General features: G+C 63.9%; 216 protein-coding genes and 5 pseudogenes (2 of these 221 running past the window's edge). 108 read left to right on the top strand and 113 right to left on the bottom strand.

The annotated features are described in order from the left end of the window. The 3 genes in view from LDZ23_RS24520 to LDZ23_RS24510 are tightly spaced (at most 23 nt apart) and all read left to right on the top strand, a layout consistent with a single transcriptional unit that may run on beyond the window. A protein-coding gene (locus LDZ23_RS24520; RefSeq protein ID WP_008347292.1) for an ABC transporter substrate-binding protein crosses the window boundary here: on the top strand, nucleotides 1-244 show its 3' end. Its footprint begins 773 nt before the window's first position; 244 of the gene's 1017 nt are visible here — the last part of the coding sequence; the start codon falls outside the window, past its left edge; its stop codon occupies nucleotides 242-244. Between the two features lie 10 nt (nucleotides 245-254). Next, nucleotides 255-1043, top strand: coding sequence for an ABC transporter ATP-binding protein (locus tag LDZ23_RS24515; RefSeq protein WP_008347290.1), 789 nt, complete (start codon nucleotides 255-257; stop codon nucleotides 1041-1043). Nucleotides 1044-1066: 23 nt separating this feature from the next. Further along, nucleotides 1067-1927 (top strand): ABC transporter permease, encoded by an 861-nt coding sequence (locus tag LDZ23_RS24510; RefSeq protein ID WP_008347288.1) that lies wholly within the window; start codon nucleotides 1067-1069, stop codon nucleotides 1925-1927. A gap of 66 nt (nucleotides 1928-1993) precedes the next feature. Here LDZ23_RS24510 and LDZ23_RS24505 read toward each other — a convergent pair whose 3' ends face one another. The 3 genes from LDZ23_RS24505 to LDZ23_RS24495 all read right to left on the bottom strand — a co-directional run bounded on the left by LDZ23_RS24505 (nucleotide 1994) and on the right by LDZ23_RS24495 (nucleotide 3879). Beyond that, complete coding sequence (locus LDZ23_RS24505) at nucleotides 1994-2317, bottom strand: outer membrane protein assembly factor BamE (protein WP_008347287.1); 324 nt, start codon at nucleotides 2315-2317, stop codon at nucleotides 1994-1996. 64 nt (nucleotides 2318-2381) lie between these two features. After that, on the bottom strand, nucleotides 2382-3137 hold the full coding sequence (locus tag LDZ23_RS24500) for a phosphatase PAP2 family protein (protein WP_008347285.1): 756 nt from the start codon (nucleotides 3135-3137) through the stop codon (nucleotides 2382-2384). Nucleotides 3138-3189: 52 nt separating this feature from the next. After that, complete coding sequence (locus LDZ23_RS24495; protein ID WP_085955306.1) at nucleotides 3190-3879, bottom strand: 4'-phosphopantetheinyl transferase family protein; 690 nt, start codon at nucleotides 3877-3879, stop codon at nucleotides 3190-3192. A gap of 248 nt (nucleotides 3880-4127) precedes the next feature. On the opposite strand from LDZ23_RS24495, the gene fae reads away from it, so the two are divergent. The 6 genes from fae to LDZ23_RS24465 all read left to right on the top strand — a co-directional run bounded on the left by fae (nucleotide 4128) and on the right by LDZ23_RS24465 (nucleotide 9585). After that, entirely contained in the window at nucleotides 4128-4637 is a 510-nt protein-coding gene (gene fae / locus LDZ23_RS24490) for a formaldehyde-activating enzyme (protein ID WP_008347281.1), read from the top strand. A 13-nt stretch (nucleotides 4638-4650) separates the two neighbouring features. After that, nucleotides 4651-5688 (top strand): aldo/keto reductase, encoded by a 1038-nt coding sequence (locus LDZ23_RS24485; RefSeq protein WP_008347280.1) that lies wholly within the window; start codon nucleotides 4651-4653, stop codon nucleotides 5686-5688. Next, the gene (locus LDZ23_RS24480; RefSeq protein WP_008347278.1) at nucleotides 5685-7124 is read left to right on the top strand and encodes an NAD-dependent succinate-semialdehyde dehydrogenase; all 1440 of its coding nucleotides are present in this window, start codon (nucleotides 5685-5687) and stop codon (nucleotides 7122-7124) included. Before LDZ23_RS24485 ends, LDZ23_RS24480 begins: the two co-directional genes overlap by 4 nt. Before the next feature lie 106 nt (nucleotides 7125-7230). Beyond that, nucleotides 7231-8601, top strand: coding sequence for an MFS transporter (locus LDZ23_RS24475; RefSeq protein ID WP_008347276.1), 1371 nt, complete (start codon nucleotides 7231-7233; stop codon nucleotides 8599-8601). Nucleotides 8602-8816: 215 nt separating this feature from the next. Continuing rightward, nucleotides 8817-9248 (top strand): BPSL0067 family protein, encoded by a 432-nt coding sequence (locus LDZ23_RS24470; RefSeq protein WP_075583513.1) that lies wholly within the window; start codon nucleotides 8817-8819, stop codon nucleotides 9246-9248. After that, nucleotides 9235-9585, top strand: a complete 351-nt coding sequence (locus LDZ23_RS24465; protein ID WP_008347274.1) for an STY0301 family protein — start codon at nucleotides 9235-9237, stop codon at nucleotides 9583-9585. The genes LDZ23_RS24470 and LDZ23_RS24465 overlap by 14 nt, the downstream gene beginning before the upstream one ends. A gap of 22 nt (nucleotides 9586-9607) precedes the next feature. Here the strand turns inward: LDZ23_RS24465 and LDZ23_RS24460 are convergent, their stop codons facing one another. From LDZ23_RS24460 to aldA, 6 genes are all read right to left on the bottom strand, one after another. Further along, nucleotides 9608-10489: a LysR substrate-binding domain-containing protein gene (locus LDZ23_RS24460; RefSeq protein WP_008347272.1), complete on the bottom strand. Its 882-nt coding sequence runs from the start codon at nucleotides 10487-10489 to the stop codon at nucleotides 9608-9610. Between the two features lie 11 nt (nucleotides 10490-10500). Further along, complete coding sequence (locus LDZ23_RS24455; RefSeq protein ID WP_033535896.1) at nucleotides 10501-11421, bottom strand: LysR substrate-binding domain-containing protein; 921 nt, start codon at nucleotides 11419-11421, stop codon at nucleotides 10501-10503. 158 nt (nucleotides 11422-11579) lie between these two features. Continuing rightward, on the bottom strand, nucleotides 11580-13238 hold the full coding sequence (locus LDZ23_RS24450) for a GMC family oxidoreductase (RefSeq protein ID WP_008347269.1): 1659 nt from the start codon (nucleotides 13236-13238) through the stop codon (nucleotides 11580-11582). Between the two features lie 17 nt (nucleotides 13239-13255). Continuing rightward, entirely contained in the window at nucleotides 13256-14473 is a 1218-nt protein-coding gene (locus tag LDZ23_RS24445; RefSeq protein ID WP_008347267.1) for a mandelate racemase/muconate lactonizing enzyme family protein, read from the bottom strand. After that, nucleotides 14470-15774: an MFS transporter gene (locus LDZ23_RS24440; RefSeq protein ID WP_008347266.1), complete on the bottom strand. Its 1305-nt coding sequence runs from the start codon at nucleotides 15772-15774 to the stop codon at nucleotides 14470-14472. Before LDZ23_RS24440 ends, LDZ23_RS24445 begins: the two co-directional genes overlap by 4 nt. A 115-nt stretch (nucleotides 15775-15889) precedes the next feature. Beyond that, nucleotides 15890-17314 carry an aldehyde dehydrogenase gene (gene aldA, locus LDZ23_RS24435; RefSeq protein WP_008347265.1) on the bottom strand — a complete coding sequence of 475 codons (1425 nt, stop codon included), beginning with the start codon at nucleotides 17312-17314 and terminating at the stop codon, nucleotides 15890-15892. Between the two features lie 280 nt (nucleotides 17315-17594). On the opposite strand from aldA, the gene LDZ23_RS24430 reads away from it, so the two are divergent. From LDZ23_RS24430 to LDZ23_RS24410, 5 genes are all read left to right on the top strand, one after another. Next, on the top strand, nucleotides 17595-18740 hold the full coding sequence (locus LDZ23_RS24430) for a porin (protein WP_008347263.1): 1146 nt from the start codon (nucleotides 17595-17597) through the stop codon (nucleotides 18738-18740). Nucleotides 18741-18925: 185 nt separating this feature from the next. Further along, nucleotides 18926-19588, top strand: coding sequence for a response regulator transcription factor (locus LDZ23_RS24425; RefSeq protein ID WP_008347261.1), 663 nt, complete (start codon nucleotides 18926-18928; stop codon nucleotides 19586-19588). Next, nucleotides 19585-20868, top strand: coding sequence for an ATP-binding protein (locus LDZ23_RS24420; protein ID WP_008347260.1), 1284 nt, complete (start codon nucleotides 19585-19587; stop codon nucleotides 20866-20868). The genes LDZ23_RS24425 and LDZ23_RS24420 overlap by 4 nt, the downstream gene beginning before the upstream one ends. A gap of 125 nt (nucleotides 20869-20993) precedes the next feature. After that, on the top strand, nucleotides 20994-21362 hold the full coding sequence (locus LDZ23_RS24415; RefSeq protein ID WP_033535897.1) for a hypothetical protein: 369 nt from the start codon (nucleotides 20994-20996) through the stop codon (nucleotides 21360-21362). A gap of 260 nt (nucleotides 21363-21622) precedes the next feature. Then, nucleotides 21623-23986 (top strand): beta strand repeat-containing protein, encoded by a 2364-nt coding sequence (locus tag LDZ23_RS24410; protein WP_244808246.1) that lies wholly within the window; start codon nucleotides 21623-21625, stop codon nucleotides 23984-23986. A gap of 20 nt (nucleotides 23987-24006) precedes the next feature. On the opposite strand, the gene LDZ23_RS24405 is transcribed toward LDZ23_RS24410, so the two are convergent. Continuing rightward, on the bottom strand, nucleotides 24007-25791 hold the full coding sequence (locus tag LDZ23_RS24405) for a ShlB/FhaC/HecB family hemolysin secretion/activation protein (protein ID WP_008347254.1): 1785 nt from the start codon (nucleotides 25789-25791) through the stop codon (nucleotides 24007-24009). A gap of 281 nt (nucleotides 25792-26072) precedes the next feature. Here LDZ23_RS24405 and LDZ23_RS24400 point away from each other — a divergent pair, with 281 nt between their 5' ends. After that, nucleotides 26073-28463, top strand: a complete 2391-nt coding sequence (locus LDZ23_RS24400; RefSeq protein ID WP_244808245.1) for an ATP-binding protein — start codon at nucleotides 26073-26075, stop codon at nucleotides 28461-28463. 64 nt (nucleotides 28464-28527) lie between these two features. Here the strand turns inward: LDZ23_RS24400 and LDZ23_RS24395 are convergent, their stop codons facing one another. Continuing rightward, a complete protein-coding gene (locus LDZ23_RS24395) occupies nucleotides 28528-29685 on the bottom strand; it encodes a porin (protein WP_244808244.1) in 1158 nt (385 codons plus the stop codon). Between the two features lie 838 nt (nucleotides 29686-30523). On the opposite strand from LDZ23_RS24395, the gene LDZ23_RS24390 reads away from it, so the two are divergent. Next, a complete protein-coding gene (locus tag LDZ23_RS24390) occupies nucleotides 30524-30835 on the top strand; it encodes a hypothetical protein (protein ID WP_075583514.1) in 312 nt (103 codons plus the stop codon). Between the two features lie 25 nt (nucleotides 30836-30860). Here LDZ23_RS24390 and LDZ23_RS24385 read toward each other — a convergent pair whose 3' ends face one another. The 5 genes from LDZ23_RS24385 to LDZ23_RS24365 form a co-directional block, all read right to left on the bottom strand. Further along, nucleotides 30861-31121, bottom strand: coding sequence for a hypothetical protein (locus LDZ23_RS24385; protein WP_008347246.1), 261 nt, complete (start codon nucleotides 31119-31121; stop codon nucleotides 30861-30863). A 68-nt stretch (nucleotides 31122-31189) separates the two neighbouring features. Next, entirely contained in the window at nucleotides 31190-31579 is a 390-nt protein-coding gene (locus LDZ23_RS24380) for a hypothetical protein (protein WP_008347245.1), read from the bottom strand. A 134-nt stretch (nucleotides 31580-31713) separates the two neighbouring features. Beyond that, nucleotides 31714-33153: an MFS transporter gene (locus tag LDZ23_RS24375; protein WP_244808243.1), complete on the bottom strand. Its 1440-nt coding sequence runs from the start codon at nucleotides 33151-33153 to the stop codon at nucleotides 31714-31716. A gap of 59 nt (nucleotides 33154-33212) precedes the next feature. Then, nucleotides 33213-34361 (bottom strand): CaiB/BaiF CoA transferase family protein, encoded by a 1149-nt coding sequence (locus LDZ23_RS24370; protein WP_008347241.1) that lies wholly within the window; start codon nucleotides 34359-34361, stop codon nucleotides 33213-33215. A 7-nt stretch (nucleotides 34362-34368) separates the two neighbouring features. Continuing rightward, nucleotides 34369-35310 carry a hydroxymethylglutaryl-CoA lyase gene (locus LDZ23_RS24365; protein WP_008347239.1) on the bottom strand — a complete coding sequence of 314 codons (942 nt, stop codon included), beginning with the start codon at nucleotides 35308-35310 and terminating at the stop codon, nucleotides 34369-34371. Between the two features lie 118 nt (nucleotides 35311-35428). On the opposite strand from LDZ23_RS24365, the gene LDZ23_RS24360 reads away from it, so the two are divergent. Beyond that, the gene (locus LDZ23_RS24360) at nucleotides 35429-36331 is read left to right on the top strand and encodes a LysR family transcriptional regulator (RefSeq protein WP_008347237.1); all 903 of its coding nucleotides are present in this window, start codon (nucleotides 35429-35431) and stop codon (nucleotides 36329-36331) included. Here the strand turns inward: LDZ23_RS24360 and LDZ23_RS24355 are convergent. Both LDZ23_RS24355 and LDZ23_RS24350 read right to left on the bottom strand, forming a co-directional pair. Then, complete coding sequence (locus tag LDZ23_RS24355; protein WP_008347234.1) at nucleotides 36328-36666, bottom strand: cupin domain-containing protein; 339 nt, start codon at nucleotides 36664-36666, stop codon at nucleotides 36328-36330. The genes LDZ23_RS24360 and LDZ23_RS24355 overlap by 4 nt on opposite strands. Before the next feature lie 67 nt (nucleotides 36667-36733). Next, nucleotides 36734-37009: a hypothetical protein gene (locus tag LDZ23_RS24350; protein ID WP_008347233.1), complete on the bottom strand. Its 276-nt coding sequence runs from the start codon at nucleotides 37007-37009 to the stop codon at nucleotides 36734-36736. A gap of 138 nt (nucleotides 37010-37147) precedes the next feature. Between LDZ23_RS24350 and LDZ23_RS24345 the strand changes: the two genes are divergently transcribed. Continuing rightward, on the top strand, nucleotides 37148-38203 hold the full coding sequence (locus tag LDZ23_RS24345) for a DMT family transporter (protein WP_008347231.1): 1056 nt from the start codon (nucleotides 37148-37150) through the stop codon (nucleotides 38201-38203). Here the strand turns inward: LDZ23_RS24345 and LDZ23_RS24340 are convergent. Then, nucleotides 38200-39588 (bottom strand): FAD-binding oxidoreductase, encoded by a 1389-nt coding sequence (locus tag LDZ23_RS24340; RefSeq protein ID WP_008347229.1) that lies wholly within the window; start codon nucleotides 39586-39588, stop codon nucleotides 38200-38202. The two genes, LDZ23_RS24345 and LDZ23_RS24340, sit on opposite strands and share 4 nt — an antisense overlap. 97 nt (nucleotides 39589-39685) lie before the next feature. Between LDZ23_RS24340 and LDZ23_RS24335 the strand changes: the two genes are divergently transcribed. After that, nucleotides 39686-39964, top strand: coding sequence for a hypothetical protein (locus tag LDZ23_RS24335; protein WP_008347227.1), 279 nt, complete (start codon nucleotides 39686-39688; stop codon nucleotides 39962-39964). Nucleotide 39965: 1 nt separating this feature from the next. Here the strand turns inward: LDZ23_RS24335 and LDZ23_RS24330 are convergent, their stop codons facing one another. Next, on the bottom strand, nucleotides 39966-40838 hold the full coding sequence (locus LDZ23_RS24330) for a LysR family transcriptional regulator (protein WP_008347225.1): 873 nt from the start codon (nucleotides 40836-40838) through the stop codon (nucleotides 39966-39968). Between the two features lie 131 nt (nucleotides 40839-40969). Between LDZ23_RS24330 and LDZ23_RS24325 the strand changes: the two genes are divergently transcribed. From LDZ23_RS24325 to LDZ23_RS24275, 11 genes are all read left to right on the top strand, one after another. Beyond that, nucleotides 40970-42223, top strand: a complete 1254-nt coding sequence (locus LDZ23_RS24325; RefSeq protein WP_008347223.1) for an MFS transporter — start codon at nucleotides 40970-40972, stop codon at nucleotides 42221-42223. 296 nt (nucleotides 42224-42519) lie between these two features. Beyond that, a complete protein-coding gene (locus tag LDZ23_RS24320) occupies nucleotides 42520-42960 on the top strand; it encodes an SET domain-containing protein (RefSeq protein WP_008347218.1) in 441 nt (146 codons plus the stop codon). Nucleotides 42961-42990: 30 nt separating this feature from the next. After that, nucleotides 42991-43563, top strand: a complete 573-nt coding sequence (locus LDZ23_RS24315; RefSeq protein ID WP_008347216.1) for a sigma-70 family RNA polymerase sigma factor — start codon at nucleotides 42991-42993, stop codon at nucleotides 43561-43563. After that, the gene (locus LDZ23_RS24310; protein ID WP_008347214.1) at nucleotides 43560-44285 is read left to right on the top strand and encodes an anti-sigma factor; all 726 of its coding nucleotides are present in this window, start codon (nucleotides 43560-43562) and stop codon (nucleotides 44283-44285) included. The genes LDZ23_RS24315 and LDZ23_RS24310 overlap by 4 nt, the downstream gene beginning before the upstream one ends. A 110-nt stretch (nucleotides 44286-44395) precedes the next feature. Then, nucleotides 44396-45175, top strand: coding sequence for a DUF1295 domain-containing protein (locus LDZ23_RS24305; RefSeq protein WP_008347212.1), 780 nt, complete (start codon nucleotides 44396-44398; stop codon nucleotides 45173-45175). A 19-nt stretch (nucleotides 45176-45194) separates the two neighbouring features. After that, entirely contained in the window at nucleotides 45195-46316 is a 1122-nt protein-coding gene (locus tag LDZ23_RS24300; RefSeq protein ID WP_008347208.1) for an SAM-dependent methyltransferase, read from the top strand. After that, nucleotides 46313-46918 carry a lipocalin family protein gene (locus LDZ23_RS24295; RefSeq protein WP_008347205.1) on the top strand — a complete coding sequence of 202 codons (606 nt, stop codon included), beginning with the start codon at nucleotides 46313-46315 and terminating at the stop codon, nucleotides 46916-46918. Before LDZ23_RS24300 ends, LDZ23_RS24295 begins: the two co-directional genes overlap by 4 nt. Nucleotides 46919-47038: 120 nt before the next feature. Then, a complete protein-coding gene (locus tag LDZ23_RS24290) occupies nucleotides 47039-48340 on the top strand; it encodes an NAD(P)/FAD-dependent oxidoreductase (protein ID WP_008347203.1) in 1302 nt (433 codons plus the stop codon). Further along, entirely contained in the window at nucleotides 48325-49095 is a 771-nt protein-coding gene (locus LDZ23_RS24285; protein ID WP_008347202.1) for a DUF1365 domain-containing protein, read from the top strand. Before LDZ23_RS24290 ends, LDZ23_RS24285 begins: the two co-directional genes overlap by 16 nt. After that, nucleotides 49092-50303, top strand: coding sequence for an SAM-dependent methyltransferase (locus tag LDZ23_RS24280; RefSeq protein WP_008347200.1), 1212 nt, complete (start codon nucleotides 49092-49094; stop codon nucleotides 50301-50303). Before LDZ23_RS24285 ends, LDZ23_RS24280 begins: the two co-directional genes overlap by 4 nt. Before the next feature lie 209 nt (nucleotides 50304-50512). Further along, nucleotides 50513-51556 carry a sensor domain-containing diguanylate cyclase gene (locus LDZ23_RS24275; RefSeq protein ID WP_008347198.1) on the top strand — a complete coding sequence of 348 codons (1044 nt, stop codon included), beginning with the start codon at nucleotides 50513-50515 and terminating at the stop codon, nucleotides 51554-51556. A 4-nt stretch (nucleotides 51557-51560) separates the two neighbouring features. Here the strand turns inward: LDZ23_RS24275 and LDZ23_RS24270 are convergent, their stop codons facing one another. The 4 genes from LDZ23_RS24270 to LDZ23_RS24255 form a co-directional block, all read right to left on the bottom strand. Beyond that, nucleotides 51561-52262 carry an SDR family NAD(P)-dependent oxidoreductase gene (locus LDZ23_RS24270; RefSeq protein ID WP_008347197.1) on the bottom strand — a complete coding sequence of 234 codons (702 nt, stop codon included), beginning with the start codon at nucleotides 52260-52262 and terminating at the stop codon, nucleotides 51561-51563. Between the two features lie 58 nt (nucleotides 52263-52320). After that, nucleotides 52321-52707 (bottom strand): potassium channel family protein, encoded by a 387-nt coding sequence (locus LDZ23_RS24265; RefSeq protein WP_008347195.1) that lies wholly within the window; start codon nucleotides 52705-52707, stop codon nucleotides 52321-52323. A gap of 162 nt (nucleotides 52708-52869) precedes the next feature. Further along, nucleotides 52870-54063 carry a polysaccharide pyruvyl transferase family protein gene (locus LDZ23_RS24260; RefSeq protein ID WP_008347193.1) on the bottom strand — a complete coding sequence of 398 codons (1194 nt, stop codon included), beginning with the start codon at nucleotides 54061-54063 and terminating at the stop codon, nucleotides 52870-52872. 54 nt (nucleotides 54064-54117) lie between these two features. Next, the gene (locus LDZ23_RS24255) at nucleotides 54118-54594 is read right to left on the bottom strand and encodes an outer membrane lipoprotein (RefSeq protein ID WP_033535903.1); all 477 of its coding nucleotides are present in this window, start codon (nucleotides 54592-54594) and stop codon (nucleotides 54118-54120) included. A 181-nt stretch (nucleotides 54595-54775) separates the two neighbouring features. On the opposite strand from LDZ23_RS24255, the gene LDZ23_RS24250 reads away from it, so the two are divergent. From LDZ23_RS24250 to LDZ23_RS24240, 3 genes are all read left to right on the top strand, one after another. Beyond that, nucleotides 54776-55534 (top strand): hypothetical protein, encoded by a 759-nt coding sequence (locus tag LDZ23_RS24250; protein ID WP_008347188.1) that lies wholly within the window; start codon nucleotides 54776-54778, stop codon nucleotides 55532-55534. A gap of 231 nt (nucleotides 55535-55765) precedes the next feature. Further along, nucleotides 55766-57034 carry a PQQ-dependent sugar dehydrogenase gene (locus tag LDZ23_RS24245; protein ID WP_034472221.1) on the top strand — a complete coding sequence of 423 codons (1269 nt, stop codon included), beginning with the start codon at nucleotides 55766-55768 and terminating at the stop codon, nucleotides 57032-57034. After that, nucleotides 57031-57348 (top strand): c-type cytochrome, encoded by a 318-nt coding sequence (locus LDZ23_RS24240; protein ID WP_008347185.1) that lies wholly within the window; start codon nucleotides 57031-57033, stop codon nucleotides 57346-57348. The genes LDZ23_RS24245 and LDZ23_RS24240 overlap by 4 nt, the downstream gene beginning before the upstream one ends. Before the next feature lie 183 nt (nucleotides 57349-57531). Here the strand turns inward: LDZ23_RS24240 and LDZ23_RS24235 are convergent, their stop codons facing one another. The 4 genes from LDZ23_RS24235 to LDZ23_RS24220 form a co-directional block, all read right to left on the bottom strand. After that, a complete protein-coding gene (locus LDZ23_RS24235; protein WP_008347183.1) occupies nucleotides 57532-58575 on the bottom strand; it encodes a PDDEXK nuclease domain-containing protein in 1044 nt (347 codons plus the stop codon). Nucleotides 58576-58845: 270 nt separating this feature from the next. After that, a complete protein-coding gene (locus LDZ23_RS24230) occupies nucleotides 58846-59028 on the bottom strand; it encodes a hypothetical protein (RefSeq protein ID WP_008347182.1) in 183 nt (60 codons plus the stop codon). 123 nt (nucleotides 59029-59151) lie between these two features. Next, on the bottom strand, nucleotides 59152-59829 hold the full coding sequence (locus LDZ23_RS24225) for a glutathione S-transferase family protein (protein ID WP_008347180.1): 678 nt from the start codon (nucleotides 59827-59829) through the stop codon (nucleotides 59152-59154). Between the two features lie 18 nt (nucleotides 59830-59847). Beyond that, nucleotides 59848-60645, bottom strand: a complete 798-nt coding sequence (locus tag LDZ23_RS24220; protein ID WP_008347178.1) for an enoyl-CoA hydratase/isomerase family protein — start codon at nucleotides 60643-60645, stop codon at nucleotides 59848-59850. 304 nt (nucleotides 60646-60949) lie between these two features. Here LDZ23_RS24220 and modA point away from each other — a divergent pair, with 304 nt between their 5' ends. The 3 genes from modA to modC are packed head-to-tail and all read left to right on the top strand — an operon-like array spanning nucleotide 60950 to nucleotide 63541. Further along, nucleotides 60950-61714: a molybdate ABC transporter substrate-binding protein gene (modA, locus tag LDZ23_RS24215; protein WP_008347177.1), complete on the top strand. Its 765-nt coding sequence runs from the start codon at nucleotides 60950-60952 to the stop codon at nucleotides 61712-61714. 8 nt (nucleotides 61715-61722) lie between these two features. Further along, on the top strand, nucleotides 61723-62403 hold the full coding sequence (modB, locus tag LDZ23_RS24210) for a molybdate ABC transporter permease subunit (RefSeq protein ID WP_008347175.1): 681 nt from the start codon (nucleotides 61723-61725) through the stop codon (nucleotides 62401-62403). A 19-nt stretch (nucleotides 62404-62422) separates the two neighbouring features. Next, complete coding sequence (modC, locus tag LDZ23_RS24205) at nucleotides 62423-63541, top strand: molybdenum ABC transporter ATP-binding protein (RefSeq protein WP_235366168.1); 1119 nt, start codon at nucleotides 62423-62425, stop codon at nucleotides 63539-63541. Here the strand turns inward: modC and LDZ23_RS24200 are convergent. Continuing rightward, nucleotides 63530-64117: an NUDIX domain-containing protein gene (locus LDZ23_RS24200; RefSeq protein ID WP_008347171.1), complete on the bottom strand. Its 588-nt coding sequence runs from the start codon at nucleotides 64115-64117 to the stop codon at nucleotides 63530-63532. The two genes, modC and LDZ23_RS24200, sit on opposite strands and share 12 nt — an antisense overlap. Before the next feature lie 78 nt (nucleotides 64118-64195). Between LDZ23_RS24200 and LDZ23_RS24195 the strand changes: the two genes are divergently transcribed. The 3 genes from LDZ23_RS24195 (at nucleotide 64196) to LDZ23_RS24185 (ending at nucleotide 66056) form a co-directional block, all read left to right on the top strand. Further along, complete coding sequence (locus LDZ23_RS24195) at nucleotides 64196-64951, top strand: DeoR/GlpR family DNA-binding transcription regulator (RefSeq protein ID WP_008347169.1); 756 nt, start codon at nucleotides 64196-64198, stop codon at nucleotides 64949-64951. A gap of 173 nt (nucleotides 64952-65124) precedes the next feature. Next, nucleotides 65125-65475, top strand: coding sequence for a hypothetical protein (locus LDZ23_RS24190; protein WP_033535906.1), 351 nt, complete (start codon nucleotides 65125-65127; stop codon nucleotides 65473-65475). 50 nt (nucleotides 65476-65525) lie between these two features. Further along, the gene (locus LDZ23_RS24185; RefSeq protein WP_033535907.1) at nucleotides 65526-66056 is read left to right on the top strand and encodes a YMGG-like glycine zipper-containing protein; all 531 of its coding nucleotides are present in this window, start codon (nucleotides 65526-65528) and stop codon (nucleotides 66054-66056) included. Between the two features lie 9 nt (nucleotides 66057-66065). On the opposite strand, the gene LDZ23_RS24180 is transcribed toward LDZ23_RS24185, so the two are convergent. From LDZ23_RS24180 to LDZ23_RS24150, 7 genes are all read right to left on the bottom strand, one after another. Next, entirely contained in the window at nucleotides 66066-66896 is an 831-nt protein-coding gene (locus LDZ23_RS24180; protein WP_008347163.1) for a hypothetical protein, read from the bottom strand. An 18-nt stretch (nucleotides 66897-66914) separates the two neighbouring features. Beyond that, entirely contained in the window at nucleotides 66915-67667 is a 753-nt protein-coding gene (locus tag LDZ23_RS24175; RefSeq protein WP_008347161.1) for a lipoyl protein ligase domain-containing protein, read from the bottom strand. 109 nt (nucleotides 67668-67776) lie between these two features. Next, entirely contained in the window at nucleotides 67777-68901 is a 1125-nt protein-coding gene (locus LDZ23_RS24170; RefSeq protein WP_008347159.1) for an acetoin dehydrogenase dihydrolipoyllysine-residue acetyltransferase subunit, read from the bottom strand. Then, nucleotides 68901-69917, bottom strand: a complete 1017-nt coding sequence (locus tag LDZ23_RS24165; protein ID WP_008347157.1) for an alpha-ketoacid dehydrogenase subunit beta — start codon at nucleotides 69915-69917, stop codon at nucleotides 68901-68903. Before LDZ23_RS24165 ends, LDZ23_RS24170 begins: the two co-directional genes overlap by 1 nt. A gap of 18 nt (nucleotides 69918-69935) precedes the next feature. Further along, entirely contained in the window at nucleotides 69936-70931 is a 996-nt protein-coding gene (locus tag LDZ23_RS24160; protein ID WP_008347155.1) for a thiamine pyrophosphate-dependent dehydrogenase E1 component subunit alpha, read from the bottom strand. A 33-nt stretch (nucleotides 70932-70964) separates the two neighbouring features. Then, the gene (locus tag LDZ23_RS24155) at nucleotides 70965-72020 is read right to left on the bottom strand and encodes an ATP-NAD kinase family protein (RefSeq protein ID WP_008347154.1); all 1056 of its coding nucleotides are present in this window, start codon (nucleotides 72018-72020) and stop codon (nucleotides 70965-70967) included. Nucleotides 72021-72211: 191 nt separating this feature from the next. Continuing rightward, complete coding sequence (locus LDZ23_RS24150; RefSeq protein ID WP_008347152.1) at nucleotides 72212-74188, bottom strand: sigma-54-dependent Fis family transcriptional regulator; 1977 nt, start codon at nucleotides 74186-74188, stop codon at nucleotides 72212-72214. A 179-nt stretch (nucleotides 74189-74367) separates the two neighbouring features. Between LDZ23_RS24150 and LDZ23_RS24145 the strand changes: the two genes are divergently transcribed. Next, the gene (locus LDZ23_RS24145; protein ID WP_008347150.1) at nucleotides 74368-74598 is read left to right on the top strand and encodes a hypothetical protein; all 231 of its coding nucleotides are present in this window, start codon (nucleotides 74368-74370) and stop codon (nucleotides 74596-74598) included. A gap of 8 nt (nucleotides 74599-74606) precedes the next feature. Here the strand turns inward: LDZ23_RS24145 and LDZ23_RS24140 are convergent, their stop codons facing one another. Both LDZ23_RS24140 and LDZ23_RS24135 read right to left on the bottom strand, forming a co-directional pair. After that, nucleotides 74607-75374 (bottom strand): SDR family oxidoreductase, encoded by a 768-nt coding sequence (locus LDZ23_RS24140; protein WP_008347148.1) that lies wholly within the window; start codon nucleotides 75372-75374, stop codon nucleotides 74607-74609. A 72-nt stretch (nucleotides 75375-75446) separates the two neighbouring features. Then, nucleotides 75447-76190 carry a hypothetical protein gene (locus LDZ23_RS24135; protein WP_326929430.1) on the bottom strand — a complete coding sequence of 248 codons (744 nt, stop codon included), beginning with the start codon at nucleotides 76188-76190 and terminating at the stop codon, nucleotides 75447-75449. A 134-nt stretch (nucleotides 76191-76324) separates the two neighbouring features. Here LDZ23_RS24135 and LDZ23_RS24130 point away from each other — a divergent pair, with 134 nt between their 5' ends. From LDZ23_RS24130 to LDZ23_RS24120, 3 genes are all read left to right on the top strand, one after another. Continuing rightward, on the top strand, nucleotides 76325-77029 hold the full coding sequence (locus tag LDZ23_RS24130) for a glutathione S-transferase N-terminal domain-containing protein (RefSeq protein ID WP_008347144.1): 705 nt from the start codon (nucleotides 76325-76327) through the stop codon (nucleotides 77027-77029). Between the two features lie 178 nt (nucleotides 77030-77207). Next, complete coding sequence (locus tag LDZ23_RS24125; RefSeq protein WP_244808241.1) at nucleotides 77208-78755, top strand: methyl-accepting chemotaxis protein; 1548 nt, start codon at nucleotides 77208-77210, stop codon at nucleotides 78753-78755. A gap of 236 nt (nucleotides 78756-78991) precedes the next feature. Continuing rightward, nucleotides 78992-79342, top strand: coding sequence for a hypothetical protein (locus LDZ23_RS24120; RefSeq protein WP_033535867.1), 351 nt, complete (start codon nucleotides 78992-78994; stop codon nucleotides 79340-79342). A 92-nt stretch (nucleotides 79343-79434) separates the two neighbouring features. On the opposite strand, the gene rpoD is transcribed toward LDZ23_RS24120, so the two are convergent. The 5 genes from rpoD to LDZ23_RS24095 form a co-directional block, all read right to left on the bottom strand. Then, the gene (gene rpoD, locus LDZ23_RS24115) at nucleotides 79435-81441 is read right to left on the bottom strand and encodes an RNA polymerase sigma factor RpoD (RefSeq protein WP_034472225.1); all 2007 of its coding nucleotides are present in this window, start codon (nucleotides 81439-81441) and stop codon (nucleotides 79435-79437) included. A 280-nt stretch (nucleotides 81442-81721) separates the two neighbouring features. Beyond that, complete coding sequence (locus LDZ23_RS24110; RefSeq protein ID WP_235366165.1) at nucleotides 81722-83044, bottom strand: replication protein O; 1323 nt, start codon at nucleotides 83042-83044, stop codon at nucleotides 81722-81724. Nucleotides 83045-83361: 317 nt separating this feature from the next. Continuing rightward, nucleotides 83362-84333 (bottom strand): ParB/RepB/Spo0J family partition protein, encoded by a 972-nt coding sequence (locus tag LDZ23_RS24105; RefSeq protein WP_244808240.1) that lies wholly within the window; start codon nucleotides 84331-84333, stop codon nucleotides 83362-83364. Then, nucleotides 84334-85512 (bottom strand): ParA family protein, encoded by a 1179-nt coding sequence (locus LDZ23_RS24100; RefSeq protein WP_008347131.1) that lies wholly within the window; start codon nucleotides 85510-85512, stop codon nucleotides 84334-84336. It abuts the gene before it with no gap. Between the two features lie 173 nt (nucleotides 85513-85685). Further along, nucleotides 85686-87167, bottom strand: a complete 1482-nt coding sequence (locus LDZ23_RS24095; RefSeq protein WP_244808268.1) for a site-specific integrase — start codon at nucleotides 87165-87167, stop codon at nucleotides 85686-85688. Between the two features lie 697 nt (nucleotides 87168-87864). Here LDZ23_RS24095 and LDZ23_RS24090 point away from each other — a divergent pair. From LDZ23_RS24090 to LDZ23_RS24055, 8 genes are all read left to right on the top strand, one after another. Continuing rightward, nucleotides 87865-89208: an Nramp family divalent metal transporter gene (locus LDZ23_RS24090; RefSeq protein ID WP_008347129.1), complete on the top strand. Its 1344-nt coding sequence runs from the start codon at nucleotides 87865-87867 to the stop codon at nucleotides 89206-89208. Between the two features lie 37 nt (nucleotides 89209-89245). Further along, the gene (locus tag LDZ23_RS24085) at nucleotides 89246-90409 is read left to right on the top strand and encodes an alpha/beta fold hydrolase (protein WP_008347128.1); all 1164 of its coding nucleotides are present in this window, start codon (nucleotides 89246-89248) and stop codon (nucleotides 90407-90409) included. Between the two features lie 157 nt (nucleotides 90410-90566). Beyond that, on the top strand, nucleotides 90567-94184 hold the full coding sequence (locus LDZ23_RS24080; RefSeq protein ID WP_244808239.1) for an autotransporter family protein: 3618 nt from the start codon (nucleotides 90567-90569) through the stop codon (nucleotides 94182-94184). 43 nt (nucleotides 94185-94227) lie between these two features. Then, nucleotides 94228-96534, top strand: a complete 2307-nt coding sequence (locus LDZ23_RS24075; protein WP_034474604.1) for a cytochrome P450/oxidoreductase — start codon at nucleotides 94228-94230, stop codon at nucleotides 96532-96534. Nucleotides 96535-97439: 905 nt separating this feature from the next. Further along, entirely contained in the window at nucleotides 97440-98621 is a 1182-nt protein-coding gene (locus tag LDZ23_RS24070) for an acetyl-CoA C-acetyltransferase (protein WP_244808238.1), read from the top strand. A gap of 131 nt (nucleotides 98622-98752) precedes the next feature. After that, complete coding sequence (gene phbB, locus LDZ23_RS24065) at nucleotides 98753-99496, top strand: acetoacetyl-CoA reductase (protein ID WP_008349175.1); 744 nt, start codon at nucleotides 98753-98755, stop codon at nucleotides 99494-99496. 79 nt (nucleotides 99497-99575) lie between these two features. Further along, nucleotides 99576-99794, top strand: a complete 219-nt coding sequence (locus LDZ23_RS24060) for a hypothetical protein (protein WP_008349174.1) — start codon at nucleotides 99576-99578, stop codon at nucleotides 99792-99794. Nucleotides 99795-99959: 165 nt separating this feature from the next. Further along, entirely contained in the window at nucleotides 99960-100298 is a 339-nt protein-coding gene (locus LDZ23_RS24055) for a hypothetical protein (protein ID WP_008349173.1), read from the top strand. Here LDZ23_RS24055 and LDZ23_RS24050 read toward each other — a convergent pair. The 5 genes from LDZ23_RS24050 to LDZ23_RS24030 all read right to left on the bottom strand — a co-directional run bounded on the left by LDZ23_RS24050 (nucleotide 100264) and on the right by LDZ23_RS24030 (nucleotide 105421). Next, nucleotides 100264-100893: an isochorismatase family protein gene (locus LDZ23_RS24050; protein ID WP_008349172.1), complete on the bottom strand. Its 630-nt coding sequence runs from the start codon at nucleotides 100891-100893 to the stop codon at nucleotides 100264-100266. The genes LDZ23_RS24055 and LDZ23_RS24050 overlap by 35 nt on opposite strands. Further along, nucleotides 100890-101930, bottom strand: coding sequence for a 2,5-dihydroxypyridine 5,6-dioxygenase NicX family protein (locus LDZ23_RS24045; RefSeq protein ID WP_008349171.1), 1041 nt, complete (start codon nucleotides 101928-101930; stop codon nucleotides 100890-100892). The genes LDZ23_RS24050 and LDZ23_RS24045 overlap by 4 nt, the downstream gene beginning before the upstream one ends. Nucleotides 101931-101947: 17 nt before the next feature. Further along, nucleotides 101948-102763, bottom strand: a complete 816-nt coding sequence (locus LDZ23_RS24040; RefSeq protein ID WP_008349169.1) for an alpha/beta fold hydrolase — start codon at nucleotides 102761-102763, stop codon at nucleotides 101948-101950. A gap of 674 nt (nucleotides 102764-103437) precedes the next feature. Beyond that, nucleotides 103438-104193 carry a maleate cis-trans isomerase family protein gene (locus LDZ23_RS24035; protein WP_008349168.1) on the bottom strand — a complete coding sequence of 252 codons (756 nt, stop codon included), beginning with the start codon at nucleotides 104191-104193 and terminating at the stop codon, nucleotides 103438-103440. A 1-nt stretch (nucleotide 104194) separates the two neighbouring features. Beyond that, complete coding sequence (locus LDZ23_RS24030; RefSeq protein WP_008349167.1) at nucleotides 104195-105421, bottom strand: FAD-dependent monooxygenase; 1227 nt, start codon at nucleotides 105419-105421, stop codon at nucleotides 104195-104197. Between the two features lie 155 nt (nucleotides 105422-105576). Here LDZ23_RS24030 and LDZ23_RS24025 point away from each other — a divergent pair, with 155 nt between their 5' ends. Beyond that, a complete protein-coding gene (locus tag LDZ23_RS24025) occupies nucleotides 105577-106230 on the top strand; it encodes an HAD family hydrolase (RefSeq protein ID WP_008349166.1) in 654 nt (217 codons plus the stop codon). Nucleotides 106231-106239: 9 nt separating this feature from the next. Here LDZ23_RS24025 and LDZ23_RS24020 read toward each other — a convergent pair whose 3' ends face one another. From LDZ23_RS24020 to LDZ23_RS24010, 3 genes are all read right to left on the bottom strand, one after another. Beyond that, the gene (locus tag LDZ23_RS24020) at nucleotides 106240-106656 is read right to left on the bottom strand and encodes a ferredoxin reductase domain-containing protein (RefSeq protein ID WP_008349165.1); all 417 of its coding nucleotides are present in this window, start codon (nucleotides 106654-106656) and stop codon (nucleotides 106240-106242) included. A 277-nt stretch (nucleotides 106657-106933) separates the two neighbouring features. Further along, nucleotides 106934-108031, bottom strand: a complete 1098-nt coding sequence (locus tag LDZ23_RS24015) for a glycosyl hydrolase (RefSeq protein WP_008349164.1) — start codon at nucleotides 108029-108031, stop codon at nucleotides 106934-106936. 550 nt (nucleotides 108032-108581) lie between these two features. Continuing rightward, the gene (locus LDZ23_RS24010) at nucleotides 108582-108968 is read right to left on the bottom strand and encodes a hypothetical protein (RefSeq protein ID WP_008349163.1); all 387 of its coding nucleotides are present in this window, start codon (nucleotides 108966-108968) and stop codon (nucleotides 108582-108584) included. A gap of 118 nt (nucleotides 108969-109086) precedes the next feature. On the opposite strand from LDZ23_RS24010, the gene LDZ23_RS24005 reads away from it, so the two are divergent. Beyond that, entirely contained in the window at nucleotides 109087-109773 is a 687-nt protein-coding gene (locus tag LDZ23_RS24005; RefSeq protein ID WP_008349162.1) for a CBS domain-containing protein, read from the top strand. A 10-nt stretch (nucleotides 109774-109783) separates the two neighbouring features. Here LDZ23_RS24005 and LDZ23_RS24000 read toward each other — a convergent pair whose 3' ends face one another. After that, a complete protein-coding gene (locus tag LDZ23_RS24000; protein ID WP_008349161.1) occupies nucleotides 109784-110530 on the bottom strand; it encodes an SDR family NAD(P)-dependent oxidoreductase in 747 nt (248 codons plus the stop codon). A 210-nt stretch (nucleotides 110531-110740) separates the two neighbouring features. On the opposite strand from LDZ23_RS24000, the gene LDZ23_RS34875 reads away from it, so the two are divergent. The 3 genes from LDZ23_RS34875 (at nucleotide 110741) to LDZ23_RS23970 (ending at nucleotide 114936) form a co-directional block, all read left to right on the top strand. After that, nucleotides 110741-112156 (top strand): hypothetical protein, encoded by a 1416-nt coding sequence (locus LDZ23_RS34875; RefSeq protein WP_280519345.1) that lies wholly within the window; start codon nucleotides 110741-110743, stop codon nucleotides 112154-112156. Nucleotides 112157-112822: 666 nt separating this feature from the next. Beyond that, nucleotides 112823-114037, top strand: coding sequence for a trypsin-like serine peptidase (locus LDZ23_RS23975; protein WP_063828781.1), 1215 nt, complete (start codon nucleotides 112823-112825; stop codon nucleotides 114035-114037). Nucleotides 114038-114177: 140 nt separating this feature from the next. Further along, nucleotides 114178-114936 (top strand): TetR/AcrR family transcriptional regulator, encoded by a 759-nt coding sequence (locus LDZ23_RS23970; RefSeq protein ID WP_008349155.1) that lies wholly within the window; start codon nucleotides 114178-114180, stop codon nucleotides 114934-114936. A gap of 9 nt (nucleotides 114937-114945) precedes the next feature. On the opposite strand, the gene LDZ23_RS23965 is transcribed toward LDZ23_RS23970, so the two are convergent. Further along, nucleotides 114946-115173, bottom strand: a complete 228-nt coding sequence (locus LDZ23_RS23965; RefSeq protein ID WP_033536506.1) for a hypothetical protein — start codon at nucleotides 115171-115173, stop codon at nucleotides 114946-114948. Between the two features lie 62 nt (nucleotides 115174-115235). Continuing rightward, nucleotides 115236-116645 (bottom strand): aromatic acid/H+ symport family MFS transporter, encoded by a 1410-nt coding sequence (locus LDZ23_RS23960; RefSeq protein ID WP_008349153.1) that lies wholly within the window; start codon nucleotides 116643-116645, stop codon nucleotides 115236-115238. A gap of 401 nt (nucleotides 116646-117046) precedes the next feature. On the opposite strand from LDZ23_RS23960, the gene LDZ23_RS23955 reads away from it, so the two are divergent. Beyond that, a complete protein-coding gene (locus LDZ23_RS23955) occupies nucleotides 117047-120487 on the top strand; it encodes a response regulator (protein ID WP_008349152.1) in 3441 nt (1146 codons plus the stop codon). Here LDZ23_RS23955 and lpdA read toward each other — a convergent pair. Continuing rightward, complete coding sequence (gene lpdA, locus LDZ23_RS23950) at nucleotides 120484-122238, bottom strand: dihydrolipoyl dehydrogenase (RefSeq protein ID WP_244808237.1); 1755 nt, start codon at nucleotides 122236-122238, stop codon at nucleotides 120484-120486. The genes LDZ23_RS23955 and lpdA overlap by 4 nt on opposite strands. Before the next feature lie 221 nt (nucleotides 122239-122459). Here lpdA and LDZ23_RS23945 point away from each other — a divergent pair, with 221 nt between their 5' ends. Beyond that, the gene (locus tag LDZ23_RS23945) at nucleotides 122460-123770 is read left to right on the top strand and encodes a DUF2325 domain-containing protein (protein ID WP_008349150.1); all 1311 of its coding nucleotides are present in this window, start codon (nucleotides 122460-122462) and stop codon (nucleotides 123768-123770) included. Here LDZ23_RS23945 and LDZ23_RS23940 read toward each other — a convergent pair. From LDZ23_RS23940 to LDZ23_RS23920, 5 genes and pseudogenes are all read right to left on the bottom strand, one after another. After that, nucleotides 123767-124168: a winged helix-turn-helix domain-containing protein gene (locus tag LDZ23_RS23940; RefSeq protein WP_008349149.1), complete on the bottom strand. Its 402-nt coding sequence runs from the start codon at nucleotides 124166-124168 to the stop codon at nucleotides 123767-123769. The two genes, LDZ23_RS23945 and LDZ23_RS23940, sit on opposite strands and share 4 nt — an antisense overlap. 349 nt (nucleotides 124169-124517) lie before the next feature. Continuing rightward, a complete protein-coding gene (locus LDZ23_RS35125; RefSeq protein ID WP_081987220.1) occupies nucleotides 124518-125084 on the bottom strand; it encodes a hemagglutinin repeat-containing protein in 567 nt (188 codons plus the stop codon). Between the two features lie 68 nt (nucleotides 125085-125152). Further along, nucleotides 125153-127000, bottom strand: a pseudogene (locus LDZ23_RS23930) (cell surface protein); the annotation flags it as partial. Next, nucleotides 126937-127581: a two-partner secretion domain-containing protein gene (locus LDZ23_RS35025; protein ID WP_052131853.1), complete on the bottom strand. Its 645-nt coding sequence runs from the start codon at nucleotides 127579-127581 to the stop codon at nucleotides 126937-126939. The gene LDZ23_RS35025 and the pseudogene LDZ23_RS23930, both read right to left, overlap by 64 nt. A gap of 365 nt (nucleotides 127582-127946) precedes the next feature. After that, nucleotides 127947-128432, bottom strand: coding sequence for a molybdopterin-dependent oxidoreductase (locus LDZ23_RS23920; protein WP_008349143.1), 486 nt, complete (start codon nucleotides 128430-128432; stop codon nucleotides 127947-127949). 223 nt (nucleotides 128433-128655) lie between these two features. On the opposite strand from LDZ23_RS23920, the gene LDZ23_RS23915 reads away from it, so the two are divergent. The 3 genes from LDZ23_RS23915 to LDZ23_RS23905 all read left to right on the top strand — a co-directional run bounded on the left by LDZ23_RS23915 (nucleotide 128656) and on the right by LDZ23_RS23905 (nucleotide 131839). Continuing rightward, complete coding sequence (locus tag LDZ23_RS23915; RefSeq protein WP_244808236.1) at nucleotides 128656-129492, top strand: alpha/beta fold hydrolase; 837 nt, start codon at nucleotides 128656-128658, stop codon at nucleotides 129490-129492. Between the two features lie 120 nt (nucleotides 129493-129612). Beyond that, nucleotides 129613-130851, top strand: a complete 1239-nt coding sequence (locus tag LDZ23_RS23910) for an MFS transporter (RefSeq protein WP_033536488.1) — start codon at nucleotides 129613-129615, stop codon at nucleotides 130849-130851. A gap of 73 nt (nucleotides 130852-130924) precedes the next feature. After that, a complete protein-coding gene (locus LDZ23_RS23905; protein WP_008349140.1) occupies nucleotides 130925-131839 on the top strand; it encodes an NHL repeat-containing protein in 915 nt (304 codons plus the stop codon). A gap of 12 nt (nucleotides 131840-131851) precedes the next feature. Here the strand turns inward: LDZ23_RS23905 and LDZ23_RS23900 are convergent, their stop codons facing one another. The 4 genes and pseudogenes from LDZ23_RS23900 to LDZ23_RS23885 all read right to left on the bottom strand — a co-directional run bounded on the left by LDZ23_RS23900 (nucleotide 131852) and on the right by LDZ23_RS23885 (nucleotide 136700). Continuing rightward, on the bottom strand, nucleotides 131852-132745 hold the full coding sequence (locus LDZ23_RS23900) for an ABC transporter substrate-binding protein (protein ID WP_404989962.1): 894 nt from the start codon (nucleotides 132743-132745) through the stop codon (nucleotides 131852-131854). A gap of 128 nt (nucleotides 132746-132873) precedes the next feature. Continuing rightward, nucleotides 132874-133824, bottom strand: a pseudogene (locus LDZ23_RS23895) (ABC transporter permease subunit); the annotation flags it as partial. 100 nt (nucleotides 133825-133924) lie between these two features. Further along, nucleotides 133925-135469: a sugar ABC transporter ATP-binding protein gene (locus tag LDZ23_RS23890; protein ID WP_008349137.1), complete on the bottom strand. Its 1545-nt coding sequence runs from the start codon at nucleotides 135467-135469 to the stop codon at nucleotides 133925-133927. Then, on the bottom strand, nucleotides 135459-136700 hold the full coding sequence (locus LDZ23_RS23885; protein ID WP_033536489.1) for an ROK family transcriptional regulator: 1242 nt from the start codon (nucleotides 136698-136700) through the stop codon (nucleotides 135459-135461). Before LDZ23_RS23885 ends, LDZ23_RS23890 begins: the two co-directional genes overlap by 11 nt. Before the next feature lie 311 nt (nucleotides 136701-137011). On the opposite strand from LDZ23_RS23885, the gene LDZ23_RS23880 reads away from it, so the two are divergent. Continuing rightward, entirely contained in the window at nucleotides 137012-137506 is a 495-nt protein-coding gene (locus LDZ23_RS23880; RefSeq protein ID WP_008349135.1) for a free L-methionine (R)-S-oxide reductase MsrC, read from the top strand. Nucleotides 137507-137632: 126 nt separating this feature from the next. Beyond that, nucleotides 137633-138616, top strand: coding sequence for a substrate-binding domain-containing protein (locus tag LDZ23_RS23875; RefSeq protein WP_033536490.1), 984 nt, complete (start codon nucleotides 137633-137635; stop codon nucleotides 138614-138616). A 6-nt stretch (nucleotides 138617-138622) separates the two neighbouring features. Here the strand turns inward: LDZ23_RS23875 and LDZ23_RS23870 are convergent, their stop codons facing one another. After that, nucleotides 138623-139795, bottom strand: coding sequence for a fumarylacetoacetate hydrolase family protein (locus LDZ23_RS23870; RefSeq protein ID WP_008349133.1), 1173 nt, complete (start codon nucleotides 139793-139795; stop codon nucleotides 138623-138625). Between the two features lie 101 nt (nucleotides 139796-139896). Here LDZ23_RS23870 and LDZ23_RS23865 point away from each other — a divergent pair, with 101 nt between their 5' ends. Further along, complete coding sequence (locus tag LDZ23_RS23865) at nucleotides 139897-140643, top strand: IclR family transcriptional regulator (protein WP_008349131.1); 747 nt, start codon at nucleotides 139897-139899, stop codon at nucleotides 140641-140643. Here the strand turns inward: LDZ23_RS23865 and LDZ23_RS23860 are convergent. Beyond that, entirely contained in the window at nucleotides 140622-141164 is a 543-nt protein-coding gene (locus LDZ23_RS23860; protein ID WP_008349129.1) for a universal stress protein, read from the bottom strand. The genes LDZ23_RS23865 and LDZ23_RS23860 overlap by 22 nt on opposite strands. A 273-nt stretch (nucleotides 141165-141437) precedes the next feature. Here LDZ23_RS23860 and LDZ23_RS23855 point away from each other — a divergent pair, with 273 nt between their 5' ends. From LDZ23_RS23855 to LDZ23_RS23845, 3 genes are read left to right on the top strand one after another with little or no spacing between them, the layout of a single operon-like run. After that, nucleotides 141438-142577, top strand: a complete 1140-nt coding sequence (locus LDZ23_RS23855) for an HlyD family secretion protein (RefSeq protein WP_008349127.1) — start codon at nucleotides 141438-141440, stop codon at nucleotides 142575-142577. A gap of 4 nt (nucleotides 142578-142581) precedes the next feature. Next, nucleotides 142582-144168: a DHA2 family efflux MFS transporter permease subunit gene (locus LDZ23_RS23850; protein WP_008349125.1), complete on the top strand. Its 1587-nt coding sequence runs from the start codon at nucleotides 142582-142584 to the stop codon at nucleotides 144166-144168. Between the two features lies 1 nt (nucleotide 144169). After that, a complete protein-coding gene (locus LDZ23_RS23845) occupies nucleotides 144170-145717 on the top strand; it encodes an efflux transporter outer membrane subunit (RefSeq protein WP_008349123.1) in 1548 nt (515 codons plus the stop codon). Here the strand turns inward: LDZ23_RS23845 and LDZ23_RS23840 are convergent. After that, nucleotides 145714-145953: a hypothetical protein gene (locus tag LDZ23_RS23840; protein ID WP_008349122.1), complete on the bottom strand. Its 240-nt coding sequence runs from the start codon at nucleotides 145951-145953 to the stop codon at nucleotides 145714-145716. The two genes, LDZ23_RS23845 and LDZ23_RS23840, sit on opposite strands and share 4 nt — an antisense overlap. A 219-nt stretch (nucleotides 145954-146172) precedes the next feature. Here LDZ23_RS23840 and LDZ23_RS23835 point away from each other — a divergent pair, with 219 nt between their 5' ends. Next, nucleotides 146173-146640, top strand: coding sequence for a response regulator (locus LDZ23_RS23835; protein WP_008349120.1), 468 nt, complete (start codon nucleotides 146173-146175; stop codon nucleotides 146638-146640). On the opposite strand, the gene LDZ23_RS23830 is transcribed toward LDZ23_RS23835, so the two are convergent. Further along, on the bottom strand, nucleotides 146616-147026 hold the full coding sequence (locus LDZ23_RS23830) for a hypothetical protein (RefSeq protein ID WP_008349118.1): 411 nt from the start codon (nucleotides 147024-147026) through the stop codon (nucleotides 146616-146618). The two genes, LDZ23_RS23835 and LDZ23_RS23830, sit on opposite strands and share 25 nt — an antisense overlap. A 156-nt stretch (nucleotides 147027-147182) precedes the next feature. Next, entirely contained in the window at nucleotides 147183-148097 is a 915-nt protein-coding gene (locus LDZ23_RS23825) for a serine hydrolase domain-containing protein (protein WP_008349115.1), read from the bottom strand. Between the two features lie 151 nt (nucleotides 148098-148248). Between LDZ23_RS23825 and LDZ23_RS23820 the strand changes: the two genes are divergently transcribed. Further along, nucleotides 148249-149685, top strand: a complete 1437-nt coding sequence (locus tag LDZ23_RS23820) for an AarF/UbiB family protein (RefSeq protein WP_008349113.1) — start codon at nucleotides 148249-148251, stop codon at nucleotides 149683-149685. Between the two features lie 39 nt (nucleotides 149686-149724). Here LDZ23_RS23820 and LDZ23_RS23815 read toward each other — a convergent pair whose 3' ends face one another. The 11 genes from LDZ23_RS23815 to LDZ23_RS23765 all read right to left on the bottom strand — a co-directional run bounded on the left by LDZ23_RS23815 (nucleotide 149725) and on the right by LDZ23_RS23765 (nucleotide 159229). Beyond that, entirely contained in the window at nucleotides 149725-150522 is a 798-nt protein-coding gene (locus tag LDZ23_RS23815) for an IclR family transcriptional regulator (protein WP_033536511.1), read from the bottom strand. Nucleotides 150523-150532: 10 nt separating this feature from the next. Then, nucleotides 150533-151243 (bottom strand): SDR family NAD(P)-dependent oxidoreductase, encoded by a 711-nt coding sequence (locus tag LDZ23_RS23810; RefSeq protein ID WP_033536512.1) that lies wholly within the window; start codon nucleotides 151241-151243, stop codon nucleotides 150533-150535. 11 nt (nucleotides 151244-151254) lie between these two features. Then, nucleotides 151255-152556 (bottom strand): MFS transporter, encoded by a 1302-nt coding sequence (locus LDZ23_RS23805; RefSeq protein ID WP_008349109.1) that lies wholly within the window; start codon nucleotides 152554-152556, stop codon nucleotides 151255-151257. A 56-nt stretch (nucleotides 152557-152612) separates the two neighbouring features. Then, nucleotides 152613-153140, bottom strand: coding sequence for a 2,4'-dihydroxyacetophenone dioxygenase family protein (locus LDZ23_RS23800; RefSeq protein WP_008349107.1), 528 nt, complete (start codon nucleotides 153138-153140; stop codon nucleotides 152613-152615). A 182-nt stretch (nucleotides 153141-153322) separates the two neighbouring features. After that, a complete protein-coding gene (cyoD, locus tag LDZ23_RS23795; protein ID WP_008349105.1) occupies nucleotides 153323-153655 on the bottom strand; it encodes a cytochrome o ubiquinol oxidase subunit IV in 333 nt (110 codons plus the stop codon). Continuing rightward, nucleotides 153655-154263 carry a cytochrome o ubiquinol oxidase subunit III gene (gene cyoC / locus LDZ23_RS23790; RefSeq protein WP_008349103.1) on the bottom strand — a complete coding sequence of 203 codons (609 nt, stop codon included), beginning with the start codon at nucleotides 154261-154263 and terminating at the stop codon, nucleotides 153655-153657. The genes cyoD and cyoC overlap by 1 nt, the downstream gene beginning before the upstream one ends. After that, nucleotides 154263-156272 (bottom strand): cytochrome o ubiquinol oxidase subunit I, encoded by a 2010-nt coding sequence (gene cyoB, locus LDZ23_RS23785; RefSeq protein ID WP_175982659.1) that lies wholly within the window; start codon nucleotides 156270-156272, stop codon nucleotides 154263-154265. The genes cyoC and cyoB overlap by 1 nt, the downstream gene beginning before the upstream one ends. Before the next feature lie 3 nt (nucleotides 156273-156275). Beyond that, the gene (gene cyoA / locus LDZ23_RS23780) at nucleotides 156276-157160 is read right to left on the bottom strand and encodes a ubiquinol oxidase subunit II (protein WP_008349099.1); all 885 of its coding nucleotides are present in this window, start codon (nucleotides 157158-157160) and stop codon (nucleotides 156276-156278) included. A gap of 366 nt (nucleotides 157161-157526) precedes the next feature. Beyond that, on the bottom strand, nucleotides 157527-157751 hold the full coding sequence (locus LDZ23_RS23775) for a hypothetical protein (protein ID WP_008349097.1): 225 nt from the start codon (nucleotides 157749-157751) through the stop codon (nucleotides 157527-157529). Nucleotides 157752-157855: 104 nt separating this feature from the next. Next, complete coding sequence (locus LDZ23_RS23770) at nucleotides 157856-158380, bottom strand: septal ring lytic transglycosylase RlpA family protein (protein WP_144403723.1); 525 nt, start codon at nucleotides 158378-158380, stop codon at nucleotides 157856-157858. 54 nt (nucleotides 158381-158434) lie between these two features. Then, nucleotides 158435-159229 (bottom strand): peptidoglycan DD-metalloendopeptidase family protein, encoded by a 795-nt coding sequence (locus tag LDZ23_RS23765; RefSeq protein WP_008349093.1) that lies wholly within the window; start codon nucleotides 159227-159229, stop codon nucleotides 158435-158437. A 285-nt stretch (nucleotides 159230-159514) separates the two neighbouring features. On the opposite strand from LDZ23_RS23765, the pseudogene LDZ23_RS35120 reads away from it, so the two are divergent. The 11 genes and pseudogenes from LDZ23_RS35120 to LDZ23_RS23710 form a co-directional block, all read left to right on the top strand. After that, a pseudogene (locus tag LDZ23_RS35120) lies at nucleotides 159515-159679 on the top strand (ATP-binding cassette domain-containing protein); the annotation flags it as partial. Between the two features lie 326 nt (nucleotides 159680-160005). Beyond that, on the top strand, nucleotides 160006-161256 hold the full coding sequence (locus LDZ23_RS23755) for an MFS transporter (RefSeq protein WP_034472398.1): 1251 nt from the start codon (nucleotides 160006-160008) through the stop codon (nucleotides 161254-161256). Between the two features lie 2 nt (nucleotides 161257-161258). Further along, a complete protein-coding gene (locus tag LDZ23_RS23750; protein WP_034472401.1) occupies nucleotides 161259-162647 on the top strand; it encodes a NarK family nitrate/nitrite MFS transporter in 1389 nt (462 codons plus the stop codon). A 204-nt stretch (nucleotides 162648-162851) separates the two neighbouring features. Continuing rightward, a pseudogene (locus tag LDZ23_RS23745) lies at nucleotides 162852-164201 on the top strand (molybdopterin-dependent oxidoreductase); the annotation flags it as partial. Then, nucleotides 164191-165084: pseudogene (locus LDZ23_RS23740) on the top strand (4Fe-4S dicluster domain-containing protein); the annotation flags it as partial. The pseudogenes LDZ23_RS23745 and LDZ23_RS23740, both read left to right, overlap by 11 nt. Nucleotides 165085-165097: 13 nt before the next feature. Beyond that, a complete protein-coding gene (gene narJ / locus LDZ23_RS23735) occupies nucleotides 165098-165775 on the top strand; it encodes a nitrate reductase molybdenum cofactor assembly chaperone (protein ID WP_008349088.1) in 678 nt (225 codons plus the stop codon). Next, nucleotides 165772-166455: a respiratory nitrate reductase subunit gamma gene (gene narI / locus LDZ23_RS23730; protein WP_008349085.1), complete on the top strand. Its 684-nt coding sequence runs from the start codon at nucleotides 165772-165774 to the stop codon at nucleotides 166453-166455. Before narJ ends, narI begins: the two co-directional genes overlap by 4 nt. 18 nt (nucleotides 166456-166473) lie before the next feature. Beyond that, nucleotides 166474-168324: a type IV pili methyl-accepting chemotaxis transducer N-terminal domain-containing protein gene (locus LDZ23_RS23725; protein WP_008349083.1), complete on the top strand. Its 1851-nt coding sequence runs from the start codon at nucleotides 166474-166476 to the stop codon at nucleotides 168322-168324. A gap of 45 nt (nucleotides 168325-168369) precedes the next feature. Further along, nucleotides 168370-169038, top strand: coding sequence for a response regulator (locus tag LDZ23_RS23720; RefSeq protein ID WP_175982649.1), 669 nt, complete (start codon nucleotides 168370-168372; stop codon nucleotides 169036-169038). 75 nt (nucleotides 169039-169113) lie between these two features. Continuing rightward, entirely contained in the window at nucleotides 169114-170289 is a 1176-nt protein-coding gene (locus LDZ23_RS23715; protein WP_008349076.1) for an NAD(P)H-dependent flavin oxidoreductase, read from the top strand. A gap of 127 nt (nucleotides 170290-170416) precedes the next feature. Next, entirely contained in the window at nucleotides 170417-170638 is a 222-nt protein-coding gene (locus LDZ23_RS23710) for a DUF3079 domain-containing protein (protein ID WP_008349074.1), read from the top strand. Between the two features lie 9 nt (nucleotides 170639-170647). On the opposite strand, the gene LDZ23_RS23705 is transcribed toward LDZ23_RS23710, so the two are convergent. From LDZ23_RS23705 to napE, 14 genes are read right to left on the bottom strand one after another with little or no spacing between them, the layout of a single operon-like run. After that, nucleotides 170648-171676, bottom strand: a complete 1029-nt coding sequence (locus tag LDZ23_RS23705; protein WP_008349072.1) for a tetratricopeptide repeat protein — start codon at nucleotides 171674-171676, stop codon at nucleotides 170648-170650. Beyond that, the gene (locus LDZ23_RS23700) at nucleotides 171673-172065 is read right to left on the bottom strand and encodes a cytochrome c-type biogenesis protein (RefSeq protein ID WP_008349071.1); all 393 of its coding nucleotides are present in this window, start codon (nucleotides 172063-172065) and stop codon (nucleotides 171673-171675) included. Before LDZ23_RS23700 ends, LDZ23_RS23705 begins: the two co-directional genes overlap by 4 nt. Then, on the bottom strand, nucleotides 172058-172597 hold the full coding sequence (locus tag LDZ23_RS23695; RefSeq protein WP_008349069.1) for a DsbE family thiol:disulfide interchange protein: 540 nt from the start codon (nucleotides 172595-172597) through the stop codon (nucleotides 172058-172060). The genes LDZ23_RS23700 and LDZ23_RS23695 overlap by 8 nt, the downstream gene beginning before the upstream one ends. Next, nucleotides 172594-174561: a heme lyase CcmF/NrfE family subunit gene (locus tag LDZ23_RS23690; RefSeq protein WP_244808235.1), complete on the bottom strand. Its 1968-nt coding sequence runs from the start codon at nucleotides 174559-174561 to the stop codon at nucleotides 172594-172596. The genes LDZ23_RS23695 and LDZ23_RS23690 overlap by 4 nt, the downstream gene beginning before the upstream one ends. Beyond that, nucleotides 174558-175013 (bottom strand): cytochrome c maturation protein CcmE, encoded by a 456-nt coding sequence (gene ccmE, locus LDZ23_RS23685; RefSeq protein WP_008349065.1) that lies wholly within the window; start codon nucleotides 175011-175013, stop codon nucleotides 174558-174560. The genes LDZ23_RS23690 and ccmE overlap by 4 nt, the downstream gene beginning before the upstream one ends. Continuing rightward, nucleotides 175010-175135 (bottom strand): hypothetical protein, encoded by a 126-nt coding sequence (locus LDZ23_RS34865; RefSeq protein WP_268811663.1) that lies wholly within the window; start codon nucleotides 175133-175135, stop codon nucleotides 175010-175012. Before LDZ23_RS34865 ends, ccmE begins: the two co-directional genes overlap by 4 nt. After that, a complete protein-coding gene (ccmC, locus tag LDZ23_RS23680; RefSeq protein ID WP_008349063.1) occupies nucleotides 175132-175875 on the bottom strand; it encodes a heme ABC transporter permease CcmC in 744 nt (247 codons plus the stop codon). The genes LDZ23_RS34865 and ccmC overlap by 4 nt, the downstream gene beginning before the upstream one ends. Before the next feature lie 5 nt (nucleotides 175876-175880). Next, complete coding sequence (gene ccmB / locus LDZ23_RS23675) at nucleotides 175881-176522, bottom strand: heme exporter protein CcmB (RefSeq protein WP_244808234.1); 642 nt, start codon at nucleotides 176520-176522, stop codon at nucleotides 175881-175883. Beyond that, nucleotides 176519-177142, bottom strand: coding sequence for a cytochrome c biogenesis heme-transporting ATPase CcmA (gene ccmA, locus LDZ23_RS23670; protein ID WP_008349058.1), 624 nt, complete (start codon nucleotides 177140-177142; stop codon nucleotides 176519-176521). The genes ccmB and ccmA overlap by 4 nt, the downstream gene beginning before the upstream one ends. A gap of 24 nt (nucleotides 177143-177166) precedes the next feature. Next, nucleotides 177167-177772: a NapC/NirT family cytochrome c gene (locus LDZ23_RS23665; protein WP_008349056.1), complete on the bottom strand. Its 606-nt coding sequence runs from the start codon at nucleotides 177770-177772 to the stop codon at nucleotides 177167-177169. Nucleotides 177773-177792: 20 nt separating this feature from the next. Next, nucleotides 177793-178275, bottom strand: a complete 483-nt coding sequence (locus tag LDZ23_RS23660) for a nitrate reductase cytochrome c-type subunit (protein ID WP_008349053.1) — start codon at nucleotides 178273-178275, stop codon at nucleotides 177793-177795. A gap of 18 nt (nucleotides 178276-178293) precedes the next feature. Further along, on the bottom strand, nucleotides 178294-180777 hold the full coding sequence (gene napA, locus LDZ23_RS23655) for a periplasmic nitrate reductase subunit alpha (RefSeq protein WP_008349051.1): 2484 nt from the start codon (nucleotides 180775-180777) through the stop codon (nucleotides 178294-178296). Next, a complete protein-coding gene (locus LDZ23_RS23650) occupies nucleotides 180749-181096 on the bottom strand; it encodes a chaperone NapD (protein WP_008349049.1) in 348 nt (115 codons plus the stop codon). Before LDZ23_RS23650 ends, napA begins: the two co-directional genes overlap by 29 nt. A 25-nt stretch (nucleotides 181097-181121) precedes the next feature. After that, nucleotides 181122-181280, bottom strand: coding sequence for a periplasmic nitrate reductase, NapE protein (gene napE / locus LDZ23_RS23645; protein WP_008349047.1), 159 nt, complete (start codon nucleotides 181278-181280; stop codon nucleotides 181122-181124). A 270-nt stretch (nucleotides 181281-181550) separates the two neighbouring features. On the opposite strand from napE, the gene LDZ23_RS23640 reads away from it, so the two are divergent. Continuing rightward, nucleotides 181551-182036, top strand: a complete 486-nt coding sequence (locus LDZ23_RS23640) for a hypothetical protein (RefSeq protein ID WP_235366259.1) — start codon at nucleotides 181551-181553, stop codon at nucleotides 182034-182036. On the opposite strand, the gene LDZ23_RS23635 is transcribed toward LDZ23_RS23640, so the two are convergent. Next, a complete protein-coding gene (locus tag LDZ23_RS23635) occupies nucleotides 182027-182347 on the bottom strand; it encodes a hypothetical protein (protein WP_008349044.1) in 321 nt (106 codons plus the stop codon). The two genes, LDZ23_RS23640 and LDZ23_RS23635, sit on opposite strands and share 10 nt — an antisense overlap. Before the next feature lie 317 nt (nucleotides 182348-182664). On the opposite strand from LDZ23_RS23635, the gene LDZ23_RS23630 reads away from it, so the two are divergent. Continuing rightward, complete coding sequence (locus LDZ23_RS23630) at nucleotides 182665-183723, top strand: NAD(P)-dependent alcohol dehydrogenase (RefSeq protein WP_008349042.1); 1059 nt, start codon at nucleotides 182665-182667, stop codon at nucleotides 183721-183723. Between the two features lie 9 nt (nucleotides 183724-183732). On the opposite strand, the gene LDZ23_RS23625 is transcribed toward LDZ23_RS23630, so the two are convergent. Further along, nucleotides 183733-184629, bottom strand: a complete 897-nt coding sequence (locus LDZ23_RS23625; protein ID WP_008349040.1) for a LysR family transcriptional regulator — start codon at nucleotides 184627-184629, stop codon at nucleotides 183733-183735. 100 nt (nucleotides 184630-184729) lie between these two features. On the opposite strand from LDZ23_RS23625, the gene LDZ23_RS23620 reads away from it, so the two are divergent. The 3 genes from LDZ23_RS23620 to LDZ23_RS23610 are packed head-to-tail and all read left to right on the top strand — an operon-like array spanning nucleotide 184730 to nucleotide 187718. Continuing rightward, nucleotides 184730-186034, top strand: coding sequence for a CitMHS family transporter (locus LDZ23_RS23620; protein ID WP_008349037.1), 1305 nt, complete (start codon nucleotides 184730-184732; stop codon nucleotides 186032-186034). 12 nt (nucleotides 186035-186046) lie between these two features. Beyond that, entirely contained in the window at nucleotides 186047-187405 is a 1359-nt protein-coding gene (locus LDZ23_RS23615; RefSeq protein WP_008349035.1) for an acyclic terpene utilization AtuA family protein, read from the top strand. Then, nucleotides 187392-187718 carry an AtuA-related protein gene (locus LDZ23_RS23610; RefSeq protein ID WP_008349032.1) on the top strand — a complete coding sequence of 109 codons (327 nt, stop codon included), beginning with the start codon at nucleotides 187392-187394 and terminating at the stop codon, nucleotides 187716-187718. Before LDZ23_RS23615 ends, LDZ23_RS23610 begins: the two co-directional genes overlap by 14 nt. Here LDZ23_RS23610 and LDZ23_RS23605 read toward each other — a convergent pair. Further along, complete coding sequence (locus LDZ23_RS23605; protein ID WP_008349031.1) at nucleotides 187711-187983, bottom strand: hypothetical protein; 273 nt, start codon at nucleotides 187981-187983, stop codon at nucleotides 187711-187713. The genes LDZ23_RS23610 and LDZ23_RS23605 overlap by 8 nt on opposite strands. Before the next feature lie 156 nt (nucleotides 187984-188139). Between LDZ23_RS23605 and LDZ23_RS23600 the strand changes: the two genes are divergently transcribed. The 7 genes from LDZ23_RS23600 (at nucleotide 188140) to LDZ23_RS23570 (ending at nucleotide 194772) form a co-directional block, all read left to right on the top strand. Beyond that, the gene (locus LDZ23_RS23600) at nucleotides 188140-188772 is read left to right on the top strand and encodes a TetR/AcrR family transcriptional regulator (protein WP_008349029.1); all 633 of its coding nucleotides are present in this window, start codon (nucleotides 188140-188142) and stop codon (nucleotides 188770-188772) included. 112 nt (nucleotides 188773-188884) lie between these two features. Beyond that, nucleotides 188885-190222, top strand: coding sequence for a glycosyltransferase family protein (locus LDZ23_RS23595; protein ID WP_008349027.1), 1338 nt, complete (start codon nucleotides 188885-188887; stop codon nucleotides 190220-190222). 108 nt (nucleotides 190223-190330) lie between these two features. Further along, entirely contained in the window at nucleotides 190331-191416 is a 1086-nt protein-coding gene (locus LDZ23_RS23590; protein WP_033536494.1) for an alpha/beta fold hydrolase, read from the top strand. Nucleotides 191417-191637: 221 nt separating this feature from the next. Then, nucleotides 191638-192624, top strand: coding sequence for a hypothetical protein (locus LDZ23_RS23585; protein WP_008349024.1), 987 nt, complete (start codon nucleotides 191638-191640; stop codon nucleotides 192622-192624). Nucleotides 192625-192852: 228 nt separating this feature from the next. Continuing rightward, complete coding sequence (locus LDZ23_RS23580; protein WP_008349023.1) at nucleotides 192853-193611, top strand: flagellar brake protein; 759 nt, start codon at nucleotides 192853-192855, stop codon at nucleotides 193609-193611. Between the two features lie 64 nt (nucleotides 193612-193675). Further along, nucleotides 193676-194017, top strand: coding sequence for a hypothetical protein (locus tag LDZ23_RS23575; protein ID WP_008349022.1), 342 nt, complete (start codon nucleotides 193676-193678; stop codon nucleotides 194015-194017). An 89-nt stretch (nucleotides 194018-194106) separates the two neighbouring features. Continuing rightward, nucleotides 194107-194772 (top strand): MarC family protein, encoded by a 666-nt coding sequence (locus tag LDZ23_RS23570; RefSeq protein ID WP_008349021.1) that lies wholly within the window; start codon nucleotides 194107-194109, stop codon nucleotides 194770-194772. A gap of 211 nt (nucleotides 194773-194983) precedes the next feature. On the opposite strand, the gene LDZ23_RS23565 is transcribed toward LDZ23_RS23570, so the two are convergent. Then, on the bottom strand, nucleotides 194984-195571 hold the full coding sequence (locus LDZ23_RS23565; RefSeq protein ID WP_033536518.1) for a histidine phosphatase family protein: 588 nt from the start codon (nucleotides 195569-195571) through the stop codon (nucleotides 194984-194986). A 100-nt stretch (nucleotides 195572-195671) separates the two neighbouring features. Next, complete coding sequence (nudC, locus tag LDZ23_RS23560) at nucleotides 195672-196589, bottom strand: NAD(+) diphosphatase (protein ID WP_008349019.1); 918 nt, start codon at nucleotides 196587-196589, stop codon at nucleotides 195672-195674. A gap of 120 nt (nucleotides 196590-196709) precedes the next feature. Between nudC and LDZ23_RS23555 the strand changes: the two genes are divergently transcribed. Genes LDZ23_RS23555 through LDZ23_RS23545 form a run of 3 tightly spaced genes read left to right on the top strand, consistent with a single transcriptional unit; the run spans nucleotide 196710 to nucleotide 198562 of the window. After that, nucleotides 196710-197414 (top strand): glutathione S-transferase family protein, encoded by a 705-nt coding sequence (locus tag LDZ23_RS23555; protein WP_008349018.1) that lies wholly within the window; start codon nucleotides 196710-196712, stop codon nucleotides 197412-197414. 34 nt (nucleotides 197415-197448) lie between these two features. After that, entirely contained in the window at nucleotides 197449-197811 is a 363-nt protein-coding gene (locus LDZ23_RS23550; protein ID WP_008349017.1) for a cupin domain-containing protein, read from the top strand. Nucleotides 197812-197815: 4 nt separating this feature from the next. Further along, on the top strand, nucleotides 197816-198562 hold the full coding sequence (locus LDZ23_RS23545; protein WP_008349016.1) for an SDR family NAD(P)-dependent oxidoreductase: 747 nt from the start codon (nucleotides 197816-197818) through the stop codon (nucleotides 198560-198562). Here LDZ23_RS23545 and LDZ23_RS23540 read toward each other — a convergent pair. From LDZ23_RS23540 to tauA, 5 genes are all read right to left on the bottom strand, one after another. Next, a complete protein-coding gene (locus LDZ23_RS23540) occupies nucleotides 198549-199535 on the bottom strand; it encodes a transglutaminase family protein (RefSeq protein WP_008349015.1) in 987 nt (328 codons plus the stop codon). The two genes, LDZ23_RS23545 and LDZ23_RS23540, sit on opposite strands and share 14 nt — an antisense overlap. A gap of 73 nt (nucleotides 199536-199608) precedes the next feature. Beyond that, entirely contained in the window at nucleotides 199609-201297 is a 1689-nt protein-coding gene (locus LDZ23_RS23535; protein WP_008349013.1) for an ATPase, read from the bottom strand. Between the two features lie 266 nt (nucleotides 201298-201563). Next, nucleotides 201564-202439: an ABC transporter permease subunit gene (locus LDZ23_RS23530; RefSeq protein ID WP_008349012.1), complete on the bottom strand. Its 876-nt coding sequence runs from the start codon at nucleotides 202437-202439 to the stop codon at nucleotides 201564-201566. Further along, nucleotides 202436-203215, bottom strand: coding sequence for a taurine ABC transporter ATP-binding protein (locus LDZ23_RS23525; RefSeq protein ID WP_008349010.1), 780 nt, complete (start codon nucleotides 203213-203215; stop codon nucleotides 202436-202438). Before LDZ23_RS23525 ends, LDZ23_RS23530 begins: the two co-directional genes overlap by 4 nt. After that, a complete protein-coding gene (tauA, locus tag LDZ23_RS23520) occupies nucleotides 203212-204240 on the bottom strand; it encodes a taurine ABC transporter substrate-binding protein (protein ID WP_008349008.1) in 1029 nt (342 codons plus the stop codon). Before tauA ends, LDZ23_RS23525 begins: the two co-directional genes overlap by 4 nt. A gap of 277 nt (nucleotides 204241-204517) precedes the next feature. On the opposite strand from tauA, the gene LDZ23_RS23515 reads away from it, so the two are divergent. Further along, nucleotides 204518-205573 (top strand): LLM class flavin-dependent oxidoreductase, encoded by a 1056-nt coding sequence (locus LDZ23_RS23515; RefSeq protein ID WP_008349006.1) that lies wholly within the window; start codon nucleotides 204518-204520, stop codon nucleotides 205571-205573. A gap of 47 nt (nucleotides 205574-205620) precedes the next feature. Here the strand turns inward: LDZ23_RS23515 and LDZ23_RS23510 are convergent, their stop codons facing one another. The 4 genes from LDZ23_RS23510 to LDZ23_RS23495 are packed head-to-tail and all read right to left on the bottom strand — an operon-like array spanning nucleotide 205621 to nucleotide 209466. Then, a complete protein-coding gene (locus LDZ23_RS23510) occupies nucleotides 205621-206862 on the bottom strand; it encodes an acyl-CoA dehydrogenase family protein (protein WP_008349004.1) in 1242 nt (413 codons plus the stop codon). 16 nt (nucleotides 206863-206878) lie between these two features. After that, nucleotides 206879-207883 (bottom strand): NrtA/SsuA/CpmA family ABC transporter substrate-binding protein, encoded by a 1005-nt coding sequence (locus LDZ23_RS23505; protein ID WP_033536495.1) that lies wholly within the window; start codon nucleotides 207881-207883, stop codon nucleotides 206879-206881. A 30-nt stretch (nucleotides 207884-207913) separates the two neighbouring features. Then, nucleotides 207914-208630 (bottom strand): ABC transporter ATP-binding protein, encoded by a 717-nt coding sequence (locus tag LDZ23_RS23500; protein ID WP_008349001.1) that lies wholly within the window; start codon nucleotides 208628-208630, stop codon nucleotides 207914-207916. Next, nucleotides 208627-209466 (bottom strand): ABC transporter permease subunit, encoded by an 840-nt coding sequence (locus LDZ23_RS23495; RefSeq protein ID WP_008348998.1) that lies wholly within the window; start codon nucleotides 209464-209466, stop codon nucleotides 208627-208629. The genes LDZ23_RS23500 and LDZ23_RS23495 overlap by 4 nt, the downstream gene beginning before the upstream one ends. Before the next feature lie 133 nt (nucleotides 209467-209599). Between LDZ23_RS23495 and LDZ23_RS23490 the strand changes: the two genes are divergently transcribed. Together LDZ23_RS23490 and LDZ23_RS23485 are read left to right on the top strand one after the other, a co-directional pair. Continuing rightward, on the top strand, nucleotides 209600-209878 hold the full coding sequence (locus LDZ23_RS23490) for a hypothetical protein (protein WP_008348996.1): 279 nt from the start codon (nucleotides 209600-209602) through the stop codon (nucleotides 209876-209878). A 77-nt stretch (nucleotides 209879-209955) separates the two neighbouring features. Further along, nucleotides 209956-210315, top strand: coding sequence for a hypothetical protein (locus LDZ23_RS23485; protein ID WP_144403726.1), 360 nt, complete (start codon nucleotides 209956-209958; stop codon nucleotides 210313-210315). Here the strand turns inward: LDZ23_RS23485 and LDZ23_RS23480 are convergent. After that, on the bottom strand, nucleotides 210290-210793 hold the full coding sequence (locus LDZ23_RS23480) for a response regulator (RefSeq protein ID WP_008348992.1): 504 nt from the start codon (nucleotides 210791-210793) through the stop codon (nucleotides 210290-210292). The two genes, LDZ23_RS23485 and LDZ23_RS23480, sit on opposite strands and share 26 nt — an antisense overlap. 226 nt (nucleotides 210794-211019) lie before the next feature. On the opposite strand from LDZ23_RS23480, the gene LDZ23_RS23475 reads away from it, so the two are divergent. The 3 genes from LDZ23_RS23475 to LDZ23_RS23465 all read left to right on the top strand — a co-directional run bounded on the left by LDZ23_RS23475 (nucleotide 211020) and on the right by LDZ23_RS23465 (nucleotide 213577). Next, nucleotides 211020-211679 carry a glutathione S-transferase family protein gene (locus LDZ23_RS23475; RefSeq protein ID WP_008348990.1) on the top strand — a complete coding sequence of 220 codons (660 nt, stop codon included), beginning with the start codon at nucleotides 211020-211022 and terminating at the stop codon, nucleotides 211677-211679. Nucleotides 211680-211706: 27 nt separating this feature from the next. After that, nucleotides 211707-212423 carry a DUF899 family protein gene (locus LDZ23_RS23470; protein ID WP_008348988.1) on the top strand — a complete coding sequence of 239 codons (717 nt, stop codon included), beginning with the start codon at nucleotides 211707-211709 and terminating at the stop codon, nucleotides 212421-212423. Nucleotides 212424-212515: 92 nt separating this feature from the next. Further along, nucleotides 212516-213577, top strand: a complete 1062-nt coding sequence (locus LDZ23_RS23465) for a phytoene/squalene synthase family protein (protein WP_008348985.1) — start codon at nucleotides 212516-212518, stop codon at nucleotides 213575-213577. Here the strand turns inward: LDZ23_RS23465 and LDZ23_RS23460 are convergent. Continuing rightward, nucleotides 213555-214403, bottom strand: coding sequence for a LysR substrate-binding domain-containing protein (locus LDZ23_RS23460; RefSeq protein ID WP_008348983.1), 849 nt, complete (start codon nucleotides 214401-214403; stop codon nucleotides 213555-213557). The genes LDZ23_RS23465 and LDZ23_RS23460 overlap by 23 nt on opposite strands. Before the next feature lie 104 nt (nucleotides 214404-214507). Between LDZ23_RS23460 and LDZ23_RS23455 the strand changes: the two genes are divergently transcribed. Further along, nucleotides 214508-215377 (top strand): alpha/beta fold hydrolase, encoded by an 870-nt coding sequence (locus LDZ23_RS23455; protein WP_008348981.1) that lies wholly within the window; start codon nucleotides 214508-214510, stop codon nucleotides 215375-215377. Nucleotides 215378-215389: 12 nt separating this feature from the next. Here LDZ23_RS23455 and dacB read toward each other — a convergent pair whose 3' ends face one another. Continuing rightward, nucleotides 215390-217042 (bottom strand): D-alanyl-D-alanine carboxypeptidase/D-alanyl-D-alanine endopeptidase, encoded by a 1653-nt coding sequence (gene dacB, locus LDZ23_RS23450; RefSeq protein WP_051079021.1) that lies wholly within the window; start codon nucleotides 217040-217042, stop codon nucleotides 215390-215392. A 305-nt stretch (nucleotides 217043-217347) separates the two neighbouring features. Here dacB and LDZ23_RS23445 point away from each other — a divergent pair, with 305 nt between their 5' ends. Together LDZ23_RS23445 and LDZ23_RS23440 are read left to right on the top strand one after the other, a co-directional pair. After that, on the top strand, nucleotides 217348-217746 hold the full coding sequence (locus LDZ23_RS23445) for a hypothetical protein (RefSeq protein WP_008348978.1): 399 nt from the start codon (nucleotides 217348-217350) through the stop codon (nucleotides 217744-217746). 174 nt (nucleotides 217747-217920) lie between these two features. Further along, nucleotides 217921-218817: a fructose bisphosphate aldolase gene (locus tag LDZ23_RS23440; protein ID WP_008348976.1), complete on the top strand. Its 897-nt coding sequence runs from the start codon at nucleotides 217921-217923 to the stop codon at nucleotides 218815-218817. A gap of 7 nt (nucleotides 218818-218824) precedes the next feature. Here the strand turns inward: LDZ23_RS23440 and LDZ23_RS23435 are convergent, their stop codons facing one another. After that, nucleotides 218825-220060 (bottom strand): NAD(P)/FAD-dependent oxidoreductase, encoded by a 1236-nt coding sequence (locus LDZ23_RS23435; protein ID WP_244808233.1) that lies wholly within the window; start codon nucleotides 220058-220060, stop codon nucleotides 218825-218827. Between the two features lie 257 nt (nucleotides 220061-220317). On the opposite strand from LDZ23_RS23435, the gene LDZ23_RS23430 reads away from it, so the two are divergent. Beyond that, a complete protein-coding gene (locus LDZ23_RS23430; RefSeq protein ID WP_033536520.1) occupies nucleotides 220318-220620 on the top strand; it encodes a DUF4148 domain-containing protein in 303 nt (100 codons plus the stop codon). 68 nt (nucleotides 220621-220688) lie between these two features. Here the strand turns inward: LDZ23_RS23430 and LDZ23_RS23425 are convergent, their stop codons facing one another. Beyond that, on the bottom strand, nucleotides 220689-221630 hold the full coding sequence (locus LDZ23_RS23425) for a LysR family transcriptional regulator (protein ID WP_008348968.1): 942 nt from the start codon (nucleotides 221628-221630) through the stop codon (nucleotides 220689-220691). A 113-nt stretch (nucleotides 221631-221743) separates the two neighbouring features. Between LDZ23_RS23425 and LDZ23_RS23420 the strand changes: the two genes are divergently transcribed. The 3 genes from LDZ23_RS23420 to LDZ23_RS23410 all read left to right on the top strand — a co-directional run. Then, entirely contained in the window at nucleotides 221744-223255 is a 1512-nt protein-coding gene (locus tag LDZ23_RS23420; RefSeq protein WP_008348966.1) for a CoA-acylating methylmalonate-semialdehyde dehydrogenase, read from the top strand. A 166-nt stretch (nucleotides 223256-223421) separates the two neighbouring features. Continuing rightward, entirely contained in the window at nucleotides 223422-224336 is a 915-nt protein-coding gene (locus LDZ23_RS23415; protein ID WP_008348964.1) for a LysR family transcriptional regulator, read from the top strand. Nucleotides 224337-224361: 25 nt separating this feature from the next. Beyond that, nucleotides 224362-224505: the start of an NAD(P)H-dependent flavin oxidoreductase gene (locus LDZ23_RS23410; RefSeq protein ID WP_034472418.1), read on the top strand. The gene runs 948 nt beyond the window's last position; 144 of the gene's 1092 nt are visible here — the first part of the coding sequence; the start codon lies at nucleotides 224362-224364; its stop codon lies off the right edge, out of view.

The following is a 224505-nucleotide window of genomic DNA, read 5'->3' as shown; positions in this document are numbered from 1 at the left end:
CGCCGAAGAAATCACCGAGAAGATGCCGAAGGACTATTACGCGAAGAACAAGGACCTGTACGTGGGCGCGCTGAAAGCCTCGCTGCCGATGTTCACGAAGGACGGCAAGATGCCCGCCGACGGTCCCGAAACCGTTCTGAAGGTGCTCGCCGCGTTCAATCCGTCGGTGAAGGGCAAGCATATCGATCTCGCGCGCACGTATTCGAACGAGTACGTGTCGGGCACGGCGACCGCGTCGAAGTGAGGCTTTCACGATGAATCAATCGAATCAACCCGCGATCGAACTGCGCCACGTATCGTGCCGCTTCATCTCGCCGGACGGCAAGGCGACGGTCGCGCTGCGCGATTTCAGCATGTCGGTCGCGAAGGGCGAATTCGTCGCGATCGTCGGGCCGACCGGCTGCGGCAAATCCACGACGCTCAGCATGATTACCGGTCTGCTCAAGCCGACGACGGGCGAAGTGCGCGTGATGGGCCAGCCGGTCGATGGCATCGATCCCCGCATCGGCTTCGTCTTTCAGGCGGATGCCGTGTTTCCGTGGCGCTCGGTGCTCGACAACGTCGCAGCCGGCCCGCTGTATCGCGGCCGCTCGAAGTCCGCCGCTTACGACGAAGCGCAGTCGTGGCTGCGCCGCGTCGGTCTCGACAAGTTCGGCAAGCACTATCCGCATCAGTTGTCGGGCGGCATGCGAAAGCGCGTCGCGCTCGCGCAGACGTTCATCAACAAGCCCGAAATCCTGTTGATGGACGAGCCGTTCTCCGCGCTCGACATGCAGACGCGCACGCTGATGCAGGACGAATTGCTGCAGCTCTGGTCGGCGAATGCGGGCTCGGTCGTGTTCGTCACGCACGATCTCGAAGAAGCGATCGCGCTCGCGGATCGCGTGTTCGTGCTGACCGCGCGCCCCGCGACGCTCAAGAAGGTCTACGAGATCGACCTGCCGCGTCCGCGCATCACGTCGGAGATTCGCTATCACCCGCGCTTCATCGAAATTTCGCGCGATATCTGGCACGACCTGCGCGAAGAAGTGCAGATCGGTTGAACCTGCCTCAAAGGAACATCACTATGTCCACGCCTCAACAAACGATGCCCTCGGGCATCGATCCCGGCACGCTCGCGCAAGTCGAACGCGAAGCGCAAAAGCGCATCAGGCAGCGCAATGCGCTCGTCATCGGGCTGCGTATCGCGGTGCTCGTGTTCGTGCTCGGCGGCTGGGAACTCTCGGCGCGCCTGCACTGGATCGATCCGTTCTTCTTCTCGATGCCGTCCGCGATCTTCGATCAGATCGTCGAATGGTTCGTCGACGGCACGTCGCAAGGACCGCTGCTCACGCAAGTCTGGGTGACGCTCGAAGAGACGATTCTCGGCTTTCTGATCGGTTCGGCCGGCGGCATTTTCTGCGGCATCGTGTTGGGCCGCAACAAGCTGCTGTCGGATGTGTTCAGCATCTACATCAAGATCGCCAATTCGATTCCGCGCGTCGTGCTCGGCTCGGTGTTCGTGATCGCGCTGGGTCTCGGCATGGCGTCGAAGGTCGCGCTCGCCGTCGTGATGGTGTTTTTCGTCGTGTTCGCGAACGCGTTCCAGGGCGTGCGCGAAGCCGACCGTTACATGATCGCGAACGCGCAGATTCTCGGCGCATCGCGACGCCAGGTGACGACCTCGGTCGTGATTCCGTCGGCGCTTTCGTGGATTCTCGCGAGCCTGCACGTCAGCTTCGGCTTCGCGCTGGTCGGCGCGGTCGTCGGCGAGTTTCTCGGATCGAAGCAGGGCATCGGCTTGCTGATCTCGACCGCGCAGGGCGCGTTCAACGCGAGCGGCGTGTTCGCGGCGATGATCGTGCTCGCGGTCGTCGCGCTCGCGGCGGATTATCTGCTGACGGCGGTCGAGCAGCGTCTGTTGAAGTGGCGGCCGACGGCGAACTGACGCGTCGAATTTCAGGCTCATAAAACGACAAACCCCACGGCGCGTGGGGTTTGTCTTTTCTGGCGTTCAGCGCAGGCCGACTTCCTTCGCCCGCTTGACGTTGCAGCCCGCGTGCTCCGTATAGACCACGCGATTCTGATTGTTGTAATACACGGACCAGCGGTCGGTGCCGTGCTTCTTGAACGCGTATTCGGTGCACAGCGAATGCCACGGTCCCCAGTTTCCGTCAGGCGGGCCGAGGCTGTCCTCGACTTCCGCGCGCGTCATGCCGACCTTCACGCGGCTCATGTATTCCTGCGGATCGGGATCCTTGACGAAGGCCGAACATCCGTTCAGACCGATCAGCACCAGGGCCATGGCCACCGCGCCATACGCTTTCGATTCGAGCATCGTTTCAGCCTCGCAAAAGGTCTGAAACTAACGTCTACGGATGCGCGGAACAATCGAACTAATCCTAAAGCGTCCGGCTACGTCGCCGCACGAATTCCGCCGCGCCGATGCACGCCGCGAGCCACGCGCCGCCCGACGCGAAACCGCCGACCACATCGCCGGGAAAATGCACGCCCATCACCACGCGGCTCACGCCGATCGTCAGCACGATGAAGCACGCGAGCGCGACGATGAGCGGATCGCGGCGCGTCGGCGCGAGGCGCAGCAGCACATAGGCGCACATGCCGTAGCAGACGATCGAGCCGAACGTATGTCCGCTCGGGAACGCGAAGCTTTCGGGCAACGGCACGGTCGCGCCGGTGGGACGGTCGCGGCGCATCATCGACTTGAGCGCCTGATTGAGCAGGCCGCCCGCGCTCGTGACCGCGGCGAAATAGACAGCGAGACCGAAGCGCCGCGTCAGCAGCAGCCACGCGCACATGAGCGCCGACAGCAGCGTGAGGAACCAGGGATCGCCGAGATGCGTGAGCGCGGCGAATCCTCGCGCGGCGAATGCGGGCGTGCCGTCGCGCAGAGCGTCGACCATGCGCTGATCCGCCGATGAAAACGCCGTGCCATGCGCGATGCGCGTCGCGATGGCGATGAACACCGCCGCGCCCGTCGCGCTGACGATGCCCGCCGTAACCGCGACGGCCGCGCCGGAAGCGCGCCGTCCGCGCGCGGCGAAGGCCCACGCGACCGCTGCGAGCGCCGGGCCGGCGAAGAGCGCGATCGCGATGATCGCGGCCGCGTGGCGTTGTGCGAGCGCCGTGTATTCCATGATGTCCTGTTTTCTCCCGATCCCGATCCGTGATTACACGGCGCTCGCGGGCTCAGGACGCGGCTGCGTTGCCCTCCGCTTCGAGCGGCCGTTCCCAGCCGAACGCCTGCACGCGCGCGACGGGCTTGTCCAGGACGAGCACGCCGCAGATGCCGCCGGGCATCGGCAAGGTAAGTCCGTGCCAGTCGGCGTCTGTGTCGGCGTCTGTGTCGCCGCGCTGCGCACGCGACTTGCCGATGCGCGCCGCTTCGTCCCACATCGATTGTCTGGCGGCAGCGTCATGCGCGCCCGTCGATTCGACCGTCAAGCCAAGCCCTATTCTCGCCGATGCCACCGCGACCACGATCCAGATGCCCGAATACGCGACATCGACGTGAACCGGGCCGTCGTCATGCGGATGCGTCACGACGATGCGATCGTCCGGTTCGTCCTCGACGCCCACTTCGTGTGGCTCGCAATGGAACATGTGCGAAAGCACGAGCCGCAGCGTCGCGCGCGCGACGGAAAAGCGCCGCCCGAGCGCGGAATTCGGATGCAGCCGCGTGCGTTTTCGTTCGGCGGGACTGAGCCAGTTCCCGATATTCGATGCCGATGCGAAGCGGAATTCGCTCGGCACCAGCCACAGAAAGACTTCGCCGGGCGCGGGCGCTTCGTGGATCTGCACGCGCGATTTGGCGAGATCGTAGTAGCGCCACGCGACATCGGTGACGGGAAGCGGGGAGATGCGATCGATGGAAGACATGTGCGTCAGCGGACCCGGCGGCGCGCTCACGCCGGAATAATCCGCATTCAGAACAAACTCACATTTTGGGCGTTGGAAGCTTATGGGACGCTTATCCCGCCTACGGGTGATTCCCGAGTTGAGCTTTCATCAATCCGGTCCTCAAAAATCGTCGATTCCTCCCCGCGCGACGCCCGCCGCAGAATGCCTCACATCCACCGCAACGGTGGTTGAACTGCACACATCACGCGGACACAAGGAAGGAGTCAATGGAAAAGAATCTGTTCATCGGCGAAGGCTTCGAAGGGCCGGGCGTCAATCTCGCGCACATCAACGTGCTGGTCGGCCCGCGCAACGGCCCGGCCGGTCAGGCTTTCGCGACCGCGCTCGCGACGCCGTCCGCCGGGCACGCGCCGTTCGTCGTGATCGCGCAGCCGGGCGTGCCGACCAAGCCGCTCACGCTCTATGTCAACAAGGCGCAGATCGACGGCGATTTCCACGGCAACGCGACGTGGGGCGCATCGCAGGCGGGCATCGCGAAGGCGGTCGCCGAATCGCTCGAAAACGGCACGCTGCCGCCGGAAGCGGAGAACGACTGGGTCGTCGTGTCGGCGAACTGGGTCAATCCGAAAACCGACGATCTCGACGCCGTATTCGAGAACAACTATCGCGCGTGCCGTAACGCGATCATCGCCGCGATGGAAGGCCTGCCGCGCAAGGAAGCCGTGTTCAAGGCCGCGCGCGATGTGTCGAATCCGTTCTACACGCCGAAGAAGTAAGGAGTTTTCGACAATGGAATATGTGCGTCTCGGCCAGTCCGGCCTGAAGGTTTCGCGCCTGTGCCTCGGCACGATGAACATGGGCACGCCGCAATGGAAGCCGTGGATTTTCGATGAAGCGCAAAGCGAGCCGATCGTGAAGCACGCGCTCGACCACGGCGTGAACTTCATCGACCTGGCGGATTTCTATTCGACGGGCGTCGGCGAGGAAGTCGTCGGCCGCATTCTGAAGCGGCTCGTTGCGCGCGAGGAAGTCGTCGTGACGACGAAGGTCGGCTACGACATGGCGAGCCATCCGAACGCGGGCGGCCACTCGCGCAAGCACATCATGGACGGCATCGACGGCTCCCTGAAGCGTCTCGGCATGGACTACGTCGATATCTACATGCTGCATTACTTCGACGTGAACACGCCCGTCGAAGAAACGATGCACGCGCTCGACGACATCGTGCGCGCGGGCAAGGCGCGTTACATCGGCGTATCGACGATGTATACGTGGCAGTTCGCCAAGATCATGCAGGCGTGCGAGCGCCACGGCTGGCACAAGCCGATCAACATGCAGTTGCAGTTGAACGTCGCGTATCGCGAGGAAGAGCGCGAGATGATTCCGTACTGCATCGATCAGGGCGTCGGCGTGTCCGTGTTCAGTCCGCTCGCGCGCGGCCTGCTCACATCCGACGCAAAATCCACGCGCAACCAGACCGATTTCTTCACCGCGCAAATGTATGGCGATCGCGCGTCGCAGGACATCGCGGCATCGGTCGCGCGCGTCGCGGCGCGGCGCGGCGTGCCGGCCGCGCAGATCGCGCAGGCGTGGGTGTTGAGCCGTCCCGGGATTGCGTCCATGCTCGTCGGCGCGGATTCGCCGGCGCAATTCGACAGCGCCCTCGCCGCGCTGGACACGAAGCTCGACGACGACGAACTGCACGAGCTGGAGCGCAACTACACGCCGTGCGATCTCATCAACGACTACACGGCGGGGCGGCGCATCGCGCGCGAGGCGCGTGCGGCGCAAGGCGTGTTCGAACAAGCGATGGAGCGCGCGGCATGATCGATCTGATGCGGACGAATCACTACATCGACGGCACATGGCGCGAAAGCGCGAGCACGTATCCCGTGCGCAATCCGGCGACGGGCGAGTCCATCGCGAACGTCGCGCGCGGCGGTCGTGCCGAAGCGCAGCAGGCGATCGATGCCGCGAAGCGCGCCTTCCCCGCATGGCGCGCGCTGACCGCGAAGGAACGCAGCGCGCGCGTGAAGCGTTGGGGCGAACTGATGCTCGCCAATCGCAACACCCTCGCCGAACTGCTGACTCGCGAACAAGGCAAGCCGCTTGCCGAAGCGCTCGGTGAAGTCGCGTACGCGGCGAGTTTCTTCGAATGGTTCGCGGAAGAAGCGAAGCGCAGCTACGGCGACATCATCCCGAGTCCGAAGCCGAACGCGAAGATCGTCGTGACGCGCGAGCCGGTCGGCGTCGTCGCCGCCATCACGCCGTGGAATTTCCCGCTCGCGATGATCACGCGCAAAGCCGGTCCCGCGCTGGCCGCGGGCTGCACGATGGTGCTGAAGCCGTCCGAGGAAACGCCGCTGTCCGCGCTCGCGCTGGCGGTGCTCGCGGAGCAAGCAGGCATTCCGGCAGGCGTGTTCAACGTCGTGTCGGGCGATGCGGTCGCCATCGGCGAGACGCTGACCGCATCGCCCGATGTGCGCAAGCTCTCGTTCACCGGCTCGACGCGCGTCGGCAAGCTGCTCGCGAAGCAATCGGCGGATACCTTGAAGAAGCTGTCGCTGGAACTCGGCGGCAACGCGCCCTTCATCGTGTTCGACGACGCCGATATCGACGCCGCCGTGCAAGGCGCGATCGCGTCGAAGTTCCGCAATACCGGGCAGACGTGCGTGTGCGTGAACCGCTTCTACGTGCAGGACGGCGTCTACGATGCCTTCACGCAAACGCTGACGCGCGCGGTGCACAAGCTGCGCGTCGGCAACGGGCTCGAAGGCGAGTTCGATCAGGGGCCGCTCATCAACGAAGCCGCGCTGACGAAGGTGCAAGCCCATGTCGCCGATGCCGTGAGCAAAGGCGCGAAGGTGCTGACGGGTGGCAAGCCGCACGCGCTCGGCGGCACGTTCTACGAGCCGACGGTGCTCGCGGACGCCACGCCTTCGATGCTCATCGCCGATGAGGAAACCTTCGGTCCGGTCGCCGCGTGCTTCCGCTTCGCGACGGAAGAAGACGTCATCGCCGCTGCGAACGACACGCCGTACGGCCTTTCCGCGTACTTCTACACGCGCGATCTGGGCCGCGCGTGGCGTGTCGCGGAGGCGCTGGAGAGCGGCATGGTCGGCATCAACGAAGGCATCATCTCGACGGAAGTCGCGCCGTTCGGCGGCGTGAAGCAGTCGGGACTGGGCCGCGAAGGTTCCAAGTACGGACTCGATGAATACACGGAACTCAAGTACATGATGATGGCCGGACTCGGCCGCTGAATCATCGCCATACCGCGCATGCACGAAACATAACGCTATCGCGTGCGCGGTTTTCTTGCGGCGTCGATGCGCCGCTCCACTCGAGGTGGAGGAGATACTCTTGGACATGCAAAGCCTGAGCGCGCAGCCGCTCGCCCCGGGCGCCGCCGCGCCCTTCGATACGACGCGCAATCGCGTCGCGCTCGACGATGTGCCGCTGAACCGTTTCCACATCAAGATCGCGGGCCTCACGTTCGGCGCGCACTTCACCGAAGGTTATGCGCTCGGCACGATCGGTTACGCGCTGTCGTCGCTCAACAAACAGATTCCGCTCGACGCGTTCTGGATGGGCCTGCTCGGTTCATCCGCGCTGATCGGCATTTTTCTCGGCAGTCTCGTGTTCGGCTGGCTTTCGGACAAGCTCGGACGTCAGAAGATTTTCCTGTTGAGCTTCATCATCATCACGGCGGCCGCGTTCGCGCAGTTCTATGCGACGACGCCCGCGATGCTCGTCGGCTTGCGCGTGCTGATCGGCTTCGGCATGGGCGGCGATTTCGCGGTCGGTCATGCGATTCTCGCGGAGTTCTCGCCGCGCAAGCATCGCGGCGTGCTGCTCGGCTCGTTCAGCGTGATCTGGACGATCGGCTATGTGATCGCGAACGTGCTCGGCATGCATTACGCCGACGCGACGCCCGATGCGTGGCGCTGGCTGCTGGCCTCCGCCGGCGTGCCGGCGTTTCTGGTGCTCATCATGCGCGTGGGCACGCCGGAATCGCCGCGCTGGCTGCTCGGCAAAGGCCGCGTCGATGAGGCGATGCGCATCGTGCGCAAGCACTTCGGCCCGAACGTCACGCTCGAAGCCGATACGGGCGAGCATTTCGCGGGCAAGGGCGGCTTCGCGCGGCTCTTCAAGCCGGATCTGATTCGCCGCACGATCTTCAATTGCGCGTTTTTCGTGTGCCTCGTGATTCCGTACTTTGCGATCTACACGTTCCTGCCGAGCATTCTCACGGCGATCCGTCTGCCCGAAGGATCGGGCGCCGATCTGCTGCTCAATGGCTTTCTCGTGCTCGGTGCGCTGATCGGCATCTGGCTGACCATCAAGCTGTCGCGGCGCTCGTTCCTGATCGGGTCGTTCGCGGTGTGCTGCCTGTCGCTGTTTGCGTTGAGCGTGCTGCCGTCGTCGGCGAATGTGGGGATGATCGTTGCGTTCGGCGTCTTCACGCTGACGATGTCGGCATTCTCGAATCTCGTCGGCGTGTTTCCGCCGGAGTGCTTTCCGACCGAGGCGCGGGCGTGCGGTGTGGGACTGTCGATCGCGTGCAGCAGGTTGGGATCGGCGGTGGGGACGTTTCTTTTGCCTATCGGGATCGCGCAGGCCGGCGTGCAGATGACGATGCTCGCGCTTGCGGCGGTGTTGCTCGTCGGGATGATCGTGTCGATCGCGTGGGCGCCGGAGACGAAGCATCTGACGTTGAGTGAGGCGAGTGGGGGGTGAGGCCAAGTGCAGTAACGCGCGGCAACGGAAACGTTGCCGCGTTTCATGGCAGATTCGGAATAAACGCGTCGAGGCCGTCCGACATAGTTGTTACCTTTGAGGTGAGCGCCGAGAGGACAAGGCGCGAAGCGGGACGTTGACTCGCGTCATTGCCGACAGAGATTTTCCTGTCATTTGACAGTCTCGTCATTCTGAACATCTCGATCGTTTTCGCCATGAGCTATATCAGTTCAAACTACAAGAACTCACCCTCGGCGCGGCTGAACACTTGGGTATGCGCCCCAGGATCCGCACACGGTCCTTACGACGATGCGCCACCCGATGGTCGCACTGGCCACCCGGACTATTGCGGCGGATGCGTCTCCTATGTCAAGCAAGTATGTCCGTCGCTGCCGGCCACGATTGCATGGAAAAAAGGAGCTGCTGTTAAAAACAACCCGCACATCGTTGAGGGGACCGTCATCGCCACATTCGACAATCACCGACACTTCCACGGGCACGCTGCAATCTATGTCAGTCAGAGTCCCGTCGGCGTAACGGTATATGACCAATACGCGCATCCGCCCAAGCCCATTGGACCGCGCATCTTGCGCTGGGGCCAAGGCTCCGACGTCAACAACGGAGACAAATTCTATGTCGTCGAGTAAGACGCTCGCCTGTCTGACGACATTGCTCCTCGCCGCAAGCGTCAGCGGACTCGCGAAGGCGGAAGCGATCGCGTGTCCTGCGTTGCCGGGCACGCATCTCCAATACGTCGCGGCCTTCGACGGAAAGCCGGAAGAACACGTCCGGCTCATTGCGGATCATGGCGATGCCAAGCGGGGCTATTGGAAACTCGGCTACGTCTACGATCACGGCCGCTCGGTGACCGTTCAGTGCGTCTACGCCAACAAGGAAACGCGGGACTTCACCCTTGAGAAGCGAGTCGATGAGTGCCGATATCGGATCGACGAGCCAGGATCCGCCGAACTCGATTGCACGTAACGCGAAGGCGAAGGCCGCGCACTCAATCCCGCGCCGCCTTCGCTCCCTCCCCGCGCAGCCATTCCGCGAACGCCTGCACGGAATCCGACCCGGCGAACGAAGGCGCGATATCCAGCCAATATCCGTAAGGCCCTGTCGACTCCACCGGCGACAGCAGAACGAGCGACCCGTCATGCAGTTCATCCGCGATCATGTTGCGATCGACGACCGCCAGCCCCGATCCCGCGCGCGCCGCGTGAATCGCCTGATCGAGTGTCGAGAACTCGATGCCGTTCTCGCCGAACGCGCGCGGCAAACCGGCGGCATCGAGCCAGTTGGGCCAGAGCGTGAGCCGCGCATCGTTGTGCAGCACATGCAGCGCGGGCAGCCGCTTCAGCAGCGCTTCGACCGGCTGCCCCGCCAACTTCATCGCGCCGACGAGCACATGCCGCTCGATGAACAGCAGCTCCGACCGATGATCCGCCCGCGCCTCGTATCCGAAGCGAATGCTGCACTGACGGTCTTCGACGGCATCGGTGCGAACGGAGAGATCGATGTCGGGCACGGCGTCCATTAGCGAACCCAGTCGCGGCGAGAGCCAGCGCGTCGCGAAAGTCGGCGGCGCGATCACGGTCAGACGCTTGCGCTCGCTGCGTTGCACGTTGGAAAGCGAACGCGTGACGCGCTCGATCGAATCGAACGCCTCCGACAGGCAAGCAAGCAATTCCGCGCCCTGTTTCGTAAGCCGGATGCCCTTGTGATCGCGATCGAAAAGCTTCGTGCCGAGCGCATCTTCGAGCAGGCGAATTTGACGGCTGACCGCGCCCGGCGTCACGCACAACGCCGCCGCCGACTTGTTGAAGCTCATGTGGCGCGCGCTTTCCTCGAAAAAGCGCAACGCGGTCAGAGATGGCAAGCGCCGCACGGTCGGCTCCCTCAGACGAACGCGCTACGCTTGCCGCCGAGCGCCTGCGTCTGTTTCCCAATCTCGCCGCGCAGCCATTCACGAAACAGCGCGACTTGCGGCGCGTCGTCCTGGCCGGTGCGCGTCACAAGCCAGTAAGACTGATGCCCGTCCACTTCGACATCGACGATCGGCACGAGCGTCCCCTGCCGCAACTCGTGCCCGATCATGTGGCGATCGGCGATGGTGACGCCGAGGCCGTCGGTGGCCGCGCGAATCGCGTTGTCGAGCAGATCGAACTCGTAGCCGCCGCGTGTATCGACATTGTCGATGTTCGCCGCCTTGAGCCAGTGCTGCCACGTCAGATAGCGCTGATCGCTCGCCGCCAGCACATGCAGCAGCGTGAACGCGTTCAGATCGATGCCGGTCGTATCGCACTCGGCGAGCAGCGCGGGCGAGCACACGGCGATATGCCGCTCGTTCATCAGCAACTCATTGTCGAGGCCGTCCCATTCGCCATTGCCGAAGCGGATGGCGCAGTCGAGTGCGCCCGATTCGACGAGATCGTCCTTCAGGCGCGTAGTCAGCGTGATTTCGAGTTCCGGCGCGGCGGCGCGCAGCGATTGCAGCCGCGGCATCAGCCAGCGGCGCGCGAAGGTAGGCGGCGCATTGACGCGCAAGCGCGTCAGATGAGTCTTTTCCTGAATGCTGCGCACCGTGAGTTCGATGCGATCGAACGACATTCTGAGCGCCTGCAGCAAGAGCCGCCCCGTCGCCGACAACTCCAGATAATGATGGCGGCGCAACAGCAGCGGTTCGCCGAGCTGCGTTTCGAGCTGACGCACCTGCCGGCTCACCGCGCTTTGCGTCACATGCAGCATTTCCGCCGCGCGCGTGAAGCTGCCGGTGTGCCCGGCGACTTCGAAAGCCCTGAGCGCATTCAGGGCAGGCATTTTTCGCTTCAATTCCGTCTCCTCTTCCTGGCGTTCGACGGGCGCATTGAACACGTATCCGCGCCGGAACGTATCGCTCTTGGGCGACATTTTACGAATCGAGGCAAATTATGCCGCTTCGGGGCGCGAAGACGTTTCATGTCTCGCGCCCGCGTGCATCACGCGATCGCGGCAGGCTCCGCAGGCGCCGACACCTGTTCGATGACCGTGCGGGCATCGTCGAGAATCATGTCCGCGCCTTTCTCCGCGACCATCATCACCGGCGCGTTGAGATTGCCCGACGTGATGTTCGGAAAGATCGACGCATCGACGATGCGCAGGCCTTGCATGCCATGCACGCGCAGGCGCTCGTCGACGACCGAGGTGCGCGCGTCCGGTCCCATCGCGCAGGAACCGCACAGGTGATAGATCGAGCCCGACTGCTCGCGGAAATACTCGAGCATGTCGGCATCGCTTTCGACTTGCGGTCCCGGCGAAATCTCTTCCGCCGTAATCGCCTGCAGCGCGGCCGAACTCATGATCTTGCGCACGAGCTTGCTGCCCTGCACCGCTTCGCGGATGTCCTTCGGCGTCGTCAGCGCGTTGATGCTGATCTTCGCGGCATCTTCCACGCGGTTCGAAGCGATTTCGATCGATCCGCGGCTCGTCGGACGGCACGGATTGAAGCACAGCAGGAAGCCCGAATACGGCTCGGGTTCGAGCTGCGCCTTGCTGCTCTTCGGAATCCGATAGGAAAGCGGATTGAAATAGAGCTGCAGGTTCGGCTCTTTCTCGTCGTCATCGCCTTTGAAGAAGCCGCCCGACTGGTTCACGCTCATCGAGAGCGGGCCCTTGCGCGATGTCAGATACCGCATCGCCGCCTTGACCTTGCCGAAGAGCGAGGAGAGTTCGTCGTTCAGCGTCGGCACCGTCGCGCGATAGTAGAAGCTCACGCACAAGTGATCCTGCAGATTCTTGCCGACCGCCGGCAACTCGTGCACGACCGGAATGCCGTGGTTCGCGAGCAGCGCCGCGTCGCCGAGACCGGAAAGCTGCATGAGCTTCGGCGTATCGACCGCGCCCGCCGACAGAATCACCTCGCGCTTCGCACGGAACTGCAGCGATTCGCCGTTGCGCGTGGCGATGACGCCGGTCGCGCGCTTGCCGTCGAACGTCACGCGACTCACGCTGACATTGCGCTCCACGCGCAGATTCTTGCGCCCGAGCACCGGATGCAGATACTCGAAGCTGCTCGACGAACGCTCGCCATTGCGCGCGTTGATGTCATACACGGTCGCGCCTTCGTAATCGGGGCCGTTGATGTCGCCGGTCACGGGAAAGCCCGCTTGCCGCGCGCCTTCGAGGAACGTGCCGCAGATCGCGTGCGCGCCCTCTTTCATCGACGAAATGCTGATCTTGCCGTTCGCGCCGTGATACGGCGTGTCGCCGGCCCAGTGCGATTCGAGGCGGCGGAAATACGGCAGCACGTCCCGATAGCCCCAGCCCGCGTTGCCGGCGCGCGCCCAGTCGTCGAAATCGTGCGGCTGGCCGCGCACGTAGATCATCGCGTTGATCGAGCCGGAGCCGCCCTGCACCTTGCCGCGCGGGCAATACAGCGAGCGGTCCTTCAGTTGCGCTTCCGGCTCGCTGTAGTACATCCAGTTGTATTGCGGGTTGTAGTAGGTCTTCGTGAAGCCGACCGGCACCTTGAACCAGAACGAATCGTCCTTGCCGCCCGCTTCGAGCAGCAGCACCGAATGCTCGCCGGACTCGGTGAGACGATTGGCGAGCACGCAGCCCGCCGATCCCGCACCCACGATGATGTAATCGAATTCCATGTTTTCTGCTTTTCCGTTCAGCCCTTGGCGGGCGCGAGATCTTTCACGTCGGCGGGCTTCGCGGCCATCTGCAGATGCAGACGCTCGCCCGTGTACGGCGTATGCGCGCGCACGACGTCCATGTTCAGTTCGACGCCCAGGCCCGGCTCCGTCGACGGAATGATGTAGCCGTCTTCCCAGCGAATCTTCGTCTTGAGCACTTCCGCGTGGAATCCGCCCCACGTCTCGATGCTTTCCTGAATCAGGAAGTTCGGCGAGCACGCGGCGATCTGAATGCTCGCCGCCGCGCCGACCGGACCGTTGTAAAGATGCGGCGCGATCTGCGCGTAGTACACCTCGGCGAGACTCGCGATCTTCTTCGCTTCGAGCAGACCGCCGACGCGTCCCACGTTGAATTGCAGGATCGACGCGGCTTTCGCTTCGAGCAGCTTGAAGAACTCGTACTTCGTCGTGAGGCGCTCGCCGGCCGCGATCGGAATGCTGGTTTTCGCGGCGACTTGCGCCATCGCGTCTTCCTGTCCCGGCGGCACCGGTTCCTCGAACCACAGCGGATCGAACTTCTCGAGGCGCTGCGCAAGACGGATCGCCGACGACGGCACCATCTGACCATGCGTGCCGAACAGCAGATCGGCCTTGCTGCCGACCGCCTCGCGCACCTTGCGGCAGAACGTCTCGCAGCGGTCCATCACTTCGAGCGAAATCTGATGCCCCGAATACGCGGTGTACGGGCCGGCCGGATCGAACTTGACGGCCGTGAAGCCGAGCGCGACGTTGTGCGCGGCGCATTCGGCGGCGAGATCGGGATCGTCGTAGTCGTATTCGCCGCGCGCGTTCTTCGGATAAAGATACGTGTACGAACGCAGACGTTCATGCACGCGTCCGCCGAGCAGTTCGTAGACGGGCTTGCCCGCCGCCTTGCCGATGATGTCCCAGCACGCCATTTCGAGGCCGCTGACGACGCCCATCATCGTGAGATCGGGGCGCTGCGTGAAGCCGCTCGAATACGCCTCGCGATAGAAGCGCTCGACATGATGCGGATCGTGACCGAGCAGATAGCGCTCGAACACGTCTTCGATGATCGGCGCCATCGCTTTCGGATGGAACGTCGCCGAATAAATCTCGCCGACGCCCTCGATGCCGCAGTCCGTGCGCAGCTTCACGAAAATCCAGTACATGCCGCCGATATGCGGCGGCGGCACGGCGACGATATGTGTTTCCAGTGCGGCGATCTTCACTGTTGCGCTCCCAGCTTCCTGAGTCGAAGTTTGAACATGATGGCCGCCACGCCGCCGAGCGCGGACATGAAGGCGATATAACCGAAGTACAGCTGATATCCGTACACGCCCGGATAGTTCTGCGTCAGATAGCCGTTGATGAGCGGCAGCACCGCATCGGGCGAATAGCCGACGACGGACACGAGGCCGATCGCGAGGCCCATCGTTTCGGCGGGCACCTTGCATTGATCGAGCAGCGACCAGTAAAGCCCGCGAATCGCGTACGTCATCACGCCGATGAACAGCACGAGCACCGCGACGAGCACATGGCTCGAAATGCCGGGCGCGGCCATCAGCACGATGAGCGCGGCGGATGCGGAGAAGAGCGCGACGATGAGCACGGTCGTCTTCGAGAAGCGATCGCCGAGAAAGCCGCCGCCGATGCCGCCGATCGGGCGCATCCAGAGTTTCAGCGTCGTGATGAAGCCGGCCAGAACCACCGACAGCCCGATCTCCTTCTCATGCAGATAAGCGGAGAAACTGTAAGTCGACCAGAAGACCTGATAGCCGCAGAAGACGATCGCGGAAAGCAGCGCGAGTTGCGGATTCTTCATCAGCGAGATGAGATCGCGCAGCACATTGCGCTTTTCGCGCTTCGCCGCAGCCGCCGCCTGCGCGCCTTGCGGATCGCGCACGAGGCCGAGCACGACGCCGAGCCCGATGCACAGGAACGCGTACATGTAGACGACGAGCCGGAAGCCCGCGACCGTCGAATCGCCGCGCGTCTGCGTGACCCAGGCGAACAGCCCGATCGCGATGGTCGCGAGCAGCGCTTCGATCAGGCCGCGCCCGCCGTCGAGAAAGCCGAAGAAGCGGCCTTGCTCGTCGGCGGCGGCGATCGTCTGCACGCGCTTGATGATCGCCGCCCAGAACGTGAGGCCGGTCGTCAGGCCCCATCCGCCGAAGATCACGATCAGCGAGGCGAACGACGGCGCGGTGGAATACCACAGCCCGAGCGCGCCCGTTGCGATCAGCGAGAAGCTGATGAGCAGGCGCGGCGCGACGCGATCCGCGAGCCAGCCGCTCGGCAAATAGCACACGAGGAAGATCGTGCCGAGCGCGGAGTAGAGATAGCCGAGTTGCGCTTCGGTGATATGGAAGACTTCGAGCATCGTCGGCTGATACACCTGTCGCAGATACAGAATCGGATAGATGGCGCCGGCGGCGATGACGAGCAGCGCGAGCTGGATATAGCGGTCGGCGCGCGTGCCTTCGCGCGGCGTCGCCACGCTTTGGCCGGATTGAGCGGGATTCGATGACACAGGCGTGCTCCTCGAAGGGCAGCGGCGCGCGGCGTGCGGACGCCGCGCGGCTGGGCCTTCACTATGTTTTTGTGGAGGGTGAGAAAAGGAATGCGGCCGGAAACGGCCGCGAGAATCAGTACTTCATGACGACGAGACGCGTCTGCGTGAACTCGAGCATGCCGTGCTTGCCGTCGTCGCCGCCGATGCCGGAGCGCTTCCAGCCGGCGTGAAAACCTTGATACGGATCGGCGGGCGTGCGGTTGATGTACAACTCGCCCGCTTCGATCGAATTCGCGACCTTCATCGCCGTGCGGTAGTTCTCGGTGTAGAGCACCGACGAAAGGCCGAACTGATGATCGTTCGCCATCGCGATCGCTTCGTCGATCGTCGCGTACTTCAGCACCGCGAGCACCGGGCCGAACGTCTCTTCCTGCACGATTTCCATGTCCTGACGGCAGTTCGACAGCAGCGTCGGCGGATAGAAAAAGCCCTTGCGATCCGGCACTTCGCCGCCGGTTTCCAGCGTGGCGCCCGCTTCGATCGCGCGGCGGACCATCGCGTGAATGCCGTCGCGCGATGCCTTGTTCACGAGCGGACCCATGTGGCTCGCGTCCTCGTAGCGATCGCCGATCGCCTTCGCCTTCATCTGCTCGCGCAGCAGGCCGACGAATTCGTCGTGGATGCGCTCGTGCACATAGACGCGTTCGATCGCCGTGCAAAGCTGACCGCTGTGCGTGAGCTTCGATGCGACGAGTTCGCGCGCGGCCTTCTGCAGATCGGCGTCCGGCTCGACGATCGCGGGCGTCTTGCCGCCCAGTTCCAGCGAAGGTTTAGCGATGTTCGCCTTGCAATATTCGAGCACCTTGCGGCCCGCGTTGACGCTGCCCGTCAAGGTAATCATGCCGACCTTCGGATGCGTGCAGACGACCCCGGCGGTCGCGTGATCCATCGCGAGCACATTGATGACGCCGGCGGGCAAGGCCGCACGCTCGACGGCGCGCGCCAGTTCGAACGCCGACAGCGGCGTGTTGTTGCTCGGACGCACGACGACCGTGTTGCCCGCGATCAGCGCCGGCGCGACCTTGCGCATCAGCGTGTAGATGGGGAAGTTGAACGGGATCAGGCACGCGACAACGCCGATCGGCTCGCGATGCAGCACGAGATTTTCGTTCGGCGTATCGCTCGGAATGACTTCGCCTTCGATGCGGCGCGCCCATTCCGCGTGATAGCGCGTGATCTGCGCGGCGTAGACGGCTTCGTTGGTCGCGTCGAGCAGGCTCTTGCCGGACTCGGCCGCGAGCGCCGCGCCGATATCGGCGGAGGCTTCGACGATGGCATCCGCGAGGCGCTGCATATGCGCGCCGCGCTCCGCGGCAGGCATCGCGCGCCACAGACGTTGCGCGTCGGCGGCCTGATCGACGGCGAGCAGCGCCTGCTCGCGCGACGCATTGTGAACGTGGCCCAGCACCTCTTCGGTCGCGGGATTCAGGACGGCGGTGACGTCATCGCTCACGGGCTCGATGAAACGTCCGTTCACAAAATTGCGTTCTGGCTTCATGTGGCGGTTTCCTTGATCGCTGCGCGCCACGACGCCCGGCCGCCGGGAAATCGGACGACCGCTGCGACAAGGCAACGCATTTGCGGGCCATTCTTTCGTGCCTCGCGCTGCAACGACAAGCGAAGAATTCGCTGGAAAAACATTCAAAAAACTCGCGCTCGCTGTTCGACTAAATCCTTTTGCGGCGTCCCTTTAATCGCGCACAATCCGTCGCTCGCCGTCCTCGCCGAGCCTCATGGCTAGGACTTCTTGACGAATAAGTAAAAGACTTGAGACTTTCATGAGAATCAAAGTAATCGCCCTCGCCTCGCTCGCCTGTATCGTGACTTCAGCTCATGCTCAAAGCAGTGTCACCCTGTTTGGCGTCCTCGATGAAGGCTTCGACTACACGAGCAATGTCGGCGGGAATCGTGTCTATGAGCTGACGAGCGGCTATGCGTCGGGAAGCCGCTGGGGCCTGCGCGGCGTCGAAGATCTGGGCGGCGGCACGAAGGCCGTGTTCCAGCTCGAAAGCGGCATCAATTTGAGCAACGGCGCGGCGGGCCAGGGCGGACGCATGTTCGGGCGGCAGGCCTACGTCGGCGTCACCGATAACCGTCTCGGCTCGGTCACGCTCGGCCGTCAGTACGATTCGGTGGTCGACTATCTCGCGCCGACGACGGCCAACGGCAACTTCGCCGGCTATCTCTTCGCGCATCCGTTCGACAACGACAACACCGACAACTCGTTCCGCGTGAACAACACGGTCAAGTACGCGAGCCCGTCGTTCGGCGGCTTCAGGTTCGGCGGCACGTACAGCTTCAGCAACGACACGAACTTCGCGAACAACCGGCAGTACAGCATCGGCGCGTCGTATGCGAACAGCGGCCTTCTGATCGGCGCGGCTTACTTGCGCGCGGATGGCGTCGGCATGAACCCGAACGGCGCAATCGCCACGAACGACGCGAGCTTCATCGCGCAGCGCATGCAGATTTTCGGCGCGGGCGTGAACTACACGTTCGGCAAGGCGACGGCGGGCTTCGCGTACACGAACTCGAGTTATCGCGATCCGGTGACGAACGGCTATATCGGCGGGTCGCTGGCATCGGCGGGCAACACGCTCAACAACCTGCGCTATCAGAACTTCGAAGTGAACGGGAAGTATCAGTTCACGCCGGCGTTCTTCGTCGGCGGTCAGTACGTCTATTCGATGGAAACGTACGACTCGACCGCCGGCACCGTGAAGCCGCACATCCATTCGGCCGGTCTGATGGCGGATTACTTCCTCTCCAAGCGCACCGATGTGTACGTGCAGGGCGTCTATCAGAAGATCGCGGGCAGTTCGACCGGTTCGGTGATGGATCAGGCGTTCATTCCCGGCACGCAGGGTGTGTCGTCGAATTCGGAGCAGTTCGTCGCGCGCGTCGCGTTGCGGCACGCGTTCTGACGGTCGAATCGATGAAATCGCTGTCCGCGTATTAAACGCGGACAGAAAATTCCTAAGCATTTCCTAAGCTTTCGTCTTCTAATCTTGCGGCTTTCCCGAACGCCAAGACGCCGCAAGATGAATCACACGCTCGCCCCAGCCCCCGCGCGCCGCCGTCGGACGCCATGACTGCCCGGAGACACGCCATGAGGGTATTGCTCGTCGAAGACGATCGCATGATCGGCGAATCGGTTCAGAACGAACTGCGCGACGGCGGCTACGCGGTCGACTGGGTGCGCGACGGCAAGCTCGCGCTCACGACGCTCAACACGCACGTCTACGACGCGATCCTGCTCGATCTCGGCTTGCCCGGCGCCGATGGCTTCGCGGTGCTGCGCGCCGTGCGCAGCGGGGCGAATCACGTGCCGCTCATCATCGTCACCGCGCGCGATTCCGTCGATGAACGCATTCGCGGACTCGACGAAGGCGCCGACGATTACCTCATCAAGCCCTTCGACATCTCCGAGCTCAAAGCGCGCATGCGCGCGGTGATCCGCCGCCGCGGCGGGCAGGCCGCGCCGATCATGTCGAACGGCGTGCTCACGCTCGATCCGGCCACGCGCGAAGCCACCTCCGGCGACATCGCGATCCGACTTTCCAGCCGCGAATTCGCGCTGCTGCAAGCGCTGATGATCCGCCCCGGCGCGATTCTCTCGCGCGCGGAAATCGAAGACCGCATCTACGGCTGGAACGAGGAAGTGGAAAGCAACGCCGTCGAATTCCTGATCCATTCGCTGCGCAAGAAGCTCGGCGCGACGGCCATCAAGAACGTGCGCGGCGTCGGCTGGATGGTCTCGAAGCAGCCATGACGCGTTCGCTTCAGTTCAGGCTGTCGGCCTGGCTGTCGGCGCTGATCGTCGCGATCGCGGCGGCGGGCGGCGTCATCGCGTTCCAGACGGCTTTCCACGAGGCCAACGAATTGCAGGACGGCCAGTTGAAGCAGGTCGCCGCGCTCGTCACGCCGCGCACGCTCGCGACGATGCAGCGTGAAGCGCTCGGCCGCGTCGACGGCGCGGATCCTGAGTCGAAGCTCGTCATCCAGACGATCGGCGAGCGAGCGCCGCTGCCGGTCGCGTCCGATCTGCGCGACGGCCTGCAGAACGCCATCGTCCAAGGCACGCGCTGGCGACTCGTCGTGAAGACGCTCGATGACGGCACGCGCGTCGTGATCGGCCAGCAGACGGCGGGCCGCGACGAGATCGCCCGCAACGGCGCGCTCGCCACCGTGATGCCCTTCGCCGCGCTCGCGCTCGTGCTGCTCGCGGCGCTGCATCTGATCGTGCGCCGCCAGTTCCGGCCGTTGAGCGCGCTGTCGGCGAGTCTCGACACACGGCCCGAACACGATCTCTCCGCGCTTTCCCGCGACGCGCTGCCGAGCGAGATCGCGCCCTTCGTCGTCGCGATCAACCGGCTGCTCGCGCGCGTGGAGGCGTCGGTGGCGCTGCAGCGCCGCTTCGTCGCCGATGCCGCGCATGAACTGCGCTCGCCGCTGACCGCGCTGTCGCTGCAGGCCGAGCGCCTCGACGCCGCCGAGTTGCCCGACAGCGCGCGCGAACGGCTCGACGCGCTGCGGCGCGGCCTTGCGCGCACGCGCTCGCTGCTGCATCAACTGTTGACGCTCGCGCGCCTGCAGCAACGCACCGACGCCGATACCGCGCGTTTGCGCGTGCAGGACGTCTTCCGCAATGTTCTCGAAGATCTGATGCCGCTCGCGGAGACGAAGGACATCGACATCGGCGTATCGACGAGCGACGACGTGTTCATCCACGCGCCGCAAGCCGATCTCACCATCATGGTGAAAAATCTCGTCGACAACGCGATTCGCTATACGCCGGCGGCCGGCCGCGTCGATCTCGCGGCGGGCGTTTCGAATGCGCGGCCGTGGATTCGCGTGGCGGACAGCGGGCCGGGCATCGCGCCCGAGGAACGCGCGCGCGTCTTCGATCCGTTCTATCGCGTGCTCGGCGGCGACGCGAACGGCTCGGGCCTCGGGCTCTCGATCGTCGGCACGATCGCGGCGCGCATCGGCGCGACGATCGAACTCGCGGATGCCGCGCCGCGCGGGCTCGTCGTGACCGTCACGATCTGAAGGCGTCGGCTGCCTGAAGCGACATGCACGACGCGCCGGACCATACGCGCCCGCGCGTGTCCGGCGCACGCGCGGCGTGCTATCGTCGATGCGTCATTCCGACGTGGCATTCCGATGCCGCCATCATGAGTCAAGTGCGCTATCCCCTCGGCCCCGATGACCGCGTGCATCTGCTCTGCTGGCTCACGTGCGGATTGCTCGGCGCGTACTACATCGAAGGCGAATGGCCCGATACGTCGTTTCAGGTGCGCGCCGCGCATCGCTGGCTCGACCGGCATCATCGCGCGGCCGACTGGATCGAGACCGCGCGGCTTTCGGTGGCGGCGCACGCGCTCGCCGCGCGCTTCTCGACGATGCTTGACGCCGACGCCTCGCGCAGCGACATCGAACGCATTCTCGAAGGCGAGGATCTCGACTACGAAAGCGTGCTCGTGCAGCGCATCTATCACGAGTGCTGGATCGAGTTGTCGAGCGGACGAAAGCCGTCGCACTAACGCGTTCCTCCGATCAATTTCCGTGCCGCGCCGCGCGCGTGCCTTGGCGCGTCTCGCGCGCGGGCACGGACATTTTTTTGCGCTGGCGGAATGTGCGGAACCCCACATTGGCGCTCAGGGCGCGGCGATACCATCGGCGCGCCTGCTCGCACGTCGATGTTCGCGCCTCCCGCCGATGTCCCCAATCGCCGGGCTGAAAAGCGGCTACACCGTCAGCGGCCAAAAACGATGACAACAATCGACACCGACTGGAGGTCGCCATGCAGCGCAGCATTCGTCCGCTTGTTTCTCAAACCGCGATTCGTCGTGCGCGCCTGCGCCCGCTCGCGATCCTCGTGCCGATCGTCGCGGGCCTGACTTGCGCGAGCATCGCCGATGCCGCGCCGCCGCTGCCCGCCGGCGGCCAGTTCGTCGCGGGCAGCGGCGCGATCAGCGGCGGCGGCACCGGTTCGACGCTCACCATCAATCAGACGACGACGCGCGGTGTCATCGACTGGAACAGCTTTTCCATCGGCAGCGGAAGGCAGGTCACGTTCAACAACGGCAGCGGCGCGACGCTCAATCGCGTGACCGGCGGCAATGCTTCGGTCATTCTCGGCCAGCTCAACGCGACGGGCAGCGTGTATCTCGTCAATCCGCAGGGCGTGCTGGTCGGGCCGGGCGGCGTCGTCGCGACGGGCGGGCGCTTCGTTGCGTCGGCGCTCGACATCGGCAACGATGCGTTCATGCAGGGCGGCCCGCTCACGCTTTCGGGCGGCGGCAACGGCATGGTCATCAATCTGGGCACGATCGGATCGAGCGGCGGCGACGTGTTCCTCGTGTCGCGCACGGCGGCGGTGAATGGCGGCAGCATCAACGCGCCGCAGGGCACGGTCGAAATCGCGAGCGGCAATCAGGTGCTTCTGCAGGATTCATCCGGTGGACAGCAGGTTTCCGTGCAGACGGGCAGCGGCGGCACGGCGATGAACGGCGGCGTGATTCGGGCGGCGCAGGCGAGCCTCCAAGCCGCCGATGGCAACGTGTACGCGCTCGCCGGCAACAGCAGCGCGATCCGCGCGACCGGCACCGCGACGCGCGATGGCCACGTCTGGCTCGTCGCCGATCAGGGCGCGGTCCACGCGAACGGCACGCTCGCCGCGACGAACGCAGACGGCAGCGGCGGCACGGTCGAAACGCGCGCGAATACGCTCGATGTCGCGGGCGCGAACGTGACGGCGCGTACATGGAAACTCGGCGCGCCGTCGTTCACCGTCGATCAGGCGAACGCGGATTCCCTCGCGCGCGGCCTTGCCAACGGCACATCGGTGGATGTCGAAGCGAGCAGCGGCGATCTGAACGTCGGCGGCAACGTCCAGTGGAACGGCAACGCGTCGCTGACGCTCGGCGCGGCGCACAGCGTGGCCATCGGCGCGGGCGCGACCATCGGCAACACGGGCAACGGCAATCTCACGCTGCGCGCGGATTCGGGCGGCATCGACAACGGCGGCGGCGTGGCGAACAGCGGCACGATCGACTGGTCGAAGAGCGGCGGCATCGTCAGCGCGCTTTACGACATGAACGGCAGCTATGCGCCGGGCACGCTGCTCACGAACAGCGGATGGACCGCCGCGCCGTACAGCGGCGTGCGCACGCAGGCGACCGCGTACCGGCTCGTGAACAATCTCGCGGATCTCTCGAACGTGACGCAGGATCTCGCGGGCAACTACGCGCTCGGCAAGGATATCGACGCGAGCGCGACGTCGTATCCGAACTATTTCACGGCGATCGGCTCGAAGACGACGCCGTTCACCGGACAGTTCGACGGCTTCGGCCACACGATCGACAGGCTCGCGTCGACGCCCAATCTCAACGACGACCGTCAGGGCCTGTTCGGCGTGATCGGCGCGAACGGCGTCGTGCGCGATCTGAATCTCACGAACTCGAGCACGGGCGGCTACGCGTCGGGCGCGTACGGTTTGCTCGCGGGCCAGAACGACGGCCTCGTCACGTACGTCAACACGACGGGCGGCGTCGGACAGAACGGCTTCGGCGGCGCGGGCGCGGGCGGGCTCGTCGGCGTGAACAACGGGATCATCGAGCGCTCGTCGAGCACGGCGGATGTCGGCTATCAGATTCCTGCGGGCGGGCTCGTCGGCGTGAATAACGGCACCATCGTGCAGTCGTATGCGACCGGCACGACGTACGCCGGAAATCACGGCCAGACCGCCGGGCTCGTCGCGTACAACAACGGACTGATCATGCAGTCGTATGCGACGGGCGGCGTGGGCAGCTTCGGCGGCGGCGGGCTCGTGTTCGACAACGGCGCGACGGGTGTCATCAACGAGTCCTTCGCCGTGGGGCAAGTCGGCGGCGGCGGGCCTCCGGGCGACGCATACGGCGGTATCGCGGCGTACAACGAGGGCGCGATTCACAACAACGTCTACTGGAACAAGGAGACGACGATCCGCACGAGCGCGGCCGGTTCGAACTCGGGCACGACGCCGCCGGACTCGAACGGGCTCACGACCGCGCAGATGAGCAATGCGTCGAATTTCCTCGATTGGGGCATTCCGTCGGGCGGCGTCTGGGCGATGCCTACCGGCGCGACGCATCCCGTTTTGCAGTGGCAGCAGGCGCAGCCTTGAGGGGCGTGCCGAGCGGATCGTCAGCTTCCGATCACGAGGAATATCTCCCCCACCGGCGCCTTCGATCCGTTCGGCACGACCGCCTTCAACGGAAACCCATACGTTCCGCGAAAGCTGACGAACCTTCCGACCTGCACACGCACGCCCACACCGACGCTCGCCAGCGAAGCATTGTTCACTTCGCCGAATTCCGCGATGCGATTCCACACGTGACCCGCATCGAAGAACACGAACGGCTGCATCGCCGCCAATCCCGCGAGTCCCGCGAGTCCCGCGCTTCCCGCCGATATCGCCGGCGCACGCAATTCGGTTTGCAGGTTCCATCCCCGATCGCCCTGCGCGGAATACGGCTCGTAGCCGCGCACGGTGGCATCGCCGCCGAGTCCGAGTTCCTCGCTCGGCAATAGCGTGCTGCCCGTCCACTGCAACAATCCGCGCGCCGATATCGAGAATCCCGACTTGCCGAGCGGCATGTCACGCTGCGCCGACAACTGCATGTACTGATAGCGCGGCTTCGCGCCGAGACGAGCGGCATCGTAGGCTTCGTCGTTGCTGTTGCTGTCGAAGTAACCGGGACTCGCGAAGAGCGCTGCGTTCAGATGCGTATCGCCCGATGCATCGCTATTCGAAAGATCGTAGGCGATCACTAACTGATGGATATGCGTGTTCGCATTGAACACCTGAAAGCCGCCGAACTCGAGATCGTTGTTCGAGCGCTTGAAGTCGTAGCCGAGTTGCACTTGCTGTTGCCACGCGCCCGCGTTGTCGAGCGGCGGCAGACGCCAGTCATAACGAAAACTGAGCTGCGCGCTGAGACCCGTTTGTCCGTAACTGTCGGGTAAACGCGGCGTGCTCTGCGCGAACACGCCGAACAACTCGATGCGATCGAGCCACGGCAACGGCGCAACGGCATTGAACGCGTGCGCGATGTAGCGCGGACGATCGGGCCGCCCTTCGATATCCGGATTGCCGCTCAACAGATCGTTACTCGCGGTCATCTGATAGCCGATGCGCGCATCGATGCCGAACAGATTGCCGTAATCGAATCCCGCGAGAATGCGATCGCGGCCGAGGTCGCGCACGCCGTCGTTGTTATAGCCGCCGTAAATGCGGAACGGAAAGCGGTCTTCGGTTTGCAGCACGACGTCGGTCGTATCGGGCGCGGTGCCGGGCGCATAAATCACGTCCACGCGCCGATACGGATTCGCGTTGAGCAACGCGAGTCCCGCGGCGACATCGGCTTCGCGGATCGGCTCGCCGCGCGCGAGCGGCATCTCGCGGGCGAGCAGCGCATCGGAGAAATGGCGGTTGCCCTTCGGCATCACGCGCCCCGCGCGAAACTCCGCGATGGCGATCTTCACGACGCCATTGCTCACGTCCTGCTCGGGCACGTACACATCGACGAGCGGCTGGCCCGCCGCGCGATAACGTTGCACGACGGCGCGCCGGATTTCCGCGAGACGCGCGAAGGTCAGCGGCTTGTGGAGATCGGCGGAGAAGCTGTCGAGAAAATCGGGCGTGAGAAAAGGCGCGCCCGTCGACGTGATCGCGCCGTTCGCGCCCGATTGCGTCGCATCTGATGTAGCATCCGCACGCACGAACGCGATGCCGCGCAGATCCTGAAGCGCGATTCTGTGCGAGTCGTCGCTCGGCTCGGGCGGCGACGGCGACGCGCGCGGACGCTGCTCGGCGGGCGGCGCAATCGGCGCGACATCGCGATACGACTGCGCGGCGGCGTCGCGTTCGGCAACGATGCAGGCGATCGCGGTCGATAGCACCGTCGCGGCGACGCGTGTGCGGTTCAAATCATGTCTCCTCGGCGCCGGCCGCGTAGGTTGGCCCCGCATGTTATCAGCGCACGGAGCGGAACGTTTCATGCGTCGGGCGCGCATGACCGGTCGCGAGAGAAAGATGCTCGCACCGTACCTGTTAGCGTCGCGAACGCGCGTAGAAATGACTCGACGTGAACGGCCGAGCCAGTAGAAAACACCGCAGCGACATTGGCCTTTCTTCCGACCGCGCAACGCATCTATGATTCGGAGATGATCGGCGCGATGAGCAGCCGAACCGCATTGTCAGGACGAGGATGGACAAAACCTCCAACGCAGAAATCACCGATTCCGCTTCGCTCGATGCATCGGTCTACGCGCAATGCGCGCGCGAGCCGATCCACATTCCCGGCGGCATTCAGCCTCACGGCGTGCTCTTCAGCGTCGACGCGCATTGCCACATCCTGCAGGCGAGCGCCAACGTCGCGCAGCTCGCGCACATCGCGCCCGAAGCGTGTCTCGGCCGCGCGCTCTCGACGGTGCTCGGCCAGCACGCGGCCGAACGTGCGAGCGCGGGACTGAAGCAACTCACGCGCGACGGCGCGGCGATCCACGTCGGCAACGTCGTGCTCGACGGATGGACGCCGGACGGTCCCGTCGCGATCGTCGTGCATCGGCATGACGGGCTGTTGTTCGTCGAAGTGGAGCCGGCGCGCGACACCGCCGACGTCTTCTCGACGATGTATCCGCTCGTGCGCTCCTTCGTGAGCGATGTCCAATCGATGCACACCGTCGAGCAGATTTGCCAGTTCGCCGCGAACGAGATCGCGCGCATCACGGGTTTCGGCCGCACGCTCGTCTATCAGTTCGACGAGGAAGGCAACGGCAACGTGCTCGCGGAAAGCGTCGAGCCGGGCTATCCGTCGTATCTGAAGCAGCACTTTCCGGCATCGGACATTCCCGCGCAGGCGCGCGAGCTGTATCGCAAGAATCGCATTCGGCTCATATCGAACGCGAACTACGAAGCCGCGCCGCTCGTGCCCGCGCTGCATCCGGCGACGGGCCGCCCGACCGACCTCACGTACGCGTCCTTGCGCAGCGTGTCGCCCGTGCATCTGCAATACATGCGCAACATGGGCACACTCGCGTCGATGTCCATGTCGATTCTCGTCGACGACAAGCTCTGGGGCCTCATTTCCTGTCATCACGCGACGCCGCGTCTGCCGCCGTTCGAAGTCCGCACTGCGTGCGAGCACGTCGCGCAGATCGTCTCGCTGCAGATCGAAGCGCGCGAGACGCAGGCCGAAGCGCATTACCGGCTCGAATTGCGCCGCATGCTTTCGAAGCTGCTGTCGTCGATGGCGAACACGGACAGCTTCGTCGAAGCGCTCGTCAGCGACGCCTCCGATCTGCTCGGCTTCACGCGCTCGTCGGGCGCGGCGGTGATCTTCGAAGGACGCACGTCGCTCATCGGCGTGACGCCGAACGCGCACAGCGTCACGGCGCTCGTCGACTGGCTCGACAATCAGAGCGAGGACGTCGTGATGTCCGACCGCGCTTCGCAGGATTGCCCCGCGCTCGCGGATTCGCCCGAAGTCGCGGGCTTTCTCGCGGTGTCGATCTCGAAGATCTACCGCAATTACGTGATCTGGTTTCGCCGCGAAGTCGTGCAGACGATCGAATGGGCGGGCGATCCGCGCGCGAAGCTGACGGGCCTCGCCGCGTCGCTTTCGCCGCGCGTGAGCTTCGATACCTGGACCGATGTCGTGCGCGGCCGCTCGCTGCCGTGGCGACCCGCCGAGCGCGAGATCGCGCTGGAATTTCGCGCCGCCGTGCTCGGCATCGTGTTGCGGCGCGCGGAGGAAATTGCGCAGCTCGCGACGGAACTCGGGCGCGCGAATCACGAACTCGAAGGATTTTCATACACGGTGTCGCACGATCTGCGCGCGCCGCTGCGGCATATCGTGAGTTTCGCGGACCTGCTAAAGCAGATGGACGGCGAAAAGCTGTCGGAGCGCGGGCGCGGCTATCTGGAGCGCATCGTGACGTCGGCGCGTTTCGGCGGGCGTCTCGTCGACGATCTGCTGTCGTTCGCGCAACTCGGCCGCGCGGCGCTGCGTCCGCACACGGTCGACGTCCACGCGCTGGTGCATACGGTGATTCAGAACGATATCGACGAACAATCGTCCGCACGCGTGCATTGGAAGGTGGACGCGTTGCCGCGCGTCGAAGCGGATCACGTGTTTCTGCATGTCGCGTTCGCGAACGTGATGTCGAACGCGGTGAAGTTCAGCGCGCAACGCGAAGAGCCGACGATCGAGGTCGGCGCGCACGATGGCGTCGGCGAGCTGATCGGGCATGTCGTCTATTTCGTGCGCGACAACGGCATCGGTTTCGATATGCGTTATGTCGACAAGCTCTTCGGCGTGTTCCAGCGTCTGCACGTCAACGAGAAGTTCGACGGCACCGGCATCGGGCTCGCGAACGTGCGGCGCATCATCGAGCGGCATGGCGGCAAGGCATGGGCGGAAGGCGCGCCCGATGGCGGGGCGACCTTCTATATGGCGCTGCCGAAGCAGTTCCGCCCCGAAAGCGGCGTGCGGCGCGATACGGCCGCGACCGCGCTGGCGCGGCTCGCCGCGGGCACGGGCGGCGCGGGGCACGACATCGGCCAGCTCATCAAACGTTCGGAGCAGGACAAGAAGTAACGCGCAATGCAAAACGGCCGCGATCTTGTGGATCGCGGCCGTTCTTTTCCCTACGACGCTACGCTTAGAAGCGGTGACGCAGGCCCACGGTCGCCGCGACCTGATTCTGCGTCGACGACGGCGACAGCGTGTTGATCATCGCGACGTTGGCGCCCGCATTGCCCAGCTCGCCCGACGCATGCTGGTACACGCCTTCGACGTACACATCGGTGCGCTTCGAGAGCGAGTAGTCAGCCTGCAGCGAAACGGTGTGCCACTTCGGATCGCCCGAGCCGTTCGCGCCCGTCACCTTGCCGTCCGTGTACGTGTACGCGGCGTCGAGGCTCAATGCCGGCGTCACGAGATAGCGGCCGTTCAGCTCGAAGTTGTTCATGTGCAGGTTCGAGTTGCCCGGCAGCGCGAACGTCGTGCCGCCTTGCGATGCGGCGAGCAGGTTGTCGTAGTGCGTGTTGGTCCACACGAAGCCGACCGTCGCCGGGCCGTACGTGTAGTTCACGCCCGCGCCGAACGTGCGCTGCAGTTCAGCCGTCAGATTCGCGTTGTTGCCCTGACCCGCCGACACCGCGCCGCCCGTGTTCGCGTTGTTGCGCGAGTTGTTCGTCTGCAAGTAGGCCGCGGCGAAGTTCAGCGGGCCGTTGCCGTACGACGCGCCGGCGCTCCATGCGCGGTTGTTCGCGAACTGGCCTGCGTCGTTCGAGAAGCCATACAGGCCGCCGAACTTGAAGCCCGCGTAATTCGCGCTCTGATACTTCACCGAATTGCGGATCGAGAACGAGTGATCGAGATTGTCGTTGTCGAACGGATGCGCCGTCAGGTTATTGCCATAGCCCGCGCCTGCTTCGGCGAGCGGCGACAGATAATCGACCATCGAATCATATTGACGGCCGAGCGTGATCGTACCGAATTGATCGTGCTGAAGGCCGACATATGCCTGACGGTTGAACATCGTGCTGTTTTCGGTATAGCGGCCGTTATTGAGGTTGAAGCCGCTCTCCAGCTTGAAGAGCGCGTGCAACCCGCCGCCGAGATCTTCACTGCCTTTCAGGCCGAAGTAAGTATTCGAAACCGCGCCGCTGCCTTGCTGCCAATTGTTATGGCCACCGGCGTTGTTCGTATAGACGAGACCGGCATCCAGCGTGCCGTACAACGTGACGCTGCTCTGAGCGTGGGCTGCTGCTGCGAAGGTGCCGAGAATGCCCGCGATGAGAAGGGTTTTTTTCATGGTTCTCTGTGTCCTGTTTAATGCGAAAGCTTCCAGGGACTGAAAGAGCCCGGGAAACTGGGACACACTGTATGCGACGGGCGCTTGAATGTGACCGCGTATCCGGCGCAATAATCATTTGCTGATTCTGCGAACCGGCGTGCAGATCCCTTCATAATCTTTTAAGGTCAAGTGCTTAGCGGCGATTCGGAGCTCAGATAATCCAAATGGCTGTTGCACATCGACGACGTTATTACTGCGCATTCTGGAGAAGTCCATTGCGTCGCATGCGGTTTATAGCGGCGGAGGCGTTTTGCTAAGCTTCCCGGGTCTGAAGATCTCCACGCAGATATCTCGAGGACACGGAGCGGTTTCGCGAGAGGGAGCCGCTCCGTTTTTATTCCCGACGCGGCGATTAATCCGGGCGCTTTAGACGGTCTCCGAACAGCGGCCGTCGAAATCACTCAGTTACCCGAAGTACCCGAACGATTTTCCCGATTCTTGATGCCGACCGTAAAGGTTACGCGCCCACCGCGAACGGAAGAATCGCATTTAGATGAATCGAATCAATGAGTAACGCGATATGTTTCGCTAAATATCTCGACGTTTTGAAAATTTTGCGCGAGATAGACGGGCAAATCAGGCGACGAAATTACGTCCTGTGACGGCAAATTTCGGAAATTCGCGAACAAGTTCTTCACTAAATGTAACCGTCGCGCAAACGTTTGCTACCGCACAGAACGGGACCGGGCGTTCTGCTCGTTTCATTTCGAAACAATCTGAAGGAGCTTGAATCGCCTCTGCGGAACGCTGCTTGCTTTAATAGAGGCCTCTGTAAAATTTAGCCGGATATAGCCACATGAAAAGAAGCGCCAATGCCACGACCGTCCCAGCATTTCGACAGCGGCGGCCCGCTCAGCTCGCTGAACGCGAGCTTCTGCATCTGGAAATGATTCTCTCGAGTGTCGTCGAAGGGAACTCGGCTTCCGATCGCCTTCCCGCCAGCTATTGGGATATGCGGATTTCGCAACTGGACGCGGAGTACGACCTCGTCCCGTCGCAAAGTCAGCGTGTAGCATCGCTTCAACGCAAACTCGCGTTACTCGACAACGCGCTCGCCACCGCTGCCGACGCGCAGGAAGGGCAACAGAACCGGCGCGTCGCTGCCTGATCCGGGTTCGTCGCGCGGCGCTGATTTATAGTGCCGCCCGCACCCATTCGTCGACCAGCGTGCGCGCCTGCGTGTGCGCGCTCATCAGCGCGTCCTCGGCGGATGCGAAATTCGAATAGCGTGTGTTCTCGATCAGGAGTGGCGAGAACGCAGTGACCGGCCTTCCGGAACGGCTGATCGTCACGATCGCCAGATAGCGCAATTCGCCCGGCGGCGGCACGAGCCGGCTGCTCGTTTCGATCGCGACTTCGAGCACGAAGCCCTTGTGGTTGTACGACCGTATCATCCGGACACCCCGTACGCGCCGTGGATATGACATGCTTCCAGCATGAGATATACCCGTTCGAAGCGCTGCTACTTCGCGCGTCGAAGCGCCGTGCGCGCGATGTCGGCGGCGAGATCGGCGCGCAGTTCGGCCCATTTGCCGAGCAGCGTGGCGTCGTCGGTGAAGAAGTAAGGCGCGTGCGTCCAATGGGCGACCTTTCCGCCCGCGACGGCCAACTCGAAGATACGCATGTCCTGGTCATCGCTGACGCCAGCGCTCACGAGTTCGCGAAACGATCGAATATCGTGCAGCGAGACGTTCTGTATGCCGACGCCGTGCACCACCGCCATCACCGTCTTGCCGATGCGCCAAGCGGCCTCGCGGCTATCGGCGAGCACGAAAGCGACGCTTTCCAGAGGCGTCTCGAACTTCAGCCGATACAGCCGCGCCCTGCATTGTTCACTGAGTTGCGTGTTCATTTGACTCAAGCCCGCGTCGCTCGCCTGGAGCGACGCGCAGCAGGAGTTGATCCCGCTTCAGCATAGGATGCCGCGACCCGGAAAGTATGTCCGATTGCACTGCGTTTCGAACGCACGCGCGCGCGTCACCTGATTCACCGGTTCAGCTCCTCGAGCCGCAGCCCGTTGGTCTTCGGACCGAACAAGCCGATTGCCAGCGCCACGAGCAGCATGCAAACCGTAATGCCGATGAACACGCCCGGCACGCCGAAATCCTTCAGCAGCGACGCGATGATGAAGCCCGACATCATCGCGCCCGCGCGGCTCGCCGAGTAGACGATTCCGCTCGCCCGGCAGCGCACGGCCGTGGGAAAAAGCTCGGTCTGATACGCGTGATAGCAGACCGAGATCGTCTGGCCGGCGAGCGAGATCAGCACGCCGAGCGCGATGAGCGCAACGGGCGATTTCATCTGCCCGAACGCGATACCGCTCGCGATCACGACGAGCGCACCGCCGACGATCAGATACTTCCGCTGCACGCGGTCGGCGTAGAACATCGCGAAGAGCGGTCCGAGCGGCAGCGCGAACGCGATGATGAACGAATACAGCAGGCTCTTCGTCACGGTAATGCCCTGCCCGATCAAGAGCGTCGGCACCCAGTTCGCGAAGCCGTAGTACCCGATCGCCTGACAGAAGTTGAAGACGATGAGCATCACGAGACGCGAGCGATACGGCGCGACGAACAGCTCGCCGAGCGACGCCCGCCGATGCGCCGGCCGCTCGACGACAGGCGCGGGCGGCGGCAATGCGGCGCCCGATTCGCGCTCGACCACGCGCTCGATGTCGCCGACGACGCGTTCGCTCTCCTCGAGCCGGCCATGCATCGCGAGCCAGCGCGGGCTTTCCGGCACCGCGCGCCGGATGAACCACACGATCACCGCGCCGACCGAACCGGCGAGCACGACGACGCGCCATCCATCGAGACCGAACACGGTTTCCGGCACGAGCCAGTATGAAAGCAGCGCGGCGACGGGCGCCGCCGCGAACATCACCATCTGATTGAAGGCCATCGCGCGGCCGCGCATGTGCTGCGGCACGAGTTCCGTCACGTAACTGTCGATCGTAATGATTTCGATGCCCACCCCGATGCCCGTCACGAAGCGCCAGAAGATCACGCCTTCGGGGCTCGTCTGGAACGCCATGATCGCGGAGCCGATCGAGTACCACAGCAGCGAGAACGTGAACACGCTGCGCCGCCCGTAGCGGTCCGGCAGCCAGCCGAAGAAGAACGTGCCGATGAACAAGCCCGCGAACGTCGCCGCGATGAATCCCGCAATGCCGGTGAAGCCGAAGAACGCATGCGTCGTCGTCTGCAAAAGTCCGCTCTTCGCCATGCCCGGCGCGATATAGCCGGTGAAGATCAGATCATAGATTTCGAAAAAGCCGCCGAGCGAGATGAGCAACACGAGCATCCAGAGATGCCGCGTGATCGGCAGTCGATCCATGCGCGCGGAGATTTGCGCGCCGGGCGTCGTGGCGACGCGAACGTCGGGCGTTGCGAGCGGCTCGGCGACCGCGCTGAAAGTGGGCTGCATTGTCCTGTCTCCTGTGTTGGCGACGGCGCGTGTTTTTTATATGCGCCTGTCGCAATGCCTCATGCCGTGACGCGTTTCGTCAGTTGCCCGAGCACTTCGTCCGTGTGCTCGCCGACGCGCGCGAGCGGCTGCCGCACGCCGGGGCGGCGTCCGCCCATCGTGAGCGGGAGCAAAACCACGTCGGTCGTGCCGCCGTCGTCGGTCTGCATCGGCACGAGTCCGCCGCTCGCTTTCAGATGCGGATCGTCGAGCAACTGTTCGGGGCGCATGATCGGCGCGTAGGGAATGCCGGCCGCTTCGAGCTTCGGCGCGAGCTCGTGGGCGCGGTGATCCGCGAGAATCTCGCCGAGCCGCGCGAGCAATTGCGGCCGCACCGCGACGCGCATCGCATTGGTCGCGAACTCGGGCGCTTGCGCGAGATCGGGACGTTCGAGCACATCGCAAAGCGTAACGAATTGCTTGTCGCTCACCGCGCCGATGAACAACTGCTCGCCTTCGGCCAGCGTGAATACGTCGTACACGCTCCATGCCGATACGCGCGACGGCATCGGCGGCGGCGCTTCGCGCGTCATCGCGTATTGCTGCATGTGTTGCGCGGAGAGAAACACGCAGTTCTCGAAGAGCGCGCTCTGCACTTCCTGGCCGCGTCCGGTGAGATCGCGTTCGCGCAGCGCGGCGAGCACGCCGATCGCGCCGAACATGCCGCCCATGATGTCGTTCACCGACGTTCCCGCGCGCAGCGGCCTGCCCGCCGGACCGGTCATGTAGGCGAGGCCGCCCATCATCTGCACGACTTCATCGAGCGCGAGACGCTTTTCGTACGGCCCCGGCAAAAAGCCCTTGTGCGACACGTAGATCAGTTTCGGATGCGCCTTCGACAAGGTTTCGTAGTCGAGACCGAGCTTCGTCATGAGGCCGGGGCGGAAATTTTCGAGCAGCACATCGCATGCGCCGATCAGTTCGAGCGCGCTGTCACGCCCTTCTTCCGTGTTGATGTCGATGACGACGCTCTTCTTGTTCCGATTGAACGAGCGAAAGAAGCCGATGCCGAGACCCGGCAGATTGCGCGTCTTGTCGCCGCCGGGCGGCTCGATCTTGATGACTTCCGCGCCGAGATCCGCGAGGATCATGCCGCAGGTCGGGCCCATCACCATATGCGTGAACTCGATCACGCGCACGCCTTCGAGCGGCAGGGTTGAATGACTCATGACGTCCTCAGGCTTCGATTGCAGTTTTCGATTCGTGATTGACCGGCAAGCCCGCGAGCGCGAGCGCGCCGTGCAGCGTTTCGCCGTCGAGCCAGCGCGCGAGTTTCGCGCGCACGTCCAGCAACGCTGAAATATCGATGCCGGTCTCGATGCCCATATCGGCGAGCATGAACGCTAGGTCTTCGCTCGACGCGTTGCCGCTCGCGCCCGGCGCATGCGGACAGCCGCCGATGCCCGCGAGCGTCGCATCGAAACGCGCGACGCCGGTTTCGAGCGCGGCGTAGACATTGGCGAGCGCGAGGCCGCGCGTGTCGTGAAAGTGGCCGCACCAGAAGCGCTCGCCGGCGATGTCGCGCGCCTTCTCGAAGAGCTCGCGCACCGCACGCGGACCGGCGTATCCAACCGTATCGGCGATGCTCACGCGGTCCGCGCCCGCATCGAGCAGCGCCTGCATGTAGCGCAGCACATCGGCGTGATCGACGCGGCCCTGAATCGTGCAGCCGAACGCCGTGCCGATGCCGCCCTCGATCAGCGTCTTCGCGCCCGACGCATCGCGCGCCGCACGCATGCGCGCGACTTCATCGACGACTTCCTCGGGCGTCTTGCGCAGATTGGCGAGACTGTGCGCGCGGCTCGCGGAAAGCGGCACGAGCATCAGATCGGCGTGCGCTTCGATGGCGCGCTCCGCGCCTTTCAGATTCGGCACGAGCACCGAAACCAGCAGGCCCGGCAGCGTCGTTGCGTAGGCGACGAGTTCGGCGGTATCGGCGAGTTGCGGCAGAAGGCGCGCGGGCACGAACGAACCGACTTCGATTTCGCGCTGACCGGCGGCGTAGGCATCGCCGATCCATTCGATCTTGCGTTCGGTCGGCACGATCGTGCGAATGCTCTGCAGGCCGTCGCGCAGGCCGACTTCGCGGATTACGGCGTTCTGCGGGAACGCGGGCATGGCTTTGTCTCCGGTCTTATGTGTATGGTCTCGACTTTAGAGATTCCGCAAATGGCCTAAAAGCGGTAATTTGGAAAGCTCATGCTTCCCGTTCGGAACGTCAGAGGAATCCAGTCACATGCGCGATATCGATCTGAAAACGCTGCGTCTCTTCGTGACGGTCTGCGAGCACCAGAACATCGCGCGCGCGGCGCACGAGGCGCATATCGAACCATCCGCGATCAGCAAGCGCATCGCGCAACTGGAAACATCGCTCGGCGTGCCGTTGTTGTCGCGCTCGCGGCGCGGCGTCGAACCGACGCCCGCGGGCATCGCGCTGCTCGAACACGCGCGCAGCGTGCTGTTCACGATGGAACGCATCGCCAACGACGTCGCCGCGTTCGGCGGCGGTCTCATGGGGCGCGTGAGCATTTGCGCGTCGGCATCGGCGATTGCGGAAGCGTTGCTCGACGATATCGCGTCGTTCATGCGCGAGCCGTCCAACAAGAACATCAAGGTCGATGTCGAAGAACGGCTATCGAACGATCTCGTGCGGCAGTTGCGCGAAGGCGTGGCGTCGGTGGGCGTGTGCTGGGACAGCGTCGATCTGCACGGGCTGCAACATCGCGCTTATCGGCACGACCGGCTCGCGCTCGCGGTGCCGGCGGATCATCCGTTCGCGAAGCGGCGTTCGGTGAGCTTCGAGGAATCGCTGGAATTCGAGCACGTCGGTCTGCCGCCCGCGACCGCCGTGCATACGATGCTCCAGCGCGCGGCGGCGCAAGCGGGCAAGTCGATGTCGTATCGCGTGATCGTGTCGAGTTTCGATGCGGCGTTTCGCGTCGTCGCGGCGGGGCTCGGCATCAGCGTCGTGCCGATGGAAGTCGCCGGAACGTATCGGCAGGCGCTCGGCATCGAAGCCGTGCCGCTCTCCGATGCGTTCGCGAAGCGCCGCTTCGTCGTATGTTTTCGCGACTTCGACGCCTTGCAGCCGGCCGCGAGGCGGCTCGTCGAGCATCTCGAAACGCGTGCGGCGCGTTAGGCGGGCGCGTCGCAGAACACGGTTTGCGTGTCCTTTTTCTCGATCGTCAGATTCACCGAACGCGCGCCGCCCGGGCGCGTGCAATGCGGCTTGCCCGCGGGCACGGTCAGCAATTGCCCGGCGCGCAATTCGACGGCGCCTTCCTCGAACTCGATGACGAGCGTGCCTTCGACCGCCACGAAAGTCTCGTCGGAGTTCGGATGAAAGTGCCATCGATACGGCGCGTCCATCACGCTGATATGGACGTCGTGATCGTTGACGTTCGCGATGACGCGATTCATGTAGCCATCGCGCGCGGCATCGGCGATGGCTGCGTAGTCGATTGTGCTGTTCATCGTTTCAGGCTAACGCCGCGCGCGAATCGGCACAAACGAATCGTTTTGACTTTCATGTGAGCGCGATTCACACGCCTGCCGCGTTCGCGTGCCCCATGATCGCCGAGATATTGCCGATGGCCGGTTGCGCGTACCGCACCGGCGGCGCATCGGGCGGCAGCGGCGCGGGGCCGGAATCCGTCGCGTGCGCATAGACCGGCAGCGGCGGCGCACTCTGCGCGCTCGATGCGACCGGGAACAGCGGCCCGCCCACAATGCCCACGCCGATGAACGGATGCGCCTGCGCCACCGTCACGAGGCCAAGGAGTTTCACGCCCACCATCACATGTCGGATCGTCTTCATTTCTCGTCTCCCGCGCTGCGTTGTTCGTCGATGGAGGCATTCTGCGCGGCGAAAATGAGCAAAGAATGAGAGCGCGGCGGGCGTCAGACCATGTGAACTACACTTTCGAGACGTCACGATGCGTTCCACGGTCCCTTCATGCAAAGCCGATTCACCGCGATTCTCGTCGCCCTCACCGCGGCCGCGCTCTTCGGCGCGACCACGCCCATCGCGAAAGCGCTGCTCGGCCCGATGCCGCCGTTCATGGTCGCGGGCCTGTTCTATCTCGGCAGCGGCGTCGGCCTCGGCGCGATTCTGCTCGCGCGCGGAATCTGGCGCGAAAAAACCGAAGGCATGCGCGCTCGGGAAATCGCATGGCTGTGCGGCGCGATCGCGTTCGGCGGCGTCGCGGGGCCGGCCTTGCTGATGCTCGGCCTGACCAGCACGCCCGCCGCGACGAGCTCGCTCTTGCTCAATCTCGAAGGCGTGCTGACGGCGGCGATCGCGTGGATCGTCTTTCGGGAAAACGTCGATGTATCCGTGTTTCTCGGCATGGCCGCGATCGTCGCGGGCGGCGTCGTGCTCGCGTGGGAACCGGGCGCCGCCCATGCGACGACCGGCGCGATCCTGATCGCCCTGGCGTGCCTGTGCTGGGCCATCGACAACAATCTGACGCGCAAGATCTCGACCGCCGACGCAATGGTCATCGCCTGCGCGAAAGGGCTCGTCGCGGGCGCGACGAATCTCGGCATCGCATTCGCGATGGGCGCGCACTTGCCCGCGCCGCCTATCGTCATCGCCGCGATGGCGACGGGCTTCGGCGGCTACGGCGTGAGCCTCGTGCTGTTCGTGATCGCGTTACGGCATCTCGGAACGGCGCGCACCGGCGCGTACTTCTCGGTCGCGCCGGTGTTCGGCGTCGCGCTCTCCCTCGCGGTCTGGCCGCAAACGCCGGGCATGCCGTTCTGGATCGCCGCCGCGCTGATGACGCTCGGCGTGTGGCTGCACGTACGCGAACGGCACGAGCACGAGCACACGCACGAGCGCCTGGAACATACGCATCGGCATGTGCATGACGAGCATCATCGGCATACGCACGACTTTCCGTATTCCGGCGACGAACCGCACACGCATCCGCACGCGCATCTGCCGATCACGCACTCGCACGCGCACTTCCCCGACATTCACCACCGGCATTCGCACAAGCGCGGCTAGAACACCTTGCCGGGATTGAGCAGGCCGTGCGGATCGAGCGATGCCTTGATCGCGCGCATCGCCGCGATATCGGCTGCGCGGCGCGCGAGATGAAGGTATTCGCGCTTCTTCACGCCGATGCCGTGCTCCGCCGAAATCGATCCTTCGAACTCGCGCGTGACGTCGTAAATGACGGCATCGACATCGTCGTGATCCTGCTTTCCCCGGCCGGGAATATCCACGACGATGTGAATGTTGCCGTCGCCGAGATGGCCGTAGGTCATCACGATGGCGCCCGGCCAGCGCGCGCGCAGACGCGCTTCGCATTGCGCGGCCGCATCGCCGACTTGCGCGATCGAAAAGCTCACGTCGTACGCCGCGTAGTTCGGGATGAAGCGATCGTATTCGCCGGGCGCATCGCGGATCGCCCAGAAATCGCGCGCGTGCGCTTCGTTCGATGCAATGGCCGCGTCCGTCACGATGCCCGCTTCGAGCATGCCGCCGAGAAATTCCTCGAACGCTTCGCCGTGCCGCGCGGGATCGGTGCCGACGCTTTCCAGCAGCACGTAGAACGGATGCGCATCGGCGAGCGGCGCGCGCAGGTTTTTCAGATTCGCGATGACCGTATCGTGATAGCCGGCCCACATCACTTCGAACGCGGACACGCCCGGCGCGAGGCTCGCCTGCGCGCGCGTGAGCAGCGTCGTCACCGCGGCGAAATCGGGCAGGCCGCACCATGCGGTCGCGGTCGCCGTGGGCTTTGGACGCAAGCGCAGCACGACCCGCGTGATGATGGCGAGCGTGCCTTCGCTGCCGATCAGAAGATGGCGCAAGTCGTAACCGCTGTTGTTCTTGATCATCTTGTTGAGCCCGCCGACGATCTCGCCGCTCGCGAGCACCGCTTCGACGCCGAGCACCTGATCGCGCATCATCCCGTACTTGATGACGCGGTTGCCGCCCGCGTTCGTCGCGAGATTGCCGCCGATGGAACAACTGCCGCGCGCGCCGAGATCGAGCGGAAAGTAGAAGCCCGCCGCGCTCGCCGCTTCCTGCACGACTTGCAGCGGCGTGCCGGCTTCGACGGTCATCGTCCCCGAGATTGCGTCGATCTCGACGATGCGGTTCATGCGGTCGAGACTCAGGCTCACTTCGCCGCCGAGCAGATTCGCGCCGCCGACGAGTCCGGTCAATCCGCCTTGCGTGACGACCGGCTGCTTGTGCGCCGAGCAGATGGCGAGCGCCTGCGCGACTTCATTCGTATCGCGCGGACGGATGATCGCGAGCGGCGTCGCGCCGGGCATGCCGCTCCAGTCGGCGACGCGCCGGTCGCCGAATTCGTCGGGCAGCGCCACGACCTGTGCGCCGAGCGCTTCACGCAATGCCATCACTGCTTCGCTTACTGCCATGCGTCGTCTCCTTCGTTGTTTCGGTTCGGTATCGGATGCGATAGTTTGAACCAAAACGCGCGAGAATTATTGGCAACGATTCGGGAGAAACGCGACGATGGAACGGGCAGACTACGAAAGCGCGCTGGCACAACTGGTCGGCGCGGCGCAACTGGTTGCGTCGGGCGCGGATAAAGATCGGCGCGCGCAGGCGTTCGAGATGCTGGCGTTTTATCGGCTGCGTCAGGGACGAATCGGGGAAGCGGGCGCGCTCGTCACGTCGAACGACGAGCTTTTCAAGGACACGGCGATCGCCGCGCTCACGATGGCGGGCCGCAAGGAATTTCTCGCCGCCGCCGCGTTGCTCGAACAGGCGCGCGGACTATTGACGAACTGAACTACGCAAGCGCGAGGAAATTGCGCACCACCGCCGATGGATCGTCGCGCCGCGACGCCAGCGCGAGCCGCGCGCGCAAGCCTCGCGCGACGATCGGACGGTAGACGACGCCCGCGACGCGCACCTGCGTGATCGCCTTCGGCACGATCGATATGCCGAGCCCCGCCGCCACGAGCGTCACCGCCGACGCCATCTGCGGCGCGGGTTGCGCGAGACGCGGCTCGAAACCCGCCGCGGCGCATGCGGCAACGATGTCGTCGAACAGCGTGCCGCCCGCCGCGCGCGGCACTTGCACGAAGGGTTCGTCGATCAGTTCCGCCAACTCGATGCGCCGGCGCGAAGCCAGCCGATGACCGACAGGCAAGGCGACGAACATCGGCTCGTCGTCCCAGTCATGCTGCTGCACGACGTCCGCGACGCGACGCTCCGGACGAACGATGGCGACATCGAGCTGCCCCGCTTCGATCTCGTCCAGCAGCACGCCGGAAGCGGCTTCGTGCAGCGTCAGTTCCGCATCGGGATACGCTTCGCGAAATTTGCGGATCAGCGCCGACACGCGCTCGTTGAACGCCGCCGTGCCCGTGAACCCGACGCGCAAATGTCCGGTTTCACCCCGCGCCGCGCGTTGGGCCGCTCGCGCTGCGCGTTGCGCGTCGTCGAGCACGCGGCGCGCTTCGTCGGCGAACACGCGTCCGGCCAGCGTCAGTTCCGCGCCGCGCGCGGTGCGCTTGAACAACACGACATCGAGTTCCTGCTCCAGCGCTTTCACTTGCTGGGAAAGAGGCGGCTGGCCGATGCCGAGCATCTCGGCGGCCTTCGTGAAATTCGCGGTTTCGGCCACGGCCAGGAAATAACGCAGATGCCGAAGCTCCATTTTCTTGTTCCTTTTGCATGAACACGATCGAGCCAGTGCTAAAAGATATTGCCGGGCATACTTTCATATATTGGACATATGAGCGCGCATTGGCAAGAATGAATCCGGTTACTTCTCAACCGGCGACGCCCATGTCCTCCCCTTCGATTTCACCGTCGGCGACCCACGAACGCACCGCCGCGACGCGCCCGCTTCCCAGCGGCATTTCTCCTGCTTCGGCCGCGTATCGGCGCATCGCGCTCGCGCTCTTTCTCGCGGGCTTCTCGACGTTTTCGCTGCTCTATTGCGTCCAGCCGCTGCTTCCGGCGTTCGCGCGCGAGTTTCATATCGGCGCGGCGGCGAGTTCGCTGTCGCTGTCGGTTTCGACCGGATTTCTCGCGGTGTCCATTCTGTGCGCGGGCGCGTTGTCCGAGCGCGTCGGGCGGCGCGGGCTGATGTTCACATCGATGACATCGGCGGCCGTGTTCAATCTGCTGGCGGCGAGCGCGTCGAACTGGGACGCGATGCTCGTATGGCGCGCGCTCGAAGGCTTCGCGCTTGGCGGCGTGCCCGCCGTCGCCATGGCGTATCTCGCCGAAGAAATCGCAGCCGAAGGGCTCGGCTTCGCGATGGGCCTTTACGTCGGCGGCACGGCTTTCGGCGGCATGATCGGGCGGATCGGCATGAGCGCGCTCGAGGAATATTTCTCGTGGCGCACGGCGATGTGGACGATCAGCGTCATCGATCTGATCGCGGCCATCGCATTCGTGATGCTGCTGCCGCCGTCACGGCGTTTCGTCAAACGCACCGATCTCACGCTTCGGCATCATTTTCAGCTGTGGAAAGCGCAATTGCTTCACGGACTTCTGCCGCTCGTGTTCGCCATCGGCTTTCTCGCGATGGGTGCGTTCGTGACCGTGTACAACTACGCGGGATTCCGTCTTGTCGCGCCGCCGTTCAACCTGAGCGCGACCGCATGCGGCCTGATCTTCGGCGCGTATCTGTTCGGGATGGTGTCGTCGTCGACGGCGGGCGCGCTTGCCGACAGGTTCGGACGAGCGCCGGTTCTCGTCAGCGGTGTCGTGCTGTTCGCTCTGGGTCTCGCGCTGACGCTTTCGGGCGCGCTCGTGACGATCATCGTCGGCATCGTGCTCGTGACGATCGGCTTCTTCGTCACGCATTCGGTCGCGAGCGGATGGGTCGGGCAACTCGCCGGCAGTGCCAAGGGTCACGCGGCATCGCTCTATCTGCTCGCTTACTACGTCGGGTCGAGCGTGCTCGGATCGATCGGCGGATCTTTCTGGCAGCACGGCGGATGGCTGGCCGTCGTGGGCTATGTCGGCGTGTTGCTCGCGGTTTGTCTCGTGGTGGTGAGCCGCATCGTTCAGAAGCGCGACATCCGGTAGCGCTAGAACAACTCCGTTTCGAGCGGGAGCAGGTTGATCCATTTCACGGCGGTGCGCCGCTCCACGCCGTCGTCATGAATCGACCGTATCATCACGCGCTGGCCGCGCGCCTCCCCGAGAACTTCGACGATCCGGTTGCGATATCGCGCAAGCGAGCCGCGTAATGGCTTGCGCTTCCTGCTCTTGCGGGGAGAAACTGCGGGCATGGACGTGACAACGATTTATGACGGCCACATCATAACGATGCTCACGCCTGCACTCAAATATTCAACCTCCTCACTGCGGCCCGCCACACCATGCGTCGAATCACTGTCCGGACATCGCCCGTTCATGGCCGGGGCGTTTTCGCTCTCGCCGACCTTCCCACGGGCGCGCTGCTGCTCGAATACAAGGGTCTGCGCCTGTCGTGGAAGGAGGCGCAGCGCATGCACGCGAAATCGAACGCGGAAGAGGGTCATACCTTCCTCTTCGGTCTCGATGACGGCACGGTCATCGACGGCGCGCGCGGCGGCAATTCCGCGCGCTGGCTCAATCATAGTTGCGCGCCGAACTGCGAAGCGGAGCAGGACGGCGAGCGCGTGTTCATCCGCGCGATCCGGCCGATCGGCAAAGGCCAGGAGTTGTTCATCGACTATTGCCTGACCGTCGATGGCCGGCGCACCGCGGCGCTCAAGCGGCTCTATGCGTGCCGGTGTCTCGCGTCGGGTTGCCGTGGAACGATGCTTTCGCACAAATAGGGATTGCACCGCGAGACACCTGGCCTGCACATGACGGACACCTACTCCGGCGATATCGAACGCCTGCCCCGCGAGCGCATCGACGAGATGCTCACGAACGTCGCGAAGGGCGACGAACAGGCGTTCGCCGAGTTGTATCGCGCGACATCGGCGCGAGTGTTCGGCGTGATCGTGCGCATGATCCGCGATCGCGGCGAAGCCGAAGACCTGCTGCAGGAAGTGTTCGCCACGGCCTGGCGTCGCGCGGATACCTTCGATCCGGCACGCGGCAGCGCGATGACATGGCTCGTCGCGCTCGGGCGCAATCGCACGATCGACCGCATGCGTCAGCATCGCGAAGAACTGCTTGGCGAAGGCGATGCGCCCGACATCGCCGACGAAGCGCCCACGCCCGCGGCCGCGGCGGAATCGAGCGAGGAACGGCGGCGGCTCGAATCGTGTCTCGACCGGCTGGAGCCGCAGCAGAAGAGCGCGATCCGCGAGGCGTTCTTCACCGGCGCGACGTACAACGAACTGGCGCAAAGGCTCGCCGTGCCGCTCGGCACGATGAAAAGCTGGATTCGCCGCAGCCTGATGCAGCTCAAGACCTGCCTCGAACAATGAACACGCCCGCTCGCGACGACGACGATCTGCGCTGCGCCGAATATGCGCTCGGCGTGCTCGACGCGCACGAACGCGCAGCGCTCGAAGCGGACGTGTCGCGCGATCCCGCGTTGCGGCACACGCTCGATGACTGGCAGCGACGTCTTGCCCCGCTCGCCGACGATGTCCGCGCGATCGCGCCGCCGCCGCGCGTGTGGACGCGCATCCGCCGCGATCTGGGATTCATCGCGCCGCAGCCGAAACGCGAACGCTGGCGCGACAGCCTGAACGTGTGGCGCTGGCTGACGATCGGCGCGAGCGTCGCCGCGCTCGTCCTGCTCGGCGTGACCTTCACCTTGCTGCGGCAAGCCCCGCAAACGCCGACGACGGCAGCCGTCTCCGGCGAGTACATGGTCGCGTCGATCGCGCGCAAGGACGGCGTCGTGCACTGGACCGCGACCGTCGATGTGCGGCGCGCGCGCATGGTCGTCGTGCCCGCGTCGCACGTCACGATCCCCGCGAATCGCGCGACGGAACTGTGGCTGATTCCGCCGAACGCGAAGCCGATTGCCCTCGGCGTCTTCCCGCCCGATCGTCCCGCGACGATGACGCTGCCGCCCGAGATCGTCGCGCAACTCAGCGCGCAGGCCGTGCTCGCCGTATCCGACGAACCCCCCGGCGGCTCGCCGACGGGCGCCCCGACCGGACCCGTGCTCGCAACCGGCCAGATGCGTTCGACCTGACGATCGATCGCATCGCGACTCTCGCATAGCGAACGTCCATCTTTCGTTCGCTGCATCCAATCGCACTCGGCATCCGTATGACTCGGTGAACGCCTGTTCGCGGAGCCGCCATGCCTTTCATCGTCACCGTGCTCGTCGTCGTCAGCGGATTCGTGCTGGTCTTTTTTGCCGCGTGGCTCTGGCAGTTGCGCACGGAAAACGCGGGCATGGTCGATCCGCTCTGGGCCGCTTCGCTCGGCGCGGCCGCGCTCGTCATCGCCGCGTGCGGGACAGGCGCGACGGTCAATCGCGTATGCGTCGCGGCGGGCGGCGGGCTCTGGAGCGCGCGGCTCGCGCGGCATCTGTGGCGGCGCAATCGCGGCAAGCCGGAAGACACGCGCTATCGCGCGTTTCGCGAACGCTGGGGCGAACACGCCGCGCGCAACATGCTCGGCTTCTTCCAGTTGCAGGCGTTCATTTCGATGCTGCTTGCCATCGCGTTCTTCGTGCCCGCCTATGCGCGCGAGGCGGCGAGTCCGCTGTGCATCGCGGGATTCGCCGCCGTGTGGATCGTCGCGGTCGCGGGCGAAGCGGCGGCCGATCGTCAACTCAAGCGCTTCGCCGCCGATCCCGCGCATCGCGGAAAAGTGTGCCGCGATGGCTGGTGGCGCTATTCGCGTCATCCGAATTACTTCTTGGAATGCGTGCATTGGCTCGCGTACGCGGTGCTCTCGATCGGCATGCCGTGGGGCTGGGCGACGCTCGCGCCGCCCGTGCTGATGGCGTGGCTGCTGCTGAAGGTATCGGGCATTCCGATTCTCGAAGCGCATCTCGCCGATACGCGCGACGGCTATCGCGACTACATGCGAACGACGAGCGCGCTGATTCCGTGGCCGCGTAAACGCGCATGAACAAAGCAAGGACACGCCGATGAACATCACCGCCCGCGATACCTCATCCGCGCCCGCCGCACCCGCCGACATGCCCGCGCTCGACGAAAGCCGCATCATTCGCGCGTGCGAGCGCGGCCTCGTGCCTGATGCGCTCGTGCGCGCCGGCATGCGCCTGCTGATCCGTCAGCGTCTCATCGACGAATATGCGAACGACAACGCACAACGCACGCAGGCGTTCGAGCGCTTTCTGAACGAACTGCGCGCGAGCCCGATCGCGATCGATACGCACGCCGCCAACGCGCAGCATTACGAGCTGCCCGATGCGTTCTTCGAAGCGCACCTCGGCCCGCGCCTGAAGTACTCGTGCGGTCTGTACCCGCTCGGCGACGAAACGCTCGCGCAATCCGAACTCGCGATGCTCGAACGCTATGCCGAGCGCGCGCAACTCGCCGATGGTCAACGCATCCTCGATCTCGGCTGCGGCTGGGGCTCGCTCGCGCTGTGGATGGCGGAGCGTTATCCGCGCGCGCAAATCGTCGCGCTGTCTAATTCGGGCGGGCAACGCGCGTTCATCGAAGCGCGGGCGCGGCAGCGCGGCCTTCGCAACTTGCGCGTCGTGACGGGCGATGTCGTCGATTTCGATTTCGCGCACGACGAGACGCCGTTCGATCGCATTCTGTCGATCGAAATGTTCGAGCACATGAAGCATTACGGCCTGTTGCTCGCGAAGATCGCGCGCTGGCTCGCCGATGATGGACGACTTTTTGTCCACCACTTCGCGCACGCGACGCTTGCGTATCACTTCACATCGCGCGACGGCGGCGACTGGATGTCGCGCTATTTCTTCACCGGCGGCACGATGCCATCCGCGTCCTTGCTGCTGCACTTTCAGGACGATTTGCGCGTCACGCGTCATTGGTGGATGAACGGCACGCACTACGCGCGCACGGCGAATCAATGGCTCGCGAATCTCGATGCCGCTCGCGATCGCGTCATGCCGATGCTGCGCGACGTCTATGGCGATGCGGCCGCCATCTGGTTTCAGCGCTGGCGCATGTTCTACATGGCGGTGGCCGAGTTGTTCGGCTACGCGCGCGGCCGCGAATGGGGCGTCGCGCACTATCTGTTCGAGAAGCGTCCGATAAAGGTGATGTCATGACAAACACGAAGCGGGCGCTCATCGTGGCGCTGGTGGCGGCCGGCGTCGTCGTGGCGGTGGCGAGCTGTTCGAGTCCGCCGAATCCGAATCCGCGAGCGAACCGACCGCTCGAAACCGTTGCCGTGGACGTGCCGCGCTACATGGGGCGCTGGTATGTCATCGCGAATATTCCGTACTTCGCGGAACGCGATTTCGTGGGCACGCATGTCGAATGGTCGCTGCGCGCGGACGGAAAAATCGACGACGTCTTTTTCGGCCGCAAGAACGGCTTCGAGCAAGAGGAAACGACGCATCGTTTCGTCGATACCGTGAAGCCCGGCAGCAACGGCGGCGAATGGAGCGTGCAACTCTTCTGGCCGATACGCGTGACGCAACTCACGCTCTACGTCGATCCGGATTATCGCTACACGATCCTCGGCTATCCGAACAGAAAGCTCGGCTGGATCTTCTCGCGCGAGCCGGCGATGAGCGACGACATCTATCGCTCGATGCTCGCGCGCCTCGACGCGATGGGCTACGACACCGCGCGTTTTAGCCGCGTGCCGCAATCGCCGGAGCAGATCGGTCAGCCGGGATTCCAAAGTCCCGGTCAGCGCGACTGAAGCAGCGCGGCGCGCGTGCATCCGCGCGCGCGTCTTTCTCGTATTTGATCTCGCACTCGTCTGGAACAGCCACGTCCACGCGGCGCGAGGAGACCTTTTGGCGCGAGGAGACCGCCCGTCATGGAATCATCGACAAAAGAAAGACAGCAGCGCATCGCGGTGATCGGCGCGGGGATCGCCGGTCTCGCGAGCGCGTATCTGCTCTCGCGCGCGCATCGCGTGACGCTTTTCGAAGCCGCCGATTATCTCGGCGGCCATACGCATACCGTCGATGTCGCGCTCGACGGCGTGCAGCATCCCGTCGATACGGGCTTTCTCGTGTTCAACGACCGAACGTATCCCAATCTCATCGCGCTGTTCGATGAACTCGGCGTCGCGGCGCATCGCAGCGACATGACGTTTTCCGTTTCGCTCGACGGCGGACGCTTCGAATGGGCGGGCACAAACCTCAACACCGTGTTCGCGCAGCGGCGCAATCTCTTCTCGCCGTCGTTCATCGGCATGCTGGGCGACATTCTGCGCTTCAATGCATCGGCTCATAGGCAGCTCGAACGCGTGAGCGCGACGCGCTGCTCGGTCGGCGAACTGCTCGTCGAGGGCGGATACGGCGCGCCGTTTCAGCGCCACTATCTTCTGCCGATGGCCGCGGCGATCTGGTCGAGCGCCGCGCACGACATCCTGCGCTTTCCCGCCGCCACGTTCCTGCGCTTCTGTCTCAATCACGCGCTATTGCAGGTGAACGGCCGGCCGCCGTGGAAGACCGTCGCGGGCGGCGCGCGCGAGTATGTGCGGCGCATCGCGGCCACGCTCGACGACGTACGCACGCGCGCGCCCGTGCGAGGCGTGCGCCGCGACGACAACGGCGTCACCGTGATGACCGACGATGCCGGTCCCGAGCGCTTCGATGCCGTCGTGCTCGCGACGCACGCACCGACGAGCCTGCGCCTCATCGACGACGCATCCGCCGATGAGCGCGCAGTGCTCGGCGCCGTGCGGTATCAGCGCAACATCGCGGTGCTGCATACGGATTGCGCGCTCTTGCCGCGCCGCCGCCGCGTGTGGTCGGCCTGGAACTACATCGGCGCGCGTGCGGCGCTTGCGCGCGACGCGGCCGCGCCCGTCTGCGTGAGCTATCTGCTCAATCAGCTTCAGCCGCTTCCTTTCAGGATGCCGGTCATCGTCACGCTCAATCCCGTCGATGAACCCGCGCCTCGCACGCAACTCGGCCGCTACGAATACGAACATCCGCTCTTCGATCTCGCCGCCATCGATGCTCAGGCGCGTCTGCCGCGCATTCAGGGCGTGCGCCGGACGTGGCACGCGGGCGCGTGGACCGGCTACGGCTTTCACGAAGACGGCCTGAAATCGGCGTTGCGCGTCGCGCGCGATTTCGGCGTCCAGCCGGCATGGGCGCGACCATGAAGACGGCGCAATGGCTGACGGGCCGCGTGATGCACGAGCGGCTGCGTCCGGCGCGGCATCGCTTCGAGTATCCGGTGCGCTACGTGCGTTGCGACGTCGCGCGTCTCGACGCGTTGCGCTGTGCGTGGTTCGGCATCGACCGCATTCGGCCGCTCGCGCTGTTTCGATGCGATTACGGCGCGCGCGAACACTGCGATCTCGATCTATGGATGCGCGCGTGCCTCGCGCAGTCGCGCATTCCCGCCGACGGCGAAATCCATCTTCTGACGATTCCGCGCGTCTTCGGCTACGCGTTCAATCCGGTGAGCTTCTGGTTCTGTCATGACCGCGCAGGCGCGTTGCGCGCGCTTTACGCCGATGTGCGCAACACCTTCGGCGAGCATCGCGGCTATATGCTGAGCGCGCAGGATCATGCGCCGATCGTCGAAGACACCGTGCTCGTCTGCCGCAAGACGCTGCACGTTTCGCCCTTTTGCGATGTCGCCGGCGACTACGCGTTTCGCGTGCGGCAGCGTGGCGACCGCTTGAGCATCTCGATCGATTATCGCGACCGCGACGGGCTGCTGCTGCGCACCGCGATCGGTCTCGTCGCGCGGCCGCTCACCGGCGCGCTCGCGTGTCGCACGCTCTTGTGCGCGCCGCTCTTCGCCGCGGGCGTCATTGCGCGCATTCACTGGCAGGCGCTGCGGCTGTGGATGAAGCGCGTGCCTTTTTACGGCAAGCATCCACCGACGAGGGACGAGACGGGACCATGAACCTGCTGCGATCTTTCTCCGCGACATCGGCGATGCCGATGTCCGCGCGGATCTTTCTCGGCCTTCTGCGTCGCATCAGCGTCGGACATCTCGTGCTCGTCATGCCGGATGGCGGGCGCTCTGTGTTCGGCGATCCGCTGATGCAACCAGCCGCGCTTCTTTTCATCCGCGACTGGCGCGCGTGCCGGGCGATTCTGCGCGCGGGCGACATCGGCTTCGCGCGGGCGTATCGGGCGAAATGGCTCGATACGCCCGATCCGTGCGCCCTGCTGCGGCTCGCGATCCGCAACGAGACGGCGCTCGCGCGCACGGTCGCGGGCGGCTTTGTCGCGCGGTGCTGGCACAACGTGCGGCATCGTCTGCGCCTGAACACGCGCGCGGGGAGCCGCCGCAACATTCACGCGCATTACGACATCGGCAACGCGTTCTACGGGCTCTGGCTCGATCCGACGTGGACGTATTCGAGCGCATGGTTCGATGGCGACGCCGGTCTTCCGCTCGAAGCGGCGCAGGAACGGAAGTATCGGCGCATCGTCGATACGCTCGGACTCACGGCGGGGATGCGCGTGCTGGAGATCGGCTGCGGCTGGGGCGCCTTCGCGCGGCACGCGGCGCGTCTCGGCATACGCGTGCACGGCGTGACCGTTTCGACCGCGCAGCATGCGTTCGCCGTGGAACGCGTAGCGCGCGAAGGTTTGAGCGGGCTTGTCGATATCGAACTGCGCGACTATCGCGATGTGTATGGACAGTACGACGCGGTGGTGTCGATCGAAATGTTCGAAGCCGTGGGCGAACGGTTCTGGCCGGCGTATTTCCGCGTGCTGCGCCGCTGTCTCGCGCCGGGCGCGAAGGCGCTCGTGCAGTCGATCACCGTCGACGATGCGCGCTTTGCCGCGTATCGCGCGTCCAGTGACTTCATCCGCGAGACGATCTTTCCGGGCGGCATGCTGCCGAGCCCGGAGCGCTTCGCACGCGCGGCGCGGCGCGCGGGGCTCGATGCACGCGCGACGCTTTCGTTCGGCGCGGATTACGCAAGGACGCTGAGGTGTTGGCGAGACGCGTTCGAGATGCACGCCGATGCAGTCCGCGCGCAAGGATTCGATGAAGCCTTCGTGCGGACGTGGCGGCTGTATCTGGCTTATTGCGAAGCGGGCTTCGACGAGGCGCGCACCGATGTCATGCACTTTGTGGTGTGGGGGGAGGGGTGAGGACGTCGATCGGGCGAAAAAAAGCCCCGACCCTGTCGGGGCAAAGGTACGAGACCACCTTGTAGCGTTGCAGCTACCCGGCGAGCATAGGCGACTGCGCGCGCACTTCCCACCAGTAAAGTCCGAAACCTCACGCGCGACTTCAGAATCGGCGGACGTTGCCGATAACACACGCACACGTCCACCAGGCATCGCCGCCACCGCACACGATGAATCGCGCCCCATCCGACAGTTCGCTCCAGGCCGCTTTCCTGCGGCACGAAGACACACTCGCGCCGCCCGAGCGCGCGCTCGGCGAGGACGATCACGCCGTCTATCGCACGCTGCTCGAATCGACCAAGGCGATTCCGTGGAAGATCGACTGGGCGACGATGGAATTCGCCTACATCGGCCCGCAGATCGAGGCCTTGCTCGGCTGGGCGCCGTCGTCGTGGAAAACGGTCAACGACTGGGCCGAGCGCATGCATCCCGACGACCGCGAAGCAGTCGTCAACTTCTGCGTCTCTCAATCGAAGGCGGGCACGGATCACGAAGCGGATTACCGCGCGCTCACCCGCGACGGCGGCTACGTGTGGCTGCGCGATGTCGTGCACGTCGAGCGCAACGAGAAAGGCGAGGTCGAGGCGCTGATCGGCTTCATGTTCGATATCAGCGAACGCAAGCGCACCGAAGAAAAGCTCGCGCAAATGCAGCGCGAACTGGAACGCCTGTCGTTCAGCGACAGCCTGACGGGCGTCGGCAACCGCCGCCGCTTCGACGACGTGATGGCGCGCGAATGGCATGCCGCGAAGGATTCGGGCAAGCCGCTGTCGCTCGTGATGATCGATATCGACTTCTTCAAGTCGTACAACGATTACTACGGCCACGTTCAGGGCGACGAGTGTCTGAAGCGCATTGCGCGCGTGCTCGGCGAGGCGGCGGGTCCGCAGCACTTTCTCGGCCGGTTCGGCGGCGAGGAATTCGCGCTGATTCTCGCCGATACCGACGCCGAATCCGCGATACGCGTCGCGGAGCGTTGCCGCGCGCTGATCGCCGAGGAAGCGATTGCGCACGTGCGCTCGCCGCACGATCAGCGAGTGACGGCGAGCTTCGGCGTGGGAACCGTCGTTCCGGGCGAGCGCATGGACGTGACGGCGTTCATCAATCTGACCGACGCGCAGTTGTATCAGGCGAAGGACAACGGCCGCAACCGCATTGCGGCGGTGGATCGCGCGGGCATGCAGGGCGAAGGCTTCAAGGCGCAGTCGCGCTGAAACGTCAGACGCGTCCCGTCACCGGAATCGCCGCGCCCGTGATGCATTGCGCATCCGGCGAAAGCAGGAACGCGATCACCGCGCCGAGCGCTTCGGGCCGCACCCAGCGGGAGAAATCGGCGTCGGGCATGTCGCGGCGATTCGGCGCGGTATCGATGATCGACGGCAACACCGCGTTCACCGTCACGCCCGTGTCCTTCAACTCTTCGGCGAGCGCTTCGGTCAGGCGCAACAGCGCGGCCTTCGATGCCGCGTAAGCGCCCATCCCCATGCCCGCTTTCATCGCCGCGAGCGCGCCGACATTGACGATGCGCCCGCCTTCCTTCGCGCCCAGTTGCGCGAGCGCGGCCTTCGATGCGTTGAGCGCGGTCTTCACGTTGACATCGAACATCGCTTGCCAGGTGTCGGCGCTGCCGTCCGCGACCGTTTCCCAGGCGAATGCGCCGGCGACGTTCACGAGCGCATCGAGGCCGCCCGTCCGCTGAACGACCGTATCGATGGCTTGTTGCGCCGATTTCGCATCCGTCAGATCGATGCCGGTCACGATGCAGGCGTCGCCGAGCGGCGCGGGCAACGCTTCCGACGCCGCGCCGTGGCCGATCAGCGCGACCCGCGCGCCGCGTTGCGCGAGCACGCGCGCCGTCGCGAGTCCGAGACTGCCGAAGCCGCCCGTGATGGCGACGATCTTTCCTTCGAGGCTGTTCATGACGTTGTCGCTCCCTTCGATGGCGCCTGATGAAGCATAGGACGGAACGCGGCGATCTTCAGGGCGCGTGTCGCGGATCGCGTTTCACCGCGCGCTGGACCGCGAACACGGCCACCGCCGTCGTCGTGCCGGTGACGAGCACGCCATACAAGCCCAGCAACATCGACAAGGCTCGCCCGATGCCCGTCGTCGCGACGACATCGCCGTATCCGATGGTCAGCGCCGTCACGCCGCAGTAATAGACGGTTGCGCCGAACGAAACGCGCGCGTGCGTCGCGGTTTCGACGGGCGCGCCGAGCCAGAACATCGCCGCGCAGAGCGCGAAGAACGCCATCAGCAGCGTGCCGAGCAGCGAGCGCAAATGCCACAGCGCGCGGATGAACTCGACCGTCACCTCGCGTGAATTGATCGTTTCGACCTTGAAGAGTTTCGTGATGCTATTCATTCGGAATGGACCTGCGGCGCGTGAACGAAAGCCGTCATCCTACCTTCGCCCGCATCGGCCCGAAGCATCCGGGCGCGTTATTCAGCCAGCGCCGATCCCGTCTTTCCGGAAGCCTTCGCGCCGCTTTCGGCGGCCGTCAGGTCGTATCCGGATTTCGCGTCTTCATGGCCCGAGCGCCGATCGCGCGACACGCTCGAATCCCGCCCGATGCGCCTTCGCGAGCGCCGATGCCGTCTCGCGAAGCGCCGCGCGATCCATCGCCCGCGCTTCGTGCATGGCGGCGTGCAATTCGGCGATGCTCACCACACCCGGCGCGCCCGCGATCTCCCACGTCGAGGCGTACGCGCGCTGCTTGGCCGCGTCCGCGTGCGCGATATTCACGCGCGGCAAGCCGTACGCCATCGCGACGATCCGGCCATGCAGGCTGCTGCCCGCGTAACCGTCGCTTTTCGCGATCAGCGCGCAGATGTCCCAGATGTCGAGCGAATCGAAGATCGTCACCGACGGATGGCGCATACGCGCCGCCATGCGCTCGTAGACCGCGATGTCGTCGTGCCACGGCGCCGCGCCCGCGCGAAACAGCGCGATGCCCAGTCCCGTCGATGCGCCGATCAGATCCAGTTGATGCGCGATTTGCGCGAGCGTCGCGTCGTCGCCGAAATCCGCGCTGAACTGGACGGCCAGATAACCGCGCGGGAACGCGCGGCATGCGCCGGCGCGCGTCCGGATGCGCGCGTCGAAAAGCTCGGCGACCATCGATGCCGGATCGGGGACGAGGCGCGCGTCGATTCCCGCGCGCTTCAGGAAGGCTTGCGTGTGCGTGTCTCGGACGCTGATGTCATCGGCTGAACGGAGCTTGGCCAGCACTTCCGCCTGAAACGCGGCATCGCGGGCGTCGAGCGTCGCGCCGCCGATCGCATCGAAGGAAATCGACGCCGCTCGCGGAAACATCCCGCGGCCGATGACGTACGGCGCGAGCGCGTCCATGCCGAGTTCGGCGCGCGCCCACGCGTTTCGATCCGCCGCGCGCGACTCGTATCGGGCGATGCAGGCTTGCGCTTCGTCGGGATTCTTCAGCATCACGGCGGCTTCCCACGCGTCGCACGTCAGCAACTCGCCGCCCGCGTGGATCAGCACGACGGGCTCGTCGCGCCAGCGCGCGGCCAGTTGCGAAAGCGCGGCGACGCCGTGGCCGCCGTGCGCGCGCAGTTCGCGCCGCGCGCATCCGGCGAATATCGGTTCGACGTTCGGACGGCGTTCAGCGAGCAAGGCCGCGACGACATGCGCGAACAACATGTCGCCGAAGTTATGCCGGTCGAACGCGCCGAACACGATGATCCGCCGATTGCTTCCCATCCGAACGCACCTCACGATCCGCTCATTCTGCACGTTCACACTTCCTTCACACGATCACGCCGTCACGCGCGTGATGCCGCCGCTCGACAGCAAACGCACGCGCTGGCCGGCGTAGAACATCTGGCCATCGGCGGCCTGGGTGATCGCGCGCAAATCGCCGTTGTCGAGACGCACGGTGATTTCGAGTCCCTTCTGCCGTTCGAGATGATCTTGAATTTGATCGCCCGCGACCGCGCCCGCAATGCCGCCGATCACGCCGGCAAGCAGCGAGCCGTGTCCTTCTCCGACCGCGCTGCCCGCCACCGCGCCGAGCAGGCCGCCACCGATCGCGCCGAACGGAGCCGGATGGACGTCGTTGTTCTCGATCGTCACGCCGCGCACGCTTTCGACGGTCGCCATACGCACCGTTTCCTCGTGTTGCGTCTGCATGCTGTCGTAGATGTCGGCGGAACTTCCCATCGATGCGCAACCGCTCATGCCCACCGTGCAGGCGACGGCCAAAGCGCAGACCGCGATAGTCGACTTGTTCATGTTCTTGCTCCTCAGATCGGACGATGTCTTGTTGGTTTCGGCTCGCGTTTCGCGTATCGCGTTGCCATGCAAAGCATCGTAAAGAGGCCGAATGAGCGCTGAATGAGCCGGCGCGACGCGCTTGACCTGCATGATTGAAGCGCTTATACAGGACTCTCATCGCTCGCGACCGGAGTGCAGAATGACAAGAAACGCAATTCCCTTCGTGGTTTGCGCCATCGCTCTCGCTGCATGTTCCACCGGCGGTTCCAACTCCGCGCCGCCGCCCGGCGCCGTTACGACGACGCTACCTTCGGGCGGCGTCTACAAAGGCTCGCTCACGGGCAGCACGGCGCAAGCCACGCTTCTCATGCTTTTCGACGGCACCGCCTATCTCTTCTACGCAAGCGCGGGCGGCGCGGGGCTCGCGGGCGTCGCGGTCGCGAAGAGCGGCAAGCAATCGGGCGATGGCCGCTTCATCAGCGACGCCGCATTCGACTATCGCGTGGGCAAGGCGCCTGCGTCGGCGGCCGTTTTCAGCGTGAACTTCGCGCGCGCGCCCGCCGTCGACGGAACTGTCGCGAACAAGGACGACGGCGCGGGGCTCGCGTTTTCCGCCAACGCCGCGCCGATGCTCGACATCGCGCCGAGCCGCGCCAACGCGGGCGGCCTGTACAGCGGACGCGGCATGTCGCTCGGCGGAACGACGCAGACGCGCATCACGGTCGCGGGCGACGGCTATCTCGCCGGCACGACGACATCCGGCTGCATCTTCAAAGGCACGACGGCGCCGCACCAAGGCGCGAACGCCTACGACGTCTCCGTGACCTTCGGCCCCGCGCCCTGCCCGCTTCCCGAAACGACCGTGACCGGTCACGCGGTGCTCGACGGCGCGCGTCTACTCGTCGCGTTGCCGAGCCCGGACCGCACCGACGTCTTTCTCTTCGACGGCCGGAAATAGATGCCGCATGCAACCGCGCGCCGCAGCGAAACTTAGTCATCCGCTGCTTACTTAAGCGATTTCTATCCTAAGATTGTTTTCATTGCCGAAGCGTCGTGCGATGCGCGCGTCGGCGGAAGTGGCCGTGTTTTGTTCAGTGCAATTCCGAGAGCACCTTTTGCTTTGCATGGAACCGGACGGCGCCACCGAAACGTCCGCTCCGGTTATTAACAACAACAGGAGACAAACCGGATGAACGCAACGTTCAAGCTTTTGCCGTTGGCCGTCGGCGCGATGATCGCCTGCGTGCCGCACGCGAACGCCGCGCAGGACAACATCAACGCGCTTTCGAATTTCCGGCAGACGGGCAATGCCGCACCGCCGGAAACCATTCCGCAAGCTGGCCAGACGGCCGATGCGCTGCGCAAGAATCTCGAGCAGATCAAATTGCCGCCCGGCTTCAAAATCGAGCTATACGCCGTCGTGCCCGAGGCCCGCGCGATGACGATCGAGCCTTCGACGGGCGTCGTGTTCGTCGGCAGCCGCAAAAATCGCGTGTGGCAGGTGACTGACCGGACCAAGCAACGCGTAGCGAGCGATGTCGTGCAGTTTGCGTCGTCGGTGACGTTCAAGGTGCCCAATGGCGTCTGCTTCTCGCCGGACGGCGTGCTCTACGTGGTCGAGCAGAACCGCGTGCTCGGCTTCCCGGCGGCGCAGTTCTTCGGCGAAGGCGGACCGGATGTCGCCGCGGCGGTCGTCGTCCCGCAGGGCAAGCTGATCCCGACGCAGTTCGAAAGCTTCAATCACGGCGCGCGCTACTGCCGCGTCGGGCCGGACAAGAAGCTGTACATCGCGCTCGGCCAGCCGTGGAACGTGCCGCCGAAAGACAAGCTCGCCGAACTCGACAGGAATGGGCTCGCGGGCATCATCCGTCTGGATCAGGACGGCAAGAACCGCGAAGTCTACGCGCACGGCGTGCGCAATTCGGTCGGTCTCGATTTCAATCCGAAGGACAAGACGCTCTGGTTCACCGATAACCAGGTCGACGGCATGGGCGACGACACCCCGCCGGGCGAGCTGAATCGCGCGACCAAGGGCGGCGAGAACTTCGGCTTTCCGTGGTACGGCGGCGGCAAGGTGCGAACGGTGGAATACAAGGACCAGAATCCGCCGGCGGGTCTCGTGTTTCCGCAGGTCGAGTTCGCCGCGCATGCCGCCGATCTCGGCATGTCGTTCTACAACGGGAAGATGTTCCCGCAGAAGTATCAGGGCGGCATCTTCGTTGCGGAGCACGGCTCGTGGAACCGCACGAAGCCGATCGGCGCGCGCATCATGTTCACGCCGATCAAGGACGACGGCACCGCAGGCGAGGCGGAAGTCTTCGCGGAAGGCTGGCTGACGAGCAGCGGTGAGTACATGGGCCGTCCCGCCGACGTGCAGATGCTGCAAGACGGCTCGATGCTCGTCTCCGATGACTACGCGGGCGCGATCTATCGCATTTCGTATTCGGGGGCCAAATGAGGGTCGCGCTGACGGCGGCGGTGCTCGCGGGCGTTCTGGCGGCGGGCGCTTCCGCGTCGTTCGCGGCCGGCGACATCAAAGCCGGGCGCGCGAAGGCGACGGCGTGCGCGGCGTGTCATGGCATCGACGGAATGTCGAAACTGCCGGAAGCGCCCAATCTCGCCGGGCAGACGGAGGAATATCTCGTGAAGGCGCTCAACGATTTCCGCACGGGCGAGCGCAAGAACGAAATGATGTCGATGATGGCGAAAACCTTGTCCGACGCGGACGTCGCCAATCTGGCCGCCTACTATCACAGCCTCGGCAAGCAGTGACCGCCGCCGATGTGTTGCAAATTTGCTGCGGTCGATTACCGATTGCGATTTTTTTTGTTTTAGGTGTTGACGTGGAGGCTTAAGGGTTTATACTAACACCTGTCTCCTCCATGTCTCAACCGATGTGGATTCAAGCCCGCTCAACTGAAGCGGGCTTTTTTTTGGCCTAATTTTCTGGCCGCTTCACCGCTCGTCTGGCATGTCGCCGCGCAATTCGGCCTCGATCTGGTCGATCGAAGGCAGGGTCGTCTCCAGCGATGCCGGAACTTCACGCAGCAGCTGATATTCGGCGACGCCCATCGGCTTCGCGACGCCGCGCAGCGCATATTCGGCGACCAGCCGGTTCTTCTCCTTGCACAGCAAAAGCCCGATCGTCGGCTGATCGTCGGGCGCCTTCAGTTGCGCATCGACAGCGGAGAGGTAGAAATTGAGCTGGCCAGCGTATTCGGGCTTGAACGGCGTCGTCTTCAGTTCGACCACCACGTAGCAGCGCAGCTTCAGGTGATAGAACAGCAGATCGATGAAGAACTCGTCGCCGCCCACATCCAGCCGATACTGCCGTCCGACGAACGCGAAGCCTGCGCCCAGCTCCAGCAGAAAGCGTGTGATGTGCTGGGTGAGCGCCTGTTCGATATCGCGTTCCTGCGCGTTTTCGGCGAGTCCGAGGAAATCGAAGATGTATGGATCCTTGAGCGCGTCGCGCGCCAGATCGGATTGCGGCGGCGGCAGGCGCTCGTCGAAATTGGTGATCGCGCTGCCGCTGCGCGTGTGCGCGGCGGTTTCGATCTGCATCACGAGAATCTGGCGCGACCAGCCGTGCTCCAGCGCCTTCGCCGCGTACCAGCTTCGATCGTCCTGATTCTTGAGCTTGTCGAGCAGCGTGCAGAGATGGAACCACGGCAATTGTGCAGCAGGCTGCTGCACGAATGCCTCGTCCGGCCACGCCTGCGCGAGCGCGCGCATGTATTTCAGATTGCGCGGTGAAAAGCCGCGCATGTCGGGAAACGCCGATTTCAGATCGCGCGCGAGCTGATCGATGACGCCCGCGCCCCAGCCCTGTCGCCGCTGACGATCGAGAATATCGCGGCCGATCTGCCAATACAGCGTGACGAGCTCCCGGTTCGCGCTGGCCGCCGCCCGCTGGCGCGCGCGCTCGACACGCAGTTTCAGTTCGGCGAGCCAGCGCCGGTAATCGTCGTCCCAGACGTTGGGAAGATTGGCGGTCATGCGGTTCCTGGTTCGACGCCGGTTGTCGTGGAACCGTCATTATCGGCGGATTCTGCTGCTGCGTCGGTTGGTCTCCTGACGCGCCCGTGGCGCCTGGCTTGGGGTTATCTTCCCAGGCTCTTCGGCCTCGATGCTTTATGTTGTCCACAGAAACTGGGCACAAGCCTGTGGATATCGTTTCAGATTTTGCTGCAACGCATTGATTCGACAACACTTACTTCCGCCGCCCAACGACGCGCCCCGCGCGCGCCGCCGTCGTCGTCGTCGTCTTCAGTCGACATTCGGCATGCACGACGCGAGCACCGCGTCGAAGCGATTCATCTCGATGCTGAAAATCGATTGCGGCGCGGTGGCGTTCAGTTCGTCCGCGGGGGATGTCGGCAGCGCCATCGCAATGGTGGCCGTCGCGAGCAGCGCAAGGACAACCGACAGGAACCAGGAAAGAACGATCATCGCCAACCTCGTCAAGTAAGACTCTCTGAATCGGCGCGCGTGAACGTCAGCGCGTGATGTGAAGAGTACGGCTGCGCGGCGCTTCGCACAGCCCTACGGACGGGGGGACGTGAAGGAGGGTAACTACGGACGCAGCAGTGGCGACGCCGTCGTCGATACGCCTTGCGCGAGCGCCGCGGCTTCCTGCGCCTCGAGCGCGCGGACGAAGCCTTCGCGTTCGCGCAGACGCCGCCAGTATTCCGCGATCGATGGCGCGAAGTGCGCGCTCTGCCCCAGCAATTCCGCGAGCATCAGCGCGTAGCCGACGGAAATGTCCGCCGCCGTGAAACGCCCCGCGCACAGATACGGCTGCGCGTCGAGCAGCGGCGCGAGCGTGCGCAGACGCGCGTGGAACCAGCGCGCGTAATCCTCGACGATCTGCGGCTGCAGCCGCTCCGGCGGCTCCAGATGCGCGTAGCGAAGCACGAGCGTCTGCGGAAACGTGAGCGTCGCTTCGCCGAAATGCACGAAGTTGAGATAACGGCCGAAATCGGCCTCGTGCGGCGCGACATCGAGCGCGCCCGGCGAATAGCGCGCCGCCAGATACTGGCAGATCGCCGACGATTCGGTCATGAAAAGCGCGTCGTCCGCATCGTCGGTGAGCGCCGGAATCGTGCCGAGTGGATTCACGTCCTTGAAACCGCGCGCGAACACGCGCGGCGGAAACGGCAGCATCTTCAGTTCATACGGCACGCCGATTTCTTCCAGCGCCCACAGCGGCCGGAACGAGCGCGCGCTCACGCAGTGATGCAGCGTAATCACGTCGATTCCTCCGGTGCTTCAAACGAGCCAGGACGGCTTGCGCTTCTCGAGGAAGCTGCGCACGCCTTCGCGCCCTTCGTCCGATGCGCGGATGCGCGCGATGCGCTCCGCCGTCTCGCCGATCGACGATTCGTCGATCTCCTTGCCCGCGAAATCCGCGACGAGCTTCTTGCATTCGCGCACGGCGTTCGGACTGTTCACGGCGATGCTCGCGGCGATCGCTTCGACGCGCGCATCGAGCTGATCGGCGGCGACGGCTTCGTGCACGAAACCGAGACGCAGCGCTTCGGCGGCATCGAAGCGCTCGGCCGTCACGAAATAGCGATGCGCCGCGCGCGCACCCATCGCGCGGACCACGTACGGCGCGATCGTCGCGGGCATCAGGCCGAGCTTCGCTTCGGAGAGACAGAAGTGCGCCGTGTCCGCCGCGACCGCGATATCGCACACGGCGACGAGTCCCATGCCGCCCGCGTAGGCGTCGCCCTGCACACGCGCGATGACCGGCTTCGAGCAGGCGTAAATCGTGTTGAGCATGGTGGCGAGACCGAGCGCATCGGCGCGATTTTCCGCTTCCGAATAGCCCGCCATGCGCTTCATCCAGTTGAGATCGGCGCCCGCGCAGAATGCCGGACCGTTCGCGGCAAGCACGATAACGCGCACGTTGGCGTCGTCGTCGAGCGCGCGGAAGGCGGCGGTCAGCTCGACGACGGTCGCGTCGTCGAAGGCGTTGCGCACGTCGGGGCGATCGAGCGTCACGCGCGCGACGTGGCCTTCGATGCCGAGCTTCAGGCGTTGCAGATTCGTTGCGTCGGTCATGCTTCGTCTCCTGCGCGCTCGAATTGAGCGCGGCTCAGTTCATCGTGGCTGGCAATTTACCTTTCGGCGATCAGTTTCATCGGAAAACATGAAAACGGTCAACTCATATTTTTGAGTGTCACTCACAATGAGTCCATCAAACAATCATCCGACGAGTCGCGCCGAAACCCATGCACCGACGCAATATACTCGTATATATTACGGTGCTCGCCGGACCCTACGGCCACACGCTCGCGGCCTCCAACGCGCCGCCTGAAGTCGTTCCATAAGCAGAATTTCAACTCGGTTCAAGGAGCTTTACGTGATGACTCGTATTCTGCGCGCTTTGCTTTGCGCGTTCGTTCCGCTCGCTGCGGGCATTGCTTCGGCATCCGCGCTGGCCGGCGAAGTGCAGGTCGCGGTCGCGGCCAACTTCACGGCGCCCGTGCAGGCGATCGCCGCCGACTTCGAGAAAGACACCGGCAACAAGGTCGTCGCATCGTTCGGCGCGACGGGTCAGTTCTACGCGCAGATCAAGAACGGCGCGCCGTTCGAAGTGTTCCTCGCCGCCGACGACGCCACGCCCGCCAAGCTCGACAGCGAAGGCGCGACCGTGCCCGGCAGCCGCTTCACCTACGCGACGGGCGCGCTCGCGCTGTGGTCCGCGAAAGACGGCTACGTCGACGATAAAGGCGACGTGCTGAAGAAGAACGCGTTCAAGCACATCGCGATCGCGAACCCGAAGGCCGCGCCGTACGGTCTCGCCGGCTATCAGACGCTCGACAAGCTCGGCCTCGCAGCAGAAATCAAGCCCAAGGTCGTCGAAGGCCAGAACATTTCACAGACGCAGCAGTTCGTCGCGACCGGCAACGCGGAGCTCGGCTTCGTCGCGCTGTCGCAGATCTACAAGAACGGCAAGGTCACGAGCGGCTCGGCGTGGATCGTGCCGGCGAACCTCCACGAGCCAATCAAACAGGACGCGGTTATCCTGAACAAGGGCAAGGACAATCCGGTCGCGAAGCAGTTCATCGAGTACCTGAAGGGTCCGAAGGCCGCCGAAGTCATCAAGTCCTACGGTTATCAACTCTAATTTCGCCGATGCCGCTCGATAGCGCCGATCTCCAGGCTATTACGCTGACGCTCAAACTCGCGTCGCTGACAACGGTGCTCCTGCTCGTCGTCGGCACGCCGATCGCGTGGTGGCTCACGCATACGCGTTCGAAACTGAAGGGCGTCGTCGGCGCGGTGGTGGCGCTGCCGCTCGTGCTGCCGCCGACGGTCATCGGCTTCTATCTGCTCGTGCTGATGGGGCCGAACGGTTATGTCGGCAAGATCACGCAGGCGCTCGGTATCGGCTTGCTGCCGTTCACGTTCACGGGGCTCGTCGTCGGCTCGGTGATCTATTCGATGCCGTTCGTCGTGCAGCCGCTGCAGAATGCGTTCGAAGCGATCGGGCGCCGTCCGCTCGAAGCCGCCGCGACATTGCGCGCCGGTCCGTGGGACACGTTTCTCACGGTGGCGCTGCCGCTCGCGCGGCCGGGCATCGTCACGGCGACGATTCTCGGCTTCGCACATACCGTCGGCGAATTCGGCGTCGTGCTGATGATCGGCGGCAATATTCCGGGGCGCACGCGCGTCGTGTCCGTGCAGATCTTCGATCACGTCGAGGCGCTCGAATACGCGCAGGCGCACTGGCTCGCGGGCGGCATGGTGATATTCTCGTTCGTCGTTCTTCTGCTGCTCTACTCCGGCCGACGTTCCGTCACGGCTCATGTCTGAACTCACTTATCAACGCGCGATGCTCGACCGCGCGCATACCCGTTCCGACGAAGCCATCGAAGCGCGCTTTCTCGTCGAGCACGAGGGTTTCGCCTTCGATATCGATCTCGCGCTGCCCGGTCGCGGCGTCACCGCGATCTTCGGCCATTCCGGCTCCGGAAAAACCACGCTGCTGCGCTGTCTCGCGGGACTCGCGCGGCCGCGCGCCGGGCGGCTCGTCGTCAACGGCGAAGTCTGGCTCGACACCGAGCGCCGCATTTTTCTGCCGACGCACAAGCGCCCGCTCGGCTACGTCTTTCAGGAAGCGAGCCTCTTTCCGCACTTGAGCGTGAAGAAGAATCTGCGCTTCGGGCTGGAGCGCGTGAAGTCGGCAGAGCGGCGCGTGGATCTGTCGCAGGCGGCGGAATTGCTCGGCATCGCGCATCTGCTGGAGCGCATGCCGGCCGGATTGTCAGGCGGCGAACGGCAACGCGTGGGCATCGCGCGGGCGCTCTTGACGAGTCCGCGTCTGCTTTTGCTCGATGAACCGCTCGCGTCGCTCGATCAAAAACGCAAGCAGGAAATCCTGCCGTATCTCGAACGCCTGCACGATGAACTCGACATTCCCGTGATCTACGTGAGCCACGCGCCCGAAGAAGTCGCGCGCCTCGCGGATCATCTCGTGCTGCTCGAAGGCGGCCGTGCGCTTGCGAGCGGGCCGATCGCCGATACGCTCGCGCGGCTCGATCTGCCGCTCGCAATGGCCGACGACGCATCGGTCGTGTTCGAGGGAATCGTCGACGGATACGACAGCAAGTACGGCCTGCTCACGCTCGCGCTGCCGGGCTCGCGCGCGAAGCTCGCCGTCGTGCATACGCCTTTGTCCTGCGGCAAGACGATGCGCGTCGCCATCAAGGCGCGCGACGTGAGTCTCGTCACCGGCACGCACGAGCACGAGCGCAGCAGCGTGCTGAACGTGCTGCCCGCGACGGTGATCGGCATCGCGAAGGACGCCCATCCGTCGCAAGCCGTGGTGCGGCTCGACGTCGACGGCTCGCCGCTGCTCGCGCGCGTCACGCGTTATTCGCTGGACCGGCTAGGCATCGTCGAAGGCATGCGCCTGTGGGCGCAGGTGAAAACGGTGTCGCTACTCGCGTGAACGCGCCTCGAGCGCGGCGTATTGCAGCAGCATGATCGTCTTGCCGTCCATGATTTCGCCGCGCTCGATCATCTGCATGGCGGTTTGCAGCGGGACTTCGATCGTCTCGATTTCCTCGCCCTCTTCCTCTACGCCGCCGCCGTCCGAAACGCGCATCGAGCTGTCGTAATCGCCGACATAGAAATAGAGCTTCTCCGTCACCGATCCCGGGCTCATGAACGCCTCGAAGATCTTCTCGACGCGATGCACGCGATAGCCCGTTTCCTCCTCGACTTCCGCGCGAATGCGCTCTTCGGGCGTGGCGTCGTCGAGCAGGCCGCCGGGCGACTCGATCAGCATGCCGTCGTGTCCGTTGACGAACGCGGGCATGCGGAACTGGCGCGTCAGCAGCACGTTGCCGGTCTTGCGATCGCGCAGCAGAATCGTCGCGCCGTTGCCGCGATCGTAGGTTTCGCGGCTCTGACGCTGCCAGACGCCATCGCGGCGCTGAAAATCGAAAGTCACTTTTCTGAGGACGTACCAGTCGTCCGACAGCACTTCGGTTTTGAGGATGCGGACGCGCTCGCTCGTTTCCATCGGTTCACCCGTTCGACAAGTTGTTGAACTCATGGTAGCGTGCAGTTTCGTGCAATATCAAGAAATTTCGTGCAAACAATGTTGACCAGTCAGCGCAAGAAAGCGATTCTCGATGCCCTCAAACGCGACGGCCAGGTGCTCGCCGCCGAACTGAGCGCACGCTTCGGCATTTCCGAGGACACGGTGCGGCGCGATCTGCGCGAACTCGCGGCCGAAGGGCTGCTGCAACGCGTGCACGGCGGCGCGCTGCCTGCTTCGCCCGCGATCGCGCCGTTCGCGCGGCGCGAGGACATGGAATCGGAGGCGAAGCGGCGCATCGCGAAGAAAGCGGCGGACATGATCGCGCCGGGGCAGATCGCGATCATCGACGGCGGCACGACGTCCGCGCTGCTCGTGCGTCAGTTGCCGGCGAATCTGTCCGCGACGATCGTCACGCATAGTCCGAGCGTCGCCGTGGCGCTGGCGGAGCACGCTTCGGTCGATGTCGTGCTGATCGGCGGCAAGCTCTACAAGCATTCGATCGTCACGGTCGGGGCCGCTGCCGTCGAAGCCATGTCGCACATTCACGCCGATCTCTATTTCATGGGCGTCACCGGCGTACATCCGACGGCCGGCCTCACCACCGGCGATTTCGAGGAAGCGCACGTCAAGCGCGCGCTCGCGGCGCGCGCGGCGGAAACCGTCGTGCTCGCGTCGGCGGCGAAGCTCAACGCGGCGTCGGCCTACAGGATCGGCGGGATCGATCTGGCTCAGACGGTCATCGTCGAGGAAACCGCCGACGCGAAGCTCGTCGAACCGATCGAACGCGCCGGAATCACCGTGCTGCGCGCATGAATTCACGACACTTTGTTACCGGGTAACGCGCCGAAAAATACGCGCCGTTCCGCGTAATTGAAATTCTCCGGCAAAGGGAATAGCGTTCGAGGATGCGCTATGTCAGGTCAACTGCGGAGGTCGGATTTCCGTTGGTGCCATCGACATCGCAAACATTTTTTCTGGAGAAGGACGTGAATCGCCTGAAGGCTTTTATCGCGCTATCGCTGATCGCGAGCGCGGGCGTGACCGCCAACGCGTACGCCTGGGCGCGCGTCGGCGTGTGGGTCGGCGGACCCGTGTATTACCCGTATCCCGTCGCGCCGGCGCCGTATTACTACTATCCGCCGCCGCCCGTCGTCGTTCAGCCTGCCGCGCCGGTTCAATACGTCGAGCAGGGTCAGCCCGCCGCCGATCCGGGCGCGCCCGCGCAGCAGCCAGGCATGTGGTACTACTGCGACTCCGCGAAGGCCTATTACCCGTACGTGAAGCAATGCGCCAACGCATGGCGTCCGGTTCCGGCGACGCCGCCGCCATCGAACTGATGCTGTTCGGCACTTTGAAAACCGATAACCAAGCGAAATCGCAAGAATCCATGAACTACTCGAGGCTTGGCCTTTTACTGGCGGCAATCGGCGTGACGGGCCTTTCGGCCTGCACCGTGATGCCTACCGGCCCCAGTGTGATGGCGCTACCGGGCAGCACCAAAACGTTCGACCAGTTCCGCGCCGATGACAACTCCTGCCGCCAGTTTGCCCTTCAGCAGGTCGGCGGCGTGGACGCCAATCAGGCGGCGACCAACAGCGCGGTCGGCAGCGCGGTCGTCGGCACCGCGCTCGGCGCGGCGGCGGGCGCGGCCTTCGGCGGCGGATCGGGAGCGGCCATCGGCGCGGGCGCGGGCCTTCTGACCGGCAGCGCGTTCGGCGTCGGGGCATCGCAGGCATCGGGCTACAACGTGCAGCAGCGCTACGACTACGCGTATCTGCAATGCATGTACGCCGCCGGCGACAAAGTGCCGGTACGCGGCTCGACGCGCATGGTTCAGCCGTCCGGCGGCGCGTATTCCACCACGCCTCCGCCGCCTCCGCCGCCGCCGGGCTGGCAGCCGCCGCCCGGAACTTACTGACAGACTGAGTCAATGCCGCACGCGCCGGTCATCGCCGCCGGCGGCGAGCGGCGCATCGGGCACGAACGACGGCGCCACGAGCAAGCCCGTCACCCAGCCGATATAAAACCGCAAGTCGCTCCAGAACTCCGATCGCTCATACACGCGAAACGCCTGTGCGTGCGCGAGCCATAGCGCGAGTTGCAGCGCGCCCGTCAACACGAGCCAGGCGAGCGCGATCACGCCGGTCGCGCGGGCGCAGCGCCTGAACGTGAACGCATCCCACTGTTCCCGCACGATGAGACATCCCGCGATCAGCACGGCTATCGTGGGAATCGCGCTCGTCACGAGCACATGCGCGCTCCAGCCGAATATCACGCCGACCAGCAAACCGACGATGATCGACAGCGCCGCAATCGGCCACGCGATCCACGACGGCGCGCGCGCGGCCATCCACGCAATCGTGATGAAAAACGGCGTGATCGCCCATTGCAGCGCCTGCGCCACGGCTTTCACGAGGTTCTCGCTTGCCTGCTCGTTGGAGTGACTCGCTGCGACATACACGGTGATCGCCTCGTGCACGCAGACGGCGACGATCGCAAAGCTCAACGCCTCGCACGCGGCGAAAGCGGGAGATTTCTCGGCGGGCTCGTGCGCGTCGGACAGACCGCGCAAGCGCTCCAGCACCGGCTCGACGAAGAACGCGAGAATCGCGCCGATCAGGAGCGCGGCGGCGGCATCGGTCAGCGAAAAATGGCCGAAGAGCGAAAACAGCCCTTGCCACAGAAATTCGGGCGCGGCCGCGCACACGGCCACCCAAAGCGCGAAGAAGAACCCGTTCGAAGCACTTCTGAGCGGCATGGCCACCTCGATGCGTTTTTATTGTTCCGGCGGCGACGCATCCTTCACGCGCTCGATCAATGTCGCGCGCACGCGCTCGCGCAGGTCGGCGGGCATCGAAAAGCATTCGTAGGCGAGCGCCTGCGCAACGGTCACGATCCGCAGTTCTTCGTAGCGGCGTCCGCTTTCGATCATCGCTTCGAAGGCGTTGGCGCGCTCGTTGATTTCGATCGGATCGGCATCGACGAGCAGGACGGCGTGGGCAAGCACCGCATAGAGCGGCTGGGCCTTGTCGTCGTGCGGCACGCGCCGCCAGTACTGCGCGGTGCCCGCGATCTTGCGGGCGTCGTCGCCGGGGCCCCAGGCGAGATTGAAGCGGCCGTCGCAGAAAGAACCTTCGACCGCCTGCCAGTGCGTCAGCACGCCGAGCGAGCTGAGGGCATCGGCGAGAATCCGGCACAGATGCACGTAGACGGTTTCGGACAGCGCGCCCATCGGCGCGCGCACCGGATACGCGAGGCTCAGATTGAGCACGCCCGGACCCTGCGGAACGAGACCGCCGCCGGACAGACGCAGCCACACGGGACAGCCGCGCGCAGCAAAAGCCTCGCGCGCGTCGGCGAGCGCCGCGTAACGCTGATAGCTGCGCGGCACGACGAGCGATGCAGGCGCGTCCCAGACATGCGCGACGGCATCGCCCGCGGCCGCGCGCGCGAGGAGCGCTTCTTCGGCTTGCAGCGGATCGTGCGGATCGCCGGAAAGCGCGGCGGGATCGATCAGTTGGAAGGGCATGGCATCGAAGGAATGACGCGCCGACGCAGACGCGATCCCGACATGGTAGTCAAGAACGCGCGGGCGCGCCGCGACGGTGTCCTGCTCCGCCGCGGCGCGCGCCGGGCGATCAGCCGCCCTTGCCTACGTGCTCCTTCAACAACGCGTTGACTTCGTTGGCCTTCTCCATCTGACTCATGTGCCCGGCGTCGTCGAACACGCGAACGGTCGCGCCTTCCGGTGCATGCTTCGCGTGCGCGGCGGGAATGATCTGGTCCTTTTCGCCCCAGATCACGAGCACCGGCTTGCCCGACGCAGCCAGCTTGCCGCCCGGCAGCGCGCTCTGCTTTCCGCCCGCGAACAAGCCGCCGTTGAGCGATGTCAGCGCGTCGCTGACGCCGTCGAGCCGCTTGTACTTCAGGAGATCGTCGAGCATCTGGCGGCTGACGAGTTCGGGATTCGCGAACAGCAGTTCGACCACCGGTTTCAGCTCGCGACGCGATTCGGCCGTGACGAAGCCTTCGGTGTACGCATTGTTCACTTCATCGCCGAAGCCGGCAGGCGATATGAGCGACACGGACTGCACGCGCGACGGCTGGTCGACGGCCATCTGCGCCGCGATGCCGCCGCCCATCGAATGGCCGACGAGATGCGCCGCTTCCAGACCCACGGCGTCCATGAACTTGCCGACGAACGCGGCCAGCGCTGCCAGAGACGTTCCAGGCACTTTAGGCGTCGATTGTCCGTGGCCCGGCAGATCCAGCGCGAATACGCGGTTCCTTTCGGCGAGCGCATCGAGGTTGAACAGCCAGTTGTCGAGATCGCCGCCGAAGCCGTGGATGAACAACACCGCGGGCCGGCTCGCATCGTCGCCGCCGCGCGAGGCGTAGCGCACGCGGATGCCATCGACATCGACGAAGTGATACGCCGCCGCTTCCTCGCCCGCTTCCTCATCTTCGGCGGGCGTGACGTAGGACGAAACGTACGCGTCGATATCGGCGTCGCTCACGTCGGACGGCGCGAGCACGCCGAGCAGCGCCTTGACCGGCAGCGTATCGCCCGCCGACGCGACCCGCCGACGCAGCAAACCCGCGTCGGGCGCTTCGACGGCGTTGGCGATCTTGTCGGTTTCGACATCGAGGATCGGCATGCCGACGGTAATCTCCGTGCCCTCCTCCACGAGCCATTCGTTGACCGTGCCTTCCTTCATCGACAAGCCCCATTTGGGCATCACGATCGGTGTGATTGCGGCCATCAGTGCTTTCCTCCCTTCATGGTTTTTCGTGCGGCGTCGGCGATCTGCGCGGCGCTCGGTATGTAAAGATCTTCGAGCGTCGGCGAGAACGGCACCGGCGTATGCGGTGCGCAGACCATCTGGATGCCCGCTTTCAGCGCGCCGAACGCCTGCTGCGCGACCTGCGCTGAAATATCCGTGGCGATATTGCAGCGTGGGTTCGCCTCATCGACGACGACGAGCCTGCCCGTGTTCTCGACCGTCTCCAGCACCGTATCGAGATCGAGCGGCGACAGCGTGCGCAGATCGACGACTTCCGCTTCGATGCCTTCCTTCGCGAGCGTCGCGGCGGCCTCCAGCGCGCGATGCACCATCAAGCCGTACGTGACGATCGACACGTCCTTGCCGTCGCGCACGACGTTCGCTTCGCCGAACGGAATCGCATACGAGTTCTCGGGCACTTCGCCTTCGAAGCCGTAGAGATTCTTGTGCTCGCAGAAAATGACCGGATCGTTGTCGCGGATCGCCTGAATCAGCAATCCCTTCGTGTCGTAGGGCGTCGACGGGCACACGACCTTCAGCCCCGGAATGTGCGTGAACAGCGAGGTCAGCATCTGGCTATGCTGCGCGGCCGCGCGAAAGCCCGCGCCGACCATCGCGCGGATCACGACGGGCGTTTCCGCCTTGCCGCCGAACATGTAGCGGAACTTCGCCGCCTGATTGAAGATCTGGTCGAAACACACGCCCATGAAGTCGATGAACATCAGCTCCGCGACCGGACGCATGCCGCACGCCGCCGCGCCGATCGCCGCGCCCACGTATGCCGATTCCGAGAGCGGCGTATCCAGAAGGCGATCGCCGTGCTTCGCGTACAGACCTTTGGTGACGCCGAGCACGCCGCCCCACGCGTCTTTCTCGCCGTCCGCGCCTGCGCCGCCGACGATGTCCTCACCCAGCACGATCACACTCGGATCGCGCGTCATTTCCTGATCGATGGCTTCGTTGATCGCCATCTTCATGCTCAGTTTGCGGGCCATGGTGTTTGTCTCCTCGAATCAATATTTGACGTAGACATCGGTGAGCAGATCGGCGGCGGTCGGCAAAGGGGCGTCCTTCGCTTCCTGCACCGCGCGGTCGATCAGCGCGGCGACCTCCTTGTCGATCGCGTCGAGTTCTCCCGGGGAGATCACGTCGGCTTGCGTGACGGCGGCCGCGAACTTCTTCAGGCAATCCTTGTTCGAGCGGATATCGTCGATTTCGCCGGGCGCGCGGTACGTCTGCGCGTCGCCTTCGAAGTGACCGTAGAAGCGGATCATCTTGCATTCGAGCAGCGCCGGCCCGCCGCCTTCGCGCGCGCGTTTGATGACCTCGCCCGCCGCTTCGTACACCGCGAAGAAATCGGTGCCGTCGACGGTCACGCCCGGAATGCCGAAGCCCGCCGCGCGATCGACGTAGCTATCGACGGCCGTGCCGTAGTCACGCGCGGTCGATTCGGCATAGCCGTTGTTCTCGATCACGAAGATCACCGGCAGGTTCCACACGGCCGCGAGATTCAGGCTTTCGAGAAACGTGCCCTGGTTCGACGCGCCATCGCCCGCGAACGTGATGCCGACTTCGCCCTTGCCGCGAAACTTCGCCGCGAGCGCCGCGCCGCAGATCAGCGGCGCGCCCGCGCCGAGAATGCCGTTCGCGCCCATCATCCCTTTCGACAGATCGGCGATATGCATCGAGCCGCCCTTGCCGTTGCACGAGCCGCCTTTCTTGCCGTAGATCTCCTTCATCATCGCGACCGGATCGACGCCTTTCGCGATGCAGTGTCCATGTCCACGATGCGTGCTCGCGATGCGGTCGCCATCGTTCAGATGCGTCATGATGCCGACGCCCGCCGCCTCCTCGCCCGCGTACAGGTGCACGAAGCCGGGAATGTCCCCGCGTCCGAAATCGACGTGCAGGCGCTCTTCGAAATCGCGGATCGTGCGCATCTTGCGATACGCGCTCAGCAGTTCGTCCTTGGAGAGCGGCAAGCCGCCCGCATGTTGCGTCGCTGTCATCTCTGTCTCCTTTGATGTCTTCCGTGGGTTGGCCTAGCGGGTGTGGCTGCTGGACTGACGCATCAGCCCGGACGCCGCCGCGTAACGCATGCACGCGGCGACATCGATGCTGCGAAAAGCGCTTTCCCTGAGCGTGACGCTCACTTCGTCGCCGGGTCCGAAGGCGAGCTCGCGTTCGCCGTCGAGCGCGACGATGCCGCTCTTCTGCTTCACGCGATGCGGCACGCCGTCGGCGAGGCGCGTCCAGTTCGCGATCGGCACGGGTTCGACGAGGCCGGGCGCGATCGGCGCGTGCAGTTCGAATTCGCAGTCGCCTGGTCTGCCGAGCTCGATCGCGAGTCCGCCCTTGTCGTGCCGCCCGAGCGGTTCGAGCAGACCGGCGATCGCCGACATGCCGATCGCCTGCGGATCGGCGTAAGAGACGTAGACGGCGGCGAGCGTGTCGATCTTCCACAGCGCCCGCGCGCCGATGAAATGCTCGTGCGAAATCACGGCATCGACGAGCGCGATGTCGCGGCGCACGCTGCCTTTCGCATCGCGAATTTCGATGTCGAGCAGCTTGTTCGACGCGAGCGCTTGGCGCGCGGGGACGCGGCCCGTTGCGTAGAGCCCCGTCGCAAGTCCGGAGATGGTCGGCTCCCGCATTTCCGGATAGGCGTTGTTCGTGCCCGTCGACAAGCCTGCGATCGGCACCTGGCCGCACTCGCGCACGACCGCGCGATGCGTGCCGTCGCCGCCGAGCACGATGAGCGCATCGGCGCCGGCGTCGTGCATCATGCGCGCGGCGCGAAACGTGTCGTCGACGCGCGCGGTCACGGGCATGTCGAGGAATTCGACGTGAGCGAGCGCGGCGTCCGGACCTTGCTTGCGCGAAAGATGCCGTTGGAGCATGACCTTGAGACCTTCGCGGTCCGGCATCATCAGCACGCGCGAAGCGCCGCACGACGCGAGCGACGACAGCAGCCGCAACACGATATTCACGCGATCCGCGAGCTGCAGGCTGTTCGCATTCGCGATGACGCGCCGGATGTCCCGCGCCGAAACAGGATTGGCGATGATGCCGACGAGCGGTGCCGCGCTGTCACGCATGCCAGTGTCTCCGTTGTGTGTTTTGTGCGGCGGATAAAGGCAAGCGCCATGCCAATCTGAAGACGGCTTTCGCGCGCGAAAAAGCGAGGGATTACCCGCGGAAATCGGGCGCTTTGGAGGGTGTACGGGGCGCCGCCGTGACAGGTGTCACAGCGGCAGGTGTATCGGCGGGAGTACAGGCGTATCGCGCGTTAGTGGCCCGCGTCGCGCTGATTCGGCGACTTGATGCCGTAGCGCGCCATGCGCCGGTAAAGCGTCATGCGGCTCACGCCGATCTGCCGCGCGACCGCGCTCAGATTCCAGCTCGCCGCGCGCAGATACTGCATCAGCAGCATGCCTTCGGGCGGCAGCCGATGCGGATCGAAATCCTCGACGACGGCGCGCGCCGGCTCGGCTTCGACTGGCGTCGGCGCGCCGTCGAATCCTTCCGGCAGATCATCGACATCGATCGAACCGTTCGCGCACACCGCGCGCGCATAGCGCAGCACGTTGCAAAGCTCGCGCAGATTGCCCGGCCACTCATGCCGATGCAGCCGTTCACGCGCCGCCGGCGTCAGCGTGACCGCGCCTTCGAGCAGCTTGTCGACGAGCCAGTCGAGATCGCTTCGTTCGCGCAGCGGCGGCAGCGTGAAGCGCGCGCCGTTCAGGCGATAGTAGAGATCCTCGCGGAAGCGTCCGTCGTGCATGAGCGCGTCGAGCGAATGATGGGTGGCGGAAATCACGCGCACATCGACCGATACGGGCCGCGACGCGCCGATCGCGAGCACTTCGCCTTCGGCCAGTACGCGCAGCAGCCGCGATTGCAACTCGCGCGGCATGTCGCCGATTTCATCGAGAAAGAGCGTGCCGCCGTCCGCTTCCTGAATGAGCCCGCGCTTGCCCTTCGCGCCCGCGCCCGAAAAGCTGTTCGGCAGATGCCCGAACAATTCGCTTTCGATGAGCGTCTCCGGAATCGCCGCGCAATTCACCGCGACGAACGGCCCCGCGCGCCGCGCGCTCGCGCGATGCAGCGCCTTCGCGAAAAACTCCTTGCCGCTGCCGGTTTCGCCATTGACGAGCAGGTTGATCGGCGAATCGACGAGCTTCGCGGCGCGTTCCAGTTGACGCCTGAGCGCGGCATCGCCACCGCACAGCGCGGCGAGCGGCGCGGGCACTTCCACGCTGCGCGCCGCAGTCGCGTTGGTCGACGGCGTGACGCACGGCGCGGGCGGCATCACGCTCAGATAAAGCAGCGCGCCGGATTTTGCGAGCGGCACCGCGCGCAATTCGCTCGGGCGCGAATAGACGAAGCGGCCCAGCTCTTCGATGCGCGCGTCGAAAAGCGTATCGAACGGCACGCCGATCAGCGACGTCGCCCTTTCTCCCGGCGCGACCGGACGGCCGATTTCGGCGGCGAGCATCGTATGCGCGCGGCGATTGTGTCCGACGATGCGTCCGCTCGCATCGAGCGCGATCAGATATTCGGGGTTCACATCGACGAATTCCGGCGCGGTGTTCAGCTTCAGAATCCAGTCCTGCCGATGCGTGCGCAGAAAATTCGCGTTCTCGATGTGCCCCGCGTAAATCCGCACGAGTTGCAGCGCGAGATTCTGGCTGTCGCGCGCTTGCGGCGACACGAGCGCGGAAATGTCCAGGATCGCGGAAAGCGCGCCGCGCGAATCGTAGAGCGGCGCGGCGGTGCACGTGAGCGGAATGTGCGTGGCGTCGAAATGATCGATCTGATGGACGGTGAGCGCCTGCCCCGTCGTGAGCGCGGTGCCGACCGCGCAGGTGCCCGCGCCCGCTTCGCTCCACTCCGCGCCGAGATAGAGACCCGCGCGGCGCAGCGAGGAATCGGTGTTCGCATCGCCGATGTAATCGACGGTCACGCCGAGCGCATCGGTGAGCAGCACGACATAACCCATGCCCGCGACCTGCTCGTACAAGGCTTCGAGACCGTGACGCGCGATGCGCGCGAAGTCGTCGATGCGCTGCTGATGCTCGCGCAGGCGCGTCTGCGGCAGGATGCGCGCTTCCTGCATGCGCGACGGATCGAGTCCGTACTGATGCACGCAACGCCGCCATGAAGACTGAATGATGCCGTCGTGCGCTCGCGCCGTACCGAGCGCGTCCGCCCGCGTGGTCGCCGCGACGACTGCCTCGATGTGCTCGCGTTGCCGCATGTCCATCGTGCTCTCCTTGGCGTTCTCGTGCCGCCCGCACGCGGAATTCACCGATTCGCACGAGCGTGTCTCAGGCCATATGATGCTCGAATCGGCAGAACGCGTCATGCGGCGATAGCGCTGCGCCGCAACATATACGACCGCTGATACATCGGCGCATCAGAACGAAAATCAGGAGACAGCGGATGGCGAAGATCGCTTACGAAGACTTCGAGCGACAGATCGTGCAGCATCACCTCATCAAGGGCAACGTGTACGAGAACGGCGCGGCGCTCGTCGAGCGCGCGAACAGGTGGATTGCCGAGAACGACGTCGACGTGCTGAACGTCGAGAGCCTCTCGACGTTCGGCGCCGGCGACGATACCAGCGTGAGCCATTGGTACTCGGGCATTCGCGTCTGGTATCGGATCGCGTAGAAGAAGAATCAGCCGCGGCCGACGAACGGCATCTTGGTGGCCATCACGGTGTGGAACAGCACGTTGGCTTCGAGCGGCAGGTTCGCCATGTAGAGCACCGACTGGCCGACGATCTTCACGTCCATCATCGGTTCGATGGCGATCTCGCCGTTCGCTTGCGGCACGCCCTTCGACATGCGCTCCGACAGCTCGGTGAAAGCATTGCCGACATCGATCTGACCGACCGCGATGTCGTACTTGCGGCCATCGAGCGATGCGGTCTTCGTGAGACCTTGCACCGCGTGCTTCGTCGCCGTGTAGGCCGCCGAATTGGGGCGCGGCGCACTCGCGGAAATCGAACCGTTATTGATGATGCGGCCGCCCGTGGGCGTTTGCGCCTTCATCGTGCGGAACGCTTGCTGCAGGCAATAGAACATGCCGTTCAGATTGATATCGACGACGTTCTTCCATTGCTCGGGCGTCCAGTCCTCGAACGGTCCCGGCGGATTCGTCACGCCAGCGTTGTTGAACAGCAGATCGACGCGGCCGAAGCGCTCGACCGCCGCCTTGAAGAGCTTCTCGACCGATTGCGGATCGGAGACGTCGGTCGGCACGGCGAGCGCGCGCTCCGCTGCATTCGATTCGCCGATCACCGCGTCGAGCGGCGCGGGACGTCTTCCGGCAAGCACGACCGACCAGCCGTCGCCGAGCAAGGCCAGCGCCGCCGCACGGCCGATCCCGCTTCCCGCTCCGGTGACGATGGCGATTCGTTGAGACTGCTTGGCTGCGTCAGACATGTCGGCGTTCTCCTGTTGTCGGGCGCGCGACACTTTGCGCGCGCTTTTGGGGAGAACATTATCGACGATGATTCAGCGATTCCGCGACGCTTCCGTCGTAACGGCGCCGGCCGTCGTCTTGCTCGCGCCGCTGCCGTCGCAGAAGACGGCGGTCATCATCATCGGCACGACCTGTTTGACGACCGCCGTGCTGCCCGATTCGCGCACCTTCGCCTCGACCGTTTCCGACGCGGCGAGCACCACGACGCCATACGCGGAATCGTTGATCGGCTGGCCGCTGCCGCGCTTGAACATGTCGTCGCCGTGCTCGTAGCCCAGCACGGCATACACGCGAAAGCCGTAAGCGGTGAGCTCGCTTCCCTGGGTCGGCTTGAACGCGTTGACCGAATTCGCCTCGACGCGCATGGGGCGCGCGTCGATGGATTTATCGGCGACGAGCGGTGCGATGAAGTTGTGCGCGCTGGACTTGCAGTCGAGCTGGCTTTCGAGAGACGTGGCGGTGCACAGGCTGGGCAGCAGTCCCCCGACCACGGCAGCGATTGCGGTAAGCGTTGCGAGAGGAGCGGTTTTCATGGCAGCGTAACCAACGGTTCGTAAGGCCGGCACGGATTCCCGGGCACCCGTGCCGATGCAATAACCGAGCCAGTGGACCGGCCCGCACGTCGCGTTCGCGCTGCACATTTCCCGCAAGGGCTTGGTTTCTTCGTTGTTCGTTGACTTCTTGACCTTCGCGCTGCGCGCAATCCTCGTATCGATGCTGCGATTCCTACAATCGCTTTTGTAGTCGAGGCAAGAACAGATTCCGCGTTTCGACATACGTCGTCTGTACGAGATCCCTCAATCTTTTCCTGTCGATGCGGCGAGCGGATGACAGCGCGCGCGATGGTGTCTTCGACGCAGGAAAGCCGCGAAATCGTTATATTCGGCGCTTCGACCTTCGAGGACTCTAAATGACCGCGCTTGCCGATTTCCCCATCACCCGCAAATGGCCCGCTCAGCATCCCGAGCGCATTCAGCTCTATTCGCTGCCGACCCCCAATGGCGTGAAAGTCTCGATCATGCTCGAGGAAACCGGCCTGCCTTACGAGCCGCATCTCGTGCGCTTCGACAAGAACGATCAGATGTCGGACGAGTTCCTGTCGCTCAATCCGAACAACAAAATTCCCGCGATCATCGATCCGGACGGACCGAACGGCGAGCCGATGCCGCTCTTCGAATCCGGTGCGATTCTTGTCTATCTCGCGGCGAAGAGCGGCCAGTTGATGCCCGACGATGTGGCGAAGCGCTACGAAACGCTGCAATGGCTGATGTTCCAGATGGGCGGCGTCGGCCCGATGTTCGGGCAGGTCGGCTTCTTTCACAAGTTCGCGGGCAAGGATTACGAGGATAAGCGTCCGCGTGCGCGCTACGTCGCCGAATCGAAGCGGCTTCTTGGTGTCCTCGACAAGCGGCTCGAAGGTCGCGACTGGATCATGGGCGACGAGTACAGCATCGCGGATATCTCCACGTTTCCGTGGGTGCGCAATCTGATCGGCTTTTACGAAGCGCGCGAGCTGGTGGATTTTCACGAGTTCAAGAACGTCGAGCGCGTGCTCGACGCGTTTCTCGCGCGGCCTGCGGTGAAGCGCGGACTGGAGATTCCGAAGCGCGATTGATTGCGGGGCATCGGTCGCTTTCGTTGGGAACGCGCACGCAAAGGTTTGCGGCGCGTGACCGCGGCGCTTGTCACACAAACGTCTTCGACAATCGGTAGATTGCGCTCTCCACAAAAGTCCGATGATTGGCCGCTGCGCGCCTCCGGACTTCTCCGCGCACGTTTCTCCTCTACCGAAAATGTCAATGTTCACCGTCAAGGCGCGCCTCGCGATCGTCACGGGCGCGGTCGCCGCCGTGCTCGTTGCGGTCGGCAGCGTCGGATTATTCGGCGTCCAGCAAGGCAATGCCGCGCTACGCCACGTCTTCGAAGGGCGCGTGCAAGCCCTGCAGACCATTTCCACGATCGACGAACTCATCACGCAAAGCCAGTTCGCGATCAGCGACGCCGTGCTCGATCCATCGGCGCAAAAGACGCAAGCCGTGGTCGCATCGACGCAGCAGCGCGTCGCAAATATCGATGCCCTGCTCGGCCGCTATCTGCGCTATCCGCTCGATTCGACCGAAGCGCCGCTCGCAAGGCGCCTCGCCGCCGACTGGGCGACACTGCGCGACAAAGGCTTTCGTCCGTCGACGGATCTGCTCGCCGCCAACAATTTGGCCGAAGCACAGTGGATCGTCACGCAGCAGATCGAGCCGCAAGCGAAGCGCGTCAAGAAGGAAAGCACCGATCTGCGCGCGTTTCAGCTCACCGCCGCACAGCAGGAATACGACGACGCGCAACGCGTGAGCCGCATCGTGCAATGGAGCGTGGGCGCGTGCATCGGGGCGGGCGTGGCGCTCGTCGGCTGGCTCTGCTTTTCGTTGGCGCGCTCGCTCATGCGCCAGCTCGGCGGCGAACCGGAACTCGCGGCAAGCGTGGCGCGGCGCGTCTCGCAAGGCGATCTGCTGACCGATGTGCCCGTCGCGCGCGGCGACACGCAAAGCGTGATGTACGCGATGAGCCTGATGCGCAGCCAGCTCGCGTCGATGGTCGGCGACATCAAGCGCTCGACGCAGACCATCGGCGTCGCGGCGGCGGACATCACCGAGGGCAACCACGCGCTGTCCGCGCGCACCGAGGAACATGCGGCGAGCTTGCAGCAGACGTCGGCGAGCATGGAGCAGATCGCATCCACCGTTCGCGCGAACGCCGAGCACGCGAATCGCGCGCGCGAGTTGGCGAGGGAAGCGTCTGGGCGCGCGAAGGATGGCGAACGCGCCGTCGCCGATGCAATCGCGCGCATGATGGATTTGTCGTCGCGTTCGGCGCAGATCCGGCAGATTACGAGCGTGATCGAATCCATCGCGTTTCAGACGAATCTGCTCGCGCTGAACGCGGCGGTCGAAGCGGCGCGAGCCGGGTCGCTCGGACGTGGCTTTGCTGTCGTCGCCGAGGAAGTTCGCGCGCTCGCGCGACGCTCGTCGGCCGCGGCGAAGGAAATCTCGCAATTGACCCGCGAAGTGAATGCGCACGTCGAATCGAGCGGCTCGACGGTCATGCGCGCGGGCGCGACGCTCGCCGATCTGCTCGCTTCCGTCGACGCCGTGTCGATGCTCGTCGAAGCGATCGCGACGGCTTCGCGCGAGCAAAGCAGCGGCATCGACGAAGTGAACGACGCGGTATCGCAGATGGATCGTTTGATGCAGAAGAATGCCGCCCTCGTGAACGAAGCGGCGACGGCCGCGCACGCGCTCGACGCGCAGGCGCGCGAACTCGGGCAAACCGTCCAGGCATTCCGCATTTAGGCTTTTTTGACGCGGCCGGCGCGAATTTTTTTACCGGTTCAGAATGGGAGACGAAGCAACGCGCGAATTTCGTACGCCGGGTCAAATGCGTTACGCATCAACACGTTGGCCCGGCGATGCTCAGGATATCCACAATCTTGCCCACCGATTCTGTGGACAAGCATTCGTCCGTTCCAGCCGTCACGAGTTCGCCGAACGCATGATTTGTCAATGCGAATCTGACGATGGTGACGCCAATGGATGCCCTCCTCTACCCTTCTCGACGCCGCGCCCGGCGCCTTTCGCTGGCTGCGGCTGCCGGCATGATCTGCATGGCGGCTCACGCGCAAACGCAATGCCCCGGCTACGTCGAAACCGACGCCGGCAGCGCGTTCGATATCGCGTCGATGATTCGCGACGCCGGCTCGCCGCAATCCGCGCTCGACAAGCTGCGTAACGCGGTGGCGAAAGTGAACGCCGGCGGCGGATGCTCGATCTTTCGCGACCGCCTCGCCTGCGAGGAAACGCTCACGCTCGCAAACAAGGCGATCGTCGCGTTGCAGGCGTGCGCGTCGTCAAGGATGCCTAAAGGCACGACGCACGGCTGATGTCATCGCGCAAATAAAAAAGCGCGTGCCGCCATTTCTGGCGGCACGCGCTTCAGAGTTCGCCCGAACGTCAGTCCAGGCGGCCCGCAGGATCAGCGATCCAGGAACGGACGCAGCTTGTCGGCGCGGCTCGGATGCATGAGCTTGCGCATCGCCTTGCTCTCGATCTGGCGAATGCGCTCGCGCGTCACATCGAACTGCTTACCCAGTTCTTCGAGCGTATAGTCCGAAGCCGTGTCGATGCCAAAGCGCATGCGCAGCACCTTCGCCTCGCGCGGCGACAGCGCGTTGAGCGCATCGTCGATCGCGGCGCGCATGTTCGCGTGCACGGCGGCCTCTGCCGGGGAAGCAGCGCCCTGATCTTCGATCATGTCGCCAAGCGTTGCATCGGCATCTTCGCCGACCGGCGTTTCCAGCGACACCGGTTGCTTCGCGATCTTGAGAATGCCGCGGATCTTCTCTTCCGGCATTTCCATGCGCTCGGCCAGCACCGACGGATGCGCTTCCAGGCCCGTCTGCTGCAAGATCTCGCGCGAGATGCGGTTCAGCTTGTTGATCGTTTCGATCATGTGCACCGGCACGCGGATCGTGCGCGCCTGATCGGCGAGCGAACGCGTCACGGCCTGACGAACCCACCACGTCGCATACGTCGAGAACTTCCAGCCACGGCGATATTCGAACTTGTCCACCGCCTTCATCAGACCGATGTTGCCTTCCTGAATCAGATCCAGGAACTGCATGCCGCGATTGACGTACTTCTTCGCAATCGAGATGACGAGACGCAGGTTCGCTTCGATCATCTCGCGCTTGGCCTGACGCATCTTCAATTCGGCAGCCGTCATCTGACGGTTGATCTTCTTCAGTTGCTGCAGCGGCATCTCGACGACGCCTTCGATGTCGATGAGCTTCTGCTGCTCTGCCTGAATCGCCGGCAGGCTGCGCTCGAGCGACGCGCCGTATTGCTTCGAAGCCGCCGACGCACGTGCCGTCCATTCGAGATCGGTCTCGTGACCGACGAACGATTCGACGAACTTGTCGCGCGGCATGCCGCAACGATCCACCGCGATCTGCAACACGCGACGTTCGATGTCACGCACCTGCGCGACCTGCTGCTGAACGTTCGCGCACAGGCGGTCGATGGTCTTCGCCGTGAAGCGGATCGAACCGAGCTCGCGCTGGATTTCGGCTCGAGCCTTTTCGACAGCCTTCGCCGCAGCGGCACCCGAACCCTTAGGACTGCTCGCCTGTTCCGCCAGCTCGCGCACGCGTGCGAAGATCTCCAGACAGTCGGCCTTCAGTTGCTTCAGACGCGCTTCGTTCGATGCAGCGGAATCGCCAGCGCCATCGAGATCGTCGTCGTCGTCTTCGTCGCTGTCGGATTCGTCGGTATCCGTATCGATTTCGGCGGAGTCGGTCGTATCGGAAGCCGACATGTCTTCATCTGCCGTGTCCTCTTCCTTCAGGCCATCGACCAGTTCGTCGATCTTCAGCTCGCCCGATTCGACTTGCGCCGCGTCCGCGAGAATCGTCGCGACCGTCGACGGGCACGCCGCGATCGCCTGAATCATCTCGTGCAGCCCGTCTTCGATGCGCTTCGCAATCGCGATTTCGCCGGCGCGCGTGAGCAGCTCGGTCGCGCCCATTTCACGCATGTACATGCGAACCGGGTCGGTCGTGCGGCCGAATTCGGAATCGACGGTCGACAGCGCGTTTTCCGCTTCTTCGTCCGATTGCTCGTCCGTCACCACGCTTGGGGCGTTGTCGCTCAGCAGCAGCGTTTCGGCGTCCGGCGCCTGCTCGTAGACCGCGACACCCATATCGTGGAACGTGCTGACGACGGTTTCCATCGCCGCCGTTTCAGCGAAGTTATCCGGAAGGTGGTCGTTGATCTCGGCGTGCGTGAGATAGCCGCGCTCCTTGCCCAACTGGATGAGCGCGCGCATCTGACGCTGACGCTCTTCATTTTGTTCGGCGGTCATCGCGACATCGGGCTGTATCGTGCCGGCCTGGCCCTTCCCTTTGTTCGCCCGCCGGCCCGGTGCCTTGCGCGCCGGCGCGACGATATCCAGCTCCGAATCTTCCCGATCAAAACTTGCCATACTTTCTCCTCGACAGGTTTGCTCGGCGACGACAGATCCCCGGGAGCGAGCGTAACGGCTCGCGATGATTTCGATGACAGCTTCGACCACGGACGGCTTGCTGAAAATCGCATCGAGCAAAGCACGCAAACCGCATCCAGACGCGGTGTTTGCGTTTTCCAATCGCCCATTCAGGCGCAACCTTAGAGTATATCAGCTTTTGCTGCGACGCAGCAGCCTAATTCAAAAAAGTTTCCGGGCGCGGTCTCACGTCGATTCATCTGATGTTTTGGCCGCCCGTTCAGCACGAACTCGTACCCGGTGAATCGCGAAAATTGGTTGATGGCGCCGCACGGAGCACCGCCTGCAAAAGCGAACTCAAAGGGGCGATAGCGGACTTGTCCTTCAGCATTGGTCGCGCCACGTCCCTTGGTTTCGCAGATGGGGTCCCGCCCACGCTCTTCAAGCGGAGAAGCGCTTTGATGTCGCTCAGGCGCGCTTCGGATGCGCGCTGGAGGTCGATCGGGCCTGCGGCTAGAGGCGTCGGGAAATCGACGTGAGAGCCGAAGCGATCTTTGTCGTCGAGCAGGATGTGACCTGCCTCAAAGGCCGCAACGAAATCTTTCTGCCATGTGCCCGCATGGACGCGCGGATGCGGCTCGTCGCGATGGCAGATGACGATGGAACGGGCGTCGTCGGAGACGCGGTAGCGGCGCAAGCCGTCACGGCTGACGAATGACCGGCCGGCCAAACCGCCTACAACTTCATCTGTGCGCGCAGAAGTCGTTCGCTCGATTTGCTGCTGCACGTGGGCTTCGCGCTGGCTTCGCGCCCGATAGGCGAAGTCGACCGGGACTCGCAGAAGGGTGCGAAGGTAGCTGATCGGATGCGTTGCGCGTTGCAAGGGTGCCCAACTTGCTTCGACGACATCGGAGAGAAGCTTGCCGTGGGCTTTCGCTTCTCGCATCAGTTTGAAGATCAGGAATTCACGAAATCCCAGAGGCACGAGGCGTTGGAGATCGGCGGGAAGTCGTCCTGGTTGTCTCTTTTGAGTATTAGGGAGTAGATCCTTATATATAGCACCGTCTGCCACGGTGACAGACGGATGGCCGTCAGAAAACCCGGCTTGGGCGTCTGACGCGCTCTCCCGATGTTGAGCCGGCTTCGTAGTGGTCGCATCGGCTACGTCAACGAGTCCGAGCAAAGCGGCTGCCTTCTGCGTCAGGTGGATATATGCGCGACCAAACAGGCCGGCAGCGCCATAGCGGGTCTGAGGCGGCCGGATGATAAACCCGGCGCCCTCGAGGTCGTCCATGCTGCGATAGAAGGTCCGCATGGATTGCTGGGCCCGGCCCGTGAGCAGTTCGCGCCGCGCGAAGATGGGTGCGAACGGACGAGATGCGTCGACTGTGCGGGCCAAGGCGGCGAGCAGGGCACGCGCGCGTGCAGGCAGCGCCTTCGTGTGCGTGGCTCGATGAGCGGCCCGGAAAATGACCCAAGGCAGATTCGAACGATCACAAGCGTACTCATCGAGAGCTTCTTGATCGGCTACCGCTGAAGACGGTTCAGAGTTTTTTAGGCGAGAAAGAGCCTCGCCTGCAACGGAAAGTTGCGCGATACGCATGTCAAGTACGTCCATTTCGAAAAATGGAAGACAAATGCTTGACTGCTAATCGCGTTCCGCTAAACTTCGAGTTGCGTACTCGTGACCCGATTGGCGTCGGGAAGCGGACCGGGCGATAAGCAGTTAAGCCCGATATTCAAAAGCCTTCGGTTGGCGCCGAAGGCTTTTGTCTTTGTGGAACTTGTTCGTTACATAGCACCCTCAGGTTTGCTACTACGCTAACTCTTTGATTTGAAAAGAGGTTCTACTAGGTTCAGTGTCAACGACTTTCCGGTTCTCGTTAAGTCATTGATTTAAAAGAAAACTCTAGTAGAGCCTCAGTCTTGCTCCGATTCACTTAGTGTCTTGTTGATGAAGTCAGCAATGCGCTGTCCCCATTGCTCTGCGTCGCCCGCGTCCTTCTCGAAGAAACGAACTCCCACCACACCATTTCGCGTGGACACTTCGCAGACCTTCCTGCGCCCCGCTCGGACCACTGTTGCGCTTGGAATCACTGCGCGCGGCTTTTCCGCGACGAGGGCGACCGCCTTGTCCTGCGTAAAATTCTCGTCTTCGACCAACCGTCGGACGGCTTCGACGACCTTTTCCGCCTTGCCGGCTTCTGTTAGCGCCGCGAGCTTTTGCGCGGCATTGCTGCCGAGTCGCTCTGGCTTTTCGGCGAGTGCGGCTTTGGCTGCCTCTGGAAGGGCGTCGAATGAGAAGATTCGCGTGACGTGACTCTTGCTCAATCCGGCGCTTTCAGAAATTTCCGTGCGCGAGAGTCCGCTCAATTCCTGCAATCGTTTGAAGTTCCAATACTTCTCGAAATCCGTAAGCGATGGCGATAGCAGGTTCGAGAAGAACGCCGCGAACTCGATTTCCCCTTCTTCGATCGACGCAACGTTGGCGCGTATCGTCGATCGTCCGAGTTCCCGGTATGCAGCGACGCGGTTATGTCCCGCAACGATCTCGTAACGAGCATCCGGCAAAGCGCGCACCAGAATAGGCGTGGCGAGCGCGTGTTGTGCGAGATTGCTCTTCAACTCCTGGAACTGCTCGGCCGTGAGTTTGCGACGCCGTCCGCTGACTTCCACGAGCGCATCGAGCGGCACTTCGAGCGCCGCTCGTTCCTCGAGTTGCGACTCAAGTTCTTTGATGCGCGCCTGCGCCGTATTGATGCGATGCTGCGCATCCATCAACCGACCGGGAGACGTGCGCGGTTCCGTGCTGACTGGACGCGCTTGCGTTCCTTCTGTGGGCTTACTGCCGATGTTCGCTGTCTTGGCGAGGAGTCTGTCCCCGATGCCCATTTAATCCTCCGTCTGATTCCACGCGCGGGCGAACTGCGCGTCGAGATGCTCGGCGAGCCGGTCGAGCGGCTCTTTGAATCGGTTGTAAGCGGCCGTACTGCCGTCCGGCTTCGACAAGTCATATACCGTCGACAATTGCGCCGACGCACCTTTTGGTACGGTCGACTCCGGAATCTCGAAAGGCAGGACGCGATCGCCGTATGCTTTCTGAAGCCAACCGCGCACAACACGCGACACGTCATCCGACTTGGCTTTGGTCAGAATCACGTTCACGAAGTCGAAGCGCTTTTGCTCGAGCACGCCCGGCAGCTTCTTGGCGATATCCGCAAAGAGATGCCAGAACTGTGTCGAGCTTGCGAAATCCAGCGCCTCGGGCGGGCAGGGCAGCAGAATCGCATCCGACGCGAGCAGCGCGTTGATGGTGAGATAGCTGAGCGCCGGAGGCGTGTCGATGACGACCGCGTCGTACTCTTCCGTCAGCGGCATGAGACCTTTGCGGACGATTTCCCAGAATTCGAACGTGCTGTCGTTCAGCACCTTGGCGGGAATCTCGAACTCCGCATCGAAGAGCGATGACGAAGCCGGGATGAGATCCAAGTTATGCCAGTACGTTTCCTGCACTGCATAGTGCAGCGTCTGCTGATCGCCGTAGATCAGCGGAAGAAGGGTCTGATCGTCCGAGATTTCGGCGTCGGGCGCCCAGCCGCATAGCTGTGTCGTCGTGCCCTGCGGATCGCAGTCGATGACCAGCACTCTGCGGCCGAGCAGCGTCAGGGCCTGTGCGGCCGAGACGGCGGTTGTGGTCTTGGCGACGCCACCTTTGAAGTTCGCGACAGTCACGATCCGCCCGCGCTTGCCTTCAGGCCGGCGGGGGCGTTCTTTCGTCGCGCGGATCCATGTGAGCGCTTCTTCGAGCGTGAATTCCTTGCTGCGGCCCGCGCCCTTGGACGTGCCCGCTGGCAGCTCGCCCTTGGTCGTCAGGTACTGGAACCGCTGCTTGTCGATGCCGCAGAGCGACGCGACCTGCGCGCTCGTGAATGTTGGTGCGCTTTTGCGCGGATACGGCTCCAACATTGCATCGCGGATCTGATTGAGAATGTCAGTGGCTTGGGCGGCCACCCCCAAGAGCGTTTCGATCGAAACGGATTGATCGACTTCGGGAAGCCGAGCGCTTAGCATGGAATTCGCAGTCACTGGCGGGCCTGGGTAAGCAAATAATTCTTCGGTTTGTGGAAAACAAGCTGCAAACCGAAGAATAAACGGCGAACCGGTAAACCTCAAGTAAACTCTGAAGTGCTTGATCGCCCGCAGCGGACATTTTTACAACGCTCGACGCTCGTGTAAACGCGAAATTAGGACCGATCCGAAGGTTTTCGCGTTGACGAGATGCCGCGAATCAACTTCTCGATGCCAAGGAAACGCCCCGCGTCTTCGTTTTCCAGATACAGAGCGGTGGTCGAAACATCGGAATGGCCGAGTCCGGCGCTGACCTCGCGCAGATCCGCGCCGTGTCCGAGCGCGTGCGTCGAATGTGTGTGGCGCAGCCAATGCGTGCTCGCGCGAGTCAGGTGCCTGCCAGCGCCGGGCGCATGAGATTCCATCAATGCGGCCGCGTTCGAGAAAATCGTCTTGAAAATTTTCCCGATGCCGTCGGGCGTCAATGACTGTCCGCCGCGCGCCTGCGCGAGTATTGGCGTGCCTTCGGCGCAATCCAACGGGCGCGGCAGTCCGCGCATCGCCAGGTTTTCGATGAGCGTTTCGACGACGATCGGCGGCAAAAGCACCGTCCGCGTCGCGCCGCGGCCGCCATCGACGGCAAGCCGCCAGACCACGCCGTCCACGCCGGAAAGACGCCCGGCGCTGAGCGCGTCGGTGGTTGCGAATGCGAGTTCGGCCCGTCGCAGGCCGGTGGCGTACGCGAGAAGCAGCGCCAATTTGTCGCGATGCTCGACGAACGAGTATTCGGTCCGTTCGACCGATTGCAACACGCATTTCCACTGCGTCAGATCGAGCGACCGCGTCGCCGAATCGAATACCGGCGGCGTCGCGACACGCGCAAATCCGGCAAACGGATTGGCCGCCAGATAACCTTCGCCGACGAGCCACTCGCACATGGCGCCCAATATCGACCGGGCCGTTTCGCGGCTGCGATCGGAAAGCGGGCCGGCAAAAGGGCGCCAGTCGGCAAAACAACGCTCAGGGCGACCCTTCGCGATCCAGCGCGCCGCCGGCTGCGGAGCCGCGAGAAAGACACCGACGTACTCGGCGCAATCGGCTGCATCGAGAGACGAAATCGGCTTGCCTTTCTCGATCAACGCCCACAGCAGCAGGCGTTCCGCCTCCCGCCGATAGGCACGCCGCGTGTGCGTACTGTTTGACCGGGCCTCTAGCCAAGCGGTGATCGCGCGGATGTCCGTATCGAATCGCGGGTGCGCGTGCGCCCGATTCGACCCTTTCGATCCGTCGAGCGCCAGCGGAACCCGCAACGTTTCAAGAGGAGAAATGGCGATCGAGTCGCTTGCGTCGACGTCCGCGCTTTGCGTCGACACGACGTCTCCGGGCTGCCACTGGCGCCGAGGCACGAGCGCGGCCGGCGAAAGCGTGTGCCGGAGTGCCTCGGCGTGGAGTTGCAGCCAGTCGACCACGCGTTGCGCGCCTTTTGGACCGAGCCGTGGCACGGCCGCATACCACCGATGCCGTCGCCGCTCGATGAGTTCGATGACATCCGCGAGCGTCGAAAGTCCGGCGGCAGTCAATCGCGCGGCGACGGCCGGCTCGAACCAGCCATCGACCGGATGATCCGGACGTGGATCCTGTGCGAGCGACGCCTCCATGCGCGCGAGCGCGTCCGCCTGCCGGCGACGCAATCGGGCGTTACGCGCCGCGCGCCGATCGAGAGCAGGCGAGCTCTCGGGCGGATAAGCCTCTTCGTAAAGCGCGAGCAATTCCGATTCGCCGTACACGCCGTCCGGATCGATTCTGTCGCGGAACGCGTCGAGCGGCGGGGCGACGGCGGCGGGCGGCGGCTCGAACAGCGGGATGCTGCCGGGACGAAGCCGCAGCAGGTGAGCCGCGTCCGTGTCCCGTGCGCGGCGTGCGAGAACGGAAAGCGTGTCGCGCAGCGCCTCGATCAGCCGTCGAGTCGAGCGTACATCGGCGCTGGAATCGCCATACGATGCATGCAACTGTGCTTCGGAAACGCCGTCGAGATAACCGCGATAAAGCGCGAAGTGTTGACGCGTGAGACGGCTCGGCGCATTCGCCTGCCCCGAGTTATCTGCCAAGCGCTCTCTGGAGCGTCCTGTGTCGGCTGGCATTTATCCTTACGTTTCAGTGATTTGGGCGGAGGTTAGCAACCGACTTCGAATTTGACAAGAAAAATCGCTACATCTGATAAGTCCGATTATCAGACGCGAAGCGCAGGGCTGCGGCATCTGTAATCAACGCCCGTCCGATGCGCTTGAATGTTCACTCGCCGCGGCGCATATTTTCACAACATCCACAGCAGGTTTCCGCAGGAGAAACGAGCCGATGCTTGATCCTGTACGCCCCGCTTCGAAACCGCCCGAGCAGGACGACGCGTTCCGCCCGAGCCTCCCCGAGGTGTACGCGTCGGTTCATGTGCCCGAAACCGGCCGATGGATTCGGCGCTTCCTCGCGTTCGCGGGTCCCGGCTACATGATTTCGGTCGGCTATATGGACCCGGGCAACTGGGCAACCGACATCGCTGGCGGCTCGCGCTTCGGCTACACCTTGCTCGCCGTCATCCTGTTGTCGAACCTGATGGCGATTCTGCTTCAGGCGCTCGCCGTCCGACTGGGCGTCGCGACCGGGCGCGATCTGGCGCAAGCCTGCCGCGATCATTATTCGAAGCCGGTGAACTTCGCCCTGTGGCTCGCCTGCGAAGCGGCGATCGTCGCGTGCGATCTGGCCGAAGTGATCGGCACCGCGATCGCGCTGCAACTGCTCTTCGGCATACCGCTGATCGCGGGCGCGCTCCTGACCGCGCTCGATGCCTTCCTTCTGCTGCTTCTCATCAACAAAGGCTTCCGTCTGCTGGAAGCCTTCGTCATCGCGCTTCTGGTCGTGATTGCAAGCTGCTTCGCGTTGCAGATCGCCGCTGCCGCGCCGCCGTTCGCCGAAGTCCTGCGCGGCTTCATCCCGTCGCCGCGCATCGTCGCCGATCGCGAAATGCTGTATGTCGCCATCGGCATCCTCGGCGCGACCGTCATGCCGCACAACCTTTACCTGCATTCGTCGATCGTGCAGACGCGCGCGTATGGCAAGTCCGTCACGGCCCGGCGCGCTGCGATTCGCTGGGCGACGATTGACAGCACCATCGCGCTGACGCTCGCGCTTTTCATCAACGCGGCGATCCTGATCGTCGCCGCCGCGGTGTTTCACGCGAACGGTCACGACGAGGTCGCGGAAATCGGCGATGCGTTCCGCCTGCTTTCGCCGCTCCTCGGCCTGAGCATCGCATCGACGCTCTTCGCGGTGGCATTGCTCGCGTCGGGCCTGAACTCGACCGTGACCGCGACGCTCGCCGGCCAGATCGTGATGGAAGGTTTTCTGCGCCTGCGCATACCGAACTGGGCGCGGCGTCTCATCACGCGCGCGATCGCCATCGTTCCCGTGATCGTCGTGACGGCGATCTACGGCGAAAAGGGCACCGGCCAGTTGCTCGTGCTGAGCCAGGTCATTTTGTCGATGCAACTGCCATTCGCCGTCATTCCGCTGGTGCGCTTCGTATCGGACCGGCGAAAAATGGGCGTCTTCGCGATTTCGCGCTGGACGAGCGCGCTGGCGTGGCTCGTCGCGGCCGTGATCGTCGCGCTCAACGTGAAGCTGCTCGCGGACACGCTGACGTCGTAAGCGCAAGAACAACTTCTATATATAAGGAGACGCAGATATGAGCGGCAGCTTCATCGACATCACGCTTCGCGACGGCACGATCATTCCGGCTTACGTCACGCAGCCCGCGAAAGGTTCGGGACCGGGCATCGTGTTGCTGCACGACGCGGCCGGCCTCGACGAATTCGTCATGCGCTCCGCCGATCTGTACGCCGAAGAAGGGTACGTCGTGATCGCGCCGCAACTTCCCGGGCACGATCCGCAACCCGGCGGTATCGCCGCGGACAATTTCGCGGCGCTCGTCGATGCCCTGCGCGCGTTGCCGCAGCACGCCGGCAAAGTGGGCGTGATCGGGTACGGGCGCGGCGGCCGCTTCGCGACGCGCATCGCCGCGCAGGCCGACGTCGATTGCGCCGCCTGCTACTACGCGGACGATTTCAGCGCCTGTCTCGCCGATATCCCGACGATCCGCTGCCCGATGGTCTTCCACTTCGCCGAGCGCGCGGCGCACGATGCGCGCGAAGTCGAGTCGGCGCTCACGGGCAGACCGCACATCGAACGCTATGTTTATCCGGGCGCGTCGGCGGGCTTCATCGTTTCGGATTCCGCGCACTACGACAAACCCGCCGCGCTGATGGCGTACTCACGCACGCTTTCGATGTTGCGCAAGGTGCTCGGTCCGCACTTCGATCTGAATCACTTGTGGGAGCAGCACTGCTATTTCGAATTCGCCACGCGCGACGTCGACGCCGTCATGCCGACGATGGTCGCCGAGCCATACGTGAACCACGTCCCGACGATGACAGGCGGCGTTGGGCACGATCAGTTGAAGCGTTTCTATCGATATCACTTCGTCCACTCGAATCCCGCCGATACGAAGCTGATTCCGGTATCGCGCACGATCGGCGCGGATCGCGTCGTCGACGAATTCGTGTTCTGTGCGACGCATAGTTGCGAAATCGACTGGCTGCTGCCCGGCCTCGCGCCGACGGGAAAATACTTCGAGGTTCCGATGCTAGCCGTTATCCGCTTTCGCGGCGACAAGCTCTACAACGAGCATATCTACTGGGATCAGGCTTCGGTGCTGGTGCAGATCGGTGTGCTGAACCCCGAAGGGCTGCCGGTCGCGGGCCGGCGAACGGCCGAAAAGTTGATCGACGAAACATTGCCGAGCAACGCGTTGATGCCCAATTGGGCATCGAGCGAGGGCAAGCCCATCTGAAGCGGCAAGCGATCAAGCGGACATTGCTGACGCGCAATGCGTGGACTACTCTGAGCAAAAACGTTGACGAGAAGCAGCAATCAGCGGGCCGATCATCGTCGCAACGATGCGAAGCACTGCTGATAAAAATGAAATCGTCAGCGGAGCCGGAGAACCCATGCGCCGCTTTTCGCTTCCGATGCGATCGACGCCGCTCGCTCATGCGTTATCGCTTGCGTTCGGCGTGTCCTGTCTCGTTCGCGTGGCGCCCGCTGTCGCCGGGTGCGACAGGACTGCGCCGCAGTCCAATCAGACCGCGACTTGCGATACACGCTCGCCCAATCCTTCGAACGTATCGGTCATCGCGGTGCCGGGCAGCGTCAACGTGACGATCAATGTGTTGACGGGCGTCGAACTCGACATTGCCGGCAACGGGCTATTCGTGCGCAACACCAGCACGGCGACCAACGAGGGCACGTTGCAAATCACAGGTGACGGTTCCGACGCCATGACGTCGCAAAGCGCGACGACCGGGCGCAACACGCTCGTCAATCGCGGCGCGATCTTCACGGTCGGCACGAATTCGGAAGCGATGTTCAACAACGCCGCCGCCGTCACGATGCGCAACGAGGCAGGCGGCACGCTCACGACGAGCGGTGCAAGCGCTTCGGCGATGAACGACTTCGCCAGTCCGGGCGGCGGCACGTTGGTCAACGATGGCGCGATCGCGACGAGCGGGGCGGGTTCTCATGGCATGGCGGCGCGAACCAGCGGCGACACGCTCGTGAACAATGGCGCCATCACGACGACCGGCGCGAGCGCAAACGGCATGTTCGTGGCCGGTACACCGGGCCAGAACGTCGTGACCAACAACGGCACCATCGACGTGTCGGGCAACAACGCGTCCGGCATCGTTTCGCAGGATGCGACGCCCGGCGCGATCACCAACACAGGATCGATCGTCGCGCGTGGCGCGGGCGGGGCGGGCGTGTCGCTCGCGAATGCGGCGTCCGTCACGAATGCGGCGGGCGCGAGCATCGTCAGCCAGCAGGCGGGCGGCATCGTCGCGAATCGGGGTGGCGCGATCGACAACGCCGGCACGGTTCAGGGCGCGACCGGCGTGACGATTGCCAATGGCGCAGAAACGATCGGCAACAGCGGCGCGATTCGCGGCACGAGCGCGGAGGCGATTGCCGCGACCGGCAAGATCAACGTGTCGATCATCAATAGCGGGACCATTGCGGGGGGCGCGGGCGTCGCCGTACGCACCGATACCGGTAACGATACTTTCGACATGAACGGCGGCGTCGTCACCGGACAGATTCGCCAGGGCGACGGCGCCGACACCGCCACGATGACAGGCGGACAGATCGATTCCATCGATCAGGGCGACGGGCGCGACACGTTCTCGATATCGGGCGGGCGCGTGCTTGGCACGCTCGCGAACGGCGACGTCGTGAAGATCACTGGCGGGCGCCTCGCAACGGTGGATTTGAATGTCGGAAACAACGTGTTCGACATGTCGGGCGGACAGGTCGACGGCAACGTGACCGCCGCGCAGAACGACGACACGTTCACGCTGTCGGGCGGGACGATCGGCGGACGCGTCGATCTCGGCAGCGGCACGAACTCGCTGGCGATCGCGGGCGGCTCGATCGGGCAAGGAGTGACGACGACTTTCGGCGTCGATACGCTGATCTGGAGCGGCGGCACGATCGCCGGGCCGGTGTCGCTCGGAGCGGGCAACGATTCGGCGGTGATCCGCAATCTGAACGACGCGACGCTCGCCGCGACCACGAGCTTCGATGGCGGTGCGAGCAGCGATTCGCTCACGTTCGACAACGTGCAGGCAAGCGGCCTCGCGCGCTTTTCGAATTGGGAGACGGTGAGCGCGTCGAACAATACGCAACTCACATTCGACGCGAAAGGTCTGACGCTCGGCGATGCCGCGACCGGAACCGGCGCGCTCAATCTCGACGCGACGAGCACGATTTTCGCGGGCGGCATCGGACGCACGTCGATACAGCCGGCGATCGCGGGGCGACTTGTCGCGCTGAACAACGCGGGCACGATTGATCTGACGAACGGCGGTTCGAGCACGAGCGATGCGTTCGTGGTGAACGGCAACTACACCGGCAACGACGGACGGCTTCTCGTGCAGAGCGTGCTCGGCGCGGACGGCGCGCCGAGCGACCGGCTCGTGATCGCACAAGGCGCGGGTGCGGGAACGACGTCGATCGGCGTGACGAATGTCGGCGGCATCGGCGGGCTGACGGTGAACGACGGCATTCTGGTCGTGCAGGCGACGAACGGGGCGACGACGTCGGCGGGGGCGTTTTCGCTCGCACGTCCGCTGGAGGTGGGCGCTTACAGGTATTTCCTGTTCAAGGGCGGTGTGAGTGACGGAACGGCGGACAACTGGTATCTGCGTTCGAGCGTGCCGCCCGCGCCTGCTGTGCCTGTGCCTGTGCCTGTGCCGACGCCGACGCCGACGCCTGCACCGGTTCCAACGCCAACGCCGACACCAACGCCGACGCCGACGCCGGTGCCTGCACCGGTTCCAACGCCGACGCCAACGCCAACGCCAACGCCAACGCCAACGCCAACGCCAACGCCAACGCCAACGCCAACGCCAACGCCGACGCCAACGCCAACGCCAACGCCGACGCCGACGCCGACGCCGCCGTCCCCACCAACACTGACGCCGGCTCCGACGCCCACGCCCACGCCAAGTCCAACACCGACGCCAACGCCAGCCCCAACGCCCGAACCCATACCAACCGCCGCCGCGGGTACACCACCGCTGCCGCCGCCACCGCCGCCCGGCGCGGCGCCGATCCCGCTCTATCGGATGGAAGTGCCCGTCTACGCAGAGCTGTCGCCGATCGTCCGCGAACTCGCGATCCAGCAGATCGGCACATTCCACGAACGTCAGGGCGAGCAGTCGCTGCTGACGGAAACCGGCGCGCTGCCCGCCGCGTGGTCGCGCGTTTGGGGCGGCCACGCGACCCAGCACAACAGCGGCGCGGCCGATCCCGAATTCAGCGGCGGCATCGGCGGCCTGCAGGTCGGCCACGATATCCATGCCGATGCGACGCCGGCCGGTCATCGAAATCACTACGGCTTCTTCCTCGGCTTCGCGCGCGCGAGCGGCGACGTCGACGGTTTTGCACTCGGCTTTCCGAACTCGAGCGTCGGCCACCTGTCGATCAACGCGTACAGCGCGGGGCTGTACTGGACGCACATCGGCCCGGGCGGCTGGTACACCGACGCCGTGCTGCTCGGCAGTTCGCTCACCGCCGATCCGCAATCGAACCGCGGCGTCGGCGCGACGACGCACGGCAGCGCGTTCGCCGCATCGGTCGAAGCGGGTCTGCCGATTCCGCTATCGGCCCGCCTCGCGATCGAACCGCAAGCGCAACTCATCTGGCAACACGCGAATCTCCACGACATCGACGACGGCATTTCGTCCGTGTCCTTCGACCAAGCGAGCGGCTTCGTCGGCCGGCTCGGCGTGCGCCTCTACGGTCATTTCGATGCGGCCCGCACGACCTTCGAGCCGTATGTGACCGCGAACCTGTGGCGCTACTTCGGCGCGACGGACACCACGACGTTCGCGGGCACGACCGTCATTCCGACGAACGTCTCCGCGACGACCGCGCAATTCGGCGCGGGCATCGTCGCGAAAGTGAGCGCGCGCGGCAGTCTCTTCGCGAACCTCGTCTATTCGACGAACATCGGCGGTTCGCATCGCGATTCCATCGGCGGAGGATTGGGCGTGCGCTGGAAGTGGTGACGCGTTGCATACTGTGGTCACGCGAAAAAAACTGGAGACGAGCATGACCGCTGCGCCGCATTGCCCATTCCACGTCAAAGCACCGAACGGCTGCCCGATCAGCGCGGGCGCGGCCGAGTTCGATCCGTTCGGCGACGGCTATCAGCAAGACCCGCCCGAATACGTGCGATGGGCGCGCGAACAGGAACCGGTGTTCTACAGCCCGAAGCTCGGCTATTGGGTCGTCACGCGCTACGACGACATCAAGGCGATTTTCCGCGACAACATCACGTTCAGTCCGTCGATCGCGCTCGAGAAAATCACGCCGACCGGCCCGGAAGCGAACGCGGTGCTCGCGTCCTACGGATTCGCGCTGAACCGCACGCTCGTCAACGAGGACGAGCCCGCGCACATGCCGCGCCGCCGCGCGCTGATGGATCCGTTCACGCCCGAAGCGCTCGCGCATCACGAGCCGATGGTGCGTGCGCTCGCGCGCGAGTACGTCGATCGCTTCATCGACGATGGCCGCGCCGATCTCGTCGATCAGATGTTGTGGGAAGTGCCGCTCACCGTCGCCCTGCATTTTCTTGGCGTGCCCGAAGAAGACATGGACACGCTGCGCCGCTATTCGATTGCGCACACGGTCAACACATGGGGACGGCCGAAGCCCGAGGAACAGGTCGAAGTCGCGCACGCGGTCGGCAAGTTCTGGCAATACGCGGGCAAGGTGCTCGACAAGATGCGCGAAGATCCGTCCGGCCCCGGCTGGATGCAATACGGCATCCGCAAGCAGAAGGAGCTGCCCGAAGTCGTCACCGACTCTTATCTGCATTCGATGATGATGGCGGGCATCGTCGCCGCGCACGAGACGACGGCCAACGCGACCGCGAACGCGATGAAACTGCTGCTGCAACACCCCGACGCCTGGCGCGACATCTGCGACGACCCGAGCCTGATTCCCAACGCAGTCGAAGAGTGCTTGCGGCATAACGGCTCGGTCGCTGCATGGCGACGGCTCGCGACGAAGGACGTGACGATCGGCGGCATCGAGATCGCGGCGGGATCGAAGCTGTTGATCGTGACGTCGTCGGCGAATCACGATCAACATCAGTTCGCCGATGCCGATCTTTTCGACATCCGCCGCGAAAACGCCAGCGATCAGCTGACGTTCGGCTATGGCGCGCATCAGTGCATGGGCAAGAATCTCGCGCGCATGGAGATGCAGGTTTTTCTCGACGAGCTCACGCGCCGTCTGCCGCACATGCGCCTCGCCGAACAACGCTTCACGTATGTGCCGAACACGTCGTTTCGCGGGCCGGAGCATCTATATGTGGAATGGGATCCGGCGATGAATCCCGAGCGCGCCGATTCATCGGTGCGCGAGCCGCGCGCGGTCGTGCGGATCGGCGAGCCGTCGTCGCATGCGGTGAGCCGCGCGGTGATCGTCGATTCGGTCGAGACATGCGCGGATCGCATCGTGCGCGTGCGGCTCGTGTCGGCGAACGGACGCGATCTGCCGCGCTGGACGGCGGGCTCGCATATCGATGTCGTGTGCGGCGAGACCGGCATCTCGCGCCAGTATTCGCTGTGCGGCGATCCCGCCGACGCCCGCGCGTTCGAAATCGCCGTGCTGCGCGAGAGCGAGAGCCGTGGCGGTTCGGCGTGGGTGCACGAGAACGTGAAGCCGGGCGCGCACTGGCGCATACGCGGCCCGCGCAATCACTTTCGTCTCGACGAGACCGCCAAGAAGCTCGTGCTGATCGCGGGCGGCATCGGCATTACGCCGATCAGCTCCATGGCGCGTCGCGCGCGTTCGCTCGGCATCGACTACGAAGTGCACTACAGCGGACGCTCGCGCGCGTCCATGGCCCTTCTCGTTGAAATGCGCGCGCTGCACGGCGAGCGTCTGCGCGCGTACGTCTCGGAAGAGGGTGTGCGCAACGACTTCGCCGCGCTCGCCGTGGAGGAGGGCACGCGCGTTTATGCGTGCGGCCCGGCGCGGATGCTCGACGCGCTCGCCGACGCGAGCGCGTCGTGGCCCGAAGACGCGCTTCGAATCGAGCATTTCGAATCGAAGATCGGCACGCTCGATCCCGAAAAGGAACGCGCGTTCGAAGTCGAACTGAAGGATTCCGGCCTCGTCCTGACCGTCCCGGCCGATCAGACACTGCTCACGACGCTCAGACGCGCGAACGTCGATGTTCAGAGCGACTGCGAAGAAGGGCTGTGCGGATCGTGCGAGGTGCGCGTGCTGGAAGGCGAGATCGATCACCGCGACGTGGTGCTGACCCGGGGCGAACGCCAGTCGAACAATCGCATGATGACGTGCTGTTCGCGCGCGAAGGGCAAAAGGCTCGTTCTGGCGCTGTGAAGGTTTGGCCGAACGTCGGGCGGCTTTTGCTGCCGCCCGGCACAATTACTTTTTGTTGACGGATGTCAAAATGCCGCAGCAATTGGCAATCGATTAATGGCTCGCACTTTCATCATGGCGTCATATGTGTCCGAATAACCACGTCGATTAAAGATCGAATGGTTATACCCAGTAGTTAATTCGAATATAACGTTAAAGACGGCGCAAACCTTTTCAATGTAGCGCATGCTTCAAATGCCGGGCTTAGGTATTACCTAATTACCTGAATTCGCGCAAAGTGATCATACAACCGCGCAATTTTCACCGTAATATAGGATGATTATTGAACGTGCGTTCGAGTAATTCGCGAATTTCTTACATGAAAGATAAGCGGTTTTTCCGCGATCTAGGGTTTTTACCTACTAATATGAAATTTTTTACGCATGTTTTGCGTTTAGAATTGTTACTAATTTGGTGCGTCGCACAAGCACGCACGACCGAATAACTTCCGATAAACCTTGCTGCACGACTGCGCGAAATTCGCGCGGTGGAATTGCGTCTGCGCGATTTGCGCGGCAAGGCGAAAGAGAAGGGCGGTGCTGAACCTGAGAGATTTTATTAAAGGCCCATATAAATGGACCACGCAATTGGCTGCACGTTTGCCGCATCCCGTTCGGGATTTTCTATGCGGAAGAGACCGCGTCCTTCAGGCGAGGTCATCCCGCAGTCGGCGCGACGCCCTTTGAAAGTCGCTCGCTCAAGCATCGGACGGTCGGACATCGCTCCGCAATCGACGCTGCGCATCAATCGCCCGGGTTCGAATCGAACTCACCGAATCCATTCGTAATGGATGCGTTTCCGTATGGCGTGCATCGCTTCGCAAACGGAAGTCCGTTGACGCTTTCGCAGTTTCACGAGGATAGAAAATGACTGACGTAGTGATCGTATCGGCCGCGCGTACGGCGGTAGGCAAATTCGGCGGCTCGCTCGCGAAAATCGCGGCGCCGGAACTGGGCGCGACGGTCATCAAGGCCGTGCTGGAGCGCGCGGGCGTGAAGCCGGATCAGGTGAGCGAAGTGATCCTGGGCCAAGTGCTCGCGGCCGGTTCGGGCCAGAATCCGGCGCGCCAGTCGCTCATCAAGGCGGGCTTGCCCGACATGGTGCCGGGCATGACGATCAACAAGGTCTGCGGCTCGGGCCTCAAAGCGGTGATGCTGGCAGCGAACGCGATCATCGCGGGCGACGCGGAGATCGTCGTCGCGGGCGGCCAGGAAAACATGAGCGCGGCGCCGCACGTGCTGCCGGGCTCGCGCGACGGCTTCCGCATGGGCGACGCGAAGCTGATCGACACGATGATCGTCGATGGCCTGTGGGACGTCTATAACAACTATCACATGGGCACGACGGCGGAAAACGTCGCGAAGGAATTCGGCATCACGCGCGAGCAGCAGGACGCGTTCGCGGCGCTGTCGCAGAACAAGGCGGAAGCCGCGCAGAAAGCGGGCCGCTTCAACGATGAAATCGTGCCGGTCGCGATTCCGCAACGTAAAGGCGAGCCGCTGCAATTCAACACCGACGAATTCGTGCGTCACGGCGTGACGGCCGAGGCGCTCGCCGGCCTGAAGGCGGCGTTCTCGAAGGAAGGCACGGTGACGGCTGCGAACGCATCGGGCATCAACGACGGCGCGGCGGCGGTCGTCGTGATGTCGGCGAAGAAGGCCGAAGCGCTCGGCTTGACGCCGCTCGCGCGCATCAAGGCGTACGCGAACGCGGGCGTCGATCCGAAGATCATGGGCATGGGCCCGGTGCCGGCGTCGAAGCGCTGTCTGGAGCGTGCGGGCTGGAGCGTGAACGATCTCGATCTGATGGAAATCAACGAGGCGTTCGCGGCGCAAGCGCTGGCGGTGCACAAGCAGATGGGCTGGGATCAGTCGAAGATCAACGTGAACGGCGGGGCGATCGCGATCGGTCATCCGATCGGCGCGTCGGGCTGCCGGATTCTCGTCACGCTGCTGCACGAAATGCAGAAGCGCGACGCGAAGAAGGGTCTGGCGTCGCTGTGCATCGGCGGCGGCATGGGTGTCGCGCTGGCGGTGGAACGTCCGTAACGAATGCAGTACGACGGCGCCGCGCGCGCGTCCCGACGCGTCATCAAAACAATATTAGCGTTGGGCAAGATGGCCGCGTCGGCGCCATTCCGAGATTCATTAACCTGAGAGAAATGACGAGGAGTATCAGCATGACTAAGCGAATCGCAGTGGTGACGGGCGGCATGGGCGGTCTGGGCGAAGCAATCAGCATGAAGCTGCACGACGCGGGTTACGCGGTCGTCGTGACGCATTCGCCGGGCAACGCGAAAGTCGGCGAATGGCTTGCGAGCATGGACCGCCAGGGCTACAACTTCCGCGCGTATGGCGTGGACGTCGCCGATTACGATTCTGCCCAGCACTGCGTGGCGAAGATCCAGGCTGAAGTCGGCCCGATCGATATCCTCGTGAACAACGCCGGTATCACCCAGGACACGACCTTCAAGAAGATGACGAAGGTGAACTGGGATTCCGTGCTGCGCACCAACCTCGACTCGGTTTTCAACATGACGAAGCCGGTCTGCGAAGAGATGGTGTCGCGCGGCTTTGGCCGCATCATCAACATTTCGTCGGTGAACGGCTCGAAAGGTCAGATCGGCCAGACGAACTATTCGGCGGCGAAGGCGGGCATGCACGGCTTCACGAAGTCGCTCGCGCTCGAAGTCGCGAAGAAGGGCGTGACGGTGAACACGATTTCGCCGGGCTATCTCGCGACCAAGATGGTGACGGCGATTCCGCAGGAGATCCTCGACACGAAGATTCTTCCGCAGATTCCGGCGGGCCGTCTCGGCAAGCCCGAGGAAGTCGCGGCGCTCGTCGCGTTCCTGTGCTCCGATGACGCGGGCTTCGTCACCGGCTCCAACATCGCGATCAACGGCGGCCAGCACATGAGCTGATGTCCGCGAGCGGCGCGTGTGTCAGCGCGCGCCGCTTCGTGTTCGCATCGAATCGATCTTCATCTGAAACACCCGTGCCATGCACAACGTCAGCGCGCGCGCACTCCTTTATAGCGTCGGTCATCTCGATTCGGCGATCGAACATCTCGAGCAAGTGCTGAGCCTCGAAGGCGCGAACTCGCTCTTTTCCAAGACATACTGGCGCGGACGCGTCGTGCAGGCGCTTTCCACACCGGGACTCGCGCCGTCGCAGCATTCGCGCCTGCAACGCCTGCTGGATCGCATCGCTCAGGCCTGAGCGGAGCAACAAAGCGCGCACGCGGTCGACCGTGAAAACGCGCGCAGGCAAGGCCCGCGCCGCCGCTTGTCCGGCCCCGTCGTGCAGCGTCATTCCTCTGATCCGTGAAGAAATTCGCGTCCGCTTGTACCATTCGGCCGTGTCTCAAATTCACGGTTCGCCAGCATGTTCTCTTACATCAGATCGATGATTTCGACGCCGCGCAGGTTCGGCGCGTTCGGCGCGCTCGCGCTCGCGTGTCTGCTCGCGGCCTGCGGCACGACGAACGGCGTCACGGCCGGCGCGCAGCCCAACACCTACACCGTCACCGGCAAGGCGACGGGCACGCGCATGTCGTGGGTGACGGCGCGCAACGCGGCGATGGACGCCGCCTCCGAATACTGCAAGCAGCGCGCGCAACGCGTCGCGATCCGGTCGGAAGCGACGAGCGGCGTGCGCTCGCTTCAAGAGCAGACATCGACCGTATCGTTCAGCTGCGTGCCGGAGAACGACGCGCGCGGCTGAGCAATTCATCCGACGACATCACGGCCGCGTACTTCTGCGCCATATCGAAAAGATTGGCGTCATGCGGCGCGAGCGCGCGATCGCCGACGCAATCGGATAGCACCACGGGACGAAAGCCGAACTGCATCGCATCGACGACGCTCGCGCGCACGCAGCCGCTCGTCACCGCGCCCGCGACGGCGAGCGTGGTGACGCCGCGCATGGTGAGCCACGCGGCGAGCGACGTGCCGAAGAACGCCGACGGCACGTTCTTGCGCACGACGAGCTCGCCGTCTTCCGGCGCGAGTTGCGGCACGATCGCGCTGTCGTGCGCGTGCTCTTTCAGCGTCAGCATGCCGGGGACTTTGAGCGAGAAGATGTTGGCATCGGCGTCGTCATCGGCATAGACGATGCGGCTATGCGCAATCGGCCAGCGCAACTCACGCGCCGCGCGCAGCAGCGGCACCGTGCGCTCGATCGCCTGCGCGATGTTGCCGCCGCCGAACACGTCCGGATTGGCGAAACCGTTCACGAAGTCGACGATCAACAGTCCAATGCGGCCTTCGATGCGAAGGTCGTTGCCGAAACCTTGCCGCTGATAAACCTCGTCGTTCATGACGTTTCCTCGATGGTTCTGCCTTCGCGCACGACGTCCACGCCGTCGAGCGAGACGGTGCAGCGGCGCAAGGGGATGTCGATATGGCAAGCCGTCGTGCGCTTGCCGCCGCCTTCGTTGTTCGGGCCGAGCGAGAACAGGAAGTTGCCGTCGAACGCGCGGGCGTCCATGCCGAGCGTCGCCTCGCGATCGTAGAGACCGAGCGTCGACCAGTGCGCGCGCTTTTGCAGGCCCCAGCCGATGTGCGAGATCGCGAAGGCTTCGGGGTCGTCGAACGAGAGCATGTATTCGCGCAGGAGATCGGCATCGACGCCGCCTTCGATGTGGCGCGCGTAGCCGCCTTCGACGGTCAGCACGACCGGTTCCGTGCAATAGCTCTTCTGCGGCAGAAGGATGTCGCCGCGATCGATCACGATGCGCCCGTTCGCGCCGCCTTCGTTCGGAAAAGTGAGCGCGAAACCGCTCGGCCAATGATCCCAGCGGCCGGGTTCATCGACGAAACCATATTCGGCGATGGCCGGAAACTCGCCGAGCGGACAGCGCAGATCGGTGCCCGCTTTCGATGTGACGCGCATCTCGCGCGCCTGTTCGATGCGCTTCGCGGCGGCGAGCACGCGCCTTCTGTCGTCGAGCGACGGCGTCATGCGAACGAGCACTTCGGGCGGTTCGACGGCGAGCAGGATCTTCGTGCCCGACGCGAGAATGTCGTGTTGCTCGGGCGAAAAAAGCAGCGTCATCAGATCGAGCACGAGATCGCTTGCCTTGAGGGCCGCGATGGCCGCGCGGTTTCCGGTGAGCGGCGTTTCGCCGAGATAGGCGAGGGCGTCGCGGCTCAGCGCCTTCTCGCCGTTGACGGGCGGAAGATCGAGCCGGTTGACGATGGCGCCCATCGATTGCGTCGCAATCAAGGCGCAGGCGAGCGTTTGCGGATGCGTTGCGGCGCCGGTGAGGATCGTCACGGTCTGGCCTGCTTTCAGGCGCGACAGCGTGAGCACCTCTTTCCACGCTTGAATCAGTTGATGGTCGCTGATTGGCATGATGTGTCGCCTACGTTTCAGGTGAGTGTTGCGCCGAAGAACGAACCGAGCGCGCGATAGAAGCCTTGTTCGTCGTCCCACGGGATCATGTGGCCTGCGTTCGGCACTTTCACGACTTCGAGTTGCGGCATCAGATCGCGCATTTCTGCGATGTCTTCATCGCGGATCACGTCGCCGCGGCCGGCTGACATCAGCAGCGTGGGTTGCGTGACGTGCGGCATGTCGGCGTGGATGTCGTCCGTATGGAAGCCTTCGAAGCTCGCGCGGATCGCGCGTTCATCGCAGGTGTGCAGCCATTGCGCGCGCAGGCGCAGTTGCTCGTCGGTCCACGTCGGGCAGAACGCGCGCATGCCTTCTACGTCGATGCCTTTGCGTGCGAGCGCGATCGAATCGATGTACCACGCGAGTTGCGCGGGGTAGGCGCGACGGCCCGGGCCGGACACGGGCGGATCGATGAGCGCGAGTCGCGCGATGGACTTTGTTTGCCGTGCGGCGCGCAGGGCGATGCGTGCGCCCATCGAATGGCCGAGCACGTTGGCTTGCTTCAGGCCGATCGCTTCGATGAACGCGATGAGATCGGCGGTTTGCGCGTCGAGACTGTAATCGAGCGTCGATGAGGCTTCGGAGAGGCCGCGGCCGCGGACGTCAAGCACGTAGGTATCGAAGTGGCGGCCTAGCGTTTCCGCGACGAATCCCCAGGTGATGGCCGGGCTCGTGATGCCGGGGATTAGCACGATGGCATCGTGGGTTGCTTGCGGCCCGCCGTAGCGCAGATAGTGTTGGCGGATGCCGTTTGCGTTGATGTTTGCGCCGTAGAGTAGGGTCGATTTCATCGTGTGTCTTTCTCGTTTACTTCCGTTTTCGCCGGATCCCGTTTTCGGGTCGGTCTATTGGCACTGCCCCTGTGCGGGGCGGCACTCACTTTCTTTGCTGCTGCAAAGAAAGTAAGCAAAGAAAGCAGCTACTGACACGCCCGCGGTCACACGCAATTTGGGTAGTCCTCTCGTCCATCGTGGGCTGCCTAAAGAGTGCCCTCATAGGCCCAACCGGGCTTGGATCGCGCACGGTCTGCCACATCGCACCACACAACAAGCTGGTTCAGCACCAAATAGCTCCAGCCCGCTTCGCGGCCGACCGGTCAATCGGGTCCGCGCGTGCTTCTTTGCTGCCGTCTCCATCTCACTGCACTTGCCGCTCGTCGCTTTCCCTTGCAGACCCGGCGGCAGCGCGTAGCGCTGTGCCGAAGCTCTTTCGTGCTGAACCAGTGTCCTCAGCGTTTTCGGGCGGCGGACCGTGCGCGAGCCAAGCCCCGTTATTGTGATGAGGGCACTCTTTAGGCGAGTGCCGCCTGGGACGAGAGGACTACCCAAATTGCGTGTGACCGCGGGCCTGAAAAGCTGCTTTCTTTGCCTACTTTCTTTGCAGCAGCAAAGAAAGTAGGTGCCGCCCCGCACAGGGGCAACGCTAATAGACCGACGCGAAAACGGGATCCGGCGAAGAAAAAAAATCAAAAAGCCCCAGACAATAAAGCCCCGGCCCCGGGCACAACCCGCTTAAGCCCAAGCTGAGACAACATCGCAAAAGTAGTAGCGATTGCAGCAGTCACGACGGGCTTCCCGGTCAACGCCTCGACCATCGGCACAACGGACAAAGACGGCATCTGCACGCAAGCGGAGAGAACGACGACATCAGCGTCCTGATAGCGCATCGACTGCACGATAGCGGGCAGAAGAACCGGATCATGCCGCGCCACATCGAGATTGTCGGGAATCTCGAGCGCGCGATAGTCGATGACATCGAACCCTTCGCTTCGAATATAGTCGACCACAAGCTCAGTCAGCGCCTTCATATAAGGCGCCACCACGACGACGCGTCTCGCCTTCATCACCTTCAACGCATCGACCAAAGCACCAGCGCTCGTCACAACCGGCGCCTCGCCGCCATTCGCAGCCGTATGCCGAGTCAAACGCGCCTGCGATACGCGGTGATAACCGCGCCCCATCGCCATGATCGCGACGAGACACGCATAACCCAGCACATCGACGCGCGCATCGGAAAGCTCGACGGCGCAGCGGTCCGACTCCGCATCCATCGCGGCGAGCTCTTCCTTCACGACCTTCTTCATCCGCATGCGGCTCGAATGAAAGGTGAAACGCTCCGGTTCGATGGATTGACGCGCAGTCAGCATCGCCGGAATTTCGGTTTCCATCGTCGTATTCGAACTCGGGACGATCTGCCCGATGCGATAAACCTTTCCCGGCATCTCAAACCTCCGCTGAAACGTTGGACACAGCCGCGCGCGGCGCGAAATCCGTTGCGTTGTACGCATAGACCCAGTTGGCCTGAATGCCCGACGCCTGCGGATTCAGATACGACTTGAACTTGTAGATGAGATCGCGCTTTCTCTGCGCGAACGCGCTCGGCAAGTGATACGTGCGGCCCCGCTCGCGCGATTCGAGTTGCACGCGGCTCGTGCGCGGCAGACGCTCGGCCTCGTAGTCGCCCAATGCGTGCGCGATGTCCGTGCCATGCGCCGCGAGCGATTGCGCGAGCACGTAGCCATCTTCGATTGCCATCGCCGCGCCTTGCGAGAGAAACGGCAACATCGGATGCGCGGCGTCGCCGAGCAATGTGACGTTGCCACGCGACCAAGTCCGCATCGGATCGCGATCGAACAAGCCCCATTTGAAGACCGATTCCGCGCGCTCGAAAAGACGCTGCAAATTCGGATGCCAGCCTTCGAACGCGTCGAGCAATTCCTCACGGCTCGACTTCGCGTTCCACGATTCCTCGACCCAGCTCTGCGTCTCCGCGACCGCGACGATGTTCACCGCCGCGCCGCCACGCACGTAATACGTGACGACATGCGCGTGCGGCCCGAGCCAGAACGACGAATCCGGACTCACAAATTCGGGCGTCTCATCGAAGGGCACGACGGCGCGGAAGCACATGTTGCCCGTGAAGCGCGGCGCTTCGTCGCCGAAGAGCTTCGAGCGCACGATGGAACGCACGCCGTCGGCGCCGACGATCACGTCCGCTTCGAATTCGCTCCCATCGTCGAAGACGGCGACGGCGGCGTCCCTCTCCTGCCGAATGTCGATGCAACTCGTCGACAGACGCGCGGCATCGGCGGGCACGAGCGTCGTCAGCAGGCGATGCAGGTCCGCGCGATGCACGTGATAGAACGGCGCGCCATACAGCTTCGGGCATTCCGAAGCGAGCGGAATGCGGAAGTTCTCGCGCGCGGTCTCCCAGTTGCGCCCGACAATCGCTTGCGGCACGAACGCGACATCGCGCAGCGCATCGCCGATGCCGAGCGCCTGCAGCACCTTCACCGCATTGGGCGTCATCTGGATGCCCGCGCCGACATCGCCGAAAACGCCCGCGCGCTCGAAAAGCCGCACCTCGATGCCGTGCCGCGCGAGCGCGCCGGTCAATGCGACCCCGCCGATTCCGCCGCCGACAACGCCGACGCGAAGTGTTCTGCTCATGATCTCGTCCTTCCGAAGATTGAGTCGTATGGATTGATGTCGATATTATATGGCCGTATAAATAAATGCAACGGCAATGACGATGCTCGTGACGGCGTGATAGGCTGCGCCCATTTCGCGGCGACCGTCCGCATACGACAAGGAAGAGTCAGGCTTTGATCAAGGCGATTTTGTGGGACATGGACGGCACGCTCGCGGAAAGCGAGTCGCTGCATCTGAAGACGTTGATCGCTGCGCTCGCGCGGCACGGCGTGGAGGCGGGCGAGGAGATGCATCCGCTCGTCTTCGGCAAGACGGGGCGCGAGGTGCATGCGCTGTGTCGTGAGCGCTTCGGCTTGACGGTCGACTTCGCGGATTGGTCGATGTTTCGCGCGCGGACGTATCTGGAGAATGCACCCGCGCTCGTGCCGCGTCCCGGCGCGCTGGAGGTGTATCGCGCCGCGAAGGCCGCGGGCATCACGCAGGCGATCGTGTCGAATGCATCGCGCATGCTGCTCGAAGCGAATCTGCGTGCGCTCGGTATCGAAGAGCCTTCGCTCGTGAGCATCAGCGTCAACGATGTTCGCAACGGCAAGCCGAGTCCCGAGCCGTACGAGCGCGCGGCGTGGCTCTTGCGGCTCACGCCCGAGGAAGTGATCGCAGTCGAGGACAGTCCGACCGGCGCGCGTGCCGCCATCGCGGCGCATATGCGCGTTCTGGCATGGCCTTCCGACGATGAAGGCGCCGCGCTTTTCCCTAGGGAAGCGCAGGTCGTGCGCTCGCCGCGCGAGTTGGCAGAGGCGCTGGGTCTCGATCCCGCGGCGCTTTGACGGCTTGCGTCAGTTGCGCGCAGCGAGATCGTTGAGCACGATCTTGTGGATGTTCGAGGCGTGCACCCATTCTCGCGCCTGACGCTCGACCAGATCCGTGAACGCGGGCGGTCCACTGCAGTAGATTTGCGTGCAAGCGCGCGTCGGACTCATGGTGAAGGCGCTTTCCTGTGCGAAGAGATCATCGGTCAGGTCCAGATGATGGTAGATCTTGCCGTGCTCGCGCAGTGCGTCGAATTCATCGACGAACATCGCGTGGTCGGCCGCTCGCGCGAAGTGGTGCACTTCGAACTGCCTGCCCGCCGACGCGAGCCGCTTCGCGATTCCGACGATCGACGCGGCGCCGGATTCACCGCAATAAAGAATGGATCGCACGCGCTCTTTGAGCACGTCGCGTTCGATGACCGGAATCAGGTTGTCGCGCATATCTTCTCCAATAGGACCGGCATCCTCCGCGAACGGAAGATGAGGCAGTGTATGGATCGAATGGGATGGCCAAACCCGGCGGTGATCGTCGGGGCAGGCTCGCAGTCAGAGTAGGGTGGACCGCAGCCGCCGACAAGCCGCCATGACGGAATACCAGTCATACGGCCGCGCCGATAAGGAAACCGCCTGTTTTAAGGGCTCAAAACGCAACGAGCGACCACTGTGGGTCGCTCGTTGATCGTTGGGTCAGTTAAACGGGGTGACTTGCCCCGCGCAATTACATCGGGTGGGTCGCAACGAAGTTCTTGTACGACCAGTAAGCGGGCTTCGTCGTCTGACCGTCGGACTTCATCAGCCCGAAGTTGCCTTCGTTGTCGTCATAGAGCTCGAACGCCTGGATCGACTGGATGTTGTACTTCGATGCGACGCTCTGGTACTGCGCCATCATCATGCTGCCGACCATGTAGTTCGCGATCTGCTGATCCGTGCCGTAGTTCGGACGCACGCCGAATTCGCTGAGCCACACCGGCTTGCCGAACGAATGGAGAACGCCGAGCATGTCGTAGCAACCCGTGCCGCCGCATGCGCGCGTCATGTTGCCCTGATCCGAATACCAGTGCCATGCGGTGATGTCCCAGCTAACCGTCGGGTGGCCGCGGGTGCCGTCCGGCTGCGAGCCGTCCATCAGCATTTGGAAGAACGCGTAGTGCAGCCACGTTCCGTTGACGACAATCTTCGCCGTGCTGTCCTTCGACTTCACGCCGGCGATGAGACCGCGGATCACGCCGCGCGCGACGACGTAGGGCTGATTCTTGTAATGCGTCCAGCTCGTGCCGTCGACGTTGCCGTTCAGCGCCGTCGCTTCGAGTTCGTTGCCGACTTCGTAGTACTTGTACTTGTACGTGCTCGCGACTTGCGCGCCGAGCGTGTAGGCCGCGTTGTACGCATCCTGTTCGTTGCTGAAGCCGGTGCCGAGCAGGATCACGGGATACACGGTCACGCCGCTCGCCGCCATCGTCTGCGCCATCTTCGCGATGACCTTCGCCGACGCCAGGTTGTATACGTCGTTACGATAGATCGTCGCGCCGATGTCCTTCAGTTGCGCGAGCTGCGTCGCCACGGGCGTCGAGTCGTACGCGCCGCCGTTCGTGTTGCGGCCGTTCGCGCCGTAGAAGATCGACGTGCTCGTCGCCGCTTTCGCCGTCGATTCCGGAGCGGCGGCGCTCTTGGCAGTCGCGTCGTCGAACGCGGTTTCACCGCCGCCGCCGCACGCGGCGAGCAGCACGCTCGTAAGCGCTGCCGTGGCGATCGCTGCGGCCTTGCGAGCCGAGAAAACGTTGAAGTTACGAAGCGAGGTCGGGTTAAGGTTCGTCATTGTGTTTTAGTGGTACTAATGTACTTGCGTAAGGCTCGTAAAACCCAGAATGCTGCCCGGACCTCTTCAGTGATTCACGATGCCACTCGGAAACGTGGCGATCGTCTGATCCGTTTGTCGTCGAAATGACACTCGTTAGTCATCCAAACTACATGCTCAGGACAGACTGTTTGCTCGACGCCGAAGTTAGGCGCTAAAGGACAGACTGAACGGCACGGATTCACTGCTGGGTCCATTGCGCGATGCAGCAGGCGCTCTGGATGGCTGAGTCGAGCAAACGATTGCGTTCGCTCTCGTGGGCCTTACGAAATGACAAACCTGCTCAGTTCGAAGGCATCGTCGTCGGATAGGTAACGTTTGCGCGTTTGCAGTCAAACTTGCCGAATCGTTTCGGAGTTCTTCCGCTACCTCGGCAACCGTTGCCGAAACCTGATCAACGGCTGCAAGGTTATCGTCTTATGAGATGAATGTAAACGTCTGTCACAGTAAAAAAATCTGCTGCGGCGTTGCGGTGGCAGAAAAACTTACTTCTTCGGAATCGAGTTTGGAGTCAGTAAATTCTCCCGACGGCTCTGACGGCCTTTGTTATCAGGCGGTACAGACTTCCCGGCGCTCTCCTTCGATGTTGCATCGCGGAAGCGTCGGACCGATATTCGAGTGCTGCGTCGATGGGTGCCTGGTCGAATTCCGATAGATGGCACTCGACGGCGGGAAGAATGACCGTTTCTGCAGTGCGCCTGTGATTCGCGCAAAACTCGACGGATTCGTCCATGATCGTGCGCAGGCCGAAGAGCGCGGGTTCGACCTTCAGCTCGAACCGCGTGAGCGCATACTTGAGATCGGTATCGCAGCGCGTTCTGTTGTATCGTTCATCAAGCTCCCGATGATGGGTTCGCATCGCGAGCAGCGGTGCGAGAGGGCGGTTCCGTTTCTTCATCGCGCGCATTCTGACCGTTGACCTGTATCAAGCTCGACGCACGCGCCGGCCGGACGACGACCCGACGCCGCAGGCACCATAACGCTTATCCATAACGCCACTGTCTTTTCAGAGGGAGATGAACGTGCGAGCTGCCGACATCATGACGACATCGATCGTTTCCGCCAGTCCCGATATGTCCGTGCGCCAGGCCGCGGGCACGATGGTATTCGCCGGCATCAGCGGCATGCCTGTGATCGACGAGGAGGGCAACCTGCTCGGCATCGTCACCGAGGGCGACCTGATGCATCGCGCGGAGATCGGGACCGGCGTCAAGCAGCGTGCGTGGTGGCTCGAACTCGTTGCATCCACGCGCGAACTGGCGAGCCAGTATGTCAAGGAGCACGCGCGCAAGGTCAGCGACGTGATGACCACCGACGTCGCGACCGTGAGCGAAACATGCCCCGTCGCCGACATCGCCGAGCTGCTCGAACGCAAGCGCATCAAGCGCGTGCCGGTGCTGCGCGACGGCAAGGTGGTCGGTGTCGTGAGCCGCGCCAATCTGATTCGCGCGCTCGTCACAATGGCGCCCGAGTTGCCCGTCGATGCCGATATCACCGATCACTCGATCCGCGAGGCGGTCATCGCGGCGATGTCGGGCCATCCGTGGGCGCTCGCTCGCGAGAACGTCATCGTCGAAAACGGGACCGTGCATCTGTGGATGACGGTCACGAACGACGACGAAGCGAAGGCCGTTCGCGTCGCGGCCGAAAACGCGCCGGGCGTGAAGGAAGTCGTCACGCACGTCGGCCCGCCGAGGGTGTAGCAGCGTCTCTTCAGATGAAGCTGGCGCCGCCGTTCACCGGAATCGTCTGTCCGGTGATGAACGCGTTGCCGATTAGCGTCATCACGACGTCCGCGACTTCGTCCGCTTCTCCGAGCCGCCCGACGGGCAGCCGCTCCGCAACGTTCGACGCCTTGAGCGGTTCGGCCATTTCGGTGTCGATCGGTCCGGGCGCGACGGCGTTGACGGTGATGCCATCGCGCGCGAGCCGTGCGGCGTAACCGCGCGTCAGACCTTCGAGGCCCGCCTTCGATGCGTTGTAGTGAACGCCCACCAGACCCGGCCCGCGCGCCGCCGCCGACGACAGATTGACGATGCGTCCCCAGCGCCGCGCGCGCATGCCGTGGAGCACGGCTTGCGTGCAGAGAAACGCCGACTTCAGATTGACGGCGAGCGTGCGGTCGAACTCGGCTTCCGTGAGATCGTCGATATCGATCATCGTCGCTGTGCCCGCGTTGTTCACCAAGATGTCGATGTGGCCGAGGCGTTGAACGATGTCGTCGATCATCGCGGTGACGTCGTTGCCTGTCGACACGTCGGCGCGTACCGCGATCGCGCGATTGCCGCCGCGCTCGATTTCCGCGACCACGCCGGTGGCCTCGTTTTCGCGCTGCCGATAGTTCACCGCTACCGATGCACCGGATGCGCCGAGAGCGAGCGAAATCGCGCGACCGATGCCGCGTGAGCCGCCCGTCACGAGCGCGACGCGGCCGTTCAGATCGAGAGTGTGAGAGGGCATGGCGCGATCCTTCATCGTGGGTGAGAAGGGCCCAGTTTGCGCGCGTCGTGATGATTTCGCTGATCGCGATGCGATCGATGATCGGGTATCGCGGATACGCGCGAGGCGCTTACGGCAAGTAAAGGAAAAAACCGATGCCGGGTTAAGAGCATCGGTTCTTCCTTGCGCCATGCTGCCAGGTTACCGGCCGCCGTGGCCTCCGCCGCCACCGTGACCGCCACCGCCGCCGTGACCGCCGCCGTTGCCGCCGCCGCCGTTGCCGCCACTGCCGTTGCCGCCACCACCGTGACCGCCGCCGCCGTTGCCGCCACCGCCGTGACCGCCGCCGCCGTTGCCGCCACCGCCGTGACCGCCACCGCCGTTGCCGCCGCCGCCGTTGCCGCCACCGCCGCTGCCACCACCGCCGTTTCCACCACCGCCGTGACCGCCGCCACCATTGCCGCCGCCGTTGCCGCCACCGCCATTGCCACCACCACCGTGACCGCCGCCGCCACCGCTACCGCCGCCGCTTCCACCACCGCCGTGACCGCCGCCGCCATTGCCGCCGTTGCCACCGCCTTGACCGCCGCCACCGTGACCACCGGCTGCGCCGCCATTGCCGTTACCGCTACCGTGGCCGCCAGGCGAACCGTTGCCATGGCCGCCGTCGCCATGACCGCCGTCTCCGTGACCAACTCCGCCATGACCGCCGTCGCCATGACCATCGCCGTGGCCGTCGCCATGGCCATCGCCGTGACCTACGCCGTGGCCGTCACCATGACCATCGCCGTGGCCGTCGCCATGGCCATCGCCGTGACCTACGCCGTGGCCGTCACCATGACCATCGCCGTGACCGTCGCCATGCCCTACGCCGTGTCCATCCCCGTGGCCATCACCGTGTCCGTCGCCGTGTCCGTCGCCGTGGCCATCACCATGTCCATCGCCGTGGCCATCACCGTGTCCGTCACCATGACCATCGCCGTGGCCATCGCCATGACCATGACCGTGGCCATCACCGTCACCATCGCCGTGGCCATGTCCATGACCGTGGCCATGCCCATCGCCGTCGCCGTCACCATCGCCATGCCCGTGCCCGTGACCATGGTGCCCATGTCCACTCGAATCGCCGCCCGAGTCCCCGCCGGAGTCGCCACCGGAATCTCCAGCGCCCTGACTGCCGTTACCTGTTCCACCCGATCCTGTGCCGGTTCCGGTGCCTCCGCCGCTCGTGCTTCCGCCAGCCCCCGCCGTCGCGCCCGGACCGCTGCTGGACGAGCCTTGACCGCCGCCCGCGCCCGCACCCGCACCCGCACCCGATCCCGAGCCACTCGAATTTCCGCCGCCCGAAGCCGCTCCAGGCGATCCCTCGCCACCGCGACCGCCCTCGAGCAACGGCACGACCGCCGACACCGTTTCGACGGTCGGATCCGTCGTCGGCGATACACGCGTCTGCGAGTCCGCCGCCGCAACCATCATCACGGCGCTCGTGCCGAGCGGCACGCATCCCTCGGAAGTCTGGTTGCAAGGATTCCCCGTCGTTTGCGCGGACGCGAAATTCGACATGGCCGCCGCGATCACGATGACGCTGAGTTTGATCGCAGTATTCAATTTGAATTTTTTAGGATTGCTCATTTGTGCCCCTTGTAGTGTTTCTTCGCCACGCGTCGGATGCAGAGTCGAACGCGATGTGGGGCAAGAATGACAGGCTGTACGGTGCGTTCTGTGCGGTAATTAACCGGACGCGAGGGCGTCGTCATTTCGCGCAGTGCGCGAGCGCTCAGAGAACGTTTGCGGACGGCCGGAAGCGTCGTAAGTTCATACGCTCGTCCCGGTCTTGCACGTCAGAATCGCGCGCAGGCGCGGCGGCCAGCCAGCAGATGCATCGCATGTCGATGAATCTTCGCGATGCCGAATGTCACGCGTATCGCGCACCCGTTGCTGGCTTCCGTAGAAAGGTGAATGTAGGCTATCTGTATGGATGCGAAGCGTCAAACGCGCTCTGTGCCGTAGACCGCACTCCGAGCGCACGACCGGTCAATCGGACGGGGATATCGTCTCTATCCGCTGATCAAAGACCGGGATCGAGATTGGCGCAAATTTGAACTAGAGTTATTTATCGTTCGCTTTCCTGATCTATTGCATAGACGCGCGCGCATTCGTCGAAGCAAAGTGCGCAGCCAAGCATCCGACGAATCAGAACACGAACGCAAGATCGACAAGCCGGCCCAGTGTTGTTCATAAGACTTAGGAATACCAAAGAACGGCGGATCGATGCGTCAGCCGACACATCGTATCTTTCAACCGGAGGGTGTCATGAAGAGATCGAAACGAGTCGCGTGCGTGGAGGCGACGGCGCTTGTCGCTCTGTCGATGGCGAGCGCAGGCGTCGCTCATGCAGACGACGAAGCCGTGGTGAATCCGAATCAGACGGCATCGCGCGAGGCGCCGGCGGATCTGTCGAATCTTAAGCCGGTCGTCAATGTGCTCGCGCCGCCGGACACATCCGCGATCATGCCGGAAACCAGCGCCGGGCCTTATACGCCGGGCGTCAACACGCCGGCCGGCATCGTGAGCAATGCGCAGACGAGAGCGTATGGCACCTTCGGCATACCCTATTCGACCGGCCGCGTGCAGGACGGCAACCAGAGCGCGGCGGGCACCACGAGCGCGAACTATCTCAGCACGACGTATCCGTATCGGGCGATCGGCAAGCTGACCTTCAGCGCCGGCTACTGCACCGCGAGCCTGATTCGCAGAAGTGTGATCGTCACGGCGGCGCACTGCATCCAGAGCTTCGGCAGCGGAAGTTCGCTGTTCTCGAACTGGCAATTCCGCCCCGGACACTACGGCGCGTCCGGCGCCACGTCTGCTCAGATCGCGCCTTATGGAACGTGGAACTGGGCGGCGCTCGTGCGGCCATCGGCGTGGGCGAACGGCACCGATACCGGCTCGGGCTCGGCGCGCAACAACGACATCGCCGTCATCGCGATCGCGAAGAACGCGTCGAATCAGTTTATCGGCGATATCACCGGCTATTTGAGCTATGGCTGGAACAACTATTCCTTCATATCGTCGCCGAAGACCGGGAATCTTCAGACAGCCGCCGTCACGACCTTCGGCTATCCGACCTTGCTCGACGGCGGCGCGATCATGCAGCGCACCGATGGCCCGGCCTATACGACGACCGTGAGCGGCGCATCGCAACTCTGGCAGGGCAGCAATCTCACGAGCGGCGCAAGCGGCGGACCGTGGATCGTCAACTTCAGGCCGCGCGATGCCGTGCTTTCCGGGGGCGCGGTCATCGGCAATGCGTCGAATCTGTCGATCATCGGCGTGACGTCCTGGGGCTCGTCCGATCCGAACGCGATCAAGGACAACTACGCGTCGCAGTTCCGTCAGAACACGCAGTATCCGAACGCGACTTATGGCAATTACGGAGCAGGCAACATCGCGTCGCTGCTGAACACGCTGTGTTCGACCGCCGCGCCGGGCGGCGGCACGTACGCATCGCAGGGATATTGCAACTAGGCCGGTCGCGGTGGCCCGTTCGCTTCGAACGGCGCGCGGGCCACTTCGCCTTTTCCGACGAATTCGCTGGAGCATGCCTCAAACGCCCGTAGAATACGAAGCGAACCGGCTTCTCACTTCATCGGCAGCATCGCTCAGGCATGACGAAAGACGACACCACTCACGTCCGCGCACACGGCGCATCGAGCAAGCGCAAGCGGCTCGGCCGCCCGGCGGGCAATATCAATCAACGTGAGAACATCCTCGACGCAGCCGAGGTCGATTTCTCGCAGCGCGGTTACGCGGGCACATCGCTCAAGGAAGTGGCCGCGTCGTGCGGCGTCACGCAGGCGCTCATCACGTATTACTTCGGCACCAAGCAGCAGCTTTTCGAGCAGGTGTTCCTGCGCCGCGCGATGCTGATCTCCGAAGAGCGCGTGACGCTGCTCAATGAACTGATCGATGGAAAAGAGGCGAACGTGCGCGATATCGTGCGCGCGTTTCTGCTGCCGCTCGTCGCGCTGCGCAAGACGGACGGCGGCCGCGCGTTCATTCGTCTGCAGGCGCGCCTGCACACCGAGCCGCCCGAAATCTCGTACAGCCTGCGCAGCACCGCTTACGGCGATTCGACCGATGCCTACGTCGAAGCGCTGCGCGCCGCGCTGCCCGGCCTGCCCGCGAAAGATCTCTACTGGCGTGTGACCATGATGATCGGCGCGTATCTCTACGCGTTCTCCGACACGCATCGTCTCGACGTGCTCGCCAAGGGCGCGTGCGATCCGTGGGACGCGAACGAAACGCTGGAGCAGTTGACGAACTTCATCGTCGGCGGTCTGGAGGCGCAGGCGAGCGCGTCATCTCCGGCCAGCGCGAAGAAGGTCGCGAAGCCGAAGACGACGCGCCCCGCACGCGCCGCATAAAAGCAAGGTTCAGCGCCGCAAACCGATTTCCATCGACTCGATCACTTGCGCGATGGTCGAATGCATCGATGCGAGCGTCGCGCCGGGCAAGTCCGACGATGCCGTTTCGCCGATCATGTCGCGCAATGTTTCCTGCACATCCGCCGATGCCTGTTGCGGCAACGCCGCCGCGATCACGCTGAGCGCGGCGGTGAGGCCATGCAGCTTGCCGGTCAACACTTCCAGTTCCTGACTCATCTTTGCTTCCTGTCGTTTCAAAGAGATGATGCGGACCGCGCGTCGTGCGCGGCCCGCGAGAATCACGCGCGTTCCGTCTCCGGGTGCGCCTTCAGCTTGACGAACAGCGCGATGCCCGCGATCACCGAGGGCACGGCGAGCAGCGCGAACACCGCCGGCAGGCCGAGCTTCCACTGCGCGAACAATCCGCCGAGCGCGACGCCCGCGATGCCGCCGAAGCGCCCGACGCCATACATCCACGAAACGCCGGTTGCGCGGCTTTGCGTCGGATAGAACATCGCGGCGAGCGAGGGCATCGACGATTGTGCGCCGTTCATCGTCGTGCCGGCGAGAAAGATCAGCGCGCTCACGAGCCCGATGCTGCCGATCGCCTGCCCGACCACGAAGATCAGCACGGCGGTCAGCAGATAACCGAGCATCACGACGACGTTCGCGTTCCAGCGATCCATCAGCCACCCCGATGCGATCGTGCCGATGCCGCCGCCGAGCGGAAAGAGCGCGGTGAGCAGCGCGGCGCGCTCGGGCGTGAAGCCGGCTTCGTTCATGAGCAGCGGCATCCAGCTCATCAGCAGATAGAAGATGACGAGGCCCATGAAGTACACGAGCCACAGCATCAGCGTGCCGACGACGAAATTGCGCGAGAGAATCGCGCCGACCGACGATTTCGCGTGCGTTTGCGTGCGCTCGGACAGACGAAACGAATCGATGCGCGCGAGATCGAGCGGCGCGATCCTCGAAAGCGGCGCCCAGATTTTCTCTTTGGACGCGCCGCGCTTGACGAGATAGCGCACCGATTCCGGAACGAGCATCGCGACGAACAGCGCGAGCACGAGCGGCACCACGCCGCCGACGACGAAAAGGCTATGCCATCCGAATGCGGGAATCAGCCACGATGAAATGAAGCCGCCGAGCGCCGCGCCGACCGTGAAGCCGCAATACGTCGTGTTGACGATGATCGAGCGGCTCTTTGCCGGCGCGTATTCGGAGACGAGCGTGATCGCGTTCGGAATCGCCGCGCCCAGACCGATGCCGGTCAGAAAGCGCAGCGTGACGAGCGATTCGACCGAGCCGCAGAACGCGGTCGCGAGACTCATCGCGCCGAAGAAGGCGGTCGCGGCGATGAGCACCGCGCGCCGTCCGAAGCGATCCGCCGCCGGCCCGGAAACGACCGCGCCCGCCGCGAGCCCGAAGAGCGCGGCGCTTAGAACGGGCGCGAGCGCGCCCTTCGTGATGCCCCAGCCCTTGACGAGCGCCGGCGCGATATAGCCGATGGCCGCCGTGTCCATGCCGTCGATCAGCACGATCAGAAAGCACACGCCCATCAGCGTCCATTGAAAGCGCGAGAAGCGGTGCGCGTCGATGAACTCCTCGACAGGCACGCTCCCGCTCCACGCATCGCCCCGATCGGACGCCGTCGAATGCCCGGCGCGCGGCGGGAATGCCGGGCCGGTGTGAAGCTCTGCTTGCGACATGACCAACTCCTCGTTGTCGACGGCGCTTCGCCGTCCATTGTCACCAGGCCGGCGACATGCCGGTGTTCACGCGAAGCGGGGGCCCACCGGTTTCGACGCTGGTTTATTATATGTACCTATAATTAATAAACGCAATGCGGAAAAAAATAGTTCTCGACGCGCGCTGAGCGGGCGCTCCGCACAGGCGTTCAGCGCGATGAAAGCATTCGAACGAATGTGCTGAAAGGAAGCGATGCGACGCTTCGCGAGCGTGCCGGAGGCCCGCTACGCGGCGCGGGCGAACCGGGTATCATGCGCAGCGGCTGAAACAAGAACTACAACTTTCGCGATCGTCGCCGTCGTGCGGGCCGCTTCCAGACATCTGCCCGGCACGCGACCTTCACGCCACATCGGAGCTGTTTATGCCATTGCGGTCCGGCGTCGACGAGGCCAGCTTTCGTCGCATCCTCTTTCGCAACATCGCGCTGCCGCTCGGAACGGGCGTCGTGACGGCCGTCGCGTTCGTCGCGCTCGTGCTGTATCTGCTGTCGGGCATCAACTGGGTCGAGCATTCGGAGCGCGTGATCGGCAATGCGCAGGAAATCGGCCGGCTCGTCAGCGAGAAGGAAAGCGCGATTCGCGGCTATCTGATTACCGGCGACGAGAGCTTTCTCGCGCCGTATGACACCGCGAAGCCGAAGCTCAGCGCCGATATCGACACGCTCGCCGATCTCGTCTCCGACAACGCGCCGCAAGTCGATCGCCTGATTCGCATTCGCGCCTTGCAGACGCAGTGGGACAAGGTCGCCGACGAGCTCATCGATGCCCGCCGCCGCGCGCAGGATTCCGTTCCGCTGGTGCGCGCGGGGCGCGGATCGGCCGAACGCGCGGAGACCGAGCGCGAGCTTTTCGCGTTTCTCAACATCGAGCAGGCCTTGCGGCTGCAGCGCGTGGAATCGGCGAAACAGCTCACGACGATCACCGTCGTCGTCTTCCTGATCCTGAGTCTCGCGCTGTCCGTGATTCTCGCAATCTTCGGCAGACGCGAATTGATGCAGCTTTCCAGCGCGTTCGGCGCGGCGATCGGCGAGCAGGAACGGCAGACGCGCGCGCTTCAGGAACAGGCCTGGCTGCGCGAAGGGCAGACGCGGCTTGCAGAGAGAGTCATCGGCCGGCAATCGCTCGATCAGCTTTGTCAGACGATCCTCGATTTTCTCGCGGATTACCTGAAGATTTCGATGGGCGCGTTCTATGTGCTCGAAGCCGACGGCGCGTTGAAGCGCACCGCGAGCTTCGGCTTCGATCCCGACAGCGCGCCGGTTCCCGAATCGCTCGCGGGCGTGAAAAGCCTCGTCGGGCAGGCGGTGCACGCGCGCAAGCTGACGAGCATGAACGACGTGCCCGCTGGTTACTGGAAGGTGACATCGGCGCTCGGCGCGAGCGCGCCCGCGAGTCTCGCGATCGTGCCGATAGAGAACGAAGGCCAGGCGAACGGCGCCATCGAACTGGGCGCGATGCACAAGCTGACCGAACGCGACGAGCAGTTCCTGAAGTCGATTGCGGGGAATATCGGCGATTTCGTCGAGGCGGCGCAGTATCGCGAGCGCCTGCAACGCGTGCTCGAAGAAACGCAGCAGTTGAACGAAGAGCTGCAGATGCAGCAGGAAGAACTGCGCACGACCAACGAGGAACTCGAACAGCAGACGACCGCGCTTTCGCAGGCGCACGTTTATCTGGCGAATCAGAAGGCCGAACTCGAACAGACCAACGATCGGCTCGCGGAACAGGCGCGCGTGCTCGACGAACGCAACGTCGCGCTCAATGCCGCGCAGGGCGAACTCGAAACGCGCGCCGAAGCGCTGCAGCGCGCGAGCCGCTACAAGTCGGAGTTTCTCGCGAACATGTCGCACGAACTGCGCACGCCGCTGAACAGTTCGCTGATTCTCGCGAAGCTGCTGTCGGAGAACAAGCCCGGCAATCTGACGAAAGACCAGGTCAAGTACGCGCAGACGATTTATTCCGCGGGCAACGATCTGCTCAATCTCATCAACGACATTCTCGATCTCTCGAAGGTCGAGGCGGGCAAGCTCGATCTGCATATCGAGGACGTGCCCTTGCAGCGCATCATGGATTCGCTTGCGCGCACCTTCGATCCGCTCGCGCGGCAGAAGAAGCTCCGGCTCGAACTGCGCAACGATATCGACGACTATCCGACGCTCACGACCGATTTCCGCCGTCTCGAACAGATTCTGAAGAACCTGCTGTCGAACGCGGTCAAGTTCACGGATGCGGGCGCGGTCTCGCTCACGCTCAAGCGCGCAGGCGAGGGCGCGGTGCAGTTCGTCGTGACGGATACCGGCATCGGCATTGCGCCGGATCAGCTCGAAGCGATCTTCGAAGCGTTCCAGCAAGCCGACGGCACCACGAGCCGTCACTACGGCGGCACGGGTCTCGGCTTGTCGATTTCGCGCAGTCTCGCGCATCTGCTCGGCGGCGATATCGCGGTGCGCAGCGCGCAGGGCGCCGGCAGCACGTTCACGCTGACGATGCCGCTCGTCTACGGCGCGTCCGACGCGTTGCCGAGCGCCGTAGCGGAAGCGCCCGCGCCCGTGGTCGTCGAAGAAGAGGCGCCGATCGAAGCGCTCCACGTCATCGACGACGATCGCTTCGATGTCACGCCCGGGCGACGTCTCGTGCTCGTGGTCGAAGACGAGCCGGGCTTCGCGCAAGTGCTGCTCGATCTGGCGCACGAACTGGGTTATCGATGCATCGTGAGCGGCACGGCGCGCGAGGCGCTCAAGCTCGCGCAGGACAGCGCGCCCAACGCGATCCTGCTCGACATCGCCTTGCCCGACCGCTCGGGGCTCGTGCTGCTGCAGGAACTGAAGGCGAATCCGAAGACGCGGCACGTTCCGGTGCATGTCGTGTCGGCGTCGGACAGAAGTGAGGCCGCGCTGCATCTCGGCGCGATCGGTTACGCGGTGAAGCCGACGACGCGCGAGCAACTGACGGCGATTTTCCAGCGCCTCGAAGAGAAGAGCAGCCAGAAGATCAAGCGCGTGCTGCTCGTCGAGGACGATGCGCGTCAGCGTCAGAGCATCGTCGAACTCATCAGCGATACGGACGTGGAGATCACGCCGGTCGAGTTCGGCCGCGACGCGCTCGAACTGCTGAAGACGACGATCTTCGATTGCATGATCATCGACCTGAAGCTGCCCGATATGCAGGGCGGCGACCTCTTGCGCCAGATGGCCGCGATCGACGCGTATTCGTTCCCGCCGGTGATCGTCTACACGGGCCGCAATCTGACGCACGACGAGGAAGCGGAACTGATGCGCTACTCGCAGTCGATCATCATCAAGGGCGCGCGTTCGCCCGAGCGTCTGCTCGATGAAGTCACGCTGTTCCTGCACAAGGTCGAGACGGATCTTTCCGCGGATCGTCAGGCGATGCTGCATGTTTCGCGCTCGCGCGACCGCGTGCTGGATGGCCGCCGCGTTTTGCTCGTCGACGACGACATTCGCAACATCTTCTCGCTATCGAGCGCGCTGGAGCATCAGGGATTGAAGGTGGATATCGGCCGCAACGGTTTCGAGGCAATCGAGGCGCTCGACAAGAATCCGGACATCGACGTCGTGTTGATGGACGTGATGATGCCCGGCATGGACGGACTCGAAGCGACGCGGCGTATCCGCGAGGACGCGCGCTTCAAGAAGCTGCCGGTGATCGCGATCACCGCGAAGGCGATGAAGGACGATCAGGAGCAATGCCTCGCGGCGGGCGCGAGCGATTATCTGGCGAAGCCGATCGACATCGACCGGCTTTACTCGCTGTTGCGCGTGTGGATGGCGCGGCGCGTTTAGATATTCAGCGCGCGCTTGTCGACGGCGAGCGCCGCTTCGCGCATCACTTCCGACAGCGACGGATGCGGGTGGCAAATGCGCCCGATATCCTCGCTCGCCGCCTTGAACTCCATCGCGACGACGGCTTCCGCGATCAGATCCGACGCGTTTGCCGAGATGATGTGTACGCCGAGAATCTCGTCGGTTTTCGCATCGGCGAGGATCTTGATGAAGCCGTCCGTTTCGCCGATGCCCATCGCGCGGCCGTTGGCGAGCATCGGAAACTGGCCGGCCTTGAATGCGCGGCCTTCCGCCTTCAGCGCCTGCTCCGTCTGCCCGACCCACGCGATTTCCGGATGCGTGTAGATCACCCACGGAATGCAGTTGTAGTCGATGTGCGGCTTCTGCCCGTCGATGATCTCCGCGACCAGCACGCCTTCGTCCTCCGCCTTGTGCGCGAGCATCGGGCCACGCACGACATCGCCGATCGCGTAGACGTTCGGGACTTTCGTCGCGCAATGGCCGTCGACCGGAATGAAGCCGCGTTCATCGACCGACAAGCCGATGGAATCGAGACCGAGATCGTCCGTGTTCGGCACGCGGCCGATCGACACGATCAGACGATCCGCGTCGAGCGTCTGCGCGTTGCCGTCCTTGTCCTTGTAGGAGATCGAGACGCTCGAATCCGTCGTCTTCACGCCGTCGATTTTCACGCCGAGATGAATCGTGAGACCTTGCTTCTTGAAGAGCTTCGCGGCCTCCTTTTGCAGCGCGGAGTCGGTCGTGCCGAGGAATTCGGGCAGCGCTTCGAGAATCGTCACTTCCGCGCCCAGCCTGCGCCACACGGAGCCGAGCTCCAGCCCGATCACGCCCGCGCCGATCACGGCGAGCTTCTTCGGCACGGACGTGAAGGCGAGCGCGCCTTCGTTGTCGGAGACGATCTTGTTGTCGACCGGCACGTTCGGCAGATGCCGCGCCTTCGAGCCCGTCGCGATGATCACATGCTGCGCGGTATGCGTTTCACCGCCGACGTCGATCCTGAAGCTCGCGCCGTCCTTGCCCGCGAGCTTGCCGTGACCTTTGATCCAAGTGATCTTGTTCTTGCGGAAGAGGAACTCGACGCCGCCCGTGATCTTCTCGACGATCGCTTCCTTGCGGCCGACCATCTTGCCGACATCGACGGAAAGGTTGTCCAGGTTGATGCCGAGCTCGTCGAAATGGAGTTGCGCCTTCTCGAATTGCTCCGATGACGCGAGCAGCGCCTTCGACGGAATGCAGCCGACGTTCAGACAGGTGCCGCCGAGTTTCGGCTTGCCGGCGTGGTTGATCCATTCCTCGACGCACGCCACCTTGCGGCCGAGCTGCGCGGCGCGGATCGCGGCGATATAGCCGCCGGGCCCGGAGCCGATGACGATCACGTCGAAATCGGCCTTCTGACCTGACGCGGCGGCGGGCTTTTCAGGCGCAGGCGCCGGGGCAGACGCGGGAGCGGGAGCAGACGCGGGCGCCGATGCCGATGCCGATGCCTTCGCGTCCGTATCGATGACCGCAATGACTTCGTCCACGTGAACGATGTCGCCTGCTTTCTTCAGCACTTCCACGATCGCGCCGGCCGATGGCGCGGGCACTTCGAGCACGACCTTGTCCGTTTCCAGCTCGATGAGAATTTCGTCCTGCGCCACGGCGTCGCCCGCATTTTTCTTCCACGGCAACATCGTCGCTTCGGTGACGGATTCGGAAAGCTGCGGAACCTTGACTTCAACCCTGGCCATTCAGATTCTCCTGTTGAGCAATTCGTCGCGATGGGAAATGTCCGGCTGCGTGCCTTGCGGACGCGGCCTTGTCCGGCCGGCCTGACGCGCCGAAGGACACAAGGATACGCCGTGTCCGGACCGCGCGCGCGGGATACGGCCCTCGACTCGCGCATCGCCTCGGCTTTGAGTCATCGTTATATTCGATGGTATATTGCGGAACACGAAAGCACGAGGTGATCATGCGGACCCCTCCGTTTCAACTTGCACGCTCGAGCGCGCCCGGCCTATGCGATGCGTGCTGTCAGCCGACCGAATCCGATCTTCGCGCCTCGCGTCGTCGCGCGCGTCTTGCCGAACTGGATTCGCATCTGCATTGCTCGGTAATCGGCACTTGTCTTTCGACGGGCGAGCTACGCAAGCTCGTGCCCAGATTCACCGATTTGGACCGCCATCACGCGAGCGATCTGGAGATTCATCACGCCGCTGTCGAACTCGCGATCGCGGGCGGCGCGGGCGCGAAGGCGCTGAACAAGGCGCTCGACGAACGCTATTCAGGCGCGATCCGCCGTTTTGACGCCGCGCGCGATACGCAGGCGCTGCTCGATCTGTGGAACGAGGCGCTGAAGTCCGGCGATATTCCGCCCGCGTACTGGGCGGTGATGTCGCATCCGCACGCGACGATCGCAGTGCGCCAGTCCGCGTTCGGCGAACTTCATATGCTGTCGCATCTCGTCGGCGCGGCGAATCGCGCGGATATCCGGCGGCTCGTCGCGCTCGAAGCGGAGAATCAGGAGCTTAGGGAAAAGATCGATCGGCAGCAGGCGCGTCTTTTCGAACTGAGCGCGGAACGCGATGCGTCCGTCAGACAGGCGAGCGAGCACGCGCTGCAACTCGCAGCGTTCGGGCAACGCAAGGCGGATATGCCGACGGCGCAGCTCGAAGCCGAAGTCGAGCGCCTGCGCGAAAAAATCGAGGACGGTGAACGCAGGCTCGCGCTGCACACGAGCCGCCGCGAAGCCGCCGAGCAGCGCGCGCTCCGGGACGAGGACGAGACACGCGCATTGCGCAACAAGCTGGGCGAAGTTCAGGCGCTGCTGAAGGTCGTACAGGCCGAGTGCGCGGCGCTGGAACGCGCGACGCTCGGTGCCTGCGATCGCCCCGACGTGCGCCGACGCGCGATGGAATGGGTGAGCGGCAGGCGCATCGTCTATGTCGGCGGAAGGCCGAATTCGAATGCGGTGCTGAAGGCGCTGGTGGAGGCTGCGGGCGGCGAGCTGATCGGCCATGACGGCGGCATCGAAGATCGCAAGGGCTTGCTCGCGGCCGCGCTGCCGAACGCGGATGTCGTGCTGTTTCCCGTCGATTGCATCGATCACGATTCGATGAGCATGCTCAAGCGCGTCTGCGACCGGCATGGCGTCGAGTATTCGCCGTTGCGCACCGCGAGCGTCGCGAGTTTCGTGGAGTTCGTCGGACGGCTCATGATTGGCGCGCGTGGCGGTCAGGCGAGCGCGCCGCCGCCGTCGGCGTTCTGCTTACGACACGGTTAGGGCTTGAGCAACTGCGTGAGCGATTCGATCTGCTCGGCGCACGCGGCTTGCGCCTGTGTTTCGACATCGCGATAAAGCCGCACGATGCTTTCGCCGACGGGCGTCAGCACGCAGCCGCCGCCGCTTTGCCCGCCTTGTTCGGAGATGGTCGCGGGCGATTTGAGCGAGCGATTGAGCTCGTCGATGAGCAGCCACGCGCGCCGGTACGACATGTCGAGGCTGCGCGCCGCCGCCGATATCGAGCCGTGCTTGCGCACCGCTTCGAGCAGCGACACCTTGCCCGGACCGATGGCGATGGTCTCGCCTTTCGTGATGCGCATGCGAAAGCGCACTTCGATCGGCTGGTTCGCCGCGTCGGTGTCTGATGCGTTTTCCGGTGTTTTCAGGGTCGTCGCCATGCCCGAGAGGATACACGAAGGAAATCGGAGGGGCGTTTGATGAGGGGCTTGCGGGCGTTATCGGTTGTCCGGATAGGACGGCATCGGGGAATATGCAAGGCCGTGTTTGCGACATGCATGTGGCTCCGGCTGACGGGAGGCGCGAGGTGGTCATCGCGGACGGTCGATGATCGGGTAGAGAGATTGGCGCGACTGCCCGAGCGGCGCTTGCATTTCGTTACGCCAGTGGAAGTCGCGCTCGCCCGTTAGCATCTGCTTGCCGTCGAAGCCGCGCGCGTTCCAGCGTTGCCGATCGCGATGTCATCGACGCGGAAGAGTGTGCCCGGTGAATATTGGCGGTGGAATGTCGTTACGTAGCGGAAGGGATGGCTTGCCACCGGGAACCAGCAACGAGAGGGTAGGGGCGAGCACCGCCATGCGATAACAGTAGGTCCGCCGCTTGGCTTGCTATGAGCGCGACGCCGCCCTGATCGGCCGTGACGTTCGAGCCGAGGACCGACAGATTGCCGTTGCCGTTCTGACCAGCCGCCAGCGTCACGCCGCCGCCTGCACTGATCCTCGAACCATTCACCGATTCGTCGTAGCTCGACGAGATATGCTGCGACTGCTCACCGCCGAGCGATTGCTCGTGATGCGTCGCCGTATCCTTCGACGCCGTGATCGTGAGATCGCCGCCCGCGATCATCTTCGCGTCACCGCCCGCGACGATGGTCGACCCGGTGAGCGTGGTATCGCGCTCGGAGAGGGTCATCACCTTGCCGCCCGCGACGATCGCGCTGCCGAGTTGCCGGCTCAGCGTTGTACATGTCGACAGCTGAACCGATCGATGCACCGCTGTTACCGCCCACCGCCGCGCCCGCACCCGTAGCCAGCGCATTCGCGATGATATTACCCAACGCTCGATCCGCATCAGCATTGCCGGTCGGACTCGCGCCCGTGATCGCGTTGCTCACATCGTTCAGATTGCCCGCCAACGCCGCCGATAAGCGAATCGCCCGCGTTGAGGGTAGTCGCCGTCAGCCTGTCATCCGACCGATGCATCGACTCCGCGTAACTGCCGTGGCTGTCGCTGCCCGAACTGTTGCTGTCGATGGTCGATGTCGCCTTGGCCGCCTGCAGCGTCACGTCGCCCTTGACCGCGACGACACCGCCACCGCCCAGGTCGATGTTCGCACCGGTCGCGGTCAGATCGCCTCCGACACCGATCTCCGACACACCACCGACGACCACCGAGCTGCCCGTCATCTGATTGATGTTGGTGTTCGACACGCCGTTGGCGCGCTCGACGACCTTATGTTCGCCCGTCTGCGCCGCGCCGAGGTTCCAGTCTCCACCCACGGTCATGTCGAGGCCGCCGCCCACGTTCAGATTGCCCGCGTTCTGCTCGACGTTCCCACCGGTCACGATGAGCGCGTTGCCCGCCACGTTCAGGTTCGCAATAGGTCCGAGCGTCGTCGTGGTGCGCGTCGCGCCCGTCGCGCTCACCTGATCGACCGTATTGACCGCCGTATTGAGGATCAGGTCGCCGCCCGCCTTCAGCGCCAGACTGCCCGAGTTCACCGTCGACGACGTCAGATCGACGTTGCCCTTCGTCGTCAGCAACATCAGCCCGCCGCTTTGCAGCGTGCCGAACGCGTTGTCGATTGCCTTGCCATCGATCGACAGCGTATTGCCCGCCTGCACCGTGCCGCTGTTGGTGAAGGTCTGCGCGTTCTTCAGGTCGACATCGCTCGCCGCGATCAGCGGCCCTTGCATCTTCTGCTGGCTGCCCGCAGCAAGATAGACGACCGGCACCAGCACGGACTGCCCGTTGACCACCTGCGTCTGCAGGATGATGACGTTGGAAGTGAGCGCCGCCACCTGCTCCGGCGACAAGGCCATGCCCAGCGGCAAATCCAGCGACTTGACGAGCGATGCCCCCGCGGTCAGCAGCGACTCGTACATCGATTCGAGGTCGGTGTAAGGGCCCAATACCGCGCGGCCCGTCAGCGATGTGATCTGGTTGCGCACGAGTTGTTGCTCGTAGAAACCATCGCCCAGACGCTTCTCCGTGACCTGCGGATCGAAGCCCAGTTGCTGCAGGAAGTAGTCGCTGGAGATGAACGACTTCTGGTTCGTGAAGGCGGGGTTCGTCTCGATCAGGTAGTTCGCGCCCGGCGTGCCCGACGGTCTGAATAGCCCGCCCTGCGGAATCGTCAGGTTGCTCAGGACATTGAGCGCGGTCGCGCTCGCGATGATCGGATTGACCAGCCCCGAGCCACCGTTGACGCTCGCCGCGCCCGCCTTCGTGCCGCCCGCATTGCCGCTCAGCCCGCCGATCGTCACGCCGGAGAGCGCCTGGCCGGGCGCAAGTCCGAGCGACGGAATCCCGGCATTGGCCGCCGTATTGTCGATGCTGACGCCCGTACCCGAGAGCGTGCCGCCGCCGACGAAGCTCGATTCGTAGCTCGGCAGCGCATAAGTGCGAAGGTCAGCGGGCGCGGCCTGCGTGTAGCCGCCCGGTCCGCCGCCCGCGAACGGCGCATCGCCGAACGGCAATGTCCAGTTGTGCTCCGAGTTGTCGTAGTTGTTGTAGTGGTAGTAGCCCGAGTACGTTACCTGCACTTGCGGCGCACTCTGGCCCCGCCAGCTGTTCTGGTCGAGCGAGACTGGCATCGAGAGATCGCCCGCCGCCGCCACTGCGCTCCAGTAGTTCTGAAACAGCCCCACCGACGACGCATCGACCTTGCCGCCGGCCACGATCTGCGCCTGCGGACTGATGCCGGCGATCAGGTTCGCCACCGCCACGCCCGTGTACGTCGTGTACTGATAAGGTCGGTGCTGTTGCTCTCCAGCCTGCCGCCGTTCGAATTGTCGAGCGTGCCCGACACCGCGACAGACATCGGCCCCGCGCCCGTCTGCGTGATGACGCCCGCCCGATTGGCCAGATTCGTGGCCGTGATGGCCAGTTGCGCGGCTTGCGTGGTGCCGCCGCTGTTATCGAGCGTGCGCGCGTTGAGCTTGCCATTCACGTATCCGGCCTGTTGCGTCTGCGTGATGGTTGCAGCGTTATTCAGGATCGCGCCCTGGCGCTGGACGTCGAATTGTGAATAATTGTTGACCGACACGCCCGCCGAACTGGGTCGCGAGATATTGACTTGCGGCAACCCGTTTTGCGTCTGTATGACTTGAGCGCCCGAGCCGGGCACCGCGACTATCTGTGCAATTGACGGCGCGCTCAGGATGACATTGCCGATAAGGACCATCGCGGCGAGAACGAGCGCGCGCAATGCGGGCACGGACCCGGCGTGATGAGAGCGCGTCGCGGGACGACGCGCGCCGGGCGCGGTGCGATGAGCGCTGGCGAAGTCCGCGACGGCGACGAGCATGTGCCGCACGCGGCTATAGACGAGTTTGTAAAAACCCTTATTCATGATTCTTTTCGGGATTGAGTCGGCGGGGTCAGCGTCTGCGCGCCACTGCTTAGCGGCAGAGAACTCCGAATTTTCAGCCATCCTTAACTGAAAATTCATACGGATAACTCTGAAAGAAGAAACGCCTCGCGAGATGCGAGGCGCCTATTCGAGTGGGGAAATTCTGAGTTTGGAACGAACGAGCGCGAGTCCCGGTCTGTGCGCGGCGATCTAGGGCGTGTCCGGATACCGGATCACAAAATCCTCACATCGCGGACAACCCGGCGCACACGTCGTCTCAACGCCTCGCGCAAGCGCGACTTCCTTCGCCGAAGTGATCGTCGCGCCGATTTCCCGCGCGAACAGCATGCTATCGGCCGATCCGTTCATCGATGCGACGCACCCAGAACGTGGGCATCGACGCGCGCGAGGCGCTTCAGATGGCGCGGCGCGCGCACCGTGTCCGCGCCGGAAACGAGCACCGGCAATCCGTCCTCGATGCCAAGTTCGCGATCCTCGCACTCATACGCGACAATCACCTGCGCGCCGATCGGCGTATTGAAAAGCTCGTGCCAGGAGAACGTCACCGCATAGCCATCGTGCGCGTGCGCGAGGAACACGGTGCGCTTGAAATCGGTGTTGTCCGGCCGGCGCACGCCCGCGGCGTCGAGCAGCACGCGCAATGGCACGCCGCGATAGCTTCCCATCGGTCGAATGTAGCGGCCCGTCGAAAAGCACACGAGATCGAACGGTTCGATGCTCACGCGCCCGAATTCGCGCATTGCGGCGACATCGAGCGTCAGCGGCCTTTGCACCGCGCCGCCGATCTCGATATATGGGCTACTCGAATTGCTCTGGCTCGATGACGACATGATTCCTCGAAACATGGGGTCGCGCGAAATGGGCTATATCCGGGAATATATTACGATGTCGCACCGATGACATTTCTGTCCGCACATAATCGGCATGCCCGGCGCACGATTGGGCAACAAAATGGGCAAACGTGTACTGTTCTACCCGCGAGAACGTCGCAGCCGGCTGAGCGATCCGCCCAGCCGGCATCCCGCTCCATCCCATCAACGAGAGAGGATTGTCATGCCGTTCGTCACGACCAAAGATAACGTCGAAATTTTCTACAAGGATTGGGGCCCGAAGGACGCGCAGCCCATCGTTTTCCATCACGGCTGGCCGCTTTCTTCCGACGATTGGGACGCGCAATTGCTGTTTTTCGTCCAGAAGGGATATCGCGTGATCGCGCACGACCGGCGCGGACACGGCCGCTCGTCGCAAGTCTCGGACGGTCACGACATGGATCACTACGCCGCCGACGCCTTCGCGGTCGTCGAGGCGCTCGATCTGCGCAACGCAATCCATATCGGACATTCGACGGGCGGCGGTGAAGTCGCCCGCTATGTCGCGAAGCACGGCGAACCGGCGGGACGCGTCGCGAAGGCGGTCCTCGTCAGCGCTGTGCCGCCGCTCATGCTGAAGACGGAAGCCAACCCGGAAGGCCTGCCTATCGACGTCTTCGACGGTTTGCGCAAAGGGCTCGCGGACAACCGCGCGCAGTTCTTCGTCGATGTGCCCGCAGGTCCGTTCTACGGCTTCAACCGCCCGGGCGCGACGGTGCATCAGGGCGTCATCCAGAACTGGTGGCGTCAGGGCATGATGGGCAGCGCCAAGGCGCACTACGAGGGCATCAAGGCGTTCTCGGAAACGGATCAGACCGAAGATCTCAAGTCGATCTCCGTCCCCACGCTCGTTCTGCATGGCGAGGATGACCAGATCGTGCCGATCGCCGATGCCGCGCTGAAGTCCATCAAGCTGCTGAAGAACGGCACGCTGAAGACGTATCCGGACTTCTCGCACGGCATGCTGACCGTCAACGCGGACGTCCTCAACGCAGACCTGCTCGCATTCGTGCAGGGCTGATTCACGCAGCCGGCGCGGACATTGTTCGTCCGCGCCGGCATCTCTGTTCAAGGCACACGGCTTTTTCCCGATTGGAAGCGCGCTTAAAGTGGCCAACTCCAATCTAGCCTCAGTGCCATCATGCAAATCGATACACCAGCAATTGCAGCATCGCCGGAAGGACGTTCGACGTCGATGCGCCAATGGCTCGCCGTCATCGCCGTGGCCGTGAGCGCGTTCGCGTTCGTGACGGCCGAATTCCTGCCCGTCGGCTTGCTGCCGCAGATCGCGCACGATCTCGGCGTGTCGCCCGGCGTCGCGGGTCTCATGGTGACGACGCCCGGCGTCATGGCCGCGATATTCGCCCCGACGCTCATCGTCAGCGCGGGCCGAATGGATCGGCGATATGTCTTCCTGCTCCTCACCGCCGTCCTTCTGATCGCGAACCTCGTCAGCGCCGTCGCGAACAATCTGCCGGTCATGCTCGCGGGCCGCGCCATGCTCGGCGCCGCGTTGGGCGGCTTCTGGACCCTTGCGACCGCCGCCGCGCCGCGACTCGTGCAGCCGAAAGATGCAGCGAAGGCCACCGCGACCATTCTGACCGGCGTGACGCTCGCGACGGTCGTCGGCGTGCCGCTCGGCACGTTCATCGCGTCGTTCGCGTCGTGGCGTTTCTCGTTCGCGGCGACGGCGGGACTCGTCGCCGTGGCGCTGATTGCACAGGCGCTGCTCGTGCCTTCGTTGCCGTCGGCATCGGCGTTGCGCATCGCCGATTTCAGAAAGCTGCTCGCGCGTCCTCACACGCGATTGAGCATGCTGATGGTCGCGCTCGTTTTCGGCGCGCATTTCTCGACCTACACGTACATCGCGCCGCTGCTCGAACAGGACTTCTCGTTGAGCACGATCACGCTGCTGCTCTTCGGCTTCGGCCTCGTCGGCTTCTTCTCGAATGCGCTGATGTCGATGGTCGTCTCCGGTCATCTCAAGAAGTCGGTCGCCGCGATGGTGTTGCTGCTGCTCGGCGCGATTTCGTCGATGCTGCTGCTGGAGCACTCGATCATCGGCGAAACGGCGGGGATGCTGCTGTGGGGCATTGCGTTCGGCGCCTTGCCGCTGTGCTTCAGCGTGTGGATTCAGCGCGGCACGGCGGACTTGCCCGAAGCGGGCTCCGCAATGTTCGTGAGCATCATCCAGGTGGCGATTGCGGTGGGATCGGCGGTCGGCGGCACGATCGTCGACCGTGCGGGCGTACACGCTGATTTCACGTTGGGACTCGCGCTCGCGCTGCTCGGACTCGTCGCGCTGCAACGGCTGGCGGCATGGGAACGGCCGGCCCGGGCGTCCGCATTCAAGCGCGGATACGACGCTTCGCCGGATTGACCTGTCGCAAGCCGCGCTATATTGGTCGTTCGGTCCGACGCCCTTGCGCCGGGCTCATCGACGGGAGAAGCGCATGAAGCGTCGGCTGATGGCGGCAATCGCAATGACGATGTTCCTCGCGGCGTGCGGCTCCGTCGCGCCGGACGCGGCCGTGCAAACCGTCCCGCTCGCGGGCACGCCAAACGGCGTCGCAGTGCGCGATTCGGACGGCGCCGTGTTCGTCACCGACGACCGGACCAACGGCGTCGTGATGACGTCGCATATCGGCGAAGAGGACGCGCCCGCGTTTTCGCTCTACGCGCGCATTCCGGCAGCCGAGGGCGAACGCACGAGCCTGAGCCAGATCGCGTTCGCGCCGAACGGTCATCTGCTCGTCGAGCAATTCGGCTTCGGCACGTCGGCCGCGATCTACGATGTCGCGCCGAGCGGTCAGGTCGCGCTCGCATCGGACACGAATTCCGCGCGGCGGCGTGTCGGCCTGCTCGTGCTCGATGGCGGCACGTTTCTGTCGAGCTGGTTCATGGAGGAGGGTGGCGCGCCGGCAGAAGGCGGCGTCAGCGTGATTACGCGTGGCACGGCGCCGCGGCAGGTGATCGAGCGCGACATCGTCACCGGATTGGGCAAGCCGGTCGGCTTGGCTACGGTCGGCGACACGCTCTACATCAGCGATCAGGCCGCGAACCGCATCTATCAGGTGGACTTGCAGTCGGCGCGGGCGGCGAGCGCGCCCGTGCCGGCGAGCGATGTCTTCGCGACGGTCGAAGCGCCCGACCTGATGGCCGCGACTCCCGACGGCCGGCTCTTCACGAAATGCGGCGCGCACGCCGTATGCAGCATCTCGAAGCGCGGCCGCGCGACGGTCATCGCCGACGATCTGCAATCGCCGCGCGGCGTGGCGGTGGACGTCGCGCGCAAACGGCTCGTCGTCGTGGATCGGTCGAGCGCGCCGGACAAGCCGAGCGCGCTGCGCGTGGTGCCGATCAAATAGCGACGGTGTCGCTCATCGCGGCGACGACCATCCCTTATAGCTGCCGACGTTGTCGCGCGTGACGAGCGTCGACGGCAGCAGGATCGTCGAGTTGGCGGGCTTCTTGCCGTTCATCAGATCGTAGCCGACGCTCACCGCCTGCTGCGCCATCGCCCACGGATCCTGGCTCGCCGACGCCTGAACCATCGTGTCGGTCTTGAGCGCGGTTTCGATATCGGGCGCGCCATCCACCGACGTAATCACGATGTTGTTCCGATGCAGTTGCTTCGCCGCGAGGTCGGTGCCGATCGCTTGCGGATCGTTGATCGCGAACACGCCGTCGAGCTTCGGGAAACGCGTCAGATAACCCTGCATCGCGTTCATGCCGCCTTCGCGCGAGCCTTTCGCGTCCTGATCGTCGGAAAGTACCTTGATGCCCGGGTTCTTCGCGAGCACGCTCTTGCAACCGTTCACGCGATCGATCACCGCCGACACTTGCGGCCCGTTCTCGATCACCACGTTGCCCTTGCCGTTGAGCTTCTTCGCCAGATAATCGCAGGCAATCTCGCCGGCCTGCACATTGTTGGTCTGCACGGTCGCGTCCGCGCCGGCCGCCGCGACGTCCACCGCGACCACGACGATGCCCGCCTTCTGCGCCTTCTTCACCGCCGGCTCGATCGCCTTCGGATCGACGGCGTTCAGCAGGATCATGTCGACCTTCGCCGAAATGAAATTGTCGATCTGCGTGAACTGCTTGTTCATGTCGTAATCCGACGAAACAGCCGTCACCTTCACGTTCGGATTGAGCGTCTTGGCCTTCGCTTCCGCGCCCTTCGAGATCGTCACGAAGTACGGATTGCCGAGCGAGCCGACCGTGATGCCGATGGACTTCAACTGCTTGTCGGCGGCGTGCGCGGATAGCGACATCGTGAAACCGAGAGCGAGTGCGACGCTGGCGAAAAGCTTGTTGTGTTTGCGCATGTTGTTGTCTCCGGGGTGGTCCATATTTTTGAGGGCGGGCGCAAGCGGACCCGAATGCGCCCGGTTTAGCCAGATCAGGTGCGAGCCGAGCCGCGCTGACGGTAACGATCGAGCGCCACCGCGCCGATGATCACGAGGCCCTTGATGATGTACTGCCAGATATCCGACACGCCGAGCAGCACGAGGCCGTTGGAGAGCACCGCGATGATGAGTGCGCCGACCAGCGTGCCGACGATCGAACCCACGCCGCCGACGAAGCTCGTGCCGCCGAGAATGACCGCGGCGATGGCGTCGAGTTCATACGACTGGCCGAGTTGCAAACCGTTCGCGGCGTAGAGACGCGCGGCCGACATCACGGCGCCGAGACCGGCGAGCAGGCCCGAGATCGCGTAGACGAAAAGCTGGATGCCCCACACCTTGATGCCGGAAAGACGCGCCGCTTCCGGATTGCCGCCGACCGAATAGATGCGCAGTCCGAGCACCGTGCGTCGCAGGATGAACCACGACACCAGCACGACGAGCAGCGCGATGATGACGAGCCAGGGCACGCCGAAGAGCGTGTCGTTGCCGATGAACGCGAACGGCAATTGCGGATTGAAGATCGTCGTATCGTGACCGATGAGCCGCGCGATACCGCGCACGGCGGTCAGCGAACCGAGCGTCACGATGAACGGCGGCAGCTTGAGCAGCGCGATCAGCAATCCGTTGATGACGCCGAAGCCGAGACCGACGGCGAGCGCGGCGGGAATGCCGAGCCATCCCCATCCCGGAATGTTCGATGCGAGCAGTGCGGCGACCGCGCCCGCCGAGAGAATCGAGCCGACCGACAAGTCGATGCCGCCCGTCAGAATCACGAAGGTCATGCCCGCCGCGAGCACGATGTTGATCGATGCCTGCTGCGTGACGATCGACAGATTCTGGAAGCTGAAGAAGCCGTCGGTGACGATGCCGAAGCCGATGCACAGCAGGATCAGCACGGGCAGCATGCCCGCGGTTCGCATCAGCACCTGCATGCGTTCGCGATGCTCGATGCGGTTCTGCCGCTGCGATACGCTCTCCGCCTTCGCAACCGGCGCGCTGTCGTGGTGTTTCGTCGTGTTAGCCATGTCTCTCTCCAGATATCCTTTAAGCCGCCTGATCGAGCGCGACCTTCGAGCCCGTCGCCAGTTCGATGATCCCTTCCTGCGAAATCGGCTTGCCGGAATGGCCGCCGAGTTCGCCCGCGATTTCGCCTTCGCGCATCACGAGCACGCGGTCCGCCACGCCGATCACTTCCGGCAGCTCGCTCGAGATGACGATCACGCCGACGCCCGACCGCGCGAGATCGTTGATGATTCGATAAATCTCCGACTTCGCGCCGATATCGACGCCACGTGTCGGCTCGTCGAGAATCAGCACTTCGGGCTTGGTTTCGAGCAGGCGCGACAGCAGCACCTTCTGCTGATTGCCGCCCGACAGCGCGCCCACGTTCACGCGCATGTTCGGCACGCGGATGGTCAGCGCGGCGATCGCGTCCTTCGCGCGCGCGTTGCCGCGCGGCAGGTCCATCACGCCGGCTTTCGCATCGCGTCCGGCGACGGTGATATTGATGTTGTCGCGCACGCTCATGTCGAGGAAGAGGCCCTGGCCCTTGCGGTCTTCCGTCAGATAGACGAGACCGGCATCGATCGCGTCGCGCGGCGTGCGCAGCTTGAGCGGCTTCCCGTGCATCGACACTTCGCCGCGTATCGCCGGTTCCGCGCCGAAGATCAGACGCGCGAACTCCGTGCGTCCCGCGCCGACGAGTCCCGCGATGCCCAGCACTTCGCCCTTGTGCAGATCGAGGCTGCATCCTTTCACGCGATTGCCGTCCGCCATATCGCGCACGGACAGCACGACGTTGCCCGGATCGTAAGGCGCGTGCTGCTTCTTGTAGAAGCCGGAGATGTCGCGGCCGACCATCATCTTGACGAGGCTGTCGGCGGAGAGTTCGTCGCGCATCAGCGTGCCGACGTACGCGCCGTCGCGCAGCACCGAAACGCGGTCGCTCAGTTCATAAATCTCCGCCATCCGATGACTGATGTAGATGATCGCGATGCCTTCCTCGCGCAGTTGCCGCACGAGCTCGAACAGGCGATCGGTTTCGCGCGAGGAGAGCGGCGTGGTCGGCTCGTCCATCACGAGGATGCGCGCGTGAGCATGCACGGCGCGCGCGATTTCGACGAGTTGCCGCTCCGCGATCGACAGGTCGCCGACGAGCGTATGCGGCTTGAAGTTCGCACCGAGACGCTTGAGCACGTCGGTGCACCCGCGCTCCATGCCCGCGCGATCGACGAGCCTGCCGCGCCGCAATTCGCGCCCCGCGTAAATGTTCTCCGCGACGGAAAGATTCGGCGCGAGGCTCAGTTCCTGATAGATCACCGCGACGCCGAGCGCGCGCGCGGCGAGCGGCCCGTCGATGGTGACGGTCTTGCCGTCGATCAGGATTTCTCCGCCCGCATCGGCCTGACACGCGCCCGAGAGGATTTTCATCAGCGTGGATTTGCCCGCGCCGTTTTCGCCCATCAGCGAATGCACTTCGCCGGGATAGACCGACAGACGCACGTCGTTCAACGCGCGCACGCCGGGAAAGGTTTTGCTGATGCCGCGCATTTCGAGCAGCGGCGGTCGGCTGGAAGCATCATGCGGCATGGTTCATCTCCTGCGGTTTGATGCCCGCGTGGCGGATCGCCGCGCGCGGTGAGAAGTTGAAGAACATCGGCAACGTGGCCGCGCCGATCGCGCCCGCATCCGGGCCGAAGGAGCCGCGCACGAGCGTCGGGGTGCCGCGCGCTTCGGGCGCGTTGGCGGCGAGCGTCGTCGACAGACGTGCGACGAGCTTGTCGAGGAGGCCGCCGTCGATGTCGGAATCGATCACGACCATCGGCACGTCGAGCACGCAGAGCGTCGCGCGCAGGGCGGGCGCGAGCGCTTCGATGCAGTCGTCGATCCATTCGTCGACGGCGGGAAGACTGCGCTCGATGCAAGCCTGCAGATCGACGCGGTTATCCGCCGCGGCGCCACAGTAGTTGAGATGCCGCACGAGCGCGTTCAGCGATGCGCGCGACAGCAGGATGTCCCACTGGCCGGCCGGTTGCGGCGCGGACGGCAGGCGGCTCGGCGGCACCGGAATCACGCCGATGTCGCCCGCATTGCCCGACGCGCCGCGCAGGCAGTCGCCGTTGATCGCGATGCCGCCGCCAATCGCGGAGCCGAGAAAGAGATAGACGAAGTCGTCGCAACTGCGGCCGTGGCCGTAGAAAAGCTCGGCCGTCGCGGCGGCGTTGCCGTCGTTTTCGCTGAAAACCGGCAGCGAGAGCGTGCGCGCCAGTTCATCGGCGAAATCGGTTTCGTCCCACGCGCGGAAGCGTTCGGCGGGCAGGCCGAGTTCGCGCAGCCAGCTGCCGAGATTGAAGGGCTGCGCGATGCCGATGCCCGCCAGCCGCTCGCGCTCCGGCTCGGAAAGCAGGCGAAGCATGCTTTTGACATCGCGTTGCACGATTTTGAGCACTTCGGACGGATGCGGCAGGATGGCGTCCAGCGCGCTGCGGGCGAGCACGTCGCCGGCGAAATTCACGAGTACCGTTTCGATGCCCGTGCGATCCAGCCGCACGCCGATACCGAACGCGCCGCGCGGATCGAGCCGGATCAGCGACGCGGGCTGACCGCGCTGGCCTTCGAGACGACGACCGGTGTATTCGATCAGGCCCGCATTTTCCAACGATTCGACGATGCTGCCGACCGCCGTGCTCGTGAGATTCGCGTGACGCGCGAGATCGGCCTTCGATGCCGGCTCGGTGCGCCGCAGCGCCTGCAACAGCAGACGTTCGTTGTACCGGCGCACGCTCGCGGAATTGCTGCCTCTGCCGCTTGGGGATTTCACGCGCTGTCTCCGAAGTAGCCGGCCATCGAGTCGTGGCCATTAATTAAATCAAGTTGATTTATTTAAGACCGACGGCGCGGCGAAGTAAAGCAGGGAAATCCCGAAGCATTTTGTTCAGCGGAATGCGAAACGCGCTGCGCGACCATTGCAAACCGCGGACCCGGTGCGCTTTCACACTAGGCGATGCAATCGTCAGTTCCAAGCTTTGCGACACGGCTTTGCAGCCAGCTTTCGACGCGCGGCGCGCGCAGCGTCGTGCGGATCGATGTGCTATCGTCGGCGACACTTTTCGACACATTGGCCGCCGTTTCATGTTCTCGATTTCCGAAGCCACGCACGCGACCAAGGCCGCGCAATACGACGATCTGCTGCAGCAAGCCCGCGCGCTCCTCGCCGATGAAACCGACTTCATCGCCAACGCGGCGAATTTTTCGTCCCTCGTCTATCACACGCTGCCGGATCTGAACTGGGCCGGCTTCTATCTGTTCGACGGCACCGAACTCGTCGTCGGGCCGTTTCAGGGCAAGCCGGCGTGCGTGCGGATCGCGCTTGGACGCGGCGTCTGCGGCACGGCGGCGCGCGAACGGCGCACGCAGGTCGTGCCGGACGTGCACGCGTTTCCGGGCCACATCGCCTGCGATTCGGCGTCGCGCTCGGAGATCGTCGTGCCGCTCGTCGGAAGCGACGGCGCGCTGATCGGCGTGTGGGACGTCGATAGCCCCGTGCCGAACCGCTTCGACGATGAAGACGCGCTCGGCATGGAAGCGCTGTGCGCCGAGTTCATCGCGCTCGCGTGGAAAAAATGAACGTCGAAGCAGCGGATAACGGCGCGGCCGCGCTCGTGGAAGCGGCATCGCGCTGAGAATTTGTCCTGATCGGACGACTGGTCGCGTGCGTCTACAATGGGACGTTTTCATCCGTCTCAAAATTTCATGACGAGCCTCGTCCGTCGCCGCCTGCTTGCCGCATGCGCCATGAGCGCGTGTGCGTTCGCGCGCGTGCGCGACGTGCGCGCGGCATCGGACAAGGCGACCGTCGCGCTCGTGATGAAGTCGCTCGGCGATCCGTTCGTCGTGTCGATGATCGAAGGCGCGCGCAACTATCAGCGCCATTACGCATCGCAGCTCGATCTCACGACGAACGGCACGCTCACCGACAACGACGTCGCCGGGCAGATTCACATCGTCGAGTCGCTCATCGAAGCGAAGGTCAACGCGATCGTCATCGCGCCAGCGGATTCGAAGGCGCTGCTGCCGGTGGCGGCGAAGGCGATCGCGGCGGGCATCATCGTGATCGCCATCGACAATCCTTTCGACGAAGCCGCTCAGGACGCGGCGCGCGTCACGATTCCGTTCGTCGGACCGGACAGCCGGCGCGGGGCGAGGCTCGTCGGTGGGTATCTCGGCTCGAAGCTGAAGGCGGGCGATGAAGTCGGGATCATCGGCGGGCCGGCGAACGATCGCAACGCGCAGCAGCGCACGGTCGGCTTCACGGACGCGATGAACGCGGCGGGCATGCGTATCGCCGCCGTGGACAGCGGCGACTGGACCCTCGTGAGCGGCAAGGCGAGTGCGCTGGAGATGCTCTATGCGCATCCGGACTTGCGCGGCTTGCTCTGCGCGAACGACAACATCGCGATGGGCGCGATCGACGCGATCCGCATCGCCGGAAAAAGGGGCCGCGTGCTGGTGACGGGATACAACAACATCGAAACCGTGCAGCCGATGCTCGACGACGGCCGCCTGCTTGCGACCGTCGAGCAATTCGGCGCGCGGCAGGCGGTGTTCGGTCTGGATGTCGCGGTGAAGGCGCTCGTGGAGAAGCGGCGGCAGAGAGACTTGTCGCCGTATATGGAAACGCCGGTGCAACTGGTGACGAGAGGGGCAGCGAAGGGGTTTCGGTTCGGGGCTTCTTAGAGCGCGTTAAACCAGCCCCCGCGCCGCAAGACTCCGATACAGCGCCCGCACCCCGAACGTCCACGGCTCGATTTCCGTCGACAGCTTCACCGTATTGACGAGCGCGCCGAGACTGGGCGTCGAGATCGTCACGACATCGCCGAGATGATGCGTGAAGCCGCCGCCTTCGGTGTCGCGGTCCTTGATCGGCGAGAACATCGTGCCGAGGAACAGCATGAATCCATCCGGATACTGATGATGCGCGCCGTGCGTCTGCGTGACGAGATCCGCCGGATCGCGGCTGATCTCGCTCATGTGGCTCACGCCTTCGAGCACGAAGCCATCGTCCGCGCCTTCGATGCGCAGCGACACGCTCGTCGCGCGCACCGAATCCAGCGTGAAGCGCTCGTCGAAAAGACGCACGAACGGGCCGATCGCGCACGACGCGTTGTTGTCCTTCGCCTTGCCCAGCAACAGCGCGCTGCGGCCTTCGATATCGCGCAGATTCACGTCGTTGCCGAGCGTCGCGCCGACGATCTCGCCACGCGCATTCACCGCCAGCACGATCTCCGGCTCCGGGTTGTTCCATTTCGACGTCGGATACAGGCCGACATCCGCGCCGAACCCGACCGACGACATCGGCTGCGACTTCGAAAACACTTCCGCGTCCGGCCCGATTCCCACTTCCATGTATTGCGACCACGCGCCGCGACGCTCCAGTTCGGCCTTCAGCTTCATCGCGGCGTCCGAGCCGGGCTCGATCTTCGACAGATCCGCGCCGATCAGCTTGTTGATCGTGTCGCGCACTTCCTGCGCGCGGCTTGCGTCGCCGCCCGCCTGCTCTTCGATGACGCGCTCCAGCAAACTCACCGCGAACGTGACGCCGCACGCCTTCACCGCCTGCACGTCGCAGGGTGCGAGCAGGCGCAGGCCGCCGGCGGATGCATCGAGCGTCGCTTGCAGCAGATCCTGAACGTTGCCGAGATGCTCGCCTTCGGCGTTGCGGGCGATGTCGAGCGCATCGGCGTGATCGAAGAGGTCGGCGGTGGTCGGCGCGGCGCGCGTGATGTCGAACACTTCGCCCTTGCGCACCGCGACGACGGCGGGACCGTTCACGGGCGCAGGGCGCCAGACACGGCCGATCAGCACGGCGTCGGCGAAATCTTCGGGCAGACAGGAGGAGACGTTGACGGTTTGCATGAATGCGATGACAGGCGGGAAAGGAATGCCGATCGTAGCCCGCGTGTCGAAGAGTGTCCATTGGGTTGATTAAATGTCCAACCCGTTGGAATAATGCGGTCATGGAAAAAACTTACGACGTTCCCGCGCTGCGCCGCGCCAGCGACATTCTCGAAGCGCTCGCCGCCGCCGCGAAACCGGTGCGTGCGGCCGCGCTCGCGGAACAAACCGGCCTCTCGCGCAGCACGCTTTATCTGATGCTGGAAACGCTCGCGCGCATGCAATGGATCGAAAAGCGCGACGACGGCTACATGATCGGCGTCGGTCTCTTCGAGCTCGGCAACGCCTATGTGCGGCACGACAAGCTGCAAGCCGCGTTTCGCGAAGGCGCCGGCGCGTTCATCAACAAGCACAACGAGGTCGTGCAGCTCGCCGTGCTCGACGGCGTGCAGGTTGTCTACATCGCGCGCGAGGACGCGCATCGTCCGGTGCGGCTCGTGTCGGATCTCGGCTCGCGTCTGCCCGCGCATTGCTGCGCGCTCGGCAAGGCGCTGCTGTCCGGAATGACCGATGAAGCCGTGATCGAGCGCCTGCCCGACCGTCTCGAAGCGGTGACGCCGCGCACCATCACGCGGCGCGCGGCGCTACTGCGCGAACTCGCGTCGATTCGCGCGAGCGGTCTCGCGGTCGAGCGCGAGGAAGTCGCGGAAGGCCTCGCGTGTTTCGCGGCTTACGTCGGGATGACGCCGGCGGGCAAGCGCGTCGCGGTATCGACGAGCGTGCCGGTCGGCCGGCTCGATCCGAAACGTGAGAAGCAGATTTCGATCGGTATCGTGCAGCTTGCAGCTCACTTGCGCGGCGCGCTCTGACGATGTGATACGCGCGTGCCAGCGCAGGCCGACGAAGCGGCGACGCGCGCGTGATCGGTTCCTGCGGAAAGCGGTGCGCTCGCGTGCGCCGCGATCAGCACGTCGCATGTTGCGTGCGAGCACACCACATCGCGCAGACGCGCTTCGCCGTGCCGCCAGCCGGCTTCCGCCTCGCCGCCGAGCACGATCAGATCCGCGCCCGCCGCCTTCGCCTCGCGCGCGATCAGTTCGCCGACGCTCGTGCCGTCGAGCGGCTGCGTGACGCTGCGCGCAATGCCGTCGATGCCCGCGCTATCGATCAATCGCGCCGCATAGCGCGTGACGGCACGCGCGTGATCCTCGATGACATCGAGCGTTTCGCCCGGATTGCTGTCGGCGGTGACGATGGCCCACCACGGCGCCTGATCGACGATGTGCAGCGCGGTCAGCCGCGCGTTGCAGTCGCGGGCGCGCGTGATGGCGGTGGTCAGGGCGCTTTCGCTGAGGCTCGTGCCGACCGCGACGAGAATGTGCTTGTACATGATGAGTCTCCGTCTGTTTGGTTCAGAGCGGATGATCGGCTCGCAAAGTTAGCGGGAAATGAGCGCGCAATTGCATCTTTTACAAAGCGGCTTGAATCGCTGGCCATTGCGCCCGCGCCGCTGCGCCTTCGCGTATCGAAACCGTAAGGGAATACCGTTTGCTGATGGTGTGCCTTCCGAATGCCTCCATCGAGCGTCCGAGCGCTCCGGCATTCGCGCAACTTCGCCCGGCGTTCGTCCGGGTCTCACCCGATTACCCGATAGCGAGCGGCGATGTCAGACCGAGACGACTCCGATACTCAAGACGAAGCGCGCGAGAATGAGCGCAAGGACGCGAAAGACGACGGCGACAAAGCGAAAGACAAAGCGCGCAAGAAGCCCGGCAAAAAGCCGCTGATCATTCTGGGCGTCGTCGTCGTGGTGCTGGCGATCGGCGCGTTCGTCTGGTGGTTCCTGACGCGCAATCAGGTCAGCACCGACGACGCCTACACCGACGGCGATGCCGTCACGATCGCGCCGAAGGTATCGGGCTATGTCGTGACGATGAACATCGACGACAACCGCTTCGTGCACAAAGGCGATCTGCTCATCAGGATCGATCCGCGCGATTATCAGGCGCAACTCGATCAGGCCAACGCGCAGCTCGGTCTCGCGCAGGCGCAACTGCACGCGGCGCAAACGCAGCTCGAAGTGGCGCGCGTGCAGTATCCAGCGCAGCTCGCAGAGGCCCAGGCGCAGGAGCTCAACGCGCGCGCCAATCTCGCGCAGGCGAGCGCGGCGTACGAGCGGCAGCATTCCGTCGATATCCGCGCGACGTCGCAACAAAACATCGACACCGCGGACGCGCAGCAAAAGAGCGCGCAGGCGAACGTCGCGCAGGCGCGTGCGCAGGTCCGCACCGCGAGCCTCGTGCCGCAGCAGATCGCGCAAGTCGTGGCGACCGTCGAGGAGCGGCGTCAGCAAGTGCGGCAGGCGCAGGCGCAAGTCGAATCGGCGCAACTGAATCTCTCGTACACGGAACTGCGCGCGCCCGCCGATGGCTGGATCACGAAGCGCAACGTGCAATACGGCACGTTCCTGCAGGCGGGCACGTCGATACTTTCGCTCGTCACGACGCGCGTCTGGATCAGCGCGAACTTCAAGGAGTCGCAACTGGATCGGATGCAGCCGGGCGACAAGGTCGATATCGACGTCGATGCGTATCCCGACATGAAGCTGCACGGCCACGTCGACAGCGTGCAGCTCGGCAGCGGCTCGCGCTTCTCCGCGTTCCCCGCCGAAAACGCGACGGGCAACTTCGTGAAGATCGTGCAGCGCGTGCCGGTGAAGATCGTCATCGACGATGGATTGAAGCCGGGCACATCGCTGCCGCTCGGGCTTTCGGTCGTGCCGACCGTCATGCTGCGCCATTGACATCATGAGCGACAGCACCGCGGAACACGACCACAGCGGCTGGAAGCCGAGCGCGAATCCGTGGCTCATCGCCGTGGTCGTCACGCTCGCGGCGTTCATGGAAGTGCTCGACACGACCATCGTGAACGTCGCGCTGCCGCACATTTCCGGCACGATGTCCGCGAGCTACGACGAAGCGACGTGGACACTCACGTCCTATCTCGTCGCGAACGGCATCGTGCTGCCGCTTTCGGCGTACTTCTCGAAGATACTCGGGCGCAAGCGCTACTTTCTCATCTGCATCGGGGCGTTCACGGTCTGCTCGTTCATGTGCGGCATCGCGTCGAATCTCGGTGAACTGATCGTCTTCCGGATTCTGCAGGGCTTCTTCGGCGGCGGCCTGCAACCGAGCCAGCAATCGATCATTCTCGATACCTTTCCGCCCGAGCAGCGCGGCCGCGCGTTCTCGATCTCGGCGGTCGCGATCGTCGTCGCGCCGGTGCTCGGACCGACGCTCGGCGGCTGGATCACCGATAACTTCACCTGGCGCTGGGTCTTTCTCATCAACGTGCCGGTGGGCGTGCTGACGACCATCGCGGTGATGCAGTTCGTCGAAGATCCGCCGTGGGAAAAACGGCAAGATCCGAAGAAGATCGGCATCGATGTGGTCGGCATCAGTCTCATCGCGCTCGGGCTCGGCTGTCTGCAAGTATTTCTCGATCGCGGCGAGGACGACGACTGGTTCGCGTCGAACTTCATCGTGACGTTCGCGGTGCTCGCGGCGGTAGGCATCGTCGGCGCGACATTCTGGCTGCTGTACGCGAAGCGGCCCGTCGTCGATCTTCGCGTGATGAAAGATCGCAACTTCGCGCTCGGTTCGGCGGCTATCGTCGGATTCGCATCGGTGCTGTACGGCAGCGCCGTGCTGATACCGCAGCTCGCGCAACAGCAGCTCGGCTACACGGCGACGCTCGCGGGCCTCGTGCTCTCGCCGGGCGCGATCTGCATCGTGTTCCTGATTCCCGTCGTCAGCAAGCTGATGAACGTGATTCAGACGCGCTTTCTCGTCGCGTTCGGCTTCTTTCTGATGGGATGCGCGCTCTTGTATTCGCATCATCTCGTGCCGAACGTCGATTACGTGACGCTGACGAAGATGCGCAGCGCCCAATCCATCGGCATCGGCTTTCTGTTCGTGCCGGTCACGACGCTCGCGTATCTGTCACTGCCGAAGTCGCTCAACAACGATGCCTCCGCGCTCTTCACGATGTTTCGCAACGTCGCGGGATCGATCGGCATCTCGCTTGCGACCGCGATGATCCGCGAGCGCACGCAGGCGAACATGGCGCATATGGTCGAGCATCTGACGCCGCTCAATCAGCCGTACAACGAGTCGGTGCAACGCATCGCGCGCACGCTGATGGACAGTGGCCAGACGATGTCGCAAGCGATGTCCGCCGCGACCGGGCAGATGTACAAGACGCTCGTATCGCAGGCGACCATCCTCGCGTATCTCGACGTGTTCGCCGCGTGCGCGATCTTCGCGTTCATGTTCATACCGCTCACGTTTTTCTTTTCGCCCGTGAAGGCTTCGGGCCAGGCGGGAGGGCATTGAGATGAAGCTGCGTCCAATCATTCCGTTCATTCCGATGTTCGCGCTCGCATTGAGCGCGTGCGCGGTCGGCCCGGATTTCACGCCGCCGAAGGCCGATGTTCCCGATAACTGGAGCGACACGCAGCGCGCGCAGAACGCGCCGGACGATCCGCGCGTGCCCCATGCCGACGCGCCATCGACGGCGCAGACTTCCGCCGATCCCGATCCGCGCTGGTGGAAGCAGTTCAACGATGCGACGCTCGATGCGCTGATCGAACGCGCCATCGCGGGCAATCTCGATTTGCAGAGCGCGGTGCTGCGCATCGCGGCGGCGCGGGAAGAGAGCGTGTCGGCGGCGGCGCAGGGCTTGCCGCAGTTGAGCGCGAATGCGAGCGTGAAGCGTCAGCAACTCGGCTTGAAAGGCCTGCTCGAATCGCAAGGCGTGTACGACAAGCTCGACGGTCTCGGCGCGAACGGCGCGCAGATCCGTCAGGGACTCGATTCCGCGACCGGTCCGGTCACGCTGTTTCAGGACGGCTTCGACGCATCGTGGGAACTCGATCTTTTTGGCCGCGTGCGGCGTTCGGTGGAATCGGCGAATGCGCAGACGCAGGCTGAAATCGAAAGTCGCAACGACGCGCTCGTTTCGCTCGAATCGGAAGTCGCACGCACGTATGCGCAATTGCGCGGCGCGCAGGCGATCAAGCAGATCACACTCGCCGAGATCGACGCCGAAGAGCAGATTCTCGATCTCACGCGCGAACAGGCACGCGTCGGCCTGACGAGCCAGCAGGACGTGCAGAGCGCGAGCGCGCAAGTCGGATCGTTGCAGGCGCAACTGCCGACGCTCGATGCGCAAATCGCGCAGGCGATGAACGGTCTCGCCGTGCTGACCGGCAACGCGCCGGGCACGCTCGACGCGGAACTGTCCGATGCGCGCGCGTTGCCGCCGGTGCCGCCGGTCGTGCCGATCGGCTTGCCGTCGACGCTCGCGCGCCGTCGTCCAGACATTCGCCGCGCGGAGGCGCAACTGCATTCCGCGACCGCTGAAGTCGGCGTCGCGGTGGCGCAGATGTATCCGGATATCTCACTAACTGGGCAGGTCGGCACGCGTGCAACGAAGGCGCGCTATCTCGCGCATTGGTCGAGCCTGTTCTGGTCGGTCGGGCCGAGCATTTCGCTGCCGATTTTCGAAGGCGGCGCGTTGCGCGCGAACGTGCGCGTGGCGAAGGCGCAGGCGGGGCAAGCGGCGTTGCAGTATCGGCAGACGGTGCTCAACGCGTTGCAGGAAGTAGATAACGCGCTGGTTTCGTATCGGACCGAACAGGACCGGCGCGCGGCGCTCACGCGCACGGTCGAGGCGAATCGCGTCAGCCTGCAACTCGCGACGGACAGTTATCGCAAAGGACTCGCGCCTTTCGTGACCGTGCTCGATGCCGAACGTCAGCTTGCGCAGACGCGCGAGCAGCTCGCGCAATCGACCGTCAACGTGACGACCGATCTCATCGCCGTGTACAAGTCGCTCGGCGGCGGATGGCAGGACGACGCATCCGCGACCGCGCAAAACTAACATCTGCGCTTTTTCCAGTCGTAGTCGGCGGGCGGATCGGCGACGCCGGGCTTGCCGACCGAATGCGGGTTTTCACTGCATAGCGTGACGAAGCCGATGTTCTCGCCAGCGGCTTGACGGCGGCGCAGGTCTTCGGCGAAGCGCAGCGCATCGGCGAGCGCGTTCGCATCGAAGCGCTTGTAGCGTGCCGCGCCTTCGGCGTCAGGGTTGTCGCCAAGCCAATACACGACGAACATCGATTAGCCTCTCGTTTGGAGATGAATGCACCATCGTCGACGCTCATGCGACGACGATGCAAATCCTGCACGGCGCGCGTGCATCGACGCGCCGCGACAGCCACCGGGTAATCCCGAAGTGTAACGTCGGCGCGCCGCATGCCGCCTGACGCCACGCTTTTGCGGGCCCGCGAGGGAATGATCGTTGCTCTCATCTCCGTTCATTCCGAGGCCCGAACGATGCAACGACACGAACGTGTTTCCACGCGAGCGCTGTGGCAGATTCCGCCGCGCGCGAAGTGCTGCGACGAGCCGCGCGTGCTTATCGCCGATGACGACATGGACGCGACGCGCGCGATCTGTCTCGCGCTCGAAGACGCCGACTTCACCGTGCGCGCGGTGCACACGGGCCTCGACGCCGTGTCGCTCGCGCGCAAGTGGCGGCCGGGCGTCGTACTGCTCGATCTGATGATGCCGCTCGGCGATGGCTGGGAAGCGGCCGAAGCGATCCGCGCCATCGATCTGTCGATGTTGCTGCTCGCGCATACGAGTTGCACGGATCCGCAGGATCTGTCGCGCGCGCAGCGCACCGGCTTCAACGGCTACTTTGTCAAGCCGACCGAACTCGACGGCATGATCGCGGTGCTGCGCGATTATTTCTCGGCGCGTCAAGGCGAGGGCGATCATGCATCGGTGCGCTTGCGCTGAACGAGTTCGAGCTTCGGCGCGAATGGTTCGACATCGCGCTCTGCGTCCGCTTTCAACATGTCTTCCCAGTACTGACAATAGCCGGCCCAGAACGGCATCTGCGTATGCGCGGATGCAGCCGTCGGCAGCGGATCGGGCAGCATGCGGCGCAGGCGTCCGATCTCCTTGTGCTTCCATTGCAGCAGCGCGCGGCGCTCTCCGCGCCGCGGCGGGCACATTTCGTTCATGCTCGCAACAGCTATCGAGAAACCCTCGGCGGGGCGCGATGCCATTTTCGTCAGCACCGCGGTCTGCGGGCGCGGCCCGCGTTCGTGACAGATGATCGCGCCGATCTGCCCAAGGATGTACATCGCTTTCGCCATCGGCGGTTCGGAATGGTGTTGCATGGCGCCTCTCTTTTTATCGTTATGAGTCTTCGTGCACGGCGCTCGAAGTTTTCTCGATCTTAATGTGAATGCGTCCAGGCGACGCATTTATAAGATACCGTATTGAGATTAATCCGAAATGTGCATCGACAAAAAGATACAGTCGCGCCGTCTCTTTCACGCCATGTCGAGCACATGGCGCTCGAACAGGTCGCGCATGTTGCGATGTGCATCGCCGCTGTCGCACGTCGTGGCCGCGACGATCCGCTCTCGTTGCGCGATGAAGATGAACTGGCCGCCGTGTCCCGCCGCGAAGACATAACGCGGATCGATCCAGCAGAGATAGCCGTAGTGCGCGTCCATCGGCGGGCCGCCGTCGCTTTGCACCGACATGGCATCGTCGATGAACGCTTCGTCGACGATGCGCGCGCCACGCCATGCGCCGCGATGCATCATCAGAAGGCCGAGCGAAATCATGTCGCGTGCGCGCAGCAGGAGACCGCGCCCGCCGAACGTGTGACCGTCCTCGTCGCTGATCCATTCGCTCGCTTCGATGCCGAGCGGCGCGAACAGCGTGTCGCGCGCGTAATCGGCGAGCGTGCGCCCCGTCGCGGATTCGAGCGCCAGCGACAGCAACTGGACCGCGTGCGAATCGTATTGAAAGCGCGTGCCCGGCTCGCTCGCGAAGGGCCGCGAGAGAATGAAGCGCAGCCGGCTTTCATCGTCCGAGAAGCGCTCGCAACTGCCGAGCACGCAGTCGTCGATGGTGCGCTGGTCCCATTCGAATCCCGATGTCATCGTGAGCAGATGCCTGAGCGTGATGCGCTGCACGCGATGATCGAGCGCCGTGTCGCACATGGGCGGCACAAGGCGCGCGGCGGGGGTATCGAGTGGCGGAAGCGCGCCTTCGCGAAGCGCCGCGCCGACGGCAAGCGCGACGATGGTCTTCGTGACCGAGTTGATGTTTTCGAGCGATTCCGGCGTCACGTCCTCACGATAATGTTCGAACGCGATCGCATCGTCGTGCGCGACGATGAAGCTTCGCACGCCGGATTCGTTCGTCAGCGCTTCGCGTAAGGAAGAAGTCGTCATTTAAAAAGGATCACGAAGTAAATGAGGAAGGCTTCGTTTCGTGCGCGTGCATGCAGGAACGAATCGTGTTACACAGTCAGCAATCCGGATGCCACACACGGCGGCATCGCAGCCTTTCAGCGGTTTCAACTCACTTTCAGCGAGCCCGAATTTGTCAGTCCGACGACTCGCGACGCTCTGGCGTCTTGGCCGGGCGTTCGTCCGCGAAAGCCATCTGACCGGCGACGGCGCAGCGATGACGCGCGTCGCGCGCTTCTTCGCCACGCATGGCGCGCGCGCCGCGCCGCTGGCAGCCGGCGTGCCCGCGCTCTCGCAACTTTCGCGCGTGCTGGAGAACGCGTCCGGCGCGCTCGCGAGTCATCCGGCGCTTGCCGAAACGGCGGTGCGCGTCGCGCTGTCCGAACTCGACGGGCTCTTCACGCCGTACGACGCAACGCGCTTTCGCGACGCTTGCAGAGCCGCATTCCCGCCCGCGCTTTCCTTCGAACTCACCGAGTTGAGCGCGGTGCCGTTGCGCTCGGGCATCGCGGAGCAGACGCATCGTGCTCGCCTCCGCGATATGGCGGTGCGCGTCACGCTATTGCGCGCCGACGCGCATGCCGAACTCGCTGACGATCTCGACCTCGCGCTCGCGGCTGCGCGTTTCGCGGAACGCCGTTCGGCGAAGGCGCGCGAGATGCATCCGGTGGAATGGGTGCGCCGTTCACGCGAGAGCGTCGATGCGATGATCGACTTGCGCCAGCGCGCCGCCGATCAGAGCTACTTGCGCTTTCGCCTGCGCGACGACGCGCGTCTCGCCGTGCCCGAAGTGCTCTGGGACTATTGCAACGATTCGGTGCTGACGACACGCGCGATCGAAACGGCCGCACTGTCGGATGCGCAAGCGCTCGCGTCATGCGGGCTCGATCAGGCCGATGTCCTCGCGACGCTCATCGAAGCGTTCTTCGAAATGGCGCTGGGCGTCGGGCTGTATCACGCGGGACTGGACGCGGCGGGCGCGCGCGTGGGCATCGAAGGCGAGACGCGCGGCCAGATCGTGCTGGAAGCCGACAATCCGATGATGTTCTTCGCGGCGCACGAGCGCGACTTCATCGTCGGCGTATCGCATGCGCTGATGGAGGGCGATCACAAGGCGGCCGCGCGCGCACATCTCGAGCACGGCCGGCCCGAGACGCATGCGACGCATCACGAAGTGCGCGTCGAAGCGACGTATCGGCGCGAAGCCGAGCGCTTTGCTTCGCCGCACGCACGCAGCAAGGTCGGTGTCGCGCATCTGTTCGGCGCGATCGGCAAGGCGCCCGCCGAACATATGTTCAGCGCGTCGCACGGGCGCATCGCGTCGCGCGCGGTGCTGCTCGCGCGTTCGGCGGAACGCATCGAGCGCCTTGCGGAGGACATCGCGCCGGACGTCGACGTATGGAAGATCGCGCGCAGGGTCATCGTGCGGCTCGCGGCGGATCAGATCGGCTTCAGAAGCATGGCGGCGCGCTTTGCGCACGAAGCGACGCACTGGCCGCACACACTGCCGCGTCTGCCGCGGCTCATCGCACAGCGGGCGGATGCGACGGGCGCGTTTCGGCGGGACTGAGGGGCGCTGGTTCCGAGCCAAGGCGCGGGCATTAGCGCGTCAACGCGTACCCGGCGACATACGCTCCGCGATCGCGCGCGACGCGTCCTTCAGCGGCTCGACGTAGGTTTCGAGCGGCGTCGCGCTCTTTCTGAACAGCGGAATGCTGATGCTCACGCAGCCGAGCGTCACGCCATTCGCGCCGACGATCGCGCTGCCGTAGCAGAAAATCTGCGCCTCGTTTTCCTCGCGGTCTTCCGAATAGCCGCGCGCGTGAGTTGCATCGAGTTCGGCGTCGAGCGCGGCGCGATCGGTGATCGTGTTCGGTGTGAAGCGTTCGAACTTCAGGCCATGCAGCAATGCATCGCGTTCGGCGGGCGATTGCGTCGACAGAAACGCCTTGCCGACGGAACTCGAATACAGCGTCACGCGCGTGCCGATGCGCGACGCCATGCGAACCGCATGCGGGCTTTCGAGCTTCTCGATGTACACCATCTCCGAGCCGCTGCGCACTGCCAGATGCACCGTCTCCTGCGTCGCGTCGCGCAGTGCCTGCAACGCGTCGGTGGCCGCGATGCGCAAATCGGAGCGCTCCCAGCTGCGGCTCGCGAGCGACATCAGCCGCGGGCCGGGCGCGTAACATCCGCCGCGCACGCTTTCGACGACCAGGCCTTCCGCGATTAGCGCGCCGACGATGCGATAGACCGTCGGACGCGGATAACCGCTCGCCGTGGTGAGACGCGCGATGGTCGGCGGTTCGCCGGCATCGGCAATGAGTTGCAGCACCGCCATGAACTTCGAGAAGGCGGCGGTGCCGGTGGCCTTGGCGGCGTCGAGGGAAGCGGTGTCTGAGGGCATGATGCGGGAATCATGCCACGAGATAGCCGCCATCGACGGGTACGATCGCGCCCGTCATGAACGACGCCGCCGGTGACGCGAGAAACGCCGTCACGCGCGCGACGTCTTCCGGCAAGCCCCAGCGCTTCATCGGCGTGCGGTCGAGGATCGCCTGCGAGCGGCCGTCGTCGTTCTGCAGCGCTTGCGTGAGCGGCGTCGCGATCCAGCCGGGCGCAACGGCGTTCACGCGGATGCCCTCGGCGGCATAGGCGATCGCCAGCGATTTCGTCAGTTGCGCGACGCCGCCCTTGCTCGCGCTGTACGCGGGCACGAGTCCGCCGCCGAAGAACGTCAGCATCGACGCCGTGTTGATGATCGAACCCTTGCTGCGCGCGAGCAGTGGACGCGCGGCGGCGCACATGCGCATCGTGCCGTTGAGATTCACCGCGATCACGCGCTCGAATGTTTCGATGTCGTGCTCGTCGCCGCGCCGGATCATGCCCGCGCAGTTGACGAGCACGTCGAGCGAATCGATACGCGCAAAGAGCGCGGCGACGCTGGCGGCATCGGCGACATCGAGTTCGACGACTTCGATGCCGGGCGCGTCGGTCGGCGCTAGGCCGGCGGCGATCACGCGCGCGCCGAGCGCCGCGAATTGCTGCGCGATGCCCGCGCCGATGCCCTGCGTGCCGCCGGTCACGACGACGGTCTTGCCCTTGAAGAGATCAGCTTGAAAAGTCATATCGGTGCGATTCATACGGCGGGAACGGGTTCCGTCTGGCGCTCCGCGTCCTCGATCGGCGCGCGCACGACGAACATGTAGACGAGCGCAGCAGCGAACGCGACGCCCGCGCTGATCAGGAACGCGTTCACGAACGAATGCGTCTTGTCGACGACGAGGCCCGTGATGAACGGCGCAAACGAGCCGCCGAAGTAGCCGCCGAAGTTCTGGATACTGCCGAGCGACGCGACCATGTGGCGCGGCGCGGCAACGGAAACGAGCGCCCACGCGGCGCCGCTCGCCATGTTGACGAAGAACATCGCCGCCGACAGATAGGCGATCGCGAGCGTCAGGTTCGGCGTGAACGCGGCGGGCACGGTGAACAGCGCCGCGCCGATGAGTCCCGAGCAGATCGGCCACTTGCGGCTGCGGATCGGGGCGACGCCGCGCGCCATCAAACCATCGGCGATGAAGCCCGACGAGAGCATGCCGAGCGTGCCCGCGAGATACGGAATCGTCACGACCCAGCCGGTCTTCGCGATCGTCAGATGACGCTCGTGTTCGAGATACGCGGGCAGCCACGTGAGATACAGCCACACCATGTAGATCACGCCCATGAAGCCGAAGATCATGCCCCACGTCGTCGCCTTGCCGAAAAGGCCGCGCCATTCCGCGAACGTCATGTTGCGTTCCTTGCGCTGCGCCGGTTCGCCCTCGGTCAGATGCGCGAGTTCTTGCGATTCGAGCTTCACGTCCTTCCGGTTGCGATAGACGATGTACCAGCCGATCGACACCGCAATCCCGAGCGCGCCCATGATGATGAACATGTTGCGCCAGCCGAAGGACAGCAGGAGCACGGTGAGGATGGGCGGCGCGAGCGCGGGTCCGATGGTCGATGACGTGACGAAGATGCCCGTCGGCTTGCCGCGTTCGCGTTGCGCGAACCATTCGGACACGACCTTTGCGCCCGCCGGAAATTGCGGCGCCTCGCCGATGCCGAGCGCGATGCGCGCCGCGAGAAACTGATGCAGATTCGTGACGAGCCCGCCGAACAACTGCGCGACCGACCACACGAACATGCCGAGGCCGAGCATGATGCGCGCGCCAAAGCGGTCGAGCATCACGCCGATGGGCAACTGCGAGAACGCGTACGCGAACGAGAACGCGGAGAGCAGCAGGCCCATCTGCGAGGCGGAGAGGCCGAGCTCCTGCGTGACGGAGTGATTCGCGATCGAGAGCGTGCTGCGATCGAGATAATTCACGATGCCCGCGAGCGTCAGAAAAGTGAGCGCGACCCACTGAATGCGCTTCAGGCGCGGTGATTTTTCCAGCATGTTGTCTCCTCCGAATGCTCTGTCGAGTCTGTTAGAGGGTTGAGTTTGGGTGGATGCTAGCGAATGAATTGATCGACGAAGTCGGCACCGAGTCCGACCGATTCGTAATGCTTGCGGCACATGTCGACTTTGGTGAAGACGTCTTCGTAGCCGGTGTAGTTGCCGTACGGGTCGCAATAGAACATCACGCCGTTCACCTGGAAGTACGTGATCATTTCCTCGACGTCTTCGGGAACATAGAGCGTGTGCGTTTCGCCGGGCGGCTCGAAGACATAGCTGCCTTCGGTCGCTTCCCAGTCATGTTCGAGATAGCGCCAGCGGCCTTTGAGCACCATGCCGTGGACCGCCTGCGGATGACGATGACGCGACAGCACGCCGGATTTGCGCACGCGCAGGAGGTTCATCCAGTAGCCGGTCGACACGTTCAGACACAGCGGACGGAACCAGACGTTTTCGGCCTGCGGCACCCATTCGCGCTCGTCGGCGGGAATCGCGCTCGGCACGACGATTTCCTTTTGCGCTTCTTTAGGGAAGGGAAGTTGATACGGCGTCATGGCATCCGCCGCGGGTTTCGGCGCGGTCATCGCGTCTCCTTGTCCATATTGTGAATTCGTGAATCAAATTATGGACAGATATTCTTCCTCGTTCCGCGAATTGTCAAGATTCTTCAACGGATGATGAATTCGTGCAGATACCGCCTTTTCGACGGACGAAAAAAAAGGCGGACCGGCAGGTCCGCCTTAGATCACGCGATGAAGCCGAGCGATTAGCGCGCCATCATTAGCATGTGCACGTTATGCATCACCCAAACCGTGCCGACGATAAGAATCAGCGACATGAGAATGGTGTAGGCAAACGAGATCGCATGCCAGCGCTGTCCCTTCGACGAGTTGACGTGCAGGAAGAACACCACATGCACGATCACCTGCACCGCGGCCAGCACGGCGAGCGCGACGATCGCGCTTTCGCCCTTGAACGCGCCCGAGGTCGCGGCCCAGAACGACGCCACAGTTAGCACGACAGCCAGCACGAAGCCGATGAGATAACCGCGCACGGTGACGTGCGGGAAATCGCTTGTTTCGGTATGAGCATGTGCCATCAGACGACGCTCCCAAGGTAGACGAAGGAAAACACGCAAATCCAGACGATGTCGAGGAAGTGCCAGAAAAGGCTCAGGCAAGCGAGACGGCGCAATTCGCGTTCGTTCATTTGCGGATTGCGTGCGATCTGCACGGCCAACACGACCAGCCAGATCATGCCGATGGACACGTGCAAACCGTGCGTGCCGACGAGCGTGAAGAACGCCGACCAGAATGCGCTGCGTTGCGGACCCGCGCCTTCAGCGATCAGATGCGCGAACTCCTGCATTTCCAGAAAGAGGAAGCCCGCACCCAGCAGGAACGTGACGAACAGCCACGCGAGCACCGCGCCCGACTTGCGGCGCGTCGCCGAGATCATCGCGAGACCGAAGGTCAGGCTGCTCGTGAGAAGCAGGCCCGTTTCGTACGCGACGTCCTTCAGGTTGAAGAGATCCTTGGGCGTCGGGCCGCCTGCGGTCTGCATCGCGAACATCGCGAAGGTTGCAAAGAGCGACGCGAACAGCACGCAGTCGGTCATCAGATAGGCCCAGAAGCCGAACACCGAATGCGACTGGTGCTCGTGCTCATGGCCATGCGCGTGTTGCGCGGATAGCGTCGATTGCGACATTACATTGCCTCCAGTTCGAGTTCGCGAGCCGAGCCGGCCTTCGCAGGCGTCTTCGGCGGACGATTGCGCTCTTCGGTCGACTTCACGGTCGCGGCCGGGATGATGAAGCCGGCGTTATCGCGGAAGCTGTAACCGATAGCCGTCGCGAAGATGCCGACCATGCTTGCAGCCGCGAGCCACCAGATGTGCCAGATAGCCGCGAAACCGAAGGCCAGCGCGAACAGGCCGATGACCAGACCCGCGCTCGTATTCGACGGCATGTGGATGTCGCGGTACGGACGCGTATCGATGCGGCCGTGTTCCTTGGCATCGGCGAAGTCGTCGAGTTCGCGCACAGCGGGAATATTCGCGAAGTTATAGACCGGCGGCGGCGAGCTGATGGACCACTCGAGCGTGCGCGCACCCCACGGATCGCCGGTGACATCGCGATACGCAGGCTGATTGCGGCGGATGATACTGACCACGATCTGCGCGACCTGGAACACGACACCCAGCGCGATGATGCCCACGCCCACGGCAGCGGCGATGAAGAACGGCTGCCACGACGGGTCGTCGTAGTGATTCAGGCGGCGCGTCGCACCCATGAAGCCGAGGATGTAGATCGGCACGAACGCGACGAAGAAGCCGACGAACCAGCACACGAACGCACTCTTGCCGAGCTTTTCGTCGAGCTTGAAGCCGAACACCTTCGGCCACCAGTACGAAATGCCGGCGAAGTAACCGAACACCACGCCGCCGATGATCGCGTTATGGAAGTGCGCGATCAGGAACAGGCTGTTGTGAAGCACGAAGTCCGCGCCGGGAATCGCGAGCATCACGCCCGTCATGCCGCCTAGCGTGAAGGTGATGACGAAGCCGATGGTCCAGAGGATTTGCGAAGTCATCTGCACGCGGCCTCGGTACATCGTGAAGAGCCAGTTGAAGATCTTCACGCCGGTCGGGATGGAAATGACCATCGTCATAATGCCGAAGAAGGCATTGACGTTAGCGCCCGAGCCCATCGTGAAGAAGTGGTGCAGCCACACGAGGAACGACAGCACCATGATGCAGCACGTGGCCCAGACCATCGTCTTGTAGCCGAACAACGGCTTCTTCGAGAACGTCGCGACCACTTCCGAGTAAATGCCGAAGGCGGGCAGAACCAGGATGTAGACCTCAGGATGACCCCAGGCCCAGATCAGGTTCAGGTAGACCATCGGGTTGCCGCCGCCGTCGTTCGTGAAGAAGTGCATGCCGAGGTAACGGTCCAGCGCCAGCAGCGCGAGCGCGACGGTCAGGATCGGGAACGTCGCCATGATCAGCACGTTCGAGCAGAACGCCGTCCACGTGAAGACCGGCATCTTCATCCACGTCATGCCGGGCGCGCGCATCTTCACGATCGTCACGAAGAAGTTCACGGCGGTGAGCAGCGTGCCGACGCCGGACAACTGCAACGCCCAGATGTAGTAGTCGACCCCGACGCCCGGATTGAACTGCGTCTCGGAGAGCGGCGGATACGCGAGCCAGCCCGTCGTCGAGAACTCGCCGATGAACAGCGACAGGTTGATCAGAATGGCGGCGACGGCCGTCATCCAGAACGACAGCGAGTTGATGAACGGGAACGCCACGTCACGCGCGCCGATCTGCAAGGGCACGACGAGGTTGAAGAACGCGACCAGCAGCGCCATGGCCATGAAGAAGATCATGATCGTGCCGTGGGCCGTGAAGATCTGGTCGAAGTGATGCGGCGGCAGATAGCCAGGCCCATCGAGCGCGATGGCCTGTTGCACGCGCATCATGACGGCGTCGGCGAAGCCGCGCACGAGCATCAGCCCGGCGACGACCAGATACATGACGCCGATGCGCTTGTGATCGACCGAAGTCAGATACTCGCGCCAGAGCCAGCCCCATTTGCCGAGTTTAGTGATAAGGCCGACCGTACCGAGCGCGAGGACCGCCATGAAGACGGTCGCCCCCATGATGATTGGCTCGTGGTACGGGATCGCCTCAAGCGTTAGTTTGCCGAACATGGCTTACCCCTTGGTTACACAATTTGCGCCTACGACCGAGTTGCCGTAGTTGTACTTCGCGACGATGTTGTTGAAGAGCTTCGGATCGACGGTCGAGAAGTAGCGCACCGCGACCTTTTCGCTCGGACGCGCGACGCCGGCGTAGACGTCCATGCTCAGATTCTCGGGCGCGTTCTTGACCTGCTTCAGCCACGCGTCGAAGTCTTCGTTGGACATGGCCAGTGCACGGAACTTCATGTCGGAGAAGCCCTTGCCGCTGTAGTTCGCCGAGATGCCTGCGTAGTCGCCTGCGTGATCGGCCATCAGGTGCAGCTTCGTCTGCATGCCCGCCATCGCGTAGATCTGGCTGCCGAGTTGCGGGATGAAGAACGAATTCATCACCGAATCGGACGTGATGCGGAAGTTCACCGGCGTGCCGACCGGGAACGCGAGCTGGTTCACCGACGCGACGCCAAGATCCGGATAGATGAACAGCCACTTCCAGTCGAGCGCCACGACTTCGACGTTGATCGGCTTGACTTCGGATTGCAGCGGCTTGTACGGATCGAGCTCGTGCGTGGTTTTCCACGTGAGGATGCCGAGGTACAGGATGATGGCTGCGGGAATCGCCCAGACCACGACTTCGATGGCCGTGGAATGCGCCCATTTCGGCGCATACGTGGCCTTCGTGTTGGACGCGCGATAGCGCCATGCGATGAACAGGGTGAGCAGGATCACCGGGACTACGACGAGAAGCATGGCGTAAGTCGCGGTGGCGATCAGCGACGATTCCGCTGCGCCAATCACGCCTTTCGAGTCCAACACCTCCAGCTTGCATCCCGAAAGACAAAGACTGGCTATCAACCCCGATAACAATGGCACTGCTAAACGTTGGGTATTTTCATTCATTGCATTCGCTGGTTTCGATGATCGAAGCGTCCCGGGAAGAACGCCGTTGCACGGCTTTGCGCCGCGTCAAGATCATGCCACGCGCGATTTTTCGCGATGACGCGAATGGTTGAAATTTTGTTTCAGATCAAGTTGATGCGACGGAGTGTCGCGCGAAGGCGGAACTTTTTGCCTACTCCGAAAGGAGCAGGCGAGTCTACAACGAAGGGATGGAATTGCGAGTGTGATAAAGCGACGTCAAAGCGTGTTCGAGCCGCGCGATGGATCGCCGCGATAACTTCGCCGGGTTCGATCGTCTCACGTGGTGGAGCCGAGCCGCGTGCCTAGGTGAAGCCACGGCTCAGGAGCCTTCTCCGGTTCTTCTCGCTAAAGCCCGGCGAGAGGCCGGGATTCCCGAATGGCATTCGATCGCTCGATTTCATCGCGCCGTCGCTGGCTCGCATCGGCAACGGCTTCGCGGTTCGAAGCGCTCCATGCGGACATGGTCGCCTGCATCACGTCGATCGGACTCCCCTTGGTGTCCATCGCAGCCAGGACGCAACCCAGAAGGTAGGTCAGCACGAACAGGAAGATGCAGGACCGGCGCGTCATGAGTTGCGGTGCATAGGCGGCAATGGCAGGAGCATTGCCTTGGTGAGCGGGAGGCGGGGGGACGCTGCCCGCTTGTGTGAGAGTCGAGACATGGGAGCGGCAGTCTACGACGGAGTATGGAAAACAGAATCGGTCGATAATTCGACTTGGGCCGAACCACGCCTGACAATGCCCAGCGCAGCGGCTGCCCCGTATGACAGATCAATGATTCTGTTGCGTGAAACCGGACCGCGATCGTTGATTCGGACGAGGACGGACGGGCTCCCTCCCGGAAGCGTGACGCGGATCCACGATCCGAGCGGTAGCGTGCGATGTGCCGCTGTCATGGCATACATGTCGAAGCGCTCGCCGCTGGCGGTGCGTCGACCGTGAAACGTTCGCCCGTACCAGGATGCAATCCCGGCTTGATGGTACGCGCGCGCGGTCGGTGTCTCGTCCGGCCGGTCGGATGAAGTGATTTCGGTCGAAACGGAATCGTCGTTTGCGGATTGAACCGGAAGGCTCGACGCGCTCGCCGGTTGGTTTGTCGAAGCGCCCTCATTGCCTTGCTCCGACAGAGAGGCTGCACATCCGGCGATCAACAGGATGCAGGCGAAGGCGCTGAGGATGCGCGGCTGAAGCATGTTCATTCGGTGCATATCGCTTTGTTCGAGAGCAAGTAACCTGACCTGACGTTCGACGGATCACGAAGCGCAGTCGGAAAGGTAGGGCAGGGGATCGACTGGCTGACGATCCCGTCTCACCTCGAAAAGCAGCGATGGCTGACCATTCGTTTGAGCGCCCATCGTCGCGATGGCTTGCCCCTTCGTTACGTCGGCCCCTTCCTTGGTCAGAACGTTTTGGATATGGCCATAGGCAGTCAGGTAGCGACTGTCATGTTTCAGTATTACGAGGCTGCCGTAGCCCGCGATCTCGTTACCCGCATACACCACGCGTCCTCCTTTCGCCGCACGGATCGTGTCTCCCGCTGCGCCACCGATGACAACGCCCCGGACCCCGTCCACGCCGAAGCGCTTCAGGATTGGGCCCTTTATCGGCCAGGACAAGGAATCGGATCGGCAGCGTGTTGCGTTCACAGTCCGCTGCGTGGAATCGTCCGAGCCGGCAACCGATGCCGATGGCGGACCGACCCGCAGCAGTTGGCCGTTCGTCAGTGGAGTGCTGGCGGAAAGCCCGTTCCAGGCGGCAATCGCGTTCGGGTCGCGACCGTAGGCGGCTGCGATCGAAGCGAGGGTGTCCGCGCCTGTGACGCGGTAGAAGCCGGCAGGTGCCGCCGGGGCAGCGGCAGCGTCGGTTTGCGAAGCTGGCTTGGTCGCGGTCTGCTCGAGCGTTCGACTGGCGCATCCGCCAAGAACGAAGCTGAAGACGACGGCAAGACATGCTGCGCACGACAGGCGGCGCGATTGGACAGAGCTAATCATTTGGACTTCTTTGAGCTTCGGTGCCGGCAAAAAGGCGAAGTGGCGCACTTTTGCCATGCCGCGCTTGTGGTGTTGATCGGAGTGTTTGGCGGATGCGACGCCGGCAAAAGCCAGCGGCGGCGGAACAGCGAGTTCGAATCTGCTGAATATCGCTCTATCTCAAATTGCACGAGGCGAAGCGGCAATTCGTCATTGCGGATAACGGTGTTTTGCGTCCGGCGTTGACCGTTACACCGTCGGTTGACACTCTTTGACGATGCGGTGGTTAAAAAAAGGCGCGCTCGCCGGGCGCCACGCTTGGAACTGACATTCGACGCGATGAAAGCAGCCATATCGCGTTCCACGCGGCTCGGCCCGAGCGGTTGCGGCAAGACGACGCTGCGCTCCATTGCCGGGCTGGAACGTCCGGTCGGCGGATCGATTTCGGTGAACGGCGTGACCGTTTTCTCGGCGCGCGACGAGACCTTCGTACCGCCGAATCGCCGCAAGTCCGGCATGGTGTTCGAACCGCTCTCGAACCTCGACGCAAAGCTACGCGACAGGATGCGTTTCGAGCTTCGGCACGACCGATTTCATGATCGGCGGAGAGATCGTGCTCGCGCGTGTGCATCCATCGCACAAAACGCCGGTCCGGGAGACCATCCATTTTTCGATCGATCCGGCGAGTTGCATCGCGCTGGCATCGCAGAACGCGTGACGCGACAGGCACTACTCCGTCCGGACTACGCCGCATGAGCTAGCGGCACAGCGCCGCCGCATCCGCACGGCGGATAGGCGTCTCGCGCGACGCACCTTACCCTTGTCGGGAAAGTTACAACGACAAGGAAAGGACGATGAGCGTCGTCGACTCAACCCTCGCTACAAAAGCATCGACCGACACGCGCGCCTGGCGCGTGCTCGGCGCAAGCACCTTCGCATTCACGATCTGCTTCGCCATCTGGATGGTCTTCGCCATTCTCGGCATCCCTCTCAAAAAGCAGCTTCATCTCACCGATACCGAGTTCGGCCTCATCGCCGCGACGCCGGTGCTCACGGGTTCGTTGCTGCGCGTGCCGCTCGGCATCTGGACCGACCGTTTCGGCGGCCGTATCGTCTTTTTCTGCACGATGGCAGTCACTATCGCGCCAATCTGGCTGATCGGCTATGCCACGGAACTGTGGCAATTCCTCGTGCTCGGCTTGTTCGTCGGCGTCGCGGGCGCGTCGTTTTCAGTCGGCACGCCGTATGTCGCGCGCTGGTTCCCGAAGTCGCGTCAAGGCCTCGCGATGGGCATCTTCGGCGCGGGCAATTCGGGTGCGGCGCTGACCAAGTTCGTCGCGCCCGTGCTGATTCTCGCGGCGGGCACATGGACGATCGTGCCGAAGGTCTATTCCGTCGCGATGCTCTTCACCGCGATCGTCTTCTGGTTCGTGTCGGCATCCAATCCCGCGCATCGCAGCGCCAGCACGCAGAGTTTCGCCGCGCAGATGACCGTGCTGAAAGACCGGCGCGTGCTCCGTTACGCGCAGTACTACTCGGTCGTGTTCGGCGGCTACGTCGGCCTCGCATTGTGGATGCCGCAGTACTACGTGAATCAGTACGGCTTCGGCATCGAACAGGCCGCGTTTCTCGCCGCTTGCTTCTCGTTGCCGGGCGGCGTGCTGCGCGCGCTCGGCGGCTGGATGTCGGACCGCTTCGGCGCGCATCGCACGACCTGGATCGTCATGTGGGTCGCGCTCGCGTGCTTCTTCCTGCTGAGCTATCCGGTGACGGATTTCGTCGTCCACGCGAAAGACGGCCCGCGCACGTTCCACATCGAAATGGGACCGGTCGCCTATACGGTGCTCATGTTTGTCGTCGGCGTTGCGATGGCGGTCGGCAAGGCGTCGGTGTTCAAGTTCGTGTCGGACGAGTTCTCGACGAACATCGGCGCCGTGTCGGGCATCGTCGGCCTCGCCGGCGGACTTGCCGGCTTCCTGTTGCCGATTCTTTTTGGCTTGCTCGTCGACCTCACCGGCGTGCGTACCACCTGTTTCATGCTGATGTTCGGCGCGACCGCGGTCAGTCTCATCTGCATGCACTTCACGTTTCAACCCAAGCACTAACCATGTCTTCACGCTATCTGCTCACTCGCTGGGATCCCGAGAACGCCGCCTTCTGGCGCGCAACGGGCGAATCGGTCGCCCGCCGCAACCTCTGGATCTCGATTCCCGCGCTCGCGCTGGCGTTCGCCGTGTGGTCGCTATGGAGCGTCGTCGTCGTCAATCTCGATAAGGGTGGTTTTCACTTCACGAAGGACCAGTTGTTCTGGCTCACCGCGTTGCCTCCGCTTTCTGGCGCGACGCTGCGCATCTTCTACTCGTTTCTCGTGCCGATATTCGGCGGACGCCGCTTTACAGCGTTCTCCACCGCGAGTCTTCTGATTCCAGCGCTCGGCATGGGCTTGGCGCTGCGCGATCCGTCGACGGGCTATCCGACGCTGCTCGTTCTGGCGTTGCTGTGCGGCCTCGGCGGCGCGAATTTCAGTTCGTCGATGGCGAACATCAGCTTCTTTTTCCCGAAGGCGAAGAAGGGTTTCGCGACGGGCATGAACGCGGGCATCGGCAATCTGGGCGTGTCGATCGTTCAGTTCGTGACGCCGCTCGTGATCTCGGCGAGCGTGTTCGGCGCATTCGCGGGCGCAGGCCAGTCCTACGACGTGAACGGCGTCGAGCACAGCATCTGGCTGCAGAATGCGGGCTTCATCTGGGTGCCGTTCATCGTCATCTCGGCGCTCGCGGCCTGGTTCGGGATGAACGACATCGCCGATGCAAAAGCCTCGTTCGCCGAACAGGCCGTCATATTCCGGCGCAAGCACAACTGGCTCATGTGCCTGTTGTACATCGGCACGTTCGGTTCGTTCATCGGCTTTTCGGCGGGCCTCGCGTTGCTGACGAAGGCTGAGTTCCCATCGGTCAATCCCACTGCTTACGCGTTCCTCGGGCCGCTCGCTGGCGCGCTCACGCGGCCGGTCGGCGGCTGGATCTCGGATCGCCTCGGCGGCGCGCGCGTGACGCTGTGGACCTTCATCGCGATGATCGCGGCGGTGTTCGGCGTGATGGCGTTTCTGCCGCACGACGGCGCGAGCGGCAACTTCGCCGGCTTCCTCGCGATGTTCATCGCACTGTTCGCGCTGACGGGCATCGGCAACGGCTCGACCTTCCGCATGATCCCCGTGATCTTCCTGACGCAGAAGCAGCGCGAAGCCGAAGGCGAATCCGACTCGGCGAAAAAGCAGGCGCTGCACGAAGCGGGAAAAGAATCGGCGGCGGTGCTCGGCTTTGCCGGTGCAATCGGCGCGTACGGCGGCTTCTTCATTCCGCGCAGCTTTGGCACGTCGATGAGCATGACCGGCTCGCCCGACACCGCGCTCTGGTGCTTCATCGCCTTCTATGCGCTGTGCGCGGCGGTGACGTGGTTCTGCTACGCACGCCGCAATGCGGACATGCCTTGCTGAACCCTCCGGCACGCGGGGCGCGTAGTCGGGCCTCAAGTTCGTCCGCGTGCGCGGAGATAGACCTAGTCCGAAAGGAGTACGCGCACTAGTCCGTCTGATGCGCGTCGACGCCTCCTTTCGGGGAATGGGCGCGCGGCGATCGCGTCCCTACACTCGAATCAACGTATTCATGGCGGCGCATGGCCGCCACGCCCGGAGAAACGGATGAGTCACTTTCTGGATCGGCTGAAGTTCATGTCGCGCATCAAGTCCACGTTCTCGAATGGACATGGCGCGGTCGTGAACGAAGACCGCAAATGGGAAAACGGCTATCGCAGCCGCTGGCAGCACGACAAGATCGTGCGCTCCACGCATGGCGTGAACTGCACGGGCTCGTGCTCGTGGAAGGTCTACGTGAAGAACGGCCTGATCACGTGGGAAACGCAGCAGACGGATTATCCGCGCACGCGCCCCGATTTGCCGAATCACGAACCGCGCGGGTGTCCGCGCGGCGCGTCGTATAGCTGGTACGTGTATTCCGCGCAGCGCGTGAAGCATCCGATGGTTCGCGGCCGTCTCATCGAAATGTGGCGCGAAGCGCGCAAGACGCTCGATCCGGTCGCGGCGTGGGCGTCCATTTGCGAAGACCCCGTGAAGGCAAAGCGCTACAAGAGCGTGCGCGGCCTCGGCGGTTTCGTGCGCGCCGACTGGGACACCGCGAGCGAGATCATCGCGGCGGCGAATGCGTACACCATTGGCAAGTACGGGCCTGACCGCGTGATCGGTTTCTCGCCGATTCCAGCGATGTCGATGGTTTCCTATGCGGCCGGCGCGCGCTATCTGAGCCTGATCGGCGGCGCATGCCTGTCGTTCTACGACTGGTACTGTGATCTGCCGCCCGCATCGCCGCAAATCTGGGGCGAGCAGACCGACGTGCCCGAATCCGCCGACTGGTACAACTCCACGTACCTGATGGTTTGGGGCTCGAACGTGCCGCAGACGCGCACGCCCGACGCGCACTTCTACACCGAAGCGCGCTACAAGGGCACGAAGACGGTCGCGGTGTCGTCGGATTACGGCGAAATGGTGAAGTTCGGCGACATCTGGCTCGCGCCGAAGCAGGGCACGGACGCCGCGCTCGCCATGGCGATGGGCCACGTCGTGCTGAAGGAATTCCACGCGAGCGGCAAGTCAGCGTACTTCCGTGACTACGTGAAGCGCTATACCGACATGCCGATGCTCGTCGTGCTGCGCGAACACGAAGGCACGCTCGTGCCCGATCATTTCCTGCGCGCATCGCAACTGCAGAACGATCTCGACGAAGCGAACAATCCGCAATGGAAGACGCTCGTCATCGACGAGACGAGCGGCAAGATCGTCGCGCCGAACGGCACGATCGGGTTCCGCTGGGGCGAGGCGAATCACAACGACGGCGCGAAAGTCGGCCGCTGGAACCTCGAACAGAAGGACGGCGGTTCGGGTCGCGACATCGATCCGTGCCTGTCGCTGATCGACGCTCATGACGAAATTGCAGAGGTGAGCTTCCCATACTTCGGCGCGGAGCATGTGCGTGTCCGGTTGCCCGTACAAGAAGATGTATTTCAACTGGAAGTCGGGCAAGGCCGAGAAGTGCGTGTTCTGTTATCCGCGTATCGAAGCGGGTGAGCCGACGGTGTGCTCGGAAACCTGCGTAGGCCGTATCCGCTATCTCGGCGTGATGCTGTACGACGCGGACCGCATTGCCGAGGCTGCGTCGGTCGAAGCGACGACGGATCTCTATCAGTCGCAACTCGATCTGTTCCTCGATCCGCACGACCCGCAAGTTCAGGCCGAAGCGCTCCGTCAAGGCATCGCGCAAAGCTGGCTCGACGCGGCGAAGCGCTCGCCGGTGTATCGCATGGCGTGCGAGTGGAAGGTCGCGTTCCCGTTGCATCCGGAATACCGCACGCTGCCTATGGTCTGGTACGTGCCGCCGCTCTCGCCGATCCAGTCGGCCGCGGATGCCGGTCACATGGGCATGAACGGCGTGATTCCGGACGTGAAGAGCTTGCGCATTCCCATGCGCTATCTCGCGAACCTGCTCACCGCCGGCGACGAGGCGCCGATCGTCTCCGCGCTGAACCGCATGCTCGCGATGCGCGCGTTCAAGCGTGCGCAGAACGTGAACAACGTGAACGATGACGCCGTGCTGAACGATGTCGGCCTCACCGCGTCGCAAGTGGAAGAGATGTATCAATTGATGGCGATCGCCAACTACGAAGACCGTTTCGTCGTGCCGTCGTCGCACAAGGAAATGGCGCAGGACAGCTTTGACGAAAAGGGCAGTTGCGGTTTCTCGTTCGGCAATTGCGGATCATCGGGGGTATCGGACGGATCGCTTTTCGGATCGCGAACGCACGGCGAAGTAAGTTACGCGGCGTTGCCGAAGTCGCGCAAGAAGGCACTGCAGGAAGGCTGACCGAGGATCACACATGTCGCTCTATTCCATACTTTCCGCGCTGCTCGATTATCCCGAGCCCGCGCTTCTTGACGCGCTGCCAGAAATCGAAGCCGCGTTGCACGACTGGCCGCAGGCCCAAACGCGCCTTGCACCGCTCATCGCGTCGCTGAAGCGTCCGCTGATCGAAGTGCAACTTACATACGTGGCCACGTTCGACCGCAATCCGTCGCATTCGCTGCATCTGTTCGAACACGTTCATGGCGAAAGCCGCGATCGCGGTCAGGCGATGGTCGATCTGCTCGACGAGTATCGCGGTCTCGGCCTCGATATCGAATCGAACGAACTGCCCGACTACGTGCCGCTTTTTCTCGAAGCGCTGGGCGCGATCGAGCCGGCCCGCGCGCAGTCGCTGCTCAATGACGCCATTCATGTGCTCGATGCCATCGGTGAACGTCTCGCGCGCAATGAGAGCCCGTATTCGACGGTTTTCGCGGTGTTGCGCGAGCTCGCGACGGTCGAGCCGCGTCCGCTCACGCAGCCGCCCGTGCGCGACATGGACGAAATGCTCGAAACCTTCGGTCCCGGCGCGGACGGCGTCGAGCCGCTGCTCGCACCGCACATGCGCCAGGATACGCAGACCATTCGCTTTCATCCGCGCGGCGCAATGACTGCCGGCGCGGCCGCTCTTGCCGCAAAGGACGCACGATGAACATGCTCAACTCCTTCTTTTTCGGTATCTATCCGTATATCGCCGCCAGCATCTTTCTCTTCGGCAGCTTCGTGCGTTTCGAACGCGAGCAATATTCGTGGAAGGCGGATAGCACCCAACTCGTCGATCGCGGCAATCTCAGACTTGGCAACATCTTGTTTCACGTCGGGATTCTCGGGCTGTTCTTCGGGCATCTCGTCGGCCTGCTCACGCCGGTCGCCGTATGGGACGCGCTCGGCGTCGAGCATAGCGTCAAGCAGGTATTCGCAATGATCGCTGGGGGTGTAATGGGCACGTTATGCCTCGCAGGCTTGCTGATCCTGCTGCATCGACGCTTGACGAGCGCGCGCCTGTCCGCCGTGACGAAAGTCGGCGACCGCGTGTTGTTGCTGTGGATCTTGATCACGCTGCTCCTGGGTCTATCGACGATTGGCGTATCGGCCGGTCACATGGACGGCTCGATGATGGTGCGGCTCATGACCTGGGCCCAGCACATCTTCACGTTCAGAGCCGATGCCGCGCACTATGTCGCAGATGCGCCGCTGCTCTTCCGTATACATTTGTTCATGGGCATGAGTCTCTTCGTGATATTCCCGTTCACGCGTCTCGTGCATGTGTGGAGCGGCTTCGCTTCGCTCGGCTATCTTGGGCGGGCCTGGCAATTGGTCCGCAGCCGCTGATTCCCTTGATCGAGAAGCATGTTCCTGTCGTCGTTTCGCGAACGTCTGACCACACGCATCGTCACGCTGTCGATGGTGTCGCTGGTTCTCGTGCTCGCGATGATCGGCGGGACACTCTGGCTCTCATGGCAACTGCAGGGTGCAGGCGCCGCGATCAACGACGCAGGCAGCCTGCGCATGCGCGCGAACGCAGTCGCAATTGCGCTATTGAAGGGTGAAAAGGCGCCATCGCCGTTGCTGCAACTGCAGATCGAGCAGATGAACGCAACGCTCGACCGCCTGCGTAAAGGCGATCCAGCGCGCCCGCTCTTCCTTCCAGACGATGTCGATGTGCGCCGACAGTTCGATCACGTCGCGAACGCGTGGCATTCGCGACTCGAACCCGATGTTCGCGAGGGCATGGCGAGCGCAGACCCACAGGCGGTGGCGCGCTATCTGCTGCAATTGCGCACTTTCGTCACTGGCGCCGACGACCTCGTCGGCTTGATCGAGCGGGAGAACGCACGCAAGACCGCATGGCTGCGCACGTCGCAGATGGCGCTTGCGGCGATGGCGTGTATCGGCACCGCGGCGATCGTCTATTTGCTCTTCTTGTGGATCGTCGTGCCCGTTCAGCGCTTGCAGGACGGGCTTGCGCGCATCGAGGCACGCGAGTTCGATGCGCGTCTGCCCGTCGAAACGCAGGACGAGTTCGGACATCTTGCCGCGGGCTTCAATCGCATGGCCGCGGAATTGCAGACGCTCTATCGCGACCTTGCGGGCCGGGTCGAAGCGAAGACCGCCGAGCTGGCCGCGCAGAACCGCGAACTGACGGCCCTTTATGAAATGGCGGCTTTCGTGAATCAGCCGAATGACGTCGATGCGCTGTGCCGAGGCTTTCTTGCACGCCTCATGCGTCAATTCGACGCCGACGGCGCGGCGGTTCGTCTCTTCACCGAAGATGGTCAAGTGCGTCTGATCGGCTCGGAAGGATTGCCGGCCGCGCTGCTTCAGGACGAAAGTTGCTTCGCCGCAGACGCCTGCGCATGCGCGCAGCGTTCATGCCAACGCGCGGGTTTCGCGAGCGTCGCCGCGTTCAGCATCGTTTCGCAAGGCGAGAAGCTCGGCGCCTTCTCGCTGCACTTCGGCGGCGAGCGGACTATTCCCGCAACCGAAGCGCACTTGCTCGAAACACTCGGCACGCACTTCGGCACAGCGCTCAAGAACCGACGGCTTGCGGCATTGGCGCGGCAGCTTGCGGTGTCGGAGGAGCGAAATCTCGTTGCGCAGGGCTTGCATGACAGCATCGCGCAAAGCCTGAACTTCATGAAGATGCAGGTACATCTTCTGGATGCGGCCACGCGCGAAGAACGCATGGACGAAATCCGCGAAATCGTGCCTATGCTTACGGGCGGATTGGCGGAAAGCTACGACGACGTGCGCGAACTCCTGATGAACTTCCGCACTAGGCTCGGCACCGGCGATCTGAGGCGGGCGGTAAACGAATCCGTCGAACGCTTTGGCATGCAAACGGGCATTGCGCCATCGCTCGATTATCGGGAGGAAGGCGGCTTGCCTTTGCCGCCGGATCAGCAGTTGCAAGTGCTTTTCATTTTGCAGGAGGCGCTGTCGAACATTCGCAAACACGCGGAAGCTCAGCGCGTTTTCGTGACGATCGTCAATGGTCGTGACTTTAGCCTCCTTGTCGAAGATGATGGTCAGGGCTACGATCCAAAGGAGATGGCCGTCCTTGGCGAGACGCATGTCGGCTTTCATATCATGCGCGAGCGCGCGCAAAGGCTCGGCGCAATTCTGCGGCTGACCGGAGCGCCAGCATGCGGGGCGCGCGTCGAACTCGTCTTGCCCGCCCCGGCGCGTCAGGCTGTCTAAATATGGTCACGCGCGCTCGCTTCGAGAGCTGCTTCGAGTTGTGTCATGACCATCCGCATTCTGTTGATCGACGACCACGCGTTATTTCGCTCAGGCGTTCACGCGCTCCTGCAACGGCAGTCAGACTTCGAAGTCGTCGGCGAAGCGTCCGACGGGCTCGAAGGTCTCAAGCGCGCCAAGCAATTTCGCCCGGACGTGATTTTGCTCGATCTCAACATGCCCGGACTATCCGGCCTCGAAACGCTCAAGTTGCTCGTGCAGGACGTACCGGAAACGGCGGTCGTCATGCTGACCGTATCCGAAGATCTCGACGAACTTTCATTGGCATTGCGCGATGGCGCGTGCGGCTATCTGCTCAAGAGCATCGAAACGGAGACGCTCGCAAGCGCGATCCGCAAGGCGGCGGGGGGCCAGCCCGTCATCGCGGACGACATGACGGCGAAGCTCATCGCAAGCATGCGTGCACCGAAGGCAGCGCCGGTTCCCGCTCCAGCGGTCGCCGCCGATCCACTCACTACGCGCGAGCGCGACATCATGCGCGAACTGTCGCACGGTGCAAGCAACAAGGAAATCGCGCGCTCGCTGATGCTCGCGGAAAGCACGGTGAAGATCCACGTGCGCAACATTTTGCGCAAGCTCAATCTCACGAGCCGCGTGCAGGTCGCGATATACGCGGTCGGGCACGATGCGGTGCAGGCAACGGAAGCCGTTTGAACGGTCGTCGCGCTGCATCGAAGCTCGGATCACATCAAGCTGTACACCATGAATTCACATCAAACTGATTTGCCCATGACCTCTCACGATCATTCTTTCGCGCCGCTCACGATTCGCGGCCGCAATCTGCTGCCGATCGTGCAGGGCGGCATGGGCGTCGGCATTTCCGCGCATCGGCTCGCGGGCAGCGTCGCGCGAGAAGGCGCGGTCGGCACCATCGCGAGCATCGACTTGCGTCATCATCACGAAGACTTGCTCGCCATGTGCCGCGAAGACCACTCGCGGCCGACGCTCGAGCGCGCCAACCTCATCGCGCTCGCGCGCGAGATCAAGTCGGCGCGCGAGTTGTCGCAAGGACGCGGCATGATCGCCGTGAACGTGATGAAAGCCGTGAGCGCGCACGCCGATTACGTGCGCGTGGCGTGCGAAGAGGGCGCCGATGCCATCGTGATGGGCGCGGGCCTGCCGCTCGACTTGCCCGATCTCACGCAAGGTTGCGATATCGCGCTCATTCCGATTCTCTCCGATAGCCGCGGCGTCACGCTCGTCCTCAAGAAATGGATGAAGAAAGGCCGCTTGCCCGACGCCATCGTGATCGAGCATCCCGGACACGCGGGTGGCCATCTCGGCGTCGCGGACGTCGCCGATATGAACGACGAGCGCTTCGGCTTCGAGCGCGTTCTGAAGGAACTCGATGCATCGTTTGCGGCGCTCGGACTCAAGCGCGAAGACGTGCCGGTGATCGTCGCGGGCGGCATCAACAGCCATGAAGCCGTGCGCAAGTGGCTCACGGCCGGCGCCAACGGCGTGCAGGTCGGCACGCCGTTCGCCGTCACCGAGGAAGGCGACGCGCATCCGGAGTTCAAGCGCGTGCTGGTCGAGGCGGAGCCCGACGATATCGTCGAGTTCATCAGCGTGACCGGCCTGCCCGCGCGCGCCGTCAAGACGCCGTGGCTCATGCGCTATCTGCGTAACGAAGAACGCATTCGAACGAAAATCGGCGCGCGCAAACAGACGTGTCCGTCGGCGCTCGAATGCCTGAGCGCGTGCGGCTTGCGCGATGGCATCGAGAAATTCGGGCATTTCTGCATCGATACGCGGCTTGCCGCGGCATTGCGGGGCGACGTCGGCAATGGACTGTTCTTCCGCGGGCGCGAAAAACTGCCGTTCGGCGCAGCGATCCGCAACGTGCGCGATCTGATCGAACTCCTGTTGACGGGCGCGACGAAATCGTCCCCGGCGGCGTGCTGAGAAGCGGAAACATCGTGTTTCGCTGCGAGCCGTGACCGATCGTCCCGTTCCTATTGGCTCGGAACGGGGCCGATCTTAGGCTTGATGCCGATTGGCTCGCACGCCGCAATCCACGGAGTACCGCACGATGTCGAAGCGCTTTCCCCTGAACCCAAAGCATCCCGAGCGCAATTGCTGGGGTTGCGATCACTATTGCGCGACGGACGCCATGCGTTGCGGAAACGGTTCGAGCCGGACGCAGCATCCGGCCGAGTTGCTTGGCGAAGACTGGTACGAGCAAGGCGATTGGGGCCTCGAAATCGCCGACAACGCCAAGTCGATTCAACCGTCCGTCGCCAAAGCGCGCTGAATCGCGACTTCAGCGCACGATTTCGCCGATCGTCAGTTCAATCACGCCCGCATCTTTCGTCGATACCCGTCCGCTCGATCCGCTCAGATCGCCGGGCGATGGCCGCGCTTTCCCGGACGCCGACACGCGCGCAGCGATGTCGATGCGCTCGAAATCCGAGAGGCGGCGGTTCGGCGTCATCGACATTGAATCGTTGAGATAAACCGTCGCAGGAAGCTGGTTCGCGCTCAGGCGCTGGACCGCGATCGGCATGCGTGAGCCATCGTCGGCGAGCGCGTAGACGAAGACCGTATCCGTTGGACGGACGCGCGACGCGAACTCAGGGCTCAACTGCACGCGGACTTCGACCGACGCCGAACCGGTGCCGTCCGCGATCGCCCGCACTTCGTCGATATTCTTCTGCGCCTGCTGCGCGATCTGCGGCGCGAGATCCGGCACCTGCCTCAAACGCTCCCAGTATCCGATGGCTTGCGTGTATTCGCGCCGGTCGAATGCCGCCGATGCAGCCAGCGCCAGCGCCTTCGGCTGCGTCGCGTCGAGCGCGAGCGCCGAGTGGATGACCTTCAGCGCCGCGTCGTTGAGATCGCCGCCGTTCGCGCTCGCGATGGCATCGGCGTAATCGGCAAGCAATTCGGCATCGCGCGGATTCAGCGCAACCGCCCGCCGATACGCCTGCGCGGCATCGTCGGCGCGCGTCAGCACCATGTACGAACGCGCGAGCATCGTCCAGCCTTGGGCGTCGTCGGGATTGCGCCGCAACCGCGCGGCCAGAAGACTGACGGCCGCTTCCATCGACCGGGGCGTGTCCGCGTGTTCGCTCACCGATGAAGCCGCCGCCGCTTGAATCGCGAGCGCCGCCGGATCGCCGACACGCATGTAAAGCGTCAGCGCGGACGCCGGCACGAGCGCGATCAGCAAGCCGGCGAGCGCGGCGTGCGTCGTTCGTTGATTCGCGACGCGCGCGCGCAACAGCGGCGGCACGACGCATGCGAGCGCGGCGAAGAGCATCGCGGCAACGATCAGCCAGAACGGGATCATCGGCTCATGCTCCTTTTTCTTCGGGTCTGATGCGCGCGCCGGATATGCAGCGCCATCGCAACCGCGCCCGCCGCGAGCACGGCGAACGGCCCGAACCACAGCGCCCACGTGACGGGCTTCACGGGCGGCCGATACAGCACGAAGTCGCCGTATCGGCGCACCATGTACGCCTGAATCTGCTCGTCGCTCGCGCCTTGCCCGACTTGCTCGCGAATGCGCGCGCGCAGATCGGCGGCGAGATCGGCGGTCGAATCGGCGAGGCTCTGGTTCTGGCACACGACGCAGCGGAAATGCTCCGCGAGATGGCGCGCGCGTTCGTCATCGGGCGATTGTTGCGCCTGAGCGCACCCGATGCACGCAGCGATCATCCACGCGAGCCGCCTAATCACGCGCGTTCTCCTTTTGCAGCTTGCCGACGAGCGGACCAATCACGCCATCGATCGACGCGCGCGTGAGCGGTCCCGCCTGCCGATAGCGCACGACGCCCGCGCGATCGATCACGAACGTCTCCGGCACGCCGTACACGCCATAGTCGATGCCGGTGCGCCCGTCGCGATCGACGAACGACGTCACGTACGGATTGCCCGCCGCCTTCAGCCATTGCAGCGCGGGCGCACGTTCGTCGCGGTAGTTCAGGCCGTACACCGGCGCCGCGCCGCTCGCCGCGAAATCCGTCAGGACGGCATGCTCATCGCGGCACGCTTCGCACCACGACGCCCACACGTTCAGAATCCACACCTGTCCGCGCAGCGCGTGCGACGACATCGTCCGGTTCGCGGCATCGAGACGCGGCAGATCGAACTCCGGCGCGGGTTTGCCGATGAGCGCGGAAGGCAGGCGACGCGGATCGTGGCGCAAACCGGCCGCGAGCACCGCGACGAGCAGACCGAACACGGCGAGCGGAATCAGAAAGCGCTTCATCGTCCTGTCTCGCCGATGCTTCGCGGCGGTTCCACGGCAATCGCAACGGCGGCGGCCCGTTGCGGCGCGCGCAGCTTCGCGTAACGCCGATCCGCCGCCGCGAGCAGGCCGCCGAGCGCCATCAACACGCAGCCGCCCCAGATCCAGCGCACGAACGGCTTGATCTGGATGCGCACGGTCCACGCGCCGCCGCCCGCCGGCTGATCGAGCGCGACGTACAGATCGCGCAGCACGCCGCGATCGATGGCGGCTTCGGTCGTCGGCGTGTTGGAGGCGAGGAATTCGCGTTTCTCCGGATGCAGTGTCGCGATAGCTTTGCCGTCGCGCGTCACCGCGATCGTCGCACGCGTCGCGCGATAGTTCGGTCCGTCGATCGCGCGCACGTTGTCGAGCCGGAAGCGATATCCGCCCGCATCGACGCTCTCGCCGGGCGCGAGCCGCGCGTCGCGTTCGACGGGAAAGCCCTTCACCATCGTCACGCCGACGACGAACACGCCGACGCCCGCGTGTGCGAGCCACATGCCGACGGTCGCGAGCCGCGCGCGCTGCCGTCCCTTGATGATGCGCTCGATCACGCTCGTCGCGATCGTCGCGAACGTCCACGCGGCGAGCAGCAAGCCGAGGCTCACGAACGGACGCGACACGCCGGGCACGAACGCGCTCGCCACGCTCACGAGCGCGGCCCAGCGCAGCCGCACGGCAAGCTGCGGCAGACGCGCGGCCTTCCAGCGCGCGAGCGGCCCGACGCCCATCAGAAAGATCGCGGGTGTCATCAGCGGGACGAACACGCTGTCGAAGTACGGTGCGCCGACGGAAATCTTGTCGAGATCGAGCGCGTCGAGGACCATCGGATAGAGCGTGCCGAGCATCACCGATGCAGCGGCGACGAGCATCAGCAGATTGTTCGACAGCAGCAACGCCTCGCGGGATACGGGCTCGAAACCGACCGCCGACACGGCTCGCGGCGCGCGCCACGCGAACAGCGCGAGACCGCCGCCCGAAAACAGCGCGAGCAGCGCGAGGATGAACACGCCGCGCGCCGGATCGGACGCGAAGCCGTGCACCGATGTCACAACGCCCGAGCGCACGAGAAACGTGCCGAGCAACGAGAGCGAGAACGCGCAGATCGCGAGCAGGGCGCTCCACGCGCGGAACGCGCCGCGCTTGGCGGTCGCGGCGAGCGAATGGATCAGCGCGGTGCCGGCGAGCCACGGCATGAACGACGCGTTTTCGACCGGATCCCAGAACCACCATCCGCCCCAGCCGAGTTCGTAGTACGCCCACGCGCTGCCGAGCATGATGCCGAGCGTCAGGAACATCCACGCGGCGAGCGTCCACGCGCGCGAGGCGCGCGCCCAGGCGGAGTCGAGCTTGCCATCGAGCAACGCGGCGATGGCGAACGCGAACGCCACCGAAAAGCCGACATAGCCCATGTACAGCAGCGGCGGATGAATCACCATGCCGGGATCCTGCAACAGCGGATTGAGATCGCGGCCGTTCATCGCGGGCGGCATGATGCGCGTGAACGGATTCGACGTCAGCAGCATGAAAAGCAGAAAGCCCGCGTCGATCCAGCTCATCACGCCGAGCACGCGCGCCGCGAACGGCAACGGCAGGCGCTTGCCGAAGCACACGACCGCGCTCATCCAGAGCGTGAGCAGCAGCGCCCACAGCAGCAGCGAGCCTTCGTGACCGCCCCAGACCGCGGTGAACCGGTAAATGGCCGGCAGCGCCGAGTTCGAATTGCCGACGACGTAGATCACGGAAAAATCGTCGTCGAGAAACGACGTCGCGAGACAGCCGAACGCGATCGCGACGAAGCCGAATTGCCCGCACGCGGCGGGCGCGGCGACGCGCATCCATCCTTCGATGGCAAGTCGCGCGCCGAGCATCGGCACGATGCCCGCGACGAGCGCGAGCAGCATCGCGAGGATGAGCGCGAAATGGCCGATCTCGGGGATCATCGGCGCGCTCCCGCGTTCCCGTCCGCCGATGCGCGCGCTTCACGCAGCGCGCGTTCGAGTGGCGGCGGCGTGTACTTTTCGTCGTGCTTGGCCAGGACTTCGTCGGCGTGAAAACGTCCGTCGGCGCCGAGCGTGCCTTGCGCGACGACGCCGCTGCCTTCGCGAAAGAGATCGGGCAGCGCGCCCGTGTAGACGACAGGAATCGACGCGCGCCCGTCCGTGACGACGAAGCTCACCGTGCGGCTGTCGGCGTGCTTCAAGAGCGATCCGCGTTCGACGAGTCCGCCGAGCCGGAAGCGCTGCGTGCGCGTTTCCTCGTGCGACGCGATCTCGCTCGGGCTGACGAAGAACATCACGTTGGCGCGGAACGCGTTGAGCACGAACGCGCACGCGAGCGCGGCGCTCGCGAGGCCGAGCGCGATGACCGCGAAGCGGCGATGGCGCGCTTTCATCGGCGCAGCGCGCGGTGGACGAGCCACGCTTCCGCGCCCATCAGCAGAAAAGTGATCGCGAACGCGGCGCAAAGCAGCGGATTCGCGGCGAGCATCGTCGGGACGGATGCGAGCGTGTTCATGCGGCACGCTCCTCGATTCGCGACGGACGCTCGTCGCTCGCGCGCACGCGTTCGGCCGCGCGCAGGATGACGCGCGCGCGCGCCAACGCCACGGCGATCGCATACGACCAGAATCCCGCCGTCATCACGACGATGCCCCAAGCCATCGACGTTTCCATCGCGACGCCGCTGCCGAATCCGAGCGACGGTCCTTGATGCAGCGTGTACCACCATTGCACGGAAAAATAGATGATCGGGACATTCACGACGCCGATCAGCGCGAGCACCGAGCACGCGCGATCGGCGCGGCGGGTGCCGTCGATGGCCGCGTGCAGCGCGAGATAGCCGACGTACAGGAAGAACAGGATCAACTCCGACGTGAGCCGCGCGTCCCAGACCCACCATGTGCCCCACGTCGGCTTGCCCCACAACGCGCCCGAAATCAGCGCGATCGCCGTGAACGACGCGCCGGTCGGGGCGAGCGCGCGGGCCATCATCGCGCAAAGGCGCGCGTTCATCGCGAGATGCAGCGCGCTGTACGCGGCCATCACGAGGTAGATGAGCATCGACATCCACGCGGCGGGCACATGCACGAACATGATGCGGTAGATGTCGCGTTGCAGCGCATCGGCGGGCGCGACGCCGAGGCCGATCACGAGTCCCATCGCGATGAACACGACCGACGCGAACGCGAACCACGGCGTCGCGCGCGCGGCGAAGCGTTCGAAGTTGCGGGCGGACGCGTAGCGGAACCAGTTCATAGGCGCTATTCCATCGATATGCGCAGGGCCGCCGCGCTCGCGAACGGACACAGCCATAGCGCGATGCACAACGCCGCCGCGAGCAGCGAGAAATTCGCGTTCGCCCATGCGGCGCTCGCGGCGGGATCGGCCGCGCCGACGCCGAATACGAGCACCGGCACGTAGAGCGGCAGAATCAGCAATGCGAGCACGACGCTGCCGCCGCGCACGCCGAGCGTGAGCGCCGCGCCCATCGAACCGATCAGCGAAAGCAGCGGCGTGCCGATCAGGAGCGACGCCATCAGCATGAGGATCGTGCGCGCATCGAGCCCGTATTCGAGCGCGAGACCGGTCGTGATCCAGTGCGCGGCGATCTTGCCGAGCACGATGCCCGCGAGCGGCTGCGGCGAAAGCAGCATCTGTTCGAGCGCGCCGCTCGCGAAATCGTTGCTGAAGAGCTGGCCAGCCGAAAGCAGCGCCGCGAACAGCGCCGTGACCCACAGCACGCCCGGCGCGATTGCGTGCAGCAGCTTCGGATCGGGACCGACGCCGAGCGGAAACAGACTCGACGCCAGCACGAAGAAGAGCAGCACGGAAAGCGTCACGGTGCGCGAGCGCCAGTTCAAGAGCAGCTCGCGCCGGATCACCCGAAGCGTCAGCGCGATCATGCCGCGCTCCGTTCGAGATGCAGATGACGTGCGCGCGCGGCATCGACGGCAAGCGGGCGATGCGTCGTCGCGACGAGCGCGCCGCCTTCGCGCAGATGATCGTCGATGCATGCGGCGAACCAGAGCGCGCCCGCGTCATCGACGGCTTCGGTGGGTTCGTCGAGCAGCCACAGCGGCTTGGCCGCGAGCACGAGCCGCGCGAGCGCCACGCGCCGCCGCTGACCTTCCGACAGCCGGTTCAGGCGCGCGTGCATCAGCGGCTGCAAACCGGCGCGCTCGAGCACGTCGCGCTCGTTCGCGTGCAAGGCGTTCGCGCCGAGCAACGCCGCGAAGCGCAGGTTTTCCGCGACCGTCAGTTCGCCGTTGAAGCCGTCGGCGTGGCCGAGATACGCGAGGTCGCGTCTGAAGCGCGCCGGATCGTCGCGCACGTTCACGCCGCGCCATGACACCTTCCCCGCGGCGGGCGGCAACAGACCCGCGAGCGCGGCGATCAACGAGCTCTTGCCGCTGCCGTTCGCGCCGTGGATGAGCAACGCCGCGCCGCCATCGACGCACAGATTCACGCCGGCGACGATCGTGCGGCTGCCGCGCATCACGTCGAGTTGCCGGGCGCTGAGCATGAATGTTTCCTCTCTTGGCGTTGTTTACTGCTTCTTTCTGTCGTCGATTTCCTGCGCCTTCGCCATGTTCGGCAGTTCATGCGCGATGCCCTTGTGGCAATCGATGCACGTCTTCTCGCCAGTCTCCAGAAAGCGCTGATGCGCCTGCTGCGCGCGCGGGCTTTGCCGCGTGAAGTCCATGTACTGGAACGAGTGGCAATTGCGGCATTCGAGCGAGTCGTTCGCCTTGAAGCGCGCCCATTCGTGCTCGGCCAGTTCGAGCCGCTTGTCGAGGAACTTTTCGCGCGTGTTCACCGCGCCGAAAATCTTCGCCCACACTTCCTTCGACGCCTGCATCTTTCGGGCGATCTTGTCGGTCCAGTTGTGGGGAACATGGCAGTCCGAGCACTTCGCGTGCACGCCCGTGCGGTTACTGAAGTGGATCGTGTTCTTCAGTTCGGCGTAGGTGTTGTCGCGCATCTCGTGACAGCCGGTGCAGAAGACTTCGGTGTTGGTCAGCTCCATCGCCGTGTTGAAGGCGCCCCAGAACACCACGCCGGCGACGAAGCCGCCCAGCGTCAGAAAGCCGAGGCTGTAATAGAGGCTCGGCCGGCGAATGGTGATCCAGTAGCGCTTGATCAGTGCCCACATGATGGTCGCTTGTTTATCGTCTATCGCTTCTTGGTTTTGTCCGGCTGCTGCCTGACGTCTTCGACGGCGACGAACGTATTGCCGACGAGCGGTTTCGTATCGGCCTGCGGGACGTGGCATTGCGTGCAGAAGTAGCGTCGCGGCGACAAATGCCCGGACACGCCGCCCTCGCGATCCATGTAATGCGACACCGCCACCGGCACCGCGCCGCTTTCCTCGGCGCGGCTGCGCGCGTGACACCCGAGACAGCGGTTGGCGTTCTTGTCGAGCTGATAGTTGTCGATCTTGTGCGGGATCGTCGGCGGCTGCTGTGCGTAGTTGAGTCCGCGTATCACGTCCTTGTTTTCGGTCGGCGCGATGAGCGGGGCTTTCGGTTCCTCATCGAGCGGCGCCGTGCCGCGCAGCGAATCGTGGAACGGCAGACTGGGCACCGTGGGCTGCGCGATCGCGAGCACGGCCAGCGCAAGAAGCGATGCAATGACGATGGCTGTCAACGTACGCATGGCGTCGGCTCCCGGACCCTAGACCCGCACGATCTTGACCGCGCACTTCTTGTAGTCGGTCTGAAACGAGATCGGATCGGTGGCGTCGAGCGTCACCTTGTTGATGAGCTGGCTCGAATCGAACCACGGCACGAAGACGAGCCCGCGCGGCGGCTTGTCGCGGCCGCGCGTCTCGACGCGCGTACGCATCTCGCCGCGCCGCGATATCACGCGCACCTCGACGCCGCGTCGCAGGCCAAGCGCTTTCGCGTCGTCGGGATGCATGAAGCACACCGCGTTCGGAAACGCGCGATACAGTTCGGGCACGCGGCGCGTCATCGATCCCGAATGCCAGTGCTCCAGCACGCGGCCCGTCGCGAGCCAGAACGGATAGTCCTTGTCCGGCGATTCGGCGGGCGGCTCGTAAGGCAGCGCGTAGATCACCGCGCGGCCGTCCGGATTGCCGTAGAACTGCCAGTCGGCGCCGGCCTTCACATACGGATCGGAACCCTCCTTGTAACGCCAGCGTGTTTCCTTGCCATCGACGACCGGCCAGCGGATGCCGCGCGCCTGGTGATACATGTCGAACGGCGCGAGATCGTGGCCGTGGCCGCGTCCGAAGCTCGCGTATTCCTCGAACAATCCTTTCTGGATATAGAAGCCGAACGCCGCAGCCTCGTTGTTGCGATATTTCGGATCGACTTGCGAAGCGGGAAACTTGTCGACCTGGCCGTTGCGATACAGGATGTCGTAGAGCGTCTTGCCCTTGTATTCGGGCTTTTTCGCGAGCAGTTCGGCGGGCCAGACTTCCTCGACCTTGAAGCGCTTGGAGAATTCCACGATCTGCCAGAGATCCGAATGCGCGCCGCCTGGCGCCTGTACGAGCTGATGCCAGAACTGCGTGCGCCGTTCCGCGTTGCCGTAGGCGCCTTCCTTCTCGACCCACATCGCGGATGGCAGGATCAGATCGGCGGCGACGGCCGTGACCGTCGGATACACATCCGACACGACGACGAAATTCGAATCCTTGCGATACCCCGGCAGCGCTTCGTTGTTGATATTCGCGGCAGCCTGCATGTTGTTGTTGACCATCACCCAATATGCGTTGATCTTGCCGTCCTTGAGCATGCGGTTTTGCAGCACGGCATGAAAGCCCGGCTTGTCGGGGATGGTGCCCGCGGGCAGCTTCCAGATATGCTCCGCTTCCTCGCGATGCTTCGGGTTGGTCACGACCATATCGGCGGGCAGCCGATGCGAAAACGTGCCGACTTCGCGCGCCGTGCCGCACGCGGACGGCTGGCCCGTCAGCGAGAACGGGCTGTTGCCCGGCGTCGATATCTTTCCCGTCAGCAGATGCAGGTTGTAGACCATGTTGTTGGCCCAGGTTCCGCGCGTGTGCTGATTGAAGCCCATCGTCCAGAAGGACACGACTTTCGTCTTCGGGTCCGCGTACAGCTGCGCGAGCTGGTCGAGCTTGTTCTTCGGCACGCCGGAAATTTTCGTCACGTAGGCAGCGTCGTAGCGCGAGACGAACTGCGCGAATTCGTCGAAGGTGATCGGCTGCGAGCCGTTCGGATCGCCCGCGTTCTTCGCCGCCTTTTGCAGCGGATGGTCGGGCCGCAGCCCGTAACCGATGTCCGCGTTGCCCTTCTTGAAGTTCGTGTGCTTGTCGACGAAATCGCGGTTCACCTTGCCGTTCTTGATGATGTAGTTCGCGATGTAATTCATGATCGCGAGATCGGATTGCGGCGTGAAGACGATGGTTTGATCGGCGAGATCGAACGAACGATGCTCGAACGTCGACAGCGTGACGACGCGCACGTCCTGATTCGAAAGCCGCCGCGCCGTCACGCGCGACCACAGCACCGGATGCATCTCGGCCATATTGGAGCCCCACAGCACGAAGGCGTCGGTGGCTTCGATGTCGTCGTAGCAGCCCATCGGCTCGTCCATGCCGAAGGTCCGCATGAAGCCCGTCACGGCCGATGCCATGCAATGCCGCGCGTTCGGATCGATATTGTTGCTGCGAAATCCCGCCTTCATCAGCTTGACGCCTGCGTAGCCTTCCCAGACGGTCCATTGCCCCGAACCGAACATGCCGACGGCCGTCGGCCCTTTCTCCTTCAGCACGCGCTTGAACTGCTCGGCCATCACGTTGAACGCGACATCCCACGACACGGGCAGGAATTCGCCGTTCTTGTCGTATTTGCCGTCTTTCATCCGCATGAGCGGCGTCGTCAGACGGTCCTGGCCGTACATGATCTTCGAGAGGAAGTAGCCCTTCACGCAGTTGAGTCCGCGGTTGACTTCCGCCTGCGGGTCGGCCTGTGTCGCGACGACCTGATTGCCCTTCACGCCGACGAGCACGCCGCATCCCGTTCCGCAGAAGCGGCAGGGCGCTTTCGACCAGGCGATGTCGTCGCTCTGCGCGACGGCGTGCATGTCGGGCAGCGTGATGCCCGCGGATGCGGCCGCCGTGGTGGCGGCCGTCTGCTTAATGAACGCGCGACGAGTCAGTTTCATCGTCGATGTCCTCGGTGAGCGGATCGGCGGCTTCGTGATGCTGATAGACGAGCGCGGTGCTGATGACATCGGGAATGGATTGCACCGCCTGCAATTGTTCGGCGACGCAAGCGGAGCGATCGCTTTCGAGCGTGAGGACGATCTTGCCGTCGGCGCTCGATCCGTGAACTTGCGCGCCAGGCAAAGCCGCGAGCGCGCGCGTAATTCGTTGCAGCGCTTCTATACGGCCGAATACAACGACGCCGGCTATGTGAAACTCGCAAGACTCATCGGTCTTGTCGGCGTAACGATCGTTGATATCGACGGGTTTGAGCTCCATTTAATTCAAATAGTCGCGACGCTCGTTAATGATGTGGCGGTCCGCCGATCAGCATCTGATAGAACCAGACCGCGAATCCGTAAGTGGCGATGATCATGACCGTGAGCACGGGAACCATGACGACGGTCAGAAACAGAAAGCTGCGCAACTCTTCGGATTTGCGTATTTCGTCTTTCTCATCCATGGGGCGCGTCAGATCTCGGTTGGCGAAGTGGGGTGGCCAGCGCGAAAGATGGATCCATTGTTGGTTTAAGAAATGCATCTTTTCAAGTTGAAAATCGCACGGCGTCGAGGGCGGGTTTTGCAACTGTCGATAAATTTCCATCGCGCCAAATGTGGCGCAATTCGAATTAATCGCCGTGCATCGTTTCACGCGCTCGAACGAATCGCAATGACGTTAATGCTCCTTTTCACGCGCGCGATATGGCTTTCATCTTGTTCTGAATGTCGCTTCATGCGCGGCTTTCTAGAATCCGGTCACTTCTTCGATTACGGACATCCACGCATCATGCCGATCAAGCTCGAATTCGCCACGCCCGAAGGCCGCATCTCGCTTTCAATCGACGATGCCCAGTTCATGGCTTACGACGCCGGTGAACTCGCAATGCATTCGACGCGCGATTTCGTCGAACGCATGGAATCGATGGGGCTCGGCGAACTCGCGCAAACCTATGCGCGTCTTCAGGCACAGACCGAAGTCTCGGTGATGGAACTGCGCGAAGCGCGCGAAGACGCCGAAGCGTGGCTCGGCAAGAAGGAAGAAAGCAGCGTGATCGCGGAACAGATCATGCCGCGGGTCGAAGCGCTGCGTGAAACGATTGCGCGCACGCAGGCCGACTTGCGCGAGAACATCGAGCGGCTGGCGGCGCTCTCCGCGGCGTGCGATTGCGCGCTGCATCAGGTTCCGGGCTATCAGCCGCCCGCGCGCAGTCAGAGATGATCCGCTAAAGATTCGGATCGCGAATCGAATACGCGTTGCGCGCTGGAAGTCTCGCCCCGATACGCCTTCATGCCGAAGCGCTGCAGGATAAAGCTCTCGACGACGAGACGCATATCCGCTTCCAGCGGCCGCGTGCCCCAGCGGCTGTTTCCCGCCACCGACGCCACCGTGAACCACGATTGCGGCGGAAACAATTCGACGCGCAGCATGCCGCGCTCGAAGATCCTGAGCCGCCCCGTATCGATATGAAACTCGGCGCTGACCGCGCCGCCCGGCATGCCGATGCTGGCCGTAATGGCTTTCGCTTTCATCGTTCTGGTCTCTCGAAATGCTTCCGCCGCGAGGTCGATCCTCACGGCGCCGATTGTCAAATTCTCCGGCGACGCGCCTGGCGCGCGGTCGTTTCGGCAGATAATCCCCGATAGGCATACAGTACTGACGTTGCGCGTCTCCGCCTAACTACCGGCGCGATCGGCAAGTCGCTCGCAACGCGTGGCGGAGCATGATGGCGAACGTTCGCTGCCGCACACAAAGACCATCCAGCACGTCTGATTCAATAGCCGCGCTTCTCCGGCAGGAGCAAGCGCCGGTCCTGTTCACAGATGCAAATCAAAGAGGGAAGCAAACCATGCTGAAAGCGTATTCCTATGCAGCATCCGCAGCCGACAAGCCGCTCGGTCCGCTCGAAATTCAACGCCGCGATGTCGGTCCGAACGATGTCCGCATCGACATTCTGTTCTGCGGCGTCTGTCATTCCGACCTGCATATGGCGCGCAACGAATGGGGCGGCACGAACTATCCGGTCGTGCCGGGCCATGAGATCGTCGGTCGCGTCGCGGCAGTCGGTTCCGACGTGTCGAAGTTCAAGGTCGGGCAACTGGCGGGCGTCGGCTGCATGGTCGATTCATGCCGCGTCTGCAATGCGTGCAAGGAAGGACTCGAACAATATTGCGAGAGCCCGGAAAGCTTTACGCAAACCTACAACTCGCCGGATAAGAAGTCGGGCGGCGTGACCTTCGGCGGCTATTCGACGAACATCGTCGTCGACGAGGCGTTCGTGCTGAGCATCCCCGAGAACCTCGAACTCGCGGCCGTTGCACCGTTGCTGTGCGCGGGCATCACCACGTACTCGCCGCTGCGCCACTGGAACGTGCAGAAGGGGCACAAGGTGGGCATCGTCGGTCTCGGCGGTCTCGGTCACATGGGCGTGAAGATCGCCGCCGCAATGGGCGCGCATGTCGTGCTCTTCACCACGTCGCCGGGCAAGATCGAGGATGCGAAGCGTCTGGGCGCGCATGAAGTCGTCGTGTCGAAAGATCCGGATCAGATGGCCGCGCACGCGAACAGCTTCGATTTCATCTTGAACACGGTCGCCGCGTCGCACGATCTCGATCAGTTCATGTCGCTGCTCAAGCGTGACGGCACGATGACGCTCGTCGGCGCGCCGGAGCATCCGCATCCGTCGCCTTCGGTGATGAACATGATCTTCAAGCGCCGCTCGCTCGCGGGCTCGCTGATCGGCGGCATCGCGGAAACGCAGGAAATGCTCGATTTCTGCGGCAAGCACGGCATCACGTCCGACATCGAGATGATTCGCATGGACGAAGTCAACAAGGCTTACGAACGCATGTTGAAGAGCGACGTGAAGTATCGCTTCGTGATCGACATGGCGACGATGGAAAAGTAAGCCTGTGTATCAGCGGGGCGATGTCATCGCCTCGCGCATGCTTTCGACGAAGCGTTCCGTCACTGCCGGCAGCGTCCTGCCGCGCTTCTTCACGATGGCGATCGGCCGCACGAACGCCGGATGGTCGATCGGTTTCGCGACGAGCCCCGGTTCCGCGCGCACCTCGCGCGCGGTTTCCGGCAGGATCGTCACGCCGAGGCCGCCGCGCACCATCGCGACGGCGGTCATCATGTAAGTCGGCTCGCACGCTATCTCGAGCGTTTCGCGCGTCTCGCTGAGCGCGGCGTCGACGACCGCGCGCACGCTCGTGCCTGGCGCGGTGAGCACGAGCGGCGAACGCGCGAGATCGTCGACCGAGATGCGGCGTTTCTTCGCGAGCGCATGCGCCTTCGGACACACCGCGACGAGCCGGTCCACGCCCGCATGCAGCACTTCAAGCAACGGATCGGCCACATCGCCGCCGGTCAGCCCGATATCGGCTTCCTCGCTGCGCACGAGCGCATTCACGGTGCTCGCCACGACGTCGCGAATCTGAAATGCGACGCGCGGCACCTCGCGCTTCATGCCGATGATCAACTCAGGCAACACGCTCGCCGCGAACGTCGGCAGGCACGCGATGCGGATCGTGCCGCTTTCGCCGATGCCCATCGCGCGGGCATCGCGCAGCACGTTCTCCATGTCGCGCAACGACTTGCGCAGGAGCGGCAGCAGTTCGCGTCCGGTCGGCGTCAGCGCGACGTTGCGGCTGTTGCGGTCGAAAAGCCGCGCGCCGACGGCTTCCTCCAGGCGGCGTATCTGCACGGTCAGCGCGGGTTGCGACAAATGCAGGCGTTCGGCGGCGCGCGTGAAACTGCCCGCCTCGGCCACGGCGACGAGCGCGCGTATATCGCGAAGATTCAGATCCATTATGGTCCGTGATAGCTGCGATCAAATCATTTCAATTGTGTAATCGCCGCTCCGAACTTACTCTGGACCGCACCAAAAGACAATATTCGGAGACACGTTCATGCTGCCGATGCTCGGCCTCGCCACCATCGTCGTCCTGCTCGGGGCGATCCTTTCCAAACGGATGTCGCCGCTCGTCGCGCTCATCATCGTGCCGATCGTGGCGTCGCTGATCGGCGGCTTCGGGCTTTCGACGAGCAGGTTCGTCATCGACGGATTGAAGAGCCTCGCGCCGGTCGTCGGTATGTTCGTGTTCGCGATCCTTTACTTCGGCACGATCACGGACGCGGGCACGCTCGATCCGATCATCGATCGCATCCTGCGCGCGGTCGGCACGAAACCGACGCGCATCGTGATGGGCACGACGCTGCTCGCGCTGCTGATTCATCTGGACGGCTCGGGCGCCGTCTGCTTTCTCGTCACGATTCCCGCGATGCTGCCGCTCTACGATCGCCTGAACATGGACAAGCGCGTGCTCGCCGCGGCCGTTTCGATGGCGGCGGGCATCAACTTTCTGCCGTGGACCGGGCCGATGATCCGCGCATCGGCTTCGCTGCATCTGCCGATTTCATCGCTGTTCAATCCGCTGATTCCGGTGCAGGCCGTCGGGCTCGTGTTCGTGTTCGGCATGGCGTGGTGGCTCGGCCGCCGCGAGGAAAAGCGTCTCGGCTATTCGAGCGCGAACGGCGCGATTCCGCTTCCGAAGCGCGAACTGACGCCCGAAGAACAGTCGCTGCGCCGCCCGAAGAATTTCTGGTTCAACATCGTGCTGACGGTCGTCGTGCTCGGCACGATGGTCGCGATGGGCGAAAAGATTCCGCCCGCCATCATGTTCATGGTCGGGCTGTGCATTGCGCTGATGGTGAATTACCCGAACGTCGACATGCAGCGAAAGCGCATCGACGCGCACGCTCGCGCCGCGTTGATGATGGCCGGCATTCTGCTCGCGGCGGGCGTGTTCACCGGCATCATGCAGGGCAGCGGCATGTTGAAGGCGATGGCGCAGGCGGCGGTCGGTTTCGTGCCGCCCGCTTTTGCCGGCCACATTCCGGTCGTGCTCGGCCTGCTGTCCATGCCGCTCTCGATGCTTTTCGATCCCGATTCGTTCTATTTCGGCGTGTTGCCGGTGATCGCCGAAGTGGCGTCGCAACTCGGCGTGCCGGCGGTGCATGTCGGCCAGGCGGCGCTCCTCGGTCAGATGACGACCGGCTTTCCCGTGAGCCCGCTCACGCCCGCGACGTTTCTCGTCGTCGGCTTGTGCGGCATCGATCTCGCGGATCATCAGAAGTTCACGTTCCCGCTGCTGTTCGGCGCGTCGGTCGTCATGACGATCGCGTGCGTCGTGCTGGGCGTGTTGCCGCTGTAAAGGAAAAGCGCCATGAAAGACATCATCAGAATCGGCGCGGGCGCGGGTTATTCGGGCGATCGCATCGAGCCTGCCGTCGAACTCGCGGAGCACGGCGCGCTCGACTATCTCGTGTTCGAATGCCTTGCCGAACGCACGATCGCGATCGCGCAGCAGTCGCGCCGCAACGATCCCGAACTCGGTTACGACCCGTTGCTCGAAACGCGCATGCGCGCCGTGCTGCCCGTCGCGGCGAAAAATGGCGTGCGGATCATCTCGAACATGGGCGCGGCGAATCCGCGTGCGGCGGCGAAGAAGACCGCGAGGATCGCGCGCGAGCTCGGCCTTGACGGATTGAAAATCGCAGCCGTCACCGGCGACGACGTGCTCGATGTCGTTTTGCGTTCGCGTCTGCGCTTCGAGGAATCCGGCGACGATGTGAGCGCGTACGCGGACCGCATCGTGTCGGCGAATGCGTATCTCGGCGCGGCGCCGATCGTCGCTGCGCTCGCGGCGGGCGCGGACATCGTGCTGACCGGCCGCGTGGCGGATCCGTCGCTATTCACCGCGCCGCTCATCCACGAATTCGGCTGGAAGATGGACGACTGGACGACGCTCGGACAGGCGACCGTCGTCGGCCATTTGCTCGAATGCGCGGGTCAGGTGACGGGCGGTTATTTCGCCGACCCCGGTTACAAGGACGTGAACGATCTCGCGCGTCTCGGCTTCCCGATCGGCGAAGTGAGCGCGGATGGTTCTGTCATCGTGACGAAGGTGCCGCACGCAGGCGGCTGCGTGACCGAAGCGACGTGCAAGGAACAACTGCTCTATGAGATTCACGATCCGGCGCGTTATTTTCAGCCGGACGTCGTCGCGGATTTCACGCAAGTTCGCGTCGCGCAGGAAGCGCGCGACCGCGTGCGCGTGACCGGCGGACGCGGCCACGCGCGCACGGATACGCTGAAGACATCGGTCGCTTATGTCGATGGCTATATCGGCGAAGGTCAGATTTCCTACGGCGGTCCGGGCGCGGTCGCACGCGCGCGGCTCGCGCTCGATATCGCGCGCGAACGGCTGTCGATCATGTGCATCGATACGAGCGAACTGCGCTTCGACCTCATCGGCGTCAATTCGCTTTACGGCGACGCGCTCGCATCGAACGCCGAAGAGCCGTATGAAGTGCGCGTGCGCGTCGCGGGACGCACGTCGAGCGCGAAGGAGGCGGCGCGCATCGGCAACGAGATCGAAACGCTCTATACCAACGGCCCGGCGGGCGGCGGCGGCGTGACGAAGGCGACGCGGGAAGTCATCGCGGTGCAGTCCGTGCTGCTCGCGCGCGAACACGTGAAGCCCGTTTTCGAATTCGTGGAGGCAAGCGATGAAACTGCGTGAACTCGCGCATGGCCGCACCGGCGACAAAGGCAACACGTTGAACGTGTCGGTGATCTGCTTCGACGCGAAGCACTACGCGCATCTGCGCGCGCAACTGACGCCCGAGCGCGTGAAAGCGCATCTCGCCGATGTCGTGAAGGGCGATGTCGTGCGTTACGAACTGCCGCTCTTGCACGCGTTCAATTTCGTTTTGCGCGATGCGCTCGGCGGCGGCGTCACGCGTTCGCTCGCGCTCGACGCGCACGGCAAGTCGATGAGCTCGGCTTTGCTCGATATCGAAATCGATGCGGTTTCCAGCCCAACGCCTATCTGACCGATACCGTGTCGATCTTGCGCGCGGAATCCGCGGGCAACACCGACGTCAACACGTTCGCCGGCACATGCTGCGCCTCTTCCTGCGAGACCGCGCCGACGAACTTCCAGCCCGACGGCATTTTCACGAACGTGAAGCCGGTGGGTTGATCGACGAACACCGAATACGGCGCAGGCGATGCAGCCGTTTCCGTGGCTTGCGCAAACGACACCAGCGGGCTTGCCAGCAGCAAAGCGGCTGCGAGCGCGGACAAAGTCGATTTCATGGCGACACTCCTGAGATGGTTCCGATGTTTATGTGACGATCGATACAGATATTTAAGCATCGGCGCGCGACAGCGTCCAGTTATTTTGTTACGATCGACACATAATTCAGAATTTCGATGGACGCACTAATCGCCGGCATCGAAAAGGAGTGAGACATGTCGTCGGAAATGCACGAGACGCAGCACAGGGCGCGCGGCCGGCCGCGCGCATTCGACCGCGAAGCGGCGTTGCGAAACGCGATGGAAGTGTTCTGGGCGAAAGGCTACGACACCTGTTCGATGGCCGATCTCGTTGAAGCCATGGGCATCAATTCGCCGAGCCTCTATGCCGCGTTCGGCAGCAAGGAGGATCTGTATCGGGAGGCGGTCGAGTTGTACACGGAAGCCGAAGGCGGCGCGGCGCTCAGGCAGTTGCAGGCGCACGAATCCGTGCGCGACGGCCTGCGCGCGATGTTCCGCGCGAGCGTCGAATTGTTCACCGGCAGGAAGACTCCGCGTGGCTGCATGATCTTTCTGGGCGCGATGTCCGTCGGCGGCGAGCACGCGCAATTGCGCGCCGAGATGCAGAAGCGCCGGCGCAAGGTCGCGTCGATCGTCGCGGCGCGGCTCGCGCAGGGCGTCGAAAATGGCGAGCTCGACGCTCGCACCGATGTTCAGGCGCTCGCCGCGCTGTGCATGACATTGTTCGCGGGTCTGTCGATTCAGGCGCAGGACGGCGTGCGGCGTGCGGCGCTTTTCGCGGCGGTCGATCAGTTCATCGCGACGCTGCCGCTGCGCGCGAAGCGCTGAGCGAAACGTTCGCAGCCGTCACAATCGACGACGAAACAAAGTGTCCTTGCGCTTGCCCGCGCGCCGATGACGGGACCAAAATCCCCGACACCCGGCATTTTGGAGCATCGCCATGACGACTCACGTCATCAGTTTTTTTGCCGACGACACCGCGCGCGCGTCGTTCGAAAATCATCGCCGCTATTGCGCGCGTCTTGCTTATCCGCACGAGTATGTCGATACGGCCGCGATCGGCTGGGCACATCTGCGAATGCTGTTGAAGTATCAGGTGTTGTTGCGCAAGCTGCGCGCGTGTGCCGAGGGCGATCTCGTGTTGCTGATCACGCAGGATTGCCTGCTGTTACGCGACATTCCGTGCGAGACGCTCATGCGCGGGGAAAACCGCGATTGGATCGTCTCGTATCGTGACGACGACCCCGGCGACGTCATGGCGGCGTTTCAGCTTTGGCGCAACACGGCGGCCGCGCGCGAGCAGGTTCAACGCATCTGCGAGGGCGCCAGGTTCGGCAGGGCGCTCGCGAGCGAAGCGCAGTTGCTGAGTGCGCTAGGACCTCGGCCGTTCACTGAGGCGATCGAAGGCCATCATCCCGTTGTGCTCGCGGCGCTGAACGTGTCGCCGATATGGGCGGAATGGCCCGCGTTCTCTCTTGCGCTCGCCGATATGCCCGATGCGCCGAAGAATCAGCCGGTCTTCGCCGACTTGCGCGATCTGTTCGCGGAGCACATCAACGAGTGTCAGGCGCGCGGCCTGCCGTATCTCGCCTTGCCGCAGCCGGAAGCCGATGAAACACGCTACGAAGCGTCGAACCGAAGCGCGTCCATCGCGCTCGCGATGCTTCATACGCCGAATATCCGCGAATACGGCGCGATCGCCGAGCGCAACGTGCGCCGCTATTGCGAGCGTCACGGCTACGCGCTGCATCTCTATCGCGACGTGCCGGCCGAAGCGGGCGCGGGCGCGAGCGGCAACTGGATCAAGCCCTGGGTGTTGCTGCGCCATTTGCCGGAACACGAATGGGTCTTCTGGATCGATGCCGACGTGCTCGTCGCCGATCAGAGCCGGCGGCTCGAACCGCTATGCGAGAAGCGGGATCGCGTGCTCGCGACGGACGTAAGCTGGCAGTTCAACTCGGGCATCATGGGTTTTCGCAACACGCCGCAAAATCTCGACGTGCTGACGGAAATCGAGCAGTGCATCGGCGCGATCGCGGATAAATCGTCGACCTATGCAAGCGGCGGCGACCAGGACGTGTTCATCAAGGTGCTCGCACGGCATGGCCTTGCCGACTCGCGCCATCTGCTCGATTGCGCGACCATCAACACGCCGTATCAGCTTCAGTCGCGCGACAGCTTCATGGTGCATTACATGCATATGTGGCCGTCGCTGCGCGCGCTCATCATGCATCACGGCGACCTGACGAGCCAGATGCGCGGCGCGCGCCGTCCCTGACTGTCTATTCCTTGACTTTCCAAAGCTTTACGCGCAAGCATGAGCGATCGCGCGAGCCGCCGCGCGTGCATCGATTTTTTAGGTAGTCCCTACTTACACATCGTTCCGATGATGCCGCGCCCGTCCACGCCTCGGCAGCATATCCGCCTTTGCACGGCGAGCGACGGCGTGCGCATCGCGTACGCGACGTGCGGCTCTGGCCCGCCGCTCATCAAGGCGGCGAACTGGCTCAGTCATCTGGAGCTCGATTTCACGAGCCCGGTCTGGAACCATCTGATGCTCGAACTGTGCGGCCGTCACACGCTGATTCGCTACGATCAGCGCGGCTGCGGTCTCTCCGATCGCGACGTCGGCGAAATTTCCTTCGACGCCTGGCTGCGCGATCTCGAAACCGTCGCCGATGCGAGCGGCCTCGAACGCTTTCCGCTGCTGGGAATTTCGCAGGGCGCGTCGATTGCCATCGCGTATGCGGTCGCGCATCCGGAGCGGGTCACGCATCTCGTGCTGCATGGCGGCTACGCGCGCGGCCGTTTGAAACGCTCGTGCGATCCGGCGTTGCACGAGGAAGCCGAAATGCTCGTGAAGCTCGCCGAACTCGGTTGGGGCAAGCAGAATCCGGCGTTTCGCCAGTTCTTCACGACGCAGTTCATTCCCGGCGGCACGCCGGAGCAGCATCACTGGTTCAACGAACTCGAACGTCTGACGACCACGCCGCGCAACGCCGCGCGCATCATGCGCGTGTTCAACGAGATCGACGTGGTGGCGCTGCTGCCGCGCGTGCAATGTCCGACGCTCGTGCTGCACGCGAGCGGCGATGCGCGCGTGCCGTTCGACGAAAGCCGCCTGCTCGCCGGGCAAATTGCCGGCGCGCGATTCGTGCCGCTCGATAGCGAAAATCACATCACGCTCGAATCCGAGCCTGCGTGGCAACGCTGGCGCGAGGAAGTGCGGGGGTTTCTGCCGTCATCGAACGTGAGCGATCCGGCGTTCTCCGCGCTGACGCCGCGTGAGCGCGATATCGTCGAATTGCTCGCGGGCGGGCGCGACAACGCGCAGATCGCCGCGCGACTCGCGTTGAGCGAGAAGACCGTGCGCAATCACATCACCAGCATTTTCGCGAAGCTCGAAGTCGAAAACCGCGCGCAGGCCATCGTGCTCGCGCGCCGCGCGGGCTTCGACGCGCCCGCCGCCTGAGCGCTTCGGGACCTGCGTCCCCCTTCATTGCCGCCAAATGCCGTGTCCCGGTGCGCAGCCGGGACATGCGCCTCATGTGCGAGAGCGGGCCGTTGCAGAGAATGATTCGCAGAACGGTGACGCGGCGCACGACCCTACGCAGACCTGTTCGACGCAGCGCGCGGATTGCAGGGCGCGCATTCATCAGAGTCATCGACGCAGAGTCGTTCCGGAGTTCGCACATGGAAGCCGTTCAGCACGAGTCTCAATCCAGGAAAATCACCCCGCAGCAACGTTATGCGAAGTGCATCGAAGTGTCCCGCCGCATCCGCTGGGATATCGATCGCGACGTATTGCGCGGCCGTCATTTCGATCCCGCGCACAAGTTCATGCCCGACGGACTATCCGAAGTGCATCGTCTGCCGTTCCTCGACGCGCGCGAACGCCGTCTGATGTCTCAGGTTCAGGGCCGCACGTACGCCAACATGTTCGGCATGATCGAGCGTTTCGTCGGCGCGAAGATGCTGGAGGTCGGCCGCGATCATGCGCTCGGCGATCAGACCGCGCTCGAAGCGATCGTGCGGTTCACCGACGAAGAGCTGAAGCATCAGGAATTGTTTCGCCGCGTGGAAGCGCTCGCCGCGCAAACGCTGCCGCCGGGCTATCGCTTCATCGCGCAGGCCGACGAGGTTGCCGCGTTCGTGCTCGGCAAATCGACGTGGTCGATTCTCGCACTGACGTGTTGCGTCGAAATCGTCACGCAGGTGCATTACCGGCAGAGCATGGAAAGCGACGCGAGCTTGTCGCCGCTATTCAAGGACATCTTCCTGTTCCACTGGAAGGAGGAGTCGCAGCACGCGATCATCGACGAACTCGAGTGGATGCGCGAAGACGCGCGGCTCGAGGACGACGCGCGCGATGCCGCGATCGGCGATCTGATCGAGCTAGTCGCGGCCATCGACGGGATGATGCAGGCGCAAGCCGCCGCCGACGCGCATTACTTCGTATCGCAACTCGACCGCGCGCTTTCCGCCGACGAAGAGGCGCGCGTGCATGCGGGACTGGTCGATGCGTATCGGTGGCAGTACATCATCTCGGGCGTGGACGAACCGCGCTTCGGCGAAATCCTGATGAGCCTCATCAGCGAGGCGCAGGGCGAACGCATGGGCGCTGCGCTCGCGCCGATCCGACGCCGCGCGCTCGCAAGCGAACTCGATACGCTCGCGTGACGCGTGACGCGTGTCGCATGAAGCGCGAGAAGGCCGGGTGTTCGCGCCCGGCCTTCTCATTTTTAGAAAGTTATCCGTAAGACAAATGGTTTGCTGCTCTGCAAAACGCTGAATTGCCGTGAAAATCTAGTCGTTACCGATGTACTGAAGCCGTTTTTTTCGGGCAACATAAGGCAAAGCAGGTAGTCGTCGCTCGCTGTCCCAAACTGATAACTAGATTGGACCATCATGCTCGCCGAACCGTTGCCGCAAACGACAGACATCGAAAAATTCGCGGAAGATCATGAGCGCTTCGCGCGACACACGCCATCCGAAATATCGATCGTTCTGCGAACGCTCGTGCAGCGGGGCGACATGCTCACCGTGACGAGCGGGCGCGGACAGATCGTTACGCAACTGCTGAAAACCGACGCGCGCGAAGCGTGCATCGTGTTCGACTGGGGCGGCGTCGAGGCGGACAATCGTGTGCTGCTCGAAGCGCGGCAGTTGTATTTCAAGGGTGCGCCGGACGGCGTGCGCGTCGAATTCACGACGCTCGCCGCGCGCGCCGTGACCTACGAAGGACGTCAGGCGTTCGAAGTGCCGTTCCCCGAGAAGCTCTATCAGTTCCAGCGTCGCGAATACTTCCGCGTGCCGACGCCGGTTCTCGAACCCTTCTACGCGAAAGGCGCATTCGCCGACGGCGAAGCGTTCCGCCACGAAGTGCACGACCTGTCGCTCGGTGGCATCGCGCTGCGCATGGACACGCCGCGTCTCGCGGAAACGGAGCGCGGCACCTTGTTCCGCGATGTCGTGCTTCATCTCGGTCCGGGCGCGGCCTTGCCCGTCGATCTCGAACTCGTGTCGCCGCGCTCCGTGACGACGCCGCGCGGCGATGTGCGTTACGTCGTCGGCTTTCGCTTCGTGCGGCTTTCGGCCGCCGCGGAGAACGTGCTGCAGCGGCTCATCACGCGCATGGAAGCGAAACGCCGCAGCCTGTCGGCCTGAAGGCGCGGAAAGGGCGCGCAACGCGTGGAGTAAAATGCGTGCCTCTTTCCACTCACGACGACGCATGTTGCGCAAGGCCTGGCGCGGAGAAGAACGCTTCTGGAAAGTCTGGTGGCTGTTGGGCGTGCCGATCCACCTCGCGTGGTGGTTCGTCTATCTCGACCTCTGGACGAGCGGCGTCACTCCCGAAACATTTCTGCTGATCACCGTCTGGTTCTGGCCCGGCATGCTCGGCGTATTCGCCGTGTGCTCGGCGCTGTATCTGCTGTGGTGCACGCTCGCGTGGCGCTGCGCGGGCAATGTCGATCGGCGCGTATGGACGATCGTCGCGCGCGTGCTGATCGGCGTCGGGATCGGCTCGTTTCTCACCGAATGCACGCTGATTCTCACCGCACCGTTCGTCTGATCGGACCGTCATTGCGCGCACGCGCGCCGGCTTAGCGTGCACAATGTCCGGGCTTGCAGCACGCCAACGAACGACGGACAACGACGCGCATGCTCAACGAATTCGCCAAGACGGTCCTTGTGATCGTCGCCGGATTGTTCCCGATCATCAATCCTCCCGCGACGGCGCTCGTCGTGCTGAGCATGCTGCCGCATATCGGCGACGCCGATCGCGCCGAGCTCGCGCGGCGCATCTGCATCAACAGTTTCGTGATCTTGCTCGCGTCGCTTTTGATCGGCGCTTATGTGCTGACGTTTTTCGGGATCTCGATTCCGGTGTTGCGCGTGGCGGGCGGTTTCGTCGTCGCGATGGCGGGCTGGAGCCTGCTTCAGACGCCCGATGACGACGACGGCGCCGAACCCGCGCCCACGCCGCGCGGCGGCGCGTCGCTGCGTGCGAAGGCGTTCTATCCGCTGACGCTGCCGATCACCGTCGGGCCGGGTGCGATCGCGGTCGCCATCGCGCTCGGCACGGGCTCGCCGCGTCATGGGCTGCAGCCGGTGCATCTCGCCGGCGTGGGCGTCGGGCTTGTCGTTCTGTGCGCGAGCATCTATGTGTGCGTGCGATTCGCGGGGCATTTGGAGCGCCTGCTTGGCGCCGTCGGAACGCAGATTGCCATGCGCCTTTTCGCGTTCATCATCTTTTGTATCGGCGTGCAAATTCTCTGGCTCGGTTTGTCGGAACTGATCGCATCGGTTCAGCTCAACGTCAAGTAGAGCGGGAGACGGGGTTTTGATGGCGGATCGCAGGAACTTCGCAGGCACCGTTGGTATGGGCTTTTTGCTGATGATGGTTTTTATGGTTCTTCGCCGGATCCCGTGTTGGTGTCGGTCTATTGGCGTTGCCCCTGTCCTAATGCACCGACACGAAAACGCGATCCGGCGAAAAAAAAGGCCGACACGATCACGGGACCTATCGCAAAAAACATCAAAAAGGCAAGAGATTCCACTTAACAATAGCGCGGACGTCGCGCTCAAACCCGAGCACACTCATCGCGGCGGTATCCATCGCGAGATGCGCCCCAAGAGCCGGCGATCCCGTCGCCCACTGCGCCCCGAACACGCGCGAAAAATGCGCGTGCGAAAAAAGTGCGATGTTCATCGCATTCGTCGCGAGCAGCTTGTCGATGAGCGCCTGCGCGCGCCTGCCGACATCCGCGAGATTTTCGCCCTCCGGAATCGGCGATGACCACACCGACCAGTCCGGCGCCTCTTCACGGATTTCCGGCGTGGTGCGGCCTTCGTAGATGCCGTAATTCCACTCGTGAAGCTCGGACTCCACCGTCGCGCGATCGCCCAGACCCGCGAGCCGGCAGGTTTCGATCGCGCGGCCCATCGGGCTCGTCAAAACTAAGTCGAAAGACTGCGACGCGAGCACCGGCGCGAGCGCCCGCGCCTGTCTGCGTCCTTCGTCGGTGAGCGGAATGTCGGTCGTGCCGGTGTGCTGGCCCGACTTGCTCCACTCGGTCTCACCATGCCGGATCAGCCAGATATGCATGCCGCCTTTCATGTTCATGTCGTTCACCCGATGTCTGATGAATGCTCTCGCCGCGCCCCGCGCAACACAGGTTCGGATTCTGCACCGATCGCCGAAGCCGCGCCGCGAAGCTGCCCACTCAGTCCACCTCGCGCGTCGCGAACGCCTTCAGCAGATGATGCGCGATCGCGAAGGGCTTCGGCGCGGAAAGTCCCTGTTCGTGCGTGCCGTCGAGCATCGCGCGGATCTCCTCGCGCGTGAACCAGCGCGCATCTTCGAGCTCGTTCCTGTCGATGGTGATATCGGTCGTGACGGCGCGCGCGAAGCATCCGATCATCAACGATGAAGGAAACGGCCACGGCTGCGACGCGAAATAGCGCACGTCCGTGCAGCGGATGCCCGCTTCCTCCACCACTTCGCGATACACCGCGTGCTCGAAAGTCTCGCCCGGCTCGACGAAGCCCGCAAGCGACGAATACATCCCCGGCAGAAATTGCGGCTGACGGCCGAGCAGGCAGCGTTCGCCATCCGTGACGAGCATGATGACCACAGGGTCGACACGCGGAAAATGCTGCGCCTTGCAGTTCGGACAGATGCGCCGCCAGCCCGCGCCCGCCGAATCGGTCGGATGGCCGCAGTTCGCGCAGAAGCGATGCCGGCGATGCCAGTCGAGCATCGATCGCGCTTCGCCGAGCGCGCTGACGAGCGGCGGCGACACGAGACCCTGCATCGCGATGGGGCGCAGTTCGACCGCTTCGACATCGGCGAGGCTCGGCGTTTCTGCATCGAAGGAATGGGCGAACAGCGCGCGGCGGTCGGCGTCGCGGCCGAGAAGAACCGTCTGCGCGGGCGCGCCGAGCGTCGCGATTTCCTGCGCGACGAAAAGGGGATCGTGACCGTCCGCGCGCTTGAACAGCGGCACGTTGTTCACGAACAGCAGAAAGCGCGTGGCGGGATCGTCGCGCAGGCCGGCGACGAAGGTTTCATCGTCGCGCTTCTCCGATACGCGATCGAGCGGATCGAGTGTAAAACCGATGGCATGAGGCGGCGTGGGCATAGTATTTTTCGTGTGTGGCGGCGCGCGGAAGCGGCGCGACGCGTGACGGGAAGATGCAAGGCCAACCGGGAATCGTAACGAACTTGGCGCGTCCTTGCTGGAGGACGCACGGAGACGTCGATGATCACGCTCTATTCGTATCCTCAGTTGTTCGGCCTCGAAGACAACAATCCGTTCGGACTGAAGGTGTTCGCGTTCCTGAAGCTCGCGGCCCTGCCATTCGAGCATCGTCACGTGCTGGACACGAGCGCCGCGCCGCGCGGGCAGTTGCCGTATCTCGTCGACGGCGATGAAACCGTCGGCGACAGCGATGCGATCATCGCGCATCTGAAGAGCAAGCACGCAATCGAACTGGACGACGCGCTGGGCGCCGCGCAGCGCGATCTCGATCTGCTGGTCCGCCGCACGCTCGACGATCTTTACTGGGTGATGTCGTACTCGCGCTGGCGCGACGACCGCTACTGGCCGCAGTTTCGCGATGCGCTCTTGACGCAGCATCCGGACATCGGCGCCGACGCGCTCGAAGGCGCGCGCAAATACAACTTCGAGCGCTATCGATATCAGGGCATCGGCAGATACGAGCCGGACGCCGTGTATGCGCGCGGCATCGCGAGTCTCCAGGCAATAGCGAATCTGCTCGGCGACGGTCCGTTCATGTTCGGCGACGCGCCCGCGAGCATCGATGCCGCGCTGTACGGGTTCGTCGCGAACATCTGGTTCTACGACATCGATACGCCGCTCAAACGATTCGTCGCCACGCGCGGCAAGCTCGTCGAACATTGCGGCGCGGTGCGCGAACGCATGGGCCAGGGAGCGGTGGCGTGACATTTTCGAAGCGGATCGTCGACAAGGAGACGTCATGGACTGCGCTGAGATCTACACCGACGCCGACGGGCACTCGGCATTCAGGACCATTCGCGTGTTCGAAACCGTCGCCGTGCCGTTCAACGGCATTTCGGTGACGCTATCGCCGCCGCAGCCGTGCGAGAGCGTGCTGGTGCATGAGTTCGACGAAGGCTATTTTCTCGATCGTCATAATCCGCCGTCGCGGCAGTATGTCGTCGTCCTCGAAGGCGAGCTTGAAATCGCGGTGCAGGACGGGGACATCGCACGGCGCTTCGCGGAAGGCTCGGTGTTCGTCGCAGGCGATCTGAAAGGCTCGGGGCATTCGACGCGCGCGCTTCGCTCGGGTCGCGCCCTCGTCATCAACCTGCAAGGATGAAACGATGCTGCTCGATAAAAAACTGGCGGTCGTGACCGGCGCAAGCTCGGGCATCGGATTCGCCACCGCGCAACGGTTCGTGTCGGAGGGCGCCCGCGTCGTGATCAGCGGACGCAACCAAGAGAAGCTGCGTCAGGCCGCGCAAACGCTCGGCGAGAATGCGCTGTGCGTCGTGGCCGACGCCGCCAGTCCGGCCGACATGCAGCGTCTCTATAAAGCCGCAGTCGAGCATTTTCAGCGCGAGATCGACGTTCTGGTCGCCAACGCCGGCATTTCCCGGCAGACGCCCGTGCGCGAAACCTCGCTGGAACAATTCACCGATGTCTTGAACATCAACGTCGGCGGCGTGTATGCGACGGTGCGCGAAGCGCTGCCTTCGCTCGCGCGGCCGGCATCGATCGTTCTCGTGGCATCGCTCGCGGCCAATCAGGGCACGAAAAATTTCTCGGCATATTGCGCGTCGAAGGCGGCTGTCGTTTCTCTGGCCAAAAGCTTCGCCGCCGAATTCGTCGAGCTCGGCATACGCGTCAACAGCATTTCGCCGGGCGTCGCGAACACGCCGATCTTCGACAGCTTGGGCATGTCGGAGACGCAATTGCTGGAGTGGGCGAAAGTCATCCCGATGAAGCGCCCGGCCGACCCCGCCGAGATCGCATCGGCGGTCCTTTTCCTTGCGACGGATGCATCGCAATACATGACCGGCGCCGATCTAGCCGTCGATGGCGGCATGTCGGGGATCAGTCCGTTTTGATCGCCGCCGACGCCAACGGCTCGCTCGGCGGCTCGATGCGCCGCACGCTGACGCTGACGTCCATCCCGGCGAAGTCCTCCGCGGCGCCGAACCACGATCCGGACACCGGCGCCGCCTGTTCGGGCTTGCGCGTGTACGCGACGCGGATCAGATCGGTGCCGCCGACGAGCGAGTTCGTCGGATCGTAGGGCACCCAGCCCGCGCCCGGCAAAAAGACGTGCAGCCATGCGTGCGTCGCGCCCGCGCCGACGACGAGCGGCTCGTCGCGGCTCTCGATCTGTCGCGCGCCCTGCTGCAGCCCCGTGTTGCGGACGGCCGGCGCAGCGGGCGTGTCGAGCGCCTGATCGTACAAATACCCGGACACGAAGCGCGCGGCCAGTCCGAGTCCGCGCACGACTTCCATCATCAGCAGCGCGAAATCGCGACAGGTGCCGCTGCGCCGATTCAGTGTCTCCGACGGACGCTGCGTGCCCATCGCGTCGCGCGACTGATACTGAAAGTCGCTGCGAATGGCGGCGTTGATGTTCCCCAGAATGTCGCGCGTGTGCGTGACGCCGCGCCGGGGCAGAAACTGCGCGACCCAGTCGCGCAGCATCGGCTGATCGTCGGGATACTGCGGCGGCAGGAAAGACGCCAGATCGAGCCGGTCCTCATCGGCGTACTGAAACGGATAATTCTCGGCTTCGGGCGCGACCGGCAACTCCAGATTCCTGATGCCGAAATGCTCGATGACGAAACGCGCGCGCAGTTCGAGCGTGTCGGCGGGCACGCGCGGCTCGACGACCGCGACCGAATTGGAAAACACGTCGTGCATCCAGTACTGCGTGCTGTGCGGAGCGGCCGCGAGCGTCGCCGACAGCACGCGGATATCGTGCGCGGCGCGCGGCCGGAACATCACGCGATGCGGCGAGAATTCCACCGGCGTGTTGTAGCGATAGGTCGTGACGTGCTCGACTTCGAGAAAGACGGACATGTGCCACCTCCGGGCCAGCGCTGCACGATCGGGTCGACCCGACAATCATGCCACTGGCGCGCCGCCTTGAACATCAACGCGTCACGAGCACGAACGGAGCGACGCCGCCATACGCCGAACCGCTGCTGAACGATCGCAGGCCGAGATCGACGTCTCTGTATTTTCCGTCCGCGCGCTGCCTCAACTGATTGACGGACCAGACGCCGTCCTGCTCCAGAAGAATGGATTTCGTTTTCGGCTCGTACTGGAGATACGCCATCGACTTCGACGAACTCAGCGCGGTCGTCTTGCTTCTGCTCGTCACGTCGTAGAGGATGACCGAGCTCGGGCTGTTGGCATTGTCATCGGCGAAGAGAATTTGCTGATTGTTGATCGCCGCGATGAACTTCGGATTCTTCTCCGGCAGATCGGTCAGCACGCGCGTGAAGCCGCTCTCCAGGTCCATCTCCGTGAGATTGCCCTGTGCATTCGGCGACGCGAATCCGACGAAATACGCTTTCTTCGCATCCGGCGTGACGGTGAACTCATCGCGCGGCGCCGCCGGCGCCGAACCGGCCGGATAGCCGCCCCTGATGAAGCCGCTCGCCGATTCGATGCGCAGCACCTCCAGCCTCGTTCCCCGCTCGTTCGCGAGCGCGAAGATGTGCTCGCTGTCATTGGCGGCCGTCGCGATCTTGATGACGCTGAATTCTTTCGGCAGCACGAGCATTCTGACGAGCGTTCCCGAATCCGTATCGACGACGTGGATGATATTTTTGTTCCACAGATAGACCTGATTTCCGGTCAACGCGGGCTGAAAACCATAGCCGGTGAACGTCGTCAACATCGGACCGATGGGCGTGATGCGCACGACCTTGTTGCTCGCGGTGTCGATGGTGGCGAGATCGACGGACGTCGAATTTCGCTCCATCAGCACGTGCAGCCGCTTGCCGTCGGCGCTTGCGAACATCTGATCGACGCGCTGATAGTCGCCGCCCAGCGAAAGATCGATCGACGCCTTCACAGCGCGCGAAGGAAACTCGTAGGCGGTAATCCGCGCCGGCGCCTGCGCACGCGTCAGCGTGTACACCGTCTGAGTGGAAGGCGGCGGCCCATAGTATTTCTGCACCATGTCGATGTCGGTGGCGCTCAGCTTGCCGTCACCGTTCCATTCGGGATTGCAGTAATTCATGATCGAAGCGACATCCCACGCGCCGATCGTCGTGTCGCCGTTCGTGCCCTGCGCGGGCTCGTTGCAGGTCGAAGGCGTGTCGGGCCGGTTCTGCTCGTGCGCGAAGCCCAGCGCGTGACCGAATTCGTGCGCGGCGATGCGGCGTATGCAGTATTCTTCGCGTCCCTGGCAACTTTGACTCCAGTTCCTGAACGTGAAGTTGAGCGCCATTCCGCCGACCGCGTTGTTCAGCATCGCGCCGAGGCCGAAAGTATGCGGCCCGCTCTGCGCGCTGTCATCGACGCTGATTCGGATCCCGAAGTAATTGGGGTCATTCGTGCATTGCTGCCAGCCTGTGAAACGCACGCCCGAATGCTGTTCCCAGGTTTCCTGAACTGCGAGGCGGCTCCAGTTTCGTGCCGACGCGAAGCGCGCGAAATCCGCGTTGTTCATGTCCCAGCACACGCCGATGGGAACGCGGCTCCAGATGACGGTCGACAACGCGTAGCCCTTGGTCGTCGATTCGGTCTGTGAAGCCGGCTGTCCTGCGATGCTTTTCGTGCTCTGGCCTGAGACATCGGAGCCGGCGTCGCCGCCGCATGCACTGATCAATACTCCTGATGAAATAGCCAGGACCATCCCTCGTATCCTTCTCATTTTGTTCTCCATGTATAGAGACCACGTCAACGCATGGCGGAAGGAAATCTGTTCTCAGCGTGTCGCGTCGCTGAAATACTTATTAGGATTGTTTCCGAGAGATTCTGCCTTTCAGCAGCAGTACGTCAATAATTAATTTTCCTTATTGCCGGATAGGGAACCCTTACTGGATCAGGAGTCCAGCCGATTCCAAGTTCGCCGCGACGCCAGGCCCTTGCGGCTCAGCGTCCTTTCCACGGCACGAGCCGCTGCTCCAGCGCGCGCATGCCGAAGTCGAAAATCCACGCGATCGCGCCGATCAGCACGATGCCCATCACCACCACGTCGGTGCGCAGAAAGCTCGACGCGTTGAGCACCATCTGGCCCAGGCCGGCGGTCGCGGCGACCATTTCGGCGGCGACGAGCGTGGTCCAGCCGAAGCCCACGGCGATGCGCAGGCCCGTCAGTATTTCGGGCAGCGCGGCGGGCAGCACGACGAACCGCACGACTTGCCCGAAGTTCGCGCCGAGCGACCACGCGGCGTTCACCTGCTCGGCAGTCGCGCTCCTGACGCCGGCGCGCGCGGCCATCGCGATCGGCGCGAAGCAGGCGAGCCAGATGACGACGATCTTCGCGGTTTCATCGATACCAAAGTAGATGACGACGAGCGGTAGATACGCGAGCGGCGGCAGCGGCCGATAGAACTCGAGCGGCGGATCGAGCACGCCGCGCGCGATGCGGCTCACGCCCATCAGAACTCCGACCGGCACCGCCGTGACAACCGCGAGCGCGAACGCGCCGAACACGCGGATCGCGCTCCACAAGAGATGCTCCGAGAGCGGCAATCCGCCCTGAAGCCGTCCGTGCAACGCGTCGATGAACGCCTGCCAGACCGCCTCGGGCGAAGGCAGAAAGAGCGGCGGCAGCCAGTGGAAATGCGTGGCCGCCCACCACAATGCCGCGAGCGTCGCGACGCACAGCGCGCTGGGCAGTGCGGTCGGCCCCGCGCCCGGCATCCCGCGATAGCGCGCGCGATGCTTCGTGCGGGTGACGCGTCGCGTGGCTGGCGATGCGCTTGGGGCGTTCGGCAGCGGGACATCGTGAGCGGGCCGGTTCACGCCGCCTCCGTCTCGGTGCGATGCAGGCGGCGCGTCAGCCGCTCCCGCCATTCGATGAACGCGGGCGACGATTTGACGGCGCGCGCATCGCGGCTGCGAACGTAGTCCCGCGAGAAGGGCAGTTCGTGCACCTCTTCGATGCGGCCCGGACCTGGCGTCATCAGCACGAGGCGCGTCGCCAGAAAGAGTGCCTCTTCCACGCTGTGCGTGATGAAGAACACCGTCTTTCCGGTGCGCGCCCAAACGTCGAGCACGAGTTCCTGCACGGTTTCGCGCGTGAGGGCGTCGAGCGCGCCCATCGGTTCGTCCATCAGCAATACTTCGGGATCGCTCGCGAGCGCGCGCGCAATTCCGACGCGCTGCTGCATCCCGCCCGACAGCGCGTAGACCTTCGCGTGTTCATGTTGCGCGAGGCCGACGAGCGCGAGCGTGCGACGCGCGATCTCGCGGCGCTCGTCGCGCTTCACGCCGCGAAAACGCAAGCCAAGCGCGACGTTGTCGATGACGTTCAGCCACGGCATCAGCGCATGCTTCTGGAACACGACGCCACGCTCGGCGCCGGGCCCGTCGATCGGTTCGCCATTCAGCGACGCTTCGCCTTCGGTCGGCTCCAGGAAACCCGCGAGACAATTCAGCAGCGTGGTCTTGCCGCATCCCGATGCACCCAGCGCCACGACGAACTCGCCGCTGCCGATCTGCAAGTCGACGCCTTGCAACGCGGGCGTGCTCGCGCCTTCATACGTGACGCCGAGGTTGCGGATGGAAAGCGATGTCATTTCGCGGCCTGCTGCACGAAGCGCGGATCGACGCCCGTGGAGTAATCCGCGAGCACGTTCTGAATCGTGCCCTGCTGTTTGAGGAACTGAGCGGTTGCCGCGAGCGACTTTGCCGCCCCGGATTGCGCTCCGCCGCCGAGCCAGGTCGGCGACGCCTGCTCGCCCGCGCTCGGGAAGGCGTAGAGCGCGAGACTCGCGGGCACGTCGGCGGGATTCGCGCCGGATTCCTGCGCGACGGCCTGCACCTGTTTCGACGCGGCGGTCCAGTCGGCTTTGTGATCGCGGTATTGCGCGTCGGTATCGGCGAGCACTTTGACGAAACCGTTCAGGAACGCCGAATTGTCCTGCGCGAACTTGCGCGACGCGACGAAGCCGTCGAAGGTCGCCTTGCCCGATTCCTTCGCCACTTCGCCCGACGTGATCAGCACTTTGCCGTTCTGCTTGGCTTTGGCGAGCACCGGGTCCCAGATATACGTCGCGTCGATATTGCCGCGTTCCCACGCCGCCGCGACCTCCGGCGGACGCAGATTGACGATCTTCACCGTCGACGGATCGACGCCTGCCTGTTGCAAGGCGACGAGCGCATGAAAATGCGACGTCGACACATACGGCACGCCGAGCGTCTTGCCTTTCAGATCCGCGAGCTTGCTTACGCCCGAGCCGTTGCGCGCGACGAGCGCCTCGGCGTCGTTGATGTTGTCGAGAATCCAGAACAGCGAAAGGTCGACGCCTTGCGACAAGCCCGCCGCGATCGGGCTGGAGCCGGCTTCGCCCAACTGAATGGAGCCCGATGCGAGCGCGCGAATGACATCCGCGCCGCTGCCGAGCTTGCGATACGTGACCTTGTATCCGGTGGCTTTCTCGACGGCGCCGCTCGCCTGCGCATAACGCCAGGGCACGACCATGTCCTGATAGCCGATGACCACTTCGCGCGTTTCGGCGTGTGCTTGAACGGGCGCCATAGCAGCGAGAACGATGGATGCGATGCCGGCGATCAGCGCGCGGCGATGGATCGAAGGTTTCATGGAACGGACGAAATGATGTGGTGAAGCCTTCGACTATAGGCACTTTGCGTGCCGCGGCTACGAAGCAATCGTGCGTAGCAAATGACGCGGCGCGTGCTTCGCATATTCGCCGTGCGCCGTCATATGGTTATCGGAAGAACTGCGCTCAGGAAGACAGTTTCCCGAGTCTTCAAATGCCAAATGGATAATTCCTTATCGATAGAAATTGGATCGCCGCGGGCGGCCCCGGCGTTAGCATGAGCATCCTCTCCAACCTGTCCTTCGGTTCATTCAAGCGATGTCCAATCTTCCCCGCTTCGGCGTCTGGGCGCTCGTGCATGGCAGTCGCGCGGCGTTGCAGGATCCCGCCGAGCCCTACGATGCCTCGTGGGCGCGCAACAAGGCGCTCGTGCTAGAGGCCGAGCGCCTCGGTTACGACTCCGTGCTCGTCGCCCAGCACACGATCAATCCGCACGATCCTTCGCTCGATCAGCTCGAAGCGTGGACGGCATCGGCGGCATTGGCTGCGCTTACGTCGCGCATCGAGATCATCGCGGCGATCAAGCCTTATCTCTATCATCCGGTCGTGCTCGCGAAGATGGCGCAGCAGATCGAGCACATCAGCGGCGGACGCTTCGCGATCAACCTCGTCAATGCGTGGAATCGTCCGGAGCTGGAGCGCGCGGGCATCGGCTTCGCGGAGCATGACGAGCGCTATGCGTACGGACGCGAGTGGATCTCGGTCGTCGATGCGTTGCTGCGCGGAGAAGCCGTGAAGCATCGCGGCGACAACTTCCGGATCGACGACTATCAGTTACGGCCCGCCGATCCGTTTCGCGCGCGTCCGCGCATCTATGTCGGCGGCGAGTCGGAGCCGGCGCGCTCGCTCGTCGCGGCGCATGGCGATGTGTGGTTCATCAACGGCCAGCCGCACGACGACGTTGCGGCCCTGATCGCCGATGTCTCCGCCCGCGCGCGCCCGGCGGGGCACGAGCCTTTGCGCTTCGGCCTGTCGGCGTTCGTGATCGCGCGCGAGACGCAGGACGAAGCGCAGGCTCATCTCGAACATCTGTTCGCGCTGGCGGAACTCGACAAGCCGCTGCGCGAACGGCAAAAGGCCAATACCGATCCGAACGCGGTGATGCACCAGACCTTTGCGCGATCGGCGCGCGTCGGGTCGAACGGCGGCACGGCCGCGGACCTCGTCGGCGATTACGACACGGTCGCGCGGCGCATCGTCGACTTTCATCGCGCGGGCATCGAACTCTTCATGCTGCAATTCCAGCCCTTCGAGGCCGACATGGCCCGCTTCGCGCACGAAGTCGTGCCGCGCGTGCGACGTCTGCTCGACTAAGAAAGCGCGCCGTCCCGTCCGCCTTCGACAAGGGACGGCGCGCGCGATCAGAAGAACGCGCCCGTGGGCGGCAATTGCCCGGTCAGCAGGTTCTGTCCGAGAAAGCGTTCCTTGTAGACGCGCGGATTGTGCGACGCGATCACCTTGATGTTGCGCCAGTGCCGGTCCAGCGCGCCGACGCGCGACACGACGGAGCCCGAGCCGAGATCGATCAGCCAACTTGCGATCTGCGGGGCGAGATCGTCGATCACGACCTTGGCTTCCGATGCCGCGAGCGTGGCCGCGAGCGTCGCCTCGTATTCGTCGCGTGTGCCGTGTCGATCCCATGCGCGCTGCAACGCGCCGGCCGCGCGATCCGCGATCGCTTCGACGCTCGCCGAATACGCGCGGATACGGCCGAGCAGCGATTGCAGCACGGGTTCATCGACGGGATGCGCGGCTTCACCGTGATAGAAGTTGCGTCCCCGCGCGCGCAGCACGTCGACGGCGTCCAGCGCCACGCGCCGCACGATGCCCGCGATGCAGTTGGTGAGATAAACCTGATGAAACGTAAAGCCCCAGGGCGCGGCTTCATCGGACTTCGGCGGATCGGGCGGATAAAGCTGCGCGGCTGGAACCGTCACATCGCGAAACCGCGCCGTTCCCGAACCTGTGAGGCGCTGGCCGAAGCCTTGCCAGTCATCGTCGTCGTCGACGCCCGCGCCGCGTTCCAGCACGTACTGCACGGTGCGGCCCGCGCGGCTTTCCACGGCGAGGCCGGTGAACGCGTCGTTATACAGATTGCCCGTCGCGTAGATCTTGTCGCCGGAGCCGACGTACACGTCGCGCGACGCATCCCATTCGAGCCGACTGAGGACTTTGGTCGGGCGCGCGCCGGCGGCGACCACGTCGCTGTCGACGAAGCTCAGGCCGATGGTCTTCTTCTGCGCGGTCAGCTCCAGCACGCGCGTATGGAACGGTTGCTCGCGTCTCCGGAGCGCGGCTTCCACTTGCCACAGATGATTGCGAAACGCGTGGGCGATGTTCGAATCCGCCGCGGCGAGATCGCGTGCGACGATGAAAAGCCCGTTCAGCGAAACGCCGCTTCCGCCTGCATCGACGGGAAGACGCAGCGCGCCGAAGCCGAGCGCCTTGAGCTTTGCAATCTCTTCGTGCGGCAGCCGGTGCCCGCGTTCGCGCTCGGCGGCAGTCGCGGCGATGTCACCGATGATCTCCGAAAAGCCGAGCGCGGCGGACAGCGGGGAGACGAGCGTCGGTCCGGCGCTCGTCGGATAGTTGACGTCAGACATTCGTGCGCTCCTCGATTCACACCTTGATGCTGTAATCCGCGACCTTGATGCGCGAGTTGATGATCTTGCGCTCGGCCAGCCAGTCGGCGGCGCGCTGAAATTGCGCGATGAAAGCGGCATCGTCGGGCTCGTGAAACTGATTGACGCGCTTGAGGCTTGCGAGATAGTCGCGCACCTGATCCGGATATTTGCCCTCGCGCTGCACGAGCAATTCGGCTTCGGCGGAATGCGCCGACTGCCACGCGCCTTCCACGTAATACGCATCGATCACCGCGCGGATCAGCTCGGAATTCTCCTCGGTGAACTTGCGGCGCGTGACGAGCGAGCTGTAATCGATCAGAAAATCCAGATCGCGGCCTTCGTTGAAGATGTCTTTCGCGTCGTTCGAGAAGCGCGAGATGTCGACGCCGGGCGACCACATCGACCAAGCGTCGACTTTGCCTTGCGCGAAGGCGGGCGCCGCGTCGGGCGGATTCAGATAGACGAACTGGACCTTGTCGCGATCGACGCGATGCTTCTCCAGCGCGGCGATCAACAGGAATTCGCCAAGCCCCGACCGGTTGACGGCGACCTTGCGGCCCGCGAGATCGGCGACGGATTCGATGCCGCTCGACTTCTTCGCGATGATGGCCGTCGAGCGCGGCGAATAGATGTCGAACGCGGTGAAGACGATCGGCGAGCCGGCGAGCATCGCGGCGAGTGCGGGAGTCGTCGATCCCCAGAATCCGAAGTCGGCGCTGCCGCCGACCACGGCCTGTATCGAAGGCGCATGGTTCGGGAAAGGGCCGACCCATTCGACCTTGATGCCTTTCGCGGCGAGCGTCTTCTCGAACACGCCGCGCTGCTTCGCGATGTCGGGCAGGCTGCCGTAACCCCAGCCGATGCGGACCGTATCGGTGTTGCGCGTCAGCTTGCGCGGCTCGGCCGCGCGTGCCGGGAACAATCCGCCGGTCGCGGCGCCGGCCAGGAGGCCTCCCGCCGCGCGCAGCAACCGGCGGCGGCTCAGCGATGAGTCGTTCATGCTCGTCCTTCTTGTCTTATGGAAAAGTGATCAGTGAGACCGGACGCCGAGTTCCGCGAGCAGGGCGGGGCGCAGTGCCTGCGGCGCGTGTTCGCCGGGTTCGAATGACGCCGCGATGCGTCCGGCGCGCATGACGAGAATCCTGTCGGCGAGCGTGAGCGCTTCGTCGACGTCATGCGTGACGATCAGCACGCCTGGCCGATGCAGCGCGACGAGTTCCTTGACGAGACCGTGCATGCGGATGCGCGTGAGCGCATCCAGCGCGGCGAACGGCTCGTCGAGCAGCAGCAGCGCGGGATCGTGGATGAGCGCCCGCGCCAGCGCCACGCGCTGCGCCTGACCGCCTGACAGATTGCGCGGCCAGTCGTCCTCGCGGCCGGCGAGTCCGACTTCGGCCAGCGCGCGCGCCGCGCCCGTCCGGCCAATCGTATTCTCGTAGCCGAGCGCGACGTTCTGCCATAACGTCGACCAGGGCAGCAGGCGATGCTCCTGAAACACGACGGACGGACGTTCCGGCGCGCGGATCGACCCGGCGTCGGGGGAATCGAGCCCCGCGAGCGCGCGTAGCAGCGTTGTCTTGCCGCATCCGCTTTCGCCGAGCAGCGCGACGAATTCGCCTTTGCGAATATCGAGGTCCAGTGCATCGATGACGACGCGGCTGCCATAGCGTCTTTGCAGTCCGCGCACGGACACCGCCAGCGCCGGCGAACCGACGCGCGCGTCGCGGCGCGTAACGATGGCCGTCATGTGCGCGCCCCTTTCGCGTAGTTCGCGTGCCACGAGAGATAGCGGGCTTCGAGCAGGCGCACGAGCGCATCCGCGACGACGCCGATGATCGCGTAGATGATGATGGTGAGCAGAATGACGTTGGTGTTCAGGAATTCGCGGGCGTCCATCGCGAGGAACCCGATGCCTTTCGTCGTGGCCAGCGTCTCGGCGATGACGAGCGCGAGCCACGCGTGGGCGAGCGCGTAACGCACGCCGGTGAGGATCGACGGCATTGCGCCGGGAAGGATGATTCGTCGCACGATCGCCGTTCGGTTCAGGCCGATCACGCGGGCGAGTTCCATCAGTTTCGAATCGATCTGGCGAATGCCGAGCATCGTGTTGATGTAGATCGGGAAGAGCACCGCGAGCGCGACCATAAAGATCTTGGCGATTTCGCCGACGCCGAACCAGACGATGACGAGCGGCAGCATCGCCAGGAAAGGAATGGCGCGCACCATCTGGATCGAGCGGTCGAGGAGCGCTTGCGCGAGCGGCGAGAATCCGACGGCGATGCCGAGCGCGAGCCCGATCGTTCCGCCGATGACGAAGCCTCCCGCGGCGCGCAGCAGCGACACGCCCAGGTGCACGAAGAGTTCGCCGTTTTGCGCCATGTGGACGGCCGTTTCGAAGACGCTGCTCGGTGCCGGGAGGACCTGCGGCGCGATCAGTCCGAGGCGCGCCGCGATTTCCCATAGCAGCACCACGATTGCGGGGATGGTCCAGGAGAGCCATCGGTAGAGCACGTCTTTGGAAATCAGCGCGCGAGACGCGTGTCCCGAGCGATAGGTGTCGCGCGTGGATGTCAGGTCAGCCATCTTGTCGGCTCGTCGTGAATTCGAGCCTGTAATTAGAAAGCTTCGGAATGCACGCAACAAACGTTTTATTGTGCTTTGCTTTTCACGCTTCACCGCGTTAGGGCATACGCATTGCTTACTACGAGAGACGCGCTTGCAAACCTCTTTCGCTTATGCCCGCCGCATGAATCAATATGACCTCGTCAGCGCCATTCAATGTCTGCAACAAGAGCTCGACACGTCGCTTTTGAGCGACAAACAGTGCGCGGTTCGGATTTACACGCTGATTAAACAGATCGAAGCCGCCTCGATAATGGACGATCGCCTGAAACACGATCTGATGATGGTCGAATTTCTTCTGGTATTGAAACGGCGGCAGCAAGCACTCGATCGGCTCAAGAGCGCGGTGGTAGCCACGTATCTGCGCGCATGATCGGAATTGTCTAGTGGTCCGTGGCGGGGGGAGGCTTCTACAGTGTGGCTTCCCACAACGTCCGATGGAGAGTGACCATGGAATCCAGAATGAACGTCTCGGTCAATGACCACGGTCATGCAGTCATCACGTATTCGATGCCGCTGAGCGACTACTGCGCTCAACGAGCAAAAACGCTGCGCGCAATGGTGCAAGTCGTCAGCCATGCAAAAGAAACCGAGGACAGCGCCGCGCTCGTCAAGCCGCTCATGGAACTGATCCGCGTGCACGTCGACGAAATCGAGCCGCTATTCAAGTCGCTCGATCAGCGCGCATACGAAAAGGGATTCGAAGACGGGCGAGACGTCGGATTCCCGAAGAGCAAGAATCCGCACGAAATCGCCAAAGTACCGGCGGATAACGTCGCCGCAGTCAGACCCGCACGGTCAACTGCGTGACGCTCATGCTTTCGCCGCAATAGTCGGGCGCGGCATCGGAAGAAACGGCGGCGTCGCGATAAGCGGCGATGCGCGCCGAGACGATCCCTGTCGCGCCGGAAAGCACGCGCTCGCATACGCGTTCGAACTCGCCCGCGCCCTCGCGCAAGCTCACGAGGCCCGCCGCGCCTGCGCGCTGCGTCTCGGCGAGCGCGTGGGCGTTGGTTCCGTCGGTGAAAACGACGACCGGCGTAGCCGGACACGCCGCGCGCATCTCCCGCAAAAACGCGAAGTCGTCAGCCGGCGAGCCTTCCATGCCGCAACTCAGCACGATTACGTCGTAGCTCGTCGTCTTCAGCCTCGCGAGCAATTTATCGGCGTTCCTGACGCACGCCGACACCCGAAACCGGTCACTCGACTCGAACCAGCTTTGCAGCCCATATAAAACGACGGGGCGATCGTCGGCAAAGACGATCTCGATTTTGCTTTTGCGCTTCATTCTTTTAGACCGGCCTCGACGGACAATGCACACGATGTCCGGGTTGGAATTTCTTCGAGCGCGCACGTTAGCAAATCGGCAGCGTTCACGCTGCGGCGCACAACAAAATTTCTCGATTCATGGTCGATCCGTAGCGCTGCCGTTCGTCGTGGAAGTAGCCGGCGCTGCAAATGTCGCGATCGCTGCGCCGCGTCCGCAATCCGCTCGACTATCTGGAGACAGCCCGATGAGCCTGCAACTCTATGCACATCCCTTTTCGTCTTACTGTCAGAAAGTTCTGGTGGCGCTGTATGAGAACGGCACGCCGTTCGAATGGCGCGCGCTGACACCCGAAACGCCGCATTCGATGGCCGAACTCGCCGAAATCTGGCCGATGAAGCGCTTTCCCGTGCTCGTCGACGACGGCAGCCCGGTGATCGAATCGACGGTCATCATCGAATATCTCGGGCTGTATCACGCCGGCCCGGTGCGCCTCGTTCCCGACGATCCGCGCGCCGCGCTCGAAACGCGCTGGATGGATCGTTTCTTCGACAACTACGTGTCCACGCCGCAGCAGAAGATCGTTTTCGACGCGATGCGCGATCCGCACGAGCGCGACGCGCGCGGCGTCGCCGATGCCCGCGCGATGCTCGACACGTCGTACGCGTTTCTCGATCGCAAGATGTCCGCGCGCGAATGGGCGGCGGGCGACGCGTTCAGCCTCGCGGATTGCGGCGCCGCGCCGTTCCTGTTCTATGCGGACTGGTGTCATCGCATCGCGGAGCGGTATTCGAACGTGATCGCGTATCGCAAGCGGCTGCTCGCGCGGCCGTCGTTCGCGCGCGCCGTCGACGAAGCGCGGCCTTACCGGTCGCTGTTTCCGCTCGGCGCGCCGGACCGCGACTGAATCGCCCATTCTGAAAGGAGATCGGATATGAGCACGACCACGAACTACATTCCCGCCGATGAACTCGCGCAGCGCGCGACGATGAGATTTCCCAACGAAAGCGCCGAATATCGCCGGGCGCGCACCGCGTTGCTGGCCGAGGAAATCGACTTGCGCCGGCATATCGAGCGCGTCGCGCAGATGCGTCGCGCGTTGCCGCCCGGCGGCGAAGTGACGGGCGATTATCGATTCGACGGCGAGCGTGGCGCGGTTGATTTCGCCGGGCTCTTCGGCGACAAGGACACGCTCGTCACGTATAGCTACATGTTCGGGCCGCAGCGCGAGCGGCCGTGTCCGATGTGCACGTCGCTCTTGTCGGCGTGGGACGGCGAGGCGCGCGATATCGAGCAGCGCGTGGCGCTCGCGGTGATCGCGCGTTCGCCGCTCGCGAAACTCGTCGCGTTCAAGAAGGAGCGCGGCTGGCGCGACCTGCGGCTTTTCTCCGATACGAACGGCAATTTCAGCCGCGACTATCACGCGATATCGAAGGAAGGCGGCGACGATCCCGCGCTCAACGTCTTCACGCGGCGTGACGGCGTGATCCGTCATTTCTGGAGCGGCGAGATGGATTTTTCGACCGCCGATCCGAACGAGGATCCGCGCGGCGCGCCCGATCTGATGCCGCTCTGGACCGTGTTCGACATGACGCCCGAGGGACGCGGGACGAACTGGTATCCGAAGCTGGATTACGGGCCGCGTGACTGAGCCGGTCGCTGCCGGAGGAAATCGACGAGGACGGATACAATGCCGCGGCGCGCTTTCCAACGCGCTTCCGGCCGAGTCATCCGATCCAAGTCATGAACAATTCGCCCCGGGCCTTCCTGCTGGGCCCGCTTCTCAAGAGCGTGTCGCGGTCGTTTTATCTCACGCTGCGCATTTTGCCGGCGGGCATGCGCGACCCCATCGGGCTCGCGTATCTGCTTGCGCGCGCCGCCGATACGATCGCGGATACATCGCTGATTTCGCCGCAGCGTCGGCTGGAATTGCTGCTCTCGCTGCGCGCGCAAATCAACGGTGCGCCCGACGACGGCGCGCTCGCGCGCATCGCGGGTGAGGTCGCGGGGCAGCAGGCGCAGCCGGACGAACGCGCGCTGCTCGAATCGCTCGATGCGGCGCTCGCGATCCTGCCGCAATTGAACGCCGACGACCGGGCCGCCGTGCGCGACATCGTCACGACGCTTTCCACCGGCATGGAGTTCGATCTGCGCACGTTTCCCGACGAAACATCGGGCGAGATCGTCGCGTTGCGGGAATTCGGCGAACTGGATCGCTATACGTATCTCGTCGCGGGTTGCGTCGGCGAATTCTGGACGAAGATGACGTACGCGCATATGCCCGGCACGCTGAAAGCCGCGCCCGACACGATGCTCGCGCTCGGCGTGCGCTTCGGCAAGGCGCTGCAGATGACCAACGTGCTGCGCGACTGCGCGAAGGATTTGCGCATCGGCCGATGCTATCTGCCCGAATCGATGCTCGCGCGGCATGGCCTCACGCCGCAAGATGTGTTGCGGCCCGAAACGTCGGCGCGCGCGCGGCCCGTGCTTTTCGAATTGCTGCGCACGTCGCTCGCGCTGTTTGAAGACGCCGTCGATTACACGCTCGCGATTCCGGCGAGCGCGATCCGTCTGCGTCTCGCGTGTCTCTGGCCGATCATGATCGGCCTCGATACGCTCGTCCTGCTCGCGCGCAACGAAGCGTGGCTCGATCCGCGGAAGGTCTCGAAGGTGCGCCGCAACGACGTGTACCGGATCATGGCGGCGTCGTTGCCGATGGTCGTATCGAACGGCATGTTGCGCGCGTGGACCGCGCGCCGTGTTCAGGCAATCCAAGCCGAGATCAGCGCCGCAACTCGGCCATGATGCGTTCGGCGAGAAAGTCGCACGGCGGCCGTTTCGACGCCGCGCTGCGCGCCAGAACCACTTCGAGCGTGCCAATATCGGGCAGGCCTTGCGCCGGCCCGAGCAGCGTGAAATGCGCCGGCACCGCGCATTTCGCGAGCGGCGTCACGGCGAGACCGGCTTCGGCCATCGTCAGCAGACCGAGCAGGCTCGGACTTTCATACGACGTGCGATAGCCGATGCGCGCGCGCTCCAGGCTGCGGATCGCGTTTTCGCGCGCGACGCTGCCCGGCAAAAACACGGCGATGGGCAAGGGCCGCTCCTTCCAGATCTCGGTGCCGGGCGCGGCGGCCCAGACCATCGGCTCGTGGCGGAGAAATTCGCCCGACAAACCCTTCACGCGCGTCGCGCAGACAAGATCGACCGAGCCGTCTTTCACCATCGGCGCGAGCGCGACGCTCGGCAGGCCGACCACCTGAATCTCGACTTTCGGATACGTCGCCGAGAATTTCTTGAGGATCGGCGGAAAAAGCGACGACGCGTAATCGTCCGGCACGCCGATCACCACGCGTCCCGTCACGTCCGGCCGTACGACCGCCGCCCATGCCTCGTCGCGCAGCGCGATCATGCGCCGCGCGTAGGTGAGGAGCACTTCGCCGTCCTGCGTCGGCACCACGCTGCGCGGCTTGCGCACGAACAGCGCCTTGCCCAGCGCGGTTTCCAGCGTCTTGATCTGCATGCTGACCGCCGACTGCGAGCGATGCACGAGCTCCGCCGCGCGGCTGATGTTGCCGGTATCCGCGACGGCGATGATCATCGAAAGGACGTCCAGATCGAGCGCTTTCATGGTGAGCGACCGGTTGCTATCAGAAATTCTGAACGATTCTATCAAAATTATGCGTTTTTCTTTTGCTTCGCCGCGGCGCATAGTCGCATCCAAGGAGCTAACTCATGAACGCGCGAACCGATCTCTCCGTCCTCACTGCCGTGCAAGGTCTGCCTGAACCGTCGTTTGCCACGACGAAATCGGGCATTTCCGTGCCGTATATCGAGTGCGGCGAGGGCGAGCCGCTCGTTCTCGTGCATGGCTCGCTGTGCGATTACCGCTACTGGGACGCGCAGATTTTGCCGCTCGCGAAGCATTTCCGCGTGATCGCGCCGAGCCTGTCGCATTACTGGCCCGCCGTCGATGCTTTCGTGCAAGGCGAATTCGGCTGGGAAGCGCATGTCGCGGAAATGGCGGAGTTCATCGAGGCGCTCGATCTCGCGCCTGTGCATCTCGTCGGGCATTCGCGCGGCGGCTGCGTCGCGTTTCATCTGGCGCGCGAGTATCCACGGCTCGTGAAGACGCTCACGCTCGCCGATCCGGGCGGTCCGCTGCAAACCTCGCCGCAGGCCACGCCCGCCACGCTGCCGCCCGCGACCAACGCGCTGCGCACGCGCGTGGCCGAGCTGATCGAACAGGGCGAATTCGACCGCGGCCTCGAAATGTTCGTGGATTCGGTCAGCATGCCGGGCTTTTGGAAGAAGAGCACGGAGAGCTTCCGTCGCATGGCGCTGGATAACGCGCTCACGCTGCCGAAGCAATTCCGCGATCCGCTGCCCGCATACACGCGCGAAGCGGCGCGCGACATCAAGTGCCGCACGCTGCTGATCGACGGCGAGAAAAGCCCGCGCATGTTCCGCAACAACGTCGAGAAGCTCGAAGAGTGGATCGAGTTCGCGGAGCGTCAGACGATCGCGCGCGCATCGCACGGCATGAACGTCGCGAGTCCCGGCGCGTTCAATCGCGCGGTGCTGGCGTTCGCCGGCGCATGGTGAGCCGAAAGCGGCTCACTGCAGCTTCCAGATGTTCGCCGCGATCGTGCCTTCGTCGTTGAACACGTTGATGATGTCGGGCACGTCGCTGATCGGCACGTTGTTCACGATCAGCGCGAACGCGAGCCTTCGTCCGCTTTTCGCGTCGATATAACCCGCGAGCGCCTGACCTTTGAGCGTGGTCGTCGCGGTGCCGTCGGGGTTTTCGGTGCCGGTCACGTACGTTCCCGTCTTCGCGTACACCTTGCCTTTCGCGCCCGCGAGCGTCGGATCGGCTTCGAAGTCGGTCGTGCTCGCGAGCGAGCCGTCGACGCCGAGAAAGGGCATCGAATCCAGATACGCCGGGAACGCCGGACGGCCGTTCATCGCGCGCAACATCGCGATGACCGCGACCGGCGTCGCCGTCGTTTCGCCGCCACCGCTGCCGTCGATGAAATGCGTCTGGCTCATCGGCACGTTGAACGGCGCGGCGGATAGCTTCGCGTTCTCCGCCGCGAGCGCCGACTGAAGCGTGGTCGAACCGTTGTTCGCGACGCCGAAGAGCATGAGGCTCGTGTCCGCGCCGATGTTGTAGCTGACCTTCAGAATCCACTTCGAATATTCGCTGTACGGCTGCGATGTGAGCTGCGCGACGCGCGTATCGGCGGAATATGAATTCTTCGCGGGCAGAAGTTGCGTCGGGTTGTTTTCGACAGCCGGCGCCGTGACCCTCACGCCGGCGCGCGCGAGCGCCTCGATGAGCACCGTGCGCGCATAGTTCTGCGGCGCGGTGATGCGGAACGTGCGGATGACCGGGAAATTCGGCACGATCGGCGGCACGTAATTCGCCGGAATCGAACCGCCGATCGTGCCGGTGCAGGCAAGCGAGCCGAAGCAGGTCGGGTCCGTCGGCGTGACGGTGATTTTCGCCTCGGTGCCCGCCGCCGCTGTCATCAACGTGGATTGCACCGTGAACGCCGATGATTTCGGCCGATAGTCCACCGGCGTCGCCGAGCCGGCGCTGCCCTGCGAGATGATCGTATCGACGACATCGTCATTCACGAAGATCGACCGCAATTGAAATTCGCCGCGAAAGTCGAAGGGTTCGAAAAGCCGATCGTCGATGACGACTTCGCCGTTGACCTTCTTGATGCCCGCTGCCGCCACCTGCGCCGCGAGCGCGTCGTAGCCCGCGAGCGGATCGGGCGCGGTGATCTGCGCGTTGCCGAGATTGTTCGCTTCGTTGTGGTCGAAGTTGGTCCAGGCGAGCGTGCCGTCGGCGTTCGTGCGGCCGCCCATCGAGAGATCGCCGCTCGCGACGAGCACGAGATTGCCGTTGAGCGTGCCGGCCGCATCGACGGTTCCCGTGCGATACACCGGCGTCTGAAACTGATGCTGCGCCCCGTATTGATCGAGCGCCGCGCCGAGCGAAAACACCTTGCGCACCGACGCCACATACACCTGCGCGTTCGAATTCATGTCGTAGACGAGATCGCCCGAGTTCAGATCGACGACGCGCAATGCCCACGTCGCGCCCTGATACATGGGCTTTTTCATGATCTGCGTGATGGCGTCGGGGGCGGACGTATCGGTGGAATCGGAGCCGCCGCATCCGGTTAAAGACGTGACGAGCGCGCAGCCGAGAGCGAGAGCGGCCACGCGTGCCGGACTTCCTGAAAGCGGGTTCATGACGCGGCTCCGATAAAGGCACATCGCGCTCCGCACCGGAGCGAACATCCATACGTCGGGACTGCTTCACAGCGCAGACAGGACATGTCGGCGGCCGCCCATCATTTCGCAGCGAGGCGGGTGAGTGAATTAAATACCTTACACGAGCCTTGTCAAGCGAGGACTATCGCGAATCCAGTGCTTCAGGCAAGCGGTTTTTGTTTGAAATCGTGAATGCTTTTCGTCTGCTTGTTGTGACGCGACAACGGAAAAAAGTTTGGCGCGGGCTAACATCTTCGGCACCTCATCGCGAAGAAGAGGACACCTTGAGCACGGCCCACGACGATCTCGATGCATGGAAACGCCGGCGCACGCTCGAACTGGCGTACGAGCTGGCCGATAGCGGCCGCTACGAAGATTTCACCGATATCGCCTATGCGCTGCAATTCGAGCGCGGCATGGCGACCGCGCAAGCGCTGATCGACGACCCCGACATGCGCCGCGTGCTGAACCAGCGTTGCGGCGACGCGCGCGAAAAGCTCGCGCCGGTTCCGGAGCCCGTTCCCGAACCGGAGGCGATCGAAGCTGCATCGGAAGCATCGAACGATCATGCGCAACTGCCGCAAGCCGGCGACTTCACGGGCGCGCCATCGCTCTTCAAGCGCGCCCTCGGCATCGTCTGGCGATCCGGCAACGCGGGCGGCCTCAATTCCGCTCCTTCCTGAAGTTTTCTTGTCGCGGGCCGTGCGCCAGCGCACGACATCACTCCATTTGCGCGCAAATGGCGGATTTGCACGACTTGAGCGCCCGTCAAAACCTTTACACTTGCAGAAGCTGAACCATAAGCCCGGACTGTGCGCGCACAAGTCCGGTGTTTGAACTTCGAGGAGGAAATGTTCGTGGCTAACGAAAAGATGCTCGCGCAAATGGCTGAGAAGGATGGTTTCATCGCTGCTCTGGATCAGAGCGGCGGATCGACGCCCGGCGCGCTGCGGCAATACGGAATTCCGGACGACGCCTACAACGGCGACGCCGAAATGTTCAAGCTGATGCATGAAATGCGCGTGCGTATCATCACGGCGCCTTCGTTCACGGGCAAGAAGGTGATCGGCGCGATTCTGTTCGAGCGCACGATGGACGGCGAAGCGGAAGGCAAGCCCGTTCCCACGTTCCTGTGGGAAGACCGCGGCGTCGTGCCGTTCCTGAAGGTCGACAAGGGTCTCGAAGCCGAAGCCGACGGCGTGCAGATCATGAAGCCGATCCCCGGTCTCGACGATCTTCTGGCGCGCGCCGTGAAGCTCGGCATCTTCGGCACGAAGATGCGCTCGGTGATCCATCAAGCCGACGAAAAGGGCATCGCCGCCGTGGCGAAGCAGCAGTTCGAAGTGGGCGCGCAGATCATCAAGCACGGTCTCGTGCCGATTCTCGAACCCGAAGTCTCGATCAAGAGCCCGGACAAGAAAGGCGCGGAAAAGATTCTGCGCGACGAATTGCTGAAGGGCCTCGACGCGCTGCCGGAATCGAGCAACGTGATGATCAAGCTGACCATCCCCGACGAGGCGGATTTCTATCGTCCGCTGATCGAGCATCCGCGTGTCGTGCGTGTCGTCGCGCTGTCGGGCGGCTATACGCGCAGCGACGCGTGCAAGAAGCTCGCGCAGAACCACGGCATGATCGCGAGCTTCTCGCGCGCGCTCATCAACGAGCTGAAGAAGGACATGAGCGACAGCGAGTTCGACAAGACGCTCGAGCAGTCGATCGACGAGATCTACGAAGCGTCCGTGAAGAAGGTCTGACGCTTCGTTACTTGTTGGCGCGTTCGGTAGGCGGCGGCGTTTGCACGACGGGCGCCGCCGCCCGAAAAATGTCCTCGCGCGTGCCGCTTTTCGGCGGATAGATGCGCTCGCCGTTGATCGTGCGCTTCGTCGCCTTCGCCGTCTCTCCTTCCGAGACGAGCTTTCTGTCCCATCCTTCCGTATACACCGCGCCCCACGGCCCGAGATCGCAGATGGTCGTGTACCAGTCGATCGACAGCGGCAGCATCTCCAGCCCGAATAGATCGCAGACGGCGTTGTTGCCCGCGTAACGTCCCATCGGCCGGCCATGCTGGCACGACATCACCGATGGCCGCGTGCCGTCGATCAATATGCGCGCGCAATCGCCCGCCGCGAACACGCCCGGCACGCCTTCCGCGCGCAGAAACGTATCGACGGGCACGCGTCCGAGCGGGTCCAGCGTGACCGGCAATTGTGCCGCGAGCGCGTTCGCGTGCATGCCGCCGCACCAGACGACCGTCGCCGCTTCGATGCGCTCGCTCGCCGCGCCATCGTGGAGCGTGAGACCTTGGCCATCGACCGCTTCGAGCGTCACGCCTGGCCGCATCTCGACTTCGAGCGTCTGCAACGCGCCTTCGATGACATGCTGCGCGCCGCCCATCGATTGCGCGATCCGCGCCGAACGATCCGCGAGCACGACGCGCACCTTGCCGCGATCCTTTTCCGCGACGATCTCGCGCAGGCGCGCGGGCAATTCCGCCGCCAACTCGATGCCCGTCAGTCCCGCGCCGACCACGACCGCCGTATAGCGGCCGGGCGTGTCGGGCAGCGCGGGCAAGGTCAGCAGATGCGCCTGCAGCTTGCACGCGCCCGCGTAGGTGTCGACATCGAATGAATAGCGATCGAGGCCCGGAATCGGCGGACGCACGAGCACGCTGCCTGCCGCGAGGATCATCCGGTCGTAGTCGAGCGTCTCCGATGCTCCGTCGCGTTCGATCGTCACACGGCGATTCGCGCTGTCGAGGCTCGTCGCCTTCGCCTGAATCAGTTGCACGCCCGCGGGCCCGAGCACGGTATCGAGTTGCACGAGCGTCGGGTCGAGCGGCTGTTCGTAGTTGCGCACCCGCACGCTATGAAAAGGCACCGGATTGACGATGGCGACTTCCGCTTCGTCGGCGTGCCCGAGTTCGTCCAGCTTGCGCGCCGCCGACAGCGCGCTCCACAGACCGGCGAAACCCGCGCCAATCACAAGGATTCGTTTCAAGGCCATTCCCCTGATTAAACGATCGTTCGTGCTATGCGTCGCGTAGAGCGGCGCTCCGTTCTTGGTTATAGGCGATTCGCAAGGCGTTGGTTCTCATCGCGCGTGCCCGTATTAGTCGGGTTTTCGCCAAAAGTGATTTCGCCGTTTAGGTATTTACCCTAGGGCGTGCGATACCTAAACTCTGTTCAACGGTCGCGCACGAAGCAAACAAGGCAGCGTGAGCGGCAACTCAAAACTTATGGATGGAGGAAAGCATCATGAACAAGTTCATCGGTATCGCAGCGGTCGCTCTTGCTTTTGCCGCGCCGGTCGCATCGTTCGCGCAGTCGAATCAGCCCTTGACGCGCGCCGAAGTCCGCGAGCAAATCGTGCAATTGGAAAAGGCCGGTTATAACCCGAACGTCATCAGCGATTCGAAGTATCCCGCCGACGTTCAAGCTGCCGAAGCGCGCGTCGCCGCGCAAAACGGATATGGCGGTGTGGCGGATGGTTCAGCGCAATCGGGCGCTCGCGTCAACGCGGTTCAAGCCGACGTTTTCCCGACGTTCGCGCATCACTGAGCAGCAAGCAGCAAGCCGCAAGCCGCATCACGAAACGCGCTGGTCTCGGACCGGCGCGTTTTTTCGTTCTAGAGCGGAAAGCCGCCTGCGAACGTCTCGCGCAAATATCCGATGAAAAGCGCGACCGCGCGTGGCACATGCGGCGCATAAGGCCGCACCACGAATAGCTGATCCGCGAACGCGCCGACCGGATGCCACTCCGGCAACAGCACGACGAGCTTTCCCGCTTGCACGGCGGCCTGCGCGGTGAAATCCGGCAAGAGCGCGATGCCGAGATCGTCGAGCGCTGCATCGCGCAGCACTTCGCTGTTGTTCGCCGCGAAAGGACCGCTCACCGCGAGCGTATGAGGCCCGGTCGAAGTCTTGCGCCCGCCTTTCCTTTCGAACGACCAGATGCTCGATGCCTGCGGCCGCGGATAGACGAGGCAATCGTGCGTGACGAGATCGTTGGGCGTCGCCGGCGTGCCGCGCCGCTTCAGATAGGCGCGTGTCGCGACGATCACCGAACGGGTATCGCACAGCTTCCACGCGACGTGCGTATCCGGCACCTGCGCGCTGTGCCGCAGCGCGAGATCGAAGCCTTCGGTCGCGATCGAACTCAACCGGTCCGATGCCTCCAGTTGCACCCGCACATCGGGGTGCGCGTGCAGAAATCCGGCCATGCGCGGCACGAGCTGCTGCCGCGAAAAGGCCATCGGCGCGGTTACGCGGATGAGCCCGCGCGCGACGCCCGCCATCTCCTTGACGCTCATGAAGCTCGATGCGATGCGCTCGTACTGCTCGCGCGTATCGTCGACGAGCCTGCGGCCCGCTTCGGTGAAACGCACGCTGCGCGTCGTGCGCGTGACGAGCGGCACGCCCGCCGCGCGCTCCAGTTCGGCGATGCGCTGGCTCATCGCCGCTTTCGATACGTTCAGCCGCGCGGCGGCGGCCGTGTAGCTGCCTTGTTCCGCAAGCACGGTGAGCCAGTGCAAATGGGTCCACAGACCTTCGATCTTTTGCTCGTCCATCAACCGATTGTTTGCCAATATAAACAATGAGTTCAATCATAGCGTCTTTGCAAGGGGCGCATCGCTTCCTACACTGTGTCAATTGCCAAACCAGTCCCGTGAGAGGAGACAGCATGCAAGCGTTCAACGATACCGCCGACGTCGTTCATTACATTCACGGCGAGCGCACGCATGGCTCGGCCACGCGCACGCAGCCGGTGTTCAATCCCGCGACGGGCGAGCGTCCGCGCAAGCTCGTGCTCGGTGAAGCCGCCGATGTCGATGCAGCCGTCGCGAGCGCGAAAGCCGCGTTCCCGGCCTGGCGCGACACGCCGCCGATCCGCCGCGCGCGCGTCATGCTGAAGTTCCTCGAACTGATGAACAAGCATCGCGACGAACTCGCCGCGATCATCACTGCCGAGCACGGCAAGGTGTTCTCGGATGCGCAGGGTGAAGTGTCGCGCGGCATCGACGTGATCGAATTCGCATGCGGCATTCCGCAACTGCTGAAGGGCGACTACACCGAACAGGTCTCGACGGGCATGGACAACTGGACGACGCGCCAGCCGCTCGGCATCGTCGCGGGCATCACGCCGTTCAACTTTCCGTGCATGGTGCCGTGCTGGATGTTCCCGGTCGCGATCGCGGCGGGCAACGCGTTCATTTTGAAGCCGAGCGAGCGCGATCCGTCGGCGTCGCTGTTCATGGCCGATCTGCTCAAGGAAGCCGGTTTGCCCGATGGCATCTTCAACGTCGTGCAGGGCGACAAGGTCGTCGTCGATGCGCTGCTCGCGCATCCGCAAGTGAAGGCGATCAGCTTCGTCGGCTCCACGCCGATCGCGAACTACATCTACGAGACCGGCGCGAAGCACGGCAAGCGCGTGCAAGCGCTCGGCGGCGCGAAGAATCACATGGTCGTGATGCCCGATGCGAACATCGATCAGGCCGTCGATGCGTTGATCGGCGCGGGCTACGGCTCGGCCGGCGAGCGCTGCATGGCGATCTCGGTCGCGGTGCTCGTGGGCGATGTCGCCGACAAGATCGTGCCGCGTCTCGCAGAGCGCGCGCAGCAACTCAAGATCAAGAACGGCATGGAAGACGACGCGGAAATGGGTCCGATCGTCACCCGCCAGGCACTCGAACGCATCGAAGGTTATATCGCGCTGGGCGTGGAAGAAGGCGCGAAACTCGTCGTCGATGGCCGCGGCTTCAAGGTGCCGGGCCACGAAGACGGCTTCTTCACGGGCGGCACGCTGTTCGATCATGTCACGCCGGACATGCGCATCTACAAGGAAGAAATCTTCGGCCCGGTACTCGCGTGCGTGCGCGTGAAGGACTTCAGCGAAGCGGTCGATCTCGTCAACGAGCACGAATTCGGCAACGGCGTCGCCTGCTATACGAGCGATGGTCATATCGCGCGCGAATTCGGCCGTCGCATCGAAGTGGGCATGGTCGGCATCAACGTGCCGATTCCGGTGCCGATGGCGTGGCACGGATTCGGCGGCTGGAAGCGCAGCCTTTTCGGCGACATGCACGCGTATGGCGAAGAAGGCGTGCGCTTCTACACGAAGCAGAAGTCGATCATGCAGCGCTGGCCCGAGAGCACGGAGAAGGGCGCGGAATTCGTGATGCCGACCGCGAAGTAATCGATCGTTACGCGTGCAACTAATCGCCCGCTTTTTCCGTGTGGAAGAAGCGGGCGTTCGTTTTTGTGCCCCGGCGCGCCGAACCGTATGAAACGCCGTCGGTTGACCGTTCATGTGCAAGCGGCGAAGATTCAGCAAGAACGACAGCGACGCGAAGCCAATCGACATGCAGCGGCAATTCGACGACCTTCTTCTCGGCAGCATCGAACTCTTCTGCCTTGCAGCCGAACTCGGCAGCTTCACGCTCGCGGCGACCGCTGCGAGCGTCACGCCGGCGGCCGTGAGCCGCTCGGTCGCGCGACTCGAAAAGCGCCTCGCCGTGCGGCTTTTCGTGCGTACGACGCGCCAGATTCGACTGACCGATGCAGGACGTCGCTACTTCGAGCAATGTCGCGATGCGCTCAATCGTCTCGCGGAAGCGGAGCGCGAAGCCACCGGCCAGCAGACGACGCCGAAGGGCGTGTTGCGCATCAGCATGCCGACGCCTTACGGGCATTACCGCATGCTGCCGTTGCTTGCGGAGTTCAGAGAGCGTTATCCCGATGTCACGGTCGAAGCGCATCTGAGCAACCGCAACATCGACTTCGCCGATGAAGGTTTCGACCTCGCGATACGCGGACGCGCACCCCGCGATTCCGGTCTGATCGCGCGCAAGCTCGAAGATGCGGAGTTGGTCACGGTGGCGTCGCCGGCTTATCTGAAGCGCGCGGGCGTGCCGAAAACAATCGAAGATCTGCTCGCGCACGAATGCATCCAGTTCGAGATGCCAAGCACCGGACGGCCCGTGCCGTGGCTCTTCATGCAGAACGGCGAACTCGTGGAAATCACGACGCAAGGCGGCTACGGCACGTCCGGCGATGCGCTCGCGGGCATTCCGCTCGCGCGTCACGGCGCGGGTCTGTTCCAGATTTATCGCTTCACCGTCGAGGAAGAATTGCGCGCGGGCACGCTTGTCGAGGTGCTGCGCGATTACGGCGGATGCAGCAGGCCGTTCATCCTGCTGTATCCGCACGGCAGACATTTGTCGTCGCGCGTGCGGGCTTTTGTCGACTTCGTCGTCGAGAAGCTCGGCACGCGTTGAATCAACGTTCAGAGGATGCACATTCATGAGCAAGAACGCATTGACATCGCTACTCGGCATCGACGTGCCGATCATTCAGGCGCCGATGGCCGGCGTCAGCACGCCCGCGCTCGCGGCGGCCGTATCGAATGGGGGCGGGCTCGGCTCGCTCGGCGTCGGCGCGATGAAC

The organism is Caballeronia zhejiangensis, from assembly GCF_022879815.1.
In the GTDB taxonomy this organism is placed as follows: domain Bacteria; phylum Pseudomonadota; class Gammaproteobacteria; order Burkholderiales; family Burkholderiaceae; genus Caballeronia; species Caballeronia zhejiangensis.
Note: the sequence above shows the minus strand (reverse complement) of the source record. Positions and strands in the feature narration are given on the sequence as shown.

Coding starts and splice junctions, on each gene's coding strand:
- LDZ23_RS24515 (WP_008347290.1), top strand. CDS start 255: ATGAATCAATCGAATCAACCCGCGATCGAACTGCGCCACGTATCGTGC.
- LDZ23_RS24510 (WP_008347288.1), top strand. CDS start 1,067: ATGTCCACGCCTCAACAAACGATGCCCTCGGGCATCGATCCCGGCACG.
- LDZ23_RS24505 (WP_008347287.1), bottom strand. CDS start 2,317: ATGCTCGAATCGAAAGCGTATGGCGCGGTGGCCATGGCCCTGGTGCTG.
- LDZ23_RS24500 (WP_008347285.1), bottom strand. CDS start 3,137: ATGGAATACACGGCGCTCGCACAACGCCACGCGGCCGCGATCATCGCG.
- LDZ23_RS24495 (WP_085955306.1), bottom strand. CDS start 3,879: ATGTCTTCCATCGATCGCATCTCCCCGCTTCCCGTCACCGATGTCGCG.
- fae (WP_008347281.1), top strand. CDS start 4,128: ATGGAAAAGAATCTGTTCATCGGCGAAGGCTTCGAAGGGCCGGGCGTC.
- LDZ23_RS24485 (WP_008347280.1), top strand. CDS start 4,651: ATGGAATATGTGCGTCTCGGCCAGTCCGGCCTGAAGGTTTCGCGCCTG.
- LDZ23_RS24480 (WP_008347278.1), top strand. CDS start 5,685: ATGATCGATCTGATGCGGACGAATCACTACATCGACGGCACATGGCGC.
- LDZ23_RS24475 (WP_008347276.1), top strand. CDS start 7,231: ATGCAAAGCCTGAGCGCGCAGCCGCTCGCCCCGGGCGCCGCCGCGCCC.
- LDZ23_RS24470 (WP_075583513.1), top strand. CDS start 8,817: ATGAGCTATATCAGTTCAAACTACAAGAACTCACCCTCGGCGCGGCTG.
- LDZ23_RS24465 (WP_008347274.1), top strand. CDS start 9,235: ATGTCGTCGAGTAAGACGCTCGCCTGTCTGACGACATTGCTCCTCGCC.
- LDZ23_RS24455 (WP_033535896.1), bottom strand. CDS start 11,421: ATGCCTGCCCTGAATGCGCTCAGGGCTTTCGAAGTCGCCGGGCACACC.
- LDZ23_RS24450 (WP_008347269.1), bottom strand. CDS start 13,238: ATGGAATTCGATTACATCATCGTGGGTGCGGGATCGGCGGGCTGCGTG.
- aldA (WP_008347265.1), bottom strand. CDS start 17,314: ATGAAGCCAGAACGCAATTTTGTGAACGGACGTTTCATCGAGCCCGTG.
- LDZ23_RS24430 (WP_008347263.1), top strand. CDS start 17,595: ATGAGAATCAAAGTAATCGCCCTCGCCTCGCTCGCCTGTATCGTGACT.
- LDZ23_RS24425 (WP_008347261.1), top strand. CDS start 18,926: ATGAGGGTATTGCTCGTCGAAGACGATCGCATGATCGGCGAATCGGTT.
- LDZ23_RS24420 (WP_008347260.1), top strand. CDS start 19,585: ATGACGCGTTCGCTTCAGTTCAGGCTGTCGGCCTGGCTGTCGGCGCTG.
- LDZ23_RS24415 (WP_033535897.1), top strand. CDS start 20,994: ATGAGTCAAGTGCGCTATCCCCTCGGCCCCGATGACCGCGTGCATCTG.
- LDZ23_RS24410 (WP_244808246.1), top strand. CDS start 21,623: ATGCAGCGCAGCATTCGTCCGCTTGTTTCTCAAACCGCGATTCGTCGT.
- LDZ23_RS24400 (WP_244808245.1), top strand. CDS start 26,073: ATGGACAAAACCTCCAACGCAGAAATCACCGATTCCGCTTCGCTCGAT.
- LDZ23_RS24395 (WP_244808244.1), bottom strand. CDS start 29,685: ATGAAAAAAACCCTTCTCATCGCGGGCATTCTCGGCACCTTCGCAGCA.
- LDZ23_RS24390 (WP_075583514.1), top strand. CDS start 30,524: ATGAAAAGAAGCGCCAATGCCACGACCGTCCCAGCATTTCGACAGCGG.
- LDZ23_RS24385 (WP_008347246.1), bottom strand. CDS start 31,121: ATGATACGGTCGTACAACCACAAGGGCTTCGTGCTCGAAGTCGCGATC.
- LDZ23_RS24380 (WP_008347245.1), bottom strand. CDS start 31,579: ATGAACACGCAACTCAGTGAACAATGCAGGGCGCGGCTGTATCGGCTG.
- LDZ23_RS24375 (WP_244808243.1), bottom strand. CDS start 33,153: ATGCAGCCCACTTTCAGCGCGGTCGCCGAGCCGCTCGCAACGCCCGAC.
- LDZ23_RS24370 (WP_008347241.1), bottom strand. CDS start 34,361: ATGAGTCATTCAACCCTGCCGCTCGAAGGCGTGCGCGTGATCGAGTTC.
- LDZ23_RS24365 (WP_008347239.1), bottom strand. CDS start 35,310: ATGCCCGCGTTCCCGCAGAACGCCGTAATCCGCGAAGTCGGCCTGCGC.
- LDZ23_RS24360 (WP_008347237.1), top strand. CDS start 35,429: ATGCGCGATATCGATCTGAAAACGCTGCGTCTCTTCGTGACGGTCTGC.
- LDZ23_RS24355 (WP_008347234.1), bottom strand. CDS start 36,666: ATGAACAGCACAATCGACTACGCAGCCATCGCCGATGCCGCGCGCGAT.
- LDZ23_RS24350 (WP_008347233.1), bottom strand. CDS start 37,009: ATGAAGACGATCCGACATGTGATGGTGGGCGTGAAACTCCTTGGCCTC.
- LDZ23_RS24345 (WP_008347231.1), top strand. CDS start 37,148: ATGCAAAGCCGATTCACCGCGATTCTCGTCGCCCTCACCGCGGCCGCG.
- LDZ23_RS24340 (WP_008347229.1), bottom strand. CDS start 39,588: ATGGCAGTAAGCGAAGCAGTGATGGCATTGCGTGAAGCGCTCGGCGCA.
- LDZ23_RS24335 (WP_008347227.1), top strand. CDS start 39,686: ATGGAACGGGCAGACTACGAAAGCGCGCTGGCACAACTGGTCGGCGCG.
- LDZ23_RS24330 (WP_008347225.1), bottom strand. CDS start 40,838: ATGGAGCTTCGGCATCTGCGTTATTTCCTGGCCGTGGCCGAAACCGCG.
- LDZ23_RS24325 (WP_008347223.1), top strand. CDS start 40,970: ATGTCCTCCCCTTCGATTTCACCGTCGGCGACCCACGAACGCACCGCC.
- LDZ23_RS24320 (WP_008347218.1), top strand. CDS start 42,520: ATGCGTCGAATCACTGTCCGGACATCGCCCGTTCATGGCCGGGGCGTT.
- LDZ23_RS24315 (WP_008347216.1), top strand. CDS start 42,991: ATGACGGACACCTACTCCGGCGATATCGAACGCCTGCCCCGCGAGCGC.
- LDZ23_RS24310 (WP_008347214.1), top strand. CDS start 43,560: ATGAACACGCCCGCTCGCGACGACGACGATCTGCGCTGCGCCGAATAT.
- LDZ23_RS24305 (WP_008347212.1), top strand. CDS start 44,396: ATGCCTTTCATCGTCACCGTGCTCGTCGTCGTCAGCGGATTCGTGCTG.
- LDZ23_RS24300 (WP_008347208.1), top strand. CDS start 45,195: ATGAACATCACCGCCCGCGATACCTCATCCGCGCCCGCCGCACCCGCC.
- LDZ23_RS24295 (WP_008347205.1), top strand. CDS start 46,313: ATGACAAACACGAAGCGGGCGCTCATCGTGGCGCTGGTGGCGGCCGGC.
- LDZ23_RS24290 (WP_008347203.1), top strand. CDS start 47,039: ATGGAATCATCGACAAAAGAAAGACAGCAGCGCATCGCGGTGATCGGC.
- LDZ23_RS24285 (WP_008347202.1), top strand. CDS start 48,325: ATGGGCGCGACCATGAAGACGGCGCAATGGCTGACGGGCCGCGTGATG.
- LDZ23_RS24280 (WP_008347200.1), top strand. CDS start 49,092: ATGAACCTGCTGCGATCTTTCTCCGCGACATCGGCGATGCCGATGTCC.
- LDZ23_RS24275 (WP_008347198.1), top strand. CDS start 50,513: ATGAATCGCGCCCCATCCGACAGTTCGCTCCAGGCCGCTTTCCTGCGG.
- LDZ23_RS24270 (WP_008347197.1), bottom strand. CDS start 52,262: ATGAACAGCCTCGAAGGAAAGATCGTCGCCATCACGGGCGGCTTCGGC.
- LDZ23_RS24265 (WP_008347195.1), bottom strand. CDS start 52,707: ATGAATAGCATCACGAAACTCTTCAAGGTCGAAACGATCAATTCACGC.
- LDZ23_RS24260 (WP_008347193.1), bottom strand. CDS start 54,063: ATGGGAAGCAATCGGCGGATCATCGTGTTCGGCGCGTTCGACCGGCAT.
- LDZ23_RS24255 (WP_033535903.1), bottom strand. CDS start 54,594: ATGAACAAGTCGACTATCGCGGTCTGCGCTTTGGCCGTCGCCTGCACG.
- LDZ23_RS24250 (WP_008347188.1), top strand. CDS start 54,776: ATGACAAGAAACGCAATTCCCTTCGTGGTTTGCGCCATCGCTCTCGCT.
- LDZ23_RS24245 (WP_034472221.1), top strand. CDS start 55,766: ATGAACGCAACGTTCAAGCTTTTGCCGTTGGCCGTCGGCGCGATGATC.
- LDZ23_RS24240 (WP_008347185.1), top strand. CDS start 57,031: ATGAGGGTCGCGCTGACGGCGGCGGTGCTCGCGGGCGTTCTGGCGGCG.
- LDZ23_RS24235 (WP_008347183.1), bottom strand. CDS start 58,575: ATGACCGCCAATCTTCCCAACGTCTGGGACGACGATTACCGGCGCTGG.
- LDZ23_RS24230 (WP_008347182.1), bottom strand. CDS start 59,028: ATGATCGTTCTTTCCTGGTTCCTGTCGGTTGTCCTTGCGCTGCTCGCG.
- LDZ23_RS24220 (WP_008347178.1), bottom strand. CDS start 60,645: ATGACCGACGCAACGAATCTGCAACGCCTGAAGCTCGGCATCGAAGGC.
- modA (WP_008347177.1), top strand. CDS start 60,950: ATGACTCGTATTCTGCGCGCTTTGCTTTGCGCGTTCGTTCCGCTCGCT.
- modB (WP_008347175.1), top strand. CDS start 61,723: ATGCCGCTCGATAGCGCCGATCTCCAGGCTATTACGCTGACGCTCAAA.
- modC (WP_235366168.1), top strand. CDS start 62,423: ATGCTCGACCGCGCGCATACCCGTTCCGACGAAGCCATCGAAGCGCGC.
- LDZ23_RS24200 (WP_008347171.1), bottom strand. CDS start 64,117: ATGGAAACGAGCGAGCGCGTCCGCATCCTCAAAACCGAAGTGCTGTCG.
- LDZ23_RS24195 (WP_008347169.1), top strand. CDS start 64,196: ATGTTGACCAGTCAGCGCAAGAAAGCGATTCTCGATGCCCTCAAACGC.
- LDZ23_RS24185 (WP_033535907.1), top strand. CDS start 65,526: ATGAACTACTCGAGGCTTGGCCTTTTACTGGCGGCAATCGGCGTGACG.
- LDZ23_RS24180 (WP_008347163.1), bottom strand. CDS start 66,896: ATGCCGCTCAGAAGTGCTTCGAACGGGTTCTTCTTCGCGCTTTGGGTG.
- LDZ23_RS24175 (WP_008347161.1), bottom strand. CDS start 67,667: ATGCCCTTCCAACTGATCGATCCCGCCGCGCTTTCCGGCGATCCGCAC.
- LDZ23_RS24170 (WP_008347159.1), bottom strand. CDS start 68,901: ATGGCCGCAATCACACCGATCGTGATGCCCAAATGGGGCTTGTCGATG.
- LDZ23_RS24165 (WP_008347157.1), bottom strand. CDS start 69,917: ATGGCCCGCAAACTGAGCATGAAGATGGCGATCAACGAAGCCATCGAT.
- LDZ23_RS24160 (WP_008347155.1), bottom strand. CDS start 70,931: ATGACAGCGACGCAACATGCGGGCGGCTTGCCGCTCTCCAAGGACGAA.
- LDZ23_RS24155 (WP_008347154.1), bottom strand. CDS start 72,020: ATGCGTGACAGCGCGGCACCGCTCGTCGGCATCATCGCCAATCCTGTT.
- LDZ23_RS24150 (WP_008347152.1), bottom strand. CDS start 74,188: ATGGACATGCGGCAACGCGAGCACATCGAGGCAGTCGTCGCGGCGACC.
- LDZ23_RS24145 (WP_008347150.1), top strand. CDS start 74,368: ATGGCGAAGATCGCTTACGAAGACTTCGAGCGACAGATCGTGCAGCAT.
- LDZ23_RS24140 (WP_008347148.1), bottom strand. CDS start 75,374: ATGTCTGACGCAGCCAAGCAGTCTCAACGAATCGCCATCGTCACCGGA.
- LDZ23_RS24135 (WP_326929430.1), bottom strand. CDS start 76,190: ATGTCGAAACGCGGAATCTGTTCTTGCCTCGACTACAAAAGCGATTGT.
- LDZ23_RS24130 (WP_008347144.1), top strand. CDS start 76,325: ATGACCGCGCTTGCCGATTTCCCCATCACCCGCAAATGGCCCGCTCAG.
- LDZ23_RS24125 (WP_244808241.1), top strand. CDS start 77,208: ATGTCAATGTTCACCGTCAAGGCGCGCCTCGCGATCGTCACGGGCGCG.
- LDZ23_RS24120 (WP_033535867.1), top strand. CDS start 78,992: ATGGATGCCCTCCTCTACCCTTCTCGACGCCGCGCCCGGCGCCTTTCG.
- rpoD (WP_034472225.1), bottom strand. CDS start 81,441: ATGGCAAGTTTTGATCGGGAAGATTCGGAGCTGGATATCGTCGCGCCG.
- LDZ23_RS24110 (WP_235366165.1), bottom strand. CDS start 83,044: ATGCGTATCGCGCAACTTTCCGTTGCAGGCGAGGCTCTTTCTCGCCTA.
- LDZ23_RS24105 (WP_244808240.1), bottom strand. CDS start 84,333: ATGGGCATCGGGGACAGACTCCTCGCCAAGACAGCGAACATCGGCAGT.
- LDZ23_RS24100 (WP_008347131.1), bottom strand. CDS start 85,512: ATGCTAAGCGCTCGGCTTCCCGAAGTCGATCAATCCGTTTCGATCGAA.
- LDZ23_RS24095 (WP_244808268.1), bottom strand. CDS start 87,167: ATGGAGGCGTCGCTCGCACAGGATCCACGTCCGGATCATCCGGTCGAT.
- LDZ23_RS24090 (WP_008347129.1), top strand. CDS start 87,865: ATGCTTGATCCTGTACGCCCCGCTTCGAAACCGCCCGAGCAGGACGAC.
- LDZ23_RS24085 (WP_008347128.1), top strand. CDS start 89,246: ATGAGCGGCAGCTTCATCGACATCACGCTTCGCGACGGCACGATCATT.
- LDZ23_RS24080 (WP_244808239.1), top strand. CDS start 90,567: ATGCGCCGCTTTTCGCTTCCGATGCGATCGACGCCGCTCGCTCATGCG.
- LDZ23_RS24075 (WP_034474604.1), top strand. CDS start 94,228: ATGACCGCTGCGCCGCATTGCCCATTCCACGTCAAAGCACCGAACGGC.
- LDZ23_RS24070 (WP_244808238.1), top strand. CDS start 97,440: ATGACTGACGTAGTGATCGTATCGGCCGCGCGTACGGCGGTAGGCAAA.
- phbB (WP_008349175.1), top strand. CDS start 98,753: ATGACTAAGCGAATCGCAGTGGTGACGGGCGGCATGGGCGGTCTGGGC.
- LDZ23_RS24060 (WP_008349174.1), top strand. CDS start 99,576: ATGCACAACGTCAGCGCGCGCGCACTCCTTTATAGCGTCGGTCATCTC.
- LDZ23_RS24055 (WP_008349173.1), top strand. CDS start 99,960: ATGTTCTCTTACATCAGATCGATGATTTCGACGCCGCGCAGGTTCGGC.
- LDZ23_RS24050 (WP_008349172.1), bottom strand. CDS start 100,893: ATGAACGACGAGGTTTATCAGCGGCAAGGTTTCGGCAACGACCTTCGC.
- LDZ23_RS24045 (WP_008349171.1), bottom strand. CDS start 101,930: ATGCCAATCAGCGACCATCAACTGATTCAAGCGTGGAAAGAGGTGCTC.
- LDZ23_RS24040 (WP_008349169.1), bottom strand. CDS start 102,763: ATGAAATCGACCCTACTCTACGGCGCAAACATCAACGCAAACGGCATC.
- LDZ23_RS24035 (WP_008349168.1), bottom strand. CDS start 104,193: ATGCCGGGAAAGGTTTATCGCATCGGGCAGATCGTCCCGAGTTCGAAT.
- LDZ23_RS24030 (WP_008349167.1), bottom strand. CDS start 105,421: ATGAGCAGAACACTTCGCGTCGGCGTTGTCGGCGGCGGAATCGGCGGG.
- LDZ23_RS24020 (WP_008349165.1), bottom strand. CDS start 106,656: ATGCGCGACAACCTGATTCCGGTCATCGAACGCGACGTGCTCAAAGAG.
- LDZ23_RS24015 (WP_008349164.1), bottom strand. CDS start 108,031: ATGACGAACCTTAACCCGACCTCGCTTCGTAACTTCAACGTTTTCTCG.
- LDZ23_RS24010 (WP_008349163.1), bottom strand. CDS start 108,968: ATGAAGAAACGGAACCGCCCTCTCGCACCGCTGCTCGCGATGCGAACC.
- LDZ23_RS24005 (WP_008349162.1), top strand. CDS start 109,087: ATGAACGTGCGAGCTGCCGACATCATGACGACATCGATCGTTTCCGCC.
- LDZ23_RS24000 (WP_008349161.1), bottom strand. CDS start 110,530: ATGCCCTCTCACACTCTCGATCTGAACGGCCGCGTCGCGCTCGTGACG.
- LDZ23_RS23975 (WP_063828781.1), top strand. CDS start 112,823: ATGAAGAGATCGAAACGAGTCGCGTGCGTGGAGGCGACGGCGCTTGTC.
- LDZ23_RS23970 (WP_008349155.1), top strand. CDS start 114,178: ATGACGAAAGACGACACCACTCACGTCCGCGCACACGGCGCATCGAGC.
- LDZ23_RS23965 (WP_033536506.1), bottom strand. CDS start 115,173: ATGAGTCAGGAACTGGAAGTGTTGACCGGCAAGCTGCATGGCCTCACC.
- LDZ23_RS23960 (WP_008349153.1), bottom strand. CDS start 116,645: ATGTCGCAAGCAGAGCTTCACACCGGCCCGGCATTCCCGCCGCGCGCC.
- LDZ23_RS23955 (WP_008349152.1), top strand. CDS start 117,047: ATGCCATTGCGGTCCGGCGTCGACGAGGCCAGCTTTCGTCGCATCCTC.
- lpdA (WP_244808237.1), bottom strand. CDS start 122,238: ATGGCCAGGGTTGAAGTCAAGGTTCCGCAGCTTTCCGAATCCGTCACC.
- LDZ23_RS23945 (WP_008349150.1), top strand. CDS start 122,460: ATGCGGACCCCTCCGTTTCAACTTGCACGCTCGAGCGCGCCCGGCCTA.
- LDZ23_RS23940 (WP_008349149.1), bottom strand. CDS start 124,168: ATGGCGACGACCCTGAAAACACCGGAAAACGCATCAGACACCGACGCG.
- LDZ23_RS35125 (WP_081987220.1), bottom strand. CDS start 125,084: ATGCTGATGCGGATCGAGCGTTGGGTAATATCATCGCGAATGCGCTGG.
- LDZ23_RS35025 (WP_052131853.1), bottom strand. CDS start 127,581: ATGAATAAGGGTTTTTACAAACTCGTCTATAGCCGCGTGCGGCACATG.
- LDZ23_RS23920 (WP_008349143.1), bottom strand. CDS start 128,432: ATGTCGTCATCGAGCCAGAGCAATTCGAGTAGCCCATATATCGAGATC.
- LDZ23_RS23915 (WP_244808236.1), top strand. CDS start 128,656: ATGCCGTTCGTCACGACCAAAGATAACGTCGAAATTTTCTACAAGGAT.
- LDZ23_RS23910 (WP_033536488.1), top strand. CDS start 129,613: ATGCAAATCGATACACCAGCAATTGCAGCATCGCCGGAAGGACGTTCG.
- LDZ23_RS23905 (WP_008349140.1), top strand. CDS start 130,925: ATGAAGCGTCGGCTGATGGCGGCAATCGCAATGACGATGTTCCTCGCG.
- LDZ23_RS23900 (WP_404989962.1), bottom strand. CDS start 132,745: ATGTCGCTATCCGCGCACGCCGCCGACAAGCAGTTGAAGTCCATCGGC.
- LDZ23_RS23890 (WP_008349137.1), bottom strand. CDS start 135,469: ATGCCGCATGATGCTTCCAGCCGACCGCCGCTGCTCGAAATGCGCGGC.
- LDZ23_RS23880 (WP_008349135.1), top strand. CDS start 137,012: ATGTTCTCGATTTCCGAAGCCACGCACGCGACCAAGGCCGCGCAATAC.
- LDZ23_RS23875 (WP_033536490.1), top strand. CDS start 137,633: ATGACGAGCCTCGTCCGTCGCCGCCTGCTTGCCGCATGCGCCATGAGC.
- LDZ23_RS23870 (WP_008349133.1), bottom strand. CDS start 139,795: ATGCAAACCGTCAACGTCTCCTCCTGTCTGCCCGAAGATTTCGCCGAC.
- LDZ23_RS23865 (WP_008349131.1), top strand. CDS start 139,897: ATGGAAAAAACTTACGACGTTCCCGCGCTGCGCCGCGCCAGCGACATT.
- LDZ23_RS23860 (WP_008349129.1), bottom strand. CDS start 141,164: ATGTACAAGCACATTCTCGTCGCGGTCGGCACGAGCCTCAGCGAAAGC.
- LDZ23_RS23855 (WP_008349127.1), top strand. CDS start 141,438: ATGTCAGACCGAGACGACTCCGATACTCAAGACGAAGCGCGCGAGAAT.
- LDZ23_RS23850 (WP_008349125.1), top strand. CDS start 142,582: ATGAGCGACAGCACCGCGGAACACGACCACAGCGGCTGGAAGCCGAGC.
- LDZ23_RS23845 (WP_008349123.1), top strand. CDS start 144,170: ATGAAGCTGCGTCCAATCATTCCGTTCATTCCGATGTTCGCGCTCGCA.
- LDZ23_RS23840 (WP_008349122.1), bottom strand. CDS start 145,953: ATGTTCGTCGTGTATTGGCTTGGCGACAACCCTGACGCCGAAGGCGCG.
- LDZ23_RS23835 (WP_008349120.1), top strand. CDS start 146,173: ATGCAACGACACGAACGTGTTTCCACGCGAGCGCTGTGGCAGATTCCG.
- LDZ23_RS23830 (WP_008349118.1), bottom strand. CDS start 147,026: ATGCAACACCATTCCGAACCGCCGATGGCGAAAGCGATGTACATCCTT.
- LDZ23_RS23825 (WP_008349115.1), bottom strand. CDS start 148,097: ATGACGACTTCTTCCTTACGCGAAGCGCTGACGAACGAATCCGGCGTG.
- LDZ23_RS23815 (WP_033536511.1), bottom strand. CDS start 150,522: ATGCCCTCAGACACCGCTTCCCTCGACGCCGCCAAGGCCACCGGCACC.
- LDZ23_RS23810 (WP_033536512.1), bottom strand. CDS start 151,243: ATGACTTTTCAAGCTGATCTCTTCAAGGGCAAGACCGTCGTCGTGACC.
- LDZ23_RS23805 (WP_008349109.1), bottom strand. CDS start 152,556: ATGCTGGAAAAATCACCGCGCCTGAAGCGCATTCAGTGGGTCGCGCTC.
- LDZ23_RS23800 (WP_008349107.1), bottom strand. CDS start 153,140: ATGACCGCGCCGAAACCCGCGGCGGATGCCATGACGCCGTATCAACTT.
- cyoD (WP_008349105.1), bottom strand. CDS start 153,655: ATGGCACATGCTCATACCGAAACAAGCGATTTCCCGCACGTCACCGTG.
- cyoC (WP_008349103.1), bottom strand. CDS start 154,263: ATGTCGCAATCGACGCTATCCGCGCAACACGCGCATGGCCATGAGCAC.
- cyoB (WP_175982659.1), bottom strand. CDS start 156,272: ATGTTCGGCAAACTAACGCTTGAGGCGATCCCGTACCACGAGCCAATC.
- cyoA (WP_008349099.1), bottom strand. CDS start 157,160: ATGAATGAAAATACCCAACGTTTAGCAGTGCCATTGTTATCGGGGTTG.
- LDZ23_RS23775 (WP_008349097.1), bottom strand. CDS start 157,751: ATGACGCGCCGGTCCTGCATCTTCCTGTTCGTGCTGACCTACCTTCTG.
- LDZ23_RS23770 (WP_144403723.1), bottom strand. CDS start 158,380: ATGAACATGCTTCAGCCGCGCATCCTCAGCGCCTTCGCCTGCATCCTG.
- LDZ23_RS23765 (WP_008349093.1), bottom strand. CDS start 159,229: ATGGCAAAAGTGCGCCACTTCGCCTTTTTGCCGGCACCGAAGCTCAAA.
- LDZ23_RS23755 (WP_034472398.1), top strand. CDS start 160,006: ATGAGCGTCGTCGACTCAACCCTCGCTACAAAAGCATCGACCGACACG.
- LDZ23_RS23750 (WP_034472401.1), top strand. CDS start 161,259: ATGTCTTCACGCTATCTGCTCACTCGCTGGGATCCCGAGAACGCCGCC.
- narJ (WP_008349088.1), top strand. CDS start 165,098: ATGTCGCTCTATTCCATACTTTCCGCGCTGCTCGATTATCCCGAGCCC.
- narI (WP_008349085.1), top strand. CDS start 165,772: ATGAACATGCTCAACTCCTTCTTTTTCGGTATCTATCCGTATATCGCC.
- LDZ23_RS23725 (WP_008349083.1), top strand. CDS start 166,474: ATGTTCCTGTCGTCGTTTCGCGAACGTCTGACCACACGCATCGTCACG.
- LDZ23_RS23720 (WP_175982649.1), top strand. CDS start 168,370: ATGACCATCCGCATTCTGTTGATCGACGACCACGCGTTATTTCGCTCA.
- LDZ23_RS23715 (WP_008349076.1), top strand. CDS start 169,114: ATGACCTCTCACGATCATTCTTTCGCGCCGCTCACGATTCGCGGCCGC.
- LDZ23_RS23710 (WP_008349074.1), top strand. CDS start 170,417: ATGTCGAAGCGCTTTCCCCTGAACCCAAAGCATCCCGAGCGCAATTGC.
- LDZ23_RS23705 (WP_008349072.1), bottom strand. CDS start 171,676: ATGATCCCGTTCTGGCTGATCGTTGCCGCGATGCTCTTCGCCGCGCTC.
- LDZ23_RS23695 (WP_008349069.1), bottom strand. CDS start 172,597: ATGAAGCGCTTTCTGATTCCGCTCGCCGTGTTCGGTCTGCTCGTCGCG.
- LDZ23_RS23690 (WP_244808235.1), bottom strand. CDS start 174,561: ATGATCCCCGAGATCGGCCATTTCGCGCTCATCCTCGCGATGCTGCTC.
- ccmE (WP_008349065.1), bottom strand. CDS start 175,013: ATGAAAGCGCGCCATCGCCGCTTCGCGGTCATCGCGCTCGGCCTCGCG.
- LDZ23_RS34865 (WP_268811663.1), bottom strand. CDS start 175,135: ATGAACACGCTCGCATCCGTCCCGACGATGCTCGCCGCGAATCCGCTG.
- ccmC (WP_008349063.1), bottom strand. CDS start 175,875: ATGAACTGGTTCCGCTACGCGTCCGCCCGCAACTTCGAACGCTTCGCC.
- ccmB (WP_244808234.1), bottom strand. CDS start 176,522: ATGATCGCGCTGACGCTTCGGGTGATCCGGCGCGAGCTGCTCTTGAAC.
- ccmA (WP_008349058.1), bottom strand. CDS start 177,142: ATGCTCAGCGCCCGGCAACTCGACGTGATGCGCGGCAGCCGCACGATC.
- LDZ23_RS23665 (WP_008349056.1), bottom strand. CDS start 177,772: ATGTGGGCACTGATCAAGCGCTACTGGATCACCATTCGCCGGCCGAGC.
- LDZ23_RS23660 (WP_008349053.1), bottom strand. CDS start 178,275: ATGCGTACGTTGACAGCCATCGTCATTGCATCGCTTCTTGCGCTGGCC.
- napA (WP_008349051.1), bottom strand. CDS start 180,777: ATGAAACTGACTCGTCGCGCGTTCATTAAGCAGACGGCCGCCACCACG.
- LDZ23_RS23650 (WP_008349049.1), bottom strand. CDS start 181,096: ATGGAGCTCAAACCCGTCGATATCAACGATCGTTACGCCGACAAGACC.
- napE (WP_008349047.1), bottom strand. CDS start 181,280: ATGGATGAGAAAGACGAAATACGCAAATCCGAAGAGTTGCGCAGCTTT.
- LDZ23_RS23640 (WP_235366259.1), top strand. CDS start 181,551: ATGCGCGGCTTTCTAGAATCCGGTCACTTCTTCGATTACGGACATCCA.
- LDZ23_RS23635 (WP_008349044.1), bottom strand. CDS start 182,347: ATGAAAGCGAAAGCCATTACGGCCAGCATCGGCATGCCGGGCGGCGCG.
- LDZ23_RS23630 (WP_008349042.1), top strand. CDS start 182,665: ATGCTGAAAGCGTATTCCTATGCAGCATCCGCAGCCGACAAGCCGCTC.
- LDZ23_RS23625 (WP_008349040.1), bottom strand. CDS start 184,629: ATGGATCTGAATCTTCGCGATATACGCGCGCTCGTCGCCGTGGCCGAG.
- LDZ23_RS23620 (WP_008349037.1), top strand. CDS start 184,730: ATGCTGCCGATGCTCGGCCTCGCCACCATCGTCGTCCTGCTCGGGGCG.
- LDZ23_RS23615 (WP_008349035.1), top strand. CDS start 186,047: ATGAAAGACATCATCAGAATCGGCGCGGGCGCGGGTTATTCGGGCGAT.
- LDZ23_RS23610 (WP_008349032.1), top strand. CDS start 187,392: ATGAAACTGCGTGAACTCGCGCATGGCCGCACCGGCGACAAAGGCAAC.
- LDZ23_RS23605 (WP_008349031.1), bottom strand. CDS start 187,983: ATGAAATCGACTTTGTCCGCGCTCGCAGCCGCTTTGCTGCTGGCAAGC.
- LDZ23_RS23600 (WP_008349029.1), top strand. CDS start 188,140: ATGTCGTCGGAAATGCACGAGACGCAGCACAGGGCGCGCGGCCGGCCG.
- LDZ23_RS23595 (WP_008349027.1), top strand. CDS start 188,885: ATGACGACTCACGTCATCAGTTTTTTTGCCGACGACACCGCGCGCGCG.
- LDZ23_RS23590 (WP_033536494.1), top strand. CDS start 190,331: ATGATGCCGCGCCCGTCCACGCCTCGGCAGCATATCCGCCTTTGCACG.
- LDZ23_RS23585 (WP_008349024.1), top strand. CDS start 191,638: ATGGAAGCCGTTCAGCACGAGTCTCAATCCAGGAAAATCACCCCGCAG.
- LDZ23_RS23580 (WP_008349023.1), top strand. CDS start 192,853: ATGCTCGCCGAACCGTTGCCGCAAACGACAGACATCGAAAAATTCGCG.
- LDZ23_RS23575 (WP_008349022.1), top strand. CDS start 193,676: ATGTTGCGCAAGGCCTGGCGCGGAGAAGAACGCTTCTGGAAAGTCTGG.
- LDZ23_RS23570 (WP_008349021.1), top strand. CDS start 194,107: ATGCTCAACGAATTCGCCAAGACGGTCCTTGTGATCGTCGCCGGATTG.
- LDZ23_RS23565 (WP_033536518.1), bottom strand. CDS start 195,571: ATGAACATGAAAGGCGGCATGCATATCTGGCTGATCCGGCATGGTGAG.
- nudC (WP_008349019.1), bottom strand. CDS start 196,589: ATGCCCACGCCGCCTCATGCCATCGGTTTTACACTCGATCCGCTCGAT.
- LDZ23_RS23555 (WP_008349018.1), top strand. CDS start 196,710: ATGATCACGCTCTATTCGTATCCTCAGTTGTTCGGCCTCGAAGACAAC.
- LDZ23_RS23550 (WP_008349017.1), top strand. CDS start 197,449: ATGGACTGCGCTGAGATCTACACCGACGCCGACGGGCACTCGGCATTC.
- LDZ23_RS23545 (WP_008349016.1), top strand. CDS start 197,816: ATGCTGCTCGATAAAAAACTGGCGGTCGTGACCGGCGCAAGCTCGGGC.
- LDZ23_RS23540 (WP_008349015.1), bottom strand. CDS start 199,535: ATGTCCGTCTTTCTCGAAGTCGAGCACGTCACGACCTATCGCTACAAC.
- LDZ23_RS23525 (WP_008349010.1), bottom strand. CDS start 203,215: ATGACATCGCTTTCCATCCGCAACCTCGGCGTCACGTATGAAGGCGCG.
- tauA (WP_008349008.1), bottom strand. CDS start 204,240: ATGAAACCTTCGATCCATCGCCGCGCGCTGATCGCCGGCATCGCATCC.
- LDZ23_RS23515 (WP_008349006.1), top strand. CDS start 204,518: ATGTCCAATCTTCCCCGCTTCGGCGTCTGGGCGCTCGTGCATGGCAGT.
- LDZ23_RS23510 (WP_008349004.1), bottom strand. CDS start 206,862: ATGTCTGACGTCAACTATCCGACGAGCGCCGGACCGACGCTCGTCTCC.
- LDZ23_RS23505 (WP_033536495.1), bottom strand. CDS start 207,883: ATGAACGACTCATCGCTGAGCCGCCGCCGGTTGCTGCGCGCGGCGGGA.
- LDZ23_RS23500 (WP_008349001.1), bottom strand. CDS start 208,630: ATGACGGCCATCGTTACGCGCCGCGACGCGCGCGTCGGTTCGCCGGCG.
- LDZ23_RS23495 (WP_008348998.1), bottom strand. CDS start 209,466: ATGGCTGACCTGACATCCACGCGCGACACCTATCGCTCGGGACACGCG.
- LDZ23_RS23485 (WP_144403726.1), top strand. CDS start 209,956: ATGGAATCCAGAATGAACGTCTCGGTCAATGACCACGGTCATGCAGTC.
- LDZ23_RS23480 (WP_008348992.1), bottom strand. CDS start 210,793: ATGAAGCGCAAAAGCAAAATCGAGATCGTCTTTGCCGACGATCGCCCC.
- LDZ23_RS23475 (WP_008348990.1), top strand. CDS start 211,020: ATGAGCCTGCAACTCTATGCACATCCCTTTTCGTCTTACTGTCAGAAA.
- LDZ23_RS23470 (WP_008348988.1), top strand. CDS start 211,707: ATGAGCACGACCACGAACTACATTCCCGCCGATGAACTCGCGCAGCGC.
- LDZ23_RS23465 (WP_008348985.1), top strand. CDS start 212,516: ATGAACAATTCGCCCCGGGCCTTCCTGCTGGGCCCGCTTCTCAAGAGC.
- LDZ23_RS23460 (WP_008348983.1), bottom strand. CDS start 214,403: ATGAAAGCGCTCGATCTGGACGTCCTTTCGATGATCATCGCCGTCGCG.
- LDZ23_RS23455 (WP_008348981.1), top strand. CDS start 214,508: ATGAACGCGCGAACCGATCTCTCCGTCCTCACTGCCGTGCAAGGTCTG.
- dacB (WP_051079021.1), bottom strand. CDS start 217,042: ATGAACCCGCTTTCAGGAAGTCCGGCACGCGTGGCCGCTCTCGCTCTC.
- LDZ23_RS23430 (WP_033536520.1), top strand. CDS start 220,318: ATGAACAAGTTCATCGGTATCGCAGCGGTCGCTCTTGCTTTTGCCGCG.
- LDZ23_RS23425 (WP_008348968.1), bottom strand. CDS start 221,630: ATGGACGAGCAAAAGATCGAAGGTCTGTGGACCCATTTGCACTGGCTC.
- LDZ23_RS23420 (WP_008348966.1), top strand. CDS start 221,744: ATGCAAGCGTTCAACGATACCGCCGACGTCGTTCATTACATTCACGGC.
- LDZ23_RS23415 (WP_008348964.1), top strand. CDS start 223,422: ATGCAGCGGCAATTCGACGACCTTCTTCTCGGCAGCATCGAACTCTTC.